The organism is Clostridium sp. CS1-1, from assembly GCF_056135525.1.
On the sequence record NZ_CM148680.1, the window covers coordinates 4,556,051 to 4,786,736 of the forward strand.

Below are 230,686 nucleotides of genomic sequence, written 5' to 3' on the forward strand. Positions count from 1 at the left end.
TAGGTATATTCTCTTCTGGGAAGCGCATGTTTTCATCAATTTCTTTTGCAATTGGTTTTACCTCATTTTCTGCAAACTCACGATACATTTCTTGTAATTGTTGGTGATTTTCATCTAATTTAAAGTTCATTTCAATTTCCTACCTTTCTTTTTCTTATATTTTCATGTCAATTTTATTTTATTAGTTGACACCGTCTAGTGAACAGCATACTTTACCTGGATTCATAATAAAGTTCGGGTCAAACACTTTTTTAATACCTCTCATCAAGTCCATGTTTATCTCTCCAACGCTATCTGCTAAATAGCTCATTTTTCCACTACCAATTCCATGTTCTCCTGAAACAAGTCCGCCACAATTTATTGCTTCATCGTAAATAATCTTAAAAAACTTTTCAACTCTTGCTTTAAACTCTGATTCTTCTAGATCATTGCTGCATTGGTATATGTGAAGATTTCCATCTCCTGCATGTCCAAAACTCTTAATGATTAGTCCACAATCTTCGCCAGTTTTATTTACAAACTCCATATAAGAAGCAATTTTATTTACTGGAACTACTACGTCACATTCGTCTAATAATTTTGTTTCTGCCATAATTGCTTCTAAAAAGCTAGAGCGTGCAGCCCATGCATCTTTCATTTTTGCAGGTGTATCAGCTACAAGAACATCAATTGCTCCTGCTTCTAATACTATTTCACTTGCTTCTTCAATAAGGTTATTTAATTCATCTTCATTACCTGCATCTAAAGTAACAAGTAAATAAGCATTTGCAGTTACTCCATCAACTACTTGTGGAAATACGCTCTTTCCAACATACCTTTCACTAGATAAAACAATTTCTCTTTCCATGAATTCTATTGCTTGCGGATTCATTCGTGCCATTTTAAATTTAGGAACAGTAGAAATACAATCATGTAAATTTTCAAAAGGAATAATTAAACTTGCAACTACCTTTGGTGCTGGCATAGTTTTCAAAGTAAGCTCTGTAATAATTCCAAGAGTACCTTCTGAACCGATCATTAAATTCAAAAGACTGTAACCTGAACTTGTTTTTGATACTGTAGCTCCAAATTTAGTAATTTCTCCTGTTGGAAGAACAACTGTCATTGCGCGTACATAATCACGTGTTGCACCATATTTAACAGCTCTCATTCCGCCAGCATTTGTTGAAACATTTCCACCTAGGCAAGCGAACTTTTCGCCTGGATCTGGAGCATATAATAATCCTTGTTTTACGCAATCCTCTGCAAGATCGTTTAACAAAACACCTGGTTGAACATGAACAACAAAATTCTCCATATCATAAGAAAGTATTTTGTTCATCTTTGTAGTATCAATTAAAACTCCTCCTAAAAGTGGAACTGCCCCTCCTACAAGTCCTGTTCCTGCTCCTCTTGGAGTTACTGGTATCTTATTTTCATTGCATATTTTTACTACTGCAGCAACTTCCTCTGTAGAGTGTGCCATAAATACAACTTCCGGAGCCTTTTCCCCATAAATAGGCATTTCATCATGACAATAATCTTCATTGATATCATCACCTGTTAAAATATGTCCTGGAGCTGCCTCCTGTAACTTTGAGATTATTTCTTCTGTCAATTGGTTATAGTTAGCCATAATAATCATTCCTCTCTAAATTTTTTATTTTATAATAATGTTCCTAAGAAACATATGATACCAGCGATAACTACATAGCATAAGAAATACTTAAATACACTTGCCACAATCTTACTTTCTGAACCAGATTTATTAATTGCACTTGCACCAATTGCAACACCTTGAGGACAAATCATCTTTCCGATACCGCCTCCAAGAACATTTGCTGCTGCCATCCATGCTGGAGAAAGTCCAAGATTTTGGGCTGTTTGTGCTTGTAATCCTCCGAATAAAACACAGGTTGATGTACCTGAACCTGTGACAAATCCTCCAACTGCTCCAATTAATGGGGAAATTAACGGATATGCTCCTCCTGTAGCCACAACTAAAAATTTTGCAGTATCTGAAATCATTCCACTATAACCCATTACCTTTGCTACTGACATAACTGAGCAAATTGTAACAATTGTCTTCCAGTTTGCTTTTATTGTACTAAACAATACATCTAGTATTGTTGACATTTTTGCACCTTGAACAAGGCCACCAATAACTGCAGCAATCAAAATCATGATACCAGGTGTATTAATCCAACTGAAAGTCAACTTACTTCCGCCTTTACCAGCATATACAATGACAACGCTTTTGATTGGCGCAATCAAACGGTTAATTGATGGAAATAAAGTTGATGTAAACAGTAACAATATGAATATTAAAATAAATGGACACCATGCTTGTAATGCTTTACCAAATGATATAGCTTCTCCTTTATCCTGATTTACTGATGCAGCTGTTTCTTCTTTAGTTACTGGTAAAGTTGTTTCTTCCTTCTTATCCACAGTTTCAATGGAATACTCAGCTGCAGGTTTACTATTAAAGATTTTTGCTGCAACAGCTGTACATACCATACAACAAATAGATCCTATTATATTTGGTAATTCTGCTCCAACTAATGTAGCTGTAATATACCAAGGTAGTACAAATGATAATGCAGCAACTAATGTAACAGCAAACGCTCCCTTTAATGCCTTTATTCCACCACCTACAATGCATACCATAATAAATGGACTGATAAAAGCAAGAATTACTTCAATCATCGCAGTATTTGCTGCCAATGTGTGGGATGCAATTCCGGTTACTGATGAAAGTGTTACCAAAGGTATTCCCACTGATCCGAATGCAGTTGGTGTACTATTAGCAACCAAACATGATACAACTGCTGCAAATGGATTTAATCCAATACCAGCAAGCATAGATGCTGGTATTGCAACAGCTGTACCGAATCCTGCCATTCCTTCCATGAAACTACCGAATCCCCATCCAATAATTAATGCTAAAGCCCTTTTATCAGTAGATACTCCAGCCAGCATTTTTTTTATAGATTCCATTGCACCTGTTCGTAAAGTCAAATTGTACGCAAACAAGGCTGCAACAATAACCAAACAAATTGGCCATAAGGCGTTGAGTACCCCCTCCAATACCGCTGACGCAGCATAAACTGCATTCAGTTTCCAGAAACCAATACCTAAAACCATTGTAAGAACAAGTGTAATAGCAGTAGCTTTATGAGCCGGCATTTTTAGCTTACTCAATGCAACTATCAGCCAAATGATTGGTAATATCGCTATTAAAAATTTTAAAAACAACATTTTTTACTCCCCTTATTTTAATTTTTATTTGATATTGCCTTTTTATTAATTGGTGCTAGTATTTATACTGTGCCTGTACAACTTGTGCCTGCTAACTAAATACTATTTTTATATATTTGGTTTTCAATGTTCTTTTGTATTGTATGTTCATTATTGGCTTATGTTTTTTCGATAGTTCTTCAAGTGTAAAATTTTATAATTTATTTCACTTACTTTTCTCTTGCTTTCTTCATTTCTTCAATCATAGCTGGAAGAATTTCAATTGCATTTCCAACAATACCTACATTGGCAATTTCAAAAATTGGAGCATCTTCATCTTTATTAATTGCCACAATATAGCTAGAACCTGACATTCCAGATGTATGTTGTGTTGCTCCAGAAATACCACATGCAATATAAAGTTTTGGTGCTACAATCTTTCCTGATTGTCCAACTTGGTGTGCACGAGAAATCCATCCCCCTTCAATTGCTGGTCTTGTTGCACCTACTACGCCACCAAGTACACGTGCTAATTCTTCAACAAGCTTGAAATTTTCTGCATTTCCCATTCCACGTCCACCGGAAACAATAACTTGTGCTTCTTCTAAATTAACAGTTTCAGAAATTTCTTTTACTGTATCAACAATTTTTGCCTTAACAGCACTAGCTCGGATTTCTAGCTTTTTCTCTGTAACACCTGCATTTGAACCAGCCTCTGGCTTTGAAAAACTTCCATTCCTAACTGTAACTACCGCTGTGCCTTCTACCTCAATGTGTTCTAAAATTGTACCACCATAAGCTGGTCTAGTGTATATAACTTTACTCTCAGCTCTATTCATTCCTATTACGTCACTTACACATCCTAAACACATGCGTCCTGCAGTACGTGGTGCAATGTCTTTAGCCAATGTTGTATTTGCTAATAGAACAATATCTGGATATTGTTCCTTAACAGTTTGTGATAGTACTTCTGTTAAAGTATCACAATCTGTAGTAGTATCTATAAAAATAACCGGAACTCCTAAAGCAGCTACTGTATCTGCCGCAGCTCTGTTACCAACTACAAGAGCTGTTCCTTCAGCATCTAACGCTTTTGCTGCACTAATTAATTCAAGACTTCCACCTAGTGCTTTTTCTCCATCTGTTTCAATAAACAATAATGTTTTCATTCTTTTCTTTTCCCCCTTAATTAGATTGCCTTATCTTTTATCATTTGCTCCATAGCAGCACTTACTGCTAGTGCAGCATCTTTCTCTTGAATTTTGATACCAGCCTCTTTCTTAGGAGGTTCAACGTATTCAATGCAACGTACTTTCGCTTGTTTTACCTCTCCAATTTCTGCTGATGAATAAGTTGGAATAACTGCCTTACGGCTTGCCATCTTAGTTTTAATAGTAGGATAACGCGGATCATAATCTGGTTTACTTACTGTCACTACAGCTGGAGCTTCTAAAGAAACTATATTATATCCTTCTTCAGTTTCTTGATGAACTTCCATGGCATCACCTTTTAAATCGATTTCAATTGCGCTACTAACAAAGCTTGTTCCTAGTTTTTCAGCAAGCATTGCTCCTACTTGACCAGTAATTTCATCTGTAGATTCCTTTCCACAAAGAATTAAATCAAATTTTTCACCTTTGTCTTTTTCAATTTTACGAATAGTATTTGCCAAAACATCAGCTGTTCCGAGTGCATCTAAATCTGCATATAAATTATCTTTTACAAAAAATGCTTCTTTAGCTCCTACAGCGAGACAATTTTTTAACGTATTTAAAGAATCATCTACTCCAACAGTCAACACACTAACATTTCCTCCATTCGCTTCCATAAAACGAACCGCTAATTCTAATGCATATGTGTCAAATGCATTTGCTACTAAACTTACTCCCTTTAAATTAGGTTTTTTCTTGTCATTATCTAAATGGATTTCCATAGAATCATCTGGAACCTGTTTTACACATAACATAATATTCATCTTTTCCCTCTCCCTTACATCCCTACATTATTATATATATCTGCATTATTAAACTGTTTTTTTGATAGACCCATTGTGCGTTTAAGTTTTTATAAAGTATGATTTTACAAAAACTGTTCGATTAATTTCTATAAAGTATTTTTGTTGGTAATATGGTACTACCACATGGATGGATCTTAATTAATGATATTTAAAACAATTCAATATTTATAGGTTATTTAATAAATTGTAGTATATCTAAATTATATCTTTTTAGGAGGCATAACTAATGCTTCCCCACCTATAGCCATTTTTCCAGTTTGATTAGTGCATGTTGTCTTTACTTTTATTCTATTCTTTTCCCTCCTTTTTTTCATACCATTGAGGTAACCTATATATTATCTATAAGAACCTCAATGATATTATTAATATATTTTAACTAAAGAGTTTCTAAGTCCACAGCTCATTGCTAACTCGCAACCTCCACCCACATGATTTTGCTTTGTCAGTGCAACGTTTTCACATATCATATTAATTGCTCTCAGTTATATTCAGCAAAATACATGCCAATATATAAACACCCTAAATGTTCATATGATACTGTATAATATTTATACATATTTTTATTATTTACCATTGCTTTTAGGCAATATAACACTTAATCCTTTTGTACACTTTTTTTACATGTATATTATTTTTACATCTCTAAAGAACTTTTACTTAAAGTCGTAATTAATATTATTTTTAAAACACATAGAATTCAAAAATAAAAGGTCCAGAGATAATTAATTAAGTAAATTTCATATTTGTTATTCATTGAATTCACTGATGTTTTTACAATATAAAAAAGAAACTCGATGGAAATAAAATACATTGATTGCACCTTACCCACTTTGTTAGACATGACAAATTCGTGATACACTAAATGTGAAGAGAATGATTCAGATTTTAATCCTCCATAAACAAAAATAAAGTAGTGCATGACAATCGACTTTTCAGTCAGAAATCATACACTACTTTAAAATTACAAATGGCTAAAACGCCTTATTTTTCTATTCCCACTCAATAGTTGCTGGTGGTTTTGAAGTTACATCATAAACAATTCTGTTTACTCCCTTAACTTCATTCACAATTCTTCTTGAAACCTTATCTAAAACTTCATAAGGTATTCTAGCCCATTCTGAAGTCATTGCATCTGAAGAAGTTACTGCTCTTAAAGCTATTGTATGGCAGTAAGTTCTTTCATCCCCCATAACTCCAACTGAACGAATATTAGGAAGACATGCGAAGTATTGCCATATACTTTCATCAAGCTCTGCTATAGCTATTTCATCTCTAAAAATAGCATCTGCTTCTCTTACTATCTCTAGCTTTTCTTCTGTTACTTCTCCAAGAACTCTTATAGCAAGCCCTGGTCCCGGGAATGGCTGCCTCCATACTAACTTATGAGGAATACCAAGTTCTTCTCCTACAGCCCTTACCTCGTCTTTAAATAGCTCTCTAAGCGGTTCTATAAGTTCAAACTGAATGTCTTCCGGAAGTCCTCCAACATTATGGTGGCTCTTTATTGTAGCTGATGTATCTGTTCCACTTTCAACTATATCAGGATATATAGTTCCTTGTACTAAGAAACTTATTTCTCCAAGCTTATTAGCCTCAGCTTCAAATACTCTGATAAATTCTTCTCCTATTATCTTTCTTTTTCTTTCAGGGTCTGAAACTCCTGCAAGTTTACCTAGGAATCTATCCTTTGCATCTACCCTTATTAAATTCATATCAAATTGTTTTCTAAATATATTTTCTACTTGGTCACCTTCATCTTTTCTTAAAAGACCGTGATCTACGAATACACAAGTTAACTGTTTTCCAATAGCCTTATGAACAAGTACTGCTGCTACTGATGAATCTACTCCACCAGATAAAGCACAAATTACCTTCTTATCTCCTACTCTTTCCTTTATAGCTTTAATCTGCTCCTCAGCAAAGGAAGACATTGACCAATCTCCCTCTAGTTCACAAATTTTAAAAAGAAAGTTTGAGAGCATTTTCTTTCCAAAAGGTGTATGTTCTACCTCTGGATGGAATTGAACTCCATATATTTTCTTTTCTACATTTTCCATAGCAGCTACAGGAGTTTGAGTTGTTGTTCCAACTATTCTAAAACCTTCTGGTGCATTCTCTACGTAATCTGTATGGCTCATCCAACAGATTTCATTTTCTTCTATTCCATTGAATAATGCACAAGAGTTATCCAATTTCACTTCTGTTTTGCCATATTCTCTTACCTCTGGACTTTTAACGTTTCCTCCAAGAGTATGAGCAATAAGCTGTTCACCGTAACATATTCCAAGCACTGGTACACCCAATTCAAATATTTCTTTATCAATTCTAGGTGCTCCTTCTCCGTAAACGCTGTTAGGTCCACCGGTAAAGATTATTCCTTGAGGATTCTTTTCTTTTATTTTATCTATGGAATATGTGTATGGAACTATCTCACAGTACACATTATTTTCTCTAACTCTTCTTGCTATTAATTGATTATATTGACCACCAAAATCTATTATTAAAACTAACTCTCTTTTCATTAGTTACCTCCAAGTTTTTTAGTTTAAACTTTATCTTTCCAACAAACACACTTATTAATTGTCTACTAATAAATGAATGCTCTATTACTGGCTTATGCTATAATTTGGTGCTTCTTTAGTCATTGATATGTCATGAGGATGACTTTCTCTTAATCCCGATGATGTTTGAATTACAAAAGTAGCTGTTTCATATAATTCATGTAAACTTTTAGAGCCAAGATATCCCATACCTGAACGTATTCCACCTAAAAGTTGGAATATCGTATCTGCTACATACCCTTTATAAGGAACTCTTCCTTCGATACCTTCTGGAACTAACTTTTTATTTCCTTCTTGGAAATATCTATCTTTACTTCCGCAAGCCATTGCTGATAAAGATCCCATTCCTCTATATACCTTATAACTTCTTCCTTGATATATTTCAGTTTCTCCTGGTGACTCTTCACAGCCAGCAAACATAGATCCCATCATAGCAACCTTAGCTCCTGCTGCTAAAGCTTTTACTATATCTCCTGAATACTTAATACCACCATCGGCAATAACTGGGACCCCATATTTATTCGCTTCTTCTACGCAATCCATTACTGCTGTTAGTTGTGGTACTCCTACTCCTGCTACAACTCTAGTTGTACAGATAGATCCAGGTCCTATACCAACCTTTACACAATCAGCTCCTGCAAGAATTAAATCTCTTGTAGCTTCAGCAGTAGCAATATTTCCTGCAACAACTTGTATATCTGGATAGTTTTCTTTTATAGTTCTAACTGCATCTATAACTCCCTTTGAGTGTCCATGTGCTGTATCTACTGTTATTACATCTACACCTGCTTCAATAAGGGCAGCTACACGCTCTAACATATCATTAGTAACTCCTACGGCAGCTCCACATAAAAGCCTACCTCTTTCATCCTTTGCACTATTAGGGAATATCTTTACTTTCTCAATATCCTTAATAGTTATAAGGCCTTTTAAATTATTATCTTTATCTACTAAAGGAAGTTTTTCAATCTTATGAGTTTTAAGAATTTCTTTTGCTTCTTCTATTGTAGTATCTTCTGGAGCCGTAATTAAATCTTTACTAGTCATAACCTCAGATATTTTTCTTTCATATTTTGTTTCAAAAACTATATCCCTATTAGTTATTATTCCAACTAACTTTCCATCAACAGTTATTGGAACTCCTGATATTCTGTATCTACTCATAACAGCTAAGGCATCTTGTATTGTATGATCTGGTGAAAGATAGAAAGGATCTGTTATTACTCCATTTTCTTGTCTTTTAACTTTGTCCACTTCAGCAGCTTGTTGTTCTATTGTCATATTCTTGTGAATAATGCCAATTCCGCCTTCTCTTGCAATTGCTATTGCCATTTTTGATTCAGTAACAGTATCCATCCCTGCACTCATAAGAGGTATGTTTAACTTTATTTTTTTAGTTAGATTAGTTGCAAGTGTGACCTCTCTAGGTAAAATTTCCGATTTATTTGGAACTAAAAGTACATCATCAAAAGTATAAGCTTGCTTTAAAATTCTTGCCATTAGACTCCACTCCCTTAATTTACAAAATTTTTAGCTTTAAATAATTTATATTTTAAGAATTTACTTTCATCTAGTCATAGTTTTACCCCAAACCGTAGATTTAATAAACAAAAAAACCATACCAATTGCACTATGACGTGAAATTAGTATGGTTTTAGACGTACCACAATAACTTCACTCATAGTCGGAAATTTACGGCTTCCGGTAGATACTCCCTGCCATATTCAGGGGATATACGAGCTACATTTAAAATTCATTCAATTTTTGCTTCTCTCAATTTCATTGTTTACATTATTTTATTCAATTTTTATGCTTTTGTCAATTGATTTATTCTGGATTTTTTAAAGCACTTTATACCACATAAGTATTTTATCTCCCCAAAATACTGTAAAGGTTGCTGATAAAGCTATAAAAGGCCCAAAAGGTATATAATCTTTTCTGCTCTTTTTCTTTAAAGCTATTAAAATCAAGCTGATAACCGATCCGAAAATAAAGGAGAAAAACAGCATAACTATAGTTAACTTAAGTCCTAAAAACAAGCCACCATATATGCATATTTCTGCGTCTCCCCATCCCATGCCTTTTGTTAGAATTATTATAAGTGATATAACTCCTCCTCCTAATAATCCTCCAAATATATACTGTTTAAAATCGTAATATAGATAGCCATTTCCAATTAGAAATAAAACACCGAATATAATACCTACTATGGTTGTACTAAAATATACATCTGTAGTATCAAGGTCAATCATTCCTACAACTATAAGAACTGTTATAAATACTATATATTTCAAACACTGCAGGGTAAGTCCATATTTTATATAAATCATTAAATATAGTACTCCTGTTATTAATTCAATAATTGGATATCTCATGGATATTTTCTCTCCACAATGCCTACATTTACCTTTTAATAGGAATATGTAGCTGAATATAGGGATAAGGTCGTACCATTTTATTTCATTGGAGCAATTGGTACAGTGAGATGGTGGATATATTATTGATTCTTCCCTCGGTATTCTGTATATGCAGACGTTGAGGAAGCTTCCTATGATGAAGCCGAATATTGTTATGAATATTCTAATTAATGTGTCCATTTTCCCTCCAAATTCCTTATTCTATAATATTTTATCATAATGCCATTATTCTAATTTAATTGAATAAAATAAAGCATAAAACAGAAGCTCTCTTCGCTTCTGTCTTGTCTTTAAATTATTATATTTATTTTTTCTTGAACATATCAGCTATATTTTCAAAACCCGTATTTTTATCATAAAAATCGTAAGCCTTACTTATATCGAACTCCTTTCCAGTTCCTTGTATATATTGATAAAATACAATTTCTGCCAATATTACATCACTATTTATTATGCTAGTTGTATTTTCATTATTGCCTAATGAATTATTTTTAACGTTAACATTATTATTCGTAGTCTCGTTACTACTATTGATATTATCTTTTTTATCATTTATAAGACTACCTTTAGGATCGCTGTTTATATATATATCCTTATTAACTAATCCATCTACAACCAGTTTTCCATTTAAGCTTACTTTTGAAAAAGCTCCATCAAATTTCTTGGTGAGTCTAGCCGGATTTGTAGTTTTACTACCGTTATATGACACTTTATTCTTAATAGTATCATTAATAGTAGTACTAGTACTTTCTTTTTCCTCTGTACTCTTAACATTAGCTTCACTAGTTAAAATCTTAATACTCTTTATGTTTAGCTGACGTTTAGTAATACCCTGAAGATTTCTTATATATTGCTCAATATTATTTCTATTTCCGCTCACCTTTAAATCAATAGTTAGTTTCTGAAAATTGCTCTCTTTTCCCTGATTTGTTCCTTCTTGGTTTTTTTCACTTTCCCCTGTTTTTTCCTTACCTTCCTTGCCTCCTAAATCAAAATCTAGTTCTTCTCCTTTTATACTGTATTGTGCACACGCTGTATAAAAGTCATAAACAAGTTGAGGAGTATCAATCTGCTTAGGAGCCATAGTATCCAGAATTTGCGAGTTGCTTTTTAGCTTTTCGTTATCTGAAATAAGTTTTTCTAGTTTCTTCTCATTCTCTCCAATTCTGTTTATCCTATCATCTATCTGGAGGTATTTGCTTTTTTGCCGATTTACTTGGCTAATCTCATTGGAAAAATATAGATTATACGCTGTATAATTTAATGCTAAAAATATGACAATTATAAGGGTAAGAAGCAAATTCTTTTGTTTCTTCATAAATACACATCCTTACAACGGTTTTATAATCTTTAGTGTAAACTTAACTTCCTTCTCACTATCGTCAAGTTTTATGGAATCAATCTCAATAGGTTCAAATACATTCATTTTATTTATTGCAATAACTAACTTTGCCTTGTCCAATGGACTATTTATACTTAATGACAAATCTATTTTGTCTCTATCGAAAAAGACCTCGTTTACTGATACATCATTAGGTAACCCATTTTTTAATGCCTCAAGGTAAGAAATGTAGTTAAAGTTATCTTGTTCAATAATATTAAAATACTTTTCTTTATCCTGATATTTTTTATTTTGATCACTTACTACCTTAATATTTTTCTCTAGGTCTTCTGCTTGTTTTATCTTTTCATTAAACTTTCCAGTATCATATCTTATCATAGAGAATTTAAAATAACCAAAAGAAATTACCCATAGAAAAACTGACACTCCCGTCAAAGTAAGAACGATATTTCTTAAAGCTAACTCTTGAAGGCTATTCCTTTTTTCTGTAATTGACTTAATAAAGTTAATAGATTTGTTATATTTATTTTTTTCTTTAATGCTGCATCCAACTATATCACAATACATATTTATATCTAAATTACTTACTGTTCTAATTTTGAGGTCATTGTCTGAAATTCCGCATACAATTTCAATATCAAATTGAGACTCTAAGTTTTTATATAGTTCCTTTTCCTGCCACTTCTCGCCTATAATATATATCTGGTTAACTCTGTTGCCAAAATGTCTTGTAGCATAAAAGTTTAAAAAATACCCTATATTATCGGCTAATTGGTTATATCTATCCTCTATATCTCCATAATTATCAGTTTGCAGCGTTGAGTATAAAAATATATTTCCATTATCTAATATTGTAATAATGTTTTTATCCTCATTTAAGTCCAAAACAGCAATGCTTTCCTCTTGCAGGTACTGGAATACGCTAGCAATACTATCAGGATAAATGGTTATTTTCTCACATATTAAGTCACAAGATTGGATAAATGTGTAAATATTATTTAACTTAGTTCTCGGGAAAGCACATAAGACTACGTTTAACTTTTTATTTTTTCTCCCTCTAGAACCTATAACCTTATAATCAAAATAATAATCGCTTAGGTTAACAGTGAAATATTCAGACAAATTATTATTTATAAACTTTTTTAAATCCTTTTTCCCAATAAAAGGAATTTCTATAAGCCTTGTGATTATCCCCTCAAGAGAAATAACCACCTTAGCTTTTTTACTTCTTATTTTCCTTGCATTTAGAAATTTTTCAATTTGATTTACATTTTCTTTACTGTTGTAGAGTGAACTTCCACCTTCGTAAACAGGTATGAATGTATCCACGCTCTTTATAATAATCTTTTTAAATTTATTAGACACCACTGCAACTTGAAAGTTATCTTCATTAAATCTAAAAATCAATTCATCTGAAGTAAACAAATTTATTAACCTCCCAACAACACTAAAAACTATTTTATAGTGTTGGACATCTGAAGTATAGGAAGTGCCATCCCTATTACAACGAATCCTACAATAAGTCCTATAATTAAAGTAAATGCCGGTTCTACCAACGCCATCACCTTATTAACTCCGTGTTCAACCCTTTTATCATAAATTAAAGCTAATCTATTTAACATTTCTTCCAACTTTCCTGTTTCTTCTCCTATCCTTAACATTTCAAGTGCTAGAGGTTCTAACATTTTTTCTTTTTCAAGCGAGTCAGCAATTCTAGCTCCAGTTACAATTTCATTTCTTGCAGTTGTTATCCTTTTAGCTATGTTCATATTTCCTATAACTGACTCCATACTTTCAAAAGCTATTAAAATAGGAACAGCTGACCTTAAAAAGATAGCCATGCTTCTTGCAAATCTATTAGTTATTATATCACTGTTTAATTTTCCTACTACCGGCAACTTTAACAGTATAGTATCTAAAAGGTATCTTACTTTATCAATTTTCTTAATATATTTTGACAATATTATTAATAACACTATTAATAATATAACTTGTATAAAGTTATTGTTTATAATATTCATAAATACCAATAATACTTTAGTTATCCCAGGGAGGTTATCATTGTTTGTATATACATCTCCAAGTTTTCCAAAAATAAAATAATTAAAAAATAATAACATTGCAATTGAAACAAACAACATGATAGAGGGATATATTGATGCATTTTTTACCTTATTTCTTAAATATGCTTCTCTCTCATAATATTCCTCCATATTAAATAACACTTCGTCTACATTACCACTTAATTCTCCTGACTTGACCATATCTGTTAAAAGCTTCGGGAATTGGCCAGTTGCTTCTATAGATGTCCCCAAGTTCTCCCCACTTCTTATGTGTTTAATAATACTATCTATTTCATCTTTTAATTTTTTATTTTGCGTCTTAATTATTTCCAGACCATTTACTATATTTAAACCTGCATTTATTATAGTAGCCATCTGACCACAAAATGCAGCTACTTCTTCATTCTTCATTTTTCTCTTAAAAATCCTTAAATTTTTAAGCTCTGTTTTCTTTCTTATATCAATAATGGATAATCCTTTAACTTTAATCTTTTCCCTTGCAATTTCTATTTCTTCTTCTTCAATTTCTCCTGTTACTATATTTAAACTAGAATCGTAGGCCTTATATATAAATTTCTGCATATTACTTTACCCTCTAATATCCATAAGTTACTCTAAGCATTTCTTCTGTAGTAGTTATACCTTCTATAACCTTAGATACACATGCCTCCCTTAAAAGCCTTGTGCCATTCTCCCTCAACTTACCCTCTATTATACTCTCCGACTGCTTGTTGTCGATTAATAGCTTTATCTCCCTATCAATTTCTATTATTTCAAAAATTCCTGTTCTTCCTTTATATCCAGTGTTACTACATAAACTACACCCTGTCCCTCTTTTTAATAATGTTGGACCACTCAAGCCTAACATTTTCATTTCTCTTTCATCACTAGTATATTCCTCCGCGCAGTTAGGGCATATTTTTCTAATAAGCCTTTGTGCTATTATTCCTATTACTGTAGAAGATAATAAGAATGGTGCCATACCCATATCCTCTAATCTAGTTATAGTACCTATCGCATTATTAGTGTGAATAGTTGAAAGAACTAAATGGCCCGTAAGCGCTGATCTTATTGATATTTCAGCAGTTTCTTCATCTCTTATTTCACCTACTAAAATTATATCTGGGTCCTGTCTTAGTATACTTCTCAATCCTGCTGCAAAATCAAAACCTATTTTATTATTGACCTGCATTTGATTAATTCCCTTAAAGTAATATTCCACAGGGTCTTCTATTGTAATAATATTTTTAGAAACATCATTAAGAATACTTAATATAGAATATAATGTTGTCGTTTTACCACTACCTGTAGGACCAGATACTAATATTATTCCATGAGGCTTAGAAATAATCCTTTTTAATTTTAATAAATCTTCTTTTTCTATACCAACTTTTTCTAAAGTAAGAGAAAAATTTGTCTTATCTAGAATTCTCATAACTACTTTTTCACCAAACATAGTTGGGGCAAGAGAAATTCTTAAATCAATATTTTTTTGTTTTGCTCTAAAGTTAATTCTTCCATCTTGAGGTATTCTTTTTTCAGCAATATTTAAACCTGCCATTATCTTAAGTCTGCTGACTATAGGGTCAAGCATACCTATATTTATCTTCATGATTTCTCTTAAAACACCATCTACTCTAAACCTTACTCTCATTTCGTTTTCATCTGGCTCTATGTGAACATCTGAAGCATTATTAATGATTGCATTTTCCAGTATAGTGTTTATAAATTTAATTATAGGTGCTGCAGTTTCGTCCTCTATTTCTTCCTGATGAATATTATTTCTATAGCCATAAACCTTTCCATAATCATTTGCTGCTTCCTGTGCTCTATTTTTTCCATAATATTTCTCTATATTTTCAATTATACTCTTTCTTAACGCTATAGCAACCCTTGTTACATATCCTGTAGCGACCCTAATATCTTCAATTGCAAAATAGTTTAGTGGATCACTCATAACTACTAAAAGCTGTCCATTTATTATATCCACAGGAAGAATTTCATGTTTTCTTGCCATAGATTCTGGAATTATATCAATAATTTCTTGCTTTATTGTTATATTGCCTAAGTTTATTGACTGTATGCCTAGCTGTCTTTTAACAGCTTCTACGATTTGCTCTTCTGTAACAAAGCCCTCATTAACTAGAAGTTCACCAAGTTTTTCACCTTTTTGTTTTTGGATAATTAAGGCCTTGTTTAGTACATCCTCTGTTATTAACCCTGAGTCTATTAGAATTTCTCCTAATCTTTTTCTAACCTTAGCCATAGTATACTCCTTTCTAGAACCAATAGTTTGCATATTATATTTCTACATCACATAATTAATAAATACTTACTTTACTCTTTGACCATTTTGAAAAACTCCGCCACGACCTTTCACTACTACTGTGCTGATATCAGCTGTTCCTACTTTTAAGTTAACATTAGAATTTTTTCTATTTTTCAAATCAAATACACCATAATTAATAGATAATGATGCTGCTTCTATATTTACATTTCCAGTATTAGATTCTATTTTTACTATTCTATTTTTATTTTCTGTATTATCATTATCAGCAGGTGGAAATGGATTAGGTGGATATATTGGAGTCATATGAACTGCAGCTCCATTAATGTTTATAGAGCTATTATTCCCTTTCAGATTTAAGGTAGGATTATACATAACAAAATTAACTGCCATTTTTGTTTCTGCAGCAACTTTAATCCATTCTGGAAATTGTTTTAAAACACTTATACTTGAATTACCATTTACGCTAAAAGAACTTCCAGCTCTAAAAGTTATATTAGGAGCATTAATATATAAATCACCATTTCCTGGCTTAGGAGATATATCAACATCATTTTTTAAGACAATTCCTCCTTGCGCTATAATAGCATAAGATCCTGAAAAATCTTTTTCAAATACTAGTTTCCAACCTGAATTTGTGTACTTTTCATCACTGTACGTATTATATACATTATTGCTATCAAAAGTAATTCTATAGTCTTCACCATCAAATATCTCATTACCATTCTTATCGATAAATGGATTACCTAATTCTCCTTCATTTCCGCCATTATCACCTGGTATTTCTGGTGGAGTTATAACTACATCTTCCATAGTGCTGACTATAAAGTTATTTTTTTTATTACTATTAAACTTATCTTCTAATGTTAATGTTACTTCATAAAAATTATTAGATTGGTCAAGTTTTATGATAAATCCTTCTTCAGATACATTCTCTACCAAAACTATTTTTCCATCTTTACTGGAATGTCGCTCTATTCTATATAAGTTGTCATCATTTATTTTTCCTGTATATATTTTATAATACTTTACGTCGCCAATTTCATAAATAGGTACCTTTCCAGCTTTAGCATCATCACTTTGACTATTATCAATAAAATTACTAGAAGATTGGAGATCCTTATTTAACCATGTATTTATTACCCTAATATCTTCATTGTTTTTTATATTACTGTTTTGTTTGCTAAAAAATAAATTAGAGGAATTAATAACATCATAGGTTATGGCAATAATAACTCCAAGTATAGTTACAGATATCATTAATTCTACTAAAGTAAACCCTTTTTTATATGCTCTCATTTATCCTCCTGCCAACTTTCAATTTCTCCAGTTTCTATATTAATAATTGCTTTTAGTCCATATTTGGTACCTTTCATAGTAGTACCAGCAGATTTTATAACTCCCTTTTTTTCCTGTGATGTATTATCTAATTGATAACTAAAAACATAATTTCCTATATCTCTTATACCTAATAAATTACTATCTACTTCTTCACTATTAAAGCTATTTATTTCTTCGTATTTATCTTGATCATTCATCTCTTTAATTTTTTTATTATACAAGTACACTGCATGTTCTATCCCTGCTTCCGCAAGGTATTTCGCAGATTGTCTTTCTTCTGATGCTCTTCTGGTTCTCATTTCATTATTCACTGAAGTCAATAATATTCCACTTAGTGATATTAAAATCAACCCTGCAAGCATTGCTATAAAAAGAGCACTTCCTTTTTTTATCTTTTTTATATTATACATAGGCATAATCCCCTATAACTAATAAGTTTTTGTTATTTTCCGAAATATAAAGTTGTACCTAATTTAAATGAGTTATTATCTTGAGGCTTAACCTCAATTTTTATATCTATAAGATCCTGAGCTTTTTCATTTAAAGTTAGTGTTAAATCATAATTTATTCCTTCCGAAACTTCTCCAGCATATTTTTCATCTGTTTTCTTTAAGCTTTTATAAAATATATCATTAGAGTAGGTGTATCCTTCACTTTTAGTAAGAAACTCCTGTAGTTCCATGAAGTTATTTAGTACGCTCTTATTTGCTTTAATTTTCTCTAATTCATTTTGTGCTATTATTAAAGAGTTCAACTTTTGTTCACTGGTCTTAGATGATTTTATACCAACATAGGATACATTAGAAAAAATAAGTACAGTGATACTGATTAAAAGCATAGCTATTACAACTTCTATTAATGTAAATCCCTTTTTACTTTTATTTCTATTTTTAAGCATATAACTATGACCTCTTTTCTATAAAATTAACTATATAATCATTCAAACTCTAAATGACTATATAGTTAACTTGCTTTCAACTAATTAGATTATATTAATGCGCAGTAACACTTCCACCATTTTTATCTTTTACATTTTCAGCATTCTCCACCATAGTCCATGTAACCCAACTGGTACTTGCCCATTGAATTTTACCCTTTGCTGCACCATCAGAGTTATCTATAGTTTTATCTAACATATCAGCAACTTCATCTGAGTTACTTACTCCATTTAATGATATTTCTAACACTAAGTTATTTTTACCACTAACTTTTCTATAATCTAATTGATAATTATATTGACTCTCTTCAGCTCCGGAATTGAAAGGATTTGTAGGCCATTTTTCTAAATAAGGACCATTCCATCCATTAACCCCTGTTATGCTGTTATCACTTGGACTTGTTAAGTAGCACTCCTTATTTGTTTGCCCAATATTAATTATACGAGGCCATTCACCTGTATCTCCATAGTAATGCAATGTTGCTGCTTCCACTGCCTTACAGTCTCCAACCAGCCTGCTAACTTTACTTTTTTCAATTGCTTTAAAAGCATTTGGTGCGACTACCGCTGCTAGTATTGCTATTATTGCTATTACTACTAACAATTCCACCAATGTAAATCCTTTTTTTATTTTAATCTTATTTAACATAATTGCCCCCCAATTTAAATTATCCCAGTTACTTAGCTTAGATTTATTTACATATTCAAAAATTAGTGCATTAAAATTAATGCACTAACTTTCAACTAATATACTTTAAGTACTTTAGAATTAAACTTTTTCGTATGTTAGCTTTATAGCCGCCTTACCTTTACTTGCAAACTTAGAATCCGTAATCACTACCTCTTACCAAAAGCAATAATACCTCGCCATTTTGTTGCCCATCTTCATCAGTCCCCTCGGCTATTAAAGCTTTTTCTGCTTCTGTAGGAACTTTTGAAGCAGTGTCATTGGCGCTCAAGGCTGTTATGCCTATATATACACCAGAGCTAACCGTCTTTCCATTTCTATTTTGATTACTTTGCCATAGATTCCAGTCATATTTACCTCCCCAAGGGGTCTTATCTGGCCATTTATCAAGATATGGACCATTCCAGTTATTCGTGATGGCGTCTTTCTGATTTGTGCTCAAACCTGAATTAGCTAATGCACCATCCTTAGTCATAAACCCTGGATCAATCCCTCTATTTACATCAGGTGGAAAGAACCCCATATCTGAATAGTAAGCTAACGCTGCAGATCTAAGAGCTTTAGCATCTGACTTAGCTCTGGATATCTTTGATTTTTCAATAGCCTTAAAGGCATTAGGCGCTACCACCGCCGCTAGTATAGCTATTATAGCAATCACCACTAACAATTCTACTAAAGTAAATCCTTTTTTATTATACATACTAAATTTCATAATTCCCCTCTTACTGCTTACTTATAAACCAACATTAACTTAACACAACTTGAACTAAGTTAAACGAATGTTAAAAAACTAAGATTTAGTTTTAATACTATTGTTCAGAAATGACTAAATATACTGTAGTTCCTGATGATCTTACAATACCTGTAGTATTAGTTGAGCTTCCACCGTCTAAATCAGCTTCTAATTTTAGTACAGCTGCACTATTCACATTTTCTAACTTTAATGATTTTGTACTACTAGTTAATCCATACGTAGAGGTTCCATCAGCACCACTAACAAAATTATAGTCTCCTCCCCAAGGATCTGTACTCTTCCACTTCTCCATATATGGGCCATTCCAACCTGGGAACCCTGTTGGATCGGTTACGAATCCACTTACAGCGGCACTATTACCTGGCCAACTACCAGTATCTGAATAAAAACTTAATGCTGCTGTCTTAACTGCCCTAAAATCAGACTCTGCTGCTGATACCTTACTCTTTTCAATTGCCTTAAAGGCATTTGGTGCTACCACTGCTGCTAGTATTGCTATTATTGCTATAACTACTAATAATTCTACCAATGTGAAACCTTTTTTTACAGCTTGTTTCATTTTCAATAAAACCCCTTCCTTTCAATAAGAACTTATTTATTATTTATGTAATAAAGATTTTACTGCTAAAATCTCTATTTCCTAATTAAGCAGTTACTAAAATAATTATCGTAAAATATTTTTTATTCATTAGCTATTACTTATTGGAAACTTTGCACTATGTTTACATACCAACAATAAACACTATTAATCATAAAGCATGTTACTTTACTCTCCCAACAATGGAATCACTAAAAGTTAGTAATTAAGTTTATTATATTATTATATTCTTAATAATATATAAACAGGCATGTCCTTAAAACTAATTGTAAAAATTACCATTTTACATTAAAATAAAACCCTATATCCATAAAACTATTACGAATATAGGGGTCGGTTGCATCACTTACTCCATACATGCAAGATGCCCAAATAAAGCATGTACTTCTTTGTTTCCCTTAAACTACTATTTATAATATACTAAATTTATTTTATCATCCATATATTATTAATTCAATATAAATTTACAATTACTGTAATATTAAATTGAAATATTGAGTATAGTCATAAAAATAATGTATCAATAAAATTATAAATACTTTTAACCATGGTATCATAAGTGTCAACAAAAGCCACTAGTAAAATAGTTCTGAAAATGCATTTAATTAATTTGTATTAGTTCTTGACGAAGCATATATAGAAAATAATAAATTTTTTTATTGTCTGAGCGTTAGCGAGTTTAAAAAAATTTATTATTTTCTACATATGCAAGTCTTAGAACTAAACAAATTAATTAACAGCATCGAAGAGCTGTTTTACTAGTGGCTTTTGTTCTATGCTCTTTACAAAGCTAAAAACGCCATGTGCAAAACACATGACGTTTTAATTTAACCTGACTAACTTGTCGTAGACCTCCCACGCACTCTGTAAAAGCGATTTGCACCAAATCAAAGACTTGGGTTCTCTGCTTTTCTTTAAGCGGGAGATCAACGCCAAGTAAGCCATGCATTCGCAGCTCTAAAATTCAGATGGGGTAAAAGAACCCCCATCTGAATTAAGATCTTGCTTCAATCTTAGTACATTCCGTCCATACCCATTCCTGGAGCCCCTGGCATTGGAGCAGCATTCTTTTCTGGAATATCAACTACTGCAGCTTCAGTAGTTAAGAATGTTGCAGCTACTGATGCAGCATTTTGAAGTGCTGATCTTGTAACCTTAGTTGGATCAACGATACCAACTTTTAACATGTTTACATATTTATCATGTAAAGCATCATATCCTACTCCAACTTCACTGTTTCTAACTTTATCAATTATTACTGAACCTTCAACACCAGCATTTGTAGCTATTTGTCTTACTGGTTCTTCTAAAGCCTTTCTGATTATATCAATACCAACTTTGATATCTATAACGTCAGAAGTTAACTCAGATACTTGTGGAATTACGTTAATGTAAGCTGTTCCACCACCAGCAACTATACCTTCTTCAACAGCTGCTTTTGTAGCTGCTAAAGCATCTTCTATTCTTAATTTTTTCTCTTTTAATTCAGTTTCAGTTGCAGCTCCAACTTTAACTACAGCTACTCCTCCTGCAAGCTTTGCAAGTCTTTCTTGTAGTTTTTCTCTATCAAATTCAGATGTAGTATCTTCTATTTGTCTCTTTATCTGAGCTACTCTGTCATGAATTTCGTCCTTGTTACCTTTTCCATTTACTATTGTAGTATTCTCTTTTGAAACCTTAACTGAATCTGCTCTTCCAAGCATTTCTATTGTAGTATCTTTTAAGTCTCTTCCCAATTCTTCTGAAATTACTTGACCGCCAGTAAGTATAGCTATATCTTGAAGCATTTCTTTTCTTCTGTCACCAAATCCTGGAGCCTTTACTCCTATACAAGTAAATGTTCCTCTTAATTTGTTAAGAACTAAAGTAGGTAATGCTTCCCCTTCTATATCTTCAGCGATTATTAATAACTTTCTACCTTGTTGAACTATTTGCTCAAGTACTGGTAATATATCTTGAATATTTGATATTTTCTTATCTGTAATTAAGATATAGGCATCATCTATTACAGCTTCCATCTTTTCTGTATCTGTTACCATGTATGCACTTACATATCCTCTATCAAATTGCATACCTTCAACAACATCAAGTTCAGTTCCCATGGATTTTGATTCTTCAACGGTGATAACACCTTCGTTACCTACCTTTTCCATAGCATCTGATATAAGCTTACCAATTTCTTCGTCACCAGCTGAGTTTGCAGCAACTCTAGCTATATCTTCTTTTCCTTCAACAGGTCTTGAATTCTTTTTTATTTCTTCAACTGCTTTTTCTACAGCCATTTTTATACCTTGTCTTATAAGCATTGGATTAGCTCCAGCTGTAACATTTTTTAATCCTTCTCTTATAATTGCTTGTGCAAGTAATGTAGCTGTAGTTGTTCCATCTCCCGCTACATCATTTGTCTTTGTTGCAACTTCTTTAACTAATTGAGCTCCCATATTTTCATATGGATCTTCTAATTCTATTTCTCTTGCTATTGTAACACCATCATTTGTTATAAGTGGTGAACCAAATTTCTTATCTAATACAACGTTTCTTCCCTTTGGTCCTAGTGTAACTTTAACAGTATTAGCAAGTCTATCTACACCTGCCTGCATTGATCTTCTAGCTTCTTCGCTAAATAAAATACTCTTTGCCATTAGAAAACCTCCTCTAAATCCTTATGTTATTACACGATATTTTACTATTCAACTACTGCTAATATATCATCTTGTTTTAAGATAGTGTATTCTTCACCATCTATTTTCACTTCTGTTCCAGCATATTTGGAGAATAGAACTTTGTCTGAAACCTTAACTTCCATTTTGATTTCTTTACCGTCAATTACTCCTCCTGGTCCTACTGCTACAACTTCAGCCTCTTGTGGCTTCTCCTTAGCAGTTCCTGCTAATAAAATTCCACTCTTTGTAGTTTCCTCTGCTTCAATTCTTTTGATAACTACTCTGTCTCCAAGTGGTCTAATTCTCATTTAAACCCCTCCTTAAAATTACTTAATATATTTATTTTAATTTATTTATTATACTTTTCTTGTTAGCACTCATTACTCTTGAGTGCTAATACAATTATTATATTAATGAATTATATTTACATTATCAAATTCGGATTTCATACTTAATGTATTGTTTAAACTGAAATAACTCAATTTATTGTGCTCTAAGTATATTTCTCTCCGTATTTCTAACAATTACACTAATATAATATTTATTTAGTACTTTTTTACACAAAAACACACTTTTATATTATTATCTATTTATGTGGATAAAATACAATAAAAATAAACTTTTTATTCTAAAATTTTTTAAAAGGAATGATCTTGAAGATGAAAAACACTATTAAATTTGTATTAACTATCTTTATGACAATATTTATTACTATGCTTTCCGTTAAGATTACTTTGAACTTTAGATCTATTTATTATCTTGACATAACTAACCTAAATATAGAAAAATACACACCCTTAAATAGAGAGCAAATGAAATCTACTTATGATTATCTAATAGACTATGTAAATAACGCTAACTCAAAGGAGTTTAAAATTCCTTTACTTCCATCCTCAAAACAGGGTATTATCCATTTTGAAGAAGTTAGGAATTTATTTATGAAGCTTAACTATTTGTTCTACTTGTCCATTTTATTTATTATATACGGAATATACTATATGAAAAAGGAAAAAGACTTTTCTCCTTTAAATTGGTGTTCTTATCTTCTTTTGTTTGGATGCTTATTCCTTGGCATAGTATTTAGCATAAATTTTGATAAGTCTTTTACATTCTTTCACAAATTATTTTTTAACAATGACTATTGGCTTTTTGATCCTAAGATAGATCCTGTTATTAACATTCTGCCACAAGAATTCTTTTTTCACTGTGCTATACTTATTGTAACATTAATAGTATTAAGTAGTTTATCACTTAGGATTATATTTAAAAAGTTAAGTTTTACTCGATAAACTTATAAACAGAGTTCTTAAATTAAGAATCGAGAGTTGACAATCAATCTTCTTTGCCAATTCTCGATTATCCACAATATTATTCTTCATCATTTGTGGGTGTATCTCTAACTATACTTCTTATTATTTTTTCTCCCTTAAATACTCCTAAAATAAATAACAATATGGCAAGAATAGCAATGGTAATAAGTACGCCATGATTTTTAGTGTCTATCTTTGCTCCAAAATATGCAGACATAACAATCCCTGGAATCCTTCCAAGTGTTGAATATATGATAAAATTTTTGAAGGTTATGTCAGATATTCCACATATGTAAGCTAAAACATCTTTAGGTATACCCGGAATTAGGTATAATAAAAACACCACATAGTTTACACTTCCCATTTTTAGTACTCTTTCAAAAAACTTCAAGTCTTTTTTGGATATTATTTTATTTATTAAAGGTTTCCCATAAAACTTGGATATACTATACACAACCATACTTCCAGTTGTAATACCTAAAAGGGATAGAAGGCTTCCCAAAGCAGTTCCATAAATATACCCACCTGCAATTTGAATAACTTCTCCTGGAATAAAAAATGCAACTACTTGAAGAATTTGAAGAATAAAAAAAGCCAAAACACTATAATCTCCATAAGACATAATTATATGTTTTACTTTTCCCGGACTCTTAAGTATATAGAAATATTTGTGATAGTATTCATAAGCTATAAAAATTAAAATAACGAAAGTAATTCCAAGAACCAAATGTGCCTTGTATTCATGTAATTTACTTCGAAATTCTTCTACAAATTTTTTCCCCATATTTTCACCTTAACTCTCAAATCATTTGATAATTATATTTCTTAATATAGTATCAACTGAATCCCTTAAAGTAAACATGTAAATTAACTTTATATATAAAATCTCTAAATTTATCCGATGATTACTCGCTCTAATATTCTACTATACAAAAAGGCAGTCTTTAGATTGAATTTAATCTAAAGACTGCCTGCTTTTAAATTATCTTTCTAAATTTACACCTTCAAATTTATTTAAGTTATCATTTGAAAGCACAGACTTTTTAGGAGATTGTCCGCTAAATTTATTAAGCTGTGGCTTTGATTTCATAATAGAAACCATTGTAGCTGGTCCTCCTATACATCCACCTTCACACATCATACCTTCTATAAAGTTTCCTTGAAGTCTTCCTGATTTAGCCATTGTCATAGCTTTCTTTATTTCGTCCATGCCGCTAACTTTAACAGGATTAAATTCTACTCCTACACCTTTTTCACTTACATAATTTTGTATAGCTGCAGTTAACCCACCGCCTTGAGCAAAACCTCTTCCAAATACAGAAGCATCATCTATAGCTATATCTTCACAATTTTCAGGATCTATTTCAAAAGCTGCCATCATAGCTGATATTTCTTCAAAAGTTAAAACATAATCTATTGCATCTTGTAATGTAGGTCTTAAAATTTCACTTTTCTTAGCTGTACATGGTCCTACGAAAACAACTAATGCATCTTTATCAAATTTTTTAATCATTCTTCCTGCTGCAATCATTGGAGATACTGTACCTGAAATTCTCTCCGCTTGATCTGGGAATTTCTTTTCTATATAATTCATAAATCCTGGACATCATGAGTTGGCCATATATTTATCTCCGCTCTCCATTCTCTCAACAAATTCATCACTTTCATGAACAGTTACAGCATCTGCTCCACAAGCTGCCTCAACCATATCCTCAAAACCTAATTTTTTAAAGGCATCTTTAACTTGTCCAACTGTTACCTTTGGTCCAAATTGTCCAGTTATTGCTGGAGCTACCACTGCATATACTTTTTTATTATTTACCAATGTCCTAGTAACCTCAGTGATATAGCTTCTATCTGATACTGCTCCGAATGGGCAACCCGCCATACATGCTCCACAATTTATACAATCTTCATTGTTTATTACTGCTATCTTATTTTCAGGATTAATATCTAGTGCCCCTGTAGGACAAGATCTCTTACAAGGTCTCATTACCTCTGCAACAGCATTATATGGGCATGCTTTCTTACACATTCCACACTCTTTACAAAGTTCTTGATTTATATAAGCTCTTCCAGCTACTCTAGCTACAGCATTTGCTGGACATACTTCCATACACTTATGTTCTATACAACCCCTACAAGCTTCTGTTACAGTATATTTATCTATAGGACATTTATCACAAGCTGCTTCTAATATAAACACCATTTGATTTTTATCTTCAATTTCAGTTAACTTTGAATTTATACCATTATTTGGAGAATAACCTGATGCGAGAACTGCTCTTTCATACACAATTGCTCTTTCCTTATAAACACAGCATCTATACTCAGCCTTGTCCCCTTCGATTATATTGTAAGGAATCTTTTCTAATTCCTCTTTATTTAATCTATTTTCCTTAGTCAAAGTGGCCACTTCTTTTAACACTAAATGTTTAAGTTTTTTTAATTGAGTTTCAAAAGTTATCATTTTGTTTCTCCCTTCAGTTACTAAATAATCTATTAATTCATATTAAAGTACTACTAAATATCAAATTAGCAAGTACCGTCAATTTCCATCTTAATCACATTCTATCGATAGACATTTTTTTCACATAACACTAACTTTGTCGATACATAGAAAAAACTTAGAACTATATTAGTTTTATAATACAGTTCTAAATTATTGCTCATATTACTTTCTTATACATTATAACAGATTATTATTTTAAATGTAACAGCTTTTTATTGGTAAAATAATTTAGCAAAATTCTGCAAAATCAAACAATATTTATTCGACATTTATATTATTTTCCCTTGCATAATAAAATAAATATTGCTGAGCAAATCCTGATAACTCTTCAAACTTATTTACTCCAAAATCTCTTATCTTCTTTAGCGAAACATCTGGGGCTAAATAAAAATGCTGCATAGCTCTTTTCACCCATACATCTACAGGAAATGCTAAATATTTCTGCATTGAAAAGAGCATTATACAATCAGCTACCTTTGGGCCTATTCCCATAAACTTCTGTAATTCTTTATGACAGACATCATCTTTCTGTGATTTAATCCACTGAATATCATAAGTTTCGTCATATCCTTCTTTAGCAGCTATCTTATTAGAATATATCTTATTAACAGTATCTCTAATATACTTAGCTCTAAATCCAGTTCCGCATTTTTCAAGCTCTTCTTCTGATGCTTCACTTAGTTTTTCTATACTTGGAAAAGTATAATATTTGTTTCCCTTATACTCTAACTCTTCTCCCCACTGAGCGCTTATCCTTTCAATAGCTCTTCTTATCATTGGTATTCTATTGTTTGAAGATATTATAAAGGATACAATAAGTTCAAAAGGATCTTGTTTTAAAAGTCTTATCCCGCAGCCAAATTGTACTGCCTCTTTTAAAAGCGGATCTTCACTTAAGACTTTTTTTATCTCACTATAATCTCTCTTTAAATCCAAATAGTCTTCCCATATGCTTTCAAATTCCTGAACAGTAGTATTGTATAAAAATACATCACTACCTCTCTTTTCAACCTCTATAACCTTTCCAAAAGCAACACCTATGTAATTCCCATTCTCCTGCCTATGCCACCTAAAACACTGACCGCAATCAAATATATGCCCAAGCTCAAAACTTTCTACACCTTTTACTAACACTCCATCTTCAAAACGTTCTACAGTTTTAAAATCCATTTAACATCAACTCCTTTTAACCTATGTCTAACTGCTCTAATACCACATCTACTTTAATTTTTTGTTCCTTTGTATACAGAATAGTATGTTTATAGATAACTAAACTAGAAATTTGACTTATCCGAAGAGGCATAATACCAATTTGAAGGTAGATTTAAATATTTTTTTAGTAGTCTTAGCGAAGGATTTATGAAAAGCTTAGAATCTTAGATTGTTTGAGTGTAGCGAGTTTTCTAAGATTCTTGGTTTTTCATTAATCCTGAGCTTTAGACTACTTAAAAGTATTTAACGTACTGAAAATTGGTATTATGTTTCGGAGGATAAGTCAACTTTCGGTATTATTTATCTACACTCTCACTTTTCTCTCTTATAACAATATCATCTAATACCTCTGCTGCAGCATAAATTATTCCACTACATCTTACATCATCATTTCTGTACATTTCTTTTAAAGACTTACAATTACTACTTTGAAGCTTTTCCTCAAACTTTTTAAAAAACTCTTGGGAAAGTAGCTTTATATAATCACTTTCATGGGCTCTTTCCTTTGTAAAAATAATACCCAAAATAGCTAAGGCTCCAGTTGCTGCACCACATGTGCTTTCAATACCCATTCCCCCGCCAAAGGCTGCCATCGTCTTTAATGTATTCTTATCTAAATTTAAACCATACTCCTCATTAGCAGCATAAGCCATAGTCTCAGCACAATTTAAATCATACTCCTCACTGTAATACTTTTTAACTTTATCTAATAACATACTATATCACCCCTTATTATCTTATATTTTCATAAATTATACACTATTACACTAATTTTTTCTATTTAAAAAGACTGCATTAAGCTTCAACTTAACACAGTCTTTTTATGAGATTATTGTTTACTTAAGAATTCATCTATAGCTGCAGCAGCCTTTTTACCTGCTCCCATAGCAAGTATTACTGTAGCTGCTCCTGTTACAGCATCTCCGCCAGCATAAACTGCTTGTTTCGAAGTTAATCCTGTTTCCTCTTGCGCTACTATGCACTTATGTTTATTTATTTCTAATCCTTTTGTAGTAGATGATATTAGTGGATTTGGTGATGTTCCAAGGGACATAATAACTGTATCTACATCCATTATGAACTCTGAACCTTCAACTACAACAGGTTTTCTTCTTCCTGAGGCATCTGGCTCTCCAAGCTCCATTCTTACACATTTCATTCCTTTAACCCAACCATTTTCGTCTCCAATGATTTCTGTTGGATTTGTAAGTACATCCATTATTACGCCTTCTTCTTTTGCATGGTGTACTTCTTCAACTCTTGCTGGAAGTTCTGCTTCTGATCTTCTATAAACTATATGAACTTCTGCTCCAAGTCTTAATGCAGTTCTAGCAGCATCCATTGCAACGTTTCCGCCGCCGACTACTGCTACCTTTGTACCTACTCTTATAGGCGTATCAAAGTCATCTTTAAATGCCTTCATTAGGTTGTTTCTTGTTAAGAATTCATTTGCTGAAGATACTCCATTTAAGTTTTCTCCTGGTATTCCCATAAACTTAGGAAGACCTGCACCTGAACCTATAAATATAGCATCAAAGCCTTCTTCTTCCATAAGTTGATCTATTGTAACTGTTCTTCCTACAATTACGTTGGTTTCTATTTTAACACCAAGTTTCTTAACGTTTTCAACTTCGTGTTTAACTACAGTATCCTTCGGAAGTCTAAACTCTGGTATTCCGTAAACTAAAACTCCACCTGCCTCATGTAATGCTTCAAATATAGTTACATCGTAACCAAGCTTAGCCAAGTCTCCTGCACAAGTTAGTCCTGCAGGACCACTTCCTATAACTGCTACTTTCTTTCCATTGCTTGGCTTTCTTTCTGATAGGTCTACATTATTTTCTCTTGACCAGTCAGCAACAAATCTTTCAAGCTTACCTATTGCGACAGCTTCACCTTTTATACCTAGAACACATACTCCCTCACATTGACTCTCTTGCGGACATACTCTTCCACATACTGCTGGAAGTGCACTAGATTTTGCTATAACTTTTGCTGCTTCTTCGAAATTTCCTTCCTTAACCCTTTGTATAAATTCTGGTATATATATACTTACAGGGCAATCTCCTACACACTTAGGATTTTTGCAATTTAAGCATCTAGCAGCTTCCTGCATAGCTTCTTCTTTTGTGTAGCCCAAGCAAACTTCTTCAAAGTTAGTAGCTCTTACCTTTGCATCTTGTTCTTGTATTGGCGTTCTCTTCATTCTATCCATTACTTGTCACCTCCGCAATCGCAACCTTCTCTGTCGTGAGTTGTTCCTTCTTCTTTTCTTAAAAGTTTTCTTCCTTCTTCAGTTTTATACATAGCTTGTCTTCTCATGGATTCATCAAAATTTACTAAGTGTCCATCAAATTCTGGACCATCTACACATGCAAATTTAACTTCTCCACCTACAGTTACTCTACAAGCTCCACACATACCTGTGCCATCTACCATTATTGGATTTAAGCTTACTATAGTATGTATTCCATATTCTTTTGTAAGTTTAGCTACAAATTTCATCATGATCATAGGTCCTATAGCAATAACTTCATCATATTTCTTGCCTTCATTGTCTATAAGTTCCTTTAATAAATTTGTAACTAGTCCTTTATATCCATAACTTCCATCATCTGTTGCAACATATAAGTTGCCGCAGACTGCTTTCATTTCTTCTTCAAGTAGTACATATTCTTTTGATTTAGCTCCAACTATAACATCTACAGATACACCATGCTCATGAAGCCATTTAACTTGTGGATATACTGGTGCTGCACCAACTCCACCTGCTATGAATATCATCTTCTTGTTCTTTAATTCTTCTAAATCTTCATGTACAAATTCTGAAGGTTGTCCAAGTGGTCCTACAAAGTCTGCAAATGTGTCGCCTACTTCATATTTTGCCATCTTTTGTGTCGAACCTCCAAGTGTTTGATATACAATAGTTACTGAACCTCTTTCTGCGTCATAATCACAGATTGTAAGAGGTACTCTTTCCCCTTTTTCATCAGTTTTCACTATAACAAATTGTCCTGGTAAACAAGACTTAGCAACTCTTTTAGCTTCTATATCCATTAAAAAGATATTAGGAGCGAGCTCTCTCTTACTTAAAATTTTATACATTTTACTTTATCCCCCCGTATGTTTGTTAATGCATAATCACTCTTCAACCCTATCCTAATTATACCACAATAAAATAAAAATTGAATAACTAATCAGCATATTATATAAATTTTTAATAATATACAATAATTAATAAATAACACAGCTTAAAATGTATAATTAAATCAGTAAGTAATAGTTGTAGTTTGACATATACTTACAAAAAATAAATAAAAATGATTGAAGCATTACACTTCAATCATTTTTATTTATCCTATACTTTTTATTTATTCTATACCATTTAGTAGGCATATTAATGTTAATAGGCTGTCACTTAGATGAACATTTTCCACTTTTACATCATCAGGAACTACCAGATCCACTGGAGCAAAGTTCCATATACCTTTGATCCCATTATTTACAAAAGTATCACAAATCTTTTGTGCATTTGTACTTGGAACACATATTATACCAATATCTGCTGGACGTTCTTTTAGATAGTCTCCTAAATAATCTATATCTTTTATTTCTATATCTCTTATTCTAAGTCCTATAAGCTTTGGATTTATATCAAATATAGCTTGTAAACTAAATCCTAACTTTTCAAACTTTGTATAATTTGCAATAGCCTGACCTAAATTTCCTCCTCCGACTATTACTGTTTTATATTCTTTTGTCAATCCTAAGATATTACTTATTTGATTATAAAGATCTCCTACATTATATCCATAGCCTTGTTGGCCAAAATCTCCAAAGCAGTTTAGATCTTGTCTTATTTGTGATGCTGTAAATCCTATTTTTTCACTCAATTCCTTAGAAGATATTCTATCTACGTCATTTTTCATTAAGTCTCCTAAATATCTATGATACTTAGGTAATCTTTTTATAACAGCCATTGAAATATTTTTTTTCTTATCCATACCGCACCTCTTATTAATATATTAATATGTTATCATTGCACTTCAATAAATTTATTTGTTTATATTTTATCACTTTATAACATTCTTGTCTCACTTTTTATAGTATTATTTAATTATATAATATGTCAATAACATATTTTTTATTATTCTTTATATTTTCATATAGTTAAAAGCTTATTCCATAATTTTCATTCAACTTTTAACATTATTTAGCTAACTTTTGTAACTTTTTGTTTTACATGATTCGTGAAATTTATATCAATTGCTTTCTCCATACTTCTTGGTTTTAACTATAAATTATTAAATTTTACTACAAAAAATTCTTTTTACATAGTAAAATATTAATGATTAAGGAAGGTGAAACTCATGATAATTTTAAGTTGTAAAGATGTTAAAAAGAGCTATGGAATAGATGTAATACTGGAAGATGTAACCTTTAACATAAATGAAGGAGAAAAAGTAGGATTAATAGGTCCAAATGGTGCAGGAAAATCCACTCTTTTTAAAATTATTACCCGTCAATTAGACTATGATAGCGGTGATTTATTTATAGATAAAAACAAAACCTTGGGGTATTTAGCCCAGCATTTATCCCTCGATTTCTCTAACACCATATATGATGAACTGCTTACTGTCTTTGAGGATTTATTAAACTTAGAAAGTAAATTAAATAAATTAGAGCAATTAATGAACGAACCCTATAATCCAGAAAAAGAAGAATATCACAACAAGGTAATCAAGGACTATACTGCTTTTTCTGAACTCTATACAAATAGAGGCGGATATACTTATAAAGCTGAAATCAGCAGGGTACTAAAGGGACTTGGATTTACAGAAGATGATTATAATAAACCAATAGATATATTAAGTGGTGGTCAAAAAACTAGAGTTGCATTATGTAAGCTTCTTTTAACTAAACCAGATATTCTTCTTCTGGATGAGCCTACAAACCATTTAGACTTAGATGCAATTGAATGGCTTGAAGAATATCTAAAGACTTATAAAGGTTCAATTATTATCATCTCTCACGATAGATATTTTTTAGATGCAATTACTAATAAAACAATTGAACTTATAAATGGTCATATAAACTGTTATAATGGCAACTATACTGCCCACTTAGACTTAAAGCAAAAAAATTACGAAATACAACTAAAAGCTTTTAATATACAACAGGCAGAACTCAAAAGACAAGAAGAAATAATTGAAAGATATAAATCTTTTAATAGAGAAAAAAGTGTAAAGGCTGCAGAAAGTAGACAAAAAGCTTTGGATAAGATTGAAAGAATAAAAGCTCCAGATAAAGAAAAAAAAATCAAAAATGTAATATTTGAAACACAGATTAAAAGTGGTAATGACGTTTTACATGTAGAAAACTTAAGTAAAAGCTATGGTGAAAAAGTTTTATTCAATAATCTATATATGGATATCAAAAAAGGAGAAAAAACTGCCCTTATAGGGGAAAATGGCCGTGGTAAAACGACATTATTTAAAATAATAATGGATGAAATCGAACCTAATTCCGGTATAAACGTTCTTGGTAAAAATGTTTTTATAGGATATTATGATCAGGAACAATCTAATTTAGATTCTGAAAAAACAGTAATTGATGAAGTGTGGGATGACTTTCCCGAACTCACCACGACTGAAATTAGAAATGCCTTAGCCTCTTTCCTTTTTATTGGAGATGATGTATTTAAGAACATATCAACTTTAAGTGGGGGCGAAAAATGTAGAGTTAACCTTTTAAAGCTTATTCTCTCTAAGTCTAACTTTCTGTTGCTTGATGAGCCTACAAACCATTTAGATATAATGTCTCGTGAGGCCCTAGAAGATGCAATTTTAGGATATGATGGTACTGTACTTGTTATATCTCATGATAGATATTTTTTAAATAAGGTTATTCAAAAAATTTATGAACTTGGGGAATCTGGAGTTAAAGAATATTTGGGCAACTATAGCTATTTCCTAGAGAAGAAGAAAAACCCATTCAGATTTCAGGATGAGGAAGAAAATGCAGGTAAAAGCAAAACTCAAATACAAAATGAAAAAAAGAAAAAAAGAGAATTAGAAAAAGTTGAGAAGGATAAAAAACTAAGAGTTAAAAACATAGAAACAGAAATTTCAAATTTAGAAAAACTTATGCTCGATCTGCAGAGTGAACTTTGCTTGGAGGAAGTATACTCCAATCCTGAAAAAAGCGAAAATATAAATAAACAACTTCTTGAATCGCAAGCTAAATTAGACGAGTTTTATGAAGAGTGGGAAAATCTGATATAATTTAAGAGCTAAGAATTATTGTATAATTCTTAGCTCTTAAGTGCTTGTCCACAATAGGGGCAAAAGAAAAAATTTTGATCTTTTTCTTCGAATTTATGACCACAATAAGGGCAAAATAAGAATATATTAGGTTTAATGTTTTTATATTTATTCGCACTACTGTTTTTAACATTCAATCTTTGAATAATTTCACTTACATCTTCATCTAATGGTTTATTGATATTAACCTTGGATATAGTTTTATCTAAAATTTCAGACAATCTACTCCTATTTATTGGCGTATGAATAACTTCATCCACCTTACTATATGAAAAATCTTCAAGCCTTAGTGAATCGCAGGAAGAAAGTAAGCAAATAATCTCGGGATGTGCTATCTTTACATGAGACACAATTTTGTCCCCTGTGGTATCTTTCATTATTAAGTTAACTATAACTATATCAGGTTCGAATACCTTTATCTGAAGAAAAACATTATACTCATTAGTTACTTGTACACTATATCCGATATCACTTAAATAGTCCTTCATTATCAAACTCTCGAATTTACAATCATTTACAATAAGTACTTTTTTCATGGTTTCACCACCATATAACAATCTAATATAATCTGATTTTACCCCATAAATTATTGTTTTTCAACTAATTTTATCTATATTTAGCTAACATATCAATATAAGAACAACAGTTGTTATAACTTAACCGTTTAAGTACTTTAGCTAATAAATTACTTTCTATACTTACCTATCTTTTCATCCATAGTAACGCCATCTGGTTTATAATCTATTTTCACTACCGACACTACCCTTGCAGCCCCGTTATCTACACATATTTGTTGAGCCTTTTTAACTATTTCTAAGAGTTTATCTAAATCTCCTTCCATAGTAGTTTCCATTGGGCCAACTTCATATTTTACACCAGTAGAATCTATATATTCTATAACCTTATCTACCACTCCATATATATCTTTCTCTTCAACAACAGGTAGCACCTGCAAACTAACATTAGCCAACATCATATTATCTTCCTCCTTAGAATATATTTAAATTTATAGCTTATCTTTTAGAAACTCTCCTAGCTTACTATCTATGTCTGAAATGTGAGTAACAAATCCCTCTGCAAAAAATTCATTTGCCTCAGCTAATTTTGTAAAAGGTATATAATTTCCTTTAAAAGCACTGTCAAGCATTTGTAATTTGCGCATAAAAATATTATGTCTCTCTCTATGAGCTTCATAATCAGGATAACTATACCTAATCATGTAACTTTCTTCTGATTGAAAATGTTGTTCCAAAGAATCTTTTAGTATCTTAAATGTACTAAGTATTTTATCTTTACCATTCAAATCCATACATGCATTACGAAATTCTTCAACGATTTTAAAAATTTTTTTGTGTTGCTCATCAATTTCATCAACGTGTATTAATAGCCTATCCGTGAACAAATTTACCATTATTTTAACCTTCCTCCAATCTGAAAAGCTATAGATATGAACTTATATTATCCTGATTAAAATTTACTGTCAACAATATTTAAATTTGAAGTAACTCTTTTAATTTTTTCACGTTATTTCTACTTATTGGTACTTCCGTCTGTTGATAATCATTCATTACTAATTTATATGTTCCATTAAACCAAGAGTATAATTCTTTAATATTATCCATATTTACAAGATAGCTTCTATGAGCTCTAAAGAATTCAGTTTTCTCTTCTATTTGATGTAAGGTATATCCTACAAGATAACTATCTTCTTTTGTTTTAACGTAGGTTTTATCATCCTCTATATAACAAAAATATACATCTCTTATATCTACTAATATAATTTTACCATTTCTTTCACAAGGTATTTTCTTTAATAGCCTCTCCGCTTTATCGAATTTATTAATTATTTCATTTATAATATTAGGTAACTTATCTTCATCAGTCTTTTTGATATTCCACTTGTCAACTAATCTGTCAATTGTAACTCCTATTCTTTTTTCATCAAAAGGCTTTAGAATATAATCTAACGCAGCTACTTCAAAAGCTTTTAGTGCATATTCTTCATATGCTGTAACAAAAATCACTTCAATAGATGAATCAAACTCCTTGACTTCTTCAGCAAGTTTCATTCCATTTTGAAGTGGCATATTAATGTCTAAAAACACAACATCTGGCTTTTTTTGTTTAACAAGCTCCATCCCCGCTTCTCCATCATGTGCCATTGCCTCTACTTTTATAAAATCATACTGTGATATTATAAATTTCAGCTCTTCAGCTGCCGGTATCTCATCTTCAACAATAATGCAACTCAGTTTATTAATCACTTAATTATACCCCCTTTGGTATGAAAAAACTAACCTTTGTTCCTTTATTTAAGCATGTAGTAATATTTAATTCATGCCTATCCCCATATAATAACTTTAGTCTTTCATTTACATTCTTAAGTCCTATACCTGGCCACCTATTAATAACTTCCTTTAACTTCTCTTCTTCCATTCCTACTCCTGTATCTTCGATAGAAATTAATATTTCTTTTTCTCCATATGATGCCCTAAGAAATACACTTCCACCTTCCGGCTTTGGCAGTATACCATGCTTAATAGAATTCTCAATAATTGGTTGTAATGTAAATGCTGGCACCTTATTACTCATCATTTCTTCAGGTATATCAACAATCAATTTTAGTCTTTCACCAAATCTAGCTTTTTCTATAGATAAATACGATTGGACAAAGTCCAATTCATCTTTTAGCGAAACAAAGTCTTCCTGTCTTTTTAAAGTTTGTCTGAAATAATTAGATAGATTAATAATAAGCTCCCTTGCTTTAACAGGGTTCGTCCTACAAAAAGATGCAATTGTATTTAATGCATTAAATAAGAAATGCGGCTCAATTTGTGCTCTTAAAGCCTTAAATTCTGCTATGGATGCTTCCTCTGCTAACTTATTCAATTTATATAATTCTATTTGTGTAGACATTAATTCACTCAATGCTTTAGCAAATTCCCAAAAATATAAATCAACACTTTTTTCTGATTTTACTTTTAACCCAATTAGCCCCTCAAACTTGGTGTTAGATACAAGAAATGGTATACAAACAAAACAATTTGTCTCTTTGTTACTTACAAACTTAATTATTGTGTATTCAGGAGCCTTATAATAAACTTCTAAATTCTTTTTTAATTCACCTTCGTCTATTTCTTCTCCAAAATAAGTTAAAAAACCTTTCTTATCCCCTATAAATACACCATCAATATCTGATATTTCATAAATAATTTCTGCTACACTTTTGGCTGTATCTTTGTTTAAGCCTTTTCTCATGTGACTCATAGTGCGTTTTGCAATGTTAAGTGCCTTTTGCGCTTGAATAGCTCCAATCCTATTATATTCATTTTTAGCATTTTGTATTATATTTATGAAAATTGCTACTCCAAAAGAATTTATAATAATCATAGGAAGCCCTATTATACTCACCAATTTTATTACATGTTCGAATGGTCTAGAAAAAATTAAAAGTATTATCATTTGAAAAGCTTCTGCGATTACCGCACCTAGAAAAGCACTTCTCGCACTAAAAGCACCATCCTTGGAATATTTTCTAGCTAAAGCTCCAGTACTCCCCTCTACTATAGCAGCTATACCGCAAGCTAAAGCTGTATATCCACCTAACAAATATCTATGTGTTCCCCCGATTAATCCAACAATTATTCCTACAATCGGTCCCCCTACATATCCAGCCACGATTGCTCCTATTGGTCTTGTATTTGCTATAGCATAAGGCTCCAAACTAATACCTGTATATGTTCCTATTATAGATAGCAAACTAAAGAATATAACCATCCCTACCTTATCTGTAATAGTCAATTCGTCTTTAATTAAGTTTTTAAATATATGTGATTGATTATATATATATGCAGCTAATGCGATTAAAGCCATTCGCTCCAGTAATTGTACATATAGCATCTTACTCCCCCCTTAAATAAGTATACGATATCATATTACTTTAAACCAAAGCATCATTGCAACAATGTAAAATTGGAAATCTAAAATATTTAACTTATTTCTTAGTTTCAATAGTCAATATTTACTATAATAACACATTAAAATAAAAATATTAAAACAATTTCATCTATTCATGCTAATTAAGGTTTAATTTCTACTATTCATTGTCTTTTTTTATCCTTTTACCATGTTTATATTGGTAATTTAAAAACAAAGTAGTATTATGTTTGTGAAATCGTTTTTAAATCATTTATCAACCAACAAAATAATATTTTAGAGGAGGAAGATTTCATGAACTCTATTGTTTTAGTTATCATAGCTGCTCTCGTGTTAACATTAGGTTACAGATTCTATGGCGCATTTATTGCAGCAAAAGTACTAGCACTTGACGAAACTAGACAGGTTCCATCAAAAGCACATGAGGATGGTCGTGATTATGTACCAACTAATAAGTGGGTGTTGCTTGGTCACCATTTTGCGGCAATTGCAGGTGCTGGCCCACTAATAGGTCCAGTTCTTGCAGCCCAATATGGCTATCTACCAGGAACTCTTTGGATATTAATCGGTGGTGTGGTTGCTGGTGCAGTGCATGATATGATATTACTATTTGCATCGGTTAGACACGATGGACAATCTATTGCTGAAATCGCTAAAGCTAATTTAGGTAAAAGAATGGGCTTTATTACTTCCCTAGCTGTTATATTCATACTTATAATTACAATGGCTGGTCTTGGGCTACCAGTTGTTAACTCCCTATATAACAGTCCATGGGGTACGTTTACGGTAGGATTTACTATTCCAGTTGCAATGCTTATTGGTATATACTTAAAGTTTATACGACCTGGAAAAATAGGTGAAGCAACTATAATTGGTATGGCACTTGTTCTATTTGGTGTTATTGCAGGACCATATGTAGAGCATACAGCTCTTGCAAAACTCCTAACTTTTGATGCTAAACAACTTTCAATAATACTTGCAGTTTACGGATTCTGTGCAGCCGCTCTTCCTGTATGGCTGTTACTACTTCCAAGAGATTACCTAAGCACATACATGAAACTTGGTGTTATAGGTGCTCTTGCAGTTGGTATAATAATAGTAAGACCAACAGTACAAATGCCTGCTATTACCCAGTTTGTACATGGTGGTGGTCCAATAGTTCCAGGTAAAGTATTCCCATTCCTATTTATAACTATAGCTTGTGGTGCTTTATCAGGATTCCATGCTCTTATAAGCTCAGGTACAACTCCAAAACTTATTGCAAGCGAGAAAGATATTCTGCCAATAGGTTTTGGTTCAATGGTTATAGAATCATTTATAGCTTTAATGGCATTAATCGCTGCAACTTGTCTTCCAACAGCTGATTACTTTGCAATAAACTCAGCACCTGCTTTATTCGCTAAACTTCATATGATTCCTCAAGAGCTACCAATGCTTTCAAAAATGGTAGGTGAAAATTTGGCAGGAAGACCCGGTGGATCTGTTTCTCTTGCGGTAGGTATGTCATATATATTTTACAAAATTCCTGGACTTGAAGGACTTATGGCATATTGGTATCATTTTTGCATAATGTTTGAAGCATTATTTATCTTAACAACTATAGATTCCGGTACAAGAATAGGAAGATACTTACTACAAGATTTGTTTGGACAAGCATATAAACCACTTGCTAAAAAGGATTCTTGGTTTAACATAATATTCTTCAGTGCACTTATGTCTTTTACTTGGGGATATTTATTATACACAGGAAATATATCTACAATCTGGCCATTATTCGGTACAGCAAACCAAACCCTTGCAACTATAGCATTCGCTATAAGCACAACAGTTATAATTAAAATGGGAAAACAAAAGTATGCTCCTATTACTATAATTCCTATGACTTTTGTAGCAATAACCACCTTAACAGCTATTGTATCTAATATATTCTCAAACTACTTACCAAAACACCAAAACTTATTAGCAGCTCTTTCTACAGTATTAATTGTAATGATGGTTATAATTATTGCTGAAAGTGTTAAAGTTTGGATTAGAGAATTCAAAAAACAATCTTCAAACAATGCTAAAAGTAGTAATCAAGCTGTTTAATGTGTATAATAATTAATCAAAAGAGTACGTACAACGATACGTACTCTTTTTCATATTTCAGAGAAAATGCTAAACACCCCTCGCTTTATACCATTTACAACCTTATTCCGTTATTTAACCCAATAGATGTACTATATTTTCGTGTAAAATAATATTATTTATATTAAGAATTGTTAAAATCTTCTTAATAATTCACCGTTTTTTTATTTATTACTGAAATCAAAGGGGGGTTCTTAATGAATTCAATAGTACTTGTCATCATAGCTGCTCTTGTTCTAGTTATAGCATATAGAGTATACGGAGCTTTTATTGCAGCAAAAGTATTAGTTATTGATGAAACTAGAGAAGTTCCATCAAAAGTTCACGAAGATGGTCGTGATTATGTACCAACTAATAAATGGGTATTACTTGGTCACCACTTTGCAGCAATTGCTGGCGCTGGACCACTTATTGGACCAGTTCTTGCAGCACAATATGGTTATCTACCAGGAACACTTTGGATTTTAATCGGTGGTGTCTTCGCTGGTGCTGTTCATGATATGGTCTTATTATTCGCATCTGTTAGACATGATGGTCAATCGATTGCTGAAATTGCCAGAACGAATCTTGGAGCTAGAATGGGATTTGTTACTTCTATAGCGGTATTATTTATATTAATAATAGCAATGGCTGGACTTGGTTTGCCAGTTGTTAACTCACTTTATAACAGCCCTTGGGGTACTTTCACTGTAGGATTCACTATACCAGTTGCTATACTCATAGGTTTGTATTTAAAATTCTTAAGACCAGGTAAAATTGGCGAAGCTACTGTTATTGGTATGGCTCTTGTATTATTAGGCGTTATATTAGGACCATTCATTGGACATACAGCTTTAGCTCCATTTTTAACTTTTAATACTAAGCAAATGTCAATTATTCTTATGTTTTATGGGTTCTGTGCTGCTGCTCTTCCTGTATGGCTCTTATTACTTCCTAGAGACTATTTAAGTACTTACATGAAGCTTGGTGTTATTGGACTGCTAGCGGTAGGTATACTAATTGTTAGACCAACTGTTCAAATGCCTGCTATTACTCAATTTATACATGGCGGAGGACCAATCATTCCAGGTAAGATATTCCCATTCCTATTTATAACTATAGCCTGCGGTGCATTGTCAGGTTTCCACGCATTAGTAAGCTCTGGTACTACACCTAAGCTTATATCAAACGAAAAAGATATACTTCCAATTGGTTTTGGAGCTATGCTTTTAGAATGTTTCGTTGCTTTAATGGCATTAATTGCAGCAACTTGCCTCCCAACAGCTGACTACTTTGCAATAAACTCAGCACCTGCTGTATTTGCTAAACTTGGTATGACTCCTAGTGAACTACCTATGCTTTCAAAAATGGTAGGCGAAGAACTGGCAGGCAGGCCTGGTGGGGCAGTATCACTTGCTGTTGGTATGTCTTATGTATTTTACAAGATTCCTGGACTAGAACATTTAATGTCTTATTGGTATCACTTCTGTATAATGTTTGAAGCATTATTTATTTTAACAACTATAGATGCAGGTACAAGAATAGGAAGATACCTACTTCAGGACTTATGTGGTAAGTTCTATAAACCTTTTAACAACAAAGATTCAGTATTTAACATGATACTTTTTAGTGCATTAATATCATTAAGCTGGGGCTATCTATTATATACTGGTAATGTATCAACGATTTGGCCATTATTCGGTACAGCAAATCAAATGCTTGCAGCAATAGCCTTTGCAGTAGGTACAACATTTATTATAAGAAAGAGTAAACCTAAGTACGCTATAATTACAATAATACCTATGATAGCTATAACTATAATAACTATAACTGCTGCATTACAAAATATATTCGGAAACTATCTACCACAAGGTAAGATGCTACTTGCAATACTATCCTTCGTTTTAATAATCATGGTTCTATTTATAATAATAGAAAGTGCAAGGGCATGGGTAAAAGACTTGAAGAATATGGATTCATCACAAGGTAAAACAGTTTAGATGTAATTTCGAAAGTTGACTTATCCGCCAAGATAAGCCAACTTTCTAGCTTAACTCTCTATGAAAAAACAATCCACAGTGTGAATTTCTATATACTCACATTGTGGATTATTTTTTGTGTATTTATTTATTCAAATAGCGTTACCAGTTCATTAAATACTTCTTTGCTTTCTTTTATCTTTTCTTCATTTCCTAACACACATAAATAGTTTTGTTTCATAACGTCTGAAATTAGGTCTCCAAACTTCCTAATATCCTCAACTTTAGTGTTTAGTACTTCTTCTCTTTCTCTTTGAATATCTTCATAGTTGACCCTTCTTATATAGTTTTCGGCAGCACGCTCTCCTTTCATTGAAGGAGTTAGTGGAACATCTAAATCTGATATTGTTCCTATGATATACTTAGTCATTTGTCTTTCATCTGCTTCAAAGCTTTTAAAGTAATTTCCAGCCTCATCATAAACTTTAAGGGTCTTATCTAAATTCGGATCACGGTAGGATGTAAAGAACATATTTCCGTTTCTTTGGAACGATGAAAAACTTCCATAGGCTCCACCCTGTACACGCACTTGATTCCATAAGTAATCATAGTTTGCTATCGCCCTTAACACTTGTAAGCTTCCGCTATATGAATATCCAAGCTTAACAAAGTTGTAAGCCTTTGCAACATATTGAACTTTACTTGAGGTTATAAGCCCTTCATTTTTAGCTTTAAATTCAAACTTATATTCCACAGGTGTCATATTATTGTCGCCTAATTCATTATATAATATTTCAAATCCTTTCTTGAATTCTTCATAATCCTTTTCTTCAACTGTAACACTTAAAACTAAATTTTTCTTATTGAAAATAGTGTTTGAAACTTCAACTAAGTTCTTTACTATTTCTTCTATCTTGTTTTCAAAGTTATTATCTAAGTCTTCAATAAACTTATAAAAAGCTAACCCACTAAGTATATCTTCATATTTCCCCATCGGTGAGAAATATGAGAACAAGTGATTTGCTGCTACTACATGACCTCTATCAAAAATTATCATTTCCATGCGTGATTTTGTTTCTTGAATTATTTCCTTTAAACGCTTGTGTTCGTCAAATTTAGTATGACCAATTATTTCTCCTAGTAAACTTGATAATTTTGATATATTAGCCACTAGCACCTTGGATCTCACTACAAACTTAGGATTAAATTTATCCGGATTTCCTTTTTCAGAATATGATTGCGCTGTATGTCTAATTCCTCCGGTATAAATATTAATCTCCTTTGCTAAATCCTCATACTGGTATTTTTCAGTACTAACCTTATCCAATATTGTGCTTAATAGTGATAAATAAGGTATATGCTCCTCTTTAACTCCTTCTGTATTAAAATACATATTTATATAAGCTATACCATTAGTAAATACAGGATGGTGAAGTACTTTTACTCCTTGTTCTTCCTTTTCAACTAAAGACAATTGTTTAGCTTTAGGATCAATATCTTTTATAGAGAGCAGTGGAATCTTCTCCAAATCTTTAGGTGTATCAGGAGTAGTTTGCCTTTCCTTTAGCCTATTTGTATTCTCTATAATTTCTTCTATTTTATCGTTACTTAATTCCCTCTTAAATTCAGCTAGCTTTCTCTTAAGTTCTTCCTCTTTTCTCTCTGCAAGTCCTTTAGCTGGTTTTACAATAAGCACTGAGCTATGATTATTGCTGAGTATATACTTTTCTATCATATCTTCAAAATAATTAGTCGTTAATGCGGTTTTAATTTTTTCTAATATTCTTTCATACTCTAAATGTTCCCAAGGCTTCTCATCATAAAGCCAACTATCCATAGCTTTCATGCTATAGATAAGTCCAGTAGGATAACCATGATAATCTGCTTCTCTCAATTTAAATTCTTTTATATTAATAGAAGCTTCTATTAACTTTTTATCAATTCCTTCTTTAACAAGCTTATTTAATGTTTGTGTAACTATTTCTTTAAATCTTTGCTTCTGATTTTCATTAGAATTCTTCACAACTATACTAAACATAGGTTGAAGCATACTTCCTTCAAATGATCCAAAAACATCTTTACCTATATTTGCATCAATAAGTGCCTTCTTTAATGGGGAAGAAGGTGTTTCCAAAAGCAGATGCTCAAGAATTTCAAAAGCCAAGTATAATTCATCATCAGTACCCTTTCCGACAGCAAAGTTCATACTTAAAAACGTCTTATCTTCTTCCTTCTCATTACTTGATATAGGATATTCTATAACTATTTCCTTCTGCTTTTCAAAAGGTTTTTGTAGAGTCAACTTAGAATCTATTTGAATTTTATCAAAGTTCTTTAGATACTCTTCATCTATAAACTTTAGCTTTTCCAATATATCCATGTCTCCATATAAGTAAATATAACTATTAGATGGATGATAATATTTTTTATGAAAATCTAAAAACTGCTCCTGAGTTAACTCTGGTATTTCATCTGGATCTCCACCAGACTCTACTCCATATTGAGTATCTGGAAAGAGAGTCTCAGAAATTTTTCTAAATAGTATTGATTCTGGAGATGAAAAAGCTCCTTTCATCTCATTATAAACTACACCTTTATAAGTAAGTTCGGAGTCCTTATTCTCTAATTCATAATGCCAACCTTCTTGCATCATGATTTCAGGATATTTATATATGTTAGGGTAAAAAACAGCATCTAAATAAACATCCATTAAATTTTTAAAATCTTTATCATTTGTACTAGCTACAGGATACATAGTTTTATCTGGAAACGTAAAAGCATTTAAAAAAGTATTAAGAGACCCTTTCACAAGTTCTACAAAAGGCTCCTTTACTGGAAACTTTCTTGATCCACATAATACGGAATGTTCCAGTATATGTGCTACTCCTGTACTATCTTTAGGTGGAGTTCTAAAGCTTATTGAGAAAACTTTATTTTCATCATCGTTCTTCAAATAGAATAATCCAGCACCTGTTTTTTCATGTTCAAAAATCATACCAATAGAATTAATCTCATGGATGTTTCTTTCTTCTAACAACTTAAAACCATTGTAAATATTCCCTAATTCCATTAAATTTTCCCCTTTCACAGGCTAACTTATTATAACTTACTTTTATGTTATTTAGCCTCATTATATCCTTACTATTTAGCACTTATAGTGTTTAATCACTAAATCTGTCTTACCAATAATTATATGTGCTTAAAACCCACCTAATTTAACTTTTACTTTATATTTTCTCTTTTATTTTTCCCTTTTAGTTTAAAATATATTATAACCAATTAGTTTACCTATTTTGGGACATAGAAATTGCTTTTTCAGTACACTTCTCCATAGCTTTTATAATACTTCCCTTGAAATTATTTTTTTCAAGACTATACACTGCTGCTATAGTTGCTCCTCCCGGTGAGCAAACCTTATCTCTTAATGCAGCAGGATGTTCTCCTGTTTCCAATACCATTTTCGCTGAACCTAAAACAGCTTGAGCAGCTAACTTATATGCTTGATCCCAAGTTAATCCTCTTAAAACTCCACCTTCTGCTAAGGCTTCAATAAACATATATACGTATGCTGGTGATGAACCACTTACAGCAGGAATTGCATCCATAAGTTTTTCATCTATTATTTGAACTTTTCCGAAACTCTCAAGTATTTTAACTACTGTCTCTAACTCTTCTTCACAAACCTCATCATTATGACATACAGCAGTCATACCTTCCCCTACGAGAGCAGGCGTATTTGGCATGGTTCTAACAACTTTTACTTTTTTATCAAAGAATACTTCCATATCCTTAATGCTTATTCCCGCTGCAATCGTTACTATAATACTGCTATCTTTTATATATTCTTTTATTTCTTCTATTACAGTTTCATATACATCAGGTTTTACTGCTAAGAATAATATATCTGAGAACTGTGCTAATTCTTTATTATCATCCGTAGCTTTAATACAATACTTTTCTTTAACTTTCTTTAATCGCTCTGTAGAAACTCCACTTACAGCAACGTTATCACGCGATACTAAATGTGATTTTACTATTCCTCCAATCATAGCTTGTGCCATATTTCCGCTTCCGATGAATCCTATTTTTTTGTCCAAATTTATCACTCCTTTTATTTCTTAATACATTTTATCATATATTATATATTGGTTAAACATTCCACAACAAATACACACCTTAATAATGTTATTATCTAAAATAAAATAAGTTCTAAACATGAAATTTAAAACAAATAAAAAACACCCTACCCACTTGAACTAGGTAGAGTGTTTTTAAATAATCTTTTATTTTAGTTTAATTAATAACTGTCCTGACTTAACCTGTTGTCCTTCTTTAATGAATATATTTTCAATTACTCCTGAAACAGCCGCAGTTATATTGGTCTCCATCTTCATAGCCTCAATAACAACTAAGCTATCTCCCTCTTTTACCTTATCGCCTTCTTTAACAAGTACCTTAAGAATGTTTCCTGGAATACTTGCTCCTATTTCCATGTTATTCTCAGAATCAGCCATAACTATCTCTTCTTCATATCCTCGTGCTGCGGTGTTACTAGACTTATCTTTTATCTTTACATCTCTTCTATTACCATTAATCTCAAATACTACAGTTCTGTTTCCTTGGTTGTCAACCTTCCCCATTTCCAAAAGCTGAACAATTAGTGTCTTTCCTTCGGCGATTTCAATCTCTGAAGTCTCTCCCTCAGCTAATCCATGGAAGAATACATCACTTCCCATACGACTAAAATCTCCATTTTCCTTGATGTATTTTAAGTAGCTTTCGAATACATCAGGATATAAAGCGTAACTTATTAAATCCTTTTTCGATGGTTGCATCTTATACTTATTTTCTAAGTGCCCAGCTATCTTACCAAAGTCCTCATCAGGTAACATTTCGCCTGGTCTGCAAGTAATAGGTTTCTCTTCTTTTAATACTATCTTTTGTAAATTCTCAGGGAATCCACCCATAGGCTGACCCATCATACCTTTAAAGTATGATACTGCAGAATCAGGGAATGTCATATTCTTAGCCTTTTCATATATATTCTTAGACGTTAAATCATTTTGAACCATAAATATAGCTAAATCTCCAACCATTTTTGATGATGGAGTTACTTTTACTATATCTCCAACCATATCATTCACTTCTTTAAACATCTCTTTTACTTCATCGAATCTATGACCTAATCCAAAACTTTCAACTTGAGGTTTAAGATTAGAATACTGTCCACCAGGTATTTCGTATTTATATATTTCTGCACTTCCTGTTTTTAAACCTGATTCAAACTGACTGTAAACTGGTCTTACAGCACTCCAATAATCAGATAACTTTTGAAGTCCATCTAAGTCTATACCTGTGTCTCTTTCTGTATTTTTAAGTGCTGCTACTACTGAGTTTAAAGCCGGTTGACTTGTAAGCCCTGATACGCTGTTAAAAGCAGTATCTACAATATCCACTCCTGCATGGGCTGCCATAAGAACTGTTGCTACACCATTACCTGTAGTATCGTGAGTATGAAGGTGAATTGGTATAGATATTTCATTCTTTAATGCCCTTATAAGCTTTAATGCTGCATATGGTTTTAACAAAGCTGACATATCCTTTATTCCAAGAATATGAGCTCCTGTTTTCTCGATTTCCTTAGCAAGCTTTATATAATATTCCAAACTGTATTTGTCTCTAGACTCATCAAGAATATCTCCAGTATAACACATACATGCTTCTGCTATTTTATTTTGTTTTAACGTCTCATCAATGGCAACTTCCATTCCCTTTAACCAATTTAATGAGTCAAATATTCTAAATACATCTATTCCCGATTCAGCAGATTCTCTTATAAATTCCCTAATAACATTGTCTGGATAGTTTTTGTATCCTACTGCATTTGCCCCTCTTATAAGCATTTGAAATAATACGTTTGGTACTCTTTTTCTTAGCTCAGTAAGTCTTTCCCAAGGAGATTCCTTTAAAAATCTGTAAGCAACGTCAAAAGTTGCTCCTCCCCACATCTCCATAGAGAATAAGTCTTTTCCAAGTGCTGATTGAGCCTTAGCTACTTTAATCATGTCTTTAGTTCTCATTCTTGTAGCCATAAGTGATTGATGGGCATCTCTCATTGTTGTATCAGTTAAAAGTAGTTTATTTTGCTCCTTAATCCATTTAACAAGTCCTTGTGGTCCTTCTTCATCTAGTATCTGCTTTGTTCCTCTTAAAGGTTCATTTACACTTACCTTTGGAACTACAGGTACATCAAAATCTGTTTTTTGTCCATGAGTTTCATTGACAACTTTCTCACCAATAAACTTAAGTACTCTTAATTCCTCATCAGTTTGTGGAGTTATATCAAATAACTCAGGATTATCTGCTATAAAGTTAGTATCACATTCACCTTTAGCAAATTGCTCATGATTTAATACATTTATTAAGAAGTCAACATTAGTTTTCACTCCGGAAATTGTCATTTCTTTTATAGAACGAGTTGATTTCCTTATAGCATCTTGGAATGTTCTTGACCAAGCTGTAGTTTTAACTAGAAGGCTATCGTAGTAAGGACTTATAACGGCTCCAGTAAATCCACTTCCTCCATCAAGTCTTATACCAAAACCTGATCCAGTTCTATATACATCAATTTTACCTGTATCTGGTGCAAAATTATTAGAAGGGTCCTCAGTGGTTACTCTGCACTGAATAGCAAACCCTCTAGGTTTTATGTCATCTTGTGAATATATTCCTAACTCTTTAGAATCTAGAGAATATCCTTCTGCTATCAAAAGCTGGCTTTGTACAATATCTACTCCAGTAACCATTTCTGTTACTGTATGCTCAACTTGTATTCTAGGATTCATCTCTATAAAATAATGATTACCTTTTTTATCTACTAAAAATTCTAGTGTTCCTGCACTTCTATATCCTACTGTTCTAGCTATTTTTAATGCATCATCACATATAGCTTTTCTCTTTTCTTCTGAAAGAGCTACTGCAGGTGTAAATTCTACAACCTTCTGATGCCTTCTTTGTACAGAGCAATCTCTTTCATATAAATGCACTACATTACCATACTTATCTGCAAGTATTTGAACTTCAATATGCTTAGGCTTTTCAAGATATTTCTCAATAAATATATCATCAATTCCAAAAGCTTTTTTAGCTTCATTCTTGGCACTTCTATAGGATTGTATAACTTCTTCTTCTTTTGTTACTATTCTCATTCCTCTACCGCCACCACCTGCAGCTGCTTTTAGCATTACAGGATAGCCGCAGCTTCTGGCAAACTCTACTGCTTCCTCTTCTGATTCTATAGGTTTTTCAACTCCCGGTATAGTAGGAACTCCTGCATTTTGTGCAACAATTTTTGATTTGATTTTATCTCCAAGCTTATCCATCATCTCTGAAGTCGGTCCTACAAATTCAATACCAGCCTCATGACATTTTCTTGCAAACTCAACATTTTCAGATAAAAAGCCATATCCAGGATGTATAGCATCAACACCCTTTTTGAGTGCAAGACTTATTATTTCATCAATATTTAAATAGGCCTCTACTGGACCCTTATTCTTTCCTATTAAATAAGCTTCATCAGCTTTAGTTCTAAAGAGAGATCGTTTATCCTCCTCAGAATATATTGCTACGGTTCTTATCCCAAGTTCTTGACAAGCTCTGAAAATTCTTATTGCAATTTCACCTCTATTGGCCACAAGAACTCTTTTAAATTTTTTAACCAAGTAACTCATCCCCTTTTATAAAGATTACAATATATTGAATAATTATTAATTTTTCATCATAAATATTAACAAGATAATAATATTATATACAAATACTAAAATTATTTCAATTGCATTTAAAAATTTTTTTCCTTGCATTTATTTAAAATGAAAATTTATTGTTTATATCATTGATTATATATTTCTTCACAAAAATTTAATATTTTATCTTTCTATACTGTTCACAACCAAAAATGCATATGCAACTTTTAAACTAATACAGATTCAATAATCTATTAACATTATTATATAGTATATATTTTATTTTGTAAATAATGTACCACAATTCGTAATTGTGTTACTCTAATACCCTTTATACTTATTCTTGTTGATATTAACCATATTAGTTAATATCAACAAGAATAAAAAAATACCTAAACTCTACCGAGTTTAGGCATCTTTTTATTCCATCCGTTTATCCGATGACTCTACGTTCTTATCTTTCACCAAGTTTTAGGTTCGGAATTGCATTTAATGTTAAAGGAGCAACGTTCCCTTTTATATATTCAAAATAAGCAGCACTTCCTATCATAGCGGCATTATCAGTACATAATACAAACTCTGGAAATAAAACTTCTATATCTCTTTCTCTTCCTGCTTTAATTAAATTCTCTCTAAGGTATGTATTTGATGCAACTCCACCTGCTACTGCTATTTTGTTAACTCCTTTTAATTTGCAGGCTTTCATAGCATTGTCAACCAAAAAGCTTACAACAGCTTTCTGGAAGGATGCCGCAACATCCGCTCTATTCACCTCTTCACTTTTCATTTCCATTTGATTTAAATAGTTCAGCACTGCAGATTTAACTCCACTAAATGAAAAATCTAGTGATTTATCATCATGAAAGTTAGCTCTTGGAAATTTTATTGCATCTGCATTTCCTTCTCTTGATATCTTATCGATTTTAGGCCCACCTGGGTAACCAAGTCCTATCGCTCTAGCAACTTTATCATAGGCCTCTCCTGCTGCATCATCTCTGGTTTGACCTAAAACTTCAAACTCACCGTAATCCTTCATGTATACTATGAACGTGTGACCTCCTGATACTACTAGACATACAAAAGGTGGCTTTAAATCTTTATATTGTATAAAATTAGCGCTTATGTGTCCTTCTATATGATTTACTGCTATCAAAGGCTTATCTATGGCATAAGCTAGTCCTTTTGCATATTGAAGACCAACCAAAAGCGCTCCAACTAACCCTGGTCCATAGGTAACCCCTATCGCATCTATATTTTGTAAGGTTATTCCTGCTTTATCTAAAGCCTCTTGCACTACCATTGAAACAACCTCTACATGTTTTCTAGATGCAACTTCTGGTACAACTCCTCCAAACTTTGTATGTATATCTATTTGAGATGATATTATATTTGATAAAACTTCTCTTCCATTAACTACAACGGCCGCCGATGTTTCATCACAGCTGCTCTCTATAGCAAGTATTTTTATATCCTTATTCATATGTTTCCCTCACTTTATTTTATTAGAAGTACTAATAAATATTATACTTATATAGTAGACAGTTGACAATTGGCAACTGTCTGCTACTTACTAACTATCTCATTAATATTATGCTATAATTATATAAAATACAAACATACCTGGCAAAAGAAGGAGTAAATTATGGATTACAATTATGCAAAGGTTATAGTAAAAGGCTCCCCTATATCTAAGTCTAACTTTAAACTTTTTAATATAAATGGTAGAGCTATATTACCTTATAACTCTGGAAAATATCATGATAGATATGCTCTATATGAAGAACAAATAGCTTATGAAGCTCGAAGTCAAAATCCTGGAAAGGTATTTACTGAATCTTTAATAGCAATATTAAGAGTTTACTATAAAAGTAAAAAAAGACATCCCGATACTAATAACATTACAAAGAGTATCTTTGATGGTATTGAAAAAAGCGGACTGATAATAAACGATGCTCAGATACGAAGGATTGTAATAGAGGAGTTTTATGATGAGGAAAATCCTAGGTTCGAACTAGAACTTTTTGTTGAGAGTATTTATTCTATGGAATATTCTATAATAAAAAAAGAAACAATAGATGATCCTATAGAATATTCTCCACCTGCAAATAGAAAAAAAGACTCTGAGTTTTCTATTAATCGCTCCACTTCCAATGCTGATAAAAACAAATTGTGTTGTGAAGTATGTGGCAAATCAATAAAAAAAGAGGACTCTGTCTCTGCTAATAAGGGTAAGACGATTATATGCAAAATCTGTCTTAAAAAATTGTTTTAAGCTAAAGACAAGCTATTTTGTCTTTAGCCTTATTTACTAGTTCCATTAAGTAATTCATCAATTATCTTTTCTGCCATTCTTTTTTGTATACTCGCTCTTACCACTAAAGTTATTACAGTCATGATTAGTTTGCTAATCTCTTTATCTTTATTCTTATCTTCATTTCCAATAATATTTGATTCTTGTAAAGAGTCTTCATTTATCTTATCTTCTAGTTCATCCTCGATCTCTTCTTTAAGACTTTCTTCTAATTCTGTATCAATCTTATCTTTGAAACTATCTTTAAAGCTTAAAGTCTCTTCTTTCTCTATTTCTAAAAACTTATTATAAATATCCTCTAAATCCTTCTCGTAATTCTCTCCAGAATTTATTGACTTAACAATTGGGGAAAGTAAACTTTGTATATCACCTATTGAAAGGACTTGTTTTAAGTAATAGGTTAGTATAATTAATATCATATGTTGCTTTGAATATTTCTTTCTTTTTGGTGGTAATACAATGCCAGCTTTAGTATAATTATTTATCATTGTTTTTGTAAGTATACTGTCTTTTTCATTTCGCTTTAGATAGGAAAGCTTTTCGTCAATAAATGTAGTTACCTGATCCATATATAAATCTATATCTGGAATAGCAGAAAGGTTTAATTGCTCGAAAGAACTAATTTCTTCTATAATCCTTTTCAATTCATTTTCATTCATTTCGGTTATCTTCCTCCAACTTTATTTATTATATAATTAATACCAACGATTTCTATTAGTAAGAATATAGGATATCGAGTTGCTTTTCAAATATAACGTATTCTCTTATTTACTTTAATTATATCATATTTAGGACATAACTTATATAAAAATAGCTGATATAGTTACCTATACCAGCTATTTTTATCATTAAGCTATTTTGTTTATTTTATTATCAACTTTGTCTACTTTTCTAGTTGCTACTATATTAACTCCAGTTTCAAGTACATTCTCTATTATTACATCTCCGATATTTATAGGTGCTTTTACTACTATGCCTTTTAGTGCTCTTACACAATCAAATATCTTATCCTTAGGTATATCACTTTCAGTCTTAACAGCAACCATATCTATTTCTCCGCTATCTACACATACTGATGAAGTAACTATTCTTGTAGGATTAGTACATTCCTTTTTAGCATAGTCTTCCCCTCTTTTGCAAGTATTTCCCGTAACCTCAGTAACTATATTTCCTTCTATCTTAACTTGAAGCTCACAACCTATAGGGCATCCAATACATACTAAATCTCTCATATTGTTATTCTCCTTCCACCTTAATGGTTATTTTTTCGCAATCAGGATACTTTTCAAACATTGCTTTAGTAAGCTTTACAGTTTCCATTTCACCTGGAGCAAGTATTCTTTTCTTTACGTGCATTTCTCTATTATCGTCAAAGTAAACTGATACAAACTTATCTTTGTATACCTCACCTACTCTAAATCTTACGTCAATCAATTTTTCTATATTTTCAGGATTAATATATTTAGGAACTGTATATCTAACTCCACCTGTAGCTACAATTTCTATTTTCTTGCCATCAAATCTCTTGCCTCTTACATAATTTACAGCATTTTTACCAGCATTAGAGCTTTCAACGGAAACATTATCAACTAAATCATGAACATGCAGTACATTTCCACATGCAAATATACCTTCTTCACTTGTTTCAAGACTTTCATCAACTTCTGGCCCACCAGTTATATTTGATAATTTAACGTCAGCATTTCTTGAAAGTTCATTTTCTGGAAGCAATCCAACTGATAAAAGTAATGTATCACATGGAATAAATTCTTCTGATCCTTTTATCTGTTTTCTATTTTCATCAACTTTAGCAATAGTTACACCTTCAACCCTATCTTTACCTTTTATATCTATCACTGTATGACTTAACTTCAAAGGTATATTGAAATCATCAAGACATTGAACTATATTTCTCTTAAGTCCACTAGAATATGGCATAAGTTCAACTACAGCTTTAACCTTAGCACCTTCAAGTGTCATTCTTCTTGCCATTATAAGTCCTATATCTCCTGACCCTAGTATTACAACTTCCTTACCTGGCATAAATCCCTCTACATTTACAAATTTTTGTGCTGATCCAGCAGTATATATTCCCGCTGATCTGCTGCCAGGTATGTTTATTGCTCCTCTCGGTCTTTCTCTGCATCCCATAGCCAGAATTACAGCCTTTGCCTTTATTTCAATAATCCCATCTTCTTCGTTAACGGCTGTTATAATCTTATCTTTATTTAAATCAAGCACCATTGTATTTAATTTGTATGGTATTTTCATATCCTCTAATTTATCTATAAATCTTTGAGCGTATTCTGGTCCTGTCAATTCTTCTTTAAAAGTATGAAGCCCAAATCCATTATGAATACATTGGTTTAATATTCCACCCAATTGAGTATCTCTTTCTAATATTAAAATATTATCTATTCCTTCTTCTTTAGCTGAAATTGCTGCCGCAAGACCTGCTGGTCCTCCACCAATTATAACTATATCGTATTCTTTCATGCCTTTAACCCTCCAACAATTGTAATTTTATAATTTCCTCAAATTCGCTTACAAAAGCTTTATGCAAATACTTACAATAAAATTAAATACTATCCTTATCTTTTCCCACCAATATATTAGAATTTCCACCAAACTTAGTTATCTCAATAGGAGATACGTTAAGTTCTCTTGATAAAATCTCGACTATTTTAGTTGCGCAGAATCCAGCCTGGCACCTTCCCATTCCTGCTCTTGTTCTTCTTTTGATACCATCTAGTGTTTTTCCACCTAAAGGTCTTCTTATTGCATTTATTATTTCTCCTTCAGTGACAGTTTCACATCTACATATTATCTTACCATATCTTGAATCTCTTTCTATAAGCTTCTTTCTTTCTTCGTTGCTCATTTCTCTAAATTTTGGAATTCCTTTTCTTATTGGGTTAAATTCGGAGTTTACTTTTGGTTGTAACTTTGCTAAAACTATACTTTTTACCATCTCTGCTATTGACGGTGCACTTGAAAGTCCTGGTGACTCAATTCCCGCAGCATTTATAAAGTTTTCTGCATCTTCTACTTCTCCTATAATAAAATCGTCTGCTGTACAATGAGCTCTAAGTCCTGAAAAAGAAGTAATTATTTGCCTCATAGGTATTTGCTTTATACTAATTGAAGCTTTGTTTAATATTTCATCAATACCTTCACTAGTTGTAGTCAGATCATTTTTATCCTCTATCTCTGTAGCATTAGGACCTATTAATAAATTTCCGTCTACTGTTGGAGTAACTAAAGTTCCTTTTCCCATCCTAGTTGGTAGTTGGAATATAGTCCTTGAAACAGTATTTCCAGCTGCCTTATCAAATAGACAATACTCACCTTTTCTAGGAATTATATGAATTTTGTTTTTACTTATCATATTATTTATATCATCTGAAAATAAACCTGCAGCATTTATTATAATTTTTGTCTCAATATTACCTTCATTAGTTTTTATTATATAATTTTCTTCTTTTTCAATCCCTTTTACTTCTGTTTGGAATTTAAATTCTACACCATTAGTATAAGCATTTTCTGCTAAAGCTATAGTCATTTCGTAAGGACAAACTATTCCACCTGTTGGGGCATATAATGCTGCAACTACCTCACTACTTAAATTGGGTTCCATTTCCCTTACCTTATTTCCATCTAAAACTTGAAGATCTGGTACTCCATTTTTCTCTCCTTGCTCTTTTAATTCATAAAGCTTGTTTATATCATTTTCATCAAAACATAGTACTAGTGAACCTATTCTTTTAAATGGGAAGTCTAACTCTTCGGCTAGTTTATCAAACATAGCATTTCCAATCGCATTTAACTTACCTTTTAGACTACCAGATTTGGCATCAAATCCAGCATGTACTATAGCACTATTCGCTTTAGTGGTTCCATTTCCTATATCTGAGTCCTTATCTACTACACATACTTTTAAACTATATCTTGATAACTCTCTAGCTATTGAACATCCTATAATTCCTGATCCGATTATTGTTACATCAAACATTAACATATACCTCCTTAAATTATAAAACAAAAAGAGAGCTCAAATTCAAGACGTAACTACAGTTACATCTAAAAATTTGGCTCTCTTAAACTCTGCCTTAATATTAACTTACTTAAATTATAGTTTTATTTTATCATACTCACTGATGTTATTCAATGATTAAAACTATTTAAATTCGGTAAGATTATATTCTTAAAGCGCCTATTCTTATTTTATGTTTCAAATACTTTAATTTTCTAGTTTATAATTTAAGAATCGCATCGAAAATATTATATATTATTTAATACTACATATTCGTTTTCACCATTCATTAAGATCTAAAGAAAAATCCCTATTTTACATCAATTAATTTTCCTGTAGGTTTGCTATTTACTTTAGCTCCATGCTTATATGCAACATAGTAACTTAGCCCTACCAAGACTGCACCTCCAACTATATTCCCCAGGGTCACAGGAAGCAAATTATGAAACATACTAGAAAAATTTATTAACTTGTCCGCTGAAATACCTGATGCCTGTGCAAATGCGGTATTTGACTTTGCAAAAATACCTATTGTTAAAAAGTACATATTAGCAACACAGTGTTCGAAACCACAGGTCACAAACGCCATTACAGGAAACCAAGCTATAGCTACTTTTCCTATGATATCTTTAGCTGCAGCTGTTCCCCAAACAGCAAGGCAAACTAGTAAATTACATAATATGGCACTTGAGAATGCTGTCCAGAATGGTAGGTTCCCTTTTGCAGAAGCTACCTTTATTACTGTAGCCCCAAGTTTACCAGAGTTAATATTCAGCATCCCTGACTGGAATACTAAAAAAGCTATAATTATCGAACCAATGAAATTTCCAAAATAAACTATTAACCAATTTCTAATTAAATCTTTGAAACTTATTTTACCGTCCATCAAAGGCACAACCATTAGACAATTACCTGTAAATAACTCTGCTCCACAGATAACTACAAGTATTAACCCTACTGGGAATATCCCTCCTGCTACAAACTTAGCTAACCCCGCATCTGTAATACTATGAGAAGCTACCGATGAAGCCGCTCCTCCAAGTGCTATAAATATTCCTGCCATAATGCCAAGCACTGTTTGTTGTAATAATGTCAAACTAGCTTTACCACATCCTACCCCTATGGATACATCACATAATTCTGTTGGTTTTAACATTCTACTCTCCATATAAGCTCTCCTTTAATATTAACTTTATAAAAAATAATTAATATGAACTATAAATATCAAGTAAAACTAAGAAGTTAACTAACATCTTTCCTTAATCCGCACCATTAACCAGATTATTATTGATAATATTTTAACAACAAGTGCTGTGGCTTATCTTGAATACATCATATTAGTAATCTTACCAATAGAAACATCTCCAACTACAGCTAAGTCCTCTGCTGTAAAATAAAACGGAACATTAGCGTCAAATAAAATTTGAGATGTAGGTGGGAATTCATCATCGCCACTCCACAATGCAAAGGTAACATATATATTATTAAGAAATTCGAATCTATATGCCGCATCTCCCATGTTTATCTCTTTTGCCTCTAGTTTCTTAAATACATCTTTAAACTTATCTACACTATTGCCAAAGGTCTTAGCTAGCCTCATCAAACATCTTCCGCTAAAATTTCTATAATACACATTACCGCCATCAACATCCCTATAAGTTATATCCTTATTTAGTGGAGCAACTCCCTTAGCATTAATTAAATATCTAAGAATTAAAGTCTTAGGTGGGTACTTTTCTATTTCAGAGCCATCTGCCTTAACTATATCTCCACTTGGATATTTAACAATTATATTCTCCCCCATTAATCTTACTACAAACTCACCAGTTTCACTATTATAAGGGCACCCAGTATTCTGTGATATAATCTCAGGATCAAACTCTTTAAATATACTTCTATGATAATCATAAGGTATCTTATCTTTTCTTTTCTCTTCGATAGCGACCATATCCATCTTTATAGTCTCCTTCACTTCATGAATTTCCCCCGCTAAAAAGCGAGGGATAAAACCTTACATGTGCTTTTGAGCCTCTAGTAACATTGCATCTGCTTTTTTCATAAATTCAATTGCCTCTTGTATAAATGCAGCCGTTTCCACTTTATTCATTTGTTTTGACTTTTCAACCCACTCCTCAAAGCCTTGTTCATGTGATTTATTATGTTCTATCCAATGGCTTAGTAAAAGCTTTAAAGTTTTTTCTTCTTTAGTTGAACTATCTGCTGCTGACTCGTACTCATGATCATGATTATGGTTATCCCCATGACAATGATATTCCTCATTAGAATGATTATGAGCATGACCTTCACTGTGGTTATGGCTATGGTCATGTTGATGCATGTGAGTATGTTCGTGATTATGTTCTTGTTCACCATGTTGATGCTCGTGAATATGAGCATGCTCATGTTCATGACTATGAGTATCTCCGTGATTATGTCCATGATGCAGATTTTCGTTACACATTATAATTCCACCATCCTTTGTTTCAATTTAATGTTAAGATTGATTATTTTTTGTCTTTTCTATTATTATCTTGTGTTCTAATAATCTTATTTCCTTTAATATTCCTTCTATTATCTGCTCTTCTCCTAAAATATCTGTTAATGCTAGCCTTCCATTTGACTTAGGAACTACATCTACCACATATTCCATCAATTTACGTTCACCATCTGGTGTTATTAAATAAGCTGTTGATTCACACATTTTTTTATTACCTCCTTTTTCCTAACTTAATTGTATAATCTTTCAAAACACTATACAATCACTCTAACCTAAAATTTCCTTAACAGTTGGAAACTTATTAATATCGGTATGTGGTAAGAAACATGCTGATACAAATTCATCCATGTATCCTGGTTCTACACTAAGCTCTACATAAGTCATCTGCTCCGATACACTCTCTAGTTTATGTCTTGCGTCTTCACTCATTAGCGTCAAATAACATCCTATAAGAGAACTGTTCCCTATATATGATATCTTCTCTCTCTCAATATCTGGTAACATACCTATTTTTATTGAATTCTCAATATCCAAACTATTCCCTATACCACCTGCTATATATACCTTATCTATCATAGTGAAATCCATTCCAAGGCTATTAAGCAAAGTAGTAACCCCTGAATAAATAGCAGCTTTTGCTCTAATAAAATTATCTATATCAACTTCCGTTATGGCAATATCATTTTCTAACCCATATTCATCTTTGAACACAAGGACATATTCACCAATTCCATGCTCATCGACTCTTATTCTAGTTGTATTTAAATTTTTTACTATTTTTCCTCTTCTATCAATTATTCCCGAAAGCATCATTTCACATATTAAGTCAATTATTCCTGAACCACAGATTCCTAAAGGTTTTTTATTTCCTATTATCCCAAGTTTAGGATCATAAGTGGATTTATCAATTTTAATTTCTTCTATGGCCCCACTGGCAGCTCTCATTCCACAACTTATTTCTCCACCCTCAAAGGCAGGACCTGCTGAACAAGCACAAGTCATTAAAAATTCCTTATTTCCAAATACAATTTCTCCATTTGTCCCTAAGTCAATAAAAAGTATATTTTCATCACTGAACCATAATCCAGAGGACAACACTCCTGATGTAATGTCTCCCCCTACATAACTAGCTACTGAAGGTGCTAAATAAATAAAAGTTTCTGAATTTATTTCTATTCCAATCTCTGATGCCTTTATAAATGGTGCTTTTACGAAGGCTGGTATATATGGTTCCATTCTTAAATAGTTTGGATAAATTCCTAGAAATAGATGGGACATTGTTGTATTTCCAGCTGCTACAAAGGATACAACCTCATTCTTATCTATACCGGAATCTTTGTACATTTTCATAAGTAATGGATTTATTGTTTCTTTTATAATTGCATCATTTAATTCTTTGAGTCCATTTCCTTTTGTTGAATACATTATTCTATTTATCACGTCTGCTCCATATTTTATCTGAGCATTTCCAGAGGATGCTTTTGCAACAAGTTTTCCTTTATGTAAATCAACTAAACATGCTGCCACAGATGTAGTTCCAATATCTAGTGCTACACCATACAATCTATCCGATGTATCTCCAGCTTCTATATTAATTATTGTAGTTTTTCCCTCACCTCTTGGTATATGGGTAATTGTTACTTTAAAATCAGCTTTTCTTAATAATGGAGGTATCCTTTTTAGCATAGAAAGTCTGCAAAACACTTGATTATATCCTAATTCAGTTCTCAAATGTCGTTTTATTCTCTCAAAATCAGATATATTATCATCTAAAGTTGGCATATCTAGTTGTACATAGTCCTTTTTTACGTAAGCTTTAAATTCCAACCCATTCTCAAATACTTGGCTCTTTGCTCTTTCAAATATTTGTTGTTCTCTCTCTCCAGACAAATCTTCAATTTTCATTCCATACATTGCTGAAGATGCGTTATGCGGAACCTCAACGACAATATCTTGTATTACTTTAGAACAACAAGCAAGAGTATATCCCTCATTTAATTCTTCCTCACTTATATGCCTGCTTTTTTCGCTATGTACCTTTCCGAAAACTATTTTAACTTTACATTTCCCACAAACTCCATTACCATTACATGGAGCATCTATAAAAATTTCCGCTTTTCTTGCTACTTCTAGTAAATTTTCTCCCTCAACCACTTCTATTTCCTTATTGTGTGGAATAAACTTTACTTTTAACATATCGTGCGAATACCTCCTTAAAAAAACTTTCTCGGCTATACTACCGAGAAGTTTTTTTCTACTTTATTCCTAATTCATACTTAGAAGCACTTAATAAATTATCTAGTTCATTTTTATCACTTATCTTTATTTTTACTATCCACGCATCATAAGCATCTTCATTAATGTACTCTGGCTCATCATCTAATTTTTCATTTACTTCTAGTACTTCGCCAGATAAGGGAGCAAATAAATCTGAAGCTTTCTTAGAAGACTCTACAACACCAAAAGTAGTCCCTTGAGCTAGTTCATCTTCAACATCTGGCATCTCAACAAACAATATTTCTCCAAGCTGGTTTTGTGCAAAGTCAGTTATTCCGATGTAAGCTACATCTCCTTCAACTTTTGCCCATGTGTGTTCACTGTGGTAATATAGATTATTTGGTAAATTCATTACAAACACTCCTTTTTATTGGTTGACAGTTGAAAGTGGACAGCTACGGAGATTTTTCGACGTTAGTAGAAAAATCAACCCCAACTAATCAATTATCAACTGTCAACTTATTTAGATTCAATACTTACTGATTCAAGTTAACTATGAATTAGCTTTAATTACATTATTGGATCTAATCCAAGTGCTGGATGTCCTTTTTCTTCTAAGAACGCCATTACCTCTTCTGATTCTGTAGATATAGTTTCATCACAAATCATATCTACAAAATTGTCTATATCATATAATTCTTTAGCTGTAGCATTTAACTTATCTGCTACGAAGTCTTTTAATTCTTTTGGCATCCAAACTATTCTTTCTATTCCACCTTCAGCCTTCATAAATTTCTTTGATGGAATAAATGCTCTTCCGTGTCCCATGAATCCTGGAGTTTGTACACCACCACCAGTCATAGATGCAAGTTCACCAAATGTCATTCCGAGTGGAGTTATTGAAGCATGCTCCCTGTTTACTATAACAACACCATTAGCTTCTGGCATTATACCTGTAATACACTCAAAACATCCGCAAGAAGTCATTGGGCTATTTAATATACTATATAATGTAACTTCTTCTACAGCACCTTGTGAGCCCTTTGAAACAGCTTCATTTACTTTTTCCCAAATACCAGCATTCTCATCAATTAAGCCTTCTTTTGGTACTCTTTGACATGGTCCTGTTGGATTCAATTCAAGTGTAGCTTTTGCATCTAACCATGAAACTGCTCCGCAAAGACCAAGTCTTTCAGGAGTTACTATACATATATGTGCAGGTGCAAAAGACTGACAAAGGTTACATGTATAGAATGTATCAACACTCTCATCTATTAGTGATGTAAGTCTTTCGTCTCTTTCAGTAAATCTTGGCATAGCATACTTATCTTTTAATTCTGAAGCCTTTTCTGGATCAGTTATTAAAGTTATTTCGCACTTATCTACAACCGAACCGAATTCATCTAACATTTTTGCATAAACCACTTCACCAAAGTGTTTTAATCTAAAGCCTTTTTCATATGCCTCTTTACCAACTCTCACCCAAGTAAGGTTTCTTTGTCCAACGTGCATTACTCCCTCAATGTAGTTTAAGAAATAATGAAGTCTTCTTTCTAGAACTGGTTCAAAATCTTTTTGCATATTAGTACCAGCTACCTTTATAAGCATACCAAAAGGCATTCTTCCTGGAGCTGCTGTTATACTATCTATGTCTGGTCCGATTATCTCAATCTTATGATCTTCAACTTCTCCAAGTTCAGCACTCATTACTAATTCCCAAGCTTCAGTCTTTCCTCCACCAAATTCAGCAAACATATCATTCTTTCTAATTCTTTCTCCCTCAAATGCTGCTGCAAATGCCACAGGTATTGGAATTTCAGTAACCTTTATTTTTATTTTTCTAGCCTCTAAAGAAGTTTTTACTACCTTATCATAGTCTTTTTGAGTTAATAGTAATGTAGGAACTTCAGTTACAGTTTGGTCAGTTACTACTGGGAATCCAAGAGCTATAGCACCAGCTCCACATGAAACTACAAGTTCACTTAATGGTCCAAAAGCATTTACAAATGCTGGTACCCTGTCTGAAGTGTATTGTAAAAGTTCAGCTAAGTTACCTGGCTTAACTGCTCCAAATATTAGAGCCGCTCTTATTGCGACAGTTACAACGTGAATTACTGAAGTAACATCATATCCTAGTGGAACAACTCTTAGGTCAAGCCCCATCTTAACATTAGCTTCCTTAGCTTGGTCTATTACCTTACCAACTAGGAATGTTAACAGACCTTTCGATTGGTAATCCTTTATAACTTTTGCAGCACTTTCAGCATCTTGGCATTCTCCAAGCACAACTGCAACTCCTGGTATATCTCCAGTAACTAGAGGTACTCCTAGTGAACGAATTATTGGGTCAGATACGAACCCTACACATGGCTCTGCATATGGAGTATCTGAAAGTGTATACTTAGCAGCCTCAACTATTTCTGCTGCCACAGCAGTTGCTAGTCCAGAATTTAGTGCTTTATCAAGCATTTCTTCTTCAACTATTAAACTTCTAACTATATCTAAAGCACCTTCTAATTCTTTAAGGTTTGAAATTTTCTTTCCTGTTGCAGCATAAATTACTGGTAAAGAATATGCTGTATCTGGGAATGCAACCTTATGATCAATACCTTTTTCCTCTATAGCTTTTTGTACAAGTCCTTCAGCTGCCGCTAAAGCTTGTTTTGACCCAGTGAATATAGTTTGAAATAAATTCATTTTTAGCCCCTCCCTAAATTTAATTATATAAAAAATACAGTCAAGTATTATAAGTCTAAATAAGAGTCAGCATATAATACAGCTCCATTTACAACGTCACAAGTTTTTATAGTTTCCATTAATCTCTTGTCACATGGATTCATTATTGCTGAGGAAAGTCCACATTGCATTGCCATTGCAGCAAATGTAGCATCCATAATTGGTCTAATTTCCTTTGGCGCACCATTTGATATATTACTTAGTCCGCAGCAAGTTTTTAATCCCATTTCACTTATCATCTTAACAGCTTCTAATACTTCTTTTTGCTTATCCTGCATTCCTTTAATAACTAGGAATAATGGGTCAAATAATAAATCAGTTGGTTCCATTCCAAGGCCCATTGCTCTTTCAAGCATCTCTGTACAGTAAGCCATTCTTTCATCATTATCTCTAGTAATACCTTCTTTTGCACATAATGCAATACACATAGCATCATATTCTGCTGCTAAATCTATATTTCCAATTCTCTCTCCAGCATCTGCTGAGTTTACGATTGGCTTTCCCTTTTCCCTGTTATAAACTTTAAGTCCAGCTTCTATAGCTTTCTTATTTGTTGTATCAAGTGCAAGTGGAACATTATCAAATTCTTTTTGAAGTAATTGAACACCCCACGCCATAACTTCTTCCCCATCTTTTTCAGCTGGTCCTATATTAAAATCTAGGTAATGAGCGCCTGCTTCAAGCTGCTCTTTTGCTCTCTTTATAATTTGTTCTGGATTTCTTTCTGATATAGCCTTTCTAATAGCTGGTGATATGCAGTGAATTCTTTCCCCAATGATTAAAAACTTATCCATGTTAATAATCCTCCCATTTTCTTTAATATTTATTTACATTTTAATTAAACTCAGATAATACTAAATTTATAATTAGAATTTAACAATGAGGTTTATCTGAGATTAAAGACAAACCTCAATTGATCAAATTTTTTACCAATAACTATTTTTCAGTTAATTCCTTTAAGAATTTAGGAATAAACATAGCTTCTGCAGTTCCAACTATTATCTCCCATCCTGGTAAGTTCTCTTCTAAATCCCCTTTAAGAACTGCAACCTTTCCTGGAAGTATCAATTTTCTACTCTTAACCTTTTCTTCTATTCCATTTTCTTTTATAAATTTAGCTATGCTATTTGCAGTAAACTTACCAGCTGCCCATGAAGTAAGAACTGAGTATCCACCTGCATCTGGAATTACCATCCACACTGGAACTTTAGATCTTTCAATTTCACCGGATACTACGAAATAAGTTAATGCAAAGTCAACTGTACATAATACTGGGGCATTTTCATCTGGATTATTAATTCCATATAGGCCTGGTTCAATTCTCATCGGTTTTTGTGGATCTGTAAAGATATTTTGTCTAAGGCCGTATAATGGTAATGCTCTTGCATAATCTATATCACTTAGAACTATTATTGAACCGTATTTCATTGTGAATAGTGTAGATAAAGCTATTTCCATAAATTTATCGCCTTTTGCAAGCTCATCTACAAATAAGATTGAAGGATATCCAAAGGTTCTATCTCCACCTTGAAGGTTTATTCTTCTAATTTGAACTGTATTTTCAAAAGCTTCTTTAACAGAAGCTGAACCTGGGTCAAGTACTAGGTTCTTATATCCTGATTTTTGAATCTCTTCCACTAATGTATATAAAGCTTCTAAATTTTCAGCTTTTACACCTAAAGTTAAGTTATCACCTTTAACAAGGTCAACCATTTCCTTGAAATTTTCTTTATTAGCACCATAAACCATAGGGTTTTCAGCCTTAACTAATTCAATCGCTTCTCTAGCAACAGCTGGATCCTCGCAGATTAGTATGTAAGCTACTTTTAATCCACTTGCTTTTACCTTATTTACTAAAGCAATATACCTATCTTTATTACCAGCATATTTCAATGCAGCAAATTCAACTTTCATTTCTTCGCCAATTCTTACATAATCAACATCTTTCATATGTTGAAGTTTTGCATCTATTGCAGCATCATCCATGTTGTCAGATAACAATATTGCATATCTATTTCTATTTACATAAGTCTTTTCATGACGGAATAATACAGTTTCTCCACCAAATTTATACTCAGTTTCCCCTTTACCAACTGTTATAGTTTTCATTAGAGGTGCTGTAGCCTCTGATAACTTCTCTATAGACTCTGAACTCATATGTGGACATTTTCCTATTTCTGCTCCACCTGCTGCTACCTTCATTGAGAAAGCTAAACAAGTTGGAAAACCACAATCTTTACAATTCTTTTTTGGTGTTAATTTAAATATATCTAATCCTGTTAAAGCCATTTTGAATCCCCCTTACCTTAATCACAATATAAAATTTAATTTGTACTAGCCTAGTAATTCATTAATAAACTTCTTAATAGTTTCTACTGATTTTGGATGACGTAAAATAACTGCATTAGATCCTGATGCAAGAACTCCAGTAGCTGTTGCTACCTCCATAGCAATACCTCTATCTTCCTGACATCCCCATAACGGTGAATCTGATTCTAGTTCAACTGATTCTTTTACCTTCCATGTATCAAAAGAAACTGGTGTGATTATTGGAACTTGAAGAGTTTTATCATTTTGTCCAAGAGCAGCAAGTCTTACTCTGTCTAAAGTTGAAACAACATACTCATAACCATATCCTGCAGCTGCAGAGCCTATATTATCAACTATTTTTTCATTAGCAACACCTAGTTGATTAACTAAAATATTTATTTGTTTAGCAAGGTTTATATCAACAGATGATTCAGCAGCAACTTTATGATTATAAGCCATTGCACCTGCAGCAGCTATAGTCTTGTAGTTATCCTCAACTGCAGCTAATAAAAGAACATTATGTCCATCTAATTCTTGAGCAACTTTTTCGAATAACTTAGCATCCTTTTCATGATTACCTGTTCCAGCTACTACTAAAGGAGTCTTTATAGCTTCAACCACAGCTTTAGCAGCCTTAGCACTTTCTTCTACAGGTTTATTAAGTCCATTTGGATCAGCACTATCTAATCTTAAGCATATAAAATCAGGAGCATATTTTTCTTCTACAAACTTTGCCCATTGAGCAGGATCATTACAAACATCCTTATAAATATCTTTTATAGCATCTGACCAATCCTCTGGGTAAACATCTGAAATTTCCATACCAACTTTTTGAGTATTACCTACGTTACCATCAAAGGTATAAAACGGAAGTACACTTTCTCCACCTAATTTTATAGCTTTTTCTCCAATGCCTATTTCAACTTCACAAATCTTACCTGAAAATTTCTGTACTGTTTTCTTGAACATAAATTAATGCCTCCTTAATTTATTTATTGAATTGAACTTTTGATAAAATTTCACCTAACGCTTTTTTAGATATGGAATCCTCAGGCATGTTAACAAGAGGTTTTCCACTAGTGTCATACTCATACACCATAGGGTCCATAGGAACAACTCCTAGTAAATTTAATTCCTGCTTCTCTATTTCTTCCATTGTTCCTTCATTTAGCTTACCTTCTGGTGCTCTATTAACTATTAAAAAAATTTGCCCTACCTTTAAATTTATTTCATCAACTAGCCTTCTTATCCTACCAACTGCTTGAATTCCTCTTCTGGAGCAGTCACTTATCAAGAATAAAGTATCGATATCTTCAACTACTTTTCTACTTAAATGCTCCATTCCAGCTTCATTATCTATAATTAAATATTTGTAATTTGCTGAAAGTGAATCTATTTGAGTCTTCAACACTCCATTTACATAACAATAGCAGCCTGTTCCCTGGGACCTTCCCATTACAATCATGTCATAACCAGTTCCTTCTGTAACAGCAGTGCTTAATCTATACTTTAAATAATCTGCTTTTAACATACCTCCTGGGAAACTATCATCAAGAGATCTTTTACTTACATCTTCTCTTATTTCTCCTATAGTAGCCTCTATATCTTCACCTAAAACTTCATTTAAGTTTGCATTTGCATCAGCATCAACTGCAAGAATAGGTCCTTCTCCCTTTTTAACTAAATAATCTATTAAAAGACCTGTTAATGTAGTTTTACCAGTGCCGCCTTTACCTGCTACAGCTATTTTATATCCCATAGTATAACCCCTCCCTTTATCTGATAGCTAATCGCCATTAACACATATTGTTATGGTTTTAAGTCTCATTTAAGTTTATTTTTTACATCAAATTCGTCACAAATAGATTAAACCACCTATATTACTAGCCTATTGAATGAACACATTGTCCATGTACATCATGAAGTGCTTCCATTAACGCTTCCGATAATGTTGGATGTGGATGAATTACATCTCCAACCTGCTCCGAAGTTAGCCCTAGCTCTACAGCAAGTGTAAGTTCTCCTAACATATCTGTTGCACGTTCACCAATTATTGCTGCTCCGATTATTACATCCTTTTCATCTGTAATAACTTTTACGAATCCTTGGAACTTACCCATTGCTTGTGCCTTTCCAAGCCCTCTAAAATCAAATTTCCCAACCTTATAGTTGATTCCAGCCTTTTCAGCCTCTTTTTCTTTTAATCCTACAGAAGCTATTTCAGGTTCTGTAAATACGCATCCTGGTACAGCTTTGTAGCTTACTTTTTTATCTTTCCCCATAGCATTTTCTACTGCTACTATACCTTCTTTAGAAGCTACATGAGCAAGTGCTATTGATGGAACTAAGTCACCTATAGCATAGATTCCTTCTATACTTGTCTCCATTTTTTCATTTACAACTACTCTACCTCGATCCATTTGTACTCCTAGGTCTTCTAAACCAAGCCCTTCTGTGTATGGTCTTCTCCCAACAGCTACAAGCATTACTTCTGCTTCTAATTTTTTTCCGCTATTTAATGTTGCGATAACTTTATCTTCACTTACCTCAACATTTGAAATTCCATCCCCCACAAAGAACTTTAGCTTTTCCTGTTTAAAACTTCTTTGTAGTATCTTTGCCACATCTTCATCTTCAAGTGGTGCAAGCTGAGGCATCATTTCTACTATTTTAACTTCTGTTCCAAGTCTGTGTAAAAACTGACTTATTTCAGCTCCTACCGGCCCTCCACCAACTACTATCATAGACTTTGGTTGGTCCTTAAGATTTAAAACTTCATCGGAAGTTATTACTCTTTTTCCATCATAATGAAAGAAACCTGGTACTACTGGTACTGACCCCGTAGCAAGAATTACCTTATCTGCTTGTATGATTTCTTTTGTTCCATCTGCCTTTGTAACTTCAACTTCATTTTTACTTAAAAGTTTTCCAGTTCCGCGTACAAGCTTAACCCCTCTATTTTCAAACATAAACTCAATGCCTTTTACCAATTGAGTAACCACTTTATCTTTTCTCTGCATGATAGTATTGAAATCCGCTTTTACCTCACCTTCAATACTAATTCCAAGTTTTTCAGCTTCTTTAACAGTATTTAAAGCATCTGAAGATGCTAATAATGCTTTTGTAGGTATACATCCTACATTTAAACATGTCCCCCCGACATTCTTCTTTTCTACTATAGTAACATCAGCTCCAAGCATAGCAGCCTTTAACGCAGCTACATATCCACCTGGTCCACCACCGATAACAACTAATTTCATTCAAATCGCCCCTTATCTTTTATAATCCTGCTTCATCTAATATAAATGGCACATTTTCTTCCGCACCAATTGCCATTATATGGACTCCATCACAAAGTTCCTCTTGTTTAGCTTGTCTTATAAATTCTCCGGCTATTTTTATTCCTTCTTTAACCTTATCTTCAGCATTCTTCATTCTCTCGATTAATTCATCAGGTACATATATTCCTGGTACATTTTTATTCATGTACTTTGCCATACCTGCTGATTTTAGTGGTATTATGCCGACCATAAGCTTTGCATCCAAATGCTTAGTCTTTTCCCTAAAGTTTTTTAAAGTATCTATATCATATACAGCTTGGGTTTGAAAAAACTTCGCACCAGCTTTTATTTTCTTTTCCATCTTCAATATTTGTAATTCCACTGGATCATATTTCGGGGTTACACAGGCCCCTAAATAAAATTCAGGTTTTCCTTTCAACTCGTTACCAACCATATCCTTACCATGAGAAACAGTATTTGCTACCTGAAGGATTCCTACGCTATCAAGGTCATAAACTGGTTTAGCACCTGGATGATCTCCTGTCATTGTGAAATCTCCAGTTAGAGCTAAAACGTTTTCTATTCCAAAAACTCCTGCTGATAGAAGTTCACCTTGGATTGCTATTCTATTTCTGTCTCTCCCTGTTATTTGTAGAACAGGCTCAAGCCCTGCATCCTTTAGTACCTTACATGTTGCTAAGGAGGTGGCCTTTAATGTGGCAGACTGAAAATCTGTAACGTTAACTCCATGAACTCTTCCTTTTACTGATTTAGCACATTCTATTAAATGAGAAAGATCTATACCTTTTGGAGGAGCCATTTCTGTTGTAACTGCAAACTCTCCTCTTTCAAAAGCTTCTTTTAATAGGCTCATTTTGAGTCCCCCCTCAGTTATTTTTCCTTATCTTTTAAGTCTACTTTTCTTGGATGGGCACTAATTTGGTAATCTCTTGGCTCTCTTATCTCTAAGAGATTCTCAAGTTTGTTTTGCTCTTTTAATTTGTTATATATTGATATCCATGCACAATCGTTTTCTGGATTGACTTCGCATTTCCCATCTCTCGCACCACCGCAGGCTCCATTTAAAAGCCCTTTAGCACACATTGTTATTGGACATATTCCACCTGTCCATCCAAGTTGGCAATTTCCACAAGCCTTACAAGCTTCTGCATATTGCCCAACTCTTTCTACTTCACCTATAAATAGTGTGTTGTTACCAGGGTAAACAGGATTTTTTATAAGCTTTGCAACGGTTTGAGTTCCATCCCCACAAGCTATAGATAAAACCGCATCAGCTTCTTTTAGTTCTTCCTTTAAAGCTTTTAAATCTTTTTTAGTCTTTAGTAGGTTGCAGGAAGGGTCAAGTATCTTATATCCTAAAACTTCTATTCCCTTCTCCTCCAGCTTAGCTTTCATTTCTAAAGCCTCTGTATCTCCCCCAACCTTACAAGTTGATGCACATAAGGAACATCCTGTAATTACTACTTTTTTACTCTCTTTTAAATATTCAAGTATTTCTTCAAAAGGCTTTTTTTCTGAAATAATCATTTCTTACTCCCCCATCATTAACAAATACTTATAGGTTATTTTGTAACTTACATGCTTTTACTAATTGTTTAGCAAGTATTGAAGTAGTTACTGAACCCACTCCTGCTGGAACTGGCGTTACTAGTGATGCCTTTTCAAGACAGCTATTTGTATCTGCATCCCCACATAAATTTCCTTGCTCATCAACATTTATTCCAACATCTATAACTACAGCACCATCTTTAATATACTTAGAATCAATCATCTTAGCTTTACCAATACCAACTACTAAAATATCTGCTTCTCTACACACTGCAGGCATGTCTTCTGTTCTTGAATGACAAATAGTAACTGTAGCATTTTCATTTAAAAGCAACATTGATACTGGTTTTCCTACAACCATAGATCTACCTATAACTACCGCCTTTTTACCTTTCATTGGAACATTATAATGCTTTAATATTTCAATAACTGCAGATGGAGTACATGGTGCATACCCAGTTGTGTCGCTCTCCATTATCTTAGCTACATTTACAGGACTAAAACAGTCAATATCTTTTTCGGGAGCAATTATATATTTAATTACACTTTCATTTAATTGTTTTGGAAACGGCCTGAAAATCAGTATCCCATTAGTAGATTTATCTTCATTTATCTTTTTTAACTCTGATATAAAGTCATCTTGTGATATATCTTCTGGTAGCTCTTTGACTTCTGTAGCAATTCCTATAGAATCACATCTTTTTAAAGCTCCTCTTTCATAAGCTAGGTCACTTCCGTTAGCTCCAACTCTAATAATTGTTAGTTTTGGAGTAATACCCTTTGCCTTTAACTCTTCTACTTCATTAGCTAAAACTTCACTAATAGCATCTGCAACTGGTTTTCCTTTTATTATTTGACCCATACTTACAATCCCCTTTGCATTCAAATTAAGGACTACATTTTCATTATGTAAGTATTTCTTTAGGATAAAGGAATTTTACCCCAAAGAAATACTTTAACACATTACTCCGAAAGTGCCTTTACTACTTTTTTATAGACTTCATCTGAAATTTTTATTCCAGATTCTATTAAAGGTTCTGTTTCTTTCTTAACCTTTTCAACATAAGCCTTATCTTTAATAGAATTTATATTGATTATGACATTTAGCTCAGCCCCTATAATTGCAGCTCGCAAACACTGAACTCCTACACCTACATCGCTTATAGCAAGCTTCGAACAATTATCCACTAGAGCCTCATGTAGCTTAATTGACTCATAACATAGCTTGACTATTGATAGCGGAACTTCACAGGCATTTTTTAAACACTTTTCTAAAGTTTCTTCTTTTAATTTTTTCTGTTCTTCAGTCTCTTTAGGTAGTCCATATGCTTTTGATAGAGGTAGGAAACACTCTGCATCCGCATCTATCATTTTAATAAGCTCTTCTTGAAGTTCTGTAGCTTTTGCTAATATGCCTTGTAATTTTTCTTCGTACTCGACGAATTTTTTCTTTCCAATTGTCAAGTTACAAACCATGCTTCCAAGGGCCATTCCTATTGCCCCTGTAAGAGCTGCCGCACCGCCGCCACCAGGTACTGCTGCCTTTGATGCAAGAACTTCTATAAATTCAGCACTAGTTTTATCTGCTAGCTTCATTGTATCTTTCCTCCTAAAATTCTTTAGAATAATCCACTTATTACTCCATTTTCATCAACATCAATTCTCTCAGCTGCTGGAACTTTAGGAAGTCCTGGCATCTTCATTATTGAACCAGTTATAGCAACAACAAAACCTGCTCCTGCTGAAACTGTTACTTGTCTTACAGTTATATTAAATCCTGTTGGTCTTCCAAGCTTAGTTTGATCATCCGTTAAGGAATACTGAGTTTTTGCCATACACACTGGAGTTTTTCCAAATCCATTTTTCTCTAGCTCATCAATTTCCTTGTTAGCTTGATCTGTAAATAAAACATCATCTGCACCATATATTTTTTGAGCTATTGCTCTTATTTTCTCTCTTATTGGTAGTTCTGAATCATAAGCAAATTGGAATTTATTTTCTCCAGCTTCAATTAATCTTATTACTTCCTTAGCTACTTCAACTCCGCCTTCTCCGCCTTTTGCCCAAACTTCTGATAACTTAACATTTACCCCAAGTTCTTTACACTTATCTTCAACAAGTTTTAACTCAGCTTCTGTATCAGTTGGGAATCTATTTATAGCAACTACTGCTGGTAAATTAAATACTTTAGTTATGTTTTCAACATGCTTTAATAGGTTTGGAAGTCCCTTTTCAAGTGCTTCTAGGTTTTCACTGTTTAACTCAGTCTTTGGAACTCCACCATTGTATTTTAACGCCCTAACTGTAGCTACTATAACTACAGCATCTGGTTTTAAACCAGCCATTCTACATTTAATATCTAAGAACTTTTCTGCTCCAAGGTCAGCACCAAAACCAGCTTCTGTAACTACATAATCAGCAAAGTGAGTAGCCATTCTTGTAGCCATTATTGAGTTGCATCCATGAGCTATGTTTGCAAATGGTCCACCATGTACAAATGCTGGTGTTCCTTCAAGCGTTTGAACAAGATTTGGCTTTAATGCATCTTTAAGTAATGCTGCCATTGCACCTTGAGCATTTATTTGACCTGCTGTAACAGGTTCACCTTTTCTTGTGTATCCTACTACTATTCTTGCTAGTCTTTCTTTTAAGTCGTTTATGTCAGTTGCTAAACAGAAAATTGCCATTATTTCTGAAGCAACAGTTATATCGAATCCATCTTCTCTTGGCATTCCGTTTGCTTTTCCACCCATACCATCAACAACAAATCTTAACTGTCTGTCGTTCATGTCAACACATCTTCTCCAAACAATTCTTCTTGGATCGATATCTAAAGCATTTCCTTGAAATATGTGATTATCAATCATTGCTGCTAAAAGATTATTAGCTGCTCCTATTGCATGAAAATCACCTGTAAAGTGTAAGTTTATATCTTCCATTGGAACAACTTGTGCATATCCACCGCCAGCTGCTCCGCCCTTTACACCAAATACAGGTCCAAGTGAAGGTTCTCTTAATGCAACTATTGTATTTTTTCCAAGCTTAGATAATGCATCTGCAACTCCTATTGAAGTAGTCGTTTTGCCTTCTCCAGCTGGTGTTGGGTTAATTGCTGTACAAAGAATAAGTTTTGCGTTTTTTCCAGGAGTTTTCTTTAAAAGATTATAATCCACCTTAGCTTTATATTTTCCATAGAGTTCGATATCATCCTCAGTAAAACCTAGTTTTGAAGCTATCTCCCTAATGTCTTGTAGTTTACATTCTTGTGCTATTTCTATGTCAGATTTAAATCCCATTTATAATACCCCCATTTCTAATTTTTCTTTTATTTTTCTTATTTCTTCAACAGTCTCCTTATTAGAATCGTAAGGTGATTGGTTAGGTCTATCTGAGCTTCCTACGGTATCCTTATAATGTATGAATCCAAGGCAAGCACCTTCTTCTACATTTTGGAGTATATAATTTTCATCTTCTACATTCTTAACTTTATTTGCAACTACGAAAATTTTATCTATACCTATATCCTTTGCAAGCCTTTTTACATGCTTGTATGTTTGAATACTTCTTATTCCAGGCTCTACAACAACGATGAATGCGTCTACCCCTTGAGCTGTACCCCTACCTAAATGTTCAATTCCAGCTTCCATATCCATTATCACTATATCTTTGTTTTGTAATATTAAATGAGAAGTAAGCTTTTTAAGAAGAACATTTTCTGGACATATACAGCCTGTACCACCAGTATCCACTGTACCCATTGTTAGGAGTCTTACACCATTGTATTCCTTACAATATCTTTCAGGTATATCATCAACTTTAGGATTGATTTTAAACATTTTACCAAAGGACCCTGGAGTTGAACTTGTTCTCTCTGCAACTAACTTTTTCATTTCTGATATTGGAACAATTTCTTCTATTAAATTTTCGGGAAAACCCAGTGCTAATGCTAAATTAGGATCAGGATCAGCATCTACCGCTAAGACCTTATATTCTTCTTCAGCATATATTCTACTTAGTATGGCTGAGAATGTAGTTTTTCCCACACCGCCTTTTCCTGTTATAGCCAATTTCATTTTCATATGTAGACCCTCCTTTTTGCTATAATTATTGCTTCATATTATACCATATTTTTAGCCATATTTTTCCTCAGTATAATAACAAATTTTATTTGCTATTATACTGAGTTTTTACTTATCTCTTTATATCTGTATCATTCTGAGTACTTATCATTTTGATCCTATTTTTTGTTTCATTTTGATAAGTTTAATTGGATTTTGTTTACATAGTCAACATTCTATATATTGGCATAATTCTTGCTATAATGAATATTGAGAAAATAATCATTATAGATTAATCTTACATATTTATTTGATTCTTATATTCCTAACTTTTGACGTTTTTCATTTACTCTAGCAACGATCTGTTCAACAGTTTTATGTGGATCTGGTTCTACAAAGAACTTAGCTCCTACCCACTCTTCTATTCTATTAGTTAGTATATCAACAACTTCAGGACCACCTGTAACTGGAGGAACTACTCCAAGCCATGTGTCTATACCAGATGTTACAACATAAGTTCCTATTGCAACAGCTTTCTCTGACATATATTCTGGAGCTACCCCAACTACTGGTAAATCACACATGTCTACTCCTAAGTGATTAGCAGTTGTTCCAACTAATTCTAGGATACGGCTTATGTCTACGCATGATCCCATGTGTAAAACTGGTGGTATATCTACTAATTCACATACCTTTTTAAGTCCTGGACCAGCAAGTTCCCTTGCTTCTTTTCTAAGTAATCCATGTTTAGCTGCTGCTTGAGCTGAACAACCAGTAACAACAACTATAATATCATTTTTAATTAAGCCTTTTATTACTTCTATATGACCCTCATCATGAACATTCTTAGGATTGTTACATCCAACTACACCAGCTGCTCCTCTTATAACCCCTGCCACTATAACATCTGCAAGTGGTTTAGTACTTTGCATTGGTCCTATATGTGAGTTAACGACTCCATCTAACTTATTTAATATTTGCTCAACACTATAACCAACTTCTGCTTCTGACTTAAGCTCAGGTATCATAACCTTGCTCTTATCTCTATTCTTAAAGTTCATTATAGCTTCTCTTAATATAGTTTTAGCTGTTTCTAATCTATGCTCTTCATCCATCTCTATGTGAGTTGCTCCCTTTATACGAGCTTTTGGTGAAGTTGTTATAAACTTAGTATGATAACTTTCAGCCAACTTAGCTAATGCTGGGAATATACATTGTACGTCAACAACTAAAGCTTCAACAGCACCTGTTACAACTGCTAATTCCTGTTGCATAAAGTTACCTGCAAGTTTAACTCCATGTCTCATTGTAGCTTCATTTGCAGTACAGCACATACCGCAAAGATTTATTCCATCTGCTCCCACTGACTTAGCTAACTCTATGATTTCTGGTGACTCTGCAGCTTGTACAATCATTTCTGAAAGTGTTGGTTCATGTCCGTGTAATACTATGTTTACTTGATTATCTTCTAAAACACCTAAATTGGCTTCAGTATGTCTAGCTTGTGGAGTTCCAAACATAATGTCACTAAATTCTGTTGCCATATATGAACCTATCCATCCATCCGTTAATGAAGTTCTCATGGCAATTTTAATCATTGCTTCTGGATCTGCCATACATCCAATATGAGTTGAGTGCATAAGCCCTGCTATTTCTCTATCAACTGCTCTAGGCATTATTCCTAAGTCTCTCCATATTTGTTTTCTTTTTTCTGGTAAGGTTGGTGGTAAGCAAGGTTCCCCAAACTGTCTACCATAGTCTTGTAATCCTGTTGCTGCAAGTTCATGAGCTATTTCATATATATCTCTATCTTCAGTTTTTATGCCAAATCTTGCTGCTACTTTCATAAGCTTCTTTTCATCTTTAACTTTTATATCTCCGTCAGGACTTGAATGATATAAGTCTAAACAAATACTTCTACCATGATCAGAGTGAGCTGCTGTTCCTCCTGCTACCATTCTTGCAAAGTTTCTAGATACAATAGTATCTGCAGTAGCACCACAGATGCCTCTTTCAGCACCTTTGCCTGGAACTGGACTTACTCTACAAGGTCCCATTGTACAATTTCTACAACATACTCCTGCAGCTCCAAATCCACAAGGTGTCTTTAATATATCTTTTCTGTCCCAAGCTGTTTCTACCCCATCTTTTTTAGCCTTGTCCAACATTTGAAGAGTAGTTTGGTCAATTGAAAGTACTTTTTCACTCATTAATAATTCCCTCCTTATAGGATTGGCCCATCATAAAGATAGCATCCTAGAATAATATTACCTAAAACCCTATTTCTTATTTATTTGAGAATAACTGTATATCTACAGTTATAATTATAATGCCTTTAAATAGAAAAAGAAAGGGAAAATGTTAAATTTTAAACATTCTTTTTCATGAATTTAAAACCCAATAATTCTATCCTTACAATTTCAACTGAACTTTATTATCTTTGTATAACCCTATATATAATCCCATGTAGCTAAAATAAAACTAATGTCAAAACATCACAATAAACTTATTATAAAAAAGTACAACTTATTACTAAACTTGAACTTTATTTTTATACATTTTATTACTTTTTATGAAAAAAATTAAAATATATTTACCAACAAATCTCATCTAAGAATATTTTATCATAGTTTTATTCCGAATTGCAAAGCATTTTTGATGTTTTATTCAAAACATTTTGCCAAATTATTCTACAGTTAAGTATCATTTTTTCACTTATTAAATTATTACTAATCATAAAATATATTCCAAACTTTCTTTTTATAGAATATAATATACATAATTTCAAAAGCTTAACAATTAACTTTGTTAAATTTTTAGTAAAGTTTTTATTAAATTCAAACGTATCAAAAAATGTAGTTATCTTTAACTAAAAATGCACTTATCATATAGATGTGTGTGTTATTTTCGACATCCTTTGCTGAATTTTATATAAAGCTAGCTACAGTAAAATAATTTTCCACATTAATAATAGTAGTTTGACTACTACTTCTGTTTAAATACACTCTCATTGAAAATATATAAGAATCCTAGAAATGATAACTTAAATTTATTATTCTTGAGCTGTTATAGGTAAAATAAATATTGAAATTAAAAAAGTCAGATGGGAATTCCCATCTGACTTAAATATTTTTTATTAAATACTATTCCATCATAGCTACAAGCTTTTTGTTTAATGTCCATAATATTAGACCAAGAACTATTGATACTACTGCTATTCCACCGAATATTTGTAAGTGTCCTAACTGGTCCATGAATGAAGCTAAAACTCCTGCTAATTTATTTGCAATAGATGAACTTAATAGCCATACACCCATTAGTAATGATGCAAGTTTCTTTGGAGCTAACTTACTTACCATTGAAAGCCCTACTGGTGATAAGCAAAGTTCCCCCATAGTATGCAACCAATAAGCTCCAACAAGCCATAACACGTTAGCTTTTACAGCTACGTTATCACCTGCATCTCCTCTTTGTAAAACAGCTCCTACCATTAATAAAAATCCTACTCCTAAAAGTACCATACCTAGAGCCATTTTAGTAGGAATATTCATATCTCCTTTTGGTCTTCTTGCTAAATTTACCCATAATTTACCTATTATTGGTGCAAATATTACTATGAACACTGGGTTAAGTGATTGGAACCAAGATACTGGAAGTTCTGTTCCAAATGCATTTCTATTTATAAAGTCTTGTGTGTAAATTGTTAATGAACTACCTGCTTGTTCAAAACCAGCCCAGAAGAATACAACGAATGCTGTTATAATGAATATAACTGTAGTTCTTTTCTTTTCTTGAGCAGTAAGAGGTCTGTTTGTATCCTCTACTGATGTATTATCTTTACCTTTAACTTTAGTCTCAGCTTTTTTTCCAGCTTCCCCTAAGTACTTGTTGCCTAGTAGATTAAATATAAGTTGTCCTAAAACCATTCCTATACCAGCTGCTAAGAAACCATATCTAAATCCATAGTGAATGATCTCTCCGCCCTGTTTTACTGCAAAAATTTGCTCTGCTAAAGTACCGCATACAAGTGGAGCTATAAATGCACCTACGTTTATACCCATATAGAATATTGTAAATGCTGCGTCTTTTCTCTTGTCTCCATCTGGGTATAGTTGTCCAACAATTGTTGAAATATTTGGTTTGAAGAAACCGTTTCCTATTATAAGTAAAAATAATCCTAAGTATAGCGCGCCTTTGCTTTGGCTTGAGAACAACGCAAACTGTCCTGCTGCCATTGTTATACCACCTATTGTGATAGCTAATCTTTGTCCTAAGTATCTGTCTGATAAATATCCACCTATTAATGGAGTTAAGTAAACTAATGATGTATATGTACCATATAGACTCATAGCTTCAGCTTTATTAAAGCCTAGTCCACCCGCTACCAAGCTTGATGTTAAGTACATTACTAGTAACGCTCTCATACCATAGTAACTGAATCTTTCCCACGCTTCTACCGCGAAAAGCAAGTACAGTCCAGGTGGGTGTTTGATTTTTTCGTTTTGTTGATTTTTTGCAAGTTCCATGTTATCCCTTCCCCCTATGTATCTTAATATTTTATTTTCAAAATTATTCTACCATTATATTTTCGTTTTGACAAGATATCATTTATTACCATAGCAAACTTGCGTATAATTATTTCATTATTCTCATCGCAATTATGAATATATATACAATTAATCAATTAACGCTTTAACACAATGCTTTGAAATAGTTACTTTTAAGTCACTTGAATTGTAATCTTCCTTAAAAAGTATGTTCTACAACATATTTACAAGTAGGATCTATATCTTATAAAAGTGAATATATTCTTGCATGCTTTATCATATTTAAACGTTATCATATCATTTTTTTTAAAATTAATTAATAAAATCGATAACATTTTATCAAACTCTTACTACATTAAACGCAAATATGAATAAAATTATTTCAATTAATTTGCTACAATAAATTCATCTTACAAACCTTTAAGTTTTCACAAACTAATTTTTTATAGAAAATGTCTCTAATTCTCAATTAATCTTCATGTTTAGTTTCTCCAAATTATTCATAATTATACCAATTTATTTATAATTCGCCTACGTAAAACTTATATTTATAACAAAAAATTTATTTTGATAAATGTCTGAAAACATTTTCAAAGCAGTTCTATTTATAAATAAATTTTGTTATTAAAATGCCTGTTATATATATCTTAAACTAAATTCTATATACTGAAATATGATTAAAGCCCCAAAAATCATTAATTTAGATAATATGATTTGCACATCCCCCATGTGTAGCAATAATTCTAATAATTATAATAATATACTGAATTAATAATTATAATAATATACTAAATGAATAATCATAATTCTATTCTCCTATTTTCACTAATCTTCAAACCTAATTAGACATCAAAATTAATTCTATAACCTTAATTATAAAAATATATAAAAAAGAAAGCTTGTAAATTTATAAATTTACAAGCTTTCTTCAATGGCAGGGGCAGTAGGATTTGAACCCACAACCAATGGTTTTGGAGACCACTACTCTACCGTTGAGCCATACCCCTAAGGACAATATTTATTATATATGATATATTTAAATAATGCAAGTGTTTTATTAATTTATTTTTTAGTATTTTCTTTTTCATAAAGCTTTTTTAAATTTTCGATATTATTTCTAATTATAGATTCATAACTTATTTCATTATTGTTAACTCTTATTTTTACCGTTTTAATATTATACTGTTTTATTATATCTTCGTTATTCTTTAGCACTACATCATTATTATATAGAATCACGAGATTTTTAACATCCTTTAATTTCGATTGTAAATCTAATCTTGCCTTTTTATCTTCCGGTAATATTTTATTAGCAACATTATCCTTACTTAAATCTATTGTTTTAAAATCATTATATTTTACAAAGTAGTTTAGTTCATCTTCAACTGTTATAAATGTGTACTCAGTTATATTATCTTTTATACCTTTTAAATCCTTTTGATAATTTTCTACTTTCCTTAATTCTTCAGAAAAATTTTTTTCATACACATCTCTATTCTTAGGATCTTTATCCTGTATTGCATTTTTTATATTCACTAGTGCAATCTTGTAGTTATCTATATTTAGAATATAATACGGATTATCTTTCAATACTACATCATTATATTTTACTTCCTTATTATAAGATAGAAGCTTTACTCCCCTCGATACATTTATTACTCCAACCTTACTTTTATTAAGCTTATCTAGAAAAGAATTTATCCATGGTTCAAAGCCTGCTCCCATATAAATAAATAAATCCTTTTTTGCTATGTTACTTAGACTATCATTAGAAAATTTAAAACTCATCAATGCATCCTTATTATTGAACACATACTCAACCGAATGACTTTCCTTGACTATACTTTTCACCATACTATGAAGTAGTTTATCTGTAGTTACTATATTTAAATTTATATCCTTTTTTGTCTCCATTTTCTCCACTTCTTTTGTAACTGTTGATTTCTGCTCTGTTTTACTACTGCATCCTGTTAAAAGTAATATATAAAAAACTAAGATTACCACACTTAACCTTTTTCTCAAGTTATCCACCTCTGTGTCTTAAAAATAAAAATATATAATATATATTTTACATAATGTGGTTACACAATGCAAATAGTTATGAATTATAAATGAAAATTTAATCTTACTTTTCTTTTTGTAGTATTTTGGATAAAATATCTATGAGGTGAAATTTTATGGAATTTATTATAAACAATTTGGAAGAAACCATGAATCTAGGGAGAAAGATTGGTTCCCTGGCAAATCCAGGTGATATAATTTGTCTTACCGGAGATTTGGGTACAGGTAAGACACATTTTACTAAAGGAGTTGCAGAAGGCCTTCAAATATATAGTCCAATAACTAGTCCTACATTTACTATTGTTAATGAATATGAAGGGCGCTTAAAACTATATCACTTTGATGTTTATAGAGTTAATGATCCCGATGAAATTGATGCAATAGGTTTTGATGAATATATTTTTAGCAATGCTGTAAGTATCATTGAGTGGGCAAACTATATAGAAGAGTTAATTCCCAAAGAACACATCTGGGTAGAAATTAAAAAAATACCTGAAATGGGTATAAACTTCAGAAAAATTATAATACAATATTACGGTGACAGATATAACTATATAAAGGAGTTAAGATAAGAATATGAGAATTTTAAGTTTAGATTCGGCTACAGAATCAGCAACCTGTGCTGTATTAGAAGAGGATAGATTACTTGGAGAAATAACTTTTAACTATGAAAAACAACATTCTATTATACTAATGCCTATGATAGATACACTTCTAAAAAGTCTTAAACTAAACATTAGCTCTTTAGATGGATTTGTAGTTTCTAAAGGCCCTGGATCTTTCACTGGGCTTAGGATTGGCACTGCAACAATAAAAGGTTTAAGCCAGGGCTCTGGTAAGCCATTTGTTGGTGTTTCTTCATTAGATGCCCTTGCATATAATTTAGCATATACATCAGGAATCATATGCCCTATACTGGATGCCCTTAGAGAGAATGTTTATACAGCCTTATATAAATTTATTGATAATAAACTTACTATTATAAGTGAGTATATGGTTATTCCTATTGATGATTTAATTTCTCTTTTAAATAAACAAGGTCAACCTATTTGTTTTATTGGCGATGCAGTTCCAAAGTTTAAAGAAAAGCTCCTAGAAAGTATAAAAGATTCAAAGTTTGCACCTACTCATTTAAATCTAGTAAAATCGTCATCCCTAGGAGAGATTGGCTTGAATCTTCTAAAGTCAGGAATATCTGATGATTTATATACCTTCTCACCATTTTATCTTAGAAAATCTCAAGCTGAAAGAGAATATGAAAAGAAAATGGAGTCTACAAACAATGAATAACGATAATAGTATAGAAATATTATCCTTAAGACAAGAACATATAGACAGCATAATAATGATAGAAACGCTTTGTTTCCCTACTCCTTGGAGTAAAGAATCCTTCGAAAGAGAGGTTGAAACTAATAAATTCGCAAAATATATTGTCGCTAAAAAAGATGATATAATAATAGGTTATGCTGGTATGTGGCTTATTTTAGATGAAGGACATATAACAAATATAGCTGTACATCCTGAATATAGAGGAATAGGAGCTGGAAACTTATTATTAGAATCTCTTATCGAAATATGTAAAGTGGAATCAGCATCAAGCATCACCCTTGAGGTTAGAAAATCTAATGTAATCGCTCAAAGTCTTTATAAAAAATATGGATTTATTGAGGAAGGTGTAAGAAAAGGGTACTATGGAGACAATAAGGAAGATGCAATTATAATGTGGAAGCATAATGTATAGAGGTAAGGAGCAAGTGAGGCTATAAAAATAAAGCTTCGATACGGTTAAATATTTTATTTAGTTCTAGGGCTCGTAGATATATAAAATCAAGAACTTTTAATAACTCGCTGCCGCTCAGACAATTAAAAGTTCTAAATTTTTCATATCTACTTCGCCAAGAACTAATATAAAATATTTAAATGCATTCTTAGCTTTATTTTTATAGCCTCACTTTACGTCACTATCCCTTTCACATTTAAGTTAGCACTTACTGAAAAAATTGCATCACGTGGAAACAAAAAGTGATGACGCTGATATCATTAGAGATATTCATTGTCATCACTTTTATTATTATTCAATTACTATTCTATTGTAATTCTTTTTACCTCTCTTGATTAGCATGCTTCCGTCATTGAAGTTTTCTTCTGTGACGTTCATGTTAGCATCTGTGATTTTTTCATCATTTATTGTAAGTCCGCCTTGCTGTACTAATCTTCTTGCCTCACTTTTTGATGGTAGTATTTTTGTGTTCACTAGAAGATCTACTACAGTCCATCCTAGTGAGTCTTTTCCTATTGTTACTGTCGGTACTGCACTCATGTCTTGACCACCAGCAAACAACGCTTCAGCAGCAGCCTTAGCACTTTGTGCTTCTTCTTCACCATGTATTAGCTTTGTAACCTCGTAAGCAAGCACTTTTTTAGCTTCATTTATTTCAGCGCCCTCAAGTGATCCAAGTCTTCTAACTTCATCCATAGGTAAGAAAGTTAAAAGTGCTAAGCACTTTTCTACATCCGCATCATCTACATTTCTCCAGTACTGATAGAAATCATACGGTGAAGTCTTTTCGGCGTCAAGCCATAATGCTCCCTTTTCTGTCTTCCCCATCTTTTTACCTTCACTAGTAGTTAGAAGCGTGAAAGTCATTCCAAAAGCCGGTTTACTTTCTTTTCTTCTAATTAGGTCTACGCCAGCCAATATATTAGACCACTGATCATCTCCACCCATTTGAAGTACACAATTGTGTCTTCTATTAAGTTCTAAGAAATCGTAACCTTGCATTAACATATAATTAAATTCGAGGAAAGTTAATCCTTTTTCAAGCCTTTGCTTATAACACTCAGCTGTGAGCATTCTATTTACAGAGAAATGTGCACCAACTTCTCTTAAAAATTCTACATAATTTAAGTTTAGCAACCAATCTCCGTTATTTGACATAATTGCTTTTTCATCATTAAAATCGATAAGCTTAGAAAATTGAGCCTTAAAACAATCAGCGTTATACTGAATTTGTTCCTTTGTCATCATTTTCCTCATATCAGTTTTGCCGCTTGGATCTCCAATCATTGCGGTACCACCACCTATTAAGGCAATAGGTTTATGTCCTGCTCTTTGCATATGTGCCATAACCATCATTTGTACAAAGTGTCCTACATGAAGGCTATCTGCAGTTGGATCAAATCCTATGTAAAATGTTACTTTCTCCTTTTCCAATAATTCTTTAATTTCCTCTTCATGAGTAGTCTGCTTTATGTATCCACGCTCTAGCAGTGTATCATAAATGCTAGCCATTTGAACCACTACCTTTCTACTATATTAAAATTGTCATTCTTTGCTATAACTTATAGTATATAATTAAAGTATTTTTTTATCAATAATTAAATACATATAACACAACTTTTATGGTAAAATTTATTATGTGAATAATATTTTTCTGAAAGGATGTAATTTATGCAGAGTTGGTCTTTTAAATCTCTAGTTTTGTGCAACGAAATTAACTTAAATGCTATAGCTCCTCACTTTGGAATTAATCGCAAATTTAAATGGGAGGATCCTTTAGTACTATCTGATAGAAAATTAAGTGGTATACTTAGAGAACCAGGCGATAAATGTGTTTACATATATTACTTTGGAGCTTTAGTTTTCATAAATATGGAATTTCATGAAATACAAGATATTATAAAATATATAAAAAACATTGATTCTAATCTTAAAAATAACTCTCCAAATGAGTATATTGATGAATATAAACTTGAGGTAGATGCTACATATGAGTATTCACTATATAATGATTTAATGACATCACCCGAATTTACGCCATACTATCTTGATATAATATCTCTTGTACTAGCTAAATCTACTTCTTTAAAAAAAATAGAAACAGATATTGACAAACTTTTAGATAGCATAGAAAACATAATGAACTATCTTGATACAGGTAAATTTACCATGTCTGATCACCAAATATCAAAAACCTCTGCTAAAGTGTTGAGATTTAAGTATAATACTATTTCCTACCTAATGCTTTTAGATAAACCTAAAGCTGCATGGGATAACGAAGATATAGAAAACTTTTTTCTTCAAGTAATTTCTCTTTTCGATTTAGATGAAAGGTATAAGAAAATAAATAATAAAACAGAAATACTTCAAGATATAACAGACGTATTTACTTCTCTATCTCATGAAAAAAGAGGGACTAAACTAGAAATAATGGTTATTATTCTTATCTTATTTGAGCTTATTATATCAATAGTAGAGTTTATATTAAAACATTAAAATAATTTAAGGCTGGATTTACAAATCCAGCCTTAATATATAAATTCAAAAGTTGTTTTCTACCCAATTTTGCCTCTTGTAGAATAATATAAATTTATCCTAGGCAACGTATCTCAGTATAAAATCCGGCATTTCCTTTTCTTCATTTATATTTATATAGAAATCGATTGCATATTGGCATGATAGCTTTTCAAGGGCATAAAATAATTGTGCTGCATCGTGAAGATTTTCATCAATAATATTAAACAATCCATCAATACAAATTGTATCAATATCATAATCTTCTGAAACTATGCCGCACAAGAAACCATAAAAACTTTCCTGCTTTCTTAAACTAAATTCACTTGTGTTAATAAATCTTATTGTTCTGTCTAACTGCAATAAAGGCCTGTTATCGTCATCAATATAGACAATATGACCTCTTGCTTCCATTGCCTTTTCATTAGCTAAGCTAATTAATGCTTTAGTTTTTCCTGAACCTCTTTTGTTACAAAATACGTGAATCATGTTTACCACCCCTTACTTAATATTTAGGTGCTATCCTTATAAATAAATTATATAATATTCAGAATATTTTTTCAACAGATTATTTACTTTTTTTTATAATTTATCCAATGACTGAGAAAAACTATTCCAATACTATATTACCTAACTTAATTAAATATGATTATTTTATTTAAAATTTTTCGCACCAGGATATATCACTTTAAATTCTCCATCACTTATGGAGTTTATAAAGTTTACTCTTCCTTTTCGCTTGAATGCTTTCTGCATTCTATTAAATCCTCTACCTGATTTTAAAAATCTAACTTTACTATCTAATGCAATTATTTTTTCGTATACCCACATATTTCTTTTTACATAATTAATATATCCAGTGTTACTTCCTTTTATTAATATGCCCGGACTATTAATAATAATACTACTATAACCAACAACTACCTCAATAACTTTATTGAACATCGTATAATCTCTATATAATATGGCATTACGTATCCCTTCATTAATTGCTTCTATTGGATAAGATTTTGAGAGAATATCTCGAAGTACGTTTTCACTTTTATCTATCATAGTTAACAAATCACCTTGAATTATTATATTTTCCTCTAAATTCTTGTTAACCTTATTGACTATCTTTATCATATTATGTGGTATATAGATATTATTAGTTTCGCTAAAAACCAATAATCCACCTAATGTGACCATATACTTCCCAGTATCCTTATCCATATATATTATTGATGTATTTTCCATTAACTCTATTCTATTTTCATCATCTATTTTTATTCCTTGAGAAATAAAGTATTTATCTACAAAGTCTTTATTTATACACTGCACATCACTGTGAGGTATTGGGCACAATTCTGCATTTAAGCTTAAATTCTCCTGGAGTGCGGAAATAATTTCTCCTTTTCTCATCGTATCATTTGTAGAACCCCTTCTTATATAAAAAGCACCATTATCTCGTAGTTGGTATGGTTTTTGCGGCCCATCATATATACTTATTATTGCTACCTTTTTATTTTCATACTCTATGACTTCTACAGATATAGGCACTGGTGGATCAATTCTTGAGCTTATTATTTGTTGTATCTTTTCTTCATTAAATCCTTGTTCTTCAATACCTATAACTTTCTTCGTCTTGTCTTCTACTCCTACTATTAAGTATCCCCTTCCCCCTTTGGAATTAGCTATAGCACATATATCCTTAGCCAGTTCTTTCCTACCACTATCAGTCTCCATCTGAATATTTTGCTTAAAATCTAGCTTCGGCCCCTCTATTTTTTTTAACAAATTCATAAGCTTTTTTTTGTCCATATTAACAACTCCATATTTATTATAATAATATTATATTCACTTTTTCACTAAATATTTTTATAACTTAATTATACATCACTGGTATATCTTTTATAATATGTTACACAGGCATATTAAATCTAATTTTATAATATTGTTTTTTTAGGTAAATATGGTATAATAATTTTAGAGTTTTACTCTAAAATTATTAGTATAGGTCAATTTTTCATGGTAACTTATTCTCCTTAATCGTAGGAGATAAGCAGTAAAAAAGAAAATTAGTCCTATGGTTCAAGGAGGTTTTTTAAATGGCAGATAAGACAATTGTATGCAAAGATTGTGGTAAGGAATTTATATTTACAGAAGGTGAGCAAGCTTTCTACAAAGAAAAAGGATTTGAAAACGATCCTGTAAGATGCCCAGACTGCAGAAGAGCTAGAAAAGCTGAAAAAAATAATATGAGAAACAGATAAGAATTCTAAAGAGAGGTGTTATATACCTCTCTTTTTTTCCCATAGAAACTAAGTTAAATATTTAAATTCTTTTAAATAAAATAAGATGGGGTTTATTCAACCCCATCTTATTTTACTACTCTCGCTTTCTTTAGTACCTTCCCTATAGGCAATGCTAAAACTATACCTGCTATAACTTGTGTTATGTTGCCAGGAATTTCAGCAGCAGAAAGGATGAACGCTTGACCAAAGGCTACATTCATTACAAAATGCATAATGATAACACCCGCTAGGTAATATGCTACTATCATCCATATTCCACCTAAAATAAATGCAAATATATTGTTAAACATATTATTTCCTTCGTAGTTCTTTCTATAGGCTATAGTTCCAGCTATATAAGCCATAAGCCCCTTTATCAAAAATGTAAATGGTGCCCATATTGCATATGGTGACAGCAAATCGAACATACACATACCTATAGCAGCAGCTAAAAATGCTTTCTTTCTACCCAATAATATTGCAGCTAGAAAAACCATGGTATCTCCTAGATGAACTACTCCCTTAACAATAACTCCACTTGGAATATTTATTACCGCCGTTGCAACATAGGTCATAGCAGCCATAAGTGCTATCTGAACCATATCCTGAACTTTTAAACTGCCTAATGTAGCTTTTTTCTGTTCCATTATAGATTTCACACTCCTTACTTATTTCGTAAATTTAAAATCTTAATTTCATTATATTAGTAATTACAAAAATCGCAAATGTAACGATACATTGACTTAAAGATTCTTAAAAATTTTATAATAATTTTCATTTATAATGTTAACAATAATATTATAAATACTAAATTTAATAGTTTTTCACTGAAATCATCAATAAGTTAAGTAAATCTAAGAGCGTTTTGTCACTTTGACTATCGCCTATGAGATAAAGTTCTAATTCAAGAGGATGGGAGTCTCGGTGACAATTAGCTACTAAAATTTTTGATTGGAGGTAGTATTTATGACTTTTTTACGCTGGCTCGGTGGCTTTGTGCTATTATTTTGGCTTGTAGGATTAATTTTTAGAATTGGCGGCGGTTTTATCAATCTTCTTTTAATTGTAGCTGCAGTAGTTTTTATCGCAGATGCATTATTTGGAAGAAGAAAAAACATGTGATATTTCAACAAAAAAGCTCAGGAAAATTCCTGAGCTTTCTTTAGTTGTAATATAGATTTAATGCTAATAATAACTAAATTTGCTTATGTACTTTCTCTAATCCTCTATGATATAATTTATTCTGTATGAGGAGGGATGATAAATTTATGTCTAATTTTACAGAAAATCCGACAATAAAAATGATAAAAAACTTGTCTATTAAAGCCTTTGACTTATTAAATAAATATTATTTTATTCTGATAGGTTTATATCTTTTACGAAATGCTGTCTTAACTGCACTACATTCAGATAGTGGAGTCGATTATAAGGCATATTTGTTCTTATTAGCATTTGCGAGTTTTACGGCTTATTCCGAGCTTCGTAAAGATGTGAAATGGATTCCATTTTTGGCATTATGTGTTCCATTTTTAATGTTTGTTTCATATTTAAACGTTCACGGATATGAACTATGGGGCAAGATGCTCAGCTGGCAAATGAGTAAGGATATTGTTATAGATTTAAATTCGTCCTTTAGTAAGATTCCTTTTAATGATGCTAGCTTTGCAAGAATATACAAACCTGAGACTCTTACTTGGTTCTTAAGAATGGTTTATAATAATGGTTTTGTGTTACCTGTACTACTTCCGCTTTATAGAGCAGCCATATCCAAGGATTTTAAAAAGATGCTCAGATATGGGTTATCCGGACACATTGTACAAGTATTCTTAATTACACCATTTTATCTTATGTTTCATTTACAGGAAGTATGGTATGTACTTGGACATCCTGATGGATTAGCAAGAAACTTAAGTCCACAAGCAGCTGCAGGTGTTACTTTAAATTGCTTCCCATCGATGCATACATCTATATCTTTCGCCATGTTCCTCTTAGTAATAAGGGAAAGAAACAGGCTTTTCAAATATGTCTGGGGATTTTTCTGCTTAAGTGTAGTTTTCTCTACGATGTATCTAGAAATACATTGGGTAATAGATGTACTAGGTGGTATGCTACTTGCCTATGGAACTGTAAAACTTGTGGATTTTGTTTTAGATAAAGGAAAAATTGTACTATCAAATATACTTAACTCCTATTATTATAATAAAAAGCTCAAAACAACTTATATAAATAATCTTTTTGTTGATTCAATACAATAAGGTAGGCTAAAAAAGGTGTAAAATTCAATTGAATTTTACACCTTTTTATTATTCAGACTTACCTATATCAGATAATACAAGCCCCTTATTGTGCTCTAATGCCCAACTTATTGCCCACTCACTTTGGAATATTAGGATATTTCTATCTTTTAAGTCTTTAACAAGTCTAGTATCACTTGTTAAAGTAAGCTTATCTGCCGGAATCTCGGAACTCTCTATCCATCTAATATACCTATAAGAAAGTCTTTCCATTTTTATATCTACATTATATTCACTTTTTAACCTATATTCTAATACTTCAAACTGGAGTACGCCTACAACTCCTACTATAATTTCTTCTATTCCTATATTTAACTGTTTAAATACTTGAATAGCTCCTTCTTGGGAGATTTGAGTTATTCCCTTAATAAATTGCTTTCTCTTCATTGTGTCTAAAGTTTTAACTCTTGCAAAATGTTCTGGAGCAAATATAGGTATTCCCTCAAACTTGAACTTGTTGGAACCTGAACAAAGAGTATCCCCTATATTAAAAATACCAGAATCAAACACACCAATTATATCTCCAGCATAAGCTTCATCGATAATTTCTCTATCTTGTGCTAAGAATTGCTGCGGTTGAGCAAGTTTAATTTTATTGCCGCCCTGAACATGATATACCTCCATTCCCTTTTTGAATTTTCCAGAGCAAATTCTCATGAATGCTATTCTATCCCTATGGGCTGGATTCATATTTGCCTGAATCTTAAATACAAAAGCTGAAAAATCGTCTTCAAAAACATCAATTTCACCTTTGTCTGATTCTCTTGGTAACGGTGGAGTTGTTAAACCTAAAAATTCTTTTAAGAACGGTTCTACTCCGAAGTTAGTTAAAGCACTTCCAAAAAATACTGGGGTAAGTGAACCAGTTCTTACTTTACCCAAGTCAAATTCGTCTCCAGCTATATCAAGTAACTCTATATCATCCTTCAACTTATTATGAAGTGGTTCTCCAAGTAAATTATTAAATACTTCATCATCTATATTTCCTTCTATTGATTCCACTTCTGTTTGACCGTGATTTCCACCATTAAAAACTTCAACTAGTTTTTGGTTTCTATCGTAAACACCTTTAAAGTCTGCTCCTGAACCTATCGGCCAGTTAACAGGATATGACTTTATTCCTAGAACACTTTCTATATCTTCTATTAACTCAAATGGGTCCTTAGCTTCTCTATCCATCTTATTTATAAATGTAAATATAGGTATTCCCTTTAAGCTACATACATGGAAGAGCTTTTTAGTTTGCTCCTCTACCCCTTTCGCACCATCTATTACCATGACAGCACTATCTGCTGCCATCAAAGTTCTATATGTATCCTCACTGAAATCTTGGTGTCCTGGCGTATCTAATATATTTATACAATATCCATCGTAATTAAACTGCATAACTGAAGATGTAACTGAAATACCTCTTTGTTTTTCAATTTCCATCCAATCTGATACCGCATGCTTTGATGCCTTTCTAGCCTTTACAGAACCTGCAAGTCTTATTGCTCCTCCGTATAACAGAAGCTTTTCAGTTAGTGTTGTCTTTCCGGCATCTGGGTGAGATATTATTGCAAAAGTTCTTCTTCTCTCAATCTCTTTTACTAATTCTGCCACAGCTCTCTCTCCTCTTCTTTTTCGCTATTATCAATTCCATGGAGACTCTTAACCAATTTTTCTAAAACAAATTAAATTATATCATTTCACATACTAATTTTCAACAAAAATGGCTTTTGAAATATTTCCAATAAATTTTGCCCAAGATGTTTTAATATACACCATTGAATACTAGTAAACGTTTAATTATCAACCTAGTTATCTCCCATTGCCTATTAAAAGAAACATCATCTGTTTCTTTTAATACATCTGAAAGATATAATTATTGTATTATATCTCATAGGGCAACTCTATTCTAGACTATAGAATTAAGTGTAAATATAACTCAAAACTTGAATTAAGATTCTTTATGTTTTATTTAAAGAGAATGGACTAATTCATTTATTCTTATTTTAATTTAGAGGTAAATGATTATAAAAATATCAACTTGGAGGTAATTTAATGTATAAATTAGTAGCACTTGATATGGATGGTACCTTATTGAACGAATCAAAGACTATTTCAAATGAAAACTTTCAAGCTATTCAAGCTGCAAGAAAAAATGGTGTAAAAGTAGTTTTAGCTACTGGACGACCAATAAAAGGAATAGAACGATATTTAAAAGAATTAAACTTAGTAACAGAAAATGATTTTGCAGTTGGATTTAATGGTGCGGTAGTTCAAAATACAAAAACCGGAAAAATCATTGCAGAAAACTTATTAGACATAAACGATTTACAATATCTATATGCTTTAAGTAAAAAGTTATCTGTAAATATTCATGCACTAACTCCAAATTCATGTATAACACCTAAAATTAATGAATACAGCCAACTCGAATCTGATATTAACAAAATTCCATTAGAGATAGTTAACTTTGATAATATAGACAACTCTACAACAATAGTTAAAATAATGTTTATAGATGAAGAATCGATTTTAGAAAAGGTAATAGAGAAACTTCCAAAAGAAATCTATAGTAAATACACTGTTGTAAGAAGCGCACCTTTCTTTCTTGAATTTATAAACAAAAAAGTTAATAAGGGTTTCGGAGTTGAACTTTTAGCTAAAAGCCTTGGAATAAAAAGAGAAGAAGTTATTTGCATGGGTGACGCTGGAAATGATCTTCATATGATAGAGTATGCTGGACTTGGTGTAGCTATGGGGAATGCCTTTCCAGAGGTTAAAAAGATTGCTAACTATGTGACTAAAACAAATGAGGAACATGGAGTTGCCCATGTAATAAATAAATTTATATTAATGAAAGATAAAATAGGCTAATCAGCATATTATAGACACTTCTAACTTGATAAGAGAATTTATTAAAAATCGTAGATAAAATACTTATTTTGCTATCTACGATTTTTAAATTTTATTTAATCAAAGGATCTTTTTATTTAGATACTGGAATTAGCCCTATCTTCTTCTGCATTTTTCTTAAAATCTTATTTGAAACATAATAAGCCTTTTCTGCACCATTCTTATATATGCTTTCTAAGTAATCCTTATTTTCTAAGAGTTCGCTTACCTTTTTCTGTATTGGTTCTAATTCTTTTACTATAGCCTCAGCTACATCAATCTTAAACTGAGCATATCCCTGACCCTCATATTTTTTCTCTATCTCTTCTGTAGTCATACCTGTGATTGCACTTAATATAGTCATTAAATTCTTAACCCCTGGCTGCTCATCACTATACTTAACAACCCCTATACTGTCGGTAACAGCCCTACTTATCTTCTTCTTTATAACTTCTGGTGGATCCATTATTAGTATATAGCTATTAGGGTTATCTGATGATTTTGACATTTTTTTAGTAGGCTCCTGCAAATCCATAATTTTTGCACCTGCTTCTGGGATATATGGTTCTGGGACATTAAATGTTGGGCTGTATAAGTTATTAAACCTTTCAGCTAGGTCTCTAGTCAATTCTAGATGCTGCTTTTGATCTTTTCCAACGGGTACTAAGTCCGTATTATATAATAGTATATCAACTGCCATTAAAACAGGATAATTTAAAAGACCTGCACTCACAGATTCTCCGTACCTACTAGACTTATCTTTGTATTGAGTCATTCTCCCAAGCTCACCCACATATGTGTGACAATTTAAAAGCCAAGCCGCTTCTGAGTGTGTAGATACATGAGATTGAATAAATAGTGTGTTTTTTTCTGGATCAATGCCTGCTGCAATGTATATTGCAAGCACTTCCAAAGTTCTACGTCTTAGCTCTTTCGGCTCCTGTCTTACAGTTATAGCATGTAAATCTACAACACAAAAGTAACAATCATATTCATCTTGCAACTTAACCCAATTTTTTAAAGCCCCTAAGTAATTCCCTATAGTTAAATTGCCTGATGGTTGTATGCCGCTAAATATTACCTTTTTCTTTTCTTCCATTGTTTCAACCTCCAACTTTCTAATTAAAAGTTTCTTATATTTTTTGATTCTATACACTAGATAGTATAGTTCAATCAATTAAATTAATATTAGATAAACAGAGTTCTTGGCATCAGATGGAGTTTTAACTCCACCTGATGCTTATAAACAGAGTTCTTAGTGGCTTTGACACTTAGAACTCGTTATCCTTTAGGGGAAATCGTTATCCAGGGACGTAGCCGCTCTTTACTCCCTCTTGTAGAAAAGTAGAGAACCAAAATCTCTAATTTTGTGTGAATCACTTTCACAGAGTGCGAGGAAGTATTAGAGCGGGTAGTCATCGGGTAAAAATATAAAAAGCCCTATGATTTACTATACGTAAATCATAGGGCGTACTACCGCTGTGCCACCTAAGTTTGAAAAGATAAACTAAATCTTTTCCTCTTTGAAGATTCTATAAAATCTTACCTCTGTAACGTAAGGCAAACGTCAAAAGACTACTTTTAATTCATCTTGAACCTCATGGACCCATTCAACTTAATCATAACTACTGTAATCCCACCATATACAGCTCTCTTAAAATCTGTTTTTAAGCTTACTTACTTCCACTCAACGATTATAAATTATTCTATTCTTTAGATTATATTATTACTTAAAAACATAATTGTCAATATTCTATTTTAAAGTATTTTTACTTTTTCCATAAACCATGTAAGTTGCAGTATTCTCTTGCAAATAAAACTTCTTCATCAACTTTAAATAAAGCTTCTGGCTTTTCACCAGCTTTTAAAAATCTTCTATATACTTTGTCTGAAGTATGAATTTCTATCCACTCTATGTGGTGCTCTTCAACCATAGGATGCTCAACTGCTCCAACTTTTACAAGCACTCCACCTTCTACCTTTTCAATTACTGGTACATGCTTTTCCACAGCTGCATCAACTGTGTTTTCTGTAAGGTTTTTCATCGGCTTCCCGCAACAATGTAAAGTTCCTCCTTTATGAAGTACCTCTACCATATTACCACAGATTTCACACTTATAAACTTGTTTAACCTCTGTCATCTTATTACTCCTCCTATCTTTAATATTTAGTACCTACTAATAATTATTCTATAAAAGTCATTTAATTCCTCTTTTTTGAATTACCTATTGTAAAATTTTACGAAATAAGTTTATAAATCAGTAAATACTAAATATTTTTATTGTCACAATTATAATTATATGCAAGTAATTAAAAAACAGAATGTTATCAAGTTTAAATTTTATCATTTATTAAATTACAGAGTTTATAAACAATTCGTTTATACAGAGGGCTATATTATTAGTAACGAAAGTAAATTTAAATACCTTTTCTTAAATCCTGATTGGACTCGTTAAAAGCATTTAACGTTCCAAATTACTGATAACACAGCCCTCGGCTTAACTAACGTTTTTCGTTTATAGCTCTCCTATGTTGAACTAGATTACAACTATAACCTCATGTTCACCATTTTCAAGGAATGGAACTATTCCACCTTCAACTATCTTTCCATCAAGCCATATTCCCTTTTCTAGATTTCTTGTAACCTTTATATTATATTTACACTGTTCTCTGTTATAATAAATCTTATACTCATCCCAGTCATCTGGTATACATGGATCTATTGTAAATCCTTTGCTTTCATGAAATTTAAATCCAAGTATACTTTCTATACCTGTTCTATACATCCATCCCGCTGCACCTGTATACCAGCTCCATCCACCTCTGCCTGTATGAGGTTCTACAGCATAGACATCTGCAGTCATAACATATGGCTCTACTTTATATATTTGACTATTTAAATGCGTCGTAGAGTGATTAATTGGATTTATCATATTAAATATTTTCCATGCTTTATTATTTTCCCTCATCTTTGCTAAGGCAAGTATTACCCATATAGCTCCATGAGTATACTGTCCGCCATTTTCCCTTACCCCAGGAACATAGCCCTTTATATATCCAGGTTCTAGGAATGACTTATCAAAAGCTGGTGTAAGTAAAAGGACTATCCCTTTATCTTCTTTTATAAGATTTCTTTGAAGAGCCTCCATCGCTTCTTTTGCTCTAGATTCTCTTGCAGCTCCAGAAATAACTGACCATGACTGGGACAAAGAATCTATCTGACACTCATCATTTTGTTTAGACCCAAGTGGTGTTCCGTCATCAAAGAATGCTCTTCTATACCATCCTCCATCCCAAGCATTCTTCTCTAAATTTTCTTTTATAAACTCTTTTGTTTCACTATACTTTTCCGCCTTTTCAATATCTTCTTTTGCCCTGCATATATCTATAAAGTTATCTAATATGTTATATAAGAACCAACCAAGCCATACACTCTCTCCTTTTCCCTTATTTCCAACTGTACTCATTCCGTCATTCCAGTCACCAGATCCCATAAGTGGAATGTTATGAGGCCCAAACCTTAACCCTCTTTCTATAGCCTTTATACAGTGTTCATAGATAGTTCCCTTTTTATTAGATACTCTAGATATATTATATCTCTCATCTTCTCCTTCTTTAAGTTCTTCATCTTCTAAGTATCCTGATTCTTCATCTAGAATAGTATAATCACCTGTATTTTTTATATAATCTATAATTACATAAGGCATCCATAATAAGTCATCTGAAAATCTTGTTCTTATTCCACTTTCTACTACAGGATGCCACCAGTGTTGTACATCCCCTTCTAGATATTGTTTAGATGCACTATAAATTATATAATCTCTTGTTATCTTAGGATTTAAATATGATATTGCCATTACATCTTGAAGCTGATCCCTAAATCCATACGCTCCACCGGATTGATAGAAAGCTGTCCTTGCCCAGAATCTGCAAGATACAATCTGATACATAAGCCAACCATTTATCATTAGATCCATTGATTTATCAGGTGTTTCTACCTGGATAGTACCAAGTAATTTATTCCAGTAAATTTTAACGTTAGCCAATTCCTTCTCTGAACTTCCTATTTCTCCATATTTATTCAAAACTCTATTTATATCTTCAAGGCCTTCTTCCTGCCCAATTAATATAACTAATTCCTTCTCTTCTTTTGGATTTAGAGTTACTTTTGTATTTTGTGCAAGACAAGGATCAAAACCAGCACCAACTACATTTGAAAGTTTACTTAGCCTTAGAGCTTCCGGTTCCTTCTCACTTTTACCTCGCCCTATAAAATCTTTTCTATTTCCTGTATATGACAGTTCTTCTCCACCGAATATTTTCATATAACATATTAGCTTTCCAAAATGTTCACTATAAGGGTTTTTAGCATATATATACTTATTTTCAGTATTAAACCCTGTGAATATATATTGTGCAGTTTGTTCATGAGTTACGCCAAGTACTATCTTTGCATAGTAACTTACAGATAATCTTCTTTCTTCATCTGTATTATTTTTGAGTTTTACCTTGCAAACCTTAACCCTTTCCTCCATATCCGCAAACATGGTCATTCCACCAAATATACCAAAGGCTTCATGTTTAAAAGTTGAATATCCAAATCCATGCTCTATCAAATATTCTCCATCATCTCTTATTGGCTTAGGTGATATACTCCATGTCCTTCCCGTTACTTCATCTCTTATATATACTTCTTCTGCTTCACTATCCATTACAGGGTCATTAGACCAAGTAGTTAGTTTATTTTCTCTACTATTTTTATTCCAGGTATATGAAACTCCACTTTCAGAAACATGAAAACCAAACTTTCCATTGGAAATTACATTAATCCAAGGCGCTGGAGTCTTTTCATGATTTTTTAATAATATAATATAGGAGTTACTCTCGTTACTAAATCCTCCTATACCATTAAAATAATGCAATTTAGGAATCTTAAATTTATAGGGACTATAAGTATACTCTTTGGATTGTACTGTCAAAGGTTCGCCTTCTACTGTAAATTTATTAGTATCTTTAATTTGTGATATTAATGATCCGTTATCCCCATCTATAACTAATCTTGCAATAGCTATAAGAAGATCTATATCCTCCTCTTTAATAGTAGCAGCATTATGTAGAAAAACTCCTCCTGCCTTATTCTGTTTATCTCTCGCATGACTAGAGCTTATTAAATCTCTTACTGAGTCATTGACAGACTGAATATATGAGTTGCCTTGTAGATTTAAAATAATCAAATCTACCTTTAGTCCCTTTAAACTCCAATACTCATGAGCATTTAAAAGTTGTCGTGCCAAATCAATATGCTTTTCATTTCTGATTATTAATAAAACTATAGGCAAGTCTCCGGATATTCCATAAGGCCATAATGCAGACTGTCCCTTGTTTATATTCATAATATAGTTAGATCTATTTTTAAATAAAGGATTTAAAAATAATATTTTTGATGACATAATCTGATATATATTTGCTTGTGATGACTTTATACCCAAATACTTCAACTCAACCTGCATTCCAGTCCAAGCAAGTTCAAATACTCTATTTATATTATTAATATCACTATATTTTTGTGCTAATTGAATTACCTCTTCTCTTCCATATGACACAGCTGTAGTAAATGCTACCTTGCAAGTTTCACCTTTATCTATTCTTACCCTAACTCTCATACTAATAATTGGATCAATTACTGCTCCAACAGTCATATGCAGTTGGGCATCATTATCCATTGCTTGTGGATCCGATAAATCTCTACCTCTACCTATAAAATTAACTCTACTTGTTTCATATTGAATAGCACCTATAGTTTTTCCTTCCACAGCTACTGTCTGCATTGTCCAAGGTATTTTTGAACCTTTAGCCCTAGGCCTTCTATTGGCTATTATACATCCAGGCATTTCTACAAATTCAGTTTTTATAAACAAATTACTAAAAGCCGGATGAACCAAATCTGCATTATAAGGCGCCAATGTTACCTCACAGTAGCTAGTTATCTCAATTTCCCTTGCACTTTCACTATTATTTGTTATTGAAATCCTTCTTACCTCAGCGTTATCTTCACTTGATACTGTAACCTCTGTATGAGTCCTTATGTTTCCGTCCTTTCTATCAAATTCTGCCTTATCTAGTGAGAATGTAACATTGTATTCCTCGCCTTCATACTTAGAAGGTTCATAAGTGGCACTCCAAAATTCATTTGAGTTCAAATTTTTTATGTAGAAAAATAATCCAGTATCATCTAGTGTTACGTCTTCTCTCCATCTATACACTGTCATATCATCCTTTTTTCCATATCCACTACCACTATTAGTTATCATCAATGAATAGCTTCCATTAGAAATTATATGTGTCTCTGGAATTTCTGTTCTAGCAGTATTATATCTTCTTACCATTAAATGTTGTTTTTCCATTAATACATCTGGATTACTATGTTCATGCTCCCTATCATATACTACTGTTTTAGGTATCCTTTCTTGAAGAAGCAGCTCAGTTGCTTTTACTTCTGGAATACTATGGAACCTTTCTTGAAGTATGTTACCCCTTAGAACATTATCTAATGCCATCAGACTCATACCTTCGTGATGAACCATAAAACATTTCACTAAAGATTTCTCTACTCCCTTTGGAAGTCTTTCCCTTGTATAATCTACAGACTCATAGAAACCGTATCTTCCTTCCATTCCAATATTGATAAGTCTTTCAATATTTTCTAGCGCTCCTTTTAAATCTACTTGAAGCGCCATAACTGTAGAGTATGGCGATATTACTAGTTCATTTGCAAGCCCCCTCTTGAGACCTATTCCTGGAACACCAAAGGCTTTATATTGATAGTTTTGATGAATGTCAAAATAGTGGAATGCTGATTCGGATATCCCCCAAGGCACACTTTTAGAAGCACCATATTTTTTTTGCCCCTCTACTATTGATCCGTAAGTTTCATCAAGTAAAGTCTCAGGGTAATTCTTCATAATTATGAGTGGCATTAAGTATTCAAACATGGTACCAGTCCAAGATACCAATCCTTTACTTCTGCCAATTTGGGTTAACGCTCTGCCTAACTTAAACCAATGGGCTTGATTTACTTCGCCTTTAGCTACAGCTATGAAACTTGCTTGCCTTGCCTCTGATGCAAGTAAATCATAGTAACTATTTCCCAAACTATCCTTCTCAACATCGTAGCCAATAGCAAAGAGCTGTCTTTTTTCACTATAAAGCATTTTAAAACTTGTATCACTATCTATAGCATTTAGCCTTTTCACTAAATCTTCAATTTTAGATAGGAGACTATTCAATTCACGTATACTATTTTTTATTAATTCTCTTAATTCAACCATCCACTCTTCATGTTCTTTAGGATAAGAATTAAGGTGATTAGTTTTGCTTTGCAAAATTTCTAACTCACTTGGTAAGTCTTTTAGCGGAACTTTTAACAATAGACTCTTGAGTTTTTCTATTATAACATCATCTTTACTTAATCTTTCGCTTAATAAATCAACCCAAGATACTAACAGCTTGATTTCCTTTAAATGCTTGCTAACAGTATGCTTTAATTTATTATTCCAATATAACTCCTTATCTTTATATCTATTATCTAGTTCAATGCACTTACTCCAAACGCTTTGCAGTATACTTTTCCAGGAGTCAATCCCAAAGTCTACACTTTTTATTTGCCCTAATATTTCTGTATAAAATTCATCTAGTCCTAGCAATTCTTTAATTTCTTCATCAGCAAGCTTCAATGTATCAACCAAGCCTAAAGCAAACTTTTCGTTAAGTATCGGCTCCTTAATGTACTCATTTAAAGATGTTCTAGTAATCCAAATGTATCCAATGAGGTTTCCACTATCTACTGTAGATATATACCTTGGATAAAGAGGATTTTTTGTTCTAGTATCATACCAATTATAAAAATGTCCCCTATATCTTTCGAGAGATGCCATATTGGAAATTGTACTGTCTAATCTTTCTGCAAGCTCTAGTATACCAATATACCCTAAATCAAAAGCTACCAAGTTAGATGTAAGGCCCATCCCCATATTTGTTGGTGATGTTCTACTTGCTATGCCATTTGCGGGATCTTGTTGAAAGTTATCAGGTGCAAGCCAGTTATCCGTCTTGCTTACAAAATCCTCAAAATATGCCCAGGTTTTTCTACTTAATCTTCTTAGAATCATTCTTTGTTCTTGTGATATTTCCTTTTTATTTTGTTTTATATCCTTACTTATACCATAAGCAAGTGAAGGACTTAAAAACCATATTATACAGGATGGAATCATAAGTAATCCTGTCTGGTACGAGTTTAAAAATGCCAAATATCCAATAAATATACTTATTACACTCCCAATCCACATTGATTGTATAAAATTCTTCAATTCTTTTCCCGAGTTTTCTTCCACATCTGCTGCTGTTTGCCATTGAAGCAGATTCTTTTTGCTAATTAGCACCCTATACAAAGTTCTGATGATAGCGTCTAACATTAAGTATGTCTGATATGGTAAAAAAGCAAATATTAAGAAAAACTGCTCAATGACATTCTTGCTGTTGCTTACTTTACCTGACAAACTTATTCCTTTTATAGGTGATACCACTGCTTCTGATACATCAAATAGTATAGGACATAAAAGGGAAATAAAAGCAATTAAAAGCCATCTATCTGGATTAGCAAAAATAGCTATCGAAAGTATAGTCAGAATTATAATTGACGGCGCTAAAAGGCTTCTTCTTAAATTGTCAAAAATTTTCCATTTAGATAGTGTATTTAATGATGTTCTTTTAAATAGCCAAGGTAGAAGTTGCCAGTCACCCCTTACCCATCTATGAAGCCTTTTAGCACTTGAATTATAATAAGCAGGATATCCATCTATTAATTCTACATCTGTGAGTAAAGCCGCTCTTATGTATGATCCCTCTAACAAGTCATGGCTTAACACTAAATTATCTGGAATTTCATCTCTCAATATACTGTTGAATATATCTAAATCGTATATGCCTTTACCTGTAAAAATACCTTCATCAAATAAATCTTCATATACATCTGATACCGCAGTAGTATATAGATCTATTCCAGTTTCTCCCGAGAAAATTCTCGAGAACAAAGTTCTATTTGCACTTAAAGTTGAGACATTTATTCTAGGCTGCATCAACCCATGACCTCTTACTACTCTCTTTTTTTCTACATCCATGTGCCCAGCATTTAATACATGTGACATTGCCCCTATTAATCTTTTAGCACTATCTCTTGGTAATTGAGTATCTGCATCAAGGGTTATTACATATTTAATATGCCGTAAATTACTTATATCTCCACTTACTACGTCATAACTTGTGTTTTTAGCACCTCTAATTAATGAATTGAACTCTACAATCTTACCCCGTTTTCTCTCCCAGCCAATCCACATTTGTTCTTTCTCATTAAACTGTCTATATCTACACAAAAAATAAAATATGTCATTGCCGTCTTTACTATACTTCTTATTTAATTCTTTAACTAGTTTCAAACCACATTCTATTATTAAATTATCTCCTTCTTCGCTTTGCTTGTTACTATCTTTAAAATCTCCTAAAATAGCAAAATAAATATTCTTCTCTCTATTAGCCAGATAATATACCTCAATATCGTTAACTAATGTCATTACTCTATCTTGATTATTTAATAAAGTTGGCACCACTACTACGGTACTAGACTCTACTGGAATTCCTTCTCTAAATTCTATCTTAGGAATAAACCTAGGGCTAATTAATCTATTTATTCCCCAATTAAACATAGATATAATAATTTCACTACATGGCACTAACACAGCTATGGATATTAGTACGTATTTCCAAGTTACTGGATTTATGTCATTAGCTAAACCTACGAATGTTATTAAAGCTGCTAAAGCAATTGTTCCCCATACTATAGTTCTAATATAAAATTTAACATTTGCTTTTATAAACAGACTCCTAATACTTTTGATTCCCTTTTCCTGAAACTCGATTTTTCTCTTTAAACACTCTACTCCTTCGTCTATTATGTAGTAACCTACATGTTTTTCATATTCCTTTGCATTCTCATCCTTTGACGCTTCCTCTGCACATTCTATTGCCTTCTTTGCAATAAAAGATTCTGGAGCATTAATGTATCTTGAAAGTCTTTCCAATCTCCCCCTATAATAATCTCTAGATTGAAAGTCCATTTCTTCATATATCTTCAAAGGATCTTGCCTTAATACACTCTCAACATAACTCAATTTCTCAAAACTTTCTCTCCAATTTAAAGCTGAAACTTCTCTTATGCCAGTTATAGAATTTCCAATGGCTACTTGATATGACGTTTGCTTTTGATGTTCTAAATTTATAATTCTTTCAGCATTTAGTTCTTTTTTATCTAACTCATGATCTATCCACTGATACATCTTGCCATTCTCTATTCCATTGTCTCTTAATGCTTTTAACATTCTTTCAACGAAATGGGTAGTAAATTCTATCCTTTCTTCTGAAAGTTTATCTATATATTCTTCAATCCTTCCATCCTCAAATGCATTTATAATTCTTTCTGTAATGACGTCAGCTCTTTTTCTCTCTTTTTGAGTTAATGCAATCTTTTGTGTTATCTTACTTATATTCTGAATTAAAGCTATCTTAAGCATTATAGGGAAAGCCCACAACTCACCACTTGTCAGTATAGTAGTTCTTTGATATGCATTTATAAATGCTTCTATAGTCTCTTCATTTACTCTCCCATCAGTATGAGATATCAGTTCTACAGCTATGTAGTAAATTCTAGGATATCCTTTCATTATGCCCTTACTTAAAACAGGGAGCTCTTTATAATATGCTTGTGGCATATTATTTTTTATATTTTTATATTCTCTTTGAATTAGATAGAGATTATCTAATAACCATTCAGCTGCTTGAATTACATCCCTATTATTTTTAAATTCCTTTTCTATCTGATCATGGCCTTGTAATATCTTTTTATAACTAGCATCTAAGCTTTCAATTAATTTCTTTCTACAGTTGGTTTTTCTTATAACTGATGAATAATTAGATATTTCATAAGCGTGTTTTAGTAGTTCCTCCTTACTTGCGTTTACACTTGGAATATCATCCATTATATTTTCTTCTTTTGTTTCTCCTTTATTAGAAACTACGTAAAAGCTTACCGTTACAATAGCTATAGCTAGAACTATAATGTAAAGCATAAAAATCCATCCTTTCATGAAAAAACAATTCGTGCTTAGATTATTATTCCCAAAAGTATCGAAAGTATGAATTTAAATTTAGTTAAGAAATTATCTGGAAATATACTTCTGATGAAAGGTCTAGTCCAAAATCTTCAAATAAAAAATAAACACTATTAAAACTTATTAAATTAATAAATTTTAATAGTGCTCTTTTTACATGTAATAAAGCTATAAGAGTCCATGTTGTATCTAGATTTTAAATCCTGCCTCTTTTCTTGTTAGTTATTATAAAGATAACTCGTTTTCAACAATCTCCTCGAAGGTTTGTCGCCTACAAATAAGTTTTTCTTCTCCATCTTTAACCATGACTACTGCTGGTCTTGGTATCTTATTATAATTGCTAGACATGGAATAACCATATGCTCCCGTAGTAAGAACTGCTAAAATATCCCCACTTTTAGCTTGTGAAATTTCTACATCATTCAGTAGTATATCCCCAGATTCACAACACTTACCAGATATGGTTACTACCTCCCTGGAGGTGCTTTCTACCTTACTTGCCAATATACATTCATATTCAGCATTGTATAGTGCAGGTCTAATATTGTCTGTCATCCCTCCGTCTACCGCTACATATTTTTTTATATCTGGTATTTCCTTAATTGACCCGATTGTATAAAGAGTTGTTCCAGCACTACCAATAATAGACCTACCAGGCTCTATAACAAGACAGGGAAGTTCTATCCCTAGATTTTTTGCTGTATTTTCCGCTGTTTCTAACATTACCTGACAAAAATCTTCTATCTTTCTTGGGGTATCTCCACTTTTGTAATATATACCAAACCCACCGCCAAGATCCAGCTCCTTAACCTCATAATTCGTTTCATCTTTAATATTCTTAACTATAGATAACATAATTTTTACCTCATCCTCGTAAGGTTTTGTATCGAAGATTTGTGATCCTATGTGGCAGTGTAATCCAATAAACTCAATATTTGAAAGTGCAATTGCTTTTCTTACTGCATCTATAGTTTTATTATTTAACATGGTAAAACCAAACTTTGAATCTATTTGCCCTGTCTTTATATATTCATGAGTATGAGCTTCTATTCCCGGAGTTATTCTTAAAAGAATTTTTTGAACCTTACTATTTTCTTTTGCTATTGAATTTATTTTTTCAATTTCATACAAGTTATCAACGACAAATATTCCAACGCCAAGTTTTATTCCCATTTTTATTTCTTCTACAGTTTTGTTGTTCCCATGAAAATACACATTCTCCATAGGAAAACCACTTTTCCAAGCAGTATAGAGTTCTCCTCCCGAAACAACATCAAGACATAAACCTTCACTATTTATTAGTTGACACATAGCTAGTGTTAAAAATGCTTTTCCAGCATAGGCTACTTTATTCTTAGTATTTTCGCCTTTAAAAGCTTTATAGTATCTCCTACACTGACTTCTTACTAAATCTTCGTCAATTACGTATAGAGGAGTTCCAAACTTTCTTGATAAATCCATTGTATTTACCCCACCAATATGCAGAGTATTATCTTTAATTTCCATAGTCCCAACTAGTTTCATACTGGTTTTCCTCCTAAAATGTTTATAAATTGAATTCCTTTGCTACTATATTTATAGATCTTAATTTATCTTCTTGTTTAATTGTGCATGTTATTCTTATTTCTGAGGTAGTTATCATTTTTACCTCTATATTATTTTCTCTAAACAATTTAAACATTCTAGCTGTTACACCAGACGTTGTTTTCATTCCAATTCCAACTATTGAAAATTTAGTTACATTCTCATCTATTGCAATTTTTTCTCTATCCGGATAGTATTCTCTAACAATTTCTAAGCACTCATGCAAGTCAGCCTTCGGTATTGTAAATGATAAATTAACTTTACTATTTATCGGTGCTGTCTGACTTATCATATCTATGTTAATTCTCTTGCTAGCTACACTCTCAAATAAACTAGCAATTATATTTATATCATTCTCTATATCCCTTATTGTTATAGCTACGTCTTCGTCACTTGTTGCAAGTCCTGTTACTGGTTTACTTTCCATATTCATGTTACTTACCCCCTTAATAACTGTACCCTTAATATCACTATTACTTAATCCAACATATATTGGAATGCTATACTTCTGCCCTAATTCCACTGATCTTGAGTGCATAACCTGTGCACCAAGACTTGAGAGCTCGAGCATTTCTTCATAATCTATTTGATCTAATTTCTTTGCTTCTTTGTATTTTCTTGGATCTACGCTGTATATTCCATCTACATCAGTATATATTTCACAGATACCCCTTAGCTTAACCGCTATTGCTACTGCAGTAGTATCTGAACCGCCTCTTCCGAGAGTAGTTATGTCTCCACCTTCATTTATTCCCTGAAACCCTGCTACTATGACAATTTTTCCTTCTGATAAGCTCTTTTTTATATTGTTACCATCTATGTCATCTATTAGAGATTTGCCATATTGTCCGCTAGTTTTAATTCCTATTTGATAGGCTGTATAGCTAACAGCATCATAACCTAAGCTTTTAATTGCCATGGCAAGTAATGCAGAAGACATCATCTCACCTGTAGAAAGCAAAGCATCTAACTCCCTCTTATCGGGTTTGCTTGTGATTTGATTTGCAAGTCCTATAAGTTCATCTGTAGTATCACCCATTGCTGATACCACTACGACAAGTTCATCACCTTTCTTCATTCTCTTTACTACAGTGCTTGCAACATTCTTTATTTTGTCTATAGTCCCTACGGAACTTCCACCATACTTTTGTACCACAACTGCCATAATACCACTCCTTAAACTCCTTTATCTTAAGAAACGTCCACCTAAAAAATAAATGCAGCAAAGGAACACCTCTGCTGCATTATAAATACAACTTTGTGACCTTGTAGCTCTCCACGTTCACAGATGAACATGACAGCCTTACATATATTATATGCAAAGCCAGAAAATAGTTTCGCCAAATTATTTTCTTCGGCTGCAATCCCTTTCCTTATTTCTCATTATCCGCCGACTAAAAATAAGTACTCCTAATTCCAGCACCTCTACCCTAGGTAGGTTTCTTTATTAAATTGTACTTAGTTTATCATAAATATTTATACATTTCAAACACTATTTGTAATATTTTAAAATATATAACTTTTCAAACATGCTTATCCTTGAAAGCCTAAAGCTTATAGAACTCCTTAAATGATTCTTCTGTATATATATAATCCTTAACTCCACCTAATTCCCTTATAGAATGCATTGAAAATATCGCAATTCCCATATCTACCGAGTTAATATTTACATGACTTGAAGATATAGGCCCAATGGTAGAACCACCCTTTTCATCTGAGCGATTAACAAATATTTGAACAGGAACTCCTGCCTTTTCACATATACTCTTATAAACAGCACTTGATACACTATCTGATGTATAACTCTGGCTTGCACTCACTTTTATAATTGGGCCTCTATTTATTATAGGTCTATTTACTGGATCAGACTTTTCCCCATAATTTGGATGTAATGCATGACCTAAATCACTAGATATCATAAATGATTTTGCAAGTGCTCTATAATATTCTTCCTTACCTTTGCCAAGACTTATTAGAATTCTTTCTAATACTGATGATAAGAAAGGTGAATTCGCTCCCTGTTTTGTTGTGCTTCCCACTTCCTCATTATCAAAACAAATAGCTATATTTGTAGCGTTACCCGCTTCAGTTTCTGTTAATGCACTTATTCCTGCGTATACCATTGATAAGTCATCTAATCTTCCGCTAGAAATAAATTCATTATTTAGTCCTATAACCTTTCCTTTTTCGAATTCGTAAAGAAATAAATCAAAATCTAATATATCCTTCTCGTTTACGCTTAATTCTCTAGCTATTGTCTTTATAAGATATTGTCCTTTTTCAAACTCCTCATTTACTAGCGAAAGTAATGGAAGTATATCCTTTTGTTTATTTAATTCTACACCAGAGTTTACATTTCTGTTCATATGTATAGCTAGGTTAGGTATCACTAATATAGGTTTTTTTATATTTATAAGCCTTATTTCGGGATAAAGTGGATTTTCACTTTTCAAAGTTACTCTTCCTGCTAAAGACAATGGTCTATCTAACCATGTATTTATTATAGGACCTCCATAGACTTCTGTGTTTAATTTTACATACGCCCCCTCAACTTCCATGTCTGGATTTGGTTTTACTCTAAATCCTGGTGAATCAGTATGCGCACCTACTATTCTAAAGCCTTCTTTTTCTATTTCTCCCTTTCCTACTACAAAAGCTATAATTGCAGATTCATTTTTTGTTAAAAAATACTTTTCTCCCTTTTTTAGCTTCCAGCTGTCTTCTTCTCTAAGTTCATTGAATCCGGCATTTAAAAGCACTTGTTTTGAACTATCAACGGCATGGAATGCTGTAGGACTTTCATAAATAAAATCTATAAGTTCCTGCGCTTTCTTTAATTCATTGTTCATTTCTATTCCTCCAATATATAATATTTTTTGAATTTAATGTAGCCTACTATGTAATTTAACATCATAATTATACCAAAATATATATTTTGGTATAGGTCTTATTTAACTTTTATAAAATAACAACTCAATTTATAATAGTTTTTTATGATATCTAGTATCCTTAATATTAGGAATACCCCTAATTATTTAGTATATTTAAATTGTAAATTTTAATGCCATAGAGCACGTACTATTATAGGTTAACTAGTTATCTTCTAAATATATTTAAATATATGGAGCAAAACACTCAACCATTGCATATTATATACTGATTGTAATAAATAGGAGTGTGTATTTATGAAAGGTAAGGTTAGAAACTTCTTTCCAGGTGGTAATACTTCTCTAGGCTTTTATTCTTTCTATGATTACATTATAAGTCAGGAATCAGCAAGAAGGAAAATTTGTATTAAGGGTGGCCCAGGTACTGGAAAATCATCTCTTATGAAAAATATCGGCGCATTTTTTAATGATAAGGGATATGATGTTGAATACCATCATTGTTCCTCTGATAATAACTCTTTAGATGGTGTAGTTATTAAGGGGCTAAATATAGCTATATTAGACGGGACAGCTCCCCACATTGTTGATCCTAAAAACCCAGGTGCAGTTGACGAAGTACTAAATATGGGTGCGCATTGGAATGAAGAAGGTTTTAAGAAGTATAGGCAAAATATAATTCAAACTAATAAAGAGATTGGTGAAACCTTCCAAAGGGCTTATAAGTTTATAGGTGCTGCAAAACTTATACACGAAGATTGGTCTAATTATAATAAACGTGCATTAGATTATTCAAAGTTATCCGTTTTAGAAGAAGACTTAAAATACAAAATATTATCCGATTATGAAGTTACAGGTTTGGGTACTGAAAGACATCTTTTTGCTACTGCTTTTACACCTAATGGCATAGTGACCTTTATAGAAAATATACATCAAGACTGTGAAAAAATATACGTTTTGAATGGTGGACCAGGTACTGGAAAGACACAGATTCTTAAATTCCTCTTACTTGAAGCTTTAAAAAGGGGATTTTTCGTTGAGGTATATCATGACCCTCTTATTCCTTCACGAATTGAGCATATTATTATTCCTGATTTAAAAACCGCAGTTATTACCTCAAATGAGATAAATAATAAAAAATTTAATGGTACACAAATATTTATGGATAACCTTATTAATTATGCACTCATAGACAAGGATGAATTACAAAAAGATAGAGAAACCTTCTATAACTTATTAAACAAGGGGTTATCTATTATATCCTCTGCAAAAAAACTTCATGATAACCTTGAAACTTATTTTATAGAAAATATGTATTTTAAAGAAATAGATAAAACCTATCAAGCAGTACTTTCCAAGTTGTTAAAATATGAAGAAGACTATAATGAAGAAAATAAATTATCCTCTAATTAAGTATTAACAATATATTTTTGCTTTATAATTTGGAAATAAAGAATTCTAATTCTCTAACCATTTAAAAGTTATTATATTAATTAACTCCCGCCTATGTTTACGCGGGAGTTTCAATATCTTATTAATAATTTAACGCTACTCTACATTATATACTGAGTTCCTTTTTTCTAAAACCTTTCGATTCTGAAACCTTTCTACCTATACCCGTAATTTTCCCTGTAATACATCCTCTACAATGAGCAGGAGTATCTCCTGTACATATTTTCCCTGGATAAAGAGCATATAATTTCCTGTACTCTCCTTCTGTTACATTTGGCATAACTACATTTGCTCCACTTTGAAGAGCGATTACTCGTCCATTTTTATTTAAACTCTCCATTGCCGTTGTTGCAGGAATATTTATGTCTGGCATTAGAAGCCTAGTTACAGCCATAACTTTTAAGCTAGTTATAAATTCGCCTCCTTTAGCCTCCTTCAAAGGAGTATCCTCATTTGGTATAAATGGTCCTATTCCTATCATGTCAGCTTCCAATTCCTTGAAAAATAATATATCCTCTGCTAAAGACTCTATAGTTTGTCCAGGTAGCCCTACTAGGCAACCAGTCCCAACTTCGTATCCTAGTTTTCTCAAATCATTAAGGCACCTTATTCTCTCTTCATGACTCATACCTGGATCCATATCCTCATATAACTTCTTATTTGTTGTTTCTATCCTTATTAAATATCTATCTGCTCCAGCTTCCTTATAAGCTTTATATTCATCTATGCTCTTTTCTCCTATACTTATTGTAAGCGCCACATCTAACTTCTTAATTTCTGATATTATGTATTTCATTTTATCTACTGTATAGTACTCATCTTCACCAGATTGCATAACTATAGTTTTATATCCATACTCTACCGCTTTTCGAGCCAATTCTATTATCTCATTTGGCTCTAATCTATATCTTTTAACATTTCCATTTGAAGCCCTAAGACCACAATACAAACAATTCCTCTTGCATATATTGGAAAATTCGATAAGGCCTCTTAGATGTACTTCATCCCCTACGTATTTTTTTCTAACCCTGTCAGCTGCTTGAAAAAGTTCTTCATTGCAATTATTTTCTTGGAGAATAGTAATTATTTCATCCTTTGATAAGTTATGAGTTTCCTCAGCCTTTTTAATTAAACTTAAAACCTTATTCATAAGTAACCTCACGATTCCTTTCTTATACTTTTATTGTTCACATATATTTTACACCAATTATTAACACTTATCTATAAAATAAAAAAGCCTTCATAAGCTGAAAGCTTTTTTATTTTATAAAGTCAGCTCTGTATTATTATTAATAACTTTAATACTACCTTCCCACTTTGTATACGTGTAATTCATGCAAAGCTCTTGTACTCATAACATATTTTAATTTGTCTTCTTCGTTATCTGACGGTTCACTATTAGTATCTACCAATATAACGCTATCAAACTCTAATCCTTTTGCAAAGTAAGATGGAAGTATTACTTCGCCACTAGAATATATTATGTTCTCTCTATTTATAACTTTTATATGAATTCTGTTCTTAATTAAACTACCTAGTAGTTCTGTTTCTTTTAGATTTCTACAAACTATAGCAACACTTTCATAATCCTTCTCTTTTAGTTCTGCTATACTATCTATCAATTGATCCACAAGATTATTTATGTCATCCACCTTTTTTTCTACAACTTCCACACCATTTCTAACCAAAGGAATAGTTTTGTTATTCTTTAAATATCTATTAGCGTAATTCATTATTTCCTTTGTAGATCTATAACTTTTTAAAAGTTGAAAATCTCTAATCTCTAAATCCGGTAAAATACAAGCCAAATCAAGCATAGGAAGTGTACCAGTAACAGGGGTTATTCTTTGATTGCTATCACCTACTATAGTAAATGAATTGCATCCTGTAAGTTCTTTTAAGACTATAAATTGTAACGCCGAATAGTCCTGAGCCTCGTCTATTACTATATGCTTAATCTCTCTATGATACTTCATACCTTCAAGCTTTATTTTTAAGTATACAATTGGTGTTAAATCATCAAATGTTAAAGGCTTATTTCGGTTAAAATCATTATAGATTTGAACAACATCAGGATTATAAAGCCAGTCTAATTTCTGCTTTATTCTTATAACTTCTTGTATCGTTTCTCTTATCTTATTCCTTCTTATAAACTCTAGGTGATTTTGTTGAATTTTCAATTCTTCTTCCGATAAACTTTTAATCGTATCTTTATGTTCCTTTTCTATTTGCCTTACAATATTATCTCTTTCATCTCTTATTTTCGAAAATATAATTCTCTTTACTTTTTTACTTCTTCTAAATAAAGGCATATCTCTAAAGTATTCACTAAACATCCTTTTTATTTCGTCATCTTCTACAATAACCTTATCATAAAACTTAACTTCACTTATATTGAAGTAACTAAAATCTAATTTTTTAATAAGGTTATCTAACTCTCTAATATAGTCAATAGAATGTTTATAAGATATCAATGAATTAAATTCCTTACTATTTCCCAATACTTGCTCCATATAGTCCTTAAAACTCATCACTCTATCTAAGTCTAGTAGTTCCAATGCAAAGTCTCCAAATGTCGTTTGCTTTACACCCACTTCTCCAAGACTAGGTAAAACCATAGATATATAATCCATAAATATGCTATTAGGTCCTAAAATTAAAACTTTATCTTGAAGTACATCTCTATAATTATATAAAAGATAAGCAACCCTATGAAGTGCTATAGTTGTCTTACCACTACCAGCTACCCCGTTTACCACTGTTATTCCGGTTCTAGGTTGTCTAATTATATTATCTTGTTCAGCTTGAATAGTCATTACTATATCTTTTAGTTTGTCTCCAGCATTCTTGCTTAAAACCATTTGTAGTATTTCATCTTTTACATCTATAGAAGAATCAAACATTCCAAGTAAAGCACCTTTTCTTATAATAAATTGTCTTTTTAACAAAACTTCTGCTGGTACTTCTCCCATTGGTGCCTTATAACTTGTTTCTCCAAGCTTTCCCGTATAAAATAATGCTGATATAGGAGATCTCCAGTCGACTACTATAGATTCATAGTCGTTTTCCTTAGTTAACCCAAATCTACCTATATATATAGATTCATTTCCAAACTTATCTTCAAAACTTACCTTTCCAAAGTATGGAGAATTTGCAAGTATAGTAAGTTCTCTTAGCTTTCTATCAATAATTCTATAATACTCCTCTTTAGCATATGCTTCATGATTGAAATATTCTATTACCCTATCTTCATCATCTCTATACTCTTCGAGGTTAGTTTTCCTTAGCTTTACTATATTCTCGGAAACCTGTTTTCTTTTATCTATAAAGTTTAAAGTTTGATTCTTTATCTCTTCAAATACAAATTCTAATCTCTCTTTTTCTAAATTAAGTTCTATTTCTCTTTTTAATTCCTTCTCTAACTCTTGATTTTCCATAACTTGAATCTCCATTCTAAGGTTTATTATTGAATATCAGAATTACTTTCTAAAGACCTATCTTCTAAAGTTTCGTTGTTATCATTATCTTTTACCATAGACATAAATTCTTCGCCCATAAGCGTTTCTTTTTCTATAAGTCTATTAGATATTTTAGTTAATAACTCTCTGTTATCACGAAGCAGCTTTTTTGACTTCTCATGAGCCTCTTTTATTATTTTTAACGTTTCCTCATCAATAATAGCAGACGTCTCAGCACTACAATTTTGAACAGGTCTACCATCTAAATATCTATTTTGTATAGACTCTAATCCCATCATGTCAAATCTTTCACTCATTCCATACATGGTTACCATACTTCTTGCAGTTTGAGTTGCTCTTTCTATATCATTTGCAGCTCCAGTAGACATTGTATTAAATTCTATTTCTTCTGCAGCTCTTCCTCCAATCATTACACATATTTGATCCATCATCTCTTCTTTTGTTATAAGATATTTTTCTTCAGCTGGTAATTGCATTGTATACCCTAATGCCCCCATCGTCCTAGGAACAATAGTAATCTTATGAACAGGATCTGTATGCTTTAATAAAGCTGCCACAAGTGCATGCCCAACTTCATGGAAGGCTACAGCTCTCCTTTCCTTATCGGACAGGATTCTATCCTTCTTCTCTTTACCTGCAATTATAACCTCTACAGCTTCTTCTAAATCCTCTTGTATAACTTCTTTCCTATTGTTTTTTACCGCTCTTAATGCTGCCTCATTTATTATATTAGCTAAGTCTGCTCCTACAGCCCCTGGAGTAGCTTTTGCAATAGCATTCAAATCTACGCTAGATGATATTTTTACTCCTTTTGAATGGACCTTTAATATTTCTTCTCTACCTCTTAAATCTGGCCTATCAACTATTACTCTTCTATCAAATCTACCTGGTCTTAATAGTGCCTTATCCAGTATTTCTGGCCTATTAGTTGCTGCCAAGATTACGACTCCCTTCGATGAATCAAATCCATCCATCTCTGCAAGTAGCTGGTTTAATGTCTGCTCCCTTTCATCATTTCCTGAAATATTTCCCTCTCTACTCTTACCAATAGCATCAATTTCATCAATAAATACTATGCAGGGTGCCTTATCCTGTGCTTGTTGAAATAAGTCTCTTACTCTAGAAGCTCCCATACCTACAAACATTTCAACAAACGCTGAACCAGATATAGAGAAAAATGGCACCTTAGCTTCTCCTGCAACTGCCTTTGCAAGCAATGTCTTACCAGTCCCTGGAGGCCCAACTAATAATGCACCCTTTGGTAGCTTTGCTCCTATATCTGTGTACTTTTTAGGGTTGTGAAGGAAATCTACTATTTCTACTAGGGATTCCTTTGCTTCTTCTTGACCTGCTACGTCATCAAAATTCACTCCAGTTTCATTTTCTGCATATATTTTGGCAGTATTCTTTCCAAAGGACATAACTCCACTACCCATTTTTTTATCCAATCGCCCAAACAGAAGTCTTCCTAGAAACATAAAGATTAAAATTGGTAAAATCCAATTAACAAAAAAGCTTCTTAGCGGACTGTTTTCTTGTGGTGTTCCTCCATATTTAATTTTAGCAGCATCTAGCCTCTTGGTTAACTCTGGATCATCGACTCTTTCAGTATATAATACTTTATTCTTTTCTCCTTCTTTAACCTTAGGCATAATAATTAACCTATCTTTAGATATTTGTACTTCTTCTATCCTCTTTTCATTTACATAGTTAATAAACTCACTATATTTTATATGTTGAGTTTTTAGGTTAACTACATAATCATTTAGAATAAAGATTATAACTGCTACTGCGATAGCGTAATATATCCCATACTTAAATTTGTTGTTGTCAAATTTGTTCTTATTAAACATAATAGCCTCCATGTAAACTCTTATTTAATTATAACTATATTATAGCAATAAATATAATTTTACCTATAGTGTTTACAAATTATTTTTCATTATTTAAATTTATTTATTGAAGTTTCCTAAAACTAAAATAAATAAAGAATGAGAATCACTATCTATTCTCATTCTTAATATTAATATGTTATTTAGCTAGTTCATATATAGCTTGAGCATATATTTTGGAATTAAGTATTAAATCTTCTACTTTTATATACTCATTTGGTTGGTGTATAGGGTCTGGTTCCCCTGGGAATAATGGCCCAAATGCAACTATGTTTGGCATTGCCTTTGCGTAAGTACCTCCGCCTATAGCTAAAAGATTTGCCTCTTTTCCAGTTTGTTCACCATATACTTTTTGTAATGTTTTGATAAGGAAATGATCTGCAGGGAAATATAATGGAGCATCATGATCCATATTTTCTACTCTTATTCCTGTCCCTTCGATTCTTTCATTAAAAGGATTCATCATGTCTTCATACTTAAATGTTACAGGATATCTTAGATTAAGAGCCATTGTTACTTTACTTTCATTCATATCTACTGTACCAACATTAAAGGTTAGCTTTCCTGATGCTTCATCTTGGAGCCCAATTCCAAAAGATTCTCCGTTAGTTTCCATTCCAACATATCTATTAAAGAATTTTATAAAGTCGGCAATATCATTATCCCCTAATGGTAACTGTTCTAAAACTTTAAACATCTGCATTATCGCATTCTTACCTTGTTCAGGCACACTTCCATGTGCAGATATTCCTGAAGACTTCACTACTATTAGGTCATCCTTAACTTCTATTTCAGCATCAAAATTATTTTCTATAATAAATTCCTTTATTAAGTTGCTAATTTCATCAGCATTCCTTGCAGTAATAGCAGCTTCGCAAAAATTAGGAACTACGTTTGCTCTAGTTCCACCTTTTATATATTTTACTGTTACATCACCATGCTGTCTGTTTTCAAAGCTCTTTACTATATCAAATACAGTCAATCCTTTTTCGGCATAAATTATTGGATATTCTGCATCTGGCGTAAATCCCGCTACAGGAGCTTTTTCTCTTTCTAAATAATACTTAATATCTTCAGAACCAGATTCTTCATCAGTACCAAATATTACTCTAACTCTTTTAGAAAGTGGTAGAGCTAAGTCTTTAATAGCTTTAAGGCCATAAAGTGCTGAAATCATTGGTCCTTTATCATCCATAGTTCCCCTACCATACATTTTATCATCATGGATTTCCGCCCCATATGCCGGATGTATCCATCCATCTCCTTCTGGAACTACGTCGAGATGACCTAGCACCGCAACATATTCATCCCCTTCACCATACTCAGCATAGCCTACATACCCATTCATATTAACTGTCTTAAATCCAAGCTCAGATGCTATGTACAAAGCCTTATCTAAAGCCTTTGCTACCCCTTCGCCAAAAGGCTTTCCTTCCTTTGCTTCCTCTTCAACGCTTTTAATTTTCACTAATTCTTGAGTAGAATTTATAATACTTTCTCTAAATTCCTCAACTTTTTCACTTAGTTTCAAAACATTACCCCCTAACATATTTCATAAAAACAAAATGCTATCCACATATTAGTAAAGAGTTAAGAGTTAAAGACTTTAAATGGTTGTTCTCATACCCGAGGAAAAAAATCTTTTTAACTCCTAACTCTTCACGCTTACTTGTTAACTATTAAAGTCAATGTCAAAATTTTATATCTTAAATTCTAATATGATCTTCCCCAGTAAACAAGGCTTTCAGCTTTCTTTCCACAGCATACGCAAGTATCAGATACGCTTTCTTGAGTAAATGGCATACATCTAGAAGTTGCACCGGTTACTTCTCTAATCTTATCCTCACAATCTTTATCTCCACACCACATTGCTTTAATAAATCCTTGTTTACTTTCAATAGTGTTTTGGAATTCATCCATAGATGTAGCTACATAAGTTTTTTCGTCTCTAGCTTTTATAGCTACTTCTAACATTGAATTATGGATTATATCTAACATTTCTTGAACCTTTGTTTCAAGCTCATCTAATGAAACTATTGTTTTTTCCCTATTGTCTCTTCTTACTAAGACAGCCTGATTTTTTTCTATATCCTTTGGACCAATTTCTATTCTTAGTGGAATACCCTTCATTTCATATTCACTATATTTCCAACCTGGCATCTTATCACTATCATCAAGCTTCACTCTTACAACCTTAGCTAATCTTGCTTTTAATTCTGCTGCCTTTTCAAGTACTCCTTGCTTATGCTGAGCAACTGGAATAATTACTACTTGCGTTGGTGCAATTCTTGGTGGCAATTTTAAACCGCTGTCATCGCCATGAACCATTATTATTGCTCCAATTAGTCTTGTAGTTACTGCCCAAGTAGTATAGTGAGGATACTTTAACTTTCCATCTCTATCTGAAAATTGAATATTGAATGCTGTTGAGAAATTTTCACCAAGATAGTGTGAAGTACCAGCTTGTAATGCCTTTCCATCGTGCATTAAACTTTCAATTGTGTATGTGTCTACTGCACCAGCAAACTTTTCCTTCTGTGTCTTTTTACCTTGAACTACTGGCATTGCTAGCATATCTTCACATAGTCTAGCATACATATTTAATATTTTAAGTGTATGAGCTTCTGCTTCCTCTTTTGTCTCATGTATTGTGTGTCCTTCTTGCCATAAAAATTCAGTTGTTCTTAAGAAAGGTCTAGTTGTCTTCTCCCATCTAACAACTGAACACCATTGGTTATATAGCTTTGGTAAATCCTTATAAGACTGTACAATCTTTGCATAGTGTTCGCAGAATAAAGTCTCTGATGTTGGACGAACGACTAATCTTTCAGCTAATTCATCATGGCCTCCCTGAGTTACCCATGCAACTTCAGGTGCAAATCCTTCAACGTGATCTTTTTCTTTTTGTAATAGATTTTCTGGTATAAACATTGGCATATAAACATTTTCATGACCATACTCTTTAAGCTTTGTATCTACATACTTTTGTATATTCTCCCAAATCGCATATCCATTTGGACGAATGATCATACATCCTTTAACACTTGAGTAATCAGCAAGTTCAGCCTTTTTAACTATATCTGTATACCACTGTGCAAAATCTTGATCCATAGGTGTTATCTGCTCTACTAACTTCTTTTCTTTTTCCATTTTATAAGCCTCCTATTATTTTATACAATTAATTAAATTTTACAATGTATGTAATTTAAGATAATATAAAAAGCCCCTAATCCCAAAAGGGACCGAGGCTAAATCGGCGGTACCACCCTGTTTAATACATCTATAAATAAAATATACTCACTCTTGAATTTTTAACGGTATTCAACCGCTGTATCCTACTACTGCTTCAGTACAGAACTCCAAGGTAGGTTCAAAATGTATCTTATAGGAATCTCTCACCTTACATTCCTTCTCTTTAAAAAGATATCTATCTCTACTAATCCTTTTCTTTGTATTTACAATATTTTAACTTTTTAAACTTATTTTATATAATAAAATATAAAAACTCAATTGTCAATACTCTAACATACTAATGGTTAATTTTTTATTAGATTTAATTAGATTTCACAATTAGTGCAACATTCTCTATATGAGCAGTCTGAGGAAACATATCTACTGGTTGAATTTCTAAAGTTTTATATCCTAACTTATCTAGTATTTCTAAGTCTCTAGCTAATGTTCCTGGATCACAGGATACATATACAATTCTTTTAGGCTTCATAGCTGCCATTGCTTCCAAAAGTACTCTTTCACAGCCTTTTCTAGGCGGATCAACAACAACTACATCTGCAGTTATACCTTTTTCTATAAGTTCAGGAATAACTTTTTCTGATTGTCCCACAATGAATTCTGCATTGTTCACTTCATTCTGCTTCGCATTTATTTTTGCATTTTCTATAGCATCAGGAACTATCTCTACACCATATACTTTTTTAGCCTTTTGTGACAAAAATAATGATATTGTACCTGTACCACAATAAGCATCAAATACTATTTCATTACCAGTTAAATTTGCATAATCCAACGCTTTATTGTACAGGACTTCTGTTTGTATAGGGTTTACTTGAAAAAATGAAAGTGGTGATATGTTAAATTTGAATTCACCAATATAATCACTAATTGTATTGCTTCCCCATAAAGTTATATTTTGTTGTCCTAAAACCACATTAGTCTTTTTATCATTTATATTTTGAATAATACTCTTTATACCTTTAATACTTTTCGATATTAAATCTACCAATTCATCTTTATATGGCATATTATTAGTTCTTGTAACAACAACTACCATAACTTCATCTGTTTTAAAGGCTCTTCTGACCATAATATGTCTTAATATTCCACTATGTGACTCTTCATTATAAGTGTTTATTTTATATTTTTCAATCCAATGTTTAACTAAGTTAACTACCTTGTCCGCAACCTCATCTTGTATGCTACAAGAATCCATATGTATTATTTCATGACTTCTTGCAGCATAAAAACCGATTTGCACTTCACCATCTTTTTCACCTACAGGAAGCTGTACCTTGTTTCTATACCTATATGGAGTATCCATCCCAATAGTATCATGTATATTTATCCCTTTGAGTTTACCTATTCTTTCTATACAATCTTCTACTCTTTGCTTCTTAAATTTCAACTGTGCTTCATAATTAAAATGTTGTAATTGACATCCACCACATTTTTTATATATTCCACAGACTGGCTTACTTCTATTATTTGATTCTTCAACAATCTCAAGTAACTTACCAAAAGCAAAATTTTTGCTAACCTTTACAATCTTTACTTTTACTTTTTCACTCAATAAAGCACCTGGTACAAAAACTGTAAAATCCTCTATTTTTCCAACGCCTTCTCCCTCGTACCCCATACTTATTATTTCTACAAGATATTCCTTATTTTTTTCTACCGGAATATTTCTACTCATATCTTCACCTACTCTATTATACTTCTTCTTCAATATTCTACATTTTTCTTAGTTGTTTGTCTATATAATGGATTTAATAAAAAATAAGCGGAATAATCCGCTTTTATCCATTTTCCTTAAAAGTTTGACATTCTGTGCTCTCACTAGTCCTTGCATTTAGTCCCTCTATTTGTACAAAATCAGCACTACAAATTCTATCTACATTATATACGCAACTTTGGGCTTCACAAGTTATTTCTGGACTTATCTCAACAGTATCTGCACTAAAGAGCTGTCTAAACTCTCCAGCTAAGTTTCTATTAGTAAAATGAGATCTTGCATCTATATCTGTTTTCTCTATGAAAGTATCACAATCTGTTTCAGGACTAGTATTTGCATCTGACCCCATAACATGAATACTACTTGCTATGCAAAACTCATTCACATTATTATAACAATTTTTAGCACTACATCTTAATTTTCCACTCATAAAAATTCCTCCTACTCTTTATATAGATATAGTCTTCTTATTTTGAGGAATTTTATACTTTAAAAAAATTGCACCTTTAAAAGAAAGGTGCTAAAAATAAATAGAATCAGTTGTCTCCTTATTTTCTCATCTTATTATTTTAACCACATATTTTCTTATTATACACTATTTAAGCGGTTAATATCCCTAAAAATCAAAAATATTACTAAGTAATTTTAAAATCTACACATAGTGCCTAGATCTAGGCATTATAAAAACTGCTAGTGGAACCTAGCAGTTTTTATTTGTTACATTATATTTGTTCTACCATTGTAAACTATCCCTCTTATAACATCTAGTGTTACAAAAGAACCTGTCTTTAGAACTTCAGTTGCTCCACCAGCATTACATATAAGTGGAATTTCTTCAGTTATACATTCTATAGCAAGGTGAGAGGTCAATCCACCTTGTTCTGCAATAATACCAGATACTCTATCTAGTACAGATATATATTCTCTATCAAGACTCTTAACAACTAATATGTCACCTTTTTCAAGTACATCATTAGCTTCTTTAACACTGTTAACTATTTTCACAGTACCATATCCTGGTTTATTGCCTGCTCCTCTACCTTGAACCAGTATATCACCAACAACATGAACTTTTAGCATATTTGTAGTTCCTGAATAGCTTACTGGTATACCAGCTGCTATCACTACAAGATCTCCCTTTTTTACATAACCAGTTTTTAATGATATGTCTACAGATTTCTCTATCAATTCATCTGTTGATTGAACCTTATCTGTAGTTATTGGAAATACACCCCAGTTTAGGGCTAACTTTCTAGCAACATTTTCATTTGAGGTTACGGCTATTACCGGACATGCAGGTCTGTATTTTGAAACCATTCTTGCTGTATGACCGCTTTGAGTAGCAGTAATAATAGCTGATGCATTTAACTCTGATGCAGTTGTGCATGTAGCAAGACTTATTGCATTTGGTACATTTTGAATATGAGTTTCTCTCTTTTTATTTAGCATTTCTTCATATCTTAATCTAGACTCCGCTTCAATAGCTATTCTCGACATCGTTTGAGCAGCTTCTACAGGCCACTTTCCATTTGCTGACTCTCCACTTAACATTAGTGCATCAGTACCGTCCATTATGGCATTAGCTACGTCTGAAGCTTCTGCTCTTGTTGGTCTTGGATTCCTTTCCATTGAATCTAACATTTGTGTAGCAGTTACAACAAATTTACCTGCTTTATTACACTTTTCAATTATCATTTTTTGAGCAGATGGGACTCTCTCTATTGGAATTTCTGAACCCATGTCGCCCCTAGCAACCATTATACCATCTGAGAATTTAATGATCTCATCAATATTGTCAACGCCTTCTTGATTTTCTATTTTAGAGATTATTTGTATATCATGTCCACCAAATTGTTCTAACAGCTTTCTGATAGCTAAGACATCAGAAGCCTTTCTGATAAAGGATGCTGCTATATAATCAACACCTATTTCACAACCAAATTTCAAATCCTCAACATCTTTTTCTGTAAAAGATGGTAGATTAGTTTTTACATTTGGTACGTTTGCATTTTTCTTAGTGCTTATCATACCGCTATTTCTTACGATACAATGTACATCAGTTCCTACTACTTCTTGAACTTCAAGGCCAATTAATCCGTCTGCCATTAATATCATGTTTCCTGGTTTAACATCTTTATGAAGTTCACGATAACTTAAATTACACTTTGTAGCATCGCCTTCTACGTCTTCACCGCAGACTATAGTAAAATTTGTTCCTTCAACTAATTCTACTTTTTCCGGAAAATATCCTGTTCTTATTTCAGGCCCTTTTGTATCAAGTATTATTCCAATTGGTTTATTATATTTTTCTCTTAGTCTTTTTACTAAGTTAATCCTTTCTCCATGTTCTGCATGATCTCCATGAGAGAAATTATGTCTTGAACAACTCATTCCAGCCTCAATAAGCCCTGACAGAACTTCTTCTGTGTCACTCGCAGGTCCAATTGTAAAAATCATTTTAGTCTTTTGCATAACTCTTACTCTCCTTAACATAAATAAAAATTTATTTTATTTTTGATTAATATGATAACGCGTTAGCTATCTCATATAACTTTTCATCAAATTGTCTTGGAACTGCTAGTGCATCATCTATATCCATATCAAATATTTTTCCCTCTTTGATTCCAACTACTCTAGAAGACTTACCCTCTTCTAACAACTCAACAGCTCTATATCCCATTCTTGAAGCTAAAACTCTATCCGCACAAGTTGGACTTCCACCTCTTTGAATGTGTCCAAGTTTAGTTGCCCTTGTTTCTATTCCAGTAATTTCTTCTACATTTTTAGCTAGCTCCTCAGCTCCACCGATACCTTCAGCTAGCATAATTAAATTATGCATTTTTCCTCTTAGTTTACCTTCAAGTATAGTTCTGCATAGTTTATCTTGATCATAACCTTTTTCAGGTACTATTATACTTTCAGCTCCACCTGCAAGCCCTGCATAAAGCGCTATATCTCCACAGTTTCTTCCCATAACTTCTACTATACTTACTCTTTCATGCGATGTTGAAGTGTCTCTTAGTTTATTAATGGCATCTAATACGGTATTAGATGCAGTGTCAAATCCTATAGTGTAATCTGTATATGGTAAATCATTATCAATAGTTCCTGGTAGTCCTACTGTTGCTATTCCTAATTTTGAAAGTAATTGAGCTCCGTGAAATGATCCGTCTCCGCCTATTACTACAAGACCATCAATTCCAAAAGTTCTTAATATGTTTGCCCCTCTTTTTCGTCCTACTTCTGTCTTAAATTCTTCACAACGAGCAGTTCTTAAAATCGTTCCGCCCCTTTGTATAATGTCTGCCACACTATGTCTATCCATAGGTATAATTTCACCACTTATTAAACCACTATATCCTCTTCTTACTCCCATTACATTGAAACCCTTTTGTAATCCTGCTCTTACTACCGCTCTTATGGCAGCGTTCATACCTGGCGCGTCCCCTCCACTTGTTAATACAGCTATTGTTCTCATGTTTATACCTCCTATGACCACTGGGACGCTTTTTGTCCCACGAACATTATACAATATTTATTCTTTCTTTATAAATAACATGCTTTATTATATCACATATTTATGATTTTTTCACCATATCTAGTATTAATTTTAGCAGAGAAATCTAAAATATTATAATTTAGTAAATAAACAAAATATTATTGAGAAGATATACAACTATCTTCCTTAATATTTTGTTTATTCTAACTAGTAATTATACTTAAATCTTATATTATCTTAATATTATTATCGCCAAATTTTGTTCGTAAATTAGACATAAGTTCTATATCGCCATTTACCCAAAACTCTCTATCAAGCATAAACTTCTTTCTTTCTTTACTTGTACATAGATAAACAGGAATATTTCCCTTAAAATTTGCTAATAATAACTTTGTCTCATCAAGGATTTCTTTCAAAATACTTTCGTTTTCAACTAATACATATAAACTTTCTGTATTAGCTTTAGTTAAAGATTCTAAGGTTTCACATAATATTTTAGGCTGCTCGTCTTCCCTTAAGCTTAATCTCCCTTTTATTATTATCATACTATCTTCAGTAACTAAACTCTTGTATTTTTGAAATACTTTTGGGAACACAATAGCTTCCATTGTACCATATAAATCCTCTATCTCTATAAAAGCCATCATATCATTATTTTTAGTGAATTTTTTTGTAACTTGAGTTATTATCCCACCGATTACTACAGTATCTCCGTCCTTAATTTTTAATTCGTGTACAAGTCCCTCATTTAAGGATTCACTTATCGTTATCTCCGAAATCTTTATGCTAATCTTTTTATTTAGGGTTTGTTCATATTCTTCTAAAGGATGTCCAGATAGATATAAACCAGTCATTTCCTTCTCCATTGCAAGAATGTCTCTTTTTTCAAATTCTTGAATAGCAGGATATTTCACTTTAATACTTTCATCCTTTAAGTTAGAAAAAAGACTTAATTGCCCATCTAAGTTTCTCTTTCTCGAGTTACTTATGCCATCCAATACTTTCTCATAAACAGCAAGCATCCTTGACCGATAAACTCCAAAGCAATCAAATGCCCCTGCTTTTATTAGACTCTCTACTACTCTTTTATTTATAGAGGAGATATCAATCTTATTGCAAAAATCTGTTATATCAAAAAATTTTCCTTTATCTTTCCTGGATTTAACTATACTATCAATAATATTTTCTCCAACATTTTTTATAGCTGAAAGTCCAAACCTTATAGTATTTCCTTCTACAGTAAACTTAGCATAACTTTCATTTATGTCTGGGGGAAGAACTTGAATCCCTTTTTCGTTTGCAAATCGCAAATAAAATGCAACCTTATCACTATCGCCTTTCACACTATTTAATGTAGCAGCCATGAATTCTGTTGGATAATAATACATTAAATAAGCAGTCTGATACATTAGTATCGCATAAGCTGCCGAATGGCTCTTATTAAAGGCATAACTCGCAAAATCCATCATCTGATCAAATATCTGATTAGCAGCTTCTTCATTTATACCGTTTCTTACGCATCCTGGTACTTCCACAGTTCCATTTGCATCAACTATCCCGTAAATAAAGTTCCGTCTTTCCTCTTCCATTACCTTATGTTTCTTCTTTGACATAGCACGTCTTACCAGGTCACTTCTTCCCAAAGAATAACCCGCTAATTTTCTGACAATTTCCATAACCTGTTCTTGATAAATCATTACTCCATAGGTAACATTTAGCACATGCTCTAGCTGAGGAGCTAAATACTTTACATTTTCAGGGTTTCTTTTATTTTCTACATACTTTGGAATTTGAGCCATAGGACCTGGTCTATAAAGACTATTCCCCGCTATTATATCCTCTAAATTATCTGGCTTTAATTCCTTCATAAAGGCAGTCATACCTGGAGACTCCATTTGAAATACTCCTACAGTCTTTCCTTCACCTAACATTCCATAAACTTTTTTATCATCATAATCCATTTTATCTAAATCTATTACTACGCTTTTATTTTCTTTAATCATGCTTACAGCATCTCGTATAACAGTTAGGTTTCTTAAGCCAAGAAAATCCATCTTTAAAAGACCAAGCTCTTCTAAAGTTCCCATAGTAAACTGAGATACAATATTACCTTCATTCCTCTGAAGTGGAACAAAATTAACCAAAGGCTTAGAAGCTATAACAACTCCTGCCGCATGGGTTGATGTGTGTCTCGGTAAACCTTCTAATGCTCTTGCTACATCAATTAATTCCTTTGTTCTTATTTCATTTTCATAGGCTTCCTTAAGTTCTGGATTCAACTCTAGTGCTTTATCTATAGTTATATTTAGAACTGATGGAATCATTTTTGCTACTCTATCTACTTCACTATAAGAATAACTCATAGCTCTTCCCACATCTCTTATACAAGCTTTTGCAGCCATAGTTCCAAAAGTTATAATTTGAGAAACATTATTAACACCATACTTTTCTACTACATAATCAATTACTTCGCCTCGTCTTTCATAGCAGAAATCACTATCAATATCTGGCATGGATACACGCTCTGGATTAAGAAACCTTTCGAATATCAGTCCATACTTTATTGGATCAATATTGGTTATTCCCAGTGTATATGCTACAAGAGACCCTGCCGCAGAACCTCTTCCTGGTCCAACCATAATATCATTATCCCTGGAATATTTCATAAAATCCCAAACAATTAGGAAATAATCAACATATCCCATTTGCTTGATTACTCCAAGTTCATACTCTAATCTTTCTTTAAGCTCATCTGTTAGCTCATTATACCTTGCCTTCAACCCATCGTAGCAAAGCATTCTCATGTATTCATAGGGATCAGTTCCCTCAGGCAAAGGAAACTTAGGCAATTTTGATTTATGAAACTCATAATCAAAATTACACTGTTCTGCAATTTTCACTGTATTTTCTAAGGCCTCAGGCACATAAGAAAATATCTTATACATTTCTTCTGGAGACTTTAAATAAAATTGATCAGAAGCATATCTCATCCTATCTTCTTCCTCTACAGTCTTTCCAGTCTGTATACAAAGGAGTATATCATGAGATTTATAGTCCTCCTTATTAATATAGTGAACATCATTTGTTGCTACTAATGGTATATCTAATTCCTTTGACATCCGTACTAGCTCTTCATTTACCTTCAGCTGTTCTTCCATACCATGATATTGTAACTCCAGATAAAATCCTTCTTCAAACATATTTTTATATAAAAGAGCAATCTCTTTTGCCTTATTTAAATTACCATTTAAAATACTTGACTGAATCTCTCCACCTAAACATGCACTTAGCGCTATCAATCCTTCACTATGCTGTTTCAAAAATTCATGATCTACTCTAGGTTTATAATAAAATCCTTCAATAGAGGCCGTAGAAACTATTTCCATTAAGTTGTTGTATCCAGTTTCATTTTTTACAAGTAAAACCAAGTGATGATTTTCATTTTCTTTATCATTTTGTTTTATATGCATTGACTTGGCTGCTACATATATTTCACACCCTATTATAGGTTTAATTCCTTGAGACTTAGCTTCTTGATAAAACTCCACACAACCATACATAACTCCATGGTCTGTTATACCTATACTTTTCATACCAAGCTCTTTTGCCCGAGTTATTAGCTTAGATATCTTGGCAGAGCTATCTAAAAGAGAATACCCTGTATGTTGATGCAAGCTCACCCATTCATGATTTCTTTCACTCATTACTTCACCTCTTTCGTAAAGCTTATCTAAAATATTGACAAATTACACTTAAATTATATCACTTCAATTACTATATTTTAATGTCATATATTTTCCAAATCTCTACTCTCAACTAAAAAACAGGTAACAACCTATGTGCTACCTGTTCTAAAAATACTTTTAACAATAAATCTATCTTCTTAATATCTTTGCAGATAAAAACGCTTTCGCAACTATATCTTTTTTGTTATCAAACATATCAATTTCAACCTTACAAAAATTTCTACCAGTATCTATTATATCAGTGTATATTTCTATAATACTGTCTATTTGAACTGGTTTCATGAAGTATGTATTGATACTATCTACAAGTACATTAACACTACTCCTCTGTCTTAAAGCCATAATTCCCATTGTAGATAAAAGCATGTTTAAAGCACTCCAAGAAGCTGTCCCTATAGGATCTAGCATTTCAGGTGTTATCTTTCCAAAAAAGTGAACCTTATCTCCATTAGTTTCAAATTCAAAGTTTCTAAGAAGTGAATCTTCCAAAGTTTCAGCAGCTTGAGGTTGCCTTGCCATATGTTGAAGCGCTTTTATTACATCTTGCCTAGTAATTACACCAACCAACCTTTTCCCTTTGACTACTGGAAATAACTCTATGCTTTCCCATCCCATTATATGTGCTGCATAAGCTACTGTAGTTTTTGCTGTTACCGTTATTGGCTCCTTATGCATAATCTTACTTATAGGTTCATTGTCATGCTCTTTGCTGGATAGATCCTTTAAGGTAATAACACCAACTACCTTATGATCCTCATCCACCACAGGATATCTTTGATGCTTGGTATTAATCATCAGTTCTTTCAAATTCGCTACTGTATCAGTAATTTTTAAAAAATAAGGATTAATCTCCATAATATCTTCTACTAATACTATGTCTTTCTTTATAAGATTTTCTGATATGGCTTTATTAATCATACTTGCAACAGTAAAGCTATCATAAGTAGTGGATATTATGGGTAAAGACTTTTCATTAGCTATCTTTTTTACTTCTTCACTACATCCAAATCCACCAGTTATCAAAACTCCTGAGTCATTTAAAAGTGCAAGCGTTTGTGCCTCTTCTCTATTGCCTACTATTAATAGACAATCTGGTGTTATATATTTCCTCATAGCATCAATAGTCATCGCACCTATAGCAAATCTATGAAGTGTCTTATGTATACCATCTTTCCCTCCGAGAAGAGTTCCATCAACGATATTTATCACTTCTCCATAAGTTAACGCTTCAATATTCTTTTTCTCTACTTTTTCTATTCTCACTGTACCAACCCTAGGTATAGTTGTAACTATACCTAATGCATCTGAATCTTTTATAGCTCTATATGCGGTCCCATCACTAACCCCTAAATCATTTGCAATACTCCTAACAGAGATTTTTGTACCAACTTCCAGTGAGAGTATATATTTGATTATATCCTCATGCTTTGACATAATCTCTTCCTACCTTCCTTCTTTTCTAAGTTCATCTGCTATTTTTTCTATCCTTCTTAATCTGTGGTTGACACCTGATTTGCCTACTGGTGGACTAAGCATTTCACCTAGCTCTTTTAAAGATTCGTCTGGATAGTTTAATCTAAGCTCTGCAATGTCTCTTAGATTCTTAGGAAGTCTAGCAAGCCCTATTTCTTTTTGGATAAGTTTTATACTTTCAACCTGTCTAACTGCAGCATTAACGGTTTTACTTAGATTAGCAGTTTCGCAGTTAACAAGTCTATTTACGTTATTTCTCATTTCTTTCATGATTCTTACATTTTCTACTTCTAAAAGTGATGAATGTGCACCTATTATGTTTAACAAATCAACTATTTGTTCTCCCTCTTTTAGATAAACTATAAAACTACTTTTCCTCTGGATTACCTTTGAATTTAAGCCATATTCATTAATAAGTCTACTTAAATCTTCTGAATATTCACTATCATGAGTTACAAATTCTAAGTGATAGGTTTTCTCTGGATTACTAATACTTCCACCACCTAAAAATGCACCTTTAATATAGGCTCTTTTACTCTCCTCAGTTCTAACAATGTTCTTAGGTATACTATAATCCAATGAAAATACATTCTCATTTTCCTTTAATAGCCCTACTTCTTTGAGCAAATCTCTTACACCCATTTCCTCTGTGATTAATACCATATATACATTATTCTTCTTTAGAGAATTGCTCCTTTTTACCATTATCTTCGTGTGTATATTAAAATGTTCTTTTAATATTTTAAAAGTAAATCGTGCAATAGCAGGATTCTCTGTACTAACTTTAAAACTAAATTGTTTGTTTCCTCCAAGTAACAATGTCCCACTAACCTTCATTATAGCTGATAACTCTGCTACTGCTTCTTCTTTAGTCATATCTATATATCTACAAACCTCATTTTTAACCTTCAATGAAAATGACATATGCTCTCTCCCTACTTGTTCTTATTTTGCTTCAACCTTTCCGATAAGTAGAAATACTCTATAATCTTCTTTCTATCAAATAGAAGCTTTTTATCCATAATCGTTTCTATTAATATAGAAGCTAATTTTTCAGAGTTGTGTCTTATTAAACCATTTCTAACTGATACGAAATCTCCTTCTATTATGTTGACATTTAAACTTTTTACTTCTTCCTCATCAATGGTAACTAGATGCGCCTCTTCCTCTTTATACCTTCCTTCCAAATCTGTATCAATTTTTCCCACATTTATAATCACATAATCAACTATAGAATTGCCTGCATGTTTAAATATAGCTTTTAGATGATCCTCAACACCGAATCCATCTGTCTCTCCCGGTTGTGTCATTATATTAGACACATATAGTTTCACCGCCTGTGTTCTTTGTACGGCATTTGCTATGTCCTTAACCAATAGATTAGGAATAACACTGGTATAAAGACTTCCTGGTCCTAATATTATAGCATCTGCCTCCTTTATGGCTTCTACCGCTTCCTTGAGAGCTCTTGCATTTCTAGGTTCTATAAAAACCTTTTCTATTCTACTATTCTGTTTTATCGATTCTTCAGGAATATTTGACTCCCCTTCTACAATTACTCCATTATTAAGTTTTGCTTTTAATATAATATTATCCAGAGTAACAGGCATTACTTTACCTGTTACTGCAAGTACTGAACTCATTTTATGAACAGCTTCTTCAAAATTACTTGATATTCCATCCATAGCTGCTAAAAATAAATTACCAAAACTTTGATTCTTAAGTCTTCCGTCTTTAAATCTATACTGCAAAAGTTCCTCCATGAGAGGCTCTGTATCTGCAAGGGCAAGAATGCAGTTTCTTATATCCCCTGGCGGAAGCATTCCTAAATCTTCTCTTAATGCACCAGAGCCACCACCATCATCAGCAACTGTAACTATTGCAGTAATGTTTGAAGTATAATATTTTAATCCTCTAAGCATTGTAGATAACCCTGTTCCACCGCCAATAACTACGATTTTAGGTCCTTTTACAAGCAATCTCTTCTCATATATTAGATTCTCTAACTTTCTAGAATCTAAAGACACATTTAAATAGCCTTTATTTATCAGAGCTATAATAGATCTCATTCCCTGAGTTATAGAAATATATAATACGAAAACACCTGATATTATCAAAAATACATAGAATGATATATAGTACGGGCTATAAAATCTTCTATTTACAAATTCTAAAACCCCAAATATTATAAATAATATTCCCATAGAGCCCAGCATGACCCATCTTTTAACTTTTATCCCAGGTCTAAGCCAATCAACTAATTTCATAGCTTTTTACCACCCCTGTTAACATCTTCCGCTATGTCTCTATGGTCTATATTCACCTTGTAGCCACTCTCTTTTAGCCTTCCATATATAGAATTTGCAATAGTCACTGAACGATGCCTTCCACCAGTACATCCAATAGAAACAATTAACTGTCTTTTTCCCTCTTTTAAATAGTTAGGAATTAGAAATTGAAGCATATCATCTAACTTATCTATAAATTCATTAGTTTCCTTGAAGCTCATAACATATTGATTTACAGGTTTATCATTACCCGAAAACCTTTTTAACTCTGGAATATAGTAAGGATTTGGCAAAAACCTCACATCAAATACTAAGTCTGCATCAACAGGTATTCCATACTTAAATCCAAAAGAAAGTATAGTAACTATCAATTGTGTTTCCATTTGCCCCTCTTCAGCATATATCTTAGTTATTTCTTCTCTTAGTTCTCTAGTAGCAAGTTTTGATGTATCTATAATATTATCTGCCCTATCTTTTACTTCTCTTAACTTATTTCTTTCCATCAGTATCCCATTTAATATTCTTCCATCAGGCGCCAGAGGATGTTTCCTTCTAGATTCCTTAAATCTTTTCACAAGTACTTCATCAGAAGCCTCTAAAAATAGGATTTCATATTTATAACCTTGTTCTTTTAAAAGTTTCAAGCTTTCAAATAAATCATCAAAAAACTTTCCACCTCTAATATCTATTACCAAAGCTATTCTGTCTATTTTGCCATCAGTTTGATAGCAAGCCTCCGCAAATTTAGATATTAATGTAGGAGGAAGATTATCCACACAAAAATACCCCAAATCTTCTAAGTTTCTTATAGCTTGAGTTTTACCAGCACCGGAAAGACCTGTTACTATAACAAATCTCATAATCACCCCTCCTATTATTAATTGATAATCTATATTATCAACTATCATTTGAATTTTACTGTATATTCTTATAGTATATAAATTTCACCTTATAATTATAACACAACAGCTTATAAGAAGGAATATAAGATAAACAGAGTTCTAAGTGCCTTTGACACTTGGAACTCGTTATCCAGGTACGTACCAGCTCTAAGACTCACTCCTTGAAAAAAGAGAAAATCTTAGAGCTAGTAGGTATCGGATAAAAAAGAGAACTTAACACTTTGTAGTTGCTAAGTTCTCCTTAAATATTCTGTATTCTTAATTAGTTTAACAGTCTTCACCAATAATTCTAACCTCTGTATAAAGATCTACGTCAAAGTTTTTCTTAACTTTATCTTGAACAAATTTTATCAAATCCAGGATATCTTTTGCTGTGGCGTTTCCTTTGTTAATTATAAATCCAGAATGCTTCTCTGATACTTCAGCATCTCCGATTCTCATGCCCTTCAATCCACTATCCTCTATAAGTTTTGCAGCGAAATATCCTTCAGGTCTTTTAAATGTACTACCTGCTGAAGCATATTCAAGCGGCTGTTTCTCAGTTCTTCTTTTATCCAAGTCTTCCATTCTACCTTTGATTTTTTCATATTCGCCTTTTTCAAGCTTTAAAGTCACTTCAAGAACAGTATATTTATTTTTGAGTACGGAACTTATCCTATATCCAAGTTCTAGTTGATTTTTATCAAGAACTTTAATGTTTCCATCAGTGTCTATAACCTTAGCACTTTCTATAACATGAGATATCTCCCCATTATAGGCTCCTGCATTCATAGCAACTGCTCCACCAATACTTCCAGGAATACCACATGCAAATTCAAAACCGGTTAATCTATTCTCTAATGCAAAGTTGGAAATATCTTTTAGAGTTGCTCCACTCTGAGCAATAATTCTTTCAGTATCTAACCTTATTTCATCCAGCTTACAAAGTTTAATTACTACTCCTCTTATTCCTCCATCCTTAACTAATAAATTAGTTCCATTCCCTATTATAAAATATGGTGTATTATTCTCTTTACATAACTTTACAACATCCATTACTTGTTGAAACTTTTCTGGATTAACTAAAATATCTACTGGTCCTCCAACCTTAAAAGATGTATGATTTTTCATTAGTGTATCTATTTCTATATGACTTTCATCTAATATCTCTGTTAACTTTTCACTAAAATCTTTAAATTTGTTCATGACCCATTCTCCTTGAATATTAAAATTATGTATCATATCTAGTATAATGTATGTACTATTCTTAATCAAGATTTATATCTCGCAACTTTTTTATTGATCAGCCTTATTACCTCCAAAAAACTCCAAAATACTTGTTGCAGCTTTTTTATCAATGGATGGTGTGTCTATAAGTTCCTCGAAAGTTGCCTTTTTTATATTATCTATACTCCCAAAATTCTTTAGGAGTTCTTTCCTTCTTTTTTCGCCTATATTTGGAATGTCTTCTAAAACAGAATGTAAAACCCTTTTATTCCTAAGGCTTCTATGATAAGTTATCGCAAATCTATGAACTTCATCTTGTATTCTTGTAATTAGCCTCATAACATTAGCATGTCGATTTATAAAGAGCTCTTCATTATTATATATCAACCCTCGTGTATTATGCTTATCATCTTTAACCATACCACAAACAGATATATCAATATTTAAATTCTTTAAAACCTCTATTGCAACATTAACTTGGCCTTTTCCTCCATCCATCAGTATTAAATCTGGGAAAGCTGAAAACTTTCCAGCACTTAAATTTATCTTTCTTTCCTGTATTTCCTTTATTTCTGTCAAACCATGTTGAAATCTTCTAGTTAAAATCTCTCTCATACTATCATAATCATTAGCACCTTTTACAGTGTTTATCTTAAACCTTCTATAATCACTATTTTTAGCTCTACCTTCTTCAAAAACAACCATAGTTCCTACAGAATCAACTCCTTGAATATTTGAAATATCATAGGCTTCTATTCTATGCGGAATATCCCCTAAATCAAGTATATCGCTGAGTTCCTGTAATGATGTTTTATAAATCTCTTTATCTTGAATAAACTTTATTTTAAAATGTTCCAAGGTTATCTTTGCATTTTTTTCCACAAGATTTAGAGTTTCCTTTTTTTCACCTTTTTGAGGTATTTTAATAGCTACCTTTGAACCACGCTTCATACTTAGCCATTGCTCTAATAATTCTACATCCTCTGTTACTGGTACATAAATAGCTTTAGGTATATAGGCAGTGCCTCCATAAAATTCCTTCATAAAGTTAGCTATAACTTCTTTTTTTTCTGTATCCTCTGTATGCTCTATTATAAAATGTTCACGTCCTGTTATTTTTCCACCTCTTAGGAAGAATACCTGAATACAACTATCATTTTCATCTGCATATATATTTATAAAGTCTTCATCTTCAAAGTTTCCAGTTACTATTTTTTGTTTCTCTGTAATTTTTTGAACTGCCAAAACCTTATCCCTTAAGGCAGCTGCTTTTTCAAATTCCAAGTTCTCTGATGCTTCATCCATTTCTGCCTTTAGTTCTTTTATTATATTTTTATCCCTTCCTGATAACAAATCAATTATATCAGATACAATTTTCCCGTATTCTACCTTATTTATATATCCTCCACAAGGAGCCTTGCATAACCCTATATGATAATTTAAGCAAGGTCTTGTTTTTTCTCCACCTTCTTTTATGAGCCTTTTGCAGGTTCTCACAGGAAATACTTTTTTAATAAGCTCTATAGTTTCATATACAGCTGACACATCTGTATATGGTCCAAAATACTTCGCTCCATCTTTAGCTAATATTCTTGTTACAAACACTCTTGGAAAGTCTTCGTTTGTAGTTACTTTTATAAAAGGGTAATGCTTATCATCCTTTAGTAGTATATTGTATCTTGGCCTATACTTTTTTATTAAATTACATTCTAGTATAAGAGCCTCCATTTCTGAATCTGTAACTATATATTCGAATTCTGCAATGTTTTTCACCATCGCTTTAACTTTTTCAGAATGATTTCTCGAGTTTTGAAAATATTGTCTTACCCTATTTTTTAAAACTTTGGCCTTACCAACATATATCACCTCACCTAAAGAATTCTTCATTAAGTATACCCCTGATTTATCAGGTAAAACCTTTAGTTGGTATTCGAAATCAAACACAAAATCACCTCTAAAACTTATTTGTAAAAGATTACCGGCAACTTATATATTGTAAACAAAAGTCCACCTATCATAAGCAATTCTTCTATAGTAGTGCCTATTTTTGAATTTGTTTTATAGGTAATCGGTAACTTAACTTTCTTATTTCTAAACGGATATAGTAATGGTATTCCTCTATTGGTTGCCATATCACAAACAAGATGCATTCCATACCCTATCATAAAATAGTATGTTAAATAGCTTATTTTATACATGTTTCCTATATATCCTGCAATAAAAGAAAAAATAATCATTCCAGAAAGACTATGAGTTAACCCATTCCTATGAGAAGATACTCCTATTATTATAAAAGAAATTCCTAAAGCTCTTAAAATAGGCTCTTTAGTATATAAGTAATCGTACCACAAAATGATAACACCTACGCAAAAATATAGGGTAACCTTTGTAGCTTTATTTTTAAAAGGAAGTATATATTTATTTATAACACTTTTGGGATGATCGATATCTGGCAGTAATGACGCTAAAATTACCACTGCAACTCCAATATAATTGAACTTTCCTGGTAAACTATTATAAAGTGATAAAAAAGTAACTATTCCAACTCCTGCATGAGTTTTCCCTTTCATGTTTTCTCCTCTTTTTATCAATTAATATTAAATGCGTTATGATCCTCATTATAATACAAAATACAATTATTTATTATATTATATCATTAAAGTTTTAATAGTTTTACTTTTTCGGACAAAATTTCCCGGGAAAACCGCAAAATATACAAAAAATAAATGTCAGTATAAATCTTAAATTTATACTGACATTTATAAAATCTAAATCTTATTCTCTATTGCGTTTATAATTTGACTATCTACAACATCTGCTGTATTGAGTAATATATCTTCTACTCCTTTAGGTTCAAACTTTCCAAATTCTCCATGATGAGCAAGTATGGAATAACATATGTCGTCAAGTTCCTCCTCCGAAAGCGCATTTCCAACTTCTAGGTTTATTTTTTCTATATAAGAGGCCCCCATTACTATATGATCAAGCTTAATAGTTTTTCTTCTTATAATCCCCTCATAGTCATATTCCTTTATCTTCATTATATCGTGTATAATTGCTTTAAGGATAAGCCTATCCTTGTTTACCACAGACCTAGCATTCATATAAAAAGGATTATCTACATAGTTGTTCAAAATACTCTCCATAGTCTTCATAACCCCAATAGTATGAAGGAATAATCCACCTCTTTTGTTACCATGAAACTTTTCTGCTGCAACACAATCAATAAATGATTTCCATCTCTTCTCGCTATATCCCATAGCTCCAGTTGCTGCAATGGCGATTTTTTTATACTTTTCCTCCAAGCTATTTATGGTACTGTTAAAATACACTATTAATTCATTGGGAATCTCGTAAGCAGGTACGAATTCAGTATAGTTTACTTCACCTTCAACTAAGTTTATGATAGGATTTTTTATTTGTATGCTTCCATTAAAGATTCCAGCAATCCCCTTAACATGTATAATAGAGTTTTCCTGTATTATATCTATTAGCTTATCATAGCTATCCCATACTGGAAAAGAGATAGATCCAGTATTATCCTGCATAATAATTATTATATAGGGATTACCATCTTTTTTTCTTCCTATTCTTTTGTCACTAACCATCCCACAAATTTCAATTAACTTACCATTTGTAAGTTTACTAATATCCTCTATTTTCACGCTACCCCTACTTTCAACCTTCTACTTTTTTAATGCTACTCTCATCACCTCAGATGCAATGCTTGCTGCAGCCCTACCACCTTGGCCCCCATTTTCTACAATTACCGCTACGGCAACTTGAGGATTGTCATAAGGTGCAAATCCTATAAACCAAGAATGTGGTGGAGCATCTTTCCCATTCTCTTGATGGTCGGCAGTCCCGGTCTTACCAGACACTTCAATTCCTTCAATCGCGGCATTTCCTCCAGTTCCCTCTGAAACAACGCCCCTCATCATACTTCTCACGGTGTTTGCTGTATCAGTTGAGATAACTTGACCTATTGATTCTGGTTGTACGCTTTTTATTAGTTCCCCTTTGCTAGTGACTATTTCCCTAACTAAATGAGGTTTCATCATAACTCCTCCATTAGCTACAGTACTTGTTATCACTGCCATCTGTAAAGGGCTCGCAAGGTCACTACTTTGACCTATAGCACTTTGTGCAATACTTCCTTTTTCATATTTTTGTAAGGTAGGAAACTTACTTGGCTCAACAGGAATACCATCCGTAGGTATTTCCTTATTAAAGAAAAATTTTTCTGAAGTTTGTTTTAGTTTATCATTACCAAGTTCGAGTCCTAACCCACCAAAGACAACATTGCTTGAATGAACATACGCTTCTTTAAATCCTAAATTCCCCAGAACTTCCCCCTGAAAGTTATGCAGCGAGTAGTCATTACTTATAAATAAACTACCATTATCCTGAAATCTCTTACCTGTAATTCCTGGAATATTCTCTAGCGCACTTATAGCTGTTACTGTCTTAAATGTTGAGCCCGGTGGATACAGTCCTGCGGTTGCTCTATTTATCAAAGGTCTTTCATTATTTTCATTAATAGATTTCCAAATTTCTTGCAAATTATTAGGGTTAAAGGATGGTTTCGAAACCATTCCCAAAACTTCTCCAGTCTTTGGGTTCAGTACAACTACTGCACCTCTATTGTCACCAAGTAGTTCGTAGGCCTTGCTTTGAACATCATAATCTAATGTTGTTTTTAAGCTATTTCCTACCTTCTCTCCACTCTTTCCCTTATTCGTTATGAGACTTTTAACATTGTCTTGAATATTGGTAGTCATCAATTGTTCATCATATTTCCTTTCTAATCCTGTAATACCATACTTAATATCTACGTAACCAAGTACATGTGCGAACAATTCTCCGCCTGTATATTCTCTTTTTTGAGTTTCCTTATTAACTTTTTCACTCTTAGTTAAGGGTTTACCATTTCTATCAAAAATAGTTCCTCTCAAAACCTCATTTCTTTTTACCCATAGTCTTCTATTGTAAGTACTATTAACAATTTTAGGTCCTACTATTATTTCAAAATATGTTATATATGATATTAATCCTATAAAACAAATTAAGAAAACCATAAGAACCTTTTTTATATTATTTGATATATCATTCATATTTATCTACCCTCTTCTGATATCTTTTGAATTATACCTAATGAAAAGAAAGTTATAAGCATTGAACTTCCTCCATAACTTACAAGAGGTAGTGTTATACCTGTAAGTGGAATAGCATTCATAACTCCACCCACTATAACTAATACTTGCGATGCTATCATAGCACTATATCCCACCGCTAAGAGTCTCGAAAATTCATCTTCCCCATACACGGCAGCTCTCATACATCTGTAGAATAATAAAAAGTAAAGAATTATTATCGCAAATCCCATAAGTATTCCAAGTTCTTCACATAAAGCAGCAAATATAAAATCAGTAGTATTGATTGGAACATATTCAGGATGTCCAAGCCCCAATCCTGACCCAGTCAGTCCTCCTGATGCTATGGAAAACATTGATTGTACAACCTGATAGCTCTTACCATTTGCATAAGGCCAAGGATCACGCCATATGAGAACCCTAGTCTTTACATGGTCAAACAATTGGTAACTTATTAAAGCCCCGGCAGCAAATAGCCCAATACAAGCGGCTATGTATCTAAACTTTGATGTAGCTATATATAGCATAGTTATGGATATTCCAAAAAATATTAAGGCTGAACCAAGGTCTTTTTGTAGAACCATAAATCCTAAACAAAGCATTACTACAATGCCAGGTTCTATTAAGTCTTTGAAATTTTTATAATTCTTTAACGCCGATGCAAGGTAAGCCACCAGGAACAGTTTTCCGAACTCAGATGGCTGAAAGCCATAACCACCTATTATAATCCAGTTCTTTGATCCGTTAATTTCCTTGCCGAACAACGTAGCCATTCCCATAAAGATTATAGTTACAACTAGATAAATATATTTATAATTACTAAATCTCTTTAAATCCGGAAGTATAACTACTATTAATATAAAACCCGTAACCCCAACTGCAAACCATATAATTTGCTTAATTGAGGACGACATATTAATCCTATATATCATAACCATTCCAATAACTGATAATATACTGGAGAAAATAAATATATATTTATCTCCGTCTGAAAAGAACTTTCTTATTATAAAGTAAGAATATCCAACAAGTAAACTGGTTACTATAGACATAACCATAGCTCCTGTATCGAAAGGTTGCTTTAATATAGCTAGATTTAAGAAACATACCAAACATAATAAATAGGTATATCGCAACATTTTTTTCTCGTCTGTACTAGTATCCAATTACCTTCACCACCAATTCATATTATACAAATAATTGACAGTTGGCATTATTAAATATCAACTGTCAACTTTATTGATTTACTTAATAATTTTCGAGAATGATAATTATCCTATAACTTTAAAAGAAGTGCTTCCTATTCTAATCTCATCTCCTGCATTTAAATATTCCCTACCACTTATTTTTTCTCCATTTAACAATGTGCCATTAGTACTTGTTAAATCTTCTAAAATACAATCATTATTTTTTATGTATACTCTTGCATGATGAGATGATGCATATGGGTCGTCCAATATGAGTAGGTTATCACTTTTTCTCCCTATGGTAATTTCACCACGGACCGGGATAACTCCGCCTTTCCTTAGATTGGAGTTGTTTCCTGCGCTAACTACTTCTAGTCCAAATGACTTTCTACTTCCTCTAGGTTTTTTTCCACCACTCTTAATATCTTTATACATTATCCTTAATGCCAAAAAGATTATAATATAAATTATTCCTATAATTATAATTTTAAATATTAAGCTTAGCTTACTCAGATCCATTTAATCACCTTCTTGTAAACTTTTTATTAAAAATTTGTTAATTGTCTATTTAACATATCAAAAGACTAGCTTTTTTATGCTAGTCTTAAGTCCTACATAAATTATAACATCTTTTTTAAATATTGTCCTGTATAAGAATACTTATTTTGGATTATTTCCTCTGGAGTTCCTGTAAATAAAATAGTACCTCCCTTTTCTCCCCCTTCAGGACCTAAGTCAATAATTTGATCTGAACATTTTATCACATCTAAATTATGCTCTATAACTACTACCGTATTCCCTGTATCTACAATTCTTTGAAGTATATCGATAAGCCTATTTACATCGTCAATATGAAGTCCAGTTGTAGGCTCATCTAGAATATATAAGGTCTTTCCTGTACTTCTTTTAGATAACTCGTAAGCTAATTTAATTCTTTGTGCTTCTCCTCCAGATAATTGTGTAGATGGTTGGCCCAATCTAACATATCCTAGTCCTACATCAAATAACGTCTGCATCTTATTTTTTATTCTAGGTATATTTTCAAAGAACACTAAAGCTTCTTCTACTGTCATGTTCAAAAGGTCATCTATGTTCTTACCTTTGTATTTTACTTCGAGAGTTTCTCTGTTATATCTCTTTCCTTTACAAACTTCACATGGCACATAAACATCAGATAAAAACTGCATTTCTATCTTTATTATTCCATCCCCACTACAAGCTTCACATCTTCCACCTTTGACATTAAAGCTAAATCTCCCTGGTTTATACCCTCTCATCTTTGATTCAGAAGTGCTCGCGAAAACCTCTCTTATAATATCAAATACTCCTGTATAAGTTGCTGGATTTGATCGTGGAGTTCTTCCAATTGGACTTTGATCAATGTTTATAATTTTATCTATATTTTCTACTCCAGTAATATCTTTGTGGACACCTGGATTCTCCTTTGAATTATTTAATCTTTTATTTAGTCCTTTAAATAATATTTCATTTACAAGAGTACTTTTTCCCGAACCTGATACTCCGGTAACACAAGTTAAAGCCCCTAGATTAAAACTTACATTTACGTTTTTAAGATTATTTTCTTTAGCACCCTTTACTTCTATAACTTTACCATTACCTTGTCTTCTAGTTGATGGAACCTCAATTTTTTTTCTTCCACTTAAATATTGGCCAGTTATAGATTTTTCACATTTAAGTATATCCTCAATAGGTCCTACAGCAACTATTTCACCACCATGTTCTCCTGCGCCTGGCCCTATATCAACAATAAAATCTGCCTCTTTCATCGTATCTTCATCATGTTCTACCACAACCAGGGTATTTCCTAAATCTCTTAAATGCTTTAGAGTATTAATAAGCCTATCGTTATCTCTTTGATGTAGACCTATGCTTGGTTCATCAAGAATGTACAATACACCAACCAAACTAGATCCAATTTGTGTAGCTAACCTAATTCTTTGAGCTTCTCCGCCTGAAAGAGTTCCCGCATTTCTTCCTAAATTTAAATAATCAAGTCCTACATCAATTAAAAAATTCAATCTACTTTTTAGTTCTTTTAATATTTGTTCACTAATTATTTTATTTTTTTCTGATAGGTGAAGATCATCTAAAAATTTAAGTTCCTCTTTAATAGACATTCTACAAAACTCAAATATATTTTTTTCACCAACCGTTATAGCGAGAACCTCAGGTTTTAACCTTGCTCCCTTACACTTTGGACAAGGATTGTTGCTCATATAGTTTTCAACTTCATTTTTTATATAATCAGAATTTGTTTCCATGTACCTTCTTTTCAAGTTATTAATTACACCTTCAAAAGCATGATTAAATTCCATAGCACTGTTTTCTTTAGTATAGTTAACCTTTATTTTGTCTCCTCTTAAACCATATAACAGTATATCTACAACCTCTGGTTGTAACTTTTCTATAGGTGTATCTAAATTAAATTTGTATTTCTTAGAAAGAGCTTTTAGAATACTAAAAGTCCAAGAATCCTCCTTTAAACTTCCACTTCCCCAAGGTAATATAGCTCCATCTAATATACTTTTACTTCTATCAGGTATTACTAAATCCTCGTCTATTTCCATTAACGTACCTAGACCATCACAATGATCACATTTTCCATAAGGTGCATTAAAAGAGAACATTCTTGGAGCGATTTCTCCTATACTTATTCCGCAATCAGCACAGGCAAACTTTTCACTGAATAGTATATCCTTTTCTCCAATTACATCTATTATAACTAAACCTTCTGATAACTTAAGCGCAGTTTCTAGGGAATCTGCTAATCTACTCCTAATTTCTTCCTTCACTACTAATCTGTCTATTACAGCTTCAATATTATGCTTTTTAGTTTTTTCAAGCTTAACTTCTTCTTCCTGTAAGTCTACTGTTTCACCATCAATTCTTGCTCTTACATATCCATTCTTTCTTATATTTTCTAATACCTTTACATGTTCACCTTTTCTACCTCTTATTACAGGTGCAAGTATTTGTATTTTAGTTCTCTCCGGCATATCCATAATCTTATCCACCATTTGATCTACTGTTTGTTGAGTTATTTCTTTTCCACACTTAGGACAATGAGGTATACCTATTCTTGCATACAAAAGCCTTAAGTAATCATATATTTCAGTAACCGTTCCAACAGTAGAGCGTGGATTTCTATTTGTAGTTTTTTGATCTATTGAAATAGCTGGCGATAATCCTTCTATATATTCTACATCTGGTTTATTCATCTGCCCTAAAAATTGTCTTGCATATGCAGATAATGATTCAACATAACGTCTTTGTCCTTCAGCATATAATGTGTCAAAAGCTAAAGATGATTTTCCAGAACCAGAAAGTCCAGTAAACACAACTAATTTATCTCTAGGTATTTTTAAATCAACATTTTTTAAATTATGAACCTTAGCACCCTTTATTATTATGCTATCTCTCATTAGTTTTACTTTCACTCCTTAGTTTTATTACAATTAAGTAATAATAATTAAAAAATAAGTGTTATCAATAAGTAATTTTATAATAAATAAATTTATTTTACAATCATTTATTGAAAACAACTTATTTTTCTAACTCTTCTTTTGTTTCTTAAGCTTAAATATGATGTCTCTTAAATGTGCTGCTTGTTCAAATTGTAAATCCTTAGCTGCCTGTTTCATTTCTGTCTCATACTTTTCAATAAGAGCATCTATATTTTCATTATTTGCTTCAATCGCTTCTTCTAAACTGCCATATTTAGCACTTTTTTCAGAAACCTTTGTAGCCTCGATTACTTCTCTAATTTCTTTTCTTACCGTAGTTGGCGTAATACCATGTTTTTCATTATATTCAATTTGAATTTTTCTTCTTCTATTTGTTTCAGTTATAGCTTTATTCATCGAATTAGTAATTCTATCCGCATACATTATTACTTTACTTTCTGAGTTTCTTGCTGCTCTTCCTATAGTCTGTATAAGTGATCTTTCTGACCTCAAGAATCCCTCTTTATCTGCGTCAAGTATCGCAACTAAAGCAACCTCTGGAATGTCAAGTCCCTCTCTTAAAAGGTTTATACCTACTAAGACATCAAATACACCTTTTCTTAAGTCTCTTATTATTTTCATTCTCTCTATTGTATCTATTCCTGAATGAAGGTAATTAGTTTTGATTCCCATTTCCTTTAAATAATCTGTTAAATCCTCTGACATTTTTTTTGTAAGGGTTGTCACAAGAATTCTATAACCTTTACTTATTGTTTCCTTTATACTAGCATATAAATCATCTATTTGGCCTTTTATGGGCTTAACTACAATCTCCGGATCCAATAATCCTGTTGGTCTTATTATTTGTTCCGCTACATTGCTCGAATGAGATAATTCATAATCAGCGGGTGTAGCACTAACAAACAGTACCTGATTCAACTTGTTTTCAAACTCTGGGAATTGTAAAGGTCTATTATCAAAAGCAGATGGTAATCTAAAACCATAATCAACTAACGATTCCTTTCTCGACCTATCTCCTGCATACATAGCCTTAACTTGTGGGAGAGTAACATGACTTTCATCTATAAATAGTAAGTAATCATCTGGAAAATAATCTATTAAAGTCTGAGGAGACGTTCCTTTTGCTCTACCATCTAGAATCCTAGAGTAGTTTTCAATACCACTGCAATATCCAACCTCTCTCATCATTTCTATATCAAAGTTAGTCCTTTGTTTCAATCTTTGAGCTTCTAGAAGTCTATCCTGAGATGTTAGTTCCTTGAGTCTTTCTTCCAATTCCATTTCAATCTTATTTATAGCTACTTCCAATCTTTCTCTCGAGGTAGCAAAGTGAGATGCAGGGAATATAGAGACATGGTTTCTTCCACCTATTATTTCTCCAGTCAAGGAATCGAACTCTCTTATCCTGTCTATTTCATCTCCAAAAAACTCTATTCTTATAGCCTTACTAGTCGAAGAAGCTGGGAATATATCTAAAACATCTCCTTTAACCCTAAAGGTTCCTCTAACAAAGTTAAGTTCATTTCTCTCATATTGTATCTCCACAAGCTTTTTTAACACTTCATCTCTATCCTTAACCATACCTTGTCTTAGGGATAAAGTAAGATTCTTATATTCCTCTGGATTACCAAGTCCATAGATACAAGATACTGAAGCTACAACAATTACATCCCTTCTCTCAAGCAGAGCAGACGTAGCAGAGTGCCTTAATTTATCAATTTCATCATTTATCGAAGCATCCTTTTCTATAAAAGTATCTGTCTGGGGAACGTATGCTTCTGGTTGATAATAATCATAGTACGATACAAAATACTCAACACAATTCTCTGGAAAAAACTCTCTAAACTCAGAGCAAAGTTGAGCTGCTAATGTTTTATTATGCGCTAGTATAAGAGTAGGCTTTTGAACTTCTTGTATAATATTTGCCATAGTAAATGTTTTACCAGAGCCGGTTACTCCAAGAAGCGTCTGAAACCTCTCTCCTTTTAATATTCCCTTTGCTATACTCTTTATAGCTCCAGGTTGGTCTCCCGTTGGTTTAAACTTAGAATGTATTTTGAAAACTTCCATTTTCACTCATCCTTATCTTTCTTTTTTATTTTATCTAACACTTCACTAAACTTTGTCTCATCAAGTCTAACAACCATACTATCTCTCGGTACTCCTCTTGGCACAAATACTATTCCAAGCCTTTTATTGCCGTTAAGCTTGTTGTAACTTACCTGTTCAAATTTACCTGTAACTTTTTTAACTTTAAACCAAATAAAATTTGAACACTCCTTTATGGATTCGGTTATCCTATCTTCACTCTCTATCTTTTTATTATTTACTTCTACCAATACATCTCCACTCTTAATTCCCATTTCATTAGCTGGTGAATTAGGTGCTACATCAAGTACCATTATTCCATCTTCATTACTTATATATTTTGGTTCTCCTTTTAATTCTAAATATCGTTGAAAAATTATGATTGCCTCATGTGCAGCTGGTGCAAATATTACTAGTAAAAATCTTAAAATTGAATTATAAGCAGCAAACTGTGCAAATGCAAATAAAACTACACTATACACTATTACAAATAAACCTGATGTTAATGTTTTTTCTTTTCTACTTTTAGTAAAAGTCACACTGTTGTATCCTATCATTCCATAAAAAGGTATTAACGCAACAACAGCTGTTCTTAAGATATCGACTGGTATTGAGTTTCTAACGAAAGGCCACCACTCAGGTAGTGGTACCTGCCAAGCTGAAGATATATTAGCTGTATTATGAATCATGAAGAATACAGCTATAGGAAGTGCCCAATGTCTCTGTAAGGCAAATCCACCTATTACCCTATCTTCTCTACTTGTAAAAACAGGAATATATCCAGTTTCTCCATCAATTATTATGAGAATACCTTCAATGAAATGTAATATAGCAACCATAGTCATTAGTGATACTATATCTATCTTTAAAACATCCAAATTAGGAATATTAAGTATCCCTCCAATAAAGCTTAAAACTAAACTTATAAAGGCAAGTGCTGCACCTGAATAAGCAAAACATATAAATCTTGGATTAAAGAACATAAAAACTATAGATACTAAAAATATTAAATCTACAGACGAACTCTCATCAAATACAACTCCTAAGTATGACATCATAATACTTGCAATGGTGCCCGCAAATATACCTATTACAATTTGAGATATTGTGAGTTCAAAGGGAGAATTTATTCTCTCCCCAAGTATCATCTTCTGCATTACAGTTGTTTTTTTATTTCTTCTATAAAGTATAAAAGATAAAATAACTAAAAATGTAACCAAGTAAGGCTCTGTTAATGCGTAGGCTACAGATTTTAAAGTATATATTAAAATGCCCATTAAAATAAATTCCCCTCTCTATACAGTGAAACTTGCCACCAACGTGCCAACTTCTACAGCTCAGTTAAACTAGTTAAAAAGCTTAAAACCACTTATATATAAATATTACTGTATGATAGCTATTAGTTAAAGTGAAACTTGCGTCAGGCGTAAACATACCACACCTGACGCTCAAATCCAAGTCTTATAATCCCCTTTATTTACTCTTAGCTATTTCTAGAGCCTTACTAAACTGAGGATCTGTATTTCTATCATATGGCTTTGCCCTTAAACTATCAGGATATTCCACTTCAATATCTGGTTTAATACCTGTATGGTGTATATTTTCTCCATTCGGAGTATAGTACTTTGAAACGGTGACTTTCAATGCAGTGCCGTCCCGTGTATCTAATATTGTTTGAACAACTCCTTTACCAAAAGTCTTTTTACCAACCAAAGTACCTATTTTGTAATCTCTGATGGCACCAGAGAATATCTCAGAAGCACTTGCAGTTCCTTCATTCGTAAGTACAGTAAGAGGCAACCCTATAGCTACTCCGCCTTTTGACTTATATTCTTTTTTATTTTTGTACTTATCTATAGTAGAAACTATAACCTTATCCTTCTCAACAAAATTTGAAACCATATCTACACACTCATCAAGCAACCCTCCTGGATTACCTCTTAGATCGACTATTAGTGATTTCATTCCTTTATCCTGAAGTTCCGTCAATTTGTTTGTGAAATTATTAGCAGTACTTTCATCAAACATGGAAACCTGTATGTATCCCACCTTATTATCTAACATTTCACCTTTAACTGTAACTAGGTTTATCTTTGATCTTTTAAGCTTAACATCAAAGTTACCTTTATTTTCTCTAAAAAGGGTTATTGTTACTTCTGTTCCTTCTTTACCTTTCATTAAGGATACTGCTTTTTCAAGTTCCTTCCCTGTAACCTCTGTTCCATTTACTTTCTCTATTACATCTTTAGGAAGTATACCAGCTTTTTTTGATGGTGACTCTTCAAAAACATCAACTACTACAATGTTATCATCTTTAGTTTGAACTTGAAGCCCAACTCCACTATAATTGCCTTCCGTTTGAGTGTTAAAGTCCTCGTATTCTTTTTTATTCATAAATACTGTGTAAGGATCATTTAGTGCCGAAGTCATTCCCTTAATAGCACCTTCTACTAAGTCCTGTTCATTGATAGTTCCATCATAGTATTTATATAATTCATTTTTCACTTCAAACAATTTTCCAAATTTAGATACCTCAGCATTCTGTATTCTATTTATATATGCTCTGGTTCCAAATAATGTAATACTGTTAGTGATAAGTACTACTGCTAACGTGGATGACATCCACTTTTTTTTATTGTTCAATTTATCCACCTCTTTGCTTTTACCTTCTAATGTTATAGTATTTATTTAAATCTTAAATAATTATAACATTAAAAAAAATAAATTTGTAAAACTATTTAAAAATTTTATAAAGTTAGTTATTGGACAAATTAAGCATGCAACTTTTAGCTGCATGCTTAATCTACAATTCATATGTTATTAAATTACTCTACTAAACTGCTAAGAACTTTCTTATAGATAAAATACTTCCCATTGCACCTATTACAATACCTGCAAGTACAAATAGTCCTAAAACATTAGTTATTATATATTCAGGAGCTATCAATTGCATAATGATTAATCCGGAAGAAGCTTTAACGTAGGCTATTCTATATATATAATATAGTAACACATCTGCGATAACACTACCTATAACTCCAATAATTATTCCTTCAATTATAAATGGCCATCTTATAAACCAGTCTGTAGCTCCTATATACTTCATTATTCCTATTTCTCTTCTTCTAGAATACACAGTTATCTTTATCGTATTGCCAATCAAAAATAAAGAAACACCTATTAGAACTATAAATATAACACTACCTACCCATTTTATCGTTCTTGTTATAGCCATTAGCTTGTCTATAACTTCTCTTCCGTCTTTTATACTTTCTATGCCTTCCATATCTTTTATGTTACTTACTACGCTAGAAACTATCTCTGGGCTGTTAACTTTAACTATATATGAATTTGGCATAGGGTTATCTTTCTCCAAACCTTCCACTAAGCCCTTATTTTGATCTCCAAGTTGGTTTTTAAATTTATCCATAGCTTGAGCCTTACTTTCATACTCTACATCTACTACTCCATCAATTCCTTTTATCTTTTTCTCTAGTTCTCTTTGTTGAACCATAGTTATATTATCCTTTAAGAATACTTTTGCTTCAACTCTGGATTCAACTTCCAATATCCCTTGCTTAACGTTCAATATACTTAGTAAAAATATACCAAAAATAAAAAGTGTTGCCGCAACTGTAGCTGCTGATGCAGTACTTGTAGTTTTATTTCTCTTCAAATTTTTAAGCGAGTCAACTATAAAAAACTTAACTGAACTAATCCTCATATCCGTAAGCCCCCCTCTGCTCATCTCTTACTATAATACCCTTTTCAATAGCTATAACCCTTTTTTTCATTACGTCCACTATATCTTTAGCATGCGTCGCCATAACTATTGTAGTACCTGCTCGACTAATATCATTTAGTGTTTCCATTATATCCATAGCAGTTTCAGGATCTAAATTACCTGTAGGTTCATCTGCTATTAAAATAGATGGATTGTTTACAATGGCTCTCGCAAGAGATACCCTTTGTTGCTCTCCTCCTGATAACTCATGTGGAAATGCTTTATACTTATTAGCTAACCCAACTAAGGAAAGTACTACAGGAACTTTTTTTCTTATTTCTTTTAATGGTGCTTCCACTACTCTCATAGCAAAAGCTACATTTTCATATACATTTAGAGTAGGAATCAACCTAAAGTCTTGAAAAACCACCCCTATCTTTCTTCTATAGAAGGGTATTTCCTTTCTTTTGAGATTAGTTACATCTATTTCATTCACTATTATATTTCCACTAGTAGGCTGTACTTCTTTTAGAAGCATTTTAATAAAAGTAGATTTTCCAGCACCACTTGGTCCAACCAAAAATACAAATTCTCCTTTTTCCATTCTTACATTTATATTTGATAGTGCGAATATATTATTATTATAAACCTTAGTTACATTATTAAATTCAATCATCTAAATCTCTCCTTAATAAATACACAAGAATCCAATTTTTTTACATTACTATATCTATTATAACATAATAAGACACGAAATTGAAAATTAATTCTATTAATTTATTATTAACAAAAGAAGGTATGTAAGATTATCTTTGACCTTAATCTTACATACCTTGAATAGTATGCATATATCTCATAATTATTACATACACATTTTTCACGGTTATATAATTTATCCATTATAAGATAATAATCGACAAATTTACGCCTCACTAATAATATCTTTAAATCCTTCTCCCAATACTTCACGAGCATCACTTATTGAAATAAAGGCTTTGGTGTCGGTTTCTTTTATGTAATTCTTTAATCTTATAAATTCCTTTCTTCCAAGTACTGTAAAAAGAATATGAGTATCCTGTTTTGAAAATCCACCTCTACCATGAAGTATAGTGCATCCTCTATCTAACTGTTCAATTATATACTTACCTATTAATTCGTTTTGAGAACTTATTACCATTATTTGTTTAGAACTATTAAGGCCTTCTATAACCCTATCTATTACAACGCCATTCATAATAACACACAAAAGCGCATATAAACCTGCTTCAATACCAAATGAAATCGCTGCTAAAAGTGTTACGATAAAATCTACTATGAGAAGTGATTTCCCTATATCCATATGCCAAACTCTATTAAGTATTTTAGCTAAAATATCTGTTCCTCCCGTTGACGCATTTTGGTTAAATACAATACCCAATCCTACTCCGCTCATTAGTGTTCCAAATATAGCTGCAAGCAATAGGTCCTTAGTTACCACAACATCAGGGGCCATTATTTTATCCATAAGCCAAAGAATTGCTGATAAACTTAAACTTGAATATATGGTTTTTGCTCCAAACTTATTTCCTATAAAAATGAAGCCAATTATCAGCAATATTGTATTCATAATTAGTGTAAGTAGACCTATGCTAACCCTTGGCAAAAAATTATTAATTATAATTGCCATACCAGTAACTCCACCTGCTGCTATCTTGTTTGGTGCTAAAAACAACTCTAAACTTAAAGCAACCAACAAAACTCCTATTGTAATTAAACCATATTCCTTTAAACTTTTCATAAGTCTTATAACTCCTACTTTATAATATATTTTCTCCTTAACTAATAAAGATAAAATGCTTATCCTTGTAACCATTAGTTGTTAAAACCCTTATACAAATCCAAATATGATATTTTATTAGTTCAACTACAAATAATTATTCCCAACTTTTTTGTTTTATATTATAAAAATAATAAGACGGTATAACTATATATACCGTCTTATTATCGCATTTGATTTATAGAACTTATTTTAAAGTTAGACCTTTTTTAACTGCTTTTACTACGTCATCAGCAGTTAATCCGTAGGCTTTTAACAACTCTGCGGGTTTTCCACTTTCTCCAAAAGTATCTTTTATACCTACTCTTATTACAGGTGTAGGTAGATTTTCACTTAATACCTCACATACGGCAGAACCAAGTCCACCAATTATATTATGTTCTTCTGCAGTTATAACAACACCAGTTTCTCTAGCTGCAGTCACAATTATATCCTTATCTATAGGTTTTATTGTATGTATATTTATAACTCTAACTTTTATTCCTTCTTCAGAAAGAGTATTATATGCTTCAAGAGCTGCATCTACCATTATTCCAGTAGCTATTATTGTTGCATCTTTTCCTTCTCTTAGAGTTATTCCTTTACCTATTTCAAACTTGTAGTCCGAACCTTCGTTTATCACAGGCACTCCTGATCTTCCAAGTCTTACATAGCAAGGTCCTTTATATTCTGCAATTGCTCTGATTACAGCTTCCGTTTCCACTGCATCGCTTGGGCTTATTACAGTCATATTTGGTATACTTCTCATTAAGGATATGTCTTCAATAGATTGATGTGATGCTCCATCCTCACCTACTGTGATACCTGCATGAGTAGCACATATTTTTACATTTAATTTTGGATAGCATATAGAATTTCTTATTTGCTCAAAAGCTCTTCCTGTAGCAAACATAGCAAAGGTACTTACAAATGGTATCTTATCACAAGTTGACATACCTGCAGCAACTGACATCATATTTGATTCCGCTATTCCCATGTTTATAAATCTTTCAGGACAAACTTTTTTGAAATCAGCAGTTTTAGTTGACTTAGATAAATCAGCATCAAAAACTACTATTTTTTCATTTTCTTCACCTAACTTTGCTAATGCCTTTCCGTAAGCTTCTCTTGTTGCTATCTTATTAGACATTATTCTTCACCTCCAAGTTCATCTATCGCTTTTTCACATTGTTCTTTGCTTGGCGCATTTCCATGCCAACCAACTTCATTTTCCATGAAGGATACACCTTTTCCCTTTATAGTCTTACAAACTATCATAGTTGGTTTTTCTTTAACTTTTTTCGCTTCTTCAATAGCATTAATTAGTTCCTCAAAACTATGTCCATCAACCTCTGTAACATTCCATCCAAAAGCTTTGAACTTATCAGCAATAGGACCCACTGACATTACCTCTTCACATGGTCCATCTATTTGAAGCCCATTGTAGTCTACAAATGCAGTTAGATTGTCTAGTTTATAGTGAGCGGCTGACATAGCTGCTTCCCAAACTTGACCTTCCTCTAATTCTCCATCTCCAAGTAGAGCATAAACTCTATAATCTTTCTTATCTAACTTACCAGCTAGTGCCATTCCAACTGCTGTAGATATTCCTTGGCCTAGCGAACCAGTGGACATATCTACTCCTGGAACTTCATTCATGTTAGGATGCCCCTGAAGAATAGAACCAATCTTTCTAAGTGTTTTTAATTCTTCAACATCAAAATAACCTCTTCTGGCAAGCGCACTATATAATACTGGTGCTGCATGACCTTTTGAGAGAACAAATCTATCTCTATTTAAATCTCTAGCCTTTTCTGGGTCTATGTTCATTTCACTAAAATAAAGTGTAGTTAAAATTTCTACAGCAGATAAAGAACCACCTGGGTGTCCAGATCCTGATTCTGTTAACATTTTTACAATGTCTTTTCTGATGACATTTGCTACTTGTTTTAGTTCTTCTACATTTTTTTTCACAATTTCAACCTCCTAATAAGCTTACCATTAAACATTTCTCATATATTTTATCACAAAAACCTCTTTTTATATATAATAAAAAAATAAGGGTTTAAAAAAACCCTTATAAAAACTTACTGCAATCCAACACTTATTAAAAGTGCATCATCAACTTTTCTCATATCTGAATCTGTCATATGACCTATTTTTTCCTTCAATCTTCTTTTATCTAAAGTTCTTATCTGCTCAAGCAAAACTACTGAATCTTTATTGAGCCCATAAGCTTCTGATGAAATTTCTACGTGAGTTGGTAGTTTCGCTTTATTTATCTGAGAGGTAATAGCTGCTACAATTACGGTAGGACTGTATTTATTGCCGATATCATTTTGAATGATAATAACCGGCCTAATTCCGCCCTGTTCCGAACCCACCACGGGGCTTAAATCAGCATAGAATATATCTCCTCTTTTCACTACTGTTGTCATCTGGCAAATCACTCTCCGAAAGCTTCGCTTCATATTCTTTAAATTCTTTCATGTCACTTGCAAAGCCCATTTCTGCAAACTCAAGATTAAGCTGCGCCATTTCTTTATACCCTTTTTCCATTTGCTCTATAATATTTAACCTTTTTTTCTCTTTAATATATAATATGATAGCTTCTCGAATAAATTCACTTCTTTTTTTGCAATCTTCTTGAAGTGCTTTGTTAAATTCATTATATAGTGTTTCTGAGAGGTTTACTACTAATCTCTTTGAATTTGACATATACAAATTAATACCTCCTATTAACTTAAGCGAAAGTTATGTACACACCATTATAGTCATAAAATTACTACCATGTCAAAGAAATTATCCGTAATTTCACCACTTTTCTACTTGTAATTTTTACACATAATTCCTTGTTTTTACATGTATGCTACTATTTATGTATATTCGTATAATTTAAATTAAATATGTACTTCGCTAAATAATTAATAGTTATGATTTAATTATAATAACACTATATATATTCTACCACATATAATCTATTTAGTAATCATCTTTTTAAATTTTATATATTTTCCCTATTTTCTGCAACATATTAGTATGTTGTACAAAGTATTAATTTTATATACATCAAATTTATTATTTGAGGTTAAGAATTATTGTTATTATCTCTATTCTACAGAAAAGCGTTATTAGATATTTTTTCTAGCAGAATGCTGTTATATATTTCAATTTGCATGTTTTAAATACAAAAATCTACTTAACTCTTAACTACTCTTATATGTAGTTTCTAACCTTAACTACTTTACCATTTTTTAAATAAACTCTTGGTACTCTTTTACTTACCATACAAATAATTTCATAGTTAATCGTCCCAAGCATAGCTGCCATGTTATCTGCATCATGCTTTAAGCTCCCATCTGTTCCCATTAATATTACCTCATCTCCAACTTCTACATCCTTAATATCAGTAATATCAATCATACATTGATCCATACATATATTACCTACCACAGGTGCAAACTTACCTCTAACTATAACCTTTGCATTACCTGACATCATTCTAGTATAACCATCAGCATATCCGACTGGTAATGTAGCAATTATGCTCTTTCTTTCAGTCTTGAACTTTCTACCATATCCTATATACTCATCCTTTTCTAGCGTCTTTATATGCATTATGTTAGCCTTCCATGTCATTGCTGGTTTTATATTCAAAACACTTTTTTCAACTTCATTGGAAGGGTAATATCCATACAATATTATACCTGGCCTAGTCACATCATAGTGAGTATAGGGTAAATCCATTATAGCTGCACTGTTAGCTATATCTCTCATATTTATTTTAATATCCTTTTTTCTTAACTCTTCATAGAACCAATTATATTTTTCAAATTGAATGTTTGAATATTCTTTATCAGCTTCATCGGCTGTACAGAAGTGTGAAAATAGTCCTTCTATCTCTAAGTTAGGCAACTTACTAATCTTATATATTTCTGCAATACTTTCTTCATTAGGTAAGAAACCTATTCTTCCCATACCTGTATCCGTAGCGATATGGATTTTAATAATCTTATTTTTAATCTTTGCTGCTTCTGATAAACTACATGCGTATTCATAACAAGATACTGTTGGTTCAACGTTATAATTAATCACATCGCTTGTTAGAGTTTCAGGAGTGAGTCCTAAAATCATTATTGGACATTCTATTCCATTCTCCCTTAACTCAATTGCCTCACTCAGTACGGCTACTGCCAATCTTGTCGCCCCATTTTCCAAAAGTACAGGTGCAATATCAATAGCTCCATGACCATACGCATCAGCCTTTACTACTGCCATTACTTCTTTACTCTTAGTTAATGTTCTAATTTGTTGCATATTATATGCAATATTGTCTAAATCAATTTCAGACCATACGGGCCTAAAATCTTTGAACATAATATAACCCCCTTAAAATAAACTAAAATGTTTCGTGATTTATCCCCAATATCAATTATACAATATTTTCAACAATAATATAATTAAAAATATTGAGAATTTATAAAATAATTCCCAAAATAAAATGGCAGGAGCTTACCAAAAGCTCCTGCCGACCTTATTATACCTTAAGTATTTGTATCAAATAATTCTTTTTGTAGCTCTGGATTTGATTTAAAATTTGTATAATCTATATTAATTTTTTCTCTACCTTTTGAATCATAAATTTTTAAGTATCTTGGTAAGTTATCCTTTAAATTTATATATAAATCTGAACTACTTATATTTTTGTTATTCCCAGGAATGTCCAAATGTATAATCTGATATTCTTCATTATTTATACTTTTAAATGAATTACCCATTGTTTCATTTGTATAAATTAATCCAATATACTCGCCAATAAAACTTAACTTAAATAAACTATCAAACTCCTTATCCGTACTATAACTTAAACCATTTTGCAAATCCTTTATAGATATACCATTTTCTTTATAGATCAACACTCTATTATTTTCTAATTCAAATCTATACCCATATCTCTTATCATAAAATTGTTTACCACTATAATTTATTGTTTGTTTATCATTTTGTATCTTCATAGATATGTCACAGCTATATGTATCTAAGTTCTTTAAGTAGTTAATAGCTTTTTCTGTATCTCTAACATTTTTAGTACACCCTACAAAAAATACTAAAGAAATAAAAGACATAATAGATAGTAATGTTAATAGTCCCTTTTTCATGTTACTCCTCCTGGTATCACACTTTTTAAAGTGCCGGTCTTACTATTAATACTATTCTCTTATGTCTATTTATATTCTTATACTTTTATAAATTTATAGGGCTTAAAGTTAATTTGTGAGTTCTTTTATCATATATGGAAGACTTTCTAATACATGACTAGCATTAACACAAAACATTTCATTGGAAAGCTTTTCTCCACAGTATCCGTGTATAAATGCAGATATATATGCAGCGGTCATCGCTTTATAACCTTGGCCTATAAGAGATGCTAGTATTCCAGTAAGACAATCTCCCATGCCTCCTGAAGCCATTGCACTATTTCCTGTAGGATTTATTACAGTTGTATCTCCATCAGTGACTATTGTATTATAGCCCTTTAATAAGACAATGATATTATTATCCTTTGCAAACTTTTTCGCAACTTCAAGTCTGTTTTCTTTTATGTAGTCTATAGAACTCCCTGTTAATCTCGACATTTCTCCTAAATGTGGCGTTATAACGATTTCCGATTTTTTGCTCCTTAAAATTTCCATTTTATCTTTTAATACATTTAGGGCATCAGCATCCATAACTACTACCTTAGCTGAACTAGTTATAACCTGTTTAACTAATTCAAATGTAGTTTCATTATCTCCCATCCCAGGTCCTATAGCAATAACATCACTCTTCTCTATTAAATCTTCCAAATTATCTCTTTCATCTAACGAAACAGTCATTGCTTCTGTTAGCTTTGAACTCAAAATCTCCTGAGTTTCTCTACTACAGCATAAAGTCACGAGGCCGGCTCCACTTCTTACTGCACTTTGTGCACATATATAAGCAGCTCCAGTGTACCCTTTTGATCCTGCTATTATTAGCACTCGACCATAATTTCCTTTATAAGAATATTTATCCCTTACTATAATATTATTTTTTATCATATTCTTATCCATAATAAATTCATTTTCATGAAATCTATTTACTGCAATCTCCGGAATACCTATTTCTTCTATAATTATTTCTCCAGTGAACTCATCTGTTCCGTAGTTTAAAAATCCCCTTTTATATAATTGAAAAGAAACAGTTTTATTAGCTTTAATGCAGTTTCCTAGAATCTTTCCCGTATTTGCATCTAATCCAGAAGGAATATCAATTGACACAATATGTTTACTGTTCTCATTGATTATAGAAATTACAGATTCATAAATTCCCTCAACCTTCCTAGTGATACCTGTTCCAAAAATTGCATCTATGGTCACTTGGCTTCTATCAACAGAATCCCTTAAATCATTAATATCCTCTATATTATTTACTTTATTTATATTAATACCTATTTTTTTTAATATCTCATAATTCACCCTACATTCTTCACTCATGCCGTTCTTACTGCCAACTAAGAATACTTCTACTTTCTTATTTAATAGATGCAAATGCCTTGCTACCGCAAATCCATCTCCTCCATTATTCCCTTTTGTGCAAACTATACAAAATGAATTACAAGTATCTAGTTCTAAATTTTTAATGACTTTTAAGGATGCATTCTCCATTAAAATAATGCTAGGTATTTTCAATTCATTTACACAAAAATTATCTATATTCTTCATTACTTGTGAAGTTGCTATCTTCAAATTTATCAACCTCCATCACTGCATAAGCTATGGCGTTATCCACCCCATGAGATATACTTAAATGAATTTTATAATTTCCATACTTCTGTGCAATCATTTTCGCCTTACCCTTCAATACTACTATAGGTTTGCCTGCAGCAGTTCTATCTATTTCTATATCTTTAAATTCGAAGCCACTGAACCCAGTTCCCAATGCTTTAGAAACTGCTTCCTTTGCAGCAAACCTTCCAGCCACAAATTCTGGTCTTAAATTTCTACTTTTAAGATATTCAATTTCATTTTTACTAAACAACTTATCCATAAACCCTTGATGTTTATCCATCCCTTCTTTTATCCTTCGAATTTCAACTATATCTACCCCAACTCCTGAAATCAAAAGTATCACCCCCATACTTATTATAATAAAGTAAAACTTTTACTTTTAAAAGTCAAACTTATTATTTAAAAGAAAAAAAGAGGATGTTTCCTCTTTTTTATAAAGTTTATCTCTTATTAGTACTCTTAGTATGCTATACATTTTGTTTCTTTTTCAAAATCAATTATATACTCATCAATATAATCTCCAAGCACATCAATCAGGTGTATTGGAGACACTGTATTATCATACAATAATTTCAGTAAATTATGTACCTTATGCCTGTCTGGGCTTATATGTTCTACAGAATCTCTTTCTATATTTACTAAATTCCCCTCTAGTATGTCTTGTCGTTCAATTTCAATTCCATATGACTGCACCTCTATGGTATCTGTTTCACATGAAATAGAAATAACCCCCTTAAGTAGTCTGTAGAAATAGTTATACTTGATTTTTTCTACACTTTCAGTTCTAACTAAATTTTCTACTACCATCTTTTTTCCCCCCATAATCAACTTCAAAGATATCTTAACATATTAAATCAAAGAAATATGTCATTTCGTGTTTAAAGCAATTACAACTTATCTCTCTTATATGACACCAAAAAGCCTGTAATACCACATCCAGCAGCATGTATATTACTTAAATTCCATTATCTAACTTATTAACAATGTATGTTTGTCGAATTTCTAAGCTTCTTGACTATTTCTTTTTGCAGTTACATATCTAATAGTATCCTTTAATATGCCATCGTTTACTGCTATATATTTACAAATATCCTCCAGCATCATAATACTTGCTATAACTATAGAGCAATCATCATGCTCACAGTGTTTTAATTCATATAGCTTGACATAGTTATTTAATACTTCTTTTTTACACTTTGTGTCGGAATATACACTATTTAATCCACTATATAATACATTATAAGAAAGTATTAAAAAGTCCATTTTAGACTTATCATTTCCATTTACGACATATTTTACTATTTTATTTAATGAACTTTCTTTATAGTATTCCTCCATATGCTTTGTATAACTATTCCCAATGTAGTTACCTATAATGTAGCTATCTATTAAGGCTATTTCCCCTTCTGTATTAAATATTATTGCTAAGTCTATACTCTTTTTACCTTCTCTTTTAATTTCGTCAATCTTTTCTTTCACTCTTTGATTGAATGAGGTTGTGAACTTAGAATCCAATATTAAATATTCCAATTCTCGACTAGAACATTCATATATAAAGTCTGAAAAGTGCTTATAAACCTTTTTCATATAGTCTTTACCTCTCAAAATATCACCTTCTAGAATATCTTTTTAAGTATATAGATTTACTTATTGGTTATACATCTGCTGCTAATTTACTCATTAATCTAAGTTCTACTAATAAACTGGACTGATAAACACATATCCTATATTTTTGCTCATATATTGTAGAAATATACTAAGAAATAAAACTTTTAAAAATGTAAGAAAACTAAATAAATAGTTCAATATAAAATAAATTGATACAGTTTAATTAAATAAATTACCTCTTATGCCCTAGACGTAAAAGGTAATTTATTTCAGAATTTCTTCCCTTTAGGTTTTTGTTTTCCTTCTCTATCAAAGGCTAGTGTTGCATTTATTTCTCCACCCATAATTATTATGATTGATAACAAAAATAACCATGATAAAAGAATAATTACAGCTCCTATACTTCCGTATACCTTTGAGTAGTTTCCAAAATTATTTACATAAAATGCAAATCCTATTGACACTACCACTAATCCTATGGTAGAAAAAATAGCTCCTGGTATTACCTCCTTCCAAGTTAGCCTTCTACTCGGAGTGTAATGATATAAGGCTGCAAAGATAAATATCATAGACAAGAGCATAACAATATATCTTGTTATATTCCAAGTGCGCTGAAATATAAATGAAAAACCTAATTTTATCGCCAAATATTTTCCTAGAATTTGACCAAACACTAGAAATATTATTGTTAATATTATTATAAAAGTTACGCCAAAGGTGCATAAAATTGATATAGTTTGAACTTTTATAATTGATCTATCTTCTGATTCATCATATGCCTTATTAATCCCTTTAATAACTGCATTAAACCCACCAGATGCACTCCATACAGTTACAAATAAACTTATAGATAGCAGGTGCCCATTTTTACCATCAACTACCTCGACAATAACGCTGTGTATCAACTGCAATACGTTTTCTGGAAGAATTCTATTTAGCCCAGCTAACACCTCACTACTACTTATAGGGCTATATCCTATCAAAGTCATGAGAAATATTAGGAATGGAAAAAACGAAAAAACTAAGCTATACGCCAACTGCGAAGATAATGCTAAAACATCATCATCGTTAAACCTGAACGCTAAATTCTTAATATCCTTAACAATTTGCACTTTTTGCACCTATAATTCTCCTTTTTCTTTTATTAAGCTAATTATGTCCTTTCTTGATAATAATTATTATAAGAATAAAAACAGGCAATATGCCTGCTCTTATTCTTATGTAAGTAGTCTTTTTTCGCCTTTCAGTTCTTGAATAGGTTTTACATTTTGAGTAACCTCTAATGAACCTATATATTCACCATCCTTACCTTTTATAGCAAAATATCTAATATAAACGGCCATGTCATTCATATTAATCCAGAAATCCTCATTATCCTTTTTCCCAGACCTAAAATCCTCTAACATACTATTTACAATATGAACACTTGCTGGTGGATGACAATTTTGAACTGTTCTACCAATTACAGCTTTTGTCCTTGGAAAAATTCTTTCTTCGCTTTGTGAAAAATATTTAACAACATCATTTTTATCTATAAATGTTATATCTATTGGAAGCTTATTAAATATGCTATTTATTTCTTCCAAAGACAAAATTCCAGTATTAAATTTAACATATCCTTCATTAGTCTCATCTGATTTTTTATAATCAGATTCTAAATTCGCTCTTTTGGGATTCCATCTTGCTTGTGGTTCAACTAAACAGTAACCTATTTCATTACTTTCATTTTCAATATCAAGCCATTCACTCTCTGTCAAAGTATCTAATGCCATAGGAAACAAAATACTCTTCTCCTTAAATATCATTTCATTAATTCTATTTAAAGTCTCTTCAATTTTATCTAATAATTCCTTCTTATTTCCTTTGTATTCATCGAGTAGCTTTCTGCCTCTCTTTATCTCAGTTCTTATTTCATCATCTACTCCCCACATTACCTTTGGAGGAGCTGTTATACCATACTTTTCAAGGTACGGAAATAACAAATTCTCTTTCCTTTTATAATGCTTGTCAATGTCCCATAGAAGATTGAAATCCTCTCTAAGCTTATTTATACTCTCTTCGCTGTCACTACTTGCAAACTCCTCAGTATGTTTTTTAATCTTATCATTTATTAATTTTTCTAACTCTGAATTTTCTAGCTTAAAGGTATGAATCGGATGACCTAGCTCTTGTTCTGGGCTATGTATTTCTTCTATAGATCCTTTAAATATAGCTGCGTGAACATCACAAAGGCGCTGTACCTCACTTATTGGCATGCCCTCCATAATCAAGTTCTGCTCCATGTCGGATATTTCAGAAGGTGCTACACCTTCTATTAATTTTGCAAACCTTGCTTTTACCTCATCAACATCTTTTCCATTGTGAAGTTCCATTATAAGTTCTTTTAAAATTTTTTGTCTATATTCTCTATTGTTTATGATTTCACTCATTTTAATACCTCCTTATTATTAAGAGATCAGGCTAGATATCCTATACAATTATAACAATACCAATCTTAAATTGGCATTTAGTAAGGATAAATATCTTATATAAGTTTTTCCTTTATAACAATATATTATTACAAAATTATAAGTAAATATCGTTTTATATTCGCCTATAAGCCAGTTAACTAGTTCTAACCTCGCCTCATTTTATATTAAAAAAATAAAAAAAGAGAGTATATCTTAGTATTATTTAGATATACTCTCTTCCTTAGATGTAAATATATTTAATTTATTAATGATGTTTATTTAAAATATCTATTTAATAATCCTTTAAATGCTGCTCCATGTCTTGCTTCAACACGAAACATTTACTGTGTTAGCGACTTTTATCTAGCCTTTAAAAAACTTATAGTGTGTAAACATAATGAATTTCCCACCGATTTCCCACCAAAATTCTTTTCCCACAACAAGATATTGTATCTATATGTCAGTAGCTTCAATATCTTTTATGGATTTACTATTTACATCTTTCCATGCTTTTTTGCCATTGACACTGTATCCAGCGACAAATTGTGCAGCAGTTGAAGCACTCCTAAAAAAAACATCAGTCTGTAAAATACAATCTTTTACTAATTCAAGATTATTTCTTTTTCCAAATGCATCTTTTGAAAATTTAGATGTTTGATAAAAATCTTTTGAAATTACACTCCCTTTTAATACTGTTAGAACACCATTTTCATAGTTTCCCATTGCATTAAATTTATTTTTTTTATTGATGTAAAATACTTTCATTTTCTTTTCTCCTCACAAAACGAACAATCTATTTATCTAACAACTTCATTTATAACGTCTATAATTTTATTGTTTTCATTATCTATTAATGCCTGTGCTTCTAATATTTTTTTATTATGTTCTTTAATTTTATCTAAAATAAGCTTTTGTTCATCTAATGATGGTACTGGAATTTTAAAGTTATCAAAGGTATCTTCATCTAAATACCATCTATTTGTAGAACCATAGCTACAAACATTACACATTTTATTGAAGAAATCATGTCTCATTAAATAAGTTAAAAATTGAGGATATACTATGTCTGTGTTTATATCATATACCCAAAAGTTACCAGTTATAATTGCACCATCCAGTTCTTTAGGAATAATTCCATAAGCACCATTTCTTGCATCGATCTTTGAAATCAAAAACTGACCTGCTTTAACGGAAAACTGTCTTTTTGTTCCAATTTCAGAGCCAAATTGAGTTTCTCGCAATACAATACCTCTATTTTTTACTTGGATAGTAACCTGTTTATATTCAAGAGTATCTTTTACTTCAACAATTTCTTTTTTTCTTGTTAGAATCTCATTAATTGGTTTTAAGTCATATTTAGAGTTTAAACTTATAAGCGGAGTGTTATATCTTTTCACACACCAATTCTTTTTATCTAGTGAATGGAACTCTGCAAAACCGATTTCTTCTTTATGAAATGATTTATACTCATCTTCACCTTCTTGATTTTGAATTGTATAACCACCCCATCTTTCCCAAAGTCTCTTGACTTTTGGAATATCATTTTCAGTAATTGGAACTCTTGTAAGGTTCAAATCAAACCCATCTGCCTCTACATCAACAAGCCATGACTTGTGGTTTTTTGGTGCCTTTTCATTTTTAAATAATAAAATACTTGTTTTAACATCAGTATATGGGTTAAACACTCCTTGTGGTAAAGATATAATACCTTCCACAGTTATATTATTCAAAGCCCATTCTCTAAAAGATGAATAAGTGTTGTGGAATAAAAGTGTCTCGCCAACAATACAAGCGATCCTACCGCCCTTTTTAACAGATTCTATCATATGCTTTATAAAAAGCTCATCTGGTTTATTTGGTTCTTCTAGGGCATAAGGATGGTTTGCCATTACAATGTCAAAATTCCCAAAGAATTTTTTATGGTAATCTCTAACTTTATCATTTACAGCCTTTACATCTATATAATCAACAATTGGAGTAATCCCATCATCTTGCATCTTAACTTTTGCTTTATAAAATATCTTTTCTGATTTTCCTACTTTTAATAATTGAATAAGCGAGTCTTTAGTATAATACTCTTTATTACCTTCTTCATTTAATATTATTTCAACATTTGTGGATTCAACTTCTGTATACTTACCATCAGCATCTTTTTTCTTGCTTAACTTTCCAGATTTATTTTTATTGGCAATAAAGTACTTTATTGTTGATACTTGTTCAATAATTGGTTCTCCTGATACTTTATCATATGGTACAATAACTCTTTCAGTCCCTATTAATTCTTCCTTATATTCAACATCTTCTTCAGCAACAACTATAGGCTTATTGTCTTCGTCTTTTACTTTTTCAAGTCTATTTATCTTTTTATAACCTAAAGCATTTTCATTAGAAATATGATTGTGTCCATCACCTAATAAAATCATATTAAGCTTTGTAAGCATTACTGTACTATCTTTAAGTTCATTACCAAATATCACATTTTTCTTCAAATTTTTATACGATATACCATACTTGCTATATTTTCCTATGTATGTAAGAAATGATTGAATTAGAAATCCACCGCTACCACAAGCAGGGTCATATATCTTTTCAATATATTCAATTATATAATTTCCTTTATTATCAAGAGCATATTCTCCATCATCATTCTTTTTAAATTTAATCTGAGGATTTGTCAAATAAACCATTAAGTCAATTAAATGTCTTGGTGTAAAGAATTCGCCGATTTTCCTATCCTTAGAACCTTTTTGATAGTATTCAAGTGCATTGCCTTTAACATCTGTCATCCTATCAATGTTGCATTTGTAAAACATTGTGTTTATTATTTTTGCCAAATCCTTTGAAGCTTGTTCATTTACCTTAATTAATTCTTCCGGAAATACATTTTCATACTGTTTATTTAAGAAATCTTTAAATAACTTATTTACTACCGATACTTTACCTTCCTCAATTAACTCCCAGACAGAATGACCACACTCTTTGATAAACCCTTCATCTAATTTATCGTTTGAAAATATTTTCAGAAATATAAAGATAGAAATTTCAGCAGCCTTATCTATAGCAGACAAACTATTTTTAGCCATTCTAAAAACTGCATCACATTGTGAAAAATAAGGCTCTAATAATTCTTTTGATATATTCTTTTGAATTTGTGTAGAAAACACATTTCCATTTTTCGCAATTGATTTTAAAAATTCTAATTCTGGAAATGTTGTTAGAGGTTCTCCATCTAATAAGATATCTACCCATTTATTTTCCTTTTCATTAAAATATTTGATAATAAAATTAATACCATCATATCCAAATGCTATTTTTATTTTATCTTTATGCTTCTTATTATAGTCTTTTAAATAAATATCAGTGCAATCAGATAACCCAAATAAACTATTATCTTTTCCAGTTGGATCTGGTTTCTTTGCATCTCCAACAGCAATAATTTTTTCACTTTTGCCACTTTCATAAAAAACATAATCAGGATAGCCAGAACCAGATCCAGTTTTAGATGGGAATGTGTCTAATTTGCTTTTTGCTGTTCTTTTTGTATAAAGTTCTCCAACTAATCCATAGCCAATATCTTTTAAATAATTTTCAAACACAGTTTCTACTTCTGATTCATTAGCACTAGATGAATAAACCTTACTTGTCGGTGTAAGCTTTATATCATTTAAAATCTGACCATTTTGAGTATTTTTTATAATCATTATTTATTAACCTCCAAAAATTATCTATTTGTTTTTTGTATCGTATTTAAAGCCTTATATGTCTTATCTATTAAAGTATACTGAGCTTTTTCACCTTAAAAAGCTTCTACTAATCCTTTGCTATTAGTTCATTAAGATTTTACAAATAATTATTCCTAAATGCTTACTTTTACATTATACAGCATATTTTTTGTACAAAATAGTCTATAGTAATTTATATAGATAATATAATATTAGCATTCTAAGCATCAACGCAGCTTTACAATCTTTCAAATTCAATAAAAATTGTTATTTACCCATTACTTACAAGACACAACAAAAAAGATTAGCATATTTTCTTTTATATACCAATCTTTTTTGCAAGTCAATCTTTTTAATATTTTTCACTTCGTTGCCAATTAAGAATCTACAATATCTTTATATGCATGTATACACTTAATGTTTGCCAAGTCTGTGAGATCATAACCATCATAATTATTTAAGAATTCTAGTAGAGAAGTTTTAGTTATCTTTTGTCTTCCTAACTTCATAGTTTTTATAATGCCTGCATTTATTAGACTATATACACTGTTCCTGTTTACCCCTAATATATTAGAAACTTCCTTAACTGTATAGACTATTTTCACTTCTGTAATGATCTCCTTCTCTTTACACATATATGAGTCCTCCCTTTCAATAAGTTTTTTTACTAATACTGGTTGTATTATTTATTTTTATAACATTTTCCAACATAGCCACTGGTTTTATATTCATTAAAACAATTATAATCGTAGTACTCTATAACCTTATTTATTCTTCTTAAAAATGCCTTCCAAGTTTCAGGAGATTCAATTTGAACCTTTAAGTATTGCGAAAGCAAATCTATGTTGGATATGATATAGACTTTTGTAAAACATGCTACTTTATTAGCATATCGACAAGGAAGTTCAAGAGGATAGCCATCTAAATAATTTAGCATATCTTGAATTTTAAAATTTGAGCAAAATTCTTCAAAAACAATTACATCTTGTCCCTTGTATGAATCGAAACCACCACAAATATAATTTGTAACGCGATATACATTTTCAAAACCATATTTATTCATTATCATGTATGTTTTTCCTGTACCTGCCTTTCCCCAAATGTAAGTAACTTCGAGGTCTCTAAATATACTTTTATATTGATTTTGACGAAAAGTTTGTCTTACCTTTTCTAATGCATCAATCTGTAAAATGTAATTAGGATTTTCTTCAATTATTTCATAATCTGACATTCCTTCCTTTATCATATCGTAAAGGTCAATAATATCATTTCGGGCACCTTGTCTTTCAAGCGGCATTTCCCCATGCTCTTCTTGCGTATCAGGTAATTTTGTTACACCTTTATCCTTTTCAAATTTTCCGATCTTAAAAACATAATCTCTATTTTGCTCAGATGTACCTCGTGCCATTTCTATATGTGCTTGTGGAAATCTATTTTTAATTGTACTGAATCGTACTGAAGAGGAACAAGCAATAAATATATGTGTATGGTGTGTTTTCTCTTTAGTGCCTATTTCATCGCTTAAGCAATAATAAATGCATGATTTGATTTTTTGCAATTCTTCCTTAATTTTGTCATGAGTAAAATCCTTCTCTAGTGGATTGTTAATGGTTATTTGCCATTTTCTTGATTGTGAATCTTTGGAAATAAAATCACCCTCTTCGTTTGCGACTTTAGTGTCGCAGTTACTTAAACTATTATATTATTTATGTTTAGCAATCTTTGCGACAGATGTTGCATAGGGTAATACTAACCTATGCAATTCCATAATTATATTTTCAACGCTAACGCGTTCTATTACACTGGCAGTACCTTTCACTTCGTACGGCACTGCCAATGTAATATTTTATTGTCTTAACACTCCTTCTTTGATTACTCTTTGCAACTTCTCCATATTTGAAATTGTGGGTACTTGAATTGCAGTAAGATTTGTACCATTTGTAAGCATATATCCTGTACCTTGCGTTCTATTTGCAAGCATCTCTGACTTAAATTCATGAAATAACATGTTTTTTGATTCTTCACTTAAATTACCTAATCCAACTACTAGATTGAAGTTATCACGTGCAGAGTTAAAATATGCTGCATCTGCTCTTTGTTGGCTTATAATTATATGCACGTTGAAAGAGCGTCCTAACATTAGGAGATTTGAAAGTTTCTTTTTTTCTTCTTCAGTTATCTTCTTATCAAGGCTATTACAATAACTTGCCCATTCATCGAAAAAAAGAACAACCATACTTTTACTTTTTTCTTCTCCCTGTTGTCTTTTCTGGAAACGCTCATAGAATTCTTGTAAACTCTTTGAGCAATCCGTGAATCTACTAAAACGCGAACAGCCTTGTAAAAATGAGAAGTCATCATCCCCCTTAAAGTCACATATATAAATTTGAGAGTCTGGCACATGCAGTGCGATTTTTCCTAAAAGCAATTTTGTAAAATATGTTTTTCCGCTTCCTGTTGCTCCAATAATTATCATATGAGCAGCCCTTGAGGGAACCCATTTAATGCTTTCTGAAATTCCTAAAGAAAGATATCTTTGATTGAATAATATATCTATCTCCATTTGCTAAAAATCTCTATCGCGACTATCAATATTTTGTGATTGTTGATGTTGCACTCTTGCATGAGCCCTTTCGGTTAATAAATTGCAATACTTTTCGCTAGCCCACGCTATATCAATTTGGACAAAAGTACCATTGTCACGGATTTCATCAATAATCAGAATGGGATATGCTGTACCGTTGTGGATATAACTAGTTTGTGTGATGCCAGCAAACTCATGAGAAGATAGTTTTTGGTTAAAACGTAGTTGTAGAGTCTCCTTGATATTTTCAGGGTTGATTTCTCCTCTTTTTACTACTAAAAATTGGCACATACTGACATTACCTTTTGTTATAGTTTTGATAGGTGCTTCAAGTTCACTTAACCTTTCAGGTCTAATCAAGTTAAGAATTTCAGCATTATCAGATAAAGTTGAATATAAGCACTGTCTGACTGTATTATAGTTACTTTCGCATAGTGCCTTTTCTAAACTTTGTTCAGCTACCATATCCTGAATAAATATATTTTCCCTTTCCTCCTGTTTTCTCTTTTTTCTATCTTTCCACCATACATAAATGCTTACATACCCTCCAACAATTATGAGAACTGATTCAAACCTCTCATTGATAAAATAAAACACTTGCATTGCGATAGAATAGGTTATTGCTATAACTGATATTGCCGTTAAACACATACCTATAGCGTAAAAAGCAAGCATTAAATATTTTTTATCGGTATACAGTATTTTGAGTTTTTCAGTTAACTTTTTCATTATGATATCACCTCAATTCCTGTAGCACTTGCAGTAAATGCATATTCACCTCTTTTGTCCTTATAGAACTTTCCCTCGAACCCTTTAATTTTTGCTTTAACTGCACCACCCTTTGCTTCTAATTCTTCATTTGTAATTACTGGTTGAGCTTGTTCAATTTTTATATTGAATTGCTCGTATTTATTTGATGGGCAAACACAACTGTAAGAAAATCCAATAGTCTTATCAGTTTGTTTTCCTTCATAGAATTCTTTTACAACTCTAACTCCAGTAATCAATAGCGTATCACTATTAGCCACCTGTGCTAATGTTATTTTGATTTTGGATATGTTTATCATTTTAAATCTCCTCCTTTAATTTTTTTTGTTTTAGTTGTTGTTAAAAACTTCAATTTAATTACCACCCCCAATTAAGTTAGCTAACTGTTTTTTGATTCGTTCGAACTACCTTAATTCTATATCTTAAAATATCAATTGTAATTGCCTTAAAACATCTTAAATAAACTCTGTTTCATTGACTTCATAAAACAGTTATGCTATAATTAACTATTTTACTAATTGGAGGGAACTATGAAACCTAAGAATAAAAATCCTTTAGATACCATTGTGGAAGCTCCATTTTCAGAAAGATTGAAATATTTTATGAGATTAAGAAAGTTAACTGCTAAAGATATTGGGATAAAATCAGAAAACGAATTAGGTGGAGAAAATATTCAAAGATTAGTATATAAACATATTAATGGTGAAATTATTAATCCAGAAGAGCAAACCATAATTAGATACGCTGAACTACTAGGCATACCCCCAGAGCATCTAAAGTATGATTTAGGAAAACGTTATAGGTTACTATCTAAAATTCAGCATCAATTAGATAATGAACCAAGTACATATAACTTTCTAGATAGTTATGGTGACTTTTGCTTGTATGGAAAATATAGCTTTGACAAAGTTGAATTAGAAGAAAAAACAGAACTTAATTCTATTAATATTGCATTTGAAGAGTTAGTTAATGGAGAGGATATATATGATAGTTCCGAACTAGATGGAGAGTCAAAAAATAACTCTAATGAAGAGATATTAGATAAAAACATTTTAGGAAAATTTGAAAGCATGCGATTACTTGACTGTTATAAAATTGTAAGATACTTTGATACTTATATTAAAGTTCATAATGATGCTTGGCTATTACTTTGTAATTTTACAGCATTAAATTTTAATGGCAAGAAAAAATTAAAAGGATTTATTGCCCAATTTAAAACTAGCATAGAACTTCAATTGAAAAATTTAGGAAATATATCTAAATTTACCGAGTTGCGTGATAAAAGTGAAGAGTCTATAATAAAGTCACTAAATACAGAAATAAGCAAAATAGATAGCCAAAATGCAGATAATAAAATGCGTATCATGCTTTGGGAAGAGTTATCAGATAAAATTAATAAGGAGTCATTACATGATGCTGAAAGATTCTGTAAACAAATGGACTCTATCATAACTATGGATTTTGATGACTGGAATATTTTGATTGCATATTTTTTATTAACTGATACATTCTTATATATACCTTCTGAAAAGCAAGAAATGCTATTAATTATCTCTGAACAACTAGCGAAAGATGATAAATACCTAAACGATACTCATTTACTTATTAACAAATAAGCTAACATAAAATAAAACACACTTAAAAGCTATTTATTTTCAAGTGTGTTTTTTATTCTCAAAATAGTTCGTCTACAAGCTCAGCAACTTGATTATGCATTGTATCCGTTACATGAGTATAATATCTTAAAGTAATCTCTAACTCACCATGCCCAAGTCGTTCCTGTACGTATTTAGGATTAACTCCTTTTTCAGCTAGCATAGTTGAATGAGTATGTCTAAGATTGTGGAAATTAAAATCTATTCCTAAATCATCTTTACTAATTCTAGATAGTACCTTTTGGCTATCATTAGTAAGCATTTGTCCATTTCCTTTAATATTGATAAAATCATCTACAACTATTAACTTATGAACCTTTCCACGCCTTTCCATGATGGTGTTTATTTTATATCCCAATCCATAATTTGCTTTGTCATTTTCATATTGAGTTTTTAAATCCCTTAAACGTTCAACTAAGTTTTTATTTAGTTTAATTGTCCTTACTGCATTTACCGTTTTAGGATGAACAAAACTCCATATTTTTTCTTGATATTGTAATTGCTTATCTATCCTAATAGTCTCCTTATCCCAATCAATATTAGAGAATCTCAATGCAAAACATTCTCCTACTCTAACCCCCAAATTAATTCCTAAAATGAAAGCTGTTAATAAATTTGTACTTTTAAATCTTTCCCCCATTTTAGTAAGTTCTTCCTTAGAATATGTTTTAATATCGCCATAAGCTCTATAGCTCTTAGGAGGATGAACATTAGCCATAGGGGAATTTTTAAGATATTTTTTTGAAACAGCATAGTTAAATAGCACAAGACAAAAGTTGTAGATAGAACGAACATATTCATCACTAAGGGTTTTACGCTTAGAATTAATAAATTCTTGGATGTTTTTTTCGGATATCTGAAATAGATATCTTGGTGCAAAGTCTTCAAAGTGATTGTTATATAATGATTTATAACGAACAATAGTTGCAAATTTTCTTGTGTTAGGTGCTTCATTTTCTATGAACTCATTATATACTTCTTGAAAAGTAATCTTTTTATTTTCTACAAAGCTTCCAGTTTTATTGTACTCACAAACAGCTTCTGAGAGTGCTGCATTAACCTCTTTTTCTGTTTTAAATCCGCTACGTTCTATCTGTTTTCTTTTACCATCAATTTTTCCTAAATCAATTCGATATGACCAAGTTGCTCCTTTTTTTCTAACACTGCCTTTCAATATTTCACCAGCTTTCAAAATTATTAATCTCATTGTATCATTTGAAGATTTATTGTCAAATCTCTTCCCACACATATAAGATGAGAAAACAGGCTATAAACGGCTATATTTATGGATTTTCACAAACTTGTGGGAATTGTATAAAAATAACTTCGTTTCTATAATGTTTTCCCACACATTTCCCACTAAACCTTAGAATATGGCAAAATATAAAAAAATATAGAAAAATACAATTTTTAAAATCAGTTTCATGAACAAAGGCTATAAACCTTGATATTCAATGATTACTGATAATAAAAATTGTATTTTTACATATCAATTTTTATTAAATTTTATTTAAAATATCTATTTAATAATCCTTTAAATGCTGCTCCATGTCTTGCTTCATCTTTACACATTTCATGTACTGTATCATGAATTGCATCATAGTTTAATTTCTTAGCTAAAGTAGCTAAATCTTTCTTTCCTTGGCAAGCTCCATGTTCTGCCGCTACTCTCATTTCTAAGTTTTTCTTTGTATCTGCTGCAACTACTTCTCCTAGTAACTCAGCAAATTTTGCAGCATGCTCAGCCTCTTCAAAAGCTATTCTCTTATAAGCCTCTGCTACCTCTGGGAAACCTTCTCTATCCGCTTGTCTGCTCATTGCTAAATACATTCCCACTTCTGTACATTCGCCCATGAAATTAGCTTTTAACCCATCTATCACAGCTGGATCTATATCTTTTGCTACACCTATTTTATGTTCATCAGCCCAAGCCATTTGCTCTTCTGATTTTTCAATAAACTTATCACTTGAAACTCCACATTGTGGACACTTCTCTGGTGCTGCCTCTCCCTCATATATATATCCACATACTGTACAAACAAATTTTTTCATTTTAATATCCTCCCATCAAATCCGTTATCTATATATTTATTTACCTGACATTTATTATTATATAGTATAAATTATTAATATTCAAGTACTTTTTATGTTTTTTGGTAAATTTTATTTAAACTGCTAAAATAGAATCCATCTATCATTATATTTCTTAGCCTATGTAATTATGATAATACTTTACTAATATAGACTTATCATAATGTAAAAAGACCCTAGATAAAGCATAGCTTGTACCTTAATATTTACCCATGACTGTAATATAAAAGTTTATGGTAGTATTCATAATTAATCTTTTATGTAATTATCATACATATATAGACTTTTAATATACTTAAGTAATTTCTACTAAAAATCTTAGTATAAAAACCAATAAAAAAAGCACTAATTTTTACACTTAGTACTTTTAATAGTAATAACCTACATATTATGGTAATTATATATTTGTATCTATTCCTTACACATTAACTTTATTATCTTCGCTAATTACCTCAACTTTTCCATCATTTATATCATTTTTAGTATCATCATATAAACTCTTATATAAATCCATTAAATTCATATGCTTAGCTTCTTTAGAGTTGTAACCGCCAATTTTGAAAGCAAACTGTACCGAAAAACCAATACAGCTAGCAGTTATTAGAGTTCCCACTCCAACAGGACCTCCTAGTATATATCCAATAATCAAAACTGCTCCCTCTATAGCTCCTCTGATCATCCAAACTGGTTTATTCACTCTTCTTACTAAACCTTCCATCAATCCATCTCTAGGGCCCGCTCCTAAGTTTACTCTTAAATAAAAATACGTTGCCCATCCTATTATAAAAATTCCAATCAACAACATAAAGATTTGCCCTAATGCATCATCTGGTGTTTTAAAAACTTTAAACTTTTCTATAATATCTATAAATAACCCTATAAATATCATATTGAATACACTTCCAAGTCCTGGTGTTACCCCGATAAAATACGACGCAAGTAAAATAAAGAAGCCAGTTATTTCTGAAACTTGCCCTAGTGTAAGCGAAGAATGATTTACTATTCCCATATGAAATACATCCCAAGGGCTCATTCCAAGTTTTGAATATAAAGTAAATAATATACCTACAGAATATAATAGTAAACCAAACATCAAAGATGGCATTTTCTTAAGTAAGTCGATTAAGATAAATTTCGTTTTACAACTCATACTTTCCTTTATTCCTCCTTTATTAATAAAAATATCTGTATATAAATTTTATCACTATAATATTGCAATTTCCAACAATACATCATTAAGGAATCTTTATTATAAATCCATTTGCATATTAGATAGTAATTAAAATAACTTATAATGAACTAGACTATCAAAAGTAATGATAGGCTAAAGCATTTAGGTGTTTTTAAAATTTAAAGTTAAGTTAACAATACCTTAAAGTATTTTTAAATCCAATAATATAAAATATACTTAAAGGGAGGTCGGTATATGAATATATCAACTTTCTGGGATTAATGAAAATATCATTCAATAGAGAAAAATATAAGAAATAAAAAATAGAATTATAGGAAGGTGTTAAAATTGAAAAATCTCAATATATGTGTTGATATTGATGGAACAATTACTGATCCATACTTTTGGCTCAATCTAGTTAATGAATACTTTAGAAAAAATGTAGCTATTGATAATGTAACAGAGTATGAAATCCATAAGGTCATGGGTATAACTAGTGAGGAATATGAAGATTTTTATAACAATAATAAATTTAAACTACATAATAATAATATTAAGTTAAGAGAAAATGCTAAAAATATATTAAAAGAATTAATAAAGACAAATAATATATATTTTGTTACTGCAAGAGATGAAGATTTAAAGCCTCTGACCTATTCTTACCTAAATGGACATGATATTCCTTATAACGATGTTTTTATTTTAGGAACTCACTATAAGGTAGATACAGCTAAAAAACTTAAGTGTGATGTCTTTATAGAAGATTCCTATAAAAATGCACTACAGTTATCTGAAAGTGGTTTCAAAGTATTACTTTTAGACACTAATTATAATAGAAAGCCTTTAAATAGCAATATAATTAGAGTTTATAATTGGAATGAAATATATAAAATAATAAAGGAGATACCATTATATAAGAAAGTAATATAATAGTATCTCCTTTAATCTTTTTAATAATATTAATCTTTTATTAATTTACATTTGCCTTATAAAATCAATTGTTCTATTCTACAGTAACTGATTTCGCTAAATTTCTTGGCTTATCTACATCACAGCCTTTTTGAATAGCCATATAGTATGATAATAGCTGTAGCGGAATAACTGAAACTACCGGTGCAAGTATATCGTGAGTCTTTGGTATATATAATGCTGAGTCTACAGTTTTTTCTATTTCTGTATGACCTTCAAAAGCAAGCCCTAAAACATTGGCTCCTCTTGTTTTAACCTCTTTGATATTACTTACCATCTTATCAAATAAGCTTTCTTGTGTTGCTCCTGCTATTACTATTGTTCCTTTTTCTATTAAAGCTATAGGACCATGCTTTAATTCTCCACCAGCATAAGCTTCAGAGTGAATATATGATATTTCCTTAAGCTTTAATGAACCTTCCATAGCTACTGCATAATCAAGACCTCTGCCTAAGAAGAACATGTCTCTATGCATATAAGTTCTTGAAGCAAACTTTTGAATTACTTCTTTGTGTTTTAATACTTCTTCTGCTTTTTCTGGTAGCTTTAACATTTCAGTTTTTATTTCTTCTATTGCTTCTTCACTTATTGTTTTCTTGTTTTGAGCAAAGAACAATGCAATTATATACATAGCTATAAGCTGTGTTACATACGCTTTAGTTGAAGCTACCGCAATTTCTGGCCCTGCCCAAGTATATAATATATCGTCAGCTTCTCTTGATACTGAGCTTCCTACAACGTTAGTTACGGCAATTACTCTAGCACCGCGACCTTTTGCTTCTCTAAGTGCTGCTAAGGTATCTGCTGTCTCTCCTGATTGGCTTACTACTATCATTAAAGTTCTTTCATTTATTATTGGATCTCTATATCTAAACTCAGAAGCTACCTCTATCTCTACAGGTATTCTTGCAAGCTTTTCTATAACATATTTACCTACAACACCTGCATGATAAGCAGTTCCACAAGCCACTATATATATTTTATCTATATTTTCTATCTGTTCTTTTGTTATAGTTATATCATCAAGTGTTATTGGTTTTCCTGGCATAATTCTTGATGTCATAGTATCCTTTATAGCTTTTGGTTGCTCATGGATTTCCTTTATCATAAAATGCTCAAATCCACCTTTTTCAGCAGCGTCAGCGTTCCAAGTTACGTGGTATATATCTCTCTTTATTTCATCTTTGTCTTCAGTTAAGAGTTTAACTCCATCATTGGTTAAAACAACAAATTCTTTGTCATTTAGAAGATAAATATCTCTCGTATGGTTTAATATAGCAGGTATATCTGAAGCTATGAAATACTCGTCTTTTCCTAACCCAACTATTAGTGGACTATCCTTTCTTACTGCTACAACCTTATTTGGCTCTTTTGCGGATACTACTCCTATAGCATAACTACCTTCCATTTTAGAAACAGCCTTCATTACTGCATCTACTAGGTCACCATTGTAAAAATAATCAACTAAATGAGGTATAACCTCTGTATCTGTTTCCGAACTAAACTTATAGCCCTTTGATATTAACCACTCTCTTAAATGAATATAATTTTCTATTATTCCATTATGAACAACACTAATTGTCTCATCTTCGTTGCTATGAGGATGAGAATTTAAATCTGACGGCTCTCCATGTGTAGCCCATCTTGTGTGTCCAATTCCTATTGTTCCTTTTAAAGGTTCATTTTTCAACTTTTCCTCTAGATTCGCAAGTCTGCCTTTGCATTTTGAAACATTTATTTGTTCTCCATTAACAATTGCAACACCTGCTGAATCATATCCTCTATATTCAAGTTTACTTAAGCCTTCTATTAAAATAGGTGAAGCTTGTCTTTTTCCAATATAACCAACTATTCCGCACATATTAAATCTTCCTTTCTTTTTTTAATAATAAAATTTCTTATAAAGGTTTTAACACCAGATTGATATTGTGCCGAAAATCACTTTTCGATTTTATCAACCGCTAACGGTAGTGCGATACCGTGGGGCACCCGCCGAAGAATCGATACTCCCCATCCTCGTCAACTTAAGTGACAGCCCAAATCTCCGATTTGGTTGTTGGAACTTACTCAGGCGTCAGCCTGAGTTTCCTTTTAAAAAGAAATCTTTGATTTAGTTAATCGAACTTACTCAGACGTCAGCCTGAGTTTCCTTTTTAAAAAACCTTATTTAGATAGTCGAATTCACACAAACGTGTAAGTGACGTTGTCTACTTAAGTCCTGGCGCTTTTAAATTTTTATACATAGTAAATGATAGTTTATATTCTTTATCTACCTCCTTTTCATTACTAAACTTATTTTATATGATACAAGCCATCAATATATTATATTTTCATTTATGTATTTTGGTCAATATATTTTCAAAAAAATTAACAATATAATTTTATAAAATATTTTTCATTACGTATTTATTGGAATTAACAATAAAAATCGTTACTCTACAACCGTAAAGCAACGATTTTTCAGAAATAAAATCTATATATTAGCTTTATTCTCTATTAGTTGTGCTAAACTATGAGCCATTCCATCTAGTTCGCTTTGAACTTCTCCCTCTAGCATTACCCTAACCAACGGTTCTGTTCCTGAAGGTCTTATTAGAACTCGTCCACGACCATTTAACTTTTCTTCAATTTTCTTTATTTCATTCACTATTTCTTCATCTTCATTGTGTATATTTTTCTTATTATTTGGCACCTTTGCATTAACTAAGATCTGTGGAAGTTCGTGCATCATTGAAGCTAATTCAGATAAAGCTTTTCCACTCTTCTTAACTATAGCTGATAACTGAAGACCTGTTATAAGTCCATCTCCTGTTGTATTGTAATCAAGCATTATTATATGGCCTGACTGTTCTCCACCCAACTTATAACCTTCCTTTACCATCTCTTCAAGTACATATCTATCTCCTACTTTTGTTTTTATTGTGCTTATATCTTCTTTGTTTAAGGCAATATCTAATCCAAGATTACTCATTACAGTTACTACTACTACATTTTTATCTAGTTTTCCTTCCTCCTTTAGATATTTACCCATAATAGCCATCAAAAAGTCCCCATTTATTAAATTTCCTTTTTCATCGACTGCTAAACATCTATCGGCATCACCATCAAACGCTAGGCCTAAATCGCAACCTTTTTTAACTACATAATCCATTAATTCTTCTGGATGAGTCGATCCACAATTTTTATTTATGTTAACTCCATCAGGATCATTATTTATAACATAAACCTCTGCACCTAGTTCCTTAAACGCTTTGACAGCAGTTATATATGCTGCTCCATTTGCACAATCTAGTGCGACTTTTATTCCCTTTAAATCAATATCAATAGTCGATTTTGCAAACTCAACATAGTCTCCAACTGCTTCTCCTGCTTCTTCTATTTTTCTGCCTATTTCACTTCCAGTTGGAAGTGAAACACCATCAAAGTTACTCTCTATTACGCTTTGTATTTTATCTTCTAATTCATCAGATAACTTATATCCTTGGCTATCAAAAAACTTTATTCCATTATACTCTACTGGGTTATGTGATGCCGATATAACAACACCTGCATCAGCTCCATATTTTCTAGTTAAATAAGATACAGCAGGAGTTGGAACAATTCCTACGCACACTGCCTCTGCTCCTACTGAAAGTATTCCTGAAACTAATGCACTCTCAAGCATGTCTCCTGATATTCTTGTATCCATACCTACAAGTATTTTAGGCTTATGCGTTCCTTCTGTTAATACATATGCCCCAGCTCTTCCTAACTTATATGCTAATTCTGCAGTTAATTCCTTATTTGCTATACCCCTAACTCCATCAGTTCCAAACATTCTATGCATAATGATACCTCTCTTTTTTAAATAAAATTAAACAACTTATTATTACTATATGTACACTAAGCTGAAATTGTCAGCAAGACAAATTTCTGATTTTATACTAACTATACTACAATATTATATTACAATTTACATATAGTAACAATAGGATTCGATTAGCTCACAGTTAGCTTGAGATAACATATTATCAATAATAGAAAAAGGTGTCTCATTTTAATTCATGAGACACCCTCTAAATATTATACTATACTATTTTGCGAATTCAATTCCCTTTTCGATAGCCTTTTTGTTTGATTCAAAGAACTTCTCTTTTCCGTGAGCTTTTAAAGAATTCAATAATTCTTCAATTGTAACTATTCCTGTTTTCTTAACTAATGCTCCTAGAAGAACCATATTAGCTATAGTTTTACTTCCTATTTCTTGAGCTATAGTTTGAGCTGGAATTGCTATAACAGTTACATCTGTTCTTTCAGGCATTCTATCTACTAAATCTGAATCTATTATAATAAGTCCGCCTGGTGCTACCATATCTTCGAACTTATCTAAAGAAGGTCTATTCATTACAACTATACTGTCAGCCTTTGTAACTATAGGTGATCCTATAGCTGCATCAGTTAGTATAACTGAACAGTTTGCTGTACCTCCTCTCATTTCTGGACCATATGATGGTAACCATGAAACGTTTAAATTAGCATCCATTCCTGCATAAGCAAGAAATTTACCCATTGATAATATACCTTGTCCGCCGAATCCAGCGAAAACTATCTGTTGTGATGCCATTTATTTTACCTCCTCAGTTATATCCTTCTTAATGCCAAGAGGATAATATGGAATCATGTTATCTTTTAACCATTGCATTGATTCTTTAGGTGTTAGTCCCCAGTTAGTTGGGCATATTGATAATACCTCTATCATTGAGAAACCTTTGCCATCTAACTGATTTTGGAAAGCTTTCTTTATAGCCTTTTTAGCTTTTAATATATTTGGAACTGTATCAACAGAAACCCTTTCTACATAGCAAGCGCCATCTAAAGTAGAAATCATTTCAGAAACTCTTATTGGGTGTCCTTCTGTCTTTACATTTCTTCCATATGGTGAAGTTTCAGTAACTTGACCTGGTAATGTAGTTGGAGCCATTTGTCCACCAGTCATTCCATATATACAGTTGTTTACAAATATAGAAGTGATGTTTTCTCCTCTAGCAGCTGCGTGAACTATTTCAGCAGTACCTATAGCTGCAAGATCTCCATCTCCTTGATATGTAAATACTACTTTATCAGGATTTGTTCTTTTTATACCTGTACCAACAGCTGGTGCTCTTCCGTGTGCAGCTTGGAACATATCACATGCAAAATAGTTATATGCTAAAACTGAACATCCAACTGGTGCTACTCCTATACTTTTATCTAGTATTCCAAGCTCTTCCATAACTTCTCCGATTAGCTTGTGAATTACTCCGTGAGTACATCCTGGGCAATAATGCGTAGGAACATCTAATAATGCTTTTGTGTTTTCGTATACTATTGCCATTATTTTGCACCTCCTACTATAGTTTTAACTTTATCTAAAATGTCTGTTGGCTCTGGAATCATACCACCAGATCTTCCGTAGAAGTCAACTGGTTTTCTTCCATTTGAAGCTAATCTTACATCTTCAACCATCTGTCCACAGCTCATTTCTACTGATAAATAGCCATGCTTAGTTTTGTCCACTGTTTTTTCAAAAGCTTCAACTGGGAAAGGCCATAAAGTTATAGGTCTTACTAATCCTAATTTTATTCCTTCTGCTGCAGCCATTTTAATTACATTCTTACATATTCTTGATGTAGTTCCATATGCAACTAATATTAAGTCACACTCAGAATCACAATTGAATAATTCATATTTAACTTCATTGTTCTTTATAGCAGTATACTTCTCTTGAAGATGAATGTTGTGGCCTTCTAAATCTTCTGCTTGTAGATATAGAGAGTTTATAATATTATGTTGTTTTCTATCTCCTAATCCATTAGCAGCCCAAGTTTTTTCAGGAAGCTCTTTAGCTGTTCTTTCCTTAAACTCAACAGGCTCCATCATTTGACCTAGCATACCATCTCCCATTACCATACAAGGAGTTCTATACATATCAGCTACATCAAAAGCATCTTGTATTAAGTCAACCATTTCTTGTATTGAAGCTGGAGCATATACAGGCATATTGAAGTCTCCGTGTGCTCCTCCCTTTGTAGCTTGGAAATAGTCTGATTGAGCTGGTTGGATACTTCCAAGACCAGGGCCTCCTCTAACTATGTTTATGATAACGCAAGGTAGTTCTGCTCCTGCAATATATGATATACCTTCCGCTTTTAAGCTTATTCCTGGTGAACTTGATGAAGTCATAACTCTAACTCCAGTTCCAGCTGCACCATAAACCATATTTATAGCAGAAACTTCACTTTCAGCTTGGATAAATGTTCCTCCTAATTTAGGCATCTTTTTTGCCATATAAGCAGCAACTTCTGTTTGTGGGGTAATAGGATAACCAAAGAATGCTCTACAATTAGCTCTAATAGCTGCTTCTCCAATGGCTTCATTACCCTTCATTAATACTTTCTCTCCCATTAAAGATCCCTCCTTTTTATTTCTGAACTGTTATTACACTATCAGGACATATTCTTGCGCATGATGCACATGATATACATTGATCCATCTTTTCATCTGTAACAGTCGCTGGATGATATCCTTTAACATTTAGCTTGTCTGCAAAGCTTATTATTTTCTTAGGACATACTTCTAAACAGTGTCCACAACCTTTGCATCTTTCTTCTCTAAAAGTCACCTTTTGCATTAAAATTCCCTCCCTAAGTTTGGTAATTTGAAATTTTTTTTGACAATTATCTTAAAGTACTTTTAGTTCTAGACCATAAAACGTCTTGAGCTTTTCAACTCTATTTATATAAATTTTATTTCTAGCACATTATTGAAACTTTATGATATCACTTTTAGTTATCTCCAAGGCGGTTTCATATAAATATCTATAGGTAATAGTTCACCTTTAATCTTGCCTTGAACTTCTTCTACTAAATCTCTTCTACATACTGTATATGAGTGTGGTAAATTCAGCTCTTCTGATAACTTAGCTACTTCTTTATCTCCTCTTATTACATCATCAGATGTAGTTTCATAAGACATATTTGTATTAGAGACTAAATGAGTTACTTTCAACCTTGAAACCCATTCGATAGTCCTAATATATTCTTCTGTATTTTTGCTGTTAGAAGTCAATGGTCTGTTATTGTTTACTACAAAATACATATCATAAGGCTCTTCTCTAAAGTATCCATTATATTGTCCAAGTACTACAGCCCCTTGATCGTCTCCGCCTATATCCATAACTACTTCATAACTTTTATCATTAAATACTGCTAAAACCTCTGCTGGGACTACTGCTAATTCTACATTAGAAAGACTAGGGTCTGATGCTATCACTCTTACACCATTCTCTTCGAGATGTTTTCTTATATCTCTAGAACAAAAATAAGGGTTAACTATGTCGATATCAACGATTGCAACTTTTTTACCTTCTTTTGCAAGTTTTAGTGCATAGTTTATAGATATCTCAGTCTTTCCACTTCCAAAATGTCCTGTAAAAATTCTAATTCTACTCATCATATCACCTCGTCTACAAAGGACAATAAATTTTACATCAAAGCATCGGTAAACGTATTCATCACTGTCATATGAAAACTTTCACACAACTTAAATATAATTTTAAAGCCTGCTTTTGTGTTGATTAATAAATCATAAACATAAATTGAAATATGACTTTTTTATGTTAAAAACTTTAGTTTATGAATTATTTCTAACCACAAGAACATTATACCATAACTTCTTTAACATTTCTAATTCATTTTTTGCCAAATTTCTATTAATATTTATGATATATGGTCAAATACTCTTAATTCTTACGTTTATTTAATTTTAATTTAACATATTTCATAAAATTTAGAAATCTATTTAGTTTTACTTAGCGTAAAATTTAGCAAAACTAATTTTACGCTAAGTATATGTTATTTCCTGTGACTATTTGTATTCTTTTGCTTTTTCTTCACCTTTTAGCACTCTAAGAGCGCCTTCTGCTAACGCTAAAAGCTCATCTTCTCCTGGATATATAACAACCGGTCCTATGAATGATATTTTTTCCTTAAGTGCTTCTGTAACAGCTTTACTATAAGCTATTCCACCTGTTAGAATCATAGCATCTACTTTTCCTGATAATACAGCAGCACATTTACCTATTTCCTTAGCTATTTGGAATACAAATGCATCAAAAATTAATTTATATTTTTCATCTCCACTTAAAGCCTTTTCTTCAACCACTCTAAAGTCATTTGTGTCAAGGTAAGCTACTGTTCCACCTTTACCATTAATCTTTTTCTTTATTTCTTCAATTGTATACTTACCACTGTAACAAAGCTTAACTAAATCTCCTACAGGTACTCCTCCTGATCTCTCAGGTGAGAATGGGCCTTCTCCATCTAAGGCATTGTTTACATCAACAACATTTCCACTCTTGTGAGCTCCAACAGATACACCACCACCCATGTGTGTAACTATTAGATTTAAGCTGTCATAAGGTTTATTGCTTTCTTTAGCATATCTTTTTGCTACTGCTTTTTGATTTAATGCATGAAATATACTCTTTCTTTCTATTTCTGGCATACCTGATATTCTTGCAACTTCGTCCAATTCATCAACAACAACAGGGTCAACAATGAAAGCAGGTATATTTAAAGATGTTCCTATTTCATTAGCTATTATTCCACCTAGATTTGATGCGTGCTGTCCCTGAACTCCAACTTTTAAATCTTCAAGCATAGCATCATTTACAGCATAAGTACCACTTACTATTGATTTTAATAATCCACCTCTACCTACTACTGCATTTAATGTATTTATATCAAAATTCTTTTCTTCTAAAACTTTTAATATGACATCTTTTCTAAATTGAAATTGATCAAAAATAGTAGCGTACTTTCCTATTTCATCTGAAGAGTGTCTTAAAGTTTCTTCTAGAATTTGCTTTTCATCTTCATATACACCAATCTTAGTTGAAGTTGAGCCTGGATTTATTATTAATAATTTAAATGACATTAATTTTTCCTCCCTTAAACCTTTGTAAAATTTCAAAATATATTATGTAATTATTTTATAAAACTACTTGTTCTTACCTAACTGATTAGCAACTAAAGCTGCCAAAGCAATGGCATTCATTTTTGTCTCATGACTATCGCTTCTAGAAGTAAGTACAACTGGTGCTGATGTTCCTACTAATAATGCACCACTCTTACATTTAGTTGTATATGTTAATGTTTTATACATTATATTTCCTGATTCTATGTTCGGCATTAATAATATATCTGCCTTTCCTGCAACTGGTCCTGTAACGCCTTTGTGCTCAGCAGCTTCTTCTGATAATGCATTATCTAATGCTAGTGGTCCATCAATAATACATCCCTTTATTTGTCCTCTATCATTCATTTTTGAAAGGATTGAGGCATCAATAGTTGCTGGCATATTAGGGTTTACTACTTCTACTGCACATACAGGTGCAACTTTTGGCTTCTCAATTCCTAGTGAATGAGCAACAGTTACTGAATTTTTCACAATATCAATTTTGTCCTTAAGTTCTGGGTACATATTAAATGCAGCATCTGTTATTAATATTAATCTATCATAACCTGGTATCTCAAAAACACCTACGTGTGACATAAGCATTCCAGTTCTTAAACCAACTTCTTTATTTAACACAGCTCTTAAGAAGTTTGCAGTGTCAATAAGACCTTTCATCAGCATATCTGCTTTACCAGTTGAAACTAGCTCAACAGCTTTAACAGCTGCTTTCCTTGAATCTGCTTCTTCAATTATTTCAAACTTGCTTAAATCCATTCCTATTTCAGCTGCAATTTCAGATATCTTTACCTTATCTCCAACTAATACAGCATCTGCAATTCCTTTTTCTTTTGCATCCATTACTGCTTCTAAAACTGGTTTGTCTTGTGCCACAGCTACTGCAATCTTTTTTGTCTCTAAGCTTTGTACTTTTTGTAAAACTTCTTGAAAATTCTTAATCATTTATACACACCTCTTGTTCATAAATTTTTGCTTTTTCTTCGCCTTTTAATACTCTTAATGCACCTTTCATTAATGCCAGCATTTCATCTTCACCTGGAACTAATTTTACTGGAGCTATAAAACTTATCATTTCTTCAATTATATCTGTAAGTTTCTTGTTATAGGCCATACCTCCAGTTAGTATTATCGCATCAATTTTTCCACTTAATACTGTAGCCATAGCTCCAATCTCTTTTGAAATTTGATACGCCATAGCCTTTAGAATAATTTCAGCCTTTTTATCGCCAGCTTCTATTCTTCTATTTACTTCTCTTCCATCATTAGTTCCTAAATACCCAGTAAGCCCACCTTCTCCAACTATCTTTTTCTTAAGCCCACCATAAGTATATTTCCCACTAAAGGCTAGTTTAATTAAATCACCACATGGAAGACCTCCAGTTCTTTCTGGTGAAAATGGGCCTTCCTCATTAGCATTGTTTGCGTCGAGTATTCTTCCATCTTTAACAGGCGATATTGAAATTCCTCCGCCTAAATGTGCCACAACAAAAGAACTATTACTAAAGTCTTTATTTAAATCAGCACATACTCTTCTCGTAACAGCCTTAATATTTAGCGCATGAACAAGTGAACGTCTTGGAATTTCTGGAATTCCAGATATCCTTGCTTCATCCACTATTTCGTCTACAGCTACAGGATCTACTATAAATGCTGGTAAGTTAGCCTTCTTGGCTATGTTATCTGCTATAATTCCCCCTAGATTCGAAGCATGCTCTGCTTGGTATCCTATTTTTAAATCTTCAAGCATCTTTTCTGTAACTTTATAAGTCCCACCTGGCATAGGTCTTAAAAGTCCTCCCCTACCTACAATGGCTGATAAATCTTCAACGTTAACTCTCTGTTTTTGGAGCCAATTTAGTATAACTTCAGCACGCATTTCCCTTTGCTCATATATACTATTATATTTTTTTAGTTCTTCCGTGCTATGTGTTAAGTTATCCGTAGCTATACACTGCTCACCTTTAAATAACGATAATTTTGTCGAAGTTGAACCTGGATTAATTGCAAGTATAAAGTAATGCTTGTACATAAGCGTACCTCCATGTAATCGATTTATTCCCCACCTATATTTTAGCAGAAATATGCTCAAAATTTATTTTTCAGAAAAATTAATATAATGACTTGTATTCTTTCATTATATTTTCTGCAACTTTCAGCCCATCTACTGCCGCTGATACTATTCCTCCCGCAAATCCAGCCCCTTCTCCGGTTGGATACAATCCTTCTACTGAAATACTTTGCAGTGCTTCATTTCTAGATACCCTTACTGGTGCTGATGTTCTTGTTTCAATTCCTGTCAAAACTGCATCTTCACTTGCAAATCCTTTAATTTTCTTATCAAAATTAATAAAAGCTTCCTTTAATGAATCAGTTACACAACCTGGAAGGCATTCTCTCAAATTCTTGAACTCATATCCTGGCTTATAAGTAGGCTTTATATTGCCTAATTTATTAGAGATTTGGTCCTTTAAAAAGTCCCCTACCAATTGAACAGGTGCTTTATATCCTTCCCCACCTAATAAATAAGCCAATCTTTCATAGTGTCTCTGGAATTCCATCCCCTTAAGTGGTGTGTTTCCTTCAAAGTCATCATTTCCTACTGTAACTACAATGGCTGAATTAGCATTTTCTTTATCCCTTTTATAGTAGCTCATTCCATTAGTAACCAGCATACCTTCCTCAGAAGCAGCAGCCACCACCTCTCCTCCTGGACACATACAAAAACTGTATACCCCTCTTTTATCTTTTGTATTGTAGGTAAGTTTATAATCAGCAGCTTTAAGCCTTGGATGATTAGCATACTTTCCATATTGATTTAAATTCATCATTTGTTGAGAGTGCTCAACTCTTACACCTATAGCAAATGCCTTCGCCTCCATGAATATTCCATTTCTATGCATCATTTCATAAGTATCTCTTGAGCTATGGCCTATCGCTAGCACTAAGTTTTCGCATGGAATCTCTTCATTATTTACAATAATAGATTTTATTCTTTTGTCTTTTATTTTTATATTCTCTAACTTGCTATTAAATCTTACTTCTCCGCCAAGTTCAATTATTCTCTCCCTTATATTTTTAACTACTGTTTTTAGAATATCAGTACCAACATGAGGTTTCCCACTATATAGAATTTCTTTTGGAGCTCCAGCTTTTACAAGTTCATGTAATACAAAGTCACATCTTGTATCCTTTATTCTTGTGGTAAGCTTCCCATCTGAAAAAGTTCCTGCACCCCCTTCTCCAAATTGCACATTAGATTCCAAGTTTAATTCTCCAATACTCCAAAACTTTTCTATTGATTTTGTTCTATCTTCAACCTTTTCGCCTCTTTCAATAATCAATGGCCTATAACCTTTTTGGGCCATCAAAAGACCTGCAAACATCCCTGCAGGTCCCATACCAACTATAACTGGCCTGTGATTCATTTTCTTCGATCCTAATATCAATTCTTCATTATATTCTGCTTCTATTTTTATATCCTTATCGTTAGCTTTTGCAACAATCCTCTTCTCATCTTGACATATAATTTCTACTGTATAGTTAAACTTTATATTATCCTTTCTTCTAGCATCAATAGATTCTCTTAATATTTTAAATTCACTAATGTCTGTATTAGTTATCTTTAATCTTTTTGTAGCTTTTTTCTGTAATAATTCTATATCATCATCTATATTCATTGTTATATTACTTATCCTAATTGACATATTTATCCTCCAATATCTTTTTTCTTAATTGTTGCTTTTATATTTACTGGATTTTGTGATAGCTTTGATACCCCTTGAGGGAGATTTAAAACAACTGATACTACATGCTCTCCTTCTTGTAGATTATTTAAATCTACAAAGCACTCTATGCTTTCCATTTTTAGATTGTTTAAAACACTTTCCAAACCTGAAACAACTATAGTGGTTTTGCTATTACTTAAATCAACAGTATAATCATTCCCAATATTTTTAGTTTGTATATCTATATTTAACTCTTTTTGGATTCCTTTATCATAACTAACTTTAACTTTTACTACTCCATTACTATTTATAAGCATTACATCCTTTGGAACTATAAGCTTTGCCTCTTCAGTATCTTTGCCATTTAATTTACTTAAATCTATAGGTTCTGTATCTAGACCGTTTATACTAGATAGTACTTTTTCCTCACCTGCTATATCTATCTTTTCTGGTAATGAACCCATAGATATTATTACCCCTCCGTTTTCTAAACTACCTTGGGTTTTTACACTAATAGGTACACTCTTTATTTTTTTTACAGGAATATTAACTTGCACTGATTCTGGATTAATCTTTACATTTTTAATATATATCCCCGAAGCATTTTCTGCTTGAAGAGGTAATACGATATTTATATCCTTTACTACATTGTTTATATTACATTTTGCAACTACACTATTTATAGAACTTAATTCCTGAGATGGACCGCTAACTTCTACTTCCTTAATATCTAATGTAGGCTGTAGAGCATAAAATCCCTCTTTTGTTTTACCTTCAGACTCTACCTTAATTGGAACAATCTTTTTTATCAAATCATCTAGTATTACCGTAACCCATAGACTCTCATCATTTACAATTCTTATGTTCTGTGGATACCTCTTTACCTCGACAGGTACTCTATTCTCTCCTTTTTTTACAACATAAGCACTCAAATCTGACTCTAGTTTGAAGTCTTCAGGCTTTATGGAGTATATATCTGAAGCATTTCCTCTTATATTTAATGTTATACTTAGCTGCTCTGCTCCAATTGGTACTAATTTTGAAGGTAGTAACATATCTTTGTTTATTACCTGTACTGGAACGATAATTTTTCGCTCCCTTATAGGATTTTCCACATTAAATATATATAACCATAAAACAAAAGACGCTATGACACAACATACTTTAACAACTATTTTTTGATTTTTACTATTTTCATCCATTTTCTCACCTGCTCCCTAAAAGTCAGTTTTCTACTCTGCCTTTTTTTAATTATTCTAATGAGAATATCCTTAAGTTTTTCTTTTGTATAGTTTCTTGTAAGGATACCATTTACTGCAAGTGAAATTGTACCAGTCTCTTCAGATACAACTATAATCAGTGCATCAGAATTCTCAGATATTCCAATAGCTGCCCTATGTCTTGTTCCTAGTTTTTTACTAATATCTTGACTGTTAGTTAACGGTAAAAAACACCCTGCAGAAATAATCCTGTCATTTCTTATGATGGTCGCTCCATCATGTAACGGTGTATTAACAACAAAGATATTTTCTATAAGCGCAGAGGAAACACTGGCATCTAATACTGTACCAGTATTTATTATATCTCCAAGACCAGTTAATTGTTCTATTATTATTATGGCTCCAGTTCTGTCCTTAGCCAAGTTTTCCACAGCATTAGTAATTTCTGTAATTACAAGCTCCATGGTTTCATCGTCTTCCAGTAGATATTTGTCATTAAATGCAGTTCGTCCCAAATGTTCAAGTGCCCTGCGTATTTCTGGTTGGAAGATGATAATAAAAGAAAGTACCCCGATAGTTATTGTCTTAGTTAAAATCCAGTTAAGCATAGTTAAATGAAAAAAACTACTTACTGGAATAAGTAAAATAATAAGTATGATCCCCTTTAAAAGTTGTTCCGCTCTCGTTTCCCTTATCAATGTATATCCCTTATAAAAAATAAAGGAAACTACTAGTATATCCATTACTGACGATATGCTAATATTTTTGATAGAATTAATTACTATGTCTAAAATCTCCACCCACTTCACCATCCTAATAAATAATCCTATTTACAATTATACACTATTTAATATTGTTTATATCATATGTAAATTTATTTTTATAAAATATTAATAAAAACATTATCATTTGTATTTTTTTCGAATTAGTGGGTACAATACCATTAGCCTAAGTTTTTTTATAAAACGCGGGGAAACCAAAATTTTGGGGTGAATCGTATTTTACGTAGGTTATGCCTTTACCGAACCCGTCAGCTAACCCCGTTGGTAATAAGGAGAGGATTTAATTGAAAAAGATTACTTATTGTGTAGCATTTTTGTTCTTGTTATTACTTCTGCATTGCGCTAAAGTTAGTGCAAAAGATTCTAATAACATAGACACAACATTGTTTAATCAAGAGGCTGAAGTCGTTCAAGTTTTTAACTACCTTGATAAAAAAATATATATTACTCAAAATGATATACATCTGATGGCTAAGGTTGTGTATGCAGAGAGTAATTGTGAACCTTTTGAAGGCAAGGTTGCTGTTGCCTCAGTTATTTTAAATCGCTTAAAATATCCTGAATTTCCAAAAACAGTTGAAGGTGTAGTTAAACAGAAGGGTGCTTTTTCCTGTGTAAGAAATGGCAAAATAGATGTAGTTCCTGATGAAAGTAGTTATAAGGCTGTATTTCAAGCATTAAAAGGGGAAGATCCAACTGAAAGAGCTGTATTTTTCTACAATCCTAGGATAGCAACATCTAAATGGATGAAAAATATAGATAAGAAGAATGTAAAAACTATAGGAAACCATGTATTTTTTGTAGTTAACTAGACATATCATTTTTTAGCTAATCATTAGCTAAGCACATATACCAGTAAACCCACCATACTTACAAATGATGGGTTTATTTTAGTTTTACTATTTTTGTCCATCTAAGTAGGAAACCGCATTTAATGCAGCTACCTGACCTTGGCCAGCAGCTCTTAGGTATTGATATGGTTTGCCTGTACAATCTCCCGCTGCAAAACATCCCTGAAGGTTAGTCTCCATATTTAGGTTTACCTTTATATGATCGTTCTCCACCAAAAGTCCTGGTACAAGCTGATTTGGAGCTACACTATCTTTTAACACAAAAACTCCATCTGTAGTTATTTCTTTTTCCTTTAAAATAATCCTTGTAACTCTGTCTTCCCCCTGTATTTCTAAAGGTCTATCCTTAACTATTTCAATGTTACCTCTTTTTAGGTGATAATTTCCTTTATACATAGGAATATAATAAACTTTTTCGGCTAACTCACTAACATAATTGGTTTCTTCTTCTGCCTCTTTATTATATCCTATAATAGTTACTATTTTTCCCCTATATAAAGGTGCGTCACATGTAGCACAGTATCCGACACCCCTACCCAAAAATTCTTCTTCCCCTTTTAACGGTTTAGTATACTCTATTCCTGTAGCTAAAATGATAGTCTTTGCTTCATACATTTTATCATTAACCGCTAAAGCATAGTAATCACCCATTGAGTATATAGCATTTATTCTTTCAAAGGTTACACTTATACCCATCGAATTAATATGTTCCTGAAACCTTTCCTTCATATCGTTTCCTGTTACTTCATATAAGCCTAAATAATTATTTACCTTAGGCGCTTTTACAATTTTATTACTTAAATCTTTACTGCCAAATATAATTATATTTTTATTTCTTATTTTAGCATTTATTGCTGCCGATAGCCCTGCTGGACCACTTCCCACTATAGCTATATCATATCTTTCATTCATTAACCTCACTCCTTATAACTTTAGGCATCATTATTTATTATACTATTCATTCTATATATAAAATGACAAATTAACACTTAGTTAACTTGTCATTTAAATTAATAATTATATATGTTTTTCTACTAGATTCTTTATTGCATCCTTTGGCCTAAATCCCACTAATGTATCCACTACATTTCCATTTTTAAATACCATAATAGTAGGTATACTTGAAATTTTATATTGTGCTGATGTTGCAGAGTTTTCATCAACGTTTAATTTAAAAAACTGTGCCTTATCATTAAGTTCTCCAGCAATCTCCTCAACTACAGGTCCAAGCATTTTACAAGGTCCACACCATGGAGCCCAAAAGTCTATAACTACAGGTGTAGATGCACTTTCAATTATTTCAGAAAAGTTCATATCTTTTATTTCTTGTATCATTTTTATACCTCCATATATACCCTGCAAGGGTATGTTTTATGTTTTAATATTAACTCAAAACATTTAATTAGTCAATAACTTATAGTTTTAATTCAGTAACTACATTTAACTTCCCAGCATTATCACAGTTATTTTCTTCTCTTTTAGCGATATATATTCGTTAATTATTTTAGCTATCTATATTTTACAAAATACAAAATAACGGCATTATAATTAAATAATCACTACATTGTTAATTAATATCAGATTTAATTTAGTTATTTACCAGTTCTCCAATTATCGAATTATTATATATTGATGATGGATAAGTTGCTATTAATTTTTCAGCATAGTTTTTTGCAACCGATCGGTTTACATCTTTATATATAATAGCTAATGTATACAACACAGTTTCCTCGTATTCACCATTAGGAGATGCTTGATCATATTGAGTATAGTATTTTATCGTATTTTCATCATCTCCTAATAAGTGACATGTGGTACCTAACATATAAACTATGTGAGGATATAGGTAATGACTCTTACCTACTTCATAAGCTTTTAAAAAGTATACTTTTGCATTTAAATAGTCCTTATTACTCATATAGCTATATCCCTTACTGTAAAAATAATCAACTCCCTCAGCTTTTATTATTTCTTCAGCATTTGATAATATGACTTTATCGTTAACACCTAAATTTTTATCCTTCCATCTAAGAACTTCATCATAAATAGCTTCAAAGTCCTTATTTTCAATATTAACTTTTATTTTATCATTTGGAAAAGCCACCGTCTCAGTTTTATTGTTATTTTCTCTACTATTCTTGGATGTTTCTACAACTACTGGATTAACTTGTTTTTTTGCATCCCTATCAGAATCAGTCGACTCCAGCGTGAATTTATCTATGATTGGTAAATACTGTTTGCTTTTAATCATCCTAATAACAAATAAAGAAGATGCTATAACAGCAATCAAACAAAAAACAACTAGAATATAAGTAGTTTTTTTCAGGACACTTTTCTCTTTTATCATCCCACAGCTTTCTAAGCTCTTTCTAATATCATTAGCTATAGTATTATACTTATCTACTTGAAAAACCTTATTTATATATTCAAGCACTTTATCATACTCAGCTTTTTTCATATAACATAGGGCTAACTGATTATTAACATTAATATAATTAAAATCACTTTGTGTACACTTTTTTAATAAGCTTATTGCCTCCTGTATTCTTAACTCCTTAATAAAATCTAATGAAATTTGATAAAGCTTTAGTCTTTCAACATCTTCCTTTGTATCTTCTAGATACTTCTCTGATATGGCATCTCTATTGGTCTGCTTATTCATCTTCCAGAGCCTTTGCGCACTGTCTAAATCTCCTTTTAGATAACACAAAAGCCCTTTAAGATTTATGGAGGCCGCATTTTTAATATCTATGGATATACTTTCTTCACATAAATCTATAGCTTTATCTATATATCCATCGTTATACTTATCTAATGCTTTAATGTATATCTTCTTTGACTTATTCATACATTATTCCCCTTAGATTATTAATTATTTCCGTTAATCATATAAACTACTTTTCCTTCAGAATTTTTCACTTCCATTTTCTTATTTAAACCTATATCAAAGGAACTAATGCTCCAACTCTCTGTGTGAGATTTTGTATAGTTATCATCTTCATATACATTCACCTTTAAATTTAGGCTACCTCCAACTTTTTGTATAGACATTATTTCCTGCTTCTTATCTGAAGGTTCAAGTATTAGGGATACCTTCCCTGTATCAATATTAAGTGAATATAAGTTTCCTCCCTTGGAAACAGTCCCAAAAGCTGATCCTATAATTACAAATAAATTTTTATTGTCAGCCCACTCTATATATATTGGAGAGACTTTCTTATTGTCCAATAATTCAAAACTAAATATGTTACTATTATCCTTTAAATATATCTTGCCTATCCCTTCTTCTTTTGCCGATACTCCCTTACCTTCTATACAGGCACTATGACTTTTATTTTCAGAATACTTCCAAGGTGTATTGAATGATGGCTTTTCATTTTTTTCTAGTGTTTTTTTGACAAATTGGGGAACATTATAATTCTGCGTACTGGCTGGCTTTACTTCCTTATTTTCATTTTGTAAATTGCTACTATTAGCATTCTTATTTACATCCTCTTGTTTTGTAGGTGTTTCATTATTAGTCTTAGTTACCTCTTTCTTTGGACTTGAGCAAGCAGATAATGCTAATGCTAGTACAATTGATATTGAACATAGTGTATATATCCTTTTTTTATTTTTTAATCTCATTATTTTAATTCCTCCTTAAGTATAAATTTTACATTTTACTTTTTATGCATTTAGCTTTTCATGTATATATTTAATATTATATACTAAAATATGTTTTTCGGGTTGATATTTTAACATAAATAAAACCTGAACTGAAATTTAATTTCAGTTCAGGTTTTATTTATCCGATGACTACCCGCTCTAATACTCCCCCTTCTCCAAGGGGGAGTAAAAATCGGCTACGTCCCTGGATAACGAGTTCTAAGTGGCAAAGCCTCTAAGAACTCTGTTTATGTTAAAAAAGAGTAAGCTGTTTAAATTAGTTTTCCATTATTAATTTTTTTGCATTTAATATAGATGATGCACTCATAGAAAATTCATCTAGGCCGTACTCTACTAGTGTAGAAATAGCTTTTTCATCTCCTGCCATTTCACCACACATTCCACACCACTTTCCTTCTTTATGTGCTGCTTCTATAGTCATCTTTATAAGCTTTAACACTGCTGGGTGCATTGGATTGTAAAGATAAGATATTTTCTCATTCATTCTATCTGCTGCTAAAGTATATTGTATTAAATCATTGGTTCCTATACTAAAGAAATCTACATATTTCGCAAGTTCATCAGCATTAACTGCTGCAGCTGGTATTTCTACCATTATACCTGTCTCTAAACCTTCATTAAACTCTTTTCCTTCATTTCTTAACTCTTCCATACATTCTTTTAGCATCTCTTTAGCTTGTTGGAACTCTTCCAAAGAAGCTATCATTGGGAACATTATTTTCAAGTTACCGAAAGCTGACGCTCTAAGTAATGCTCTTAGCTGGACCTTAAATATATCCTTTCTATCAAGACATAATCTTATAGCTCTATATCCTAGGAAAGGATTCATTTCCTCAGGTAATGGTAAGTATGGAAGCTTTTTATCTCCACCTATATCAAGTGTTCTTATAACAACTGGTCTTCCTTCCATCTTTTCAACTGCGTATTTATATGATTCAAACTGTTCCTCTTCCCCTGGCATATCATCTCTATCCATGTATAGAAATTCAGTTCTGAAAAGTCCTATTCCATCTCCACCATTTGCTAGTACTTGATGAATATCTTCCGGTTTCCCTATGTTTCCTGCCACCTCTACACGCTTTCCTGCTTTTGTAACTGTTTTAATATCTATTAACTTTTTAAGTTCTTCTCTTTCTTTTTCATAAGCTTCTTTCTTGTTCTCATATAACTTTATTGTTTGTTCATCTGGATTAACTATAGCAATTCCTTCTATTCCATCTACAATAATAGTATCTCCATTTTTAACTGATGATGTTATCTCTTGCAATCCGACAATCGCTGGTATCTCTAATGTTCTTGCCATAATCGCACTATGAGAAGTCCTTCCTCCAATGTTAGTTAAAAATGCTATAACCTTACTTTTATCTAATTGTGCTGTATCTGAAGGGGTTAAATCATGCGCAACTACTATTGTGTTATCTTCATATTCTAAGAGCCCTGAAGATTTTCCTACTAAATTTGCAAGTATTCTATTTCCAACGTCTTTTATGTCCGCTCCTCTTTCTCTCATATACTCATCTTCCATGGCAGCAAATATTCCTGCATACATATTTAAAACATCATCGAGAGCCTTCTCTGCATTTACTTTGTTACTTTCAATTCCCATTTCTACAGCTCCAGCAAACTCTGGATCTTCTAATAACATCATATGACTTTCAAAAACCGCTGCTTTATCTGCTCCTAGTTCTCTTTCCGCCTTTTCCTTTATTTTTTGCAATTGATTTTTTGATGATTCTAAAGCTTTATTAAATCTTTGTTTTTCTGCCTGTATATCCTCTATTTTTCTTTCTTCAACTTTAACTTCACTTTCTTCCTTTATAAATACAGTACCAATCGCATATCCTTTTGAAGCTGCTATTCCCTTTATCATTATTGTTTATCCTCCTTAAATAATCTCCAATTCTTAATGACCTATATTTCAAAACTAAAGTTAATTTCTTTTTAAATCAATAATATTAGAAGCAATTTATATGCCAATACTTAAAGAACTTATTTGTTTTTTAATATTATCTTATGCATCTCTCTATTTTTCTAGCCAAAACTGAGGTGTAAAATATAAATTTATAATCATCTGTCTAATTTGACGAATTTTATAAATATATATCGAAATTTGTTTGATAAAAATTATCAACATATATTTAGAAAGCCTCTACCTAGTATTGAAGACCCACTATAAACCACTGGACTTACAAAGCTTTTTGCTATATCATTATAATTGATAATTTTTATCAACACTTTACTAATATATGATATTTTTTATCAACTAGAGGTGAATTATGTATAAAAAAAATGTTATTGTTTCTATTCCAAATGGAATTCACACAAGAATTGCAGCAATGATAGTCCATAAAGCTGACGAGCTTAAGAGTAAATATAATACAAATCTATATATAAAAAATTTACACACTAAAGACCCCTTGGCTATTAGTATGCTCGCTTTAATATCTCTAAAGGTTAGAGAAAACGAAATAATTGAGATTTCATGTGATGAGGAGAATAATAGTGGACAAACAGCCGTATTAAAACTCTGTGATTTTATAGCTACTGGTATAAGTTCTAATAATAATACACTGTCTAAAATAGATCATATAATTGAAGAAAACACTATTGCTTATGAACAGATTGTTAAAAATATACCTGTTGGAATTTTAGTCATAGATGTAAATGCTCATATTACTGCAATGAACGATTATTCCTTAAAGGTTATTGATAAACAGTTGGGGGATGTTATAGGACGCCATGTACAAGAAATTATTCCTACATCCGATCTTCATAATGTATTGATATCAAAGGAGCGCAAAGTGGGCGAAACCCAGTATATTAATAACCATCTTGTTATTACTAACAGATCTCCCATTTTTTCTAATAACAAGGTAATTGGGGCATTAGGTGTATTTCAAGATATTTCGGAACTTACAGGTATAAAGGAATTAAATGAAAAATTTAAAAAAATATTGGAAATATCTCATGACTTAATTTGCTTTGTTGATGAAAGACGAATTATTAGTTACGTAAATCCCTCTTATGAAGAACACTTCGGAATAAAAAGTTCTGATATTGTAGGAAAAGATTTATTAGATATCTCTCCAACTGGGTTAAGAAATACAGTATTTGAAACAAAGAAGCCTATTGAAAATACAGTTCATCGTAAAGGAAGTATAGCAACAATTTCTTCTGTTGCACCTATATTTATAGATGGGACTTTCAAAGGTGTTATTTCTATATCCAAAGCAGTTAGTGAGCTTAAAGATTTAGTAAAAAAACTTGAAGCCTCTGAAGAAGAATTAAATTATTACAAGGAAGAGCTAAAAAGACATGTAGAGATAAGTGGATCTTTCAAGTCAATAATTGGGTGCAGTAGCACACTAAAGGATTGTATTATCGTAGCCCAAAAAGCCTCTCAATCTACATCAACAGTCCTGGTAAGAGGGGAAAGCGGAACTGGTAAAGAGCTTATAGCAAAGGCTATTCATAATAATAGTGACAGAAAAGATAAACCTTTTGTAAGAGTTAACTGTGCTGCCATTCCAGAAAACTTGATTGAAAGTGAGCTATTTGGTTATGAGAAAGGGGCCTTCACTGGGGCCATAAAAAGTAAACCTGGTAAGTTTAACATAGCAAATGGAGGTACTATATTCTTAGATGAAATAGGTGATATGCCTTTTACTATGCAAGTAAAACTTTTAAGAGTTTTGCAGGAGAGAGAGTTTGAGAGTATTGGCGGACTTACAACTCAAACTGTTGATGTAAGAATTATAGCAGCAACCAACAGAAATCTAGAGGAAATGATAAAAGAAAATAAATTTAGAGAAGATCTTTATTATAGACTAAATGTAATAAGTATTATGCTTCCACCATTGAGAGATAGAAGAGAAGATATAAATCTATTAGTAGAATATTTTATAAAAAAAATAAATAATAAGTTAAACAAGAACATTATTGGCATAGATAAAAAATCCCTGTTATATCTTCAAGAATATCATTGGCCTGGAAACATTAGAGAGCTTGAAAACATTATAGAAAGAGCTATAAATATGTGTGAAGAAAGTACAATCACCGAAAAAGATTTACCTTTCTATATAAAAAATGAAAATTCATCAGATGATACTTTAATAAATCTTAAAAATGGTATTATTCAACCTTTGGATGAATACGAAAAAGAAATTATAACGCTAGCAATGAGAAAACATAAAAGCTACAATAAAGCAGGGAAAGTTTTAGGTATCACCCATAGAACTGTAGCCCTAAAATGCAAAAAGTATGGAATTGATATAGAAAATCTTTAAGTTTATCCACAAATTTAAAATTTAATAATCCCCAACAGTTAATAACTGCTGGGGATTATTAAAAATATAATAAACTAACTCTATCATAAAAATAAATTAAGTTTTTATCATGGCTACTTAAAACCAATCGTCAAATAAAATTTATTTTATAAGCTCTTGAAATTTCTTAGAATTTCTTACAGGATTGAAGTCCGCCTCATTTTCTGCTATTTTCTTAATATCGGGTGACATATCTATAGCAACCTTTAAGTACTTAACAGTATTCTCTATATCTCCTCGTCTTCCGTAAATGCTTGCCTTACCATAATAACTCCAAATATAATTTTCAACTTCCAATGCTTTATCATACCACTTTAGTGAGTCATCATAGTATCCGTATAATTCATATGCAAGAGCCTTGTTAAATCTAGCGTATCCAAAGTCCGATTTCAACTCTAGTGACTTATCTATATCTTTCATTCCATCAATATAATTACTGCTATAGCACAGTGCTATACCTCTAATGTTATAAGCCTTATAAAACTTTGAATCTTCTGCTATAATTTTGTTAGCTAATTTTATCGTATCTTCGTATCTTTTTTCTCCAAACGCTTTGTAACTATCTTGGTATACGGCTTCTAGTTTATTGATCTTTTCTTCTTGATGTTTTGCCTCTTCAGACTTACTTTGTTCATTTTTATTTTGTATAAAGGATTCCGTATTATTTGTATCATTGTCAGCTTTATTTATCTTTTCTATAATACTCTTATTGTTTAACCTATTATTAACTGCTGTTCTATATGCTATTCCTATGACAATTATACTTAAGCATAAAAATATTATTACCTTAATCCTTAATGAAAATCTTGTTAATAGGTTTTCCGAGAATCTACTTCTCCCATCCTTAGATCCCATGACATACTCCCCTCTTCATCACTGTATTCTTCTTAACTCATATGTACCCTATTAAGTATACATAAAACAAGCCCTGGTGACGGATAAAAAGTTATCTCATACATCATGGCTTAAACTCCCCATAACAAATGTAACATTATTTATATTATATCCATTATTCACATGTTTCTTCAACATCTACTTTATTTCACAGTAATTTTCATATTTCCTTCTAAGGAACTCCTTGATTTCCACTAAGCCATGTCTTTGACACCTTACACAGTTCTGAGCAATATCACCACAAATGTAACACTTTCTTTGCTTCATTCCAAGTTCCCTTCTACTCAAACTGATACCATTTTTATCATATACATCTATATCAATACATCTTCCTAGAAGATGGTTCTCTTCCATATCAACAGTACTACATTTAACATCAATTGGGTCTCTGTCTATAATTATATTTACTATTGGTCCTTCTGCAGTTATGTTAAAGCCCTTATATAATATGTTATCTTCAAACTTAGTTACCGCTAGACTACTTAATTCTTTTATTATTCCGAATGATACATAATTATTCTTATTTATTCCTGGATAATTTACTCTAATAGTAATTAGGGTTGACTTATATTTTTCAATTAATTCCTGTTGATTAAACACTCTTTCTTCTCTTTCCATGAGTATATCTTCAGGAGTATATCTTTTTATATATTTGTCAATTGTATAATTACTGCATGACCCTACTGTAAATATTTTATAAATAGATTTTAGGATTTGTATTTCTTCATCCTTCAATTCCAGAATATCTTCATTCATAATCTTAATGTGGAGAATTAGTAAGTTTTATTCTCTCAACTATCTCCTTCCCTTTTTTAGAATTTAGGAAGTTCCAAGTTACATCAGGAATTATGTCCTTTACTTTAAGCAACTCATTTTCTTTTATTAGTTCTCTTACTCTAGATGCACTTATATATTCTTCACAATACTTTTTTCTTTCTAACTCTATAACCTCTACCCCGTAATTAGGTAATATAGTTTTTAATGTTTCATTATAGGCACCTGTAACATTGCAGTAAGGCTCCTCCCCTACAAATCTCTTTTTTATCTTAAACTTATTGCAAAAATACTTACCAAAAATACCAGAATCAATTTTTTGATAGGCCTTCATTCTTTCATTTTCTTTCCTTATAAAATATGATGGAAATGTCACGGAAGATATAATATACTCACTTCCAGGTATTACAATCACATTTTTTAAGTCTTTCACTCCTTCCTTTACAATAGAATATCTATCTTCAAATGGGAAAAGTGATTTATCTTCCTCCACAATAAATAGTAATACCTCCTCGCAACTCTTAGCCGCCTCTTGTATTAAATATCTATGCCCTTTAGTAAATGGATTGCAATTCATAACCAAAGCCCCTTTTGGCTTTTCTATATTAATAGCATACTTATCTACCATCTTATCTAGGGACTTGTTTATATCATAAATTCCATACTCTAAAAGAGCAGCTTCTTCCACTTCATATAATAGCTTAAAATTTAATGATGTAAACATTTTTACTTTATCTGGCTTTGTAAAGACAAAACTGTGAAATATTCCATCTTCAAAGAGCTTATCAACTAAATGTGTTATAAGTGTTGAAGTTATATTTTCTCCCCTTAAATCCTCAGCTACAGCAAAACACTTAAATACATTTTTTGCCTTAGAACAAGTAGCCTTAATTTCCCCTTTCACATCGCTTAAAACAACTGTATAATCTACATCTTTATCTAGAGTCAATTTAAACTGTTCTAAGAACTTAATTACAGTAGCTCTTTCATCATTATTTTTCAAATTTACACTTTGAAGTTTTAAATCATACATCACGTTAACCCCTTTTACATGTACTGTATCCTATTAAGGTTTTGACCATTAATATTAATTTATTTTAGATCTATACTTAAATTTTCAACTGGTATCTCTAGCTAAATTTGAAGATACATTTAACTAAAGATACCTAGTTTTAAGTTTTTCTACTCTAATGGTTTTTTAACTACATCAATTACAGTTCCATCTCTATATTCAACTATAGCCACAACCTCATCTAAGGTCTCTATTGCCTCTGGCTTTCCAGTCATTTTTTCAGCTATATCTTTTAACTCTTCTATAGTCATAACAGGAAGACTCGAACTCTTAAGTCTTTCCATCAAATCTTTTCTTTCAGGATTTATAGCTATACCTCTTTCAGTAACAACCACATCTATACTTTCACCAGGTGTTGTTACCGTAGTTACTCTATCCTTAATAATTGGCAATCTTCCTTTTATAAGGTTCGTAACAACTATTGCAAGTCTTGCTCCTGCAGCTGTATCACTATGTCCTCCTGATCCCCCCATTATAACACCACTTGATCCAGTAGTTACATTTACATTAAAGTCTGTATCAATTTCAGTAGCACCAAGTATCATGATATCTAGATTATTTACTACAGCTCCCTTGTTATGAGGATTACCGTACATAGACCCAGACATACCTTGGTGTCTTGGATTATTTCTATAAGACTCAACTGCCTTCAAATCGAAACACTGAACATCAAATAGGTTTCTGAATAATCCTTCTTCAAGCATATCTACAATATACCCTGTTATTCCTCCTGCTGCAAAACTACCAATAACTTCTTTTTTCTTCATTAATTCCTTTAGCTCGGCAGCTACAGCAAGCGAAGTTCCACCTGCACCTGTCTGAAAGGACATGCCATCCTTAACGAGACCTGATAACTCTATAACCTTTGTTGCCATCTTAGCTATTTTAAGCCCCACAGGATCCTTAGTTATCTTTGTAGTTCCTGATACAATTCCAGCTGGATTTCCGATAGAGTCAACCTTTACTACATAATCAACATAAATTTGACTTATTTCAATTGGACATGCAGGATATGGAACCAAGTTATCTGTAATAGCTATTACCTTATCAGCATATTCTGCATCTACTGTAGCATACCCTAATGAACCACAAGCCGCATTACCATATACTCCATTTATGTTTCCATAAGTGTCTGCTGTTGGTGACCCAATGAATGCTATGTCTATATGTAAGTCTCCGCTTTCTATTGCTCTTGGTCTTCCACCATGAGTCATCATAATCGCCGGTTTTTTCAATGCTCCCTTCGATATAGCTTCAGCTACAGGTCCAGAAATGTAGTTTGCTACAATCCCTGTAACTACTCCACTTTTAATGTACTCTACTAATGGCTCATGAATCGGAAATATAGAACTTGCGGCTATAGTGATATCTTTTACTCCTCTTTTAGAGATTGCATACATTACATTATTAAGTATAAAATCACCATTTCTTAGGTGATGGTGAAAAGATACAGTCATTCCATCTCTTACATTTACTTTATCTAAGGCTTCCTCAATACTATTTAAAACTTTTTCTTCTCCAGGCTTTACACTGCTTACCTTAACGCCTACCTTTTCTTTTATTCCATAATTTGAAAAGGCTCCTTGAAAAGGTCTTACTTCACCATAACCCTCTATATAATCAGGAATTTCTCTTCCTAGTATATTCTTCATACTAATCCCTCACTTTTTTAAATTAACAGTTATCTACATTAATTAAAGCTTTCTACTTATAAAATCAAAACTTATTATATAAGATCTAAAAGTTTAGCCAAATCTACAGTCGTTATTGCTCTGTTTATAATGGGAGCATCTACCATTTTTCCATCTAGAGAAAATACCCCTAATCCCTTTTCTTTAGCATCATCTCTTGCTTGAAGTACTCTAAGAGAATGTTTAATTTCATGCTCAGTTGGTGCCAATGATAAATGTATAGTATCTATTTGTCTCGGATTTATAGATGCCTTACCGGTAAATCCTAATCCTTTAGCTTTAAGAGTATCTTTTGCTAATCCTTCATAATCATTTGTATCTGTAAAAGGTGTATCTATAGCATCTACTCTAGCTGCCCTACAAGCTGTGGAAACTCTATTTCTTGCATAGAAAATTTCGTCTCCTTCTTTAGTTCTCTTTATTCCAAAATCAGAAGTTAAGTCTTCCGCTCCCAAAAGCACCGCAACAACTCTTTTAGAAGAATTTATTATGTTATATACATTTTCTAAACCATAGGCAGTTTCAATAATTGGTATAAGTTTTATACTTCCACTATCATAACCTTCTTCACTTTCTATTTTAGAAAGCATTCCATCTATATATATAAGTTGTTCCTCAGTAGCTTTTGGAATCATTAAACTATCTGGCTTAACCCTAGCTATAACCTCTATATCATTAACACCATATTCGGTATCAAGCGGATTTACTCTTACAACAAGTTCTACCTGTGAATAGTCTATAACTTTAATAGCTTCTTTAACTAGAGTTCTTGCACTATCCTTTTCAGTTAAGCTTACTGCATCTTCTAAATCTAATATTACAGAGTCTGCTCCAAGTATAGGTGCACTTTGAAGCATTCCTGGATTGTTTCCAGGCATAAAAAGCATTGTTCTTCTTAATGTTTTCATATTCATTTCCCCTTCTTAGCGAAAATTAAGCGCGGCCTTCCTTATAAACCATTTGAAAGCCTATACTATTTCAACTATTTATTGTCTCTTATTACTAAACAGCTCTTTCAACAGCCGTCTGAATCCTAGCCTTAATTGTATAATCTAATGCACCCTTATCCTGTGCCTTTATAGTTATATCTTCTACACCTAGTTCGTTTAATTTTTCTATTATTACTTTTTTTATCTGTTTACCAAATTGCTTCATTACTATACTTTCAAGTTCTAATTCAATGCCGCCATTCTCATTAGGCATAACCATAATTAATATATCATTTGATTCTAATGTTCCAGCCTTAGCTACCTTACTTATATTCATCTTCAACTCTCCTTGTCATATTACTCTTAAATTTATGTTTCAGACTTAAGATATGCCATTTGTCCTTGTTCATAAAGGTTATTGCCTTCTGAATCTATTACTACAACTACAGGCAACTCTTCAACTTCCAGTCTTCTTATTGCTTCAGATCCTAAATCTTCATACGCAACAAGTTCAGCTTTCTTTATGGATTTTCCCATTAGAGCAGCAGCTCCGCCTATAGCTGCGAAATAAACTGCTTTATTCTTTTTCATAGAGTCTACTACCTCTGCAGATCTTAGTCCCTTACCTATCATGCCCTTTAATCCAATATTCAAAAGACTTGGTGTATACGAGTCCATTCTATAACTTGTAGTTGGTCCTGCTGAACCAATTGCCTGACCTGGTTTTGCCGGTGCTGGTCCTACGTAATATATGATTGAATCTTTAATATCTATTGGTAAATCTTCTCCTTTATCTAAGAGCTCTACAAGCCTTTTGTGAGCCGCATCTCTTGCAGTGTATATAACTCCAGATATTAAAACACTATCTCCCGCCTTCAAATCTCTTACCTTCTCTTCGGTTAAAGGAGTCGTTATTCTTTTTTCCATAATGTATCCCTCCACATCATAAACATAAACTTAATGGCTAATTATGAAGAATGAAGATAAAAGATATCCTTTCCTCTTCATTCCCTATATTAAATTATATCTAATCATCCTATTATTAAGACATATACCTGTTTGTGAGTTTTATTTAAATTACAATTCCACTTCCGCATGTCTTGTAACATGGCAGTTTATATTAACCGCTACTGGTAATCCAGCTATATGTGTAGGATATGTTTCTATGTTTACAGCAAGCGCAGTAGTTTTTCCCCCAAACCCCTGAGGCCCTATACCTAGTAGGTTTATTTCTTTTAAAAGTTCTTCTTCTAACTCTGCATAAAAATTGTTATTATTTCTTTCAGATAAAGGTCTTATTAATGCCCTCTTTGCTAGATTAGCCGCTCTATCAAAAGTTCCACCTATTCCTATACCTACAACAATTGGTGGGCAAGGATTAGGGCCAGCTTCCTTAACAACTTTAAGAACAAATTCTTTTATACCCTTCAACCCATCTGCAGGCTTTAACATTTTAAGTTGACTCATATTCTCAGAACCAAATCCTTTTGGGGCTACAACTATTTTGAATTTATCTCCAGGAACTACGTCATAATATATTACTGCTGGAGTATTGTCTTTTGTATTAACTCTGTCCAAAGGATCTTTCACTACGGACTTTCTTAAATATCCCTCTTCATATCCTTGTCTTACCCCTTCGTTTATGGCATCCTCTAAGCTTCCTCCAATTATATGCACATCTTGGCCAAGCTCAATAAATATACATGCCATACCTGTATCTTGGCACATAGGCATTTTCTCACTCTTAGCTATGTCAACATTAGTTAATATTTTATCTAATATTCCCTTTGCCATTTCCCAAGATTCATTTTCATGTGCTTCTTTAATTTTATTCTTAACATCTTCGGAAAGATAGTAGTTTGAATCTATACATAGATTCCTTACAGCTTTGGTTATTTCTGATACACTTATTTCTCTCATTTTATCTCTCTCCTCTTACTATGTTATAGTTGTTAATTTAATGGTACATTAATTTTATTATATAAGTAATTTAACCTAAATTTAATTTATCTAGTATTAAATACATGAAAAGGCAGTTTAATAAAACCGCCTTTTCATAATTAGCTAAATAAAAGATATTACTTTCTTCTATTTATTAATGCAAGTACTCTATTCATTTCATTGTTAACGATCATGTATCCTTCGTCAACGCCCATTCCTGGCTTTGCAAGAGCTTGCTTAGCTCCACAAGCCATAGCTATATTTGTAGTTACTTCTGCAGATCTATTGGTTTCGTTACAAGTACCTCCACAATAAGCTCCTATTCCGTGCTCCTTACAGTACATTATAGCTTCAGCTATATTGTTTACTCCTCCAAGGTCTGGAGTCTTAATTTGAACCATATGCCCTGCTTTATTATCTGTAAAGAATTTAACATCCTCAACAGTATTACACCATTCATCTGCAACTAACTCTACCTTAATTCCTCTTTCATCAATTTCAGCTCTTAAATCTCTTAAAGCTTCCATTTGTTTTTGTCTATCTTCTACGTCCATTGGTCCTTCTATTCTTAATTGGAATGGCTTCGCAGCTTCTTCTAGTATTCCTATGTAATCAGCCATAGCCTTTGTATCATAATTAAATGCATTACCAATTGTTCCATAAACATCTATATGGAATATTGGATTATAATGTTCAGTTTTTCTTAATTTTAAAACCCTATCTCTTAACCATTTAACGTAGTCTACAAGCTTTTCACCATTCAAACCAAGCTTTTCTTCTACATTGTTTATAAGAGCATGTGGCATTACATCTGCACCTTTTATAATCATTTTATCAGAGTTATCATATCTATCATCGCCAGATTGAGTAAATATAGGAACTCTTTTTATTTCCGCACCTTGATTATATTCGTTTCTTATAACTTCTGCCATTGTAATCTTTTGAGATTTTGCTACAGCATCAAGTATAGCTTGTGATACACCATATCTTATAGCAGTATGCATTCTTTCTCCATTAACTTTCATTGTATCAAACTCTTCAGCTAAAGCTTTAAACTCAGTTAATTCTTTTCCTATAAGTTTTGGAGATATTTCTTTTTCTATTACTGGTATAAAATCCTTTGCTAAGAAAAGAGGATCTCTTCCACCTGCTCCTGAATATTGAACTGCAGCACAATCTCCATATGCAACTTGACCATCTTCAAGTATTAACATTACAGATATAGATTCTCCAGCCTGTCTTACCTTAGTAAAACCATCTGTTACAGGTTCTCCAACATAAGTAAATCCATCATGTTTAGCACCCTTTTTTATAGCTCTTTGGTCATCAAAATAAAAACCAGTTTTTCCTTCTGAACAAATAACATCAACAATTTTCATAATCTACACCCATCTTTCTTTAGTGATTTTATTTTTCAAGTAATTTATTATGTACTTATTGAACCCTACTTTTGTATAAATATTGACTACCCCTTTATAACGGTAGTCAATATTTATATTTCAAAATAAGTATTACTTTTCTGGTCTGCCTATAAGCTTACCTTTACCAACTGCAAATATATCATCAATAGTCATTTGGAAGCTTACTTCTCTTCCTTCAAACTTTCCTCTCTCTTCTAGCTTCTTCATATTAAAGTCTTTTAGTTCATCACTTAGAGGTACGTTTCCGCAGTTAAGATATCTAACAGCACCGTTATTATCTCTTGCTGGCATCATTTTTCCTGCATTATATTTACTTGGCGCAAATGGTATATCAATTGTGCCTGCTTCGAATCCTTTTACTGTTCCTATAGCTAAATCACCATTTCCAAGTTCAAATAACTTATCCATCATACACTTAGTTTCAGATTTAATTATAGCTATTTCAGTCTCTAATTCCTTTGACATTGGAAGTTTTTGTCCTTGAAGCATATTTAAAGCCATTTTTGTAGCTTTTATACCTGACGCATTTGCTTCCTTTGTTGGTATACCCATAGCTTCATGTGGAGTTTTTACTATAACTTTTGTAGCGCCAGCAAGTGCTGCTGTTGCCGCTCCTGAAGCTATAACTCCAAAAGCCTTTGACTCATCTTGCGGGAATCCTCCCATCCACTGATGGAAAACTGTAGTTATATAAACATCTTTATATCCATATTGTTGTAAGTATTCATTAACTTGCTCTTCTAGTGCTCTTATAGCAGCAACGTCTTGAACTAAATTTCCGCACTGTCCATATCCAACAGTAATATTCTTAACTCCCTGCTCAGCTGCTAGTAATGCCTCTATTATTGCCACTGTATTTGATGTACTTGGTGGTACCAATGTACCTGTTAATGGACCAAATGGCTCTCTATTTATTGATATACCTTGCTCCTCATAGTATCCTGCAAGTCTATCACAGTATTGCCAATCTAAAATTGTTTTCTCTATTGAAACACTTTTAGCATAAGGTATATTATAAGATATTCCGCCACCTTCGTTTGATGTCCATCCTGCAGCGTGGATTATTTCTGTAAGTAATCTAGCATCTGGTGTACCATGTCTTGCTTGAAGTGGTAAATTTACAGCCTCAAATACTTGTCTACAACCTTTTACTCCATGATTAACCCCAGGGAAACCATTTAGTAACGATCTTCCTGCTGCTAAACTCTCTTGTATTCCTACCTCACACTCATCATATCTATTTTGTCTTGTATAACTATCTATAGTTGATGGAAGTAAGTCTGCTTCACCTTCATTTTGAAGATGTGTTAAAAGCTCTATGTGCTCATTTATCAAAGCAACACCTGCTCTTGGTTGTGCTAGTGTTATACCTGATTCTTTAGCTTTTCTTAATTTGGCTGGAAAACTTTTACCTTCAGGTATATTCTTTAAATACTCTACAGCTTCTTCAAGGTTAACTTCCATACCTGTAGGCCATTGACTTAACACTTCTTTTCTCATATTAAAAAATTCTTCATCTGTCCATTTTTTATTTTTAAGTTCCAATCGAATTACCTCCTAATCAACTTTAACTAAGTATTTTTTCATGATTCTGACTGCCATATCTGGGTACTCTTCTGCCAAAAGTCCCATGGCTGACATTATATAAGTTTTATCTAATAGGTAGTCTGGGTTTGTTGGTTTTAAATGGGTAGCGTTAGTTGCATCAAACGTTCCAGCCTTTAATATTTCTGCAGGATGTTCACTATGAACTAATACTCCTCCAGTTCCTATTAAATATTTAACTTCTAGTAAATCTTTTCCCTCTTGAGAATATATTACTCCACAAGGAGTATAAAGAGTCTCTAATATTCCTGTATGTCTTTCTAGAGCGATTTCTGTTGCAGCCTTTGCCATTGCCTCATCAAACTTTATTTCTTGTTCTGTTTTCGGAACCATTCTTATATTTTCGGCCCTATACCTACAGTTTGCTTCTACATCAATACTTTTATCATTAAGATACTTCTGAATTTTTCTTGTTGTAGCTGCTTCCCATAATGCAACAGCAGAATATCTCATTCCTAAATCGCCTTCAACAGTTCTTTTAGCAAAAGGTTCTTCAAGTCCTCTCATTGTTACACCAGGCTTTGATGGTTCTCCATCTGCTAGTGAATGTATATCTGTAGTAGCTCCACCGATATCTACAACTACCAAATCTCCTACTCCATCCTCTTTATCAGTACCTTCACTCAGAACTCTTGCTGCTTTAAGTACAGCCGCTGGAGTTGGCATTAATATACCACTTATATAGTTTTCTGCATCTTTCATACCTTTTGCTTCAACTATTTTCTCCATAAATATCTTTCTTATTTCTTCTCTTGCAGGCTCTACATTTAGAGCATTAAGTTTAGGCATTACATTTTCAGTTGTTCTATAAAACATTCCCTTTTCTTTCAATACTTCTTCTACAGCATCGACAGCAACCTTGTTTCCAGCTACAACCACAGGAACATTTATACCACTATCCCCAAGCATCTTAGCATTGTGTATTATACAATCTTTATTTCCACCATCAGTTCCGCCAGCTAAAAGAATAATGTCTAATTGAGAATTTCTTATTTCTTCTATTTCCTTTGATGTTAATTCGTAGCTATAAACATTAAGAACTCTGGCTCCAGCACCTAGTGCGGCTCTCTTTGCAGCCTCAGCCGTAAGTTCTGGCACAAGCCCTACTGCAACCATTTTTAATCCTCCAGCTGCGGAAGAACATGCAAGCTTTTTAATAAAGTTAACATTTTCGCCTTGTAACTTTTCCTCGAGCTTTTTATGTGCATTATTAAAGCCTATCATTATATCGTTTTCAATTGTTGTAATATCTTTAGCAGTAGCTATTATTTCCTCATTTTCTATATCTACGGCAGTAAGCTTAGTATAAGTACTACCAAAATCTATGAGCAAGTAAGCATTCAAATCAATCACTCCTGTTTTCCCTACAGAGGTTTATTTATATTAACCCTCAATTCCTAAATCTTGTCTTAAATCTCTAATTGCAGTTTCTGGTGATGTTCCAGGTGGATATACTCTGTTAAATCCCATTTCAATAAATTTCTCATGAACATCTTCCCACTTCTGCTTTCCTACAACAAGATTTCCTCCAACATACATTAGTATACCCTTAAGACCAGCCTCATCACATTTTTCTCTTAACCCTCTACAATCTATTTCACCATGTCCATAAAGTGAAGAAACTAGTATAGCATCTGCATTAGTTTCTATTGCAGCATTTATAAAATCCTCTTGAGGAGATAAAACCCCTATATTTACTACGTTAAATCCGTCCTTTGTAAAAGCATGATCTAATATTTTATTTCCTACAGCATGACAGTCTGATCCTATTACACCTATAACTAAAGTTTTCATTATGAGACCCCCCTAAAAATTACTTTTTATATTTCAATTCTATCATTTTTGATTTTAAAGCCTTAACTGAGTTATCATCAAGACTATATAAAAACCTTAATATTTCCTTATCTCCAACGATATTTTCTTTTACATCTTTATATCTTCCAGGTGAAACAATTATTACATCACAACTATTTATAAGCTTCACCAATTCGTTGTTGTCATTTGTATTTGTATATTGAATATTGATACTATCTAGCCCGGCTTTTTCCAATGCTCCTCTTGCTTTAAACATAAATTCTTGTGACATACATACGAAACCAAACTTAGTATCCACTGGGTATCTAGCAATTTTAACAATTGTCTCCAAATCTACATTTATAGCGACACCAATAACTTCTTTGTCATATTTCTTAGTTAGATCTACAACCTCGTTAACATGATTGAATGTAGCTATTATAACTTGAGACTTTTCTATAATATCCCTCGTATCTTTGTTTATGTTTCTTATATCATCTAGAGTCAATGGAATTACATTCATATTTGTATTATCTATTAACTGTCTACTAAACATTCTTGATTGCTCAACATTACACTCAACGTATAAAGCTGTTATTTTGCTCATCATTTCTTTCTTTTCCTTGACCCTTTGGTTAACGATTTCTAAGAACTCGTCTACATCCATCCCTGTTTCAAGAGCTTCTTCTAGACCAAGATCTACAAACTTTATTATCTTCTCTTTAATATTTTGTGCCTTCCAAGGATTTGCTTCTTCAGCTACGAAAGTTCCCCTACCTTGATAGGATTTTAAGACACCTTCTTGCTCCAGCTCATTATAGGCTGTACTAATTGTATTTCTACTTACTTTTAGTTTTTCTGATAGCTCTCTCTCTGTTGGCATCTTGTTTCCAACCTTTAAAGAACCATTTCTTATTAAATCCATGATTTGCTTTTTAACTTGTATGTATAGTGGAACTCCACTTTCCTTGCTTATTGTAAAATCTATATTAATCACCCCAAAGCTCATTGGATTAATGGACCAATCCATTTTATATTTTCATAATATCACAGTCCAAGTTGGACATCAATAATTTTTTGTCAAAATTCAATATTCATAAAATTGTGACCAAAAATATTAATTATTAGTTATTATTTCCATAATAAATAGATATATATATTCATACAAAGTACATTAATCCTTGTTAAACATTTACCACATTAGGATACTTTCCTAATAAAACAACATACTCTTAAGATCTCTTAAAATTAATGTGCATAATGGAATATAAAAAGCTGCATTTTTTCCTTCATAATGCAGCTAATTTCAAATTTATTATTGTTTATAATAATCTTTTATAGACTTTACAATAGATTCTGCTATTTTATTCTGATATTCTTCATCTATTAGTTTTTGTTCTTCTACTTGATTAGATAAAAATCCGCATTCAATTAGTATGCCTGGCATTTCATCATTTACCCTCAATACTTTATAGGAATCTAAAGCTGGCTTTTCCTGCCTGCTATTATTGGGGTCCAAATCACTTCTTAAATTCTGTTGAACTATTCTTGCAAGCCTTTGACTATCCTTATTCCTAGAATACCATACTTGTGCCCCATAATATTTTGATTCAGGAAATGCATTCAAATGTATACTAATAAACATGTCACACTTAGAATCTTTCTTCATCTGTACTCTATTATTTAAATCCTCGATTTTCTTTTTTCTTATTCTCCCTTCATCTACATAAAGACCTTTATCCTCCTCCCTAATCATTACTACCTTATATCCTTCTTTTATTAACCTATCTTTGATTTTCAAGCCAATTTTTAAGTTAATATCTTTTTCCATAACACCACTTTTTCCCGAAGCACCACCATCTACTCCTCCATGTCCAGGATCTAAAAGTACTATTTTTTCTTTTCTTTCTTCAGAGTTGAATTTACTTTCTACAGTAGCCATTGAGTATTTCACATTGGCATAAAATACAGAAGTCAAGCCTAAAAATATAACAAAAAATATTAGTATTAATTTTCTGTTACTATACCTCAAATTTATCTCCCCCTAATTAAAGCTTCCTATATATTTTATGTCTATTAGCCGCTATTTAATTAATATATTTAAATAAAAAAAAGAGAGGCAAATTACCTCTCTTTTGATTATCTCTTTGAGAATTGTGGAGCTCTTCTAGCTTTCTTAAGACCGTATTTCTTTCTTTCCTTCATTCTTGGATCTCTTGTTAAGAAACCTGCCTTCTTAAGTTCTGGCCTTAAATTTTCGTCAGCCTTTAAAAGTGCTCTTGAAATTCCATGTCTTATAGCTCCTGCCTGACCAGTGTATCCACCACCATGAACATTTACTAATACATCGAATTTTTCTTTAGTTTCAGTTAATACTAATGGTTGATTAACTATTAATCTTAAAGTTTCTAATCCGAAATAATTTTCTATGTCTCTCTTATTTATTATTACTCTACCTTCTCCAGGTACAAGTCTTACTCTAGCAACAGATTTTTTTCTTCTTCCTGTTCCCAAATATTGAACTTTAGCCATTTTTTCTCCTCCTTCCAATTTCCAATTAATATCTTAATTCTAATACTTCTGGCTTTTGAGCTTCATTATTGTGCTCAGCACCTCTGTATACTTTTAGCTTTTTAAGCATTTGTCTTCCTAATACTCCCTTTGGAAGCATTCTTCTAACAGCTTCACTGAATACAAATTCAGGTTTCTTTTGTATAGCTTCTCTATATGGAGTCTCTTTTAATCCACCTGGATAGAATGAGTGGTGTCTTAACATTTTTTGATCTAACTTCTTACCGGTTAAAACTACCTTCTCAGCATTTATTATTATTACAAAATCTCCAGTATCAACATGTGGTGTAAAAGTAGGTTTATTCTTACCTCTTAATATTGAAGCAACTTGACTTGCTACTCTTCCTAGTGGCTTTCCAGCAGCATCAACAACATACCATTTTCTTTCAACTTCTTGTGTTTTAGCTATGTATGATTTCATCATTTTCCCTCCCTGAATTCTTATACACAAAATACGTTTCTCTATATAAAGATCCGGGGCTAGTGGATCTTCTATACTTTAGATACAAACATATATTATTATAATACAATCTCCCGGGCGTGTCAATAAAATTCCTTATAGTTTCTATTAATTATTAAACATTACCCTTAAGAAATCATTTTTTTATCAATAGGTTCTATTGTACTTATTATTGCTACTACAGTAAGCTTAATCGTATCATAAAGCTTATTGTATGTCTAATTTAAGCGTAAATCGTTAGTAAAATACTTCTTCTAAACATAACCCACTTGCAGGCATTGACTTACCAGCTTTAGCTCTATCTTTAGATTCTATTATACTTTTAATATCTTTAGGATCAAATCTTCCTACACCAACTTCTAAAAGTGTTCCAACCATAATCCTAACCATATTATACAAAAATCCATTACCTACAATAATAAATTTAATAATATTTTCTTTTTCAATTATGCTTACTTCTCTTATTGTCCTCACCGTAGTTTTAACATTACTTCCACTATTCCTAAAAGCTGAGAAATCATGAGTACCTAAAAAAGCCTTGGCTGCTTCCCTCATCTTATCTATATCTAGTTCTCTATGAAAATAACACATATAGTTTCTACCTATAGCAGGTCTGTCATTGCCAGTTATAACAGTATATACATACCTTTTGCCTATGCTATCAAACCTTGCATGAAACTCTTTATTTACTTCCTCTGATTTAATAATGACAATATCATCTGGCAGAAAACTATTTAAGGCTTTTTTAAACTTTTCAGCTGGTATTTTACTTTCAGTAAAAAAATTACAAACAAATCCTTTAGCGTGAACTCCCGAATCGGTTCTACTAGAACCAATAACTTCTGAAAACTGGTTTGTAACATTCTTTATAGCCTCTTCAACTTTCTGTTGAACTGTAAGTATATTATTTTGTCTCTGCCAACCAGCATAATTTGTACCATCATACTCCATAACTAATTTTATATTTCTCATTAAATCCACATCCTGCTCCATACAGAAATAATAACTAAACAAATTATAGACAATGATGCAACAAAGTCTCTATTCGTGAGCTTTAACTGCTTCATTCTTGTTCTTCCCTCTCCACCCTTATAGCATCTAGCTTCCATTGCCATTGCTAGCTCATCTGCTCTTCTAAATGAACTTATAAAAAGTGGCACTAATATAGGAATTAGATTTCTCGCTCTCCTAATAATATTACCTGATTCAAAATCTGCACCTCGAGCCATTTGAGCTTTCATAATTTTATCAGTTTCATCCATTAAGGTTGGAATAAATCTTAATGCTATTGTCATCATCATCGCTAGTTCATGGGCAGGAACTCCTATCCCTTTTAAAGGATTTAAAAGCTTTTCTATTCCATCTGTTAATTCTATTGGAGAAGTTGTTAGAGTCAGCAAAGAGGTCCCTATTATCAAAAATACTAATCTTAAAATCATAAATGCAGCTAAGATTAATCCTTCTTTATATACAGTTATAAATCTCCAATGATACAGTGGTGGATTTTTACCCTCAGTCATAAGTATGTTTAATACTGCGGTTATTAACACTAAAATTAGAATAGGTTTTAGTCCCTTGTATATATATCTAAATTGCACTTTAGAAATAAGTATTGCAATTAAAGTAAATGCCGTTATAAAAACATAACCTTTAAAATTCGAAACTATGAATAAATCAATAATATATATTAAAGATATTAATATTTTAACTCTTGGATCTAACTTATGTATAAATGAATCACCTGGAACATATTGACCTATTGTAATATCTTTAATCATTAATTAGCTCCCCTAACCTTTATTTAGTATTTTAAGTATTTCATTTCTAGCTTGTTCTACAGTAAATATATCTTCGGATATATTTATTCCTTTTTCCCTAAGCTTTTTTATAAGATAAGTTACCTGTGGTACTGCAAGACCGACACTCTCAAGAGTATCTATCTCTCTAAATACCCTAGCTGGTGCTCCATCTAGTATACATTTCCCTTTATGCATAACAAGTATTCTACTAGCAAGTTTAGCTACATCCTCCATGCTATGTGAGACAAGTATTATAGTCATTTTATACTCTTTATGCAAATCTTTTATCTTACCTAAAATATCATCTCTGCCTTTAGGGTCCAATCCTGCCGTAGGTTCATCCAATATTAAAATCTTAGGTTCCATAGCAACAACACCTGCTATGGCAACTCTTCTCTTTTGCCCCCCGCTTAATTCAAAAGGAGACTTGTCTTTATACGTCTCATAATCTAAACCAACCATTTTCATAGCTCGTTTTACTCTATTATTTATTTCATCATCGCTTAATCCTAAATTCTTAGGTCCAAAAGCGATGTCTTTTTCTATCGTCTCTTCAAACAGCTGATACTCAGGATACTGAAACACTAAACCTACTTTTTTTCTTATAAGACTTAAGTTAATCTTTTTTTCAGTTATATCTACCTCATCTACAGTTATTCTGCCAGCATGTGGCTTTAAAAGACCATTAATATGTTGGATAAGCGTAGATTTTCCCGACCCAGTATGACCGATTAAGGCAACAAATTCCCCCTTGTCAATATTAATATTTACATTATCCAGTGCCTTTTTTTCAAAAGGAGAACCTTTCATGTATATATGGGTTAAATTTTCTATTTTAATCGACATAATTCATCCACCATCTCATCTATAGTTAATATATCTTTTTTTATGCCTATTCCATTAATACGCAGCTCATAAGCCAACTCTGTCATCTGAGGAACATCAAGTCCAATTTTTTTCATTTTTTCTACGTTACTAAATATATCTCTTGGAGTACCTTCCATAATAACTTCGCCCTCATCCATAACAATTATTCTATCAGCCTCAGCAGCTTCTTCCATGTAATGTGTTATAAGTACTATGGTCATTTCATACTTATTATTTATTTCCTTAATTGTATTGATGACTTCTTTTCTTCCTGAAGGATCAAGCATAGCAGTTGATTCATCAAATATTATACATTCTGGGCGCATGGCTAATACCCCTGCTATAGCAACTCTTTGTTTTTGTCCTCCTGATAGCAAATGAGGTGCGTGTCTCCTATAATCATTCATATTAACTTTCAATAGACACTCATCCACTCTTTGCTTAATTTCTGACGACTCAACACCTAAATTTTCTGGTCCAAATGCAACATCTTCTTCTACAATAGTTGCAACTATCTGGTTATCAGGATTTTGAAACACCATGCCAGCCTTGTTTCTTATATTCCACGTATTCTTTTCATCTAATGTATCTAGATCGCCTACGTATACTTTTCCTTCAGTTGGAAGTAGCAATGCATTCATATGTTTAGCTATTGTAGACTTTCCTGATCCATTCCTTCCTAGAATTACAAGGAATTCACCTTTTTTTATCTGTAAGTTAACATTAGATAGTGCTAATTTTCCATTATCTTTTTCAATAGAATCATATCTATAAATGACATCAATGCATTGTATCATTTTTTCTTCCATGGAAACACCCCGCAAATTTAATAAAGTAGCAACGGAAAATATACAAATTACTATAGCAAAATGGGGATTAAGTTAGCTTACTTAATCCCCTCCATATTATACTAACTCTAGTATAACTAATTCTGCTCCGTCGCCTCTTCTTGGACCTACTTTAAACATTCTTGTATATCCACCATTTCTTTCAGCATACTTAGGAGCTACATTATCAAATAAATTTCTTACTACTTCCTCTTCAGTTACAAAAGAAAGCACTTGTCTTCTAGCATGAAGATCTCCTCTTTTTGCAAGAGTTATCATTTTCTCAGCTAGGTTTCTTGTTTCCTTTGCTCTAGTTTCTGTTGTTTCAATTTTACCATGCTTTAAGAAACTAGTTACAAGGTTTCTAAGCATTGCTTTTCTTTGGTCAGTTGGACGACCTAATTTACGATATCCTGCCATCTCTATACCTCCTTACCTTGACTCTTGTTTAAGTATAACAATATAATACGATATTTTACTCTTCACTCTGTTTTAATGATAATCCTAATGCCTCAAGTTTTTGTTCAACTTCTTCTAATGATTTCTTACCAAGGTTTCTAACCTTCATCATATCATCCATTGTTCTTTCAGTTAATTCCTGTACTGTATTTATACCAGCTCTCTTCAAACAGTTATAACTTCTAACAGATAAATCAAGTTCCTCAATTGTCATTTCTAGAACTTTTTCTTTCTTATCTTCTTCTTTTTCAACCATGATCTCAACATTGTTTGCATGGTCAGTTAAAGTCATAAATAATTTGAAGTGTTCTATAAGAATTTTTGCTGATAAACTTATAGCTTCATCTGGCATTATTGTACCATTAGTCCATACTTCAAGAGATAATTTATCATAGTCAGTAATCTGACCAACTCTTGTATTTTCTACAACAAAATTAACTCTCTTAATAGGAGTGTATATTGAATCTACAGGAATAGTCCCTATAGGCATATCTTCAGATTTATTCTTTGTCTGAGAAACGTAGCCTCTACCTCTATTAACTAGGATTTCCATATATAGCTTCGCATCATCATCAAGAGTTGCAATATGTAAGTCTTTGTTAATTATTTCTACATCTCCATCAGCTTTTATATCTCCTGCAGTGACTTCACCAGGTCCTTGTGCATCTATAACTATAGTTTTAGGACCGTCACCATTCATCTTTAAAGCCAAACCTTTTATATTTAAAATTAACTCAGCAACATCCTCTTTTACTCCACGAACAGTTGAAAATTCATGAAGTACTCCATCAATTCTTATATGGTTTGCAGCAGCTCCTGGCAAAGAAGAAAGAAGAATTCTTCTTAAAGCATTGCCAAGAGTTATGCCATAACCTCTTTCTAATGGTTCTACGATAAATTTACCATAGGTGCCATCTTCACTAACTTCAACACATTCAATTTTTGGCTTTTCTATTTCTAACATGAATATAACCCTCCTTCTATTTGTATATTAATTTATTTTGAGGGCAACTGATTCTATATTAATTATTTACTATATAACTCTACTATTAATGTTTCGTTAACAGGAATATCTATATCTTCTCTTGAAGGCTCTCTTACTATCTTACCTCCAAAATCTGTTGTGCTTCCCTCTAACCAAGCTGGTATAGTTTTAGGATTTTCAGCGAAAACCTTAAACTTCTCTGATGCTCTACTCTTTTCACGAACTGTTATAACATCACTAGCTGAAACTTGGTATGAAGGAATATCTACCTTTTTACCGTTAACTAAGAAATGTCCGTGATTTACAAGCTGTCTAGATTCACTTCTAGAACCACCGAAGCCTAATCTATAAACTACATTATCAAGTCTTAATTCAAGAAGCATTAATAGGTTCTCACCAGCGATCCCCTTCATTCTTTCAGCTCTCTCATAAGTCTTTCTGAATTGTCCTTCTAATAATCCGTACATCTTCTTAGCTTTTTGTTTTTCTCTTAATTGTAAACCATAGTTAGATAGTTTCTTTCTTCCCTGTCCGTGCTGTCCTGGTGCATAGCCTCTTCTTGAGAATGAACACTTATCTGTAAAACATCTATCCCCTTTAAGGAATAGTTTTAAACCTTCTCTTCTGCATATTCTACATGCTGGTCCAGTATATCTTGCCATATAAATTACACCTCCTATTACTAAACTCTTCTTCTTTTTGGCGGTCTGCATCCATTATGTGGTATTGGAGTAACGTCTTTTATTAAAGTAACTTCTAAGCCAGCAGCTTGAAGTGATCTAATTGCAGCTTCTCTACCTGCTCCTGGTCCTTTAACATAAACTTCAACGCTTTTTAAGCCATGTTCCATAGCTGCTTTTGTTGCAGTTTCAGCTGCCATTTGCGCTGCAAATGGAGTGCTTTTTCTAGAACCTCTGAATCCTAATCCACCCGCACTAGCCCATGATAAAGTATTTCCAACAGCATCAGTTAGTGTTACTATTGAATTGTTGAAAGTCGACTTTATATGTGCACAACCGTGCTCAACATTTTTTCTCTCTTTTTTTCTTCTTGTCTTTTTAGCCTTTGATCCAGCTGCCATCATTTTCCCTCCTTATACGATTATTTCTTCTTCTTACCTGCTATAGTTCTCTTTGGACCTTTTCTTGTTCTAGCATTAGTCTTAGTCTTTTGGCCTCTTACTGGAAGTCCTCTTCTGTGTCTTATTCCTCTATAACAGCCAATTTCTATTAATCTCTTTATGTTTAAAGCGATTTCTCTTCTTAAATCACCCTCAACTTTAATATTCTTAATATAATCTCTTAGTGAATTAACTTCTTCTTCACTTAAGTCTCTAACTCTTGTATCTGGATTAACTCCTGTCTCTTTCAGGATTTTATGAGAAGTTGGTAATCCTATGCCATATATATAAGTTAGACCTATTTCTACTCTTTTTTCTTTTGGTAGGTCAACACCTGCTATTCTTGCCATTAAATTTACACCTCCTGAATATCTAATTGTTAGGATTAAATATTTGGTTTTAATTTATATAAAGTTTTAGGTCAATAGAACCCTATCTATTCCATTACAGCCGCGTCCTAAAACATTATTAACTTAAACTAAACAATAATTCTATAATTACTTAAGTTTTAGCCTTGTTTTTGCTTGTGTTTAGGATTTTCACAGATAACCATTACTCTTCCTTTTCTTTTGATTATTTTGCACTTTTCACAAATAGGCTTAACTGATGGTCTTACTTTCATAGCTAACCCTCCTTATTACTTTGCTCTCCAGGTAATTCTTCCACGACTTAAGTCATATGGAGAAAGTTCTATTGTAACTTTATCACCTGGTAGAATCCTTATAAAGTTCATTCTTAATTTGCCTGATATGTGTGCTAATATTTTATGTCCGCTTTCCAATTCTACTTCAAACATTGCATTAGGTAATGCTTCAAGAACAGTACCCTGCATTTCTATAACGTCATCTTTTGACATAAGGTAATCAAACCTCCTTATTATTGTCGTAAGACTGCAAAATTTTTCTTATTGCTTCATTAGTAATTTCTCTATCTGATATTAATAAGTTTTTTATTTCCTCAGCCGTACAATCAGTAAATCCCAAGTGCTTCATCTTTTTCTTCTTGGGTTTATCTATAGTTCTAAGTATACCATCAACAATGTATACATAAGTATCATTCAATATCTCAAGTATTATAAAAAACTTACCTTTATCTCTACCTGCTTTTGAATAAACTACTCTTCCTATATAGTTATCACTGTCCAACAATATATTCACCTCTGTTAAACTAAGGTTAGTATTTCAGGACCATCATCTAAGATAGCTACAGTATTTTCATAGTGAGCTGATAAACTTCTATCTTCAGTAACAACTGTCCAGTTATTAGATTCTACTCTTACATGATAATTACCCATATTAACCATAGGCTCTATGGCTAGAACCATGCCCTTGATTAATTTTGGTCCCCTATTTGGTCGCCCAAAATTCGGTACCTCAGGATCTTCGTGCATATCTTTGCCTATGCCATGACCAACATAATCTCGAACAAGAGAATAACCAAAACTTTCAGCATACTTTTGAATTTCAGCAGATATATCAGTTAATTTATTACCTATAAAAGCTTTTTTAATACCTCTAAAAAAACTTTCTTTGGTTACTTGAATCAACTGTTCAGCATCTTTAGAAATCTTTCCTACAGGAAAGGTTCTTGCTGCATCTCCATGATAACCATTTAACATAGCACCACAATCAACACTTATTATATCGCCTTCTTGTAAAACAACATTCTTAGATGGAATTCCGTGAACTACCTCTGTGTTAACGGAAGCGCATATTGAAGCTGGAAACCCATAATAACCTTTAAAAGACGGCTTAGCTCCTTGTTTCGTAATATACTCTTCTGCAATTATGTCCAGTTCTGCAGTCGTTATTCCAGGTCTTATTACCTCTTCTAGCTTTAACAGGGTATTACCAACAATTTTTCCAGCCTGCCTCATAAATTCAATTTCTTGATCATTTTTAATTATTATCATACTTAAAGTGCTCCCAAGATATTACAAATACTTTCAAAAACTTTGTTAATATCTCCAGTTCCATTAACTTTGGAAAGCTTATTTTGACTATTGAAGTATTCAATAAGCGGTTGTGTTTGCTTATCATATACATCTAATCTATCTTTAACTGTAGCTTCAGTATCATCTTTTCTTTGGATTAAGCTGTTACCACAAAGATCACATTTACCTTCTGCTTTAGAAGGATTAAACTTAAGATGATAGCTGGCACCACAAACGGAACAAACTCTTCTTCCTGTCATTCTTTCTAATATAAAATCCTTAGGGACATCTATTAGAAGTGCAGTATCAATGTTTTGTCCGCTATGATTTAAAAATGAATCTAAGGCTTCAGCCTGTTTAGCTGTTCTTGGAAAGCCATCTAATAAAAAGCCGTTTCTACAATCATCCATGCCTAGTCTGTCTTCAACTATTCGTATAGTAACGTCATCAGGCACTAGCTGACCGTTATCTATATATGCTTTTGCCTCAACACCGAGAGGAGTCTTCTCTGAAATATTCTTTCTGAAAATATCTCCAGTAGATATATGAGGAATAGAATACTTTTCACTAATTAATTTAGCCTGTGTTCCTTTTCCAGCTCCTGGAGGACCTAGTAAAATTATTTTCACTTGCATCATCTCCAAATATCTTTATTACTTTAAGAATCCTTGATAATGACGCATTACTAATTGTGATTCTATTTGCCTTAAAGTATCAAGAGCAGCACCCACGATAATTAGTAAACCCGTACCACCAAAATATATTCCTTTAAAGTTTGTATAAGACTCTACTACTATAGGGGCTATAGCAATTATTCCAGCAAAGGCACCACCAAGAACTGATATCCTGCCTAGAACCTTTTCTATGTAATTTGCTGTTGCTTCCCCAGGTCTTATTCCTGGTATAAATCCTGAAGATTTATGCATGTTTTCAGCCATTTCTTCTGGCTTAAACGTAACTTCAGTATAAAACCAAGTAAAGAATATTGTTAGAATAAAGTATGTTAATGCGTACAGCCAACTACTTTCTCTAAATAAGCTAAATTTGCTCATAGTTATAAATTTATAAAATGCAGAATCCGGCCAAAACTGACCTATAGTCATTGGAAATTGCATAACAGATATTGCGAATATTATACCAATAACGGCAGCTCCATTAACATTAATAGGAATATGAGTTGATTGGCCCTTATACACCCTTCCTCCAGATGTCTTTCCTGCATATTGTACCGGAATTCTTCTTTCGGCTAAACTCATAACTACAACCGCTATAAATAATGCAACTACAGCAATACCAAATATTATAACTTCAACAAAATTAACTGTTTCTGCCTTTTGAAGTCCTGCAACTTGATATATAGTGGTAGGAAACCTTGAAATGATATTTATAAATATCAAGAGAGAAATACCATTTCCTATTCCCTTTTCAGTAATTTTATCACCAAACCACATCAGGAAAGTCGAAGCTGTTGTTAATGTAAGTATTATTAAAAATACATTAAGCTTATTTGACGGATCCTGAAGTGCATTAGCCCTGGTAATAATTGCATATGTGCTCAATGCTTGAATTACTCCTAAAGGTACTGCAGCATATCTAGTATACTGTTGTATCTTTTTTCTTCCATCTTCTCCTTCTTTAGAAAGTTGTTCTAAACGAGGAACTGCTATTGTCAACAATTGCATTATAATAGAAGAGTTTATAAACGGAACAACTCCCATTGCAAATATACTAAATCTACTAAATGCACCACCAGAAATCAAATCATAAAAACCAAACAGAGATCCACTTTTAGTCAAATCTGCAAGTTTAGTTGTGTCAATTCCAGGAACAGGAATGAAGTTTCCCATCCTGAAAATTGCTACCATGAATAGTGTAAATAATAGTCTTTTTCTAAGTTCAGGAACCTTCCAGGCATTGCGTAAAGTTGATAGCACCTATATCACCTCAACTTTTCCTCCTGCTGCTTCTATTTTCTCAGCAGCAGCTTTTGTGAATTTTGCTGCTCTAACTGTTAGCTTCTTCTGTAATTCACCATTTCCTAATACTTTTACTCCGTTTTTAGCCTTTTTAACTATTCCCTTTTCAAGTAATAACTCAGGTGTAATTTCAGTGCCATCTTCGAATATATTTAATCTATCGATATTTATTTCAGCATACTCTTTTGCAAATATATTTGTGAAACCTCTCTTTGGAAGTCTTCTGTATAATGGCATCTGACCTCCTTCGAATCCAGGTCTTACTCCGCCACCACTTCTAGCCTTCTGTCCTTTTTCACCCTTACCAGCATTTCTTCCTAATCCTGATCCAGTACCTCTACCTACTCTCTTAGGAGATTTTCTTGAACCAGCAGCTGGTTTTAATTCATGAAGCTTCATTCTATCTACACCTCCTCTATATTATGCTTCTTCTACGCATAGAAGATAGCTAACTTTATTTATCATACCTTTGATTTGAGGAGTATCCTCATGTTCTACAGTCTTGCCAATTTTCTTTAATCCAAGTGCATTGACAGTAGCAATATGATCATCTCTTCTTCCTATTAAACTCTTTTTAAGAGTTATTTTAAGTTTAGCCAAGGTCATTCCCTCCTTAACCTAAAATCTCTTCAACGGATTTACCTCTAAGTTTAGCTATATGTTCAGCTGTTCTTAGTCTTGATAAACCGTTTAGTGTAGCGTTAACCATGTTTCTTGGATTATTAGATCCTAATGACTTAGCTCTAACATCCTTAAGTCCAGCAAGCTCAAGTACCGCTCTAGCAGGACCACCTGCAATAACTCCTGTACCTTCTGCTGCTGTCATTATAAGTACTCTACCAGTACCAAATTCACCAGATATGTTGTGTGGTACTGTTGTACCAACTATAGGAACCTCGATTAAGTTCTTCTTAGCATCTTCTATTGCTTTTCTGATTGCTTCAGGTATTTCGATAGACTTTCCAGTTCCTACGCCTACGTGTCCGTTTTCGTCACCAACAACAACAAGCGCACTGAATCTAAAGTTTCTACCACCTTTAACAACCTTAGCAACTCTATTTATAAATACAACTTTTTCTTTAAGATTTAAATTGCTAGGATCGATTCTCATTTATTTCCCTCCTTCTCTAGAACTGCAAGCCAGCCTCTCTTGCTCCTTCTGCAAGATTCTGTACTCTACCATGATATACATATCCACCTCTATCAAAAACTACTTCAGTAATTCCTTTTTCAAGAGCTCTCTTAGCTACCATTTCTCCTACAACCTTAGCTGCTTCTTTATTGCTTCCAACACCGTTGAAATCTTTATCTAGAGTTGAAGCAGAAACTAAAGTGGTTCCATTTATATCATCTATGATTTGTGCATATATGTTTTTTTCACTTCTATAAACCGCAAGTCTTGGTCTTTCAGTTGTTCCAAAAACCTTTTTACGAACTCTTAAATGACGTCTTACTCTTGATTTCTTTCTGTCGTCCTTATTAAACATAAAGCTCACTCCTTTCTATTACTTCTTACCAGTTTTACCTTCCTTACGTCTTATAACTTCGTTATCGTATTTAATTCCTTTTCCTTTGTAAGGCTCAGGCTTTCTCCAAGTTCTTATATCTGCCGCAACAGCACCAACTAACTCTTTATCGATACCTCTAACAATAACTTTAGTAGCAGCAGGTGTTTCGAATGTTACGCCTTCAACTTGTTCTATCTCAACTGGATGTGAATATCCAAGATTCATAACTAACTTTTTACCTTGTAATTGAGCTCTGTATCCAACACCAACTAATTCAAGTGTCTTTACAAATCCTTCAGTTACTCCAATAACCATGTTATTTATTAATGCTCTTGTTAATCCGTGAAGAGCTCTTTTTTCTTTTTCATCATTGTCTCTTGTAACTATTATAGCGTTATTTTCAACAGCTATATTAATCTTCTTGCTCATAGCTTTAACAAGTTGGCCTTTAGGTCCCTTTACTGTAACAACGTTGTCTGGTGTTACAGTAACAGTTACGCCACTTGGTATAGCTATAGGAAGCTTTCCTATTCTTGACATGATTATACCTCCTGTATTCTCATAAGTCTGCAACAAATACTGTTTGTTGAGACTTCTGTATTCTCTATTACCAAATGTAGCAAAGAACTTCTCCGCCTAAGCCAAGCTTTCTTGCTTCTCTATCTGTAACAATTCCCTTTGAAGTTGAAACAACTGCAACTCCAAGTCCGTTAAGAACCTTAGGAATTTCTTCTTTTCTACAATAAACTCTTAATCCTGGCTTTGATATTCTCTTAAGTCCAGTTATAACTCTTTCTTTATTTTGACCATACTTCATTTGAAGTCTTATCATGTTAACGGAACCATCAGTGTATTCCTCTACATTCTTTATATATCCTTCTTGAAGCATTATATCTAAAACAGCCTTCTTTATAGTTGAAGAAGGTACTTCCACTATTTCATGTCTAACTATGTTTGCGTTTCTTATACGAGTAAGTAAATCTGCTATAGGATCAGTCATTACCATTTATTGTGCCTCCTTTCATCAATAACTAAGTTACCAACTTGCTTTTCTACATCCAGGTATTTCACCTTTATAAGCAAGTTCTCTAAAACAAATACGGCATATACCAAACTTTCTTAATACAGCATGTGGTCTTCCACAAATTCTGCATCTTGTGTAAGCTCTAGTTGAATACTTAGGTTCTTTCTTCCACTTTTCTATTAAAGCTTTACGTGCCACGTTTTTCCCTCCTTATTTTTGAGCAAAAGGCATTCCAAGGAATCTTAATAATTCTCTTGATTCTTCGTCAGTCTTAGCAGTCGTAACGAAGATAATATCCATACCTCTTACTTTATCTATTTTATCATACTCTATTTCAGGGAACATTAACTGTTCTTTAATTCCTAATGAATAGTTTCCTCTTCCATCAAATGCCTTATCAGAAACTCCTGAAAAGTCTCTAACTCTTGGTAGTGCAACACTAATTAATTTATCAGCAAACTCATACATTTTTTGCTTTCTTAATGTAACTTTGCAACCTATTGGCATGTTTTCTCTGATTTTAAAGTTAGCTATAGATTTTTTAGCTCTCGTAAGGATTGGCTTCTGACCAGAAATGATTGTTAAATCACTTACTGCCGATTCTAAAACCTTAGGATTATCTTTAGCTTCTCCAACACCCATGTTTATAACTATTTTTTCGAGTTTTGGAACTTCCATTATATTTTTATATCCGAATTTATTCATTAACGCCGGAACAACTTCTTTTTCATACTTTTCTTGTAATCTTAAGCTCATTTTTAGCCCTCCTTTCAAAGATTAGAATGTTTCTCCGCACTTCTTACAAACTCTTACTTTTGAACCATCATCTAATATTTTATGGCTTATTCTAGTCACTGATTTACAACTGTTACAATATAACATTACTTTTGAACTGTATATTGCAGCTTCTTTTTGAATTATTCCACCTTGCATGTTTTCTCTGTTTGGTTTTTGATGTTTTGTAACTATATTTATACCCTTAACAAGTATCTTTCCAGTTTTAGGCATTACAGCTAATATTTCACCTATTTTACCTTTATCTTTCCCAGATATAACCATAACAGTGTCTTTTGTTCTAACATGTATCTTATTTGTTGCCATTGTAGCCACCTCCTTATCTTATAGAACTTCAGGTGCTAATGATAATATTTTTGTAAAATCTTTATCTCTTAGCTCTCTTGCAACTGGTCCAAAGATACGAGTTCCTTTTGGCTGTTTATCATCTTTAACTATAACAGCAGCATTCTCATCAAATCTTATGTATGAACCATCCGCTCTTCTTAATCCTTTAACTGATCTTACGACAACCGCTTTAACGACGTCTCCTTTTTTAACAACACCGCCTGGTGTTGCACTTTTAACGCTAGCAACTATTATATCTCCAATGTTTCCCCATTTTCTCTTGGAACCACCTAATACTCTTATACACATAATTTCCTTAGCACCGGAATTATCTGCAACTTTCAACAATGTTTGTTGCTGAATCATTGAAAATACCCTCCTTTCAGCTTTATAGACTATTTAGCCTTTTCTACTATTTCTACAAGTCTCCATCTTTTATCCTTTGATAATGGTCTTGTTTCCATTATTAAAACTCTATCATTAATTTTAGCTTCATTATTTTCATCATGAGCCTTAAACTTTGTAGTTCTGTTGATTGTCTTTCCATATAAAGGATGACGAACTTTTGTTTCTACCGCAACTACTATAGTTTTTTCCATCTTGTCAGAAACAACTCTTCCGATTTTTGTCTTTCTATTTCCTCTTTCCACAGGACAAACCTCCTTTCAGCCTACTGCTCAAACGCCCTTAGTTCTTCTTCTCTAAGGATGGTTTTAATTTGGGCTATAGATTTTTTTACTTCTTTTATTCTCATTGGGTTTTCTAATTGACCTGTAGCTAACTGAAATCTTAAGTTGAATAATTCACCTTTAAGATCATCAAGTTTTGCAAGCAAATCTTGAGGGCCATTTTCTCTTAATTCTTTTAATTCTTTAGCCTTCATTTATTTCACCACCCACTTCTTCAAAGTCTCTTCTAGTTACAAATTTAGTCTTTACTGGTAGCTTGTGAGCTGCAAGTCTCATAGCTTCTCTAGCTACTTCTTCACTAACACCTGATAACTCGAATAATACTCTACCTGGTTTGATAACTGATACCCAATATTCTGGTGATCCTTTACCTGAACCCATACGAGTTTCAGCTGGTTTTTCTGTAACTGGCTTATCTGGGAAAATCTTTATCCAAAGTTTTCCTCCTCTTTTGATATATCTATTAATAGCTATTCTGGCAGACTCGATTTGGTTACTAGTTATCCATCCACATTCAGTAGCCTGTATAGCATAATCTCCATATGCTATAAAATTACCTCTTGTAGCTTTACCTCTCATTCTGCCACGTTGTACCTTACGATGTTTAACTCTTTTAGGCATTAACATGTCATATTCCTCCTTCCTTATGCGTTAGCTTCTTCCTTACTTACAGCAACTTTCTTAGTAGGAAGTACTTCGCCTCTATATACCCAAACCTTTACTCCTATTTTTCCATAAGTTGTATCAGCTTCTGCAAATCCATAATCTATATCAGCTCTTAGTGTTTGTAGTGGAATTGTTCCTTCATGATATGATTCAGCTCTTGCTATTTCAGCACCACCAAGTCTTCCTGAACATGCAGTTTTAATTCCCTTAACACCAGTTTTCATTGCTCTTTGAATTGTTTGCTTCATAGCTCTTCTAAATGAAATTCTCTTTTCAAGTTGTTGTGCTATGCTTTCTGCCATAAGTTGAGCATCTGATTCAGCTGATTTTACTTCAACTATATTTATTAAAATATTTTTGTCTCCAACCATTTTCTTGATTTCAGCTTTTAAAGCATCAATTCCTTGACCGCCTTTACCTATTATCATACCAGGCTTAGCAGTATGGATATTTAACTTTATTCTCTTAGCTGCTCTTTCAATTTGAATTCTTGAAACTCCAGCTGCTGCAGTTTTTTGCTTAACGAATTTTCTAACTTTGTTGTCTTCAATTAGGTTATCTGCAAAAGTTTTGCTGTCCGCATACCATTTAGCATCCCAATCTTTAATTACGCCAACTCTTAAGCCATGTGGATGTACTTTCTGTCCCATCTGTTTCCCTCCTTTTAAGCTCTTTCTTTAACTACTAGAGTTATGTGGCTAGTTCTTTTCTTTATTCTAAACGCTCTACCTTGAGCATGTGGTCTAAATCTCTTTAATGTTGGTCCTGCACCTACATATGCTTCCGCAACATATAAACTATTTCTATCTAAATTTAAGTTGTTCTCTGCATTTGCAACAGCTGACTTTAATACCTTATTAATTACTTCTGCTGCATCCTTTGGAGTGTATTGTAATATAGCAAAAGCTTCGTTTACATTTTTGCCTCTCACTAAGTCAAGAACAATTCCTATTTTCATTGAGGACATTCTTACATATTTAGCTATAGCTTTAGCTTCCATTGTATGTTACCTCCTTTCCTATCTTCTCACGCCTGATGATTTTTCGTTTTTAGCAACGTGTCCCTTGTATGTTCTAGTTAGAACGAATTCCCCTAACTTATGTCCTACCATATCTTCTGATATGTATACAGGAACGTGCTTTCTTCCATCATGCACTGCAATTGTGTGACCTATCATTTGTGGGAATATAGTTGAACTTCTTGACCAAGTCTTTACAACTTTCTTTTCCCCTGCTTTATTCATTTCGTTGATTTTCTTTAAAAGTCCTTCATGTATAAAAGGTCCTTTTTTAACTGATCTGCTCACTAAATTGGCCTCCCTTCATAAAATCTGATTAATAGTTAGTGAAGAGAATGTGATATTCTCTTCCTACTATTTATCATTTCTTCTCTTAATAATAAATCTATCTGAATACTTCTTATGTTTTCTAGTTTTGTATCCAAGTGCTGGTTTACCCCAAGGAGTCATTGGACTTGCGTGTCCTATAGGTGATTTACCTTCTCCACCACCGTGTGGGTGATCATTAGGGTTCATTACAGATCCTCTAACTGTTGGTCTAACGCCCATATGTCTCTTTCTACCAGCCTTACCTATGTTGATAATTTCGTGAGTTAAATTTGATACTGTTCCTATAGTAGCTCTACACTCTATTCTCACATATCTCATTTCACCACTTGGAAGTCTCAAAGTAGCGTAGTCGCCTTCTTTAGCCATAAGCTGAGCCGAAGCTCCAGCTGATCTTACAAGCTGACCACCTTTTCCTACTGCTAATTCA

205 protein-coding genes, 1 tRNA gene, 1 pseudogene, 4 riboswitches and 2 other annotated features (2 of these 213 cut by a window edge) are annotated in these 230,686 nt (G+C 32.2%); of the genes and pseudogenes, 18 read left to right on the forward strand and 189 right to left on the reverse strand.

What is annotated here, in order from left to right; all coding sequences use genetic code 11:
* The 20 genes from AC0N0V_RS21625 to groES all read right to left on the reverse strand — a co-directional run.
* On the reverse strand, nt 1-130 hold the start of the coding sequence (locus tag AC0N0V_RS21625) for an acyl-CoA dehydrogenase (protein ID WP_474460950.1). Its footprint begins 1,013 nt before the window's first position; the window shows 130 of its 1,143 coding nt (coding positions 1-130); the start codon lies at nt 128-130; the stop codon falls past the left edge of the window.
* 51 nt (nt 131-181) lie between these two features.
* Entirely contained in the window at nt 182-1,615 is a 1,434-nt protein-coding gene (locus AC0N0V_RS21630) for an FAD-binding oxidoreductase (protein ID WP_474460951.1), read from the reverse strand.
* A 29-nt stretch (nt 1,616-1,644) separates the two neighbouring features.
* A complete protein-coding gene (locus AC0N0V_RS21635; protein WP_474460952.1) occupies nt 1,645-3,240 on the reverse strand; it encodes an L-lactate permease in 1,596 nt (531 codons plus the stop codon).
* A gap of 209 nt (nt 3,241-3,449) precedes the next feature.
* Entirely contained in the window at nt 3,450-4,388 is a 939-nt protein-coding gene (locus AC0N0V_RS21640) for an electron transfer flavoprotein subunit alpha/FixB family protein (protein ID WP_474460953.1), read from the reverse strand.
* Between the two features lie 20 nt (nt 4,389-4,408).
* Nucleotides 4,409-5,194 carry an electron transfer flavoprotein subunit beta/FixA family protein gene (locus tag AC0N0V_RS21645; RefSeq protein ID WP_474460954.1) on the reverse strand — a complete coding sequence of 262 codons (786 nt, stop codon included), beginning with the start codon at nt 5,192-5,194 and terminating at the stop codon, nt 4,409-4,411.
* Nucleotides 5,195-6,225: 1,031 nt separating this feature from the next.
* Complete coding sequence (guaA, locus tag AC0N0V_RS21650; RefSeq protein WP_474460956.1) at nt 6,226-7,758, reverse strand: glutamine-hydrolyzing GMP synthase; 1,533 nt, start codon at nt 7,756-7,758, stop codon at nt 6,226-6,228.
* A gap of 84 nt (nt 7,759-7,842) precedes the next feature.
* Nucleotides 7,843-9,297, reverse strand: coding sequence for an IMP dehydrogenase (guaB, locus tag AC0N0V_RS21655; protein ID WP_474460957.1), 1,455 nt, complete (start codon nt 9,295-9,297; stop codon nt 7,843-7,845).
* Nucleotides 9,298-9,458: 161 nt separating this feature from the next.
* Nucleotides 9,459-9,556: riboswitch (purine riboswitch) on the reverse strand.
* 82 nt (nt 9,557-9,638) lie between these two features.
* Nucleotides 9,639-10,394: a prepilin peptidase gene (locus AC0N0V_RS21660; RefSeq protein ID WP_474460958.1), complete on the reverse strand. Its 756-nt coding sequence runs from the start codon at nt 10,392-10,394 to the stop codon at nt 9,639-9,641.
* A 124-nt stretch (nt 10,395-10,518) separates the two neighbouring features.
* Nucleotides 10,519-11,532, reverse strand: coding sequence for a hypothetical protein (locus AC0N0V_RS21665; RefSeq protein WP_474460959.1), 1,014 nt, complete (start codon nt 11,530-11,532; stop codon nt 10,519-10,521).
* A 12-nt stretch (nt 11,533-11,544) separates the two neighbouring features.
* The gene (locus AC0N0V_RS21670; protein ID WP_474460960.1) at nt 11,545-12,981 is read right to left on the reverse strand and encodes a hypothetical protein; all 1,437 of its coding nucleotides are present in this window, start codon (nt 12,979-12,981) and stop codon (nt 11,545-11,547) included.
* A gap of 29 nt (nt 12,982-13,010) precedes the next feature.
* Nucleotides 13,011-14,201: a type II secretion system F family protein gene (locus tag AC0N0V_RS21675; protein ID WP_474460961.1), complete on the reverse strand. Its 1,191-nt coding sequence runs from the start codon at nt 14,199-14,201 to the stop codon at nt 13,011-13,013.
* A 13-nt stretch (nt 14,202-14,214) separates the two neighbouring features.
* The gene (locus AC0N0V_RS21680; RefSeq protein ID WP_474460962.1) at nt 14,215-15,885 is read right to left on the reverse strand and encodes a GspE/PulE family protein; all 1,671 of its coding nucleotides are present in this window, start codon (nt 15,883-15,885) and stop codon (nt 14,215-14,217) included.
* 66 nt (nt 15,886-15,951) lie between these two features.
* Complete coding sequence (locus AC0N0V_RS21685; protein WP_474460963.1) at nt 15,952-17,205, reverse strand: prepilin-type N-terminal cleavage/methylation domain-containing protein; 1,254 nt, start codon at nt 17,203-17,205, stop codon at nt 15,952-15,954.
* Nucleotides 17,202-17,657 carry a pilus assembly PilX N-terminal domain-containing protein gene (locus tag AC0N0V_RS21690; RefSeq protein ID WP_474460964.1) on the reverse strand — a complete coding sequence of 152 codons (456 nt, stop codon included), beginning with the start codon at nt 17,655-17,657 and terminating at the stop codon, nt 17,202-17,204. Before AC0N0V_RS21690 ends, AC0N0V_RS21685 begins: the two co-directional genes overlap by 4 nt.
* Before the next feature lie 32 nt (nt 17,658-17,689).
* The gene (locus tag AC0N0V_RS21695) at nt 17,690-18,145 is read right to left on the reverse strand and encodes a type IV pilus modification PilV family protein (RefSeq protein WP_474460965.1); all 456 of its coding nucleotides are present in this window, start codon (nt 18,143-18,145) and stop codon (nt 17,690-17,692) included.
* 94 nt (nt 18,146-18,239) lie between these two features.
* Nucleotides 18,240-18,833, reverse strand: a complete 594-nt coding sequence (locus AC0N0V_RS21700; protein ID WP_474460966.1) for a prepilin-type N-terminal cleavage/methylation domain-containing protein — start codon at nt 18,831-18,833, stop codon at nt 18,240-18,242.
* A 172-nt stretch (nt 18,834-19,005) separates the two neighbouring features.
* Nucleotides 19,006-19,584, reverse strand: coding sequence for a prepilin-type N-terminal cleavage/methylation domain-containing protein (locus tag AC0N0V_RS21705; RefSeq protein WP_474460968.1), 579 nt, complete (start codon nt 19,582-19,584; stop codon nt 19,006-19,008).
* A gap of 97 nt (nt 19,585-19,681) precedes the next feature.
* Nucleotides 19,682-20,185, reverse strand: coding sequence for a type II secretion system protein GspG (locus tag AC0N0V_RS21710; RefSeq protein ID WP_474460969.1), 504 nt, complete (start codon nt 20,183-20,185; stop codon nt 19,682-19,684).
* A 361-nt stretch (nt 20,186-20,546) separates the two neighbouring features.
* A riboswitch (cyclic di-GMP riboswitch) is annotated at nt 20,547-20,630 on the reverse strand.
* A 607-nt stretch (nt 20,631-21,237) separates the two neighbouring features.
* The gene (gene groL / locus AC0N0V_RS21715) at nt 21,238-22,866 is read right to left on the reverse strand and encodes a chaperonin GroEL (protein ID WP_474460970.1); all 1,629 of its coding nucleotides are present in this window, start codon (nt 22,864-22,866) and stop codon (nt 21,238-21,240) included.
* A gap of 44 nt (nt 22,867-22,910) precedes the next feature.
* The gene (groES, locus tag AC0N0V_RS21720) at nt 22,911-23,195 is read right to left on the reverse strand and encodes a co-chaperone GroES (RefSeq protein ID WP_474460971.1); all 285 of its coding nucleotides are present in this window, start codon (nt 23,193-23,195) and stop codon (nt 22,911-22,913) included.
* Nucleotides 23,196-23,546: 351 nt separating this feature from the next.
* Between groES and AC0N0V_RS21725 the strand changes: the two genes are divergently transcribed.
* A complete protein-coding gene (locus tag AC0N0V_RS21725; protein ID WP_474460972.1) occupies nt 23,547-24,176 on the forward strand; it encodes a TIGR01906 family membrane protein in 630 nt (209 codons plus the stop codon).
* 79 nt (nt 24,177-24,255) lie between these two features.
* Here the strand turns inward: AC0N0V_RS21725 and AC0N0V_RS21730 are convergent, their stop codons facing one another.
* From AC0N0V_RS21730 to AC0N0V_RS21760, 7 genes and pseudogenes are all read right to left on the reverse strand, one after another.
* Nucleotides 24,256-24,981 carry a TVP38/TMEM64 family protein gene (locus tag AC0N0V_RS21730; RefSeq protein ID WP_474460973.1) on the reverse strand — a complete coding sequence of 242 codons (726 nt, stop codon included), beginning with the start codon at nt 24,979-24,981 and terminating at the stop codon, nt 24,256-24,258.
* A 198-nt stretch (nt 24,982-25,179) separates the two neighbouring features.
* A pseudogene (locus AC0N0V_RS21735) lies at nt 25,180-26,667 on the reverse strand (4Fe-4S dicluster domain-containing protein).
* 300 nt (nt 26,668-26,967) lie between these two features.
* The gene (locus tag AC0N0V_RS21740; protein WP_474460974.1) at nt 26,968-27,879 is read right to left on the reverse strand and encodes a DNA-3-methyladenine glycosylase family protein; all 912 of its coding nucleotides are present in this window, start codon (nt 27,877-27,879) and stop codon (nt 26,968-26,970) included.
* A gap of 338 nt (nt 27,880-28,217) precedes the next feature.
* The gene (locus AC0N0V_RS21745; protein WP_474460975.1) at nt 28,218-28,637 is read right to left on the reverse strand and encodes a C-GCAxxG-C-C family (seleno)protein; all 420 of its coding nucleotides are present in this window, start codon (nt 28,635-28,637) and stop codon (nt 28,218-28,220) included.
* Between the two features lie 113 nt (nt 28,638-28,750).
* Nucleotides 28,751-30,136, reverse strand: a complete 1,386-nt coding sequence (gene gltA / locus AC0N0V_RS21750) for an NADPH-dependent glutamate synthase (protein WP_474460976.1) — start codon at nt 30,134-30,136, stop codon at nt 28,751-28,753.
* Nucleotides 30,136-31,026 carry a sulfide/dihydroorotate dehydrogenase-like FAD/NAD-binding protein gene (locus tag AC0N0V_RS21755; protein ID WP_474460977.1) on the reverse strand — a complete coding sequence of 297 codons (891 nt, stop codon included), beginning with the start codon at nt 31,024-31,026 and terminating at the stop codon, nt 30,136-30,138. Before AC0N0V_RS21755 ends, gltA begins: the two co-directional genes overlap by 1 nt.
* A 266-nt stretch (nt 31,027-31,292) precedes the next feature.
* A complete protein-coding gene (locus AC0N0V_RS21760; protein WP_474460978.1) occupies nt 31,293-31,925 on the reverse strand; it encodes a redox-sensing transcriptional repressor Rex in 633 nt (210 codons plus the stop codon).
* Nucleotides 31,926-32,291: 366 nt separating this feature from the next.
* Here AC0N0V_RS21760 and abc-f point away from each other — a divergent pair, with 366 nt between their 5' ends.
* The gene (gene abc-f, locus AC0N0V_RS21765) at nt 32,292-34,205 is read left to right on the forward strand and encodes a ribosomal protection-like ABC-F family protein (protein WP_474460979.1); all 1,914 of its coding nucleotides are present in this window, start codon (nt 32,292-32,294) and stop codon (nt 34,203-34,205) included.
* Between the two features lie 29 nt (nt 34,206-34,234).
* Here the strand turns inward: abc-f and AC0N0V_RS21770 are convergent, their stop codons facing one another.
* The 5 genes from AC0N0V_RS21770 to AC0N0V_RS21790 form a co-directional block, all read right to left on the reverse strand.
* Entirely contained in the window at nt 34,235-34,780 is a 546-nt protein-coding gene (locus AC0N0V_RS21770; RefSeq protein ID WP_474460980.1) for a response regulator, read from the reverse strand.
* A gap of 149 nt (nt 34,781-34,929) precedes the next feature.
* Nucleotides 34,930-35,220, reverse strand: a complete 291-nt coding sequence (locus tag AC0N0V_RS21775; protein ID WP_474460982.1) for a thiamine-binding protein — start codon at nt 35,218-35,220, stop codon at nt 34,930-34,932.
* 30 nt (nt 35,221-35,250) lie between these two features.
* Nucleotides 35,251-35,655, reverse strand: a complete 405-nt coding sequence (locus AC0N0V_RS21780) for a bacteriohemerythrin (RefSeq protein ID WP_474460983.1) — start codon at nt 35,653-35,655, stop codon at nt 35,251-35,253.
* A gap of 79 nt (nt 35,656-35,734) precedes the next feature.
* Nucleotides 35,735-36,505, reverse strand: a complete 771-nt coding sequence (locus tag AC0N0V_RS21785; protein WP_474464609.1) for a LytR/AlgR family response regulator transcription factor — start codon at nt 36,503-36,505, stop codon at nt 35,735-35,737.
* A 7-nt stretch (nt 36,506-36,512) separates the two neighbouring features.
* Complete coding sequence (locus tag AC0N0V_RS21790; RefSeq protein ID WP_474460984.1) at nt 36,513-38,144, reverse strand: LytS/YhcK type 5TM receptor domain-containing protein; 1,632 nt, start codon at nt 38,142-38,144, stop codon at nt 36,513-36,515.
* Nucleotides 38,145-38,474: 330 nt separating this feature from the next.
* Between AC0N0V_RS21790 and AC0N0V_RS21795 the strand changes: the two genes are divergently transcribed.
* A complete protein-coding gene (locus AC0N0V_RS21795) occupies nt 38,475-40,268 on the forward strand; it encodes a carbon starvation CstA family protein (RefSeq protein WP_474460985.1) in 1,794 nt (597 codons plus the stop codon).
* Between the two features lie 236 nt (nt 40,269-40,504).
* Nucleotides 40,505-42,286, forward strand: coding sequence for a carbon starvation CstA family protein (locus AC0N0V_RS21800; protein ID WP_474460986.1), 1,782 nt, complete (start codon nt 40,505-40,507; stop codon nt 42,284-42,286).
* A gap of 127 nt (nt 42,287-42,413) precedes the next feature.
* Here AC0N0V_RS21800 and AC0N0V_RS21805 read toward each other — a convergent pair whose 3' ends face one another.
* From AC0N0V_RS21805 to tsaD, 4 genes are all read right to left on the reverse strand, one after another.
* The gene (locus AC0N0V_RS21805) at nt 42,414-45,335 is read right to left on the reverse strand and encodes an insulinase family protein (protein ID WP_474460987.1); all 2,922 of its coding nucleotides are present in this window, start codon (nt 45,333-45,335) and stop codon (nt 42,414-42,416) included.
* 214 nt (nt 45,336-45,549) lie between these two features.
* Nucleotides 45,550-46,362, reverse strand: coding sequence for a pyrroline-5-carboxylate reductase (gene proC / locus AC0N0V_RS21810; RefSeq protein ID WP_474460989.1), 813 nt, complete (start codon nt 46,360-46,362; stop codon nt 45,550-45,552).
* A gap of 186 nt (nt 46,363-46,548) precedes the next feature.
* On the reverse strand, nt 46,549-49,986 hold the full coding sequence (locus AC0N0V_RS21815) for a pyruvate carboxylase (protein ID WP_474460991.1): 3,438 nt from the start codon (nt 49,984-49,986) through the stop codon (nt 46,549-46,551).
* 475 nt (nt 49,987-50,461) lie between these two features.
* Nucleotides 50,462-51,487, reverse strand: a complete 1,026-nt coding sequence (tsaD, locus tag AC0N0V_RS21820; RefSeq protein WP_474460992.1) for a tRNA (adenosine(37)-N6)-threonylcarbamoyltransferase complex transferase subunit TsaD — start codon at nt 51,485-51,487, stop codon at nt 50,462-50,464.
* 162 nt (nt 51,488-51,649) lie between these two features.
* Here tsaD and AC0N0V_RS21825 point away from each other — a divergent pair, with 162 nt between their 5' ends.
* The gene (locus tag AC0N0V_RS21825) at nt 51,650-52,279 is read left to right on the forward strand and encodes a RusA family crossover junction endodeoxyribonuclease (RefSeq protein WP_474460994.1); all 630 of its coding nucleotides are present in this window, start codon (nt 51,650-51,652) and stop codon (nt 52,277-52,279) included.
* Between the two features lie 29 nt (nt 52,280-52,308).
* Here the strand turns inward: AC0N0V_RS21825 and AC0N0V_RS21830 are convergent, their stop codons facing one another.
* The 26 genes from AC0N0V_RS21830 to AC0N0V_RS21955 all read right to left on the reverse strand — a co-directional run bounded on the left by AC0N0V_RS21830 (nt 52,309) and on the right by AC0N0V_RS21955 (nt 81,597).
* A complete protein-coding gene (locus AC0N0V_RS21830; RefSeq protein ID WP_474460995.1) occupies nt 52,309-52,977 on the reverse strand; it encodes a DUF1836 domain-containing protein in 669 nt (222 codons plus the stop codon).
* 189 nt (nt 52,978-53,166) lie between these two features.
* Complete coding sequence (locus AC0N0V_RS21835; protein WP_474460996.1) at nt 53,167-53,550, reverse strand: DUF1667 domain-containing protein; 384 nt, start codon at nt 53,548-53,550, stop codon at nt 53,167-53,169.
* A 4-nt stretch (nt 53,551-53,554) separates the two neighbouring features.
* A complete protein-coding gene (locus AC0N0V_RS21840; RefSeq protein ID WP_474460997.1) occupies nt 53,555-54,814 on the reverse strand; it encodes an NAD(P)/FAD-dependent oxidoreductase in 1,260 nt (419 codons plus the stop codon).
* 82 nt (nt 54,815-54,896) lie between these two features.
* Entirely contained in the window at nt 54,897-56,330 is a 1,434-nt protein-coding gene (locus AC0N0V_RS21845; protein WP_474460998.1) for an FAD-dependent oxidoreductase, read from the reverse strand.
* 331 nt (nt 56,331-56,661) lie between these two features.
* A complete protein-coding gene (locus tag AC0N0V_RS21850; protein ID WP_474461000.1) occupies nt 56,662-57,519 on the reverse strand; it encodes a formate/nitrite transporter family protein in 858 nt (285 codons plus the stop codon).
* A 150-nt stretch (nt 57,520-57,669) separates the two neighbouring features.
* Entirely contained in the window at nt 57,670-58,323 is a 654-nt protein-coding gene (locus tag AC0N0V_RS21855; RefSeq protein ID WP_474461001.1) for a DUF3786 domain-containing protein, read from the reverse strand.
* Nucleotides 58,324-58,362: 39 nt separating this feature from the next.
* Entirely contained in the window at nt 58,363-58,812 is a 450-nt protein-coding gene (locus AC0N0V_RS21860) for a DUF8180 domain-containing protein (RefSeq protein ID WP_474461002.1), read from the reverse strand.
* A 33-nt stretch (nt 58,813-58,845) separates the two neighbouring features.
* Nucleotides 58,846-59,052: a CooT family nickel-binding protein gene (locus tag AC0N0V_RS21865; protein ID WP_474461003.1), complete on the reverse strand. Its 207-nt coding sequence runs from the start codon at nt 59,050-59,052 to the stop codon at nt 58,846-58,848.
* Between the two features lie 63 nt (nt 59,053-59,115).
* Nucleotides 59,116-61,044 carry a corrinoid activation/regeneration protein AcsV gene (gene acsV, locus AC0N0V_RS21870; protein ID WP_474461005.1) on the reverse strand — a complete coding sequence of 643 codons (1,929 nt, stop codon included), beginning with the start codon at nt 61,042-61,044 and terminating at the stop codon, nt 59,116-59,118.
* A 58-nt stretch (nt 61,045-61,102) separates the two neighbouring features.
* Nucleotides 61,103-61,477 carry a glycine cleavage system protein GcvH gene (gene gcvH, locus AC0N0V_RS21875; RefSeq protein WP_474461007.1) on the reverse strand — a complete coding sequence of 125 codons (375 nt, stop codon included), beginning with the start codon at nt 61,475-61,477 and terminating at the stop codon, nt 61,103-61,105.
* 158 nt (nt 61,478-61,635) lie between these two features.
* Nucleotides 61,636-63,762 carry an acetyl-CoA decarbonylase/synthase complex subunit alpha/beta gene (gene acsB, locus AC0N0V_RS21880; RefSeq protein WP_474461009.1) on the reverse strand — a complete coding sequence of 709 codons (2,127 nt, stop codon included), beginning with the start codon at nt 63,760-63,762 and terminating at the stop codon, nt 61,636-61,638.
* A 47-nt stretch (nt 63,763-63,809) separates the two neighbouring features.
* A complete protein-coding gene (gene acsE / locus AC0N0V_RS21885) occupies nt 63,810-64,595 on the reverse strand; it encodes a carbon monoxide dehydrogenase/acetyl-CoA synthase methytransferase subunit (protein ID WP_474461011.1) in 786 nt (261 codons plus the stop codon).
* Between the two features lie 142 nt (nt 64,596-64,737).
* Entirely contained in the window at nt 64,738-66,090 is a 1,353-nt protein-coding gene (acsC, locus tag AC0N0V_RS21890) for an acetyl-CoA decarbonylase/synthase complex subunit gamma (protein WP_474461012.1), read from the reverse strand.
* A gap of 45 nt (nt 66,091-66,135) precedes the next feature.
* Nucleotides 66,136-67,080, reverse strand: coding sequence for an acetyl-CoA decarbonylase/synthase complex subunit delta (gene acsD, locus AC0N0V_RS21895; protein ID WP_474461013.1), 945 nt, complete (start codon nt 67,078-67,080; stop codon nt 66,136-66,138).
* Nucleotides 67,081-67,099: 19 nt separating this feature from the next.
* Complete coding sequence (locus AC0N0V_RS21900) at nt 67,100-67,870, reverse strand: ATP-binding protein (protein ID WP_474461014.1); 771 nt, start codon at nt 67,868-67,870, stop codon at nt 67,100-67,102.
* A gap of 124 nt (nt 67,871-67,994) precedes the next feature.
* On the reverse strand, nt 67,995-69,371 hold the full coding sequence (gene lpdA, locus AC0N0V_RS21905) for a dihydrolipoyl dehydrogenase (RefSeq protein WP_474461015.1): 1,377 nt from the start codon (nt 69,369-69,371) through the stop codon (nt 67,995-67,997).
* Nucleotides 69,372-69,390: 19 nt separating this feature from the next.
* Entirely contained in the window at nt 69,391-70,266 is an 876-nt protein-coding gene (locus AC0N0V_RS21910) for a methylenetetrahydrofolate reductase (RefSeq protein ID WP_474461016.1), read from the reverse strand.
* Between the two features lie 17 nt (nt 70,267-70,283).
* Nucleotides 70,284-70,940, reverse strand: a complete 657-nt coding sequence (locus AC0N0V_RS21915) for a methylenetetrahydrofolate reductase C-terminal domain-containing protein (protein WP_474461017.1) — start codon at nt 70,938-70,940, stop codon at nt 70,284-70,286.
* A gap of 28 nt (nt 70,941-70,968) precedes the next feature.
* Nucleotides 70,969-71,823 (reverse strand): bifunctional 5,10-methylenetetrahydrofolate dehydrogenase/5,10-methenyltetrahydrofolate cyclohydrolase, encoded by an 855-nt coding sequence (locus AC0N0V_RS21920; protein ID WP_474461018.1) that lies wholly within the window; start codon nt 71,821-71,823, stop codon nt 70,969-70,971.
* A gap of 101 nt (nt 71,824-71,924) precedes the next feature.
* Nucleotides 71,925-72,557 carry a cyclodeaminase/cyclohydrolase family protein gene (locus AC0N0V_RS21925; RefSeq protein ID WP_474461019.1) on the reverse strand — a complete coding sequence of 211 codons (633 nt, stop codon included), beginning with the start codon at nt 72,555-72,557 and terminating at the stop codon, nt 71,925-71,927.
* Nucleotides 72,558-72,580: 23 nt separating this feature from the next.
* On the reverse strand, nt 72,581-74,257 hold the full coding sequence (locus AC0N0V_RS21930) for a formate--tetrahydrofolate ligase (RefSeq protein ID WP_474461020.1): 1,677 nt from the start codon (nt 74,255-74,257) through the stop codon (nt 72,581-72,583).
* Nucleotides 74,258-75,034, reverse strand: coding sequence for an ATP-binding protein (locus AC0N0V_RS21935; RefSeq protein WP_474464611.1), 777 nt, complete (start codon nt 75,032-75,034; stop codon nt 74,258-74,260).
* A gap of 302 nt (nt 75,035-75,336) precedes the next feature.
* On the reverse strand, nt 75,337-77,229 hold the full coding sequence (gene cooS / locus AC0N0V_RS21940; RefSeq protein ID WP_474461022.1) for an anaerobic carbon-monoxide dehydrogenase catalytic subunit: 1,893 nt from the start codon (nt 77,227-77,229) through the stop codon (nt 75,337-75,339).
* A gap of 933 nt (nt 77,230-78,162) precedes the next feature.
* Nucleotides 78,163-79,545, reverse strand: coding sequence for a peptide MFS transporter (locus tag AC0N0V_RS21945; protein WP_474461023.1), 1,383 nt, complete (start codon nt 79,543-79,545; stop codon nt 78,163-78,165).
* A gap of 953 nt (nt 79,546-80,498) precedes the next feature.
* Nucleotides 80,499-80,573: transfer RNA gene (locus AC0N0V_RS21950), tRNA-Trp, on the reverse strand.
* A 55-nt stretch (nt 80,574-80,628) separates the two neighbouring features.
* Complete coding sequence (locus tag AC0N0V_RS21955) at nt 80,629-81,597, reverse strand: metal ABC transporter substrate-binding protein (protein ID WP_474461024.1); 969 nt, start codon at nt 81,595-81,597, stop codon at nt 80,629-80,631.
* Between the two features lie 146 nt (nt 81,598-81,743).
* On the opposite strand from AC0N0V_RS21955, the gene tsaE reads away from it, so the two are divergent.
* From tsaE to rimI, 3 genes are read left to right on the forward strand one after another with little or no spacing between them, the layout of a single operon-like run.
* Nucleotides 81,744-82,199, forward strand: a complete 456-nt coding sequence (gene tsaE / locus AC0N0V_RS21960) for a tRNA (adenosine(37)-N6)-threonylcarbamoyltransferase complex ATPase subunit type 1 TsaE (protein WP_474461025.1) — start codon at nt 81,744-81,746, stop codon at nt 82,197-82,199.
* A gap of 4 nt (nt 82,200-82,203) precedes the next feature.
* Nucleotides 82,204-82,917, forward strand: a complete 714-nt coding sequence (gene tsaB, locus AC0N0V_RS21965) for a tRNA (adenosine(37)-N6)-threonylcarbamoyltransferase complex dimerization subunit type 1 TsaB (protein ID WP_474461026.1) — start codon at nt 82,204-82,206, stop codon at nt 82,915-82,917.
* Entirely contained in the window at nt 82,910-83,368 is a 459-nt protein-coding gene (gene rimI / locus AC0N0V_RS21970) for a ribosomal protein S18-alanine N-acetyltransferase (protein WP_474461027.1), read from the forward strand. Before tsaB ends, rimI begins: the two co-directional genes overlap by 8 nt.
* Before the next feature lie 330 nt (nt 83,369-83,698).
* Here the strand turns inward: rimI and tyrS are convergent, their stop codons facing one another.
* Nucleotides 83,699-84,919, reverse strand: a complete 1,221-nt coding sequence (gene tyrS, locus AC0N0V_RS21975; protein ID WP_474461028.1) for a tyrosine--tRNA ligase — start codon at nt 84,917-84,919, stop codon at nt 83,699-83,701.
* A gap of 159 nt (nt 84,920-85,078) precedes the next feature.
* Between tyrS and AC0N0V_RS21980 the strand changes: the two genes are divergently transcribed.
* Complete coding sequence (locus AC0N0V_RS21980) at nt 85,079-85,903, forward strand: RMD1 family protein (protein ID WP_474461029.1); 825 nt, start codon at nt 85,079-85,081, stop codon at nt 85,901-85,903.
* 99 nt (nt 85,904-86,002) lie between these two features.
* Here the strand turns inward: AC0N0V_RS21980 and AC0N0V_RS21985 are convergent, their stop codons facing one another.
* Complete coding sequence (locus AC0N0V_RS21985) at nt 86,003-86,410, reverse strand: hypothetical protein (RefSeq protein WP_474461030.1); 408 nt, start codon at nt 86,408-86,410, stop codon at nt 86,003-86,005.
* 165 nt (nt 86,411-86,575) lie between these two features.
* Nucleotides 86,576-87,721, reverse strand: a complete 1,146-nt coding sequence (locus AC0N0V_RS21990; protein ID WP_474461031.1) for an AlbA family DNA-binding domain-containing protein — start codon at nt 87,719-87,721, stop codon at nt 86,576-86,578.
* Nucleotides 87,722-88,008: 287 nt separating this feature from the next.
* Between AC0N0V_RS21990 and AC0N0V_RS21995 the strand changes: the two genes are divergently transcribed.
* Nucleotides 88,009-88,173, forward strand: a complete 165-nt coding sequence (locus AC0N0V_RS21995) for a zinc-ribbon domain-containing protein (RefSeq protein ID WP_474461032.1) — start codon at nt 88,009-88,011, stop codon at nt 88,171-88,173.
* 107 nt (nt 88,174-88,280) lie between these two features.
* On the opposite strand, the gene AC0N0V_RS22000 is transcribed toward AC0N0V_RS21995, so the two are convergent.
* Nucleotides 88,281-88,841, reverse strand: coding sequence for an ECF transporter S component (locus AC0N0V_RS22000; RefSeq protein WP_474461034.1), 561 nt, complete (start codon nt 88,839-88,841; stop codon nt 88,281-88,283).
* A 319-nt stretch (nt 88,842-89,160) separates the two neighbouring features.
* On the opposite strand from AC0N0V_RS22000, the gene AC0N0V_RS22005 reads away from it, so the two are divergent.
* Together AC0N0V_RS22005 and AC0N0V_RS22010 are read left to right on the forward strand one after the other, a co-directional pair.
* Nucleotides 89,161-89,316: a DUF5670 family protein gene (locus AC0N0V_RS22005; protein WP_474461035.1), complete on the forward strand. Its 156-nt coding sequence runs from the start codon at nt 89,161-89,163 to the stop codon at nt 89,314-89,316.
* Between the two features lie 179 nt (nt 89,317-89,495).
* Nucleotides 89,496-90,449, forward strand: a complete 954-nt coding sequence (locus AC0N0V_RS22010; protein WP_474464612.1) for a phosphatase PAP2 family protein — start codon at nt 89,496-89,498, stop codon at nt 90,447-90,449.
* A 48-nt stretch (nt 90,450-90,497) separates the two neighbouring features.
* On the opposite strand, the gene AC0N0V_RS22015 is transcribed toward AC0N0V_RS22010, so the two are convergent.
* On the reverse strand, nt 90,498-92,090 hold the full coding sequence (locus AC0N0V_RS22015) for a peptide chain release factor 3 (RefSeq protein WP_474461037.1): 1,593 nt from the start codon (nt 92,088-92,090) through the stop codon (nt 90,498-90,500).
* Nucleotides 92,091-92,531: 441 nt separating this feature from the next.
* Between AC0N0V_RS22015 and yidA the strand changes: the two genes are divergently transcribed.
* The gene (yidA, locus tag AC0N0V_RS22020) at nt 92,532-93,350 is read left to right on the forward strand and encodes a sugar-phosphatase (RefSeq protein ID WP_474461038.1); all 819 of its coding nucleotides are present in this window, start codon (nt 92,532-92,534) and stop codon (nt 93,348-93,350) included.
* Between the two features lie 112 nt (nt 93,351-93,462).
* Here the strand turns inward: yidA and trpS are convergent, their stop codons facing one another.
* The 6 genes from trpS to AC0N0V_RS22050 all read right to left on the reverse strand — a co-directional run bounded on the left by trpS (nt 93,463) and on the right by AC0N0V_RS22050 (nt 109,020).
* Complete coding sequence (gene trpS / locus AC0N0V_RS22025; protein WP_474461039.1) at nt 93,463-94,467, reverse strand: tryptophan--tRNA ligase; 1,005 nt, start codon at nt 94,465-94,467, stop codon at nt 93,463-93,465.
* Nucleotides 94,468-94,829: 362 nt separating this feature from the next.
* Nucleotides 94,830-95,068, reverse strand: a binding site (T-box leader).
* 69 nt (nt 95,069-95,137) lie between these two features.
* Nucleotides 95,138-95,509, reverse strand: a complete 372-nt coding sequence (locus tag AC0N0V_RS22030; RefSeq protein WP_474461040.1) for a desulfoferrodoxin — start codon at nt 95,507-95,509, stop codon at nt 95,138-95,140.
* A gap of 396 nt (nt 95,510-95,905) precedes the next feature.
* Nucleotides 95,906-104,545 (reverse strand): glycoside hydrolase family 94 protein, encoded by an 8,640-nt coding sequence (locus AC0N0V_RS22035; RefSeq protein ID WP_474461041.1) that lies wholly within the window; start codon nt 104,543-104,545, stop codon nt 95,906-95,908.
* 267 nt (nt 104,546-104,812) lie between these two features.
* Nucleotides 104,813-106,111, reverse strand: a complete 1,299-nt coding sequence (lysA, locus tag AC0N0V_RS22040) for a diaminopimelate decarboxylase (RefSeq protein WP_474461042.1) — start codon at nt 106,109-106,111, stop codon at nt 104,813-104,815.
* A 22-nt stretch (nt 106,112-106,133) separates the two neighbouring features.
* Nucleotides 106,134-107,336: an aspartate kinase gene (locus AC0N0V_RS22045; RefSeq protein ID WP_474461043.1), complete on the reverse strand. Its 1,203-nt coding sequence runs from the start codon at nt 107,334-107,336 to the stop codon at nt 106,134-106,136.
* A gap of 96 nt (nt 107,337-107,432) precedes the next feature.
* Nucleotides 107,433-107,607, reverse strand: a riboswitch (Lysine riboswitch).
* 111 nt (nt 107,608-107,718) lie between these two features.
* Nucleotides 107,719-109,020: a M18 family aminopeptidase gene (locus AC0N0V_RS22050; protein WP_474461044.1), complete on the reverse strand. Its 1,302-nt coding sequence runs from the start codon at nt 109,018-109,020 to the stop codon at nt 107,719-107,721.
* Between the two features lie 336 nt (nt 109,021-109,356).
* Between AC0N0V_RS22050 and AC0N0V_RS22055 the strand changes: the two genes are divergently transcribed.
* The gene (locus tag AC0N0V_RS22055) at nt 109,357-110,469 is read left to right on the forward strand and encodes a PRK06851 family protein (protein ID WP_474461046.1); all 1,113 of its coding nucleotides are present in this window, start codon (nt 109,357-109,359) and stop codon (nt 110,467-110,469) included.
* 145 nt (nt 110,470-110,614) lie between these two features.
* Here AC0N0V_RS22055 and hydE read toward each other — a convergent pair whose 3' ends face one another.
* The 47 genes from hydE to AC0N0V_RS22290 form a co-directional block, all read right to left on the reverse strand.
* The gene (gene hydE / locus AC0N0V_RS22060; RefSeq protein ID WP_474461047.1) at nt 110,615-111,658 is read right to left on the reverse strand and encodes a [FeFe] hydrogenase H-cluster radical SAM maturase HydE; all 1,044 of its coding nucleotides are present in this window, start codon (nt 111,656-111,658) and stop codon (nt 110,615-110,617) included.
* Nucleotides 111,659-111,812: 154 nt separating this feature from the next.
* On the reverse strand, nt 111,813-113,945 hold the full coding sequence (locus AC0N0V_RS22065) for a HelD family protein (RefSeq protein WP_474461048.1): 2,133 nt from the start codon (nt 113,943-113,945) through the stop codon (nt 111,813-111,815).
* Between the two features lie 26 nt (nt 113,946-113,971).
* Entirely contained in the window at nt 113,972-115,840 is a 1,869-nt protein-coding gene (ftsH, locus tag AC0N0V_RS22070) for an ATP-dependent zinc metalloprotease FtsH (protein ID WP_474461049.1), read from the reverse strand.
* Nucleotides 115,841-116,018: 178 nt separating this feature from the next.
* Nucleotides 116,019-117,410 (reverse strand): dipeptidase PepV, encoded by a 1,392-nt coding sequence (gene pepV, locus AC0N0V_RS22075; RefSeq protein WP_474461051.1) that lies wholly within the window; start codon nt 117,408-117,410, stop codon nt 116,019-116,021.
* Between the two features lie 182 nt (nt 117,411-117,592).
* Complete coding sequence (gene proS, locus AC0N0V_RS22080; RefSeq protein WP_474461052.1) at nt 117,593-119,029, reverse strand: proline--tRNA ligase; 1,437 nt, start codon at nt 119,027-119,029, stop codon at nt 117,593-117,595.
* An 84-nt stretch (nt 119,030-119,113) separates the two neighbouring features.
* Nucleotides 119,114-119,338 (reverse strand) — a binding site (T-box leader).
* A gap of 94 nt (nt 119,339-119,432) precedes the next feature.
* Nucleotides 119,433-120,806, reverse strand: a complete 1,374-nt coding sequence (gene rlmD / locus AC0N0V_RS22085) for a 23S rRNA (uracil(1939)-C(5))-methyltransferase RlmD (RefSeq protein WP_474464614.1) — start codon at nt 120,804-120,806, stop codon at nt 119,433-119,435.
* A 103-nt stretch (nt 120,807-120,909) separates the two neighbouring features.
* Complete coding sequence (locus tag AC0N0V_RS22090) at nt 120,910-121,275, reverse strand: DUF1540 domain-containing protein (RefSeq protein WP_474461053.1); 366 nt, start codon at nt 121,273-121,275, stop codon at nt 120,910-120,912.
* Between the two features lie 287 nt (nt 121,276-121,562).
* Nucleotides 121,563-123,317 carry a pyruvate kinase gene (gene pyk / locus AC0N0V_RS22095; RefSeq protein ID WP_474461054.1) on the reverse strand — a complete coding sequence of 585 codons (1,755 nt, stop codon included), beginning with the start codon at nt 123,315-123,317 and terminating at the stop codon, nt 121,563-121,565.
* A gap of 46 nt (nt 123,318-123,363) precedes the next feature.
* Nucleotides 123,364-124,323, reverse strand: a complete 960-nt coding sequence (gene pfkA, locus AC0N0V_RS22100; protein WP_474461055.1) for a 6-phosphofructokinase — start codon at nt 124,321-124,323, stop codon at nt 123,364-123,366.
* Nucleotides 124,324-124,571: 248 nt separating this feature from the next.
* The gene (locus AC0N0V_RS22105; RefSeq protein WP_474461056.1) at nt 124,572-128,048 is read right to left on the reverse strand and encodes a DNA polymerase III subunit alpha; all 3,477 of its coding nucleotides are present in this window, start codon (nt 128,046-128,048) and stop codon (nt 124,572-124,574) included.
* 171 nt (nt 128,049-128,219) lie between these two features.
* Nucleotides 128,220-129,524 carry a DRTGG domain-containing protein gene (locus AC0N0V_RS22110; RefSeq protein WP_474461057.1) on the reverse strand — a complete coding sequence of 435 codons (1,305 nt, stop codon included), beginning with the start codon at nt 129,522-129,524 and terminating at the stop codon, nt 128,220-128,222.
* A 9-nt stretch (nt 129,525-129,533) separates the two neighbouring features.
* A complete protein-coding gene (gene whiA, locus AC0N0V_RS22115) occupies nt 129,534-130,487 on the reverse strand; it encodes a DNA-binding protein WhiA (RefSeq protein WP_474461059.1) in 954 nt (317 codons plus the stop codon).
* An 11-nt stretch (nt 130,488-130,498) separates the two neighbouring features.
* The gene (locus AC0N0V_RS22120) at nt 130,499-131,830 is read right to left on the reverse strand and encodes a gluconeogenesis factor YvcK family protein (protein WP_474461060.1); all 1,332 of its coding nucleotides are present in this window, start codon (nt 131,828-131,830) and stop codon (nt 130,499-130,501) included.
* Complete coding sequence (rapZ, locus tag AC0N0V_RS22125; RefSeq protein ID WP_474461061.1) at nt 131,827-132,711, reverse strand: RNase adapter RapZ; 885 nt, start codon at nt 132,709-132,711, stop codon at nt 131,827-131,829. Before rapZ ends, AC0N0V_RS22120 begins: the two co-directional genes overlap by 4 nt.
* A gap of 309 nt (nt 132,712-133,020) precedes the next feature.
* Nucleotides 133,021-133,938, reverse strand: a complete 918-nt coding sequence (gene murB, locus AC0N0V_RS22130; RefSeq protein ID WP_474461062.1) for a UDP-N-acetylmuramate dehydrogenase — start codon at nt 133,936-133,938, stop codon at nt 133,021-133,023.
* Nucleotides 133,939-134,028: 90 nt separating this feature from the next.
* On the reverse strand, nt 134,029-135,903 hold the full coding sequence (gene uvrC / locus AC0N0V_RS22135; protein WP_474461063.1) for an excinuclease ABC subunit UvrC: 1,875 nt from the start codon (nt 135,901-135,903) through the stop codon (nt 134,029-134,031).
* A gap of 17 nt (nt 135,904-135,920) precedes the next feature.
* Nucleotides 135,921-136,529, reverse strand: coding sequence for a metal-dependent hydrolase (locus tag AC0N0V_RS22140; protein WP_474461064.1), 609 nt, complete (start codon nt 136,527-136,529; stop codon nt 135,921-135,923).
* 198 nt (nt 136,530-136,727) lie between these two features.
* Nucleotides 136,728-137,624 carry an OB-fold nucleic acid binding domain-containing protein gene (locus AC0N0V_RS22145; protein WP_474461065.1) on the reverse strand — a complete coding sequence of 299 codons (897 nt, stop codon included), beginning with the start codon at nt 137,622-137,624 and terminating at the stop codon, nt 136,728-136,730.
* A gap of 21 nt (nt 137,625-137,645) precedes the next feature.
* Nucleotides 137,646-139,073 (reverse strand): peptidoglycan D,D-transpeptidase FtsI family protein, encoded by a 1,428-nt coding sequence (locus tag AC0N0V_RS22150; protein ID WP_474461066.1) that lies wholly within the window; start codon nt 139,071-139,073, stop codon nt 137,646-137,648.
* 2 nt (nt 139,074-139,075) lie between these two features.
* Complete coding sequence (locus tag AC0N0V_RS22155) at nt 139,076-140,278, reverse strand: FtsW/RodA/SpoVE family cell cycle protein (RefSeq protein WP_474461067.1); 1,203 nt, start codon at nt 140,276-140,278, stop codon at nt 139,076-139,078.
* A gap of 105 nt (nt 140,279-140,383) precedes the next feature.
* Nucleotides 140,384-140,818 (reverse strand): FHA domain-containing protein, encoded by a 435-nt coding sequence (locus AC0N0V_RS22160; protein WP_474461068.1) that lies wholly within the window; start codon nt 140,816-140,818, stop codon nt 140,384-140,386.
* A 101-nt stretch (nt 140,819-140,919) separates the two neighbouring features.
* Nucleotides 140,920-143,742: an excinuclease ABC subunit UvrA gene (uvrA, locus tag AC0N0V_RS22165; RefSeq protein ID WP_474461069.1), complete on the reverse strand. Its 2,823-nt coding sequence runs from the start codon at nt 143,740-143,742 to the stop codon at nt 140,920-140,922.
* 129 nt (nt 143,743-143,871) lie between these two features.
* A complete protein-coding gene (gene uvrB, locus AC0N0V_RS22170; RefSeq protein ID WP_474461070.1) occupies nt 143,872-145,854 on the reverse strand; it encodes an excinuclease ABC subunit UvrB in 1,983 nt (660 codons plus the stop codon).
* A 2-nt stretch (nt 145,855-145,856) separates the two neighbouring features.
* A complete protein-coding gene (locus AC0N0V_RS22175) occupies nt 145,857-147,149 on the reverse strand; it encodes a PDZ domain-containing protein (protein WP_474461071.1) in 1,293 nt (430 codons plus the stop codon).
* Between the two features lie 196 nt (nt 147,150-147,345).
* Nucleotides 147,346-148,515: a S41 family peptidase gene (locus AC0N0V_RS22180; RefSeq protein ID WP_474461072.1), complete on the reverse strand. Its 1,170-nt coding sequence runs from the start codon at nt 148,513-148,515 to the stop codon at nt 147,346-147,348.
* Nucleotides 148,516-148,705: 190 nt separating this feature from the next.
* Nucleotides 148,706-149,596: a permease-like cell division protein FtsX gene (gene ftsX / locus AC0N0V_RS22185; RefSeq protein ID WP_474461073.1), complete on the reverse strand. Its 891-nt coding sequence runs from the start codon at nt 149,594-149,596 to the stop codon at nt 148,706-148,708.
* A complete protein-coding gene (gene ftsE / locus AC0N0V_RS22190; RefSeq protein WP_474461074.1) occupies nt 149,586-150,272 on the reverse strand; it encodes a cell division ATP-binding protein FtsE in 687 nt (228 codons plus the stop codon). The genes ftsX and ftsE overlap by 11 nt, the downstream gene beginning before the upstream one ends.
* Before the next feature lie 246 nt (nt 150,273-150,518).
* Nucleotides 150,519-151,373 (reverse strand): YitT family protein, encoded by an 855-nt coding sequence (locus AC0N0V_RS22195; RefSeq protein ID WP_474461075.1) that lies wholly within the window; start codon nt 151,371-151,373, stop codon nt 150,519-150,521.
* A 226-nt stretch (nt 151,374-151,599) separates the two neighbouring features.
* Complete coding sequence (locus tag AC0N0V_RS22200) at nt 151,600-152,541, reverse strand: transketolase family protein (protein ID WP_474461076.1); 942 nt, start codon at nt 152,539-152,541, stop codon at nt 151,600-151,602.
* Nucleotides 152,541-153,365 (reverse strand): transketolase, encoded by an 825-nt coding sequence (locus tag AC0N0V_RS22205; protein ID WP_474461077.1) that lies wholly within the window; start codon nt 153,363-153,365, stop codon nt 152,541-152,543. Before AC0N0V_RS22205 ends, AC0N0V_RS22200 begins: the two co-directional genes overlap by 1 nt.
* 113 nt (nt 153,366-153,478) lie before the next feature.
* Nucleotides 153,479-153,829, reverse strand: coding sequence for a type II toxin-antitoxin system PemK/MazF family toxin (locus AC0N0V_RS22210; protein ID WP_474461079.1), 351 nt, complete (start codon nt 153,827-153,829; stop codon nt 153,479-153,481).
* Nucleotides 153,789-154,109 (reverse strand): CopG family ribbon-helix-helix protein, encoded by a 321-nt coding sequence (locus AC0N0V_RS22215; RefSeq protein ID WP_474461081.1) that lies wholly within the window; start codon nt 154,107-154,109, stop codon nt 153,789-153,791. The genes AC0N0V_RS22210 and AC0N0V_RS22215 overlap by 41 nt, the downstream gene beginning before the upstream one ends.
* Before the next feature lie 498 nt (nt 154,110-154,607).
* A complete protein-coding gene (gene alr / locus AC0N0V_RS22220) occupies nt 154,608-155,768 on the reverse strand; it encodes an alanine racemase (RefSeq protein WP_474461082.1) in 1,161 nt (386 codons plus the stop codon).
* 167 nt (nt 155,769-155,935) lie between these two features.
* Complete coding sequence (locus AC0N0V_RS22225; RefSeq protein ID WP_474461083.1) at nt 155,936-156,550, reverse strand: germination lipoprotein GerS-related protein; 615 nt, start codon at nt 156,548-156,550, stop codon at nt 155,936-155,938.
* Nucleotides 156,551-156,658: 108 nt separating this feature from the next.
* Nucleotides 156,659-158,158: an NAD(P)H-hydrate dehydratase gene (locus AC0N0V_RS22230; protein ID WP_474461084.1), complete on the reverse strand. Its 1,500-nt coding sequence runs from the start codon at nt 158,156-158,158 to the stop codon at nt 156,659-156,661.
* A complete protein-coding gene (gene acpS, locus AC0N0V_RS22235) occupies nt 158,118-158,534 on the reverse strand; it encodes a holo-ACP synthase (RefSeq protein ID WP_474461085.1) in 417 nt (138 codons plus the stop codon). The genes AC0N0V_RS22230 and acpS overlap by 41 nt, the downstream gene beginning before the upstream one ends.
* 125 nt (nt 158,535-158,659) lie before the next feature.
* Nucleotides 158,660-159,007 (reverse strand): DUF6514 family protein, encoded by a 348-nt coding sequence (locus tag AC0N0V_RS22240; protein WP_474461086.1) that lies wholly within the window; start codon nt 159,005-159,007, stop codon nt 158,660-158,662.
* Between the two features lie 195 nt (nt 159,008-159,202).
* Nucleotides 159,203-159,787: a hypothetical protein gene (locus tag AC0N0V_RS22245; protein WP_474461087.1), complete on the reverse strand. Its 585-nt coding sequence runs from the start codon at nt 159,785-159,787 to the stop codon at nt 159,203-159,205.
* 290 nt (nt 159,788-160,077) lie between these two features.
* On the reverse strand, nt 160,078-160,929 hold the full coding sequence (locus tag AC0N0V_RS22250) for a YihY/virulence factor BrkB family protein (protein ID WP_474461088.1): 852 nt from the start codon (nt 160,927-160,929) through the stop codon (nt 160,078-160,080).
* Between the two features lie 96 nt (nt 160,930-161,025).
* Entirely contained in the window at nt 161,026-162,237 is a 1,212-nt protein-coding gene (locus tag AC0N0V_RS22255; protein WP_474461089.1) for a DUF438 domain-containing protein, read from the reverse strand.
* Between the two features lie 474 nt (nt 162,238-162,711).
* Nucleotides 162,712-163,023: a DUF4357 domain-containing protein gene (locus AC0N0V_RS22260; protein ID WP_474461090.1), complete on the reverse strand. Its 312-nt coding sequence runs from the start codon at nt 163,021-163,023 to the stop codon at nt 162,712-162,714.
* 32 nt (nt 163,024-163,055) lie between these two features.
* Nucleotides 163,056-165,959 (reverse strand): N-6 DNA methylase, encoded by a 2,904-nt coding sequence (locus tag AC0N0V_RS22265; protein WP_474461091.1) that lies wholly within the window; start codon nt 165,957-165,959, stop codon nt 163,056-163,058.
* Between the two features lie 398 nt (nt 165,960-166,357).
* On the reverse strand, nt 166,358-166,615 hold the full coding sequence (locus tag AC0N0V_RS22270) for a helix-turn-helix domain-containing protein (RefSeq protein ID WP_474461092.1): 258 nt from the start codon (nt 166,613-166,615) through the stop codon (nt 166,358-166,360).
* 47 nt (nt 166,616-166,662) lie between these two features.
* Nucleotides 166,663-167,628, reverse strand: coding sequence for a hypothetical protein (locus AC0N0V_RS22275; RefSeq protein WP_474464617.1), 966 nt, complete (start codon nt 167,626-167,628; stop codon nt 166,663-166,665).
* Nucleotides 167,629-167,826: 198 nt separating this feature from the next.
* Nucleotides 167,827-168,543 (reverse strand): FtsK/SpoIIIE domain-containing protein, encoded by a 717-nt coding sequence (locus tag AC0N0V_RS22280; RefSeq protein ID WP_474461093.1) that lies wholly within the window; start codon nt 168,541-168,543, stop codon nt 167,827-167,829.
* A 3-nt stretch (nt 168,544-168,546) separates the two neighbouring features.
* Nucleotides 168,547-169,293, reverse strand: coding sequence for a hypothetical protein (locus AC0N0V_RS22285; protein WP_474461094.1), 747 nt, complete (start codon nt 169,291-169,293; stop codon nt 168,547-168,549).
* Entirely contained in the window at nt 169,293-169,631 is a 339-nt protein-coding gene (locus AC0N0V_RS22290) for a hypothetical protein (protein WP_474461095.1), read from the reverse strand. The genes AC0N0V_RS22285 and AC0N0V_RS22290 overlap by 1 nt, the downstream gene beginning before the upstream one ends.
* A 231-nt stretch (nt 169,632-169,862) precedes the next feature.
* Here AC0N0V_RS22290 and AC0N0V_RS22295 point away from each other — a divergent pair, with 231 nt between their 5' ends.
* On the forward strand, nt 169,863-170,948 hold the full coding sequence (locus AC0N0V_RS22295) for a hypothetical protein (protein ID WP_474461096.1): 1,086 nt from the start codon (nt 169,863-169,865) through the stop codon (nt 170,946-170,948).
* A 58-nt stretch (nt 170,949-171,006) separates the two neighbouring features.
* Here AC0N0V_RS22295 and AC0N0V_RS22300 read toward each other — a convergent pair whose 3' ends face one another.
* From AC0N0V_RS22300 to AC0N0V_RS22310, 3 genes are all read right to left on the reverse strand, one after another.
* On the reverse strand, nt 171,007-172,194 hold the full coding sequence (locus AC0N0V_RS22300; protein WP_474461097.1) for a site-specific integrase: 1,188 nt from the start codon (nt 172,192-172,194) through the stop codon (nt 171,007-171,009).
* A 299-nt stretch (nt 172,195-172,493) separates the two neighbouring features.
* On the reverse strand, nt 172,494-173,039 hold the full coding sequence (locus AC0N0V_RS22305) for an NADH peroxidase (RefSeq protein ID WP_474461098.1): 546 nt from the start codon (nt 173,037-173,039) through the stop codon (nt 172,494-172,496).
* A gap of 457 nt (nt 173,040-173,496) precedes the next feature.
* Complete coding sequence (locus AC0N0V_RS22310; RefSeq protein ID WP_474461100.1) at nt 173,497-174,228, reverse strand: YczE/YyaS/YitT family protein; 732 nt, start codon at nt 174,226-174,228, stop codon at nt 173,497-173,499.
* A gap of 369 nt (nt 174,229-174,597) precedes the next feature.
* Between AC0N0V_RS22310 and AC0N0V_RS22315 the strand changes: the two genes are divergently transcribed.
* Nucleotides 174,598-175,179 (forward strand): 5' nucleotidase, NT5C type, encoded by a 582-nt coding sequence (locus tag AC0N0V_RS22315; RefSeq protein WP_474461101.1) that lies wholly within the window; start codon nt 174,598-174,600, stop codon nt 175,177-175,179.
* Between the two features lie 73 nt (nt 175,180-175,252).
* On the opposite strand, the gene glmS (AC0N0V_RS22320) is transcribed toward AC0N0V_RS22315, so the two are convergent.
* The 13 genes from glmS (AC0N0V_RS22320) to cdaA form a co-directional block, all read right to left on the reverse strand.
* Nucleotides 175,253-177,079, reverse strand: a complete 1,827-nt coding sequence (glmS, locus tag AC0N0V_RS22320; RefSeq protein ID WP_474461102.1) for a glutamine--fructose-6-phosphate transaminase (isomerizing) — start codon at nt 177,077-177,079, stop codon at nt 175,253-175,255.
* A 612-nt stretch (nt 177,080-177,691) separates the two neighbouring features.
* Nucleotides 177,692-179,044, reverse strand: a complete 1,353-nt coding sequence (gene glmM / locus AC0N0V_RS22325; RefSeq protein WP_474461103.1) for a phosphoglucosamine mutase — start codon at nt 179,042-179,044, stop codon at nt 177,692-177,694.
* Nucleotides 179,045-179,290: 246 nt separating this feature from the next.
* Entirely contained in the window at nt 179,291-179,821 is a 531-nt protein-coding gene (locus tag AC0N0V_RS22330; protein WP_474461104.1) for a 2-oxoacid:acceptor oxidoreductase family protein, read from the reverse strand.
* Nucleotides 179,822-180,571, reverse strand: coding sequence for a thiamine pyrophosphate-dependent enzyme (locus AC0N0V_RS22335; RefSeq protein WP_474461105.1), 750 nt, complete (start codon nt 180,569-180,571; stop codon nt 179,822-179,824).
* A complete protein-coding gene (locus AC0N0V_RS22340; RefSeq protein WP_474461106.1) occupies nt 180,571-181,641 on the reverse strand; it encodes a 3-methyl-2-oxobutanoate dehydrogenase subunit VorB in 1,071 nt (356 codons plus the stop codon). The genes AC0N0V_RS22335 and AC0N0V_RS22340 overlap by 1 nt, the downstream gene beginning before the upstream one ends.
* Nucleotides 181,642-181,657: 16 nt before the next feature.
* A complete protein-coding gene (locus AC0N0V_RS22345; protein WP_474461107.1) occupies nt 181,658-181,867 on the reverse strand; it encodes a 4Fe-4S dicluster domain-containing protein in 210 nt (69 codons plus the stop codon).
* A 158-nt stretch (nt 181,868-182,025) separates the two neighbouring features.
* Entirely contained in the window at nt 182,026-182,688 is a 663-nt protein-coding gene (locus tag AC0N0V_RS22350; RefSeq protein WP_474461109.1) for a ParA family protein, read from the reverse strand.
* A gap of 414 nt (nt 182,689-183,102) precedes the next feature.
* A complete protein-coding gene (buk, locus tag AC0N0V_RS22355) occupies nt 183,103-184,173 on the reverse strand; it encodes a butyrate kinase (protein ID WP_474461110.1) in 1,071 nt (356 codons plus the stop codon).
* Between the two features lie 63 nt (nt 184,174-184,236).
* Nucleotides 184,237-185,154, reverse strand: coding sequence for a phosphate butyryltransferase (gene ptb, locus AC0N0V_RS22360; protein WP_474461111.1), 918 nt, complete (start codon nt 185,152-185,154; stop codon nt 184,237-184,239).
* Nucleotides 185,147-186,241 (reverse strand): butyrate kinase, encoded by a 1,095-nt coding sequence (buk, locus tag AC0N0V_RS22365; RefSeq protein WP_474461112.1) that lies wholly within the window; start codon nt 186,239-186,241, stop codon nt 185,147-185,149. Before buk (AC0N0V_RS22365) ends, ptb begins: the two co-directional genes overlap by 8 nt.
* Nucleotides 186,242-186,320: 79 nt before the next feature.
* On the reverse strand, nt 186,321-187,916 hold the full coding sequence (locus AC0N0V_RS22370; protein WP_474461113.1) for an NAD(P)/FAD-dependent oxidoreductase: 1,596 nt from the start codon (nt 187,914-187,916) through the stop codon (nt 186,321-186,323).
* A 2-nt stretch (nt 187,917-187,918) separates the two neighbouring features.
* Nucleotides 187,919-189,139, reverse strand: a complete 1,221-nt coding sequence (locus AC0N0V_RS22375; RefSeq protein ID WP_474461114.1) for a CdaR family protein — start codon at nt 189,137-189,139, stop codon at nt 187,919-187,921.
* A complete protein-coding gene (gene cdaA, locus AC0N0V_RS22380) occupies nt 189,109-189,957 on the reverse strand; it encodes a diadenylate cyclase CdaA (protein WP_474461115.1) in 849 nt (282 codons plus the stop codon). Before cdaA ends, AC0N0V_RS22375 begins: the two co-directional genes overlap by 31 nt.
* 135 nt (nt 189,958-190,092) lie before the next feature.
* Nucleotides 190,093-190,221: riboswitch (cyclic di-AMP (ydaO/yuaA leader) on the forward strand.
* Between the two features lie 2 nt (nt 190,222-190,223).
* Between cdaA and AC0N0V_RS22385 the strand changes: the two genes are divergently transcribed.
* Complete coding sequence (locus tag AC0N0V_RS22385) at nt 190,224-190,751, forward strand: cell wall hydrolase (protein WP_474461116.1); 528 nt, start codon at nt 190,224-190,226, stop codon at nt 190,749-190,751.
* An 87-nt stretch (nt 190,752-190,838) separates the two neighbouring features.
* Here the strand turns inward: AC0N0V_RS22385 and AC0N0V_RS22390 are convergent, their stop codons facing one another.
* The 5 genes from AC0N0V_RS22390 to ptsP all read right to left on the reverse strand — a co-directional run bounded on the left by AC0N0V_RS22390 (nt 190,839) and on the right by ptsP (nt 196,329).
* Entirely contained in the window at nt 190,839-191,702 is an 864-nt protein-coding gene (locus AC0N0V_RS22390) for an NAD(P)/FAD-dependent oxidoreductase (RefSeq protein WP_474461118.1), read from the reverse strand.
* A 105-nt stretch (nt 191,703-191,807) separates the two neighbouring features.
* Nucleotides 191,808-192,125: a thioredoxin gene (trxA, locus tag AC0N0V_RS22395; RefSeq protein WP_474461119.1), complete on the reverse strand. Its 318-nt coding sequence runs from the start codon at nt 192,123-192,125 to the stop codon at nt 191,808-191,810.
* A 253-nt stretch (nt 192,126-192,378) separates the two neighbouring features.
* Entirely contained in the window at nt 192,379-193,638 is a 1,260-nt protein-coding gene (locus AC0N0V_RS22400; protein WP_474461120.1) for a tetratricopeptide repeat protein, read from the reverse strand.
* Between the two features lie 20 nt (nt 193,639-193,658).
* Nucleotides 193,659-194,417: a DUF4652 domain-containing protein gene (locus tag AC0N0V_RS22405; protein WP_474461121.1), complete on the reverse strand. Its 759-nt coding sequence runs from the start codon at nt 194,415-194,417 to the stop codon at nt 193,659-193,661.
* A gap of 298 nt (nt 194,418-194,715) precedes the next feature.
* Nucleotides 194,716-196,329 (reverse strand): phosphoenolpyruvate--protein phosphotransferase, encoded by a 1,614-nt coding sequence (ptsP, locus tag AC0N0V_RS22410; RefSeq protein WP_474461122.1) that lies wholly within the window; start codon nt 196,327-196,329, stop codon nt 194,716-194,718.
* A 406-nt stretch (nt 196,330-196,735) separates the two neighbouring features.
* On the opposite strand from ptsP, the gene AC0N0V_RS22415 reads away from it, so the two are divergent.
* Nucleotides 196,736-198,745 (forward strand): sigma 54-interacting transcriptional regulator, encoded by a 2,010-nt coding sequence (locus AC0N0V_RS22415; protein ID WP_474461123.1) that lies wholly within the window; start codon nt 196,736-196,738, stop codon nt 198,743-198,745.
* 141 nt (nt 198,746-198,886) lie between these two features.
* Here AC0N0V_RS22415 and AC0N0V_RS22420 read toward each other — a convergent pair whose 3' ends face one another.
* The 48 genes from AC0N0V_RS22420 to rplB form a co-directional block, all read right to left on the reverse strand.
* On the reverse strand, nt 198,887-199,639 hold the full coding sequence (locus tag AC0N0V_RS22420; RefSeq protein WP_474461124.1) for a tetratricopeptide repeat protein: 753 nt from the start codon (nt 199,637-199,639) through the stop codon (nt 198,887-198,889).
* A gap of 177 nt (nt 199,640-199,816) precedes the next feature.
* Complete coding sequence (gene citX, locus AC0N0V_RS22425; RefSeq protein WP_474461125.1) at nt 199,817-200,434, reverse strand: citrate lyase holo-[acyl-carrier protein] synthase; 618 nt, start codon at nt 200,432-200,434, stop codon at nt 199,817-199,819.
* A 4-nt stretch (nt 200,435-200,438) separates the two neighbouring features.
* Complete coding sequence (gene citC / locus AC0N0V_RS22430; protein WP_474461126.1) at nt 200,439-201,485, reverse strand: [citrate (pro-3S)-lyase] ligase; 1,047 nt, start codon at nt 201,483-201,485, stop codon at nt 200,439-200,441.
* 149 nt (nt 201,486-201,634) lie between these two features.
* Nucleotides 201,635-203,176 (reverse strand): citrate lyase subunit alpha, encoded by a 1,542-nt coding sequence (gene citF, locus AC0N0V_RS22435; protein WP_474461127.1) that lies wholly within the window; start codon nt 203,174-203,176, stop codon nt 201,635-201,637.
* Nucleotides 203,177-203,250: 74 nt separating this feature from the next.
* Nucleotides 203,251-204,123 (reverse strand): HpcH/HpaI aldolase/citrate lyase family protein, encoded by an 873-nt coding sequence (locus AC0N0V_RS22440; protein WP_474461128.1) that lies wholly within the window; start codon nt 204,121-204,123, stop codon nt 203,251-203,253.
* A gap of 94 nt (nt 204,124-204,217) precedes the next feature.
* A complete protein-coding gene (gene citD / locus AC0N0V_RS22445; RefSeq protein ID WP_474461129.1) occupies nt 204,218-204,481 on the reverse strand; it encodes a citrate lyase acyl carrier protein in 264 nt (87 codons plus the stop codon).
* Between the two features lie 32 nt (nt 204,482-204,513).
* Nucleotides 204,514-205,071, reverse strand: a complete 558-nt coding sequence (locus AC0N0V_RS22450; protein WP_474461130.1) for a Fe-S-containing hydro-lyase — start codon at nt 205,069-205,071, stop codon at nt 204,514-204,516.
* A gap of 150 nt (nt 205,072-205,221) precedes the next feature.
* The gene (locus AC0N0V_RS22455; RefSeq protein WP_474461131.1) at nt 205,222-206,064 is read right to left on the reverse strand and encodes a fumarate hydratase; all 843 of its coding nucleotides are present in this window, start codon (nt 206,062-206,064) and stop codon (nt 205,222-205,224) included.
* Between the two features lie 158 nt (nt 206,065-206,222).
* The gene (locus AC0N0V_RS22460) at nt 206,223-207,464 is read right to left on the reverse strand and encodes a methylaspartate ammonia-lyase (protein WP_474461132.1); all 1,242 of its coding nucleotides are present in this window, start codon (nt 207,462-207,464) and stop codon (nt 206,223-206,225) included.
* Between the two features lie 132 nt (nt 207,465-207,596).
* Entirely contained in the window at nt 207,597-209,051 is a 1,455-nt protein-coding gene (locus tag AC0N0V_RS22465) for a methylaspartate mutase subunit E (RefSeq protein ID WP_474461133.1), read from the reverse strand.
* 12 nt (nt 209,052-209,063) lie between these two features.
* Nucleotides 209,064-210,455 carry a methylaspartate mutase accessory protein GlmL gene (gene glmL / locus AC0N0V_RS22470; RefSeq protein WP_474461134.1) on the reverse strand — a complete coding sequence of 464 codons (1,392 nt, stop codon included), beginning with the start codon at nt 210,453-210,455 and terminating at the stop codon, nt 209,064-209,066.
* A 39-nt stretch (nt 210,456-210,494) separates the two neighbouring features.
* Nucleotides 210,495-210,905: a methylaspartate mutase subunit S gene (glmS, locus tag AC0N0V_RS22475; protein ID WP_474461135.1), complete on the reverse strand. Its 411-nt coding sequence runs from the start codon at nt 210,903-210,905 to the stop codon at nt 210,495-210,497.
* A 19-nt stretch (nt 210,906-210,924) separates the two neighbouring features.
* Nucleotides 210,925-211,935 carry a GntR family transcriptional regulator gene (locus tag AC0N0V_RS22480; RefSeq protein WP_474461136.1) on the reverse strand — a complete coding sequence of 337 codons (1,011 nt, stop codon included), beginning with the start codon at nt 211,933-211,935 and terminating at the stop codon, nt 210,925-210,927.
* A 285-nt stretch (nt 211,936-212,220) separates the two neighbouring features.
* Nucleotides 212,221-212,937: an N-acetylmuramoyl-L-alanine amidase CwlD gene (gene cwlD / locus AC0N0V_RS22485; protein WP_474461137.1), complete on the reverse strand. Its 717-nt coding sequence runs from the start codon at nt 212,935-212,937 to the stop codon at nt 212,221-212,223.
* A 107-nt stretch (nt 212,938-213,044) separates the two neighbouring features.
* A complete protein-coding gene (gene rpsI, locus AC0N0V_RS22490) occupies nt 213,045-213,437 on the reverse strand; it encodes a 30S ribosomal protein S9 (RefSeq protein WP_474461138.1) in 393 nt (130 codons plus the stop codon).
* Nucleotides 213,438-213,462: 25 nt separating this feature from the next.
* Nucleotides 213,463-213,897 carry a 50S ribosomal protein L13 gene (gene rplM / locus AC0N0V_RS22495; RefSeq protein ID WP_474461140.1) on the reverse strand — a complete coding sequence of 145 codons (435 nt, stop codon included), beginning with the start codon at nt 213,895-213,897 and terminating at the stop codon, nt 213,463-213,465.
* A gap of 276 nt (nt 213,898-214,173) precedes the next feature.
* A complete protein-coding gene (gene truA / locus AC0N0V_RS22500) occupies nt 214,174-214,908 on the reverse strand; it encodes a tRNA pseudouridine(38-40) synthase TruA (RefSeq protein WP_474461142.1) in 735 nt (244 codons plus the stop codon).
* Nucleotides 214,908-215,714: an energy-coupling factor transporter transmembrane component T family protein gene (locus AC0N0V_RS22505; RefSeq protein ID WP_474461143.1), complete on the reverse strand. Its 807-nt coding sequence runs from the start codon at nt 215,712-215,714 to the stop codon at nt 214,908-214,910. The genes truA and AC0N0V_RS22505 overlap by 1 nt, the downstream gene beginning before the upstream one ends.
* Before the next feature lie 12 nt (nt 215,715-215,726).
* On the reverse strand, nt 215,727-216,581 hold the full coding sequence (locus AC0N0V_RS22510; protein WP_474461145.1) for an energy-coupling factor transporter ATPase: 855 nt from the start codon (nt 216,579-216,581) through the stop codon (nt 215,727-215,729).
* Entirely contained in the window at nt 216,566-217,411 is an 846-nt protein-coding gene (locus tag AC0N0V_RS22515; protein WP_474461146.1) for an energy-coupling factor transporter ATPase, read from the reverse strand. The genes AC0N0V_RS22510 and AC0N0V_RS22515 overlap by 16 nt, the downstream gene beginning before the upstream one ends.
* A 96-nt stretch (nt 217,412-217,507) precedes the next feature.
* Complete coding sequence (rplQ, locus tag AC0N0V_RS22520) at nt 217,508-217,849, reverse strand: 50S ribosomal protein L17 (protein WP_474461148.1); 342 nt, start codon at nt 217,847-217,849, stop codon at nt 217,508-217,510.
* A gap of 55 nt (nt 217,850-217,904) precedes the next feature.
* Complete coding sequence (locus AC0N0V_RS22525; protein WP_474461149.1) at nt 217,905-218,852, reverse strand: DNA-directed RNA polymerase subunit alpha; 948 nt, start codon at nt 218,850-218,852, stop codon at nt 217,905-217,907.
* A gap of 62 nt (nt 218,853-218,914) precedes the next feature.
* A complete protein-coding gene (rpsD, locus tag AC0N0V_RS22530) occupies nt 218,915-219,535 on the reverse strand; it encodes a 30S ribosomal protein S4 (RefSeq protein WP_474461151.1) in 621 nt (206 codons plus the stop codon).
* A gap of 20 nt (nt 219,536-219,555) precedes the next feature.
* Nucleotides 219,556-219,954, reverse strand: coding sequence for a 30S ribosomal protein S11 (gene rpsK, locus AC0N0V_RS22535; protein ID WP_474461153.1), 399 nt, complete (start codon nt 219,952-219,954; stop codon nt 219,556-219,558).
* Between the two features lie 20 nt (nt 219,955-219,974).
* Complete coding sequence (gene rpsM, locus AC0N0V_RS22540) at nt 219,975-220,343, reverse strand: 30S ribosomal protein S13 (protein ID WP_474461155.1); 369 nt, start codon at nt 220,341-220,343, stop codon at nt 219,975-219,977.
* A gap of 158 nt (nt 220,344-220,501) precedes the next feature.
* Nucleotides 220,502-220,615, reverse strand: a complete 114-nt coding sequence (gene rpmJ / locus AC0N0V_RS22545) for a 50S ribosomal protein L36 (protein WP_025434559.1) — start codon at nt 220,613-220,615, stop codon at nt 220,502-220,504.
* Nucleotides 220,616-220,630: 15 nt separating this feature from the next.
* Nucleotides 220,631-220,849 carry a translation initiation factor IF-1 gene (infA, locus tag AC0N0V_RS22550; RefSeq protein ID WP_474461157.1) on the reverse strand — a complete coding sequence of 73 codons (219 nt, stop codon included), beginning with the start codon at nt 220,847-220,849 and terminating at the stop codon, nt 220,631-220,633.
* 7 nt (nt 220,850-220,856) lie between these two features.
* Nucleotides 220,857-221,150, reverse strand: coding sequence for an RNA-binding protein (locus tag AC0N0V_RS22555; protein WP_474461158.1), 294 nt, complete (start codon nt 221,148-221,150; stop codon nt 220,857-220,859).
* A gap of 5 nt (nt 221,151-221,155) precedes the next feature.
* Entirely contained in the window at nt 221,156-221,905 is a 750-nt protein-coding gene (gene map, locus AC0N0V_RS22560; protein ID WP_474461159.1) for a type I methionyl aminopeptidase, read from the reverse strand.
* Nucleotides 221,906-221,907: 2 nt separating this feature from the next.
* Nucleotides 221,908-222,555 carry an adenylate kinase gene (locus AC0N0V_RS22565; protein WP_474461160.1) on the reverse strand — a complete coding sequence of 216 codons (648 nt, stop codon included), beginning with the start codon at nt 222,553-222,555 and terminating at the stop codon, nt 221,908-221,910.
* A 24-nt stretch (nt 222,556-222,579) separates the two neighbouring features.
* Nucleotides 222,580-223,860: a preprotein translocase subunit SecY gene (gene secY / locus AC0N0V_RS22570; protein ID WP_474461161.1), complete on the reverse strand. Its 1,281-nt coding sequence runs from the start codon at nt 223,858-223,860 to the stop codon at nt 222,580-222,582.
* Nucleotides 223,861-224,301, reverse strand: coding sequence for a 50S ribosomal protein L15 (gene rplO / locus AC0N0V_RS22575; protein ID WP_474461162.1), 441 nt, complete (start codon nt 224,299-224,301; stop codon nt 223,861-223,863).
* Nucleotides 224,302-224,322: 21 nt separating this feature from the next.
* Nucleotides 224,323-224,502, reverse strand: coding sequence for a 50S ribosomal protein L30 (rpmD, locus tag AC0N0V_RS22580; protein ID WP_474461163.1), 180 nt, complete (start codon nt 224,500-224,502; stop codon nt 224,323-224,325).
* A 13-nt stretch (nt 224,503-224,515) separates the two neighbouring features.
* Entirely contained in the window at nt 224,516-225,013 is a 498-nt protein-coding gene (gene rpsE / locus AC0N0V_RS22585) for a 30S ribosomal protein S5 (protein WP_474461164.1), read from the reverse strand.
* 16 nt (nt 225,014-225,029) lie between these two features.
* A complete protein-coding gene (rplR, locus tag AC0N0V_RS22590; protein ID WP_474461165.1) occupies nt 225,030-225,389 on the reverse strand; it encodes a 50S ribosomal protein L18 in 360 nt (119 codons plus the stop codon).
* An 18-nt stretch (nt 225,390-225,407) separates the two neighbouring features.
* Nucleotides 225,408-225,950, reverse strand: a complete 543-nt coding sequence (gene rplF, locus AC0N0V_RS22595) for a 50S ribosomal protein L6 (protein ID WP_474461167.1) — start codon at nt 225,948-225,950, stop codon at nt 225,408-225,410.
* 67 nt (nt 225,951-226,017) lie between these two features.
* The gene (rpsH, locus tag AC0N0V_RS22600) at nt 226,018-226,416 is read right to left on the reverse strand and encodes a 30S ribosomal protein S8 (protein WP_474461168.1); all 399 of its coding nucleotides are present in this window, start codon (nt 226,414-226,416) and stop codon (nt 226,018-226,020) included.
* A gap of 30 nt (nt 226,417-226,446) precedes the next feature.
* Nucleotides 226,447-226,632 carry a type Z 30S ribosomal protein S14 gene (locus AC0N0V_RS22605; RefSeq protein ID WP_474461169.1) on the reverse strand — a complete coding sequence of 62 codons (186 nt, stop codon included), beginning with the start codon at nt 226,630-226,632 and terminating at the stop codon, nt 226,447-226,449.
* Nucleotides 226,633-226,644: 12 nt separating this feature from the next.
* On the reverse strand, nt 226,645-227,190 hold the full coding sequence (gene rplE / locus AC0N0V_RS22610; protein WP_474461170.1) for a 50S ribosomal protein L5: 546 nt from the start codon (nt 227,188-227,190) through the stop codon (nt 226,645-226,647).
* A gap of 21 nt (nt 227,191-227,211) precedes the next feature.
* Nucleotides 227,212-227,535 carry a 50S ribosomal protein L24 gene (gene rplX / locus AC0N0V_RS22615; protein ID WP_474461171.1) on the reverse strand — a complete coding sequence of 108 codons (324 nt, stop codon included), beginning with the start codon at nt 227,533-227,535 and terminating at the stop codon, nt 227,212-227,214.
* Nucleotides 227,536-227,553: 18 nt separating this feature from the next.
* Nucleotides 227,554-227,922, reverse strand: coding sequence for a 50S ribosomal protein L14 (rplN, locus tag AC0N0V_RS22620; protein WP_474461172.1), 369 nt, complete (start codon nt 227,920-227,922; stop codon nt 227,554-227,556).
* 29 nt (nt 227,923-227,951) lie between these two features.
* Nucleotides 227,952-228,206: a 30S ribosomal protein S17 gene (gene rpsQ, locus AC0N0V_RS22625; RefSeq protein WP_474461173.1), complete on the reverse strand. Its 255-nt coding sequence runs from the start codon at nt 228,204-228,206 to the stop codon at nt 227,952-227,954.
* A 20-nt stretch (nt 228,207-228,226) separates the two neighbouring features.
* A complete protein-coding gene (gene rpmC, locus AC0N0V_RS22630) occupies nt 228,227-228,439 on the reverse strand; it encodes a 50S ribosomal protein L29 (RefSeq protein ID WP_474461174.1) in 213 nt (70 codons plus the stop codon).
* Nucleotides 228,429-228,872 (reverse strand): 50S ribosomal protein L16, encoded by a 444-nt coding sequence (rplP, locus tag AC0N0V_RS22635; RefSeq protein WP_474461175.1) that lies wholly within the window; start codon nt 228,870-228,872, stop codon nt 228,429-228,431. The genes rpmC and rplP overlap by 11 nt, the downstream gene beginning before the upstream one ends.
* A gap of 17 nt (nt 228,873-228,889) precedes the next feature.
* The gene (gene rpsC, locus AC0N0V_RS22640) at nt 228,890-229,561 is read right to left on the reverse strand and encodes a 30S ribosomal protein S3 (RefSeq protein ID WP_474461176.1); all 672 of its coding nucleotides are present in this window, start codon (nt 229,559-229,561) and stop codon (nt 228,890-228,892) included.
* Between the two features lie 14 nt (nt 229,562-229,575).
* A complete protein-coding gene (gene rplV, locus AC0N0V_RS22645) occupies nt 229,576-229,911 on the reverse strand; it encodes a 50S ribosomal protein L22 (protein ID WP_474461177.1) in 336 nt (111 codons plus the stop codon).
* Nucleotides 229,912-229,929: 18 nt separating this feature from the next.
* Nucleotides 229,930-230,217, reverse strand: coding sequence for a 30S ribosomal protein S19 (gene rpsS, locus AC0N0V_RS22650; protein ID WP_474461179.1), 288 nt, complete (start codon nt 230,215-230,217; stop codon nt 229,930-229,932).
* A gap of 66 nt (nt 230,218-230,283) precedes the next feature.
* Nucleotides 230,284-230,686, reverse strand: partial view of a 50S ribosomal protein L2 gene (gene rplB, locus AC0N0V_RS22655; RefSeq protein WP_474461181.1) — the 3' portion only. The gene runs 431 nt beyond the window's last position; the window shows 403 of its 834 coding nt (coding positions 432-834); its start codon lies beyond the right edge, outside the window — the gene reads right to left on this strand; its stop codon occupies nt 230,284-230,286.

Bases quoted from the DNA above. Each gene is read 5' to 3' on its own strand.
- AC0N0V_RS21685 (WP_474460963.1), bottom strand. From the start codon at position 17,205: ATGAGAGCATATAAAAAAGGGTTTACTTTAGTAGAATTAATGATATCT.
- AC0N0V_RS21900 (WP_474461014.1), bottom strand. From the start codon at position 67,870: ATGGGATATAAAATAGCTGTAGCAGGTAAAGGCGGCACTGGTAAAACT.
- AC0N0V_RS21700 (WP_474460966.1), bottom strand. From the start codon at position 18,833: ATGTTAAATAAGATTAAAATAAAAAAAGGATTTACATTGGTGGAATTG.
- AC0N0V_RS21945 (WP_474461023.1), bottom strand. From the start codon at position 79,545: ATGGAACTTGCAAAAAATCAACAAAACGAAAAAATCAAACACCCACCT.
- AC0N0V_RS22005 (WP_474461035.1), top strand. From the start codon at position 89,161: ATGACTTTTTTACGCTGGCTCGGTGGCTTTGTGCTATTATTTTGGCTT.
- AC0N0V_RS21935 (WP_474464611.1), bottom strand. From the start codon at position 75,034: ATGAAATTGGCTATAACAGGAAAAGGCGGTGTGGGAAAAACTACATTC.
- pfkA (WP_474461055.1), bottom strand. From the start codon at position 124,323: ATGAGAACAATAGCTGTATTAACAAGTGGAGGGGACGCGCCAGGTATG.
- AC0N0V_RS21710 (WP_474460969.1), bottom strand. From the start codon at position 20,185: ATGAAACAAGCTGTAAAAAAAGGTTTCACATTGGTAGAATTATTAGTA.
- AC0N0V_RS21790 (WP_474460984.1), bottom strand. From the start codon at position 38,144: ATGCTATATGTACAATTACTGGAGCGAATGGCTTTAATCGCATTAGCT.
- ftsE (WP_474461074.1), bottom strand. From the start codon at position 150,272: ATGATTGAATTTAATAATGTAACTAAGGTTTATAATAATAATATATTC.
- uvrB (WP_474461070.1), bottom strand. From the start codon at position 145,854: ATGGAAGTTTTCAAAATACATTCTAAGTTTAAACCAACGGGAGACCAA.
- AC0N0V_RS21930 (WP_474461020.1), bottom strand. From the start codon at position 74,257: ATGGGATTTAAATCTGACATAGAAATAGCACAAGAATGTAAACTACAA.
- rimI (WP_474461027.1), top strand. From the start codon at position 82,910: ATGAATAACGATAATAGTATAGAAATATTATCCTTAAGACAAGAACAT.
- citF (WP_474461127.1), bottom strand. From the start codon at position 203,176: ATGAAGAATATACTAGGAAGAGAAATTCCTGATTATATAGAGGGTTAT.
- rpsC (WP_474461176.1), bottom strand. From the start codon at position 229,561: ATGGGACAGAAAGTACATCCACATGGCTTAAGAGTTGGCGTAATTAAA.
- abc-f (WP_474460979.1), top strand. From the start codon at position 32,292: ATGATAATTTTAAGTTGTAAAGATGTTAAAAAGAGCTATGGAATAGAT.
- AC0N0V_RS21860 (WP_474461002.1), bottom strand. From the start codon at position 58,812: ATGTGTAACGAAAATCTGCATCATGGACATAATCACGGAGATACTCAT.
- rplO (WP_474461162.1), bottom strand. From the start codon at position 224,301: ATGAAGCTTCATGAATTAAAACCAGCTGCTGGTTCAAGAAAATCTCCT.
- AC0N0V_RS22300 (WP_474461097.1), bottom strand. From the start codon at position 172,194: ATGAGATTAATAATTTTGAAAGCTGGTGAAATATTGAAAGGCAGTGTT.
- tyrS (WP_474461028.1), bottom strand. From the start codon at position 84,919: ATGGCTAGCATTTATGATACACTGCTAGAGCGTGGATACATAAAGCAG.
- ptb (WP_474461111.1), bottom strand. From the start codon at position 185,154: ATGATTAAGAATTTTCAAGAAGTTTTACAAAAAGTACAAAGCTTAGAG.
- AC0N0V_RS22260 (WP_474461090.1), bottom strand. From the start codon at position 163,023: ATGAAAGTATTTTACATCAATAAAAAAAATAAATTTAATGCAATGGGA.
- AC0N0V_RS21675 (WP_474460961.1), bottom strand. From the start codon at position 14,201: ATGCAGAAATTTATATATAAGGCCTACGATTCTAGTTTAAATATAGTA.
- rplE (WP_474461170.1), bottom strand. From the start codon at position 227,190: ATGAGCTTAAGATTACAAGAAAAGTATGAAAAAGAAGTTGTTCCGGCG.
- AC0N0V_RS21690 (WP_474460964.1), bottom strand. From the start codon at position 17,657: ATGTATAATATAAAAAAGATAAAAAAAGGAAGTGCTCTTTTTATAGCA.
- AC0N0V_RS21845 (WP_474460998.1), bottom strand. From the start codon at position 56,330: ATGTTTGATGTAACAATAATCGGATCAGGAATTATAGGATGTTCAATA.
- lpdA (WP_474461015.1), bottom strand. From the start codon at position 69,371: ATGAAATTAGTTGTTATCGGTGGTGGACCAGGTGGATATGTAGCTGCG.
- lysA (WP_474461042.1), bottom strand. From the start codon at position 106,111: ATGAAACTAGTTGGGACTATGGAAATTAAAGATAATACTCTGCATATT.
- groES (WP_474460971.1), bottom strand. From the start codon at position 23,195: ATGAGAATTAGACCACTTGGAGACAGAGTAGTTATCAAAAGAATTGAA.
- AC0N0V_RS22415 (WP_474461123.1), top strand. From the start codon at position 196,736: ATGTATAAAAAAAATGTTATTGTTTCTATTCCAAATGGAATTCACACA.
- AC0N0V_RS22515 (WP_474461146.1), bottom strand. From the start codon at position 217,411: ATGGAAGAAAAAATGATACAATGCATTGATGTCATTTATAGATATGAT.
- rpsD (WP_474461151.1), bottom strand. From the start codon at position 219,535: ATGGCAAGATATACTGGACCAGCATGTAGAATATGCAGAAGAGAAGGT.
- rplV (WP_474461177.1), bottom strand. From the start codon at position 229,911: ATGGAAGCTAAAGCTATAGCTAAATATGTAAGAATGTCCTCAATGAAA.
- guaB (WP_474460957.1), bottom strand. From the start codon at position 9,297: ATGGCAAGAATTTTAAAGCAAGCTTATACTTTTGATGATGTACTTTTA.
- tsaE (WP_474461025.1), top strand. From the start codon at position 81,744: ATGGAATTTATTATAAACAATTTGGAAGAAACCATGAATCTAGGGAGA.
- gltA (WP_474460976.1), bottom strand. From the start codon at position 30,136: ATGGATAGAATGAAGAGAACGCCAATACAAGAACAAGATGCAAAGGTA.
- AC0N0V_RS22175 (WP_474461071.1), bottom strand. From the start codon at position 147,149: ATGGGCATTTTAATATATACTTTAAAATCTGTAGCCTACGCATTAACA.
- rplR (WP_474461165.1), bottom strand. From the start codon at position 225,389: ATGTTTAATAAGGACGACAGAAAGAAATCAAGAGTAAGACGTCATTTA.
- map (WP_474461159.1), bottom strand. From the start codon at position 221,905: ATGATAATAATTAAAAATGATCAAGAAATTGAATTTATGAGGCAGGCT.
- AC0N0V_RS22120 (WP_474461060.1), bottom strand. From the start codon at position 131,830: ATGAAATTAGTTGATTGGCTTAGACCTGGGATAAAAGTTAAAAGATGG.
- citD (WP_474461129.1), bottom strand. From the start codon at position 204,481: ATGAATATAAGTAAGGTAGCTAAGGCTGGAACATTAGAATCAAATGAT.
- AC0N0V_RS22110 (WP_474461057.1), bottom strand. From the start codon at position 129,524: ATGTCAAAGCATGAGGATATAATCAAATATATACTCTCACTGGAAGTT.
- AC0N0V_RS22050 (WP_474461044.1), bottom strand. From the start codon at position 109,020: ATGAACAATGAATTAAAGAAAGCGCAGGAACTTATAGATTTTATTTAT.
- AC0N0V_RS22065 (WP_474461048.1), bottom strand. From the start codon at position 113,945: ATGGAAAATCAAGAGTTAGAGAAGGAATTAAAAAGAGAAATAGAACTT.
- AC0N0V_RS22510 (WP_474461145.1), bottom strand. From the start codon at position 216,581: ATGTCGATTAAAATAGAAAATTTAACCCATATATACATGAAAGGTTCT.
- rpmC (WP_474461174.1), bottom strand. From the start codon at position 228,439: ATGAAGGCTAAAGAATTAAAAGAATTAAGAGAAAATGGCCCTCAAGAT.
- cooS (WP_474461022.1), bottom strand. From the start codon at position 77,229: ATGAGTGAAAAAGTACTTTCAATTGACCAAACTACTCTTCAAATGTTG.
- uvrA (WP_474461069.1), bottom strand. From the start codon at position 143,742: ATGAGAGATAGCATAATAATAAAGGGTGCTAAGGTTCATAATTTAAAA.
- AC0N0V_RS22310 (WP_474461100.1), bottom strand. From the start codon at position 174,228: ATGAGTTGTAAAACGAAATTTATCTTAATCGACTTACTTAAGAAAATG.
- alr (WP_474461082.1), bottom strand. From the start codon at position 155,768: ATGTTCAAAGATTTTAGGCCCGTATGGTCTGAAATTGATTTAGACAAT.
- AC0N0V_RS22210 (WP_474461079.1), bottom strand. From the start codon at position 153,829: ATGACAACAGTAGTGAAAAGAGGAGATATATTCTATGCTGATTTAAGC.
- rplM (WP_474461140.1), bottom strand. From the start codon at position 213,897: ATGAAATCATACATAGCTAAAACACAAGAAGTTGAAAGAAAATGGTAT.
- AC0N0V_RS21910 (WP_474461016.1), bottom strand. From the start codon at position 70,266: ATGAGCCTATTAAAAGAAGCTTTTGAAAGAGGAGAGTTTGCAGTTACA.
- AC0N0V_RS22195 (WP_474461075.1), bottom strand. From the start codon at position 151,373: ATGAAAAGTTTAAAGGAATATGGTTTAATTACAATAGGAGTTTTGTTG.
- rplQ (WP_474461148.1), bottom strand. From the start codon at position 217,849: ATGGCAGGATATCGTAAATTAGGTCGTCCAACTGACCAAAGAAAAGCA.
- AC0N0V_RS22440 (WP_474461128.1), bottom strand. From the start codon at position 204,123: ATGAAAACATTAAGAAGAACAATGCTTTTTATGCCTGGAAACAATCCA.
- rapZ (WP_474461061.1), bottom strand. From the start codon at position 132,711: ATGAGATTTGTTATAGTAACAGGTCTTTCCGGTGCTGGTAAAACTCAA.
- AC0N0V_RS22160 (WP_474461068.1), bottom strand. From the start codon at position 140,818: ATGGATCTGAGTAAGCTAAGCTTAATATTTAAAATTATAATTATAGGA.
- AC0N0V_RS22305 (WP_474461098.1), bottom strand. From the start codon at position 173,039: ATGAAAAAATTTGTTTGTACAGTATGTGGATATATATATGAGGGAGAG.
- AC0N0V_RS22255 (WP_474461089.1), bottom strand. From the start codon at position 162,237: ATGAGTGAAATCATAAACAATAGAGAATATAGACAAAAAATTTTAAAA.
- acsE (WP_474461011.1), bottom strand. From the start codon at position 64,595: ATGGATAAGTTTTTAATCATTGGGGAAAGAATTCACTGCATATCACCA.
- proS (WP_474461052.1), bottom strand. From the start codon at position 119,029: ATGGAAAAAGAAAAGAAGTTAGTAGAGCAGATAACACCTATGGATCAA.
- AC0N0V_RS22525 (WP_474461149.1), bottom strand. From the start codon at position 218,852: ATGTTAGAAATAGAAAAGCCAAAAATTGAATGTGTTGAAGTTAGTGAA.
- AC0N0V_RS22480 (WP_474461136.1), bottom strand. From the start codon at position 211,935: ATGGATTGGTCCATTAATCCAATGAGCTTTGGGGTGATTAATATAGAT.
- AC0N0V_RS22375 (WP_474461114.1), bottom strand. From the start codon at position 189,139: ATGGATGAAAATAGTAAAAATCAAAAAATAGTTGTTAAAGTATGTTGT.
- AC0N0V_RS22420 (WP_474461124.1), bottom strand. From the start codon at position 199,639: ATGGGATCTAAGGATGGGAGAAGTAGATTCTCGGAAAACCTATTAACA.
- citC (WP_474461126.1), bottom strand. From the start codon at position 201,485: ATGTATGATTTAAAACTTCAAAGTGTAAATTTGAAAAATAATGATGAA.
- AC0N0V_RS21725 (WP_474460972.1), top strand. From the start codon at position 23,547: ATGAAAAACACTATTAAATTTGTATTAACTATCTTTATGACAATATTT.
- AC0N0V_RS21740 (WP_474460974.1), bottom strand. From the start codon at position 27,879: ATGGATTTTAAAACTGTAGAACGTTTTGAAGATGGAGTGTTAGTAAAA.
- AC0N0V_RS22330 (WP_474461104.1), bottom strand. From the start codon at position 179,821: ATGGCATCACAACAGATAGTTTTCGCTGGATTCGGCGGACAAGGTATA.
- AC0N0V_RS21665 (WP_474460959.1), bottom strand. From the start codon at position 11,532: ATGAAGAAACAAAAGAATTTGCTTCTTACCCTTATAATTGTCATATTT.
- AC0N0V_RS22035 (WP_474461041.1), bottom strand. From the start codon at position 104,545: ATGCTTTACATTATAGTTCTAGCTATAGCTATTGTAACGGTAAGCTTT.
- AC0N0V_RS22460 (WP_474461132.1), bottom strand. From the start codon at position 207,464: ATGAAAATTGTTGATGTTATTTGTTCAGAAGGAAAAACTGGTTTTTAT.
- AC0N0V_RS22245 (WP_474461087.1), bottom strand. From the start codon at position 159,787: ATGAAAAAGGTTTATAAGCACTTTTCAGACTTTATATATGAATGTTCT.
- AC0N0V_RS22215 (WP_474461081.1), bottom strand. From the start codon at position 154,109: ATGTCAAATTCAAAGAGATTAGTAGTAAACCTCTCAGAAACACTATAT.
- tsaD (WP_474460992.1), bottom strand. From the start codon at position 51,487: ATGAATAAGGATATAAAAATACTTGCTATAGAGAGCAGCTGTGATGAA.
- rplP (WP_474461175.1), bottom strand. From the start codon at position 228,872: ATGTTAATGCCTAAAAGAGTTAAACATCGTAAGGTACAACGTGGCAGA.
- glmS (WP_474461102.1), bottom strand. From the start codon at position 177,079: ATGTGCGGAATAGTTGGTTATATTGGAAAAAGACAAGCTTCACCTATT.
- AC0N0V_RS22390 (WP_474461118.1), bottom strand. From the start codon at position 191,702: ATGAATGAAAGATATGATATAGCTATAGTGGGAAGTGGTCCAGCAGGG.
- ftsH (WP_474461049.1), bottom strand. From the start codon at position 115,840: ATGTTTAATAAGAACAAATTTGACAACAACAAATTTAAGTATGGGATA.
- guaA (WP_474460956.1), bottom strand. From the start codon at position 7,758: ATGAAAAGAGAGTTAGTTTTAATAATAGATTTTGGTGGTCAATATAAT.
- rpsM (WP_474461155.1), bottom strand. From the start codon at position 220,343: ATGGCAAGAATAGCAGGTGTTGACCTACCAAAAGAAAAAAGAGTAGAA.
- gcvH (WP_474461007.1), bottom strand. From the start codon at position 61,477: ATGAATTTACCAAATAATCTATATTACCACAGTGAACACACATGGGCA.
- rpsK (WP_474461153.1), bottom strand. From the start codon at position 219,954: ATGGCAGCTGGATCAAAGGCTAAAAAGACAAGAAGAAAAAAAGAGAGA.
- buk (WP_474461112.1), bottom strand. From the start codon at position 186,241: ATGTACAAGCATTACTTTATACTTGCAATTAATCCAGGTTCAACTTCG.
- AC0N0V_RS22030 (WP_474461040.1), bottom strand. From the start codon at position 95,509: ATGACAGAGGTTAAACAAGTTTATAAGTGTGAAATCTGTGGTAATATG.
- rpsE (WP_474461164.1), bottom strand. From the start codon at position 225,013: ATGAGAATCGATCCTAGCAATTTAAATCTTAAAGAAAAAGTTGTATTT.
- acsD (WP_474461013.1), bottom strand. From the start codon at position 67,080: ATGTTCAAGAAAACAGTACAGAAATTTTCAGGTAAGATTTGTGAAGTT.
- AC0N0V_RS21865 (WP_474461003.1), bottom strand. From the start codon at position 59,052: ATGTGTGAATCAACAGCTTATTTAATAACACCAGATGGTGAACGTAAA.
- AC0N0V_RS21850 (WP_474461000.1), bottom strand. From the start codon at position 57,519: ATGGAGAGTAGAATGTTAAAACCAACAGAATTATGTGATGTATCCATA.
- AC0N0V_RS22280 (WP_474461093.1), bottom strand. From the start codon at position 168,543: ATGGAGATAGATATATTATTCAATCAAAGATATCTTTCTTTAGGAATT.
- AC0N0V_RS21730 (WP_474460973.1), bottom strand. From the start codon at position 24,981: ATGGGGAAAAAATTTGTAGAAGAATTTCGAAGTAAATTACATGAATAC.
- citX (WP_474461125.1), bottom strand. From the start codon at position 200,434: ATGAATGAAGATATTCTGGAATTGAAGGATGAAGAAATACAAATCCTA.
- rpsI (WP_474461138.1), bottom strand. From the start codon at position 213,437: ATGGCTAAAGTTCAATATTTGGGAACAGGAAGAAGAAAAAAATCTGTT.
- AC0N0V_RS22345 (WP_474461107.1), bottom strand. From the start codon at position 181,867: ATGCAAAAGGTGACTTTTAGAGAAGAAAGATGCAAAGGTTGTGGACAC.
- AC0N0V_RS22010 (WP_474464612.1), top strand. From the start codon at position 89,496: ATGATAAAAAACTTGTCTATTAAAGCCTTTGACTTATTAAATAAATAT.
- AC0N0V_RS22350 (WP_474461109.1), bottom strand. From the start codon at position 182,688: ATGAGTAGAATTAGAATTTTTACAGGACATTTTGGAAGTGGAAAGACT.
- acsV (WP_474461005.1), bottom strand. From the start codon at position 61,044: ATGTTAAAAGTAAAGTTTATTCCACACAATAAGGAAATAGAAGTGGTT.
- rplX (WP_474461171.1), bottom strand. From the start codon at position 227,535: ATGGCAACAAATAAGATACATGTTAGAACAAAAGACACTGTTATGGTT.
- buk (WP_474461110.1), bottom strand. From the start codon at position 184,173: ATGTCATTTAAATTATTAATAATAAATCCAGGCTCAACTTCAACTAAG.
- AC0N0V_RS21920 (WP_474461018.1), bottom strand. From the start codon at position 71,823: ATGGGTCAAATAATAAAAGGAAAACCAGTTGCAGATGCTATTAGTGAA.
- AC0N0V_RS21770 (WP_474460980.1), bottom strand. From the start codon at position 34,780: ATGAAAAAAGTACTTATTGTAAATGATTGTAAATTCGAGAGTTTGATA.
- AC0N0V_RS22240 (WP_474461086.1), bottom strand. From the start codon at position 159,007: ATGGTAGTAGAAAATTTAGTTAGAACTGAAAGTGTAGAAAAAATCAAG.
- truA (WP_474461142.1), bottom strand. From the start codon at position 214,908: ATGAGAAATATAAAATTAGTTATGGAGTATGATGGTACAAATTATGCT.
- AC0N0V_RS21830 (WP_474460995.1), bottom strand. From the start codon at position 52,977: ATGAATGAAAATGAATTGAAAAGGATTATAGAAGAAATTAGTTCTTTC.
- AC0N0V_RS22000 (WP_474461034.1), bottom strand. From the start codon at position 88,841: ATGGAACAGAAAAAAGCTACATTAGGCAGTTTAAAAGTTCAGGATATG.
- AC0N0V_RS21985 (WP_474461030.1), bottom strand. From the start codon at position 86,410: ATGATTCACGTATTTTGTAACAAAAGAGGTTCAGGAAAAACTAAAGCA.
- AC0N0V_RS22450 (WP_474461130.1), bottom strand. From the start codon at position 205,071: ATGGAAAAAAGAATAACGACTCCTTTAACCGAAGAGAAGGTAAGAGAT.
- whiA (WP_474461059.1), bottom strand. From the start codon at position 130,487: ATGTCATTTTCATTGAAGGTTAAAAATGAGGTTTGTAGATATATAGAT.
- rplF (WP_474461167.1), bottom strand. From the start codon at position 225,950: ATGTCAAGAATAGGAAAGCTTCCTATAGCTATACCAAGTGGCGTAACT.
- AC0N0V_RS21805 (WP_474460987.1), bottom strand. From the start codon at position 45,335: ATGGAATTAGGGAATATTTACAATGGTTTTAAGTTGTTAGAAGAAAGA.
- AC0N0V_RS21745 (WP_474460975.1), bottom strand. From the start codon at position 28,637: ATGTTATTAGATAAAGTTAAAAAGTATTACAGTGAGGAGTATGATTTA.
- AC0N0V_RS22370 (WP_474461113.1), bottom strand. From the start codon at position 187,916: ATGTCAATTAGGATAAGTAATATAACAATGAATATAGATGATGATATA.
- ftsX (WP_474461073.1), bottom strand. From the start codon at position 149,596: ATGAGGATTAGTTCAGTTAAGTTTTTTATAGTTGACTCGCTTAAAAAT.
- AC0N0V_RS22335 (WP_474461105.1), bottom strand. From the start codon at position 180,571: ATGGCAATAGTATACGAAAACACAAAAGCATTATTAGATGTTCCTACG.
- AC0N0V_RS22405 (WP_474461121.1), bottom strand. From the start codon at position 194,417: ATGAGATTAAAAAATAAAAAAAGGATATATACACTATGTTCAATATCA.
- hydE (WP_474461047.1), bottom strand. From the start codon at position 111,658: ATGAATAAGGTTTTAAGTTTAATTAAAAAGGCTGAGGAAACTCATAAC.
- AC0N0V_RS21915 (WP_474461017.1), bottom strand. From the start codon at position 70,940: ATGATTATTTCAGAAAAAAAGCCTTTTGAAGAAATACTTGAATATTTA.
- ptsP (WP_474461122.1), bottom strand. From the start codon at position 196,329: ATGATAAAGGGAATAGCAGCTTCAAAAGGATATGCGATTGGTACTGTA.
- AC0N0V_RS22140 (WP_474461064.1), bottom strand. From the start codon at position 136,529: ATGAAAGGGAAAACTCATGCAGGAGTTGGAATAGTTACTTTTTTATCA.
- AC0N0V_RS21660 (WP_474460958.1), bottom strand. From the start codon at position 10,394: ATGGACACATTAATTAGAATATTCATAACAATATTCGGCTTCATCATA.
- AC0N0V_RS21640 (WP_474460953.1), bottom strand. From the start codon at position 4,388: ATGAAAACATTATTGTTTATTGAAACAGATGGAGAAAAAGCACTAGGT.
- rpsH (WP_474461168.1), bottom strand. From the start codon at position 226,416: ATGGTAATGACTGATCCTATAGCAGATTTACTTACTCGTATAAGAAAC.
- AC0N0V_RS22295 (WP_474461096.1), top strand. From the start codon at position 169,863: ATGAAACCTAAGAATAAAAATCCTTTAGATACCATTGTGGAAGCTCCA.
- AC0N0V_RS21995 (WP_474461032.1), top strand. From the start codon at position 88,009: ATGGCAGATAAGACAATTGTATGCAAAGATTGTGGTAAGGAATTTATA.
- AC0N0V_RS21775 (WP_474460982.1), bottom strand. From the start codon at position 35,220: ATGATGTTGGCTAATGTTAGTTTGCAGGTGCTACCTGTTGTTGAAGAG.
- AC0N0V_RS22400 (WP_474461120.1), bottom strand. From the start codon at position 193,638: ATGAATAAGTCAAAGAAGATATACATTAAAGCATTAGATAAGTATAAC.
- acsC (WP_474461012.1), bottom strand. From the start codon at position 66,090: ATGGCTTTAACAGGATTAGATATATTTAAATTAACACCAAAAAAGAAT.
- AC0N0V_RS21825 (WP_474460994.1), top strand. From the start codon at position 51,650: ATGGATTACAATTATGCAAAGGTTATAGTAAAAGGCTCCCCTATATCT.
- AC0N0V_RS22340 (WP_474461106.1), bottom strand. From the start codon at position 181,641: ATGGGAGAGAAAGTATTAATGAAGGGTAATGAAGCCATTGGAGAAGCA.
- glmM (WP_474461103.1), bottom strand. From the start codon at position 179,044: ATGCATAGAATGTTTGGAACTGATGGAGTTAGGGGTATAGCAAATAAG.
- AC0N0V_RS21680 (WP_474460962.1), bottom strand. From the start codon at position 15,885: ATGGCTAAGGTTAGAAAAAGATTAGGAGAAATTCTAATAGACTCAGGG.
- AC0N0V_RS21840 (WP_474460997.1), bottom strand. From the start codon at position 54,814: ATGAAAGAATACGATATAGTTATAATTGGTGGAGGACCAGCAGGTCTT.
- rlmD (WP_474464614.1), bottom strand. From the start codon at position 120,806: ATGAGTAGAAATATTCCGGTAGAAAAAAATAAGGAATATCTTGTAGAA.
- AC0N0V_RS21980 (WP_474461029.1), top strand. From the start codon at position 85,079: ATGCAGAGTTGGTCTTTTAAATCTCTAGTTTTGTGCAACGAAATTAAC.
- pyk (WP_474461054.1), bottom strand. From the start codon at position 123,317: ATGCAAAAGACTAAAATGATTTTTACAATTGGACCTGCGAGTGACACA.
- glmS (WP_474461135.1), bottom strand. From the start codon at position 210,905: ATGAAAACTTTAGTTATAGGTGTAATAGGATCAGACTGTCATGCTGTA.
- AC0N0V_RS21760 (WP_474460978.1), bottom strand. From the start codon at position 31,925: ATGGATAAGAAAAAAAATATTTCAATGGCTGTTATAAAAAGATTACCT.
- AC0N0V_RS21645 (WP_474460954.1), bottom strand. From the start codon at position 5,194: ATGAATATTATGTTATGTGTAAAACAGGTTCCAGATGATTCTATGGAA.
- trpS (WP_474461039.1), bottom strand. From the start codon at position 94,467: ATGGAAGAAAAGAAAAAGGTAATATTTAGCGGCATACAACCATCAGGC.
- AC0N0V_RS21695 (WP_474460965.1), bottom strand. From the start codon at position 18,145: ATGCTTAAAAATAGAAATAAAAGTAAAAAGGGATTTACATTAATAGAA.
- AC0N0V_RS22265 (WP_474461091.1), bottom strand. From the start codon at position 165,959: ATGATTATAAAAAATACTCAAAATGGTCAGATTTTAAATGATATAAAG.
- AC0N0V_RS21835 (WP_474460996.1), bottom strand. From the start codon at position 53,550: ATGAGAGATTTAGTATGTATTGGATGCCCTATAGGTTGTGAGCTTCAA.
- AC0N0V_RS22285 (WP_474461094.1), bottom strand. From the start codon at position 169,293: ATGAAAAAGTTAACTGAAAAACTCAAAATACTGTATACCGATAAAAAA.
- yidA (WP_474461038.1), top strand. From the start codon at position 92,532: ATGTATAAATTAGTAGCACTTGATATGGATGGTACCTTATTGAACGAA.
- AC0N0V_RS22225 (WP_474461083.1), bottom strand. From the start codon at position 156,550: ATGAAAAAGGGACTATTAACATTACTATCTATTATGTCTTTTATTTCT.
- AC0N0V_RS22200 (WP_474461076.1), bottom strand. From the start codon at position 152,541: ATGTCTAATAAGATAGCAACAAGAGAAGCTTACGGAAAGGCATTAGCA.
- trxA (WP_474461119.1), bottom strand. From the start codon at position 192,125: ATGATACAAGAAATAAAAGATATGAACTTTTCTGAAATAATTGAAAGT.
- AC0N0V_RS22055 (WP_474461046.1), top strand. From the start codon at position 109,357: ATGAAAGGTAAGGTTAGAAACTTCTTTCCAGGTGGTAATACTTCTCTA.
- rpmJ (WP_025434559.1), bottom strand. From the start codon at position 220,615: ATGAAAGTAAGACCATCAGTTAAGCCTATTTGTGAAAAGTGCAAAATA.
- AC0N0V_RS22455 (WP_474461131.1), bottom strand. From the start codon at position 206,064: ATGAGAGAAATAAGTGTATCAGAAATAACCAAAGCTGTAAGGAATCTA.
- AC0N0V_RS22290 (WP_474461095.1), bottom strand. From the start codon at position 169,631: ATGATAAACATATCCAAAATCAAAATAACATTAGCACAGGTGGCTAAT.
- rplN (WP_474461172.1), bottom strand. From the start codon at position 227,922: ATGATTCAGCAACAAACATTGTTGAAAGTTGCAGATAATTCCGGTGCT.
- AC0N0V_RS22090 (WP_474461053.1), bottom strand. From the start codon at position 121,275: ATGAGTGGAAAATTAAGATGTAGTGCTAAAAATTGTTATAATAATGTG.
- AC0N0V_RS22045 (WP_474461043.1), bottom strand. From the start codon at position 107,336: ATGGCAGTTGTGGTACAAAAGTATGGTGGAAGTTCCGTAGGGACTATA.
- AC0N0V_RS21630 (WP_474460951.1), bottom strand. From the start codon at position 1,615: ATGGCTAACTATAACCAATTGACAGAAGAAATAATCTCAAAGTTACAG.
- acsB (WP_474461009.1), bottom strand. From the start codon at position 63,762: ATGAATTTATTTCAAACTATATTCACTGGGTCAAAACAAGCTTTAGCG.
- AC0N0V_RS21635 (WP_474460952.1), bottom strand. From the start codon at position 3,240: ATGTTGTTTTTAAAATTTTTAATAGCGATATTACCAATCATTTGGCTG.
- AC0N0V_RS21780 (WP_474460983.1), bottom strand. From the start codon at position 35,655: ATGGTAAATTTGTTCACGGATAGGCTATTAATACACGTTGATGAAATT.
- AC0N0V_RS21800 (WP_474460986.1), top strand. From the start codon at position 40,505: ATGAATTCAATAGTACTTGTCATCATAGCTGCTCTTGTTCTAGTTATA.
- AC0N0V_RS21755 (WP_474460977.1), bottom strand. From the start codon at position 31,026: ATGTATAAAATTTTAAGTAAGAGAGAGCTCGCTCCTAATATCTTTTTA.
- groL (WP_474460970.1), bottom strand. From the start codon at position 22,866: ATGGCAAAGAGTATTTTATTTAGCGAAGAAGCTAGAAGATCAATGCAG.
- AC0N0V_RS22270 (WP_474461092.1), bottom strand. From the start codon at position 166,615: ATGTGTAAAGAGAAGGAGATCATTACAGAAGTGAAAATAGTCTATACA.
- AC0N0V_RS22150 (WP_474461066.1), bottom strand. From the start codon at position 139,073: ATGAATGATATATCAAATAATATAAAAAAGGTTCTTATGGTTTTCTTA.
- AC0N0V_RS22105 (WP_474461056.1), bottom strand. From the start codon at position 128,048: ATGAGTGAAAGAAATCATGAATGGGTGAGCTTGCATCAACATACAGGG.
- AC0N0V_RS21705 (WP_474460968.1), bottom strand. From the start codon at position 19,584: ATGAAATTTAGTATGTATAATAAAAAAGGATTTACTTTAGTAGAATTG.
- AC0N0V_RS21925 (WP_474461019.1), bottom strand. From the start codon at position 72,557: ATGAAGCTAGCAGATAAAACTAGTGCTGAATTTATAGAAGTTCTTGCA.
- tsaB (WP_474461026.1), top strand. From the start codon at position 82,204: ATGAGAATTTTAAGTTTAGATTCGGCTACAGAATCAGCAACCTGTGCT.
- murB (WP_474461062.1), bottom strand. From the start codon at position 133,938: ATGAACAAATTTAAAGATTTTAGTGAAAAGTTAACAGAGATATTAGAT.
- AC0N0V_RS21795 (WP_474460985.1), top strand. From the start codon at position 38,475: ATGAACTCTATTGTTTTAGTTATCATAGCTGCTCTCGTGTTAACATTA.
- infA (WP_474461157.1), bottom strand. From the start codon at position 220,849: ATGTCAAAAGATGACGTTATAGAAATGCAGGGTACTGTTCTTGAAGCA.
- AC0N0V_RS22505 (WP_474461143.1), bottom strand. From the start codon at position 215,714: ATGATTAAAGATATTACAATAGGTCAATATGTTCCAGGTGATTCATTT.
- AC0N0V_RS21990 (WP_474461031.1), bottom strand. From the start codon at position 87,721: ATGGACAAAAAAAAGCTTATGAATTTGTTAAAAAAAATAGAGGGGCCG.